This is a genomic window from Mesorhizobium sp. M0195, assembly GCF_040322115.1.
Taxonomy (GTDB): domain Bacteria; phylum Pseudomonadota; class Alphaproteobacteria; order Rhizobiales; family Rhizobiaceae; genus Mesorhizobium.
The window spans coordinates 1-165,698 of record NZ_JAMYSV010000012.1; the positions used below are offsets into that span (position 1 = coordinate 1).

The window sequence follows — 165,698 nt, forward strand, 5'->3', positions numbered from 1 at the left end:
AAACCGGTAAAAACCCGTTTTCCTTATGGCTGTTTTGGGCCCCTCTTTAATTTTTTTTTCTCACTTTGCGCCTATTGCCCCCCCCCTCCCGTTTTGGGTTGTGGCGGCGGGCGGTCGGCCGCCCCCCGGTACTCAACGCTTACTTCAGTTCAACCTTGGCGCCGGCTGCTTCCAGCTGGGCCTTGAACTTGTCCGCGTCGGCCTTGGAAACGCCTTCCTTGACCGGCTTCGGAGCCGCCTCGACCAGGTCCTTGGCTTCCTTGAGGCCAAGACCGGTGATGGCGCGAACTTCCTTGATGACGTTGATCTTCTGAGCGCCTGCCTCGGTGAGGACGACGTCGAATTCCGTCTTTTCCTCGACAGGAGCAGCAGCGGCCGCAGCGCCGCCGGCAGCGGCAACCGCCACCGGAGCAGCGGCGGAAACGCCCCACTTTTCTTCAAGAAGCTTCGACAGCTCGGCCGCCTCGAGGACGGTCAGCTTCGAAAGGTCGTCTACGATCTTTGCCAGATCAGCCATTGCAATGTTCCTTCATAAGGTTCGAACGTGTGTTTGTGATAGCGAGGAACGGCCTCATGCCGCCTCGTCCTTCCGGGCGTAAGCGCCGATGACGCGCGCGACCGAGGCCGCAGGCGCATTGACGATCTGGGCGATCCGGGTTGCCGGCGTGGCGATCATGCCAACCAGCCTGGCGCGCAGCTCATCGAGCGACGGGAGTGTGGCGAGTGCCTTCACACCGTCGGCGTTGAGCGAGGTGGTGCCCATTGCGCCACCGAGAATGACGAGCTTGTCATTTCCCTTGGCGAAATCGGACGCGACCTTCGGCGCCGCAATCGGATCCTCCGAATAGGCGATCAGCGTCTGTCCCTTGAACAGCTCGATGATCGATGCGGAGTCCGTGCCCTGAAGAGCGATTTTGGCGAGACGGTTCTTCGCGACTTTGACGGTGCCACCGGCGGCGCGCATTTTCGACCGAAGGTCGTTCATTTGCGCGACGGTGATACCGGCGTAGTGGGCCACGACGACTGAACCAGCGCTTGAAAACGCATCATTCAGGCCCGTGACGAGTTCGCGTTTTTCCGCTCTGTCCACTGCCTATCTCCAGTTGACCCCTGCCCTCTACGAAGGACAGGCGTCGGGTTGCCTTTTGCCGGCCGGGCCATCCAGTAACGGATCTCCCGAACGACGCTCGAGGATCCTGCCCCCTTTCGCCACACCTGCCGGCTAGCCGGACGGTGCGCAGACAAAAGGCAAACACGGTTCGAACCTTTCATTGGAGCTTTCGCCCCTTTGTCCGGTCTTCACCCGTCTCATGCAGGCCCACATGAATTAAGGCCCACATCACCTAAGGCTTGGGGCCGCCTGCAATCTCGGACAGGATGTCCGGAAGCCTTTCGACTTCCGGTACCGGGCCACCGACAGGTCGGAGGCCCGGAATTCTTTCACGGATCAGCGTTTTAGCGGCCGATCCAATTGTTCGTATCAGGACGCTGCGAGCGTCGAGACATCGAGCTTGAGGCCCGGGCCCATCGTCGAGGTGACCGACACCTTCTTGACGTAGTTGCCCTTGGCCCCAGCCGGCTTTGCCCTGGTCACCGCGTCTGCGAAGGCGCGGACGTTTTCTTCCAGCGCCTTGACGTCGAACGACACCTTGCCGACGCCGGCATGAACGATGCCGGCCTTCTCGACGCGGAACTCGACGGCGCCGCCCTTCGATGCCTTGACAGCGGCGGCAACGTCAGTGGTGACGGTGCCGACCTTCGGGTTCGGCATCATGCCGCGCGGACCGAGCACTTTGCCGAGACGGCCGACCAGCGGCATCATGTCCGGCGTGGCGATGCAACGGTCAAAGTCGATCGTGCCCTTCTGGACGATGTCGACCAGGTCCTCGGCTCCGACGATGTCGGCGCCGGCGGCCTTGGCCTCTTCGGCCTTGTCGCCGCGCGCGAACACGGCGACGCGAACGCTGCGGCCGGTGCCGTTCGGCAGATTGACCACGCCGCGGACCATCTGGTCGGCATGGCGGGGATCGACGCCGAGGTTCATCGCGACCTCGACGGTCTCATCAAACTTCACCGAGGAGCGATCCTTGAGCAGCTTCAGCGCCTCACCCAAAGCGTAAGCCTTGTTGGGATCGATGCCTTCGCGGGTCTTCGATACACGCTTTGCAATCTTTGCCATGATCTCAGCCCACCACTTCCAGACCCATCGAGCGGGCGGAGCCCTCGACCATGCGCATGGCCGCCTCGACGTCGTTTGCGTTCAGATCCTTCATCTTCTGCTCGGCGATGGCGCGCACCTTGTCGCGGCCGATCGTACCGGCCTTGAGCTTGCCCGGCTCCTTGGAACCCGACTTCAGGTTGGCGGCCTTCTTCAGGAAATAGCTCACCGGCGGCGTCTTCATGACAAAGGTGAACGACTTGTCCTGGTAGTAGGTGATGACGACCGGAACCGGCGAACCCTTTTCCATTTCCTGGGTCTGCGCGTTGAACGCCTTGCAGAACTCCATGATGTTGATGCCACGCTGACCAAGCGCCGGGCCGATCGGGGGCGACGGCGTGGCCGATCCCGCGGAAACCTGGAGCTTGAGCTGGCCTGCAATCTTCTTAGCCATCTCTCTTCCTGCCTTTTCTCATGCCGGTCTTGCCGGCGGTTGCAGTCTGGTGGTGCGGTCCGCGCGGCCGGCTAAAGCCGCATTCGCCTCCCACCCGTTTTTGGCCGCGCGATCTCCGCGCCGCCTTCCCTGCCGCCGAAACCGGTGCAGGGATTTCGGATCAGCCCTTCTCGACCTGTCCGAATTCCAGATCGACCGGCACGGCGCGCCCGAAGATCGATACTTCCACCTTGAGCCGCGCCCGCTCTTCGTCCACTTCCTGGACGAAACCGTTGAACGACGCGAATGGTCCATCCGAAACGCGGATCGCTTCGCCGATCTCGAACGTCACCGAGGGCTTCGGCCGCTCGACGCCTTCCTGAACCTGGTTCAGGATACGCTGGGCTTCGGCTTCGGTGATCGGCACCGGCTTGGAGTCGCCCAGGAAACCGGTGACCTTCGGCGTGTTCTTGACGAGCGAGAACACGGCATCGGTCAGATTGGCTTTCAGCAGCACATAGCCCGGAAAGAACTTGCGCTCGGCATCGACCTTGCGGCCGCGGCGGATCTCGACGACCTTCTCGGTCGGCACCACGATCTGCTCGATGTCGGCGGACAGGCCCTTCTGCTTGGCCTTGTTCTCGATGTCCTCGGCGACCTTCTTTTCAAAGTTCGAGTAGGCGTGGACGATGTACCACCGCGCGGTCATTTCAAGACTTCTCCGTAATCGCCGGACTTACTGTCCGAGGCCGAGGATTTTTTCGACCGCAAAGCCCATGGCCACGTCTGCGGTAAAGAAAAAGATCATCGCGATGACCGCGAACACAAGGACCATCACCGTCGAGATCATCGTTTCGCGCCGCGACGGCCAAGTGACCTTGGCGGTCTCCGCGCGAACCTGCTGGAGAAAGGTGAAAGGATTTGTGGTTTTCGAAGCCATATGCCGCTCTGTCTGCAAGACCCGTTGGCCGGGTCTCCTGGATGATCCCGCTGGCCGGGACGTGCCGCTTGAGCGTGCGTTCGCGCCGAATCAGCGCAATCATTTCGCCCATGCAAATCAGACGCGTAAAGCCGGCTTCCCAGCTCCACGCGTCGCGTGTCTGTTTCGTCTACATAAAACCGATTCTTGATCCACGCAAGTGGCAAGTGTCCGCTTTATGCCCAAACGCCGCCTCGGAACCATCCAGTCGTTCCGTCCCGGCTATGCGGCCCTTATGCCGCAACTTATGCTATATGGCAAGTCACAAGCCGGTTTTCAAAGGCCGCACTGCAAAAGAATCGTTTTAGGTATCCATTCGAAGAATGGCACGGGCAGCAGGGCTCGAACCTACGACCTGCGGTTTTGGAGACCGCCGCTCTACCAACTGAGCTATGCCCGTATGCGCATGTCGGCGCAGCAGGCGCTTCCTAAAAGCTTCCGCGCGCTCTGTAAAGAGCGACGTGCGCTACCCGGCCTTCATCTTCGAAAGTCCAGGCGTCCTCCCGGCCATTTCCCGTCGATCCGTTGATTGCTGACGATCAAGCCGACCCATGGACGCACGATTTTCGGGTCGGTCAGATTGATGTATTTTCCCACCAGCCCTTTCGCACCCTGGCGCCGGGCATCGATGAGCCCCTTGCGCACGCCATTATGCCAATCGAACAGCAGGTAAACCCTCTCTCCCGCCGTCTTCACCTCGCCCCGGCCAGACTTCCATTTATCCTCGGTATCGCCCGGGATCGTGGGATCGGCACCGCCGTTCCAACGGCTGGACCAGCTGCCTTCGATGGTGTCGTTGCGGTCGCGGTCGCTTTCGGTGCCCCAGGCCTCGGCATTTTCATCGCTTGGAGTTCCCTCCAGTTTCACGCCGGCGGCGAACGCCGACACCTCCTCGTCGTCGGGAGTGGGGACGTCCATGACGCCAAACGGATTTCGGATTCCGCGGTCGCTGTCAAAGACGCTGTTTGAATTTTTCTTGCCTTCCGATCTCATCGCAAAGCCTCCGGTTTTCAATGTGGCCGCGCCATTCGACGGCGACTTTAAACCGTTAGCCTGGAGGACCGAGACCTCCATAGCCACCCGTTTTCCTGGCCGGCAGGCTTTCGACCGATTCGCGCGCGGTCAGGTTCCCGAAGGCGGCTTGTAAGGCCCGCCCGGCACCCCCCAACCCCAGGCCGGCATTGGTTCCGTCTCGGGATCGCAGGTCGGGCCCTTGTTGGAATTCATCCTGGCCAGCCGCGATCCCCATTCGACATAGGCCATGAAAGCCGAGCGGAATTCGGGATCGTCAGGCAGCCCGATCTCGTCGGCGGCGTCGGCGAGAAGATTGATCCAGCGCCGGCGCTGCTCCTCGGTCAGATGCTTGCCGAGATGGTGCATCACCATCTCGCGATGGCCGCCATGCTTTTCGCTGTAGGTTTTCGGTCCACCGAAAACTTCGCCGATGAAGGCCGCGACGTGAGCGGGATGGTCCGGCGACATGTGCTTGAACACCGGCCCGACGATGGGATCCCGAGAGACGTTGTCGTAGAAGGTTTGGGTCAGGCGGTTCAGCGCTTCGGTGCCACCGGCCCATTCGAACAATGTCGGGGCATCCTGGCTCATTTGCGATCCCTCCCATGCTGGTCTTCAACCGCGCTGGACGATAGCGGAAGCACCGAGCGACCGCTCAACCTGCCTCGATGGGCAGTGCAAGGTTACGCTAAAGCTTCGCCGGAGTCTCTGCCTCGGCGCTGGCGGACGGCAGAACGCGGCAGTTGTCGGGCTTCGGCGACGGCTTGCAGATGGTGGCGCCCGTCAGCGCGTCCACCGATTGCGGCCCCGTCGTCAGTCCAACCTTCAGCATTAGGTCGGGTTCGAGCTGGCGCTCGACCGAGCGCTGCTCGAGCGCGGCGAATAGACCGGGACCAATCGCCATGTCCTCGAGATAGGGCTTAATTATCTGCTGCTGTCCCATCAGGTACATGCCGAGCCGCGCTTGCGGACCGACAAACCGTCTGACGCCGCCGGCAAGCATGAGCGCGCACGCCGAATCGCATACCGCTCCCGAATCGACGGTCAGGCCGGCATAGGCGCCCTCTTTAGCCAAGCAACTCCACTCTCCCGGGTCGCAGCCAACAAAATCGGTGCGGGCGACGGCGATGTCGAGCTTCTTTTCGTGGATAAGTCGCCCCACCGCCAGAGCACTGAACAGGTCGCCTCCTTGTGAGCTGACCACCACCGGCAGCCGTCGGTTGCCAAGCATGGCGAGCAACTGGCGCAGCTTCTGCGGGGTCTGAGGCGCAATCGCGCCTTCGGCCGAGATCCATTCCGGGCAGTTTGGATTGCAAAGCGGGTTGCTGCCGCGGACCAGGACGAAGCGCATGTCTGCGACCTCCTTCGGCCGCGGGGTTTCGAGCCCTGCGGGTGCAGGCTCGGCTTTCGCCACCACTTCGCCGGCCGGCTTCGTGATATTCGCCGGCGCCGGCACCTCCCTGCAACTCGCCGGCAACGGATCGGACGTGCATAGGGTTGGCGCGGTCAGCAGGTCGACGGCATCCCGGCTGGTGACGAGATTCATTTGCAGCATGTCGTAGGGAGCCAATTGCTGGATACCGCTGGCCGGTGTGCTTTTCATGGTCTCGAGCACACCCAGGCCGACGCCCATCTCCTTCAGATAGGCCGCCAGCTTCCGCTCCAGCGGCTTGTTCATCTCATAGGTCTTGTAGCTGCCGGCGTTCTTCCGGCTGACGACCCTGGTGCTGAGTATCTTCTTCTTGCCTTTCACCATGCGATAAGTGGTGCGGTACAGCAATTTCGTCCGGATATAGGTCGTGGTGATCTGATGGACGCCGAGAAAGGCCCATTCCCCGACCACGCGCCGGATGCCACCGGAAAACATCAACGGACAGGCGGAATTGCAGATGGCGCCATCGGCATAAGCATTGCCAAAATAACGGGCGCCCTTGCCGTCGTTTTCCTTGCAGTTCTTCACATCTGGCAGACAGCCGACGAAGCGGGTTTTGCCAACGGCGATATCGAGCTTGTTCTTGCGGATCAGGCGACCAAGTGTCAGCGCCGCTTCGACATTGCCGCCGGGGGAATCGACGACGATCGGCAGCTTTCGGCCGCCAAGCGCTTTCAGCGCGCGTTTGAACAGGGCCGGTGTGCCGGCTTCTATCGAGCCTTCCGCCGATATCCATTCCGGACAGGTCGGCTCGCAGCCCGGCGCGCTGCTGCGGACGACGACGAACCGCATCGTCGGGCCGAAATCCGGCGCGGATTTTTCCGGCGTGGATTTCTTTGCATCCGCTGCGAAGGCAGCGTGGCCCATGGCAAGCAACGACACCAGGCAGATCAGCCCTAGCGACCACCATGCCTGACTATGCAAACGGCGCCATGGAACCATTCGGGCAGCCCCCCTCGATGCAACCTATACTAGTTATGGCAGAGGCGCTTGCAACAGGATTTGAAGCAATGCGGTTAATCCATTGCCAGAATATCAGAATCAAAAGGGCGGCCCGAAGACCGCCCCTTTGCATCCGATCTCAACCGGCAGCGCCGGCGATTACTCTTTGATGGTGACGACGATGCCGGCACCGACGGTGCGGCCGCCTTCACGGATGGCGAAGCGCAGCTTCTCTTCCATGGCGATCGGCACGATCAGCTCGACATCGACGGTGATGTTGTCGCCCGGCATCACCATCTCGGTGCCTTCCGGCAGCGACACGATGCCGGTCACGTCCGTCGTGCGGAAATAGAACTGCGGACGGTAGTTGGTGAAGAACGGCGTGTGGCGGCCGCCCTCGTCCTTGGTCAGGATGTAGGCTTCGGCAACGAACTTCTTGTGCGGCTTGACGGTGCCGGGCTTGGCCAGGACCTGGCCGCGCTCGACGCCCTCACGGTCGACACCGCGCAGCAGCGCGCCGATGTTGTCGCCGGCCTGGCCCTGGTCGAGCAGCTTGCGGAACATCTCGACGCCCGTGCAGGTCGTCTTGGTGGTCGGACGGATGCCGACGATCTCCAGCTCCTCGCCGACCTTGACGACGCCGCGCTCGACGCGGCCGGTCACCACCGTGCCGCGGCCCGAGATCGAGAACACGTCCTCGATCGGCATCAGGAACGGCTTGTCGAGCGGACGAACCGGCGTCGGAATGTAGGCATCGACCGCAGCCATCAGTTCGCGGATGGCGTCCTCGCCGATCTTCTTGTCGCTGTCTTCAAGTGCGGCAAGCGCCGAACCCTTGACGATCGGAATGTCGTCGCCGGGGAACTCGTTCTTGGTCAGAAGCTCACGCACCTCGAGCTCGACCAGCTCGAGCAGCTCGGCGTCGTCGACCTGGTCGACCTTGTTCAAGAACACCACGATCGAGGGCACGCCGACCTGGCGGGCGAGCAGGATGTGCTCGCGGGTCTGCGGCATCGGGCCGTCGGCGGCCGACACCACCAGGATCGCGCCGTCCATCTGCGCGGCACCGGTGATCATGTTCTTCACATAGTCGGCGTGGCCGGGGCAGTCGACATGGGCATAGTGGCGGTTGGCGGTCTCGTATTCGACGTGCGCCGTCGAAATGGTGATGCCGCGCGCCTTCTCTTCGGGCGCCGCATCGATCTGGTCGTAGCGCTTGTATTCGCCAAAATACTTGGTGATCGCCGCCGTCAGCGACGTCTTGCCATGGTCGACGTGACCAATCGTGCCAATGTTCACATGAGGCTTAGTGCGCTCGAATTTACCTTTTGCCATAGTCTCTTTCCTTGGACGGCCTGGGACGGCCTGGACCTTCAGTTCAGTCGAATGCGGGGCGATTAGCGACTAAGGCCGAAAAACACAAGTGCCTTGTCGCCGAGCGCGCTCGCCCGCCCGAACGCGTGATCCGGTTTCGGAGAATGTGGCGCGGATATAGGAACGAACAAGGGCAAATGGAATGGCTACGGCGGCGGCTGACGGCTTTGACGGATTTACAGGCGGATCTGGCCCATTGCCGCTTTGGCGCCGGTCTGATTTCGTGGGCCGATGCATTTCATCCCGACTGCCATACGAGGCCCGCTGTTCATGGTCGTTTCGACCGGGTCCTACATCGTCAACGATACGATGATGAAGCTCGCAACCGCGGGACTGCCGCCCTATGAGGTGCTGTTCCTGCGCGGCGCTGCGGCAACGTTGTGGGGCATTCCGCTGCTGTTCATGCTGGGCTATGGCAAGCAGATTCCGCTGATCCTCGATGCGACGGTTTTGCGCAGGAACCTGCTCGAACTGGGTGCGATCCTTTGCTACGTGGTGGCGCTCGCCAACATGCAGATCGCCGATTCCACCGCGCTCGGGCAGATCACGCCCTTGCTGATGCTGGTCGGCTCCTCGATGCTGTTTGGCGAACGGATCGGCGGGGTACGCCTGGCGCTGATCGGGCTCGGCTTTGTCGGCGCGGTGATGGTGGCACAACCGACGATGCAGGGGATTTCGGTTTACGCCCTGCTGGCGCTCGGCAATGCAGCCCTGTCCGCGGCGCGCGATCTGGCCGGGCGCAAGGTCGCCGCCGACGTGCCGGGAATGGTCGTGGCTATTTCCGCGGTGATTGTGGTGCTCGCCGGCGCCGGCGTTGCGCATCTGGTTTCCGAGCAATGGGTGGTGCCTGAAACCCGTCACCTGCTGCTGATGGGCGGCGCCGGACTGTTCCTGATCTTCGGCCACTTCTTCATCTTCATGGCCTATCGTGTCGGGCCGACCAGCGTGGTGGCGCCGTTCTACTATTGCTTTACCGTCTGGGCGGTGATTTCAGGCCTGGTGGTTTTCCGGCAGCTCCCGAATGCGCTGGCCATCTGCGGTATCCTGCTGGTGGTCGCCAGCGGGTTGACCATTGTCTCGCTCGACGAGCGCAAGCGCCGGTTAACCGTCGTCGCCTAGAGCTGGAGAGGGTGTAGGGACGATCGCCTGAGTGGAGAAGCGTATGGCAAGCCCGGAGAACGGAAACAACCAGAATGCAAGCAACCGCATGCTCGCCGGAAAGTGCCTGTGCGGCGCCGTTCAGTACGCGGTGGCGGACGCGTTCGTCTATGCCGCGAACTGCCACTGCTCGAACTGCCGGCGCACCACCGGCTCGGCCTTCAAGCCATTCGCCGGCATCGAGCGCGACAGGCTGAGCCTGGCGAGGGGCGAGGACAATCTCATGATCTTCGGCGACGAAACCGGCCATGACGCGCACTGCAAGACTTGCGGCTCGTTGCTCTATTCGGTGGTCCGGGACGGTGCCTTCGTGCATGTCGCCATGGGAAGCCTCGTCGACGAGCCAACCATCCGCCCGACGCAGCACATCTTCGTCGGCTCCAAGGCGAAGTGGTTCACGATCACCGACGATCTGCCGCAGTATGAAGAACACGCGGTCGCCGGAGATGCCGGCGAATAGCTGACCGTTAGAAACGCTCAACCAAACTATCGTTTCGTTTTCGCGTCCGCCGCCAAGCAAACTATACTGTGCTCCGTCACTGAATTTATGTCGCGGAGATTTCTGTGGCATTGCCGCCCGACTGGTTGCCCAATGTTGCGATGAGGCGCGTCATTTGCCATTGGACGGCAGGCTCGCATTCGGCCGGCGATACCGATAGGGATGCGTATCACATACTGGTCGAGGGGAATGGCCGTTTGGTCAGGGGCCGGCCTTCGATCGCGCTCAATTCGGGTCGGGTAAAACCGGGATATGCCGCGCACACGCTCAACTGCAATGGCGGCTCGATCGGGGTTTCGCTCTGCTGCATGGCCGGGGCGGAGGAAAGGCCGTTCGATGCCGGCCGCTATCCGATGACCAGGGCACAGTGGAACGCGATGACCGCGGTTGTCGCCGAACTCTGCAAATATTACCGCATCAAGGTCACGCCCAAAACGGTGCTCTCGCATGCAGAGGTCGAGGGCAATCTCGGCATCGAGCAACGCGGAAAATGGGACTTCACCCGGCTGCCCTTCGATCCAACGATCAGCGGCGCAAGCGCCTGTGGCGAGCGGCTGCGTCGCGACGTGACGGCGGCAATGGGCAAGATGCCCAATCTGCCCGTGAGGATTGGGCGCGATGCCGTATGGCAGCGATTGCTGGAGGAACTATGGCCGATCATGGTGAGAGGGCTGGAAGCCGCCTCAACACGCTGATCCGCCAGATCCTCAAAAGGATCAGATAGGCGCTCGGTATTCGGGTGAATGCCGACGCAACTGCCGGACGGCTTCTACAGAGCCCTCTTGCCGCTGAACTGGTGATAGGCCCACAGGACAACCACGGCACCGACCACGGCTACGATCAGGCTATAGATGTTAAGCCCGGTGACGCCCGACGCACCAAAGGCGCTGAAGATCAGTCCGCCGACGATAGCCCCGACAATCCCAAGCACGATATCGAGCACCAGGCCCTGCCCGCTTTTATTGACGATCTTGCTGCCTATGAAGCCGGCGATGACGCCGAGAATAATCCAGCTTAATATTGACATTTTTCCTCTCCGTTCCCCGCACCCGATTACTTCCACATTATTAAGCAAAGCTCAAGCCAACTTGAAAATCATGATTACGGAAAGCTCAAACCGGCTTGAAATTCGCCATGAATGCGTCATTGTCGGAGACGGACGGGCAATTTGACATGGAGATCCACAATGGGACTGTTTGACAATGCCGTTCCCGGCGGCAACGTCGCCAAGCCGCTGATGATCGCGCTCGGCGCACTTTTGGTGGGAAAAATGCTGAGCAGTGGAAGTTCCGCCCAGCCGGAGGCAGCGCAGAGCCCTGCCCCCGTCCCGCCGGATACAACCGCATCCGCCGACGGCGGACTGCTTGGCGGTCTGGGCGGCCTGCTCGACAAACTGAAGGACGCCGGCCACGGCAACGTCGCCAATTCGTGGGTCGGCACCGGTCAGAACCAGCCGATCAACCCCAACGATCTGGGCAGTGCTCTCGGGCCGCAAATCATTCAGGAGATCGCGCAAAGGACGGGCCTGAATCAGCAGGAATTGCTCCAGCAATTGTCGGCAGCCTTGCCGGGACTTGTCGACCAGCTGACGCCGAACGGGCAAGTGCCGCAGCAGAACCAGCTCGCGTCCATATTCAGCAAATTCGCGAGCTGACGCCTGTCGCCCAACGCCGCCTGCGGTTCGGGACAACGATATGCGTAAAACACAGATTAAGATGCGCGTCCTTCTGGACGCGCATCGAACACTTTGAACTATCGGCAAGCGCTTCGCTGGCGCTGCCTGCTTCGGGATCGTGCGCGAAGTGCGCCGTGGCCTGGAGGAAATCTGGAGCGGGTAGCGGGAATCGAACCCGCATATTCAGCTTGGAAGGCTCCTAGAAATACAATGAAATCAATGCGCCGTGTCATTGCTGCCTTTGGCCGTGTCAAATTATGCCGTCGGGATCAGGAGGCGTGTCACTCGTGGATAGTGCCGCCCTGCCGACTTCCGACATGTTCGGTGTAAACGAGCGTTCAAACCGCAGGAATGGCGGATTTCCGGGCTTTTTCGTGCCGTTTGTGCCCAGCTATTCCCCCCGAAACTGAGCGCTTCGCGGTCGTATCTGGGCGCTTTCTGGGCGCAGTCAGCGCCCTTCCCTCGCCTTTCGATAAGCGCTCACGTCCACGCGTTTCATCTCGTCGTCGGCGGGAGTGTAGGTCAGGCCGACCTGCTTACCGCCGCACCTGGCGCATTTCAGCTTTGGAATGAGGTCATCCGACATCGCCGGCGCGTCAGGGCCGAGCTTCGCCTTGATCCCCTCCAGGTCGAGCGCCTGATTGTGGTGGCATTTTGGATTGTGGCAAAACGCGATGAGCCGCATCTTGCCATCGATCAATGATTGTAGTGTCCAGCCTTTCGCCATCCGGTCGATATAGGGCTGGCCCTTGACGAATGCCAAGCCCGCGGCATCATCCCGGGGACATGGCAATCTGAAAGGGCATGTTCGTCATGAAACCTGGACTCCTTGAAGAAGTTCCGTGGTCGGATTCCATCACGGTTTACGACAAAGAGAATTTCACCATCTACATGCGGATCCTGGACGCCTGCGCTGACAATGCCAGCGAAGAGGAGATGGCCAAGCTCATTCTCGGCATCGACCCCCTGCTTGAACCGGTCCGCGCTCGCAAGGCTGTTCGCAGCCATATCGACCGGGCGAACTGGATGGTGACGACCGGCTACAAGGAACTGTTCGCCGGTTGACTGCTATTCCTCATCGCCAAAACCCAGCAGCGAGGCATGGCGTATGTGGCTGTGATCGCCACGGAGATGCTTCACGCGCAGCTTTACGCCAGGCTTGACCCACTGCGTCGTCGGCCGCTTCTTCATGGCCTCTGGCGGCGGGCCGGCGTGCTCCCGGACGCGCTTCAATAGCCTATCTTTCATGTCGCGGCCCAAGGTGATGAAGGCGGTACCGAGATATTTGCCGGTGCCGGGATCAGCCAGCAACGCGAATGCCGCCTTGCCCGGCTCGCGCTCGACGCCGAGCAGTTCGAATTCGTCGATGGTCCAGCTCTTTGTCTTCAGCCAGTTCGATGTGAGGCCGCTGCGATATTTGCTGTCGGCGCGCTTCGAGACGATCCCCTCGAGCTCAGCTTGGTCGACAAGGTAGAAGATCGCCTTGGCGTCGCCGGGCATGGCCTCGCTGAACTGGATCCTGCTATTCGGCTTCATGATGCCATAGAGCATTTCGCGGCGCGCCTTGCAGCCGATGTCGCGCAGGTCGTGGCCGTCGAGGTGCAGAATGTCGAAGGCGCCGAGAATCATCGCGTAGGGATCGCTGTGGACGGCTTTCTGGAGTGCTGCGAAATCCGGCAGCCCGGCCTCGTTGGTGACGACAGCCTCGCCGTCGATGATGGCGTTCTCGACCTCGAGCTCCCGCGCTGCTTCGACCAGCCCGGTATATTTGCTCGTCCAGTCCGCACCGGTTCTGGTGAAGACGCGAATATCCTCGGGGCTGTTGATAACGATCTGGGAGCGGTAGCCGTCGAGCTTGACCTCGTGAATCCAGTCGTCGCCTCCGGGCGGCTTGGCCACCAGCTTGGGCTCCATCGGAGGAATAAACGCCAACCTCGCCCCGCTCATACAAACCCCAACGCAACGCACCCTATTCAATAAACTTTGAACGTTTCGGTTCCCGAACGCAAAAAGCCCGCCGCGCCTTTCGGCACGGCGGGCGATCATCATCATAGTGCTGGTGCCGGGAGAATGATCAGCTGGTCGCGGCCGCCTTCGCAGCCTCGATCTCCTCGGGCGTGGCCTGGCGCTCGAACACCTCGAACACCGAGGGGCCGCCGTTGTTGTGCGGAAGGCCGAACGACTTTTCAGCCGGGAAGCCTGGACCGACCGTGCCGGACTCGACGCCGTTGATCTTGATTGTCGAAACATAGTTGCCGTTGGTGTTCACCTTGATGGTCGTGGTCATGTAAGTGTTTTCCTTTGGGAGATTGCCCGGAGCCGCCGGGCGCGGATTGCTAAGGTGATTCCGGCGTCAGCGGCATCAGCGGCGCCGGCGCCGGCACGATGTCGAAATAGACCGTCGGCGCCGTCACCTCGATTGGGAAGGCCAGCTTCTGCAGGACGTTGCAGGTGTAGGTGAAGCGCGCCTCGTAGTGCGCCCGGCCGAGCGCGGTCGCCAGCGGGATGGTGATGGAGCGCTGATAGGTCTCGCGGCCTTCCGGCGGATAGCCGTCGATCAGCGGCCGGCGGCCGACCGTGTAGGTCGATGGCACATGCACGGTGCCATCCGAATCGGTGACGTAGCGCTCGACGGTCGCCGCGCAGATGCGGTTCTGGATCACCGTGTACTGGACGTCGAGCACGCCGCCCTGCGGCACCTGCGGCGTCAGCACGCTCGCCGATTCGAACACGGTCGGCGGCTCGCGGTCGATCAGGATGGTGACCAACCATGCCAAGAGCACGGCAAAGGGGGACGCGACCAGCGCGGAGCGCCAGTCGAAGGCGCGCGTTCTTTCCAGCACCGTCATTTGGCCAGCACCGTCATTTGAGCGACCTCAGGTAGGGCGCCAGCAGCGCCCAGAGCTGGTTCAGCGCCACCAGCACGGCGGCAAGCCCAAGCACGAATTTTGGCGCCGAGCGCAGCGTCTTGTTGAACAGCACCGAGCGGGTGACGATCCTGAAGCCTGCCTCCCATTTGTCGTCCGGCAGCTTCAAAAACTGGTCCAGCCGGTCCATCTGCTTCTTGGTCAGGTGGCTGACCTGGATCATGCGTTCGCGCTCTTCCTCGTTCCAGCGGTAGACCATCTCGATGGTCCGCTTATCGAGATCCCTCCATCGATCCGGCAGTTGGCTAGGATCTCTCTCCGCCATCGTTTCTCCACTCGCCCTTTCATGATTTCAGTTCGGCGCGGCGTGCCGCGCTGGCCTTGGTGTGGCGGTCGCATTCGGCGGGCTTGTAGAGGCCGATGGCGCAGCCCGGCGCCACCGTGTGGTCGATCCGGTTCTGATCCTCGACGGTCTTGCCCTGCGCACCCGTCAGGCTGTTACCGAGGGCCAAGCGCAGCGCCGGAACACCGTTGACGCCGGAAGTCCCACACCCCGCCAGCAGCAACACAATCGTCAAGTGACCGGCTCGCCTCAACGCCTTTGCGGATCGCATCCTGATTTTCCTTTTCGATCTGGTCGCGCACTTCCTGCGCTCCCCAATGCTTGATGAGTTCGTAGCCGCCAAAGGCGGCGCCCGAGATCGCGAGCAGTATGAAGGCCCATGCCAGGATCCCGGCAAAGGGTCGTGGAACGCCAACTAAGCCGGCGACTATTCCGATGAGCGCAGACATCAACAATCCCTCAGAACGCCGTGATGCAGGAAGCCGTGAAAGCCCGTTATGGCGATCGAGCCTGCGCCGGCCGCGCAGGTGTTGCCGTCCTTGTCGACGTGAATGGTTTCGCCCACGGTACCGTGCCGGACCCAGCACCGATGAGCGCTATCGTCCTTCATCGTGCAGTTGGATGCCCGGCCGTCGATGAACCAGGTGTGATGGCCATGCAAACGGCAGCAGATCGCGAGCCCATCGGCACCTTTCGGATAGCCGTCGCCTTCCGCAACCCACAGTGCGCCAATCGGCAGATCACGGCCGATGACCTCATCCCCGGTTTCCAAGTTGCGCATGATCGGAGAGGCAACGCCTTCCTTGAACTCGGAATGACGGCCAGTGTATTCCCACCAGGTGCAGCGATACTCGCTCATCATCGCCGCGCTCCGCTCTGGAACGCCTCGACGCCCTTCTTCTCGCCATGGCGGGCGATCAGGAAGAGTCCTCCGGCAACGCCAGCGATCGCCAGCATCCACACCCAGCCGGGCACGTCGCCGGCGGCGTCTTTCACCGGCTGCATGACGCCCGAAGCCTGGTCAAGATTGCCGAGAATGCCGTCAAAGAAGCTGCCGATCAGCGCGGCGATGCTGGCGAAGAACGCGCCGACCTTGGTCAGCCAGTTGGTGCGCACCTCCGGCACCTTTTCGCGAACGACCTCGGGTGGCGCTTCACTGCGCGCCGGCGCCAGCACGCGCGGCTTTGCTTTCTGCAGCGACAGCAGCAGCGCATCGTCGATGCCATCACCTTCGGGCAGGCCATTCTCGGCGCGGAAGGCGCGGATCGCCGTCGAAGTCATCGTGCCGCCCTTGCCGTCGACACCGCCGACCTCGGTATAGCCGAGATCCTTGAGCTGTTTCTGGACCCGCTCGATCGTGGCCTTGTCGACGGCCGGAGCCGATGGCGCGACGGGTTCAGCAGGTGCGACCGGCTTGGCATGCGCTTCAGGCGAGAAGGGAGTATCCTTAATCCTCTGCCATTTGGCATAGGCTGAGGCGAGCTTCGAATCGTAGCGGTTTTTCTTGTAGCCGGGGCCGTTCCAGGTCTCGGCGACAACCGGCCAGCGATGCGCGCGCAGATCGTCGTCCACCTTCCAGGCGACAAGCAGCTTCACCGTCGCCTCGAGATGCGCCGCTTCGTCATCCATGAACGCTTGCACCATGGTCTGGACAGACGGGAAGCCGGCAGCCTTGAAGTTCTCGCCGAGGATCTGCGTCAGGCCCCACGACGCCGACTTCAACGCCGCCATCTGGTCGAGCGCCATGGCCGCGATCAGGCGCTGATAGCTGTCCTTTGGATAGGGCTCTGCGCCCCATTTGGCATAGGCTAGCCCGGCCTTCACCGCGGCGGTGCGCTTCGCGCCGGACAAGTTGCGGTAGAAAACATGCGGCTCGAACAGCAGCTTCGGCCGGCCTTTGGCGTCGAAGCCGGAACCTGCCGCTTCGACGTCCATGAAGGCGTGAATTTCATCCTCGCCGACGCCGATGATCGCGCCGATGCGCGGTATGTCGAGATCGGTGATGCGCTTCGCATCGCCCTTGAACGTGGTGTCCATGGCAGTTCCTTTCCGCCCTCGCGGGCAGGTTGGGTTGTAGATGTTTTGGGTTTCGCGTGATCTAGCCGAGCCAAATAAAACCAGCTAAGAAGATCGCGGGCTTTGGGGGAAATCTCACATGACACTCGTCGGGGACGCGGTCTCACGTTCGCGGTTCATTCTTCGCAAATTGGTCGGGACTTCGAGGGCCGATCGCGAGGCCGACCTTATCGCGCATTTAAGACGAGCCACGGTTCCGCAGATCTTGCTCCTGGGCGACAGCCTGGTTGAAGCGTCGTGCGCCGGGACCGGCAACCCTCGCGTTGCACGGGGTTCCTATAGCGGCTCCCGCATCGCCGATGTCTTAGCCGCGGTAAGTCGCGTCAAGGGCGCGCACCTGTGGAGCAAGGTCGCCGGAGCCGTGGTTTCTATTGGACTGAACGACGCGCAAACAAGCGAGGGCGACGATCTTGAGTTTCGTCGCCTTTACTTTCGATCCGCCCTCGACGCGCTTTCGCGCTCGTTCGGAGAAAAACCCCTCGTCATGCTGACGATCACCGATATCGCTTCGGCTGGTCAATGGGTGTCGCGCTTCAATCGCAGGCTGATTGCAATGGAGAACGACGAGATCGCCGCTTTGCCCACGGCGAAAATCCACGATGTCGCGACACTCTTTCGCAGCGCTGTTCTGGAGGCTGGTCTGGTGTATGACGCCGCGTTTCGGGACGGAGTTCACTTCTCTCCGGTCGGATATCGGTATTGGGACCCACTGGTTGAGCAGGCCATCAACATGGTCTCTTCAACCAATATAGAAAAGGCGCCCGATCAAGCAAACCGCGCGATGTTTTCGGCGTAGTCTTGCGCCGCCACAGCGGCGGCTGTTCGCGCCGAAATAGTCAAATCCTCGCCATAGGTGCGATGCATCGTCAGGCCAGGACATGCCGTCATACCGGCAATCGCGCCATTGCCCCAAGTGAACGGGGACAGGTTGGATACCCAGGGCGTCCGAGCGGCGATCGACTTACTGTCGACCAACACGCCGTCTTGAAAATAGAAGTTGTTGGTTCCAACCTTAGCGCAGGCGATGTGGTGCAGGCCGGCCGGCGATCCAAGATTGATCGCCGTAAGCGGATTGCCGGCGTCACTATCAAAGCGCACCGCCATATCGCCGCCGCCCGTATAGCGGCGAGCCATCGTCGGAACGTCGGACGCGGCATAGTTCGCAGCAGCGCCCTTTACCAACAACAAGCCTATGTGCCCGGTAGGATCAACGGCCGGATGGGTTACGATGGTCGACATATAGTAATCGTGGGTGAGATTGCTCTGGAAATATTGAGCGCCGCTGCCGATCTGGATGCCACCGTGGTCAGCGGTCGGGCCAAGGATAAAGCCCTTCTTGGTGGGGCTGAATTTCAGGCCTCCGATTACGACTTCAGGCGCGCTGGTGTAGCCTGATCCTGGCGCAGTGACATTGAAGCCCGTGATTGCTCCACCTGAAACGTTGGCGGTTGCTGTAGCACCAGTGCCGCCACCTCCGACGAGATAAACGGTGGGCGCAGCAGCGTAACCAGAACCGCCGGCGTCGAGCGTGATGGACGCAACGGTCCCGGTCGAGAGCACCGCCGTGCCGGCGCCTCCGATGCCGGCCGTGTTGTTCTTAATCAGAGCAGACGGTGCTCCGGTCACCAAATTGCCGACAACAGCATTGGCCGCGACGACCGCGGTTGATGGGTCCCAAGTGCCCAGCCGGAGCGCGTCGAACAGCCAGAGTGAGCCGGCGTTCAGCAACCCGTCTTTCAAAAGAGTTGGGTTGGATACGCCAGCAGCCATGGCTGATGGGGACTTAATGATGAGAGACCTTGCCATTTTTAAAGCCCTCTAGCCAATAGGCTGTCGTTGATGTGTCCCGCCTCGACGGTCTTGCCGAGCGCGGTTGTCGGGTGAACGCCGTCGCCTAAGATCGCCAAGGTGACGAGCGGATAAACGACGCCGAGAACAGTGACGTTTTGAGTGTAACCATCCGCGATAAGGGCGGCGTGAAGATCAAGGCACTCGCCCGGATAGGCGGCAAGCGTCGCCGCAGTGAGAGCCTGACTTGCCTCAATCCACTGTTTGCTGATCGCTTCCGTACCGGCCCTGCCAATGCCGGCCGGGCAGCCATTGGCTCGCGCCGTGGCATCCGTCAGGCGAGCGAGCCCGATGTGATCGCAAACGATCAGCATCTTTTTAACCAGCGGGCGAACCTTGTTGACGATGGCTGCAATGTTAGCCATCGACGTTGCCAGACTGAACCCCGGCTCAATGTCGTTATAGGTCAACCAAAGAATGCATATGCCGGACAGCACATCCTTGAGGGCCATCGCCGCCGATGCATCAGTTGAGCCGACCAAAACGCCGCTAGTCGGCGTAATGACAACCGGGTTGCTGACCGCAACGATAGATCCGGCTGTATCTCGTGTGAAAGTATAGACTGGAACGGTGCCGTAGCCGGTGAGAGCGAGGTTGCCGGGAACGCCGGCTATGCTCACCCGCAGCGCGCCAGTCGCGCCTTGCCACAGACGGAAGATGGAGGTTTCGAGACCTGTAATGACCACGGCGCCTGATGCAGGAATGGACGCGCCTGCGACCGATCCCGAGAACGGGGTAGCCCCAAGGCGATAGGCCATGTCATCTGACCGTTGCCCTGAAACGGCTTCAAGATGGAAGGAGGCGTTGGGCCGCAGCGCCAGAAGCCCGGTGTAATAGCCAAGTCCGCCGCTGGTTGAAAGAGAGTTGCCAACCGGCACAATAAGACTGGTGCCAATTACGCGATTTTCTTCGCCGCCAGCTACCGACTGAAAGAACTCGCTCGCTGGCGTTGTGCGGTCACTCGAATAGATGACGTTGCTTCCGTCTGACGAAAGGTGCGGGCCAGAGTTATTCGACCCCGTCGTCATTTGAGTTCTGACGCCGGTCGCCTTTGTGTAGCGGATAACCTGGTTTAGGCCGGACACATCCTCGACCGTGAAATAATATGCGGAACTGTCGATAGCGCCACCGGCCACGCCGTCGATCTTGCCCGCCACCAGGTGATGAAAATAATAGGAGCCATCGGCCCTGCCGTAGCCGAACACTTTATAGTTGGCATCGACAATCGGCGCGTAGGCGACATTGCCGGCGACAATCTGCTCAGAAGCCGATGCTTCAAGGCCAATGACATTTACGTCAGTGTACCCGGTGGCCGCATTGTAGCTGTAGGAAATGGCGCCAGCGCTGCTTTCCAGGGCAAGACGAGAACGGAACAGGGCATCGTCCTGACGGTAGCCGCCATAAATCTTTCCCGCAGTGTCGACGAAAGCAATGCCGAGCAGGCCGCCGAAAGCCATCCATTCTGTGATCATATCAAACGCGAGATCGAACGCGGTTTTACTCGGATAGCTGGCGACCAGCGTCGCCACGGCGGCGACGTTCTTATACATCAAGGCATAGGTGTTCGTGCCGTCGCCCTTGACGATGAAGAACTGCCCGTTGGTAGTGGCCGCGATGCCGGCGGCCGTGGTGTCATAGATCACCCCGCCGATCGCCGCATTGGCAAGGCCAACATCGGCATGGGTCGAGACAACATCGGCCGCGGTAGCAATCCGATCGGCTGCGGTCTGGGCGGCATCGGCGCCGGTCGCCGCGCGATCGAGGCCGGTTTGCGCGCGGTCGGCAGTGGTGGCAATGCGATCGGCCGCCGTCTGGCCGGCATCGGCGTCGGTCGCCCCGCGATCCAGCGTGGTTTGCGCACGATCGGCGGCGGCCGCGACGCGATCGGCAGCGGTCTGGCCAGCGTCGGCGCCGGTTGCCGTGCGATCAAGGCCGGTTTGAGTGCGGTCGGCACCGGTCTGCGCACGATCCGCCGCGGTCTGGCCGGCATCGCCCGCAGCGGCCGCAGCGGCCGCCTGCGCTAGCGTAATGCCGGTCTCGAGGTCGCCGAACTGTTCAGCGATCGTTTCGGCTTGCGTTGCCGACGCGGCGGCCTGCTGGACCTGGGCAGCACCCTGCGCCAGCAGCGTGCCCCAGAAATTTTCGCCGGTCGCGGCCCACGAACCGGCCGTCTTCAGCCACTCGTCGCCATTGGCGCGAATGATGGCGCGGTCGCCGTCGCGGCCGAAATCGGCGACCAGCTCGGCGGCATCGTCGACCGGCAGGAAGGATTGGCCAGCCGGGCCGGAGACGACGACGACATTGGGGATTTCGAGGATCGCGTCATACGACATCGCGGGTCACCGTTGTCAGAACTGGCCAGATCACTTTGTCGAGCACCATGCGGCTGTCGTCGCCGTCGAAGCGGGCGATATCGAACACGACGATGGTCGAGGCGACGAAAGGCTTGGTCGCTTCCTCCGACAGGAAGAAGGCCAGCGTGCGCGGCGCCTCGCGCTGGATCGTCAGATCTATCGTGTCGGCTTCGAACAGCACCGGTCCAGGCACGGCGGCGCGGAACTGCGCCACCAGCCGGCCGCTGCCGATCTGTTCGGCGTCCCACAGATCCTGCGGGAACTGGAGGCGCATCTGGAAATCGTAGCCGGGCCGGATCGGCTCGACATCGGGGAAAACATATTTTGCCATGATTTCAGAGAACCGATGCCGCTGTGAAGAAGGCATCAACCTGCGCGCCCGAAAAGCCCAGCGCGGCAAAGCCGGCCTGCATCGTCGGATCGGTGCGCACGAAGCTGCCGCTGTTGTCATAGGCGATCTGGATGGCCGGGCCTTGCCCCGCGATCCAGGCTTCGACCTCGGCCAGCAATCCGGCGGCGAGCAGCTGCAGCTTGAACTGCCGCGCGGATACCCGGTCCGGAATGACCGGCACCGGTACGGGCGAGGTGAAGACTTCGCCGTCGAACAGGAAGCCGGGGCAGACCGCATCATCGGCTTCGATAAAGCCTTCCGGGGCGGCGCCCGTTCGGTCGGACTGAACGACGATGCCGTTTTCGACGAGGACGAAATTGCTCATCTAATCTCCCCAATATTTCAGGCGGGCATAGACCTCGATCGAGCCGAAGCCGAAGGCCAGGCCGAGGCCGTTGGCATGCGTGTGTGACGTGCGCCATTCCAGGCGATAGGCGTGGCCGCCGACGACCATCGCGCCGCCGATGGCGATGCAACCCGTGTCCGGCGACGTGTTGCCTCCAGCGCCCATGCCGATGCCGACCTCGGCTCCGGCGGTCACGTCGAACAGACGCACTTGCAGTTCGGTGCCATAGCCGACGACTTGCCATTCAACCCGGCCATCGTTCGCCGGCGTGAAGACGTTGCTGGCCAGCGCCATCAGATTGTAAGGGTCGCGCACCTTGGTGTTGAGGATGTGCGTCACCCAGGCGCCATTACCGGGCGCCGAAGAGCCGCCGCTGACGCCGGACGCCTTCTGGTCCTCGAGGATGGCGTCGGGCAGGCCGTTGCCGCCGCCATATTCCGGTGCGGTCGCGGCGGCATTCATGCGCAGCGTGCGCCGGGCCGCGCCCTTGGGCAGGCGCGCCAGTACCTTCGGCGCCGTCGCATAGAGCACGTCGCCCGCCAACAGGCCAGCCGGCGCCGGCAGGAACAGCCTTTGCCCGGCGCCGTCGCCGATGACCAGGATGTTGTCGTCGGTATCCCAGCGGATATCGCCTTCGGCGGTCGGCAGCGGGTTTGAGCCTTGCCGCAGAATGCTGCTGAGCGCAGCGCCGCTGGCCCTGAAAAAGCCGAGCATGCGCCAGTTGCCGGAGCCGAGCGACTGCATCCAGGCGGTATCGCCGGCCTCGGTCACAAGGTCAGCGCCGCCGATCAGAATCAGGCTGGTGGCGTTATGGGTCAGCGTCAGCGCTGCGGCAAAAGTCAGGCGGCGGATGGCGCCATTCGGCGCCGAGCCGAAGGAAGAGATCGCGTCCGTGCCGGTGATGCGGATATTGATCCCGGTGGCATCGCCGAGATCGGTGGTCGCCGCGCTGGCGATGTCGGTCGACATGGCCGACAGATTATCGGCGGCATCGATCAGGCTCGACGCGCCGGTGCCGCCATGGTCGATATCGATCAGCCCGTCATTGTTGGCGTCATAGATCGACTTCGCCATCATGCCGTAGCCGCCGACATCGACGCCGGACAGGATGTCGGTGACCGCCGCGCCGAGATAGAGCTGCAGCACGGTCTGCAACAGCGCCGGGTCGGCCGGGTCGAGGGTTGAAAGATTGACCCCGGAGGCGATCAGCACGACGCGCAAATTGGCGATGATGCGGTTCCAGTCGTCGGCGGTCAGCTTGGTCGAATCGCCATAGGACAGGCCGTTGCGCGCCCAGGAGAAGCCATCGACATGGGCGGTGCCCATGCCCGCCGGCGGCGTCAGTTTCTTGACGACATCGAGTATCCCAAACAGGTCGGGTGCGGCCATGATTTACAATCCGGTGAAGGAGAAAGGGGGCCAGCCGAAAAGGCGAGGATGCGGCCCGTGAGGCAATCAGGTCTTGATTATGTAAAGCACCGCCCGGTTGCGCGGCCGCGTTTCGGCATCGCCTGTCGTCACATTGACGATGTCCACATAGGGGTTGCCGCCGCCGCCCGGATCCCAGCCGTCATTAACGTTGCGCTCGCCGGTCTTGGCGACGCGGGCAAAGCCGACCTCAGACGGGTTGGTCGATGGTGTCGCATTGCCGGCTTGCCGAAGCGTTCCAAGCGACCCATCGCCATTGACGCGCGCGACATCGTCCGTCTGCGGCCGCGCCGTGGCGTAATCCTGAAAGCTGCCGAAGACGCGTCCGGTGTCGATGCCGCGGCCGTCGTCGAAGCCGCGCAGGAATTCGCCACGGAAGTCGGGCACGTTGAAGGTGGAGACCGCATCGCCGACGCCCCAGCTGGTGCCGATCGCCGCGAACAGATCGGCATAGGTCGCGCGGCTGACCGCCTGGCCATTGCATTTCAGCCAGCCGGTCGGCGCCGTCGCGGCAGCAAACATCGAGACCGAGCCGGGCGGCACCTCGATTGACGGCGTGCCGCCCGCAACGATGTCGGCGATCAGCGCCTGCAGAGCCTGCCAGAGCTGCGTCTTGTCCGCGGGATCGGGGGTGAGGCCGGCTTCGACGATCACCTTCAGGATCTCGTCCTGCGGATCGTTGAAGACATCGGCCGGCGGGATGGCACCGGTCAGACCAGCCGCGCGGTTCTCGTTCCAGTATGGGATGCGCTCGCTCGATACGGGCGCATTGCGCGGGTTGACGAACTTCATGGCGGCCTCTTTTCAGACGGAAAAAACGATGGTGGTCCAGGCGGGCTTCAGCGCGTTGAACAGGCAGATCAGATCGTCAGGCAGGCCGAGCCGGCCGAGCGGCGTCTCGCCGGCACGGCCGTCGCCGGCGCGAAAGAATTCGACCGACACGCCAGGCACGCTGACGATCCAGACATATTCGACGACCTCGCCGCCGGCGATTGCCTCAGGTCCGCCGCAAGTCGATGCACCGGCCCGGAACGGCGTTGGCTCCTCGATCGAGATGGCATAGCCGGCATCGGCCGCAAGCTTGATGAAATCGGCCGGCGTAATGGTGCCGCCGGAGCGGATTTTCAGCAGCAGCGAGCGCATGCGCGAGTCGATCGTCTGGTCCGGCCCGAGGCAGGGATCGGGCAGCCCGTATTCGATTTCCCAGTCGTCCAGCGAAGTGACCAGCGTCACCGCCGTCGATTCGAGCGCTACGCCGAACAGCGCCCGATAGGCATCGGCAAAGGCCGAGCCGACTGCGCGCCAGAACCGTGACAGCACTGACAGTGGATCGAGCGCCTGGTTGTCGGGCGTGCCCCATGCCGCACCCTTCGGCAGCAGCGCCGTCAAAAAACCTTCCGCGGCTTCATCCGAGGGATCGGACAGGACATCGCCTTGCGGCGGCGCGCCGATGAACGGATCGTCCGGGGCGAAGTGGAAGAAGGCAAGCTCGTCCTCGCCCGGATAGCGCGGCCAGCGCACGGCATCAGACATAGTCGACCGTGCCCAGCACCGGCATCTCGCCGCCGACATAGATGATGTCGCCGGACGGGTTGATCAGGAAGTGCCGGTCCTCGCCGACGGCAAGGCTGATCGCCTCCGAGATCCACGAGCGCGACAGGGTGAACGGCGCGGAAGCGACGCCCGGCCGCGCGCGCCTGACCAGCATGGCGGCGATCGAGGCGGCAATCGCCGCGCGCGTCTGCACCGTGTCGACGGCAAGATTGGCAATGGTGATGTCGAGCGGCGACGGGATCGGTGCCGAAACCGACAGGCCCGCACGGATCAGGCGGCGCGCATCCAGCGCATCCTCCACCAGGGCGATGTCACCGGCCTGCGGAATGCCATTCTCGCGGCCTTCGAACAAAAACCAGACGCCGACAGTGCCGGGCGCATCCGCAAACGGAAAGGCCCAGGCCTGGGTGACCCCGGGCACGGCGCGCGCGAACTGCTCGTAGTCCGAATAGGCGCCGCCCTGCGGTGGCCGCCGTTTCCGATCGAGGATGCGGGCGCGCAGGCTGGCATCCGTCTCGGTGTCGGCGCCGCCGCCAATGCCCCCGCTGGCCACAGTCGCTTCCAGATCGAGGTTCGGAAACTGCGTCGGGTCGGCGCGCTGCAAAGTCTCGCCGGCGGCGATGTTGGTGGCGACGCCATAATCGTCGGACAGTATGGTCAGCGCGAGCAAACCAGCCAGGTCGGAGCGCGCATCGGAAACCGAGCGATAGAGCCGGTTGCCGGCGATGAAGGCGATGCCGGCCGGATAGATGGTGTCGGCATAGCCATTGAGCGTCACCACACCCTCGGCGCGCGCCATCGGCCGGCGATAGATGCCGAGTTCGGCACCGTGCCGTTCCAGATGCTGGACGCTCGCCGTGGTCGCGAAGATCTGATCGTAAAGCCAGGCGGCGCGCAGATGCATGTCGTGCATGCCCGCGGCGACGGTCTTGACGATTGCGGTCAAATTGTTGGGCCAGACCAGTGCATCGGTGCCCGGCAGGTAGCGACGCAAGGTGCCGCGCAGCCGGGTCGAAATCTCAGTTGGCGAGAGGACGGTCCAGGCCACGCAGTTGCTCCCACAGGACGCCGAAGCGGCGATCGAAGACGACCGCGCCATCGCGGTCCTTCAAGGTGATTTTCAAATCGATGCGCCGCTGCGCCGGATCGGCCGTACCGATCACCTCAACAGTGGCCGCAGCCTTCTGGTCGATTAGTGTCTGCAGGGCGGCACGGGCATAGTCTTCGGCCCGCAATGCGGTCGCATCGTTTGCCGTCGAGCGGCGCAGCAGCCAGAGTTTCGAACCGATCATCGTCTCGCCGAGGTCGGTGCGAAGGTCGAAACTGTCGCCCGGCCAGCCGCGGTTCTGCTCTTCGGGCGGCAGCTCGTCCGGCTCGACGCGCGCATCGGTCATCAGGCAGAGCAGCACGGCGGTGGCAAGTTCCGCCTTGGCGCGCAGGCCGCCGGCATTGGCCTTGTCGTCGCCTTCTATGGCCCAGTCGCCCGACGTACCGTCCCATAGCGTATCGGGCGACAGCAGCGGTTCGCCGTCGCCGGTGAGTGGAACGATCCTGATCATCAGTGCGTGTGGTGCGGTGTGTTGCCGCCGGCGTCGATGATCGAGCCGGTGGCGGTGATGTTGCCGTCGACGTTAAGGTCGCCCTTTACATTCCAGGTGCCGCCGGTCAGCGTGATGGTCCGCGAGCCGAAATCCATGGTCACGCCTCCGGCGAACAGTTTGATGATGTTTCCAGACGCATCGTAAAGTGCCGCGGCACCGTCCGGCAGGTCGGGCCGGTGCTGAGCGTGCTCGATGCCCATCAGCATCGCCTGGGTGCGGCGGCCAGGCATGACCATGGCAACGCCGATCGCGCCCTTGGGCGGACGACTGGCGGCGCCATGCGGCTGGACGTAGAGGAGATCCTTGAACGTCTCGCCGGCAAGTCCGCGACCGGAGATCAGCAGCTGGCCATTGTCGAAGCGCGAAGAGTCGATCTCGAAACGCGTCAGGTGCGCGGAAGATTTCATTGCGCCGAATACTCCGCCTTTGGCTCCGGCGCCGACCAGCCCTTGCCCGACTTCGAACCGGACGAAGAGCCGCCGAGCGCGCGCGGATCGGTCAGCGTCAAGGTCGCCCGCGTGCCGTCACCATCGGCTTGTGTGTCCTGCGTCAGTTCCACCGATTTGATGACCATCATCTGATCGAGGAAGACGCGCGGATGGCGGACATAGACCAGAAAGTTCGGCGTCCATATCCTGCCGCCGGCATCGCGCCAACCCGACACGGTGATGGTCGCGTTGACAGCAAGGCCGGCCGCCGCGCGGGCCTCCCATTCGGCGGCATTCTTCATATGCTTCGTCGTCGCCTCGCCATCGAGAACGACGATCTTGGGGCGGCTGCGGCCGACCGAGGGGTCGGGCGCCTTGGCCTCAGGACGCAGCGCCTGGGGCGTCGTGCCGCGCGACTGCTGGCCGCGCACGATCACCGGGTCGAACCTGCCCTGCCCGGAAAACTCGGCGCCGGCCGAAATTATGTTGACCCCGGCAACCAGGCCGCCGCTATGCGAACCTTCCGGCTTTTGGACGATCCGCAATTTGCCTTCCGGCGTGTCGTGGATGATCGCCGCCTCGGCACGAGCCAGCGGCTCCAGTGTCGAATAGAGAGATTCTCCCGGCTCGATCTGATGCTTGGCGATGGTTTCAAACGATCCCTTCGCCTCGATGCCGATGCCGCAATTGTCGAAGGCCTCGCCGATACCCTTGATGTCCTTGTTTTCGACCAGGCCGGTCTTGTGCAGGATTGAGGTCTCGACCGCGTCGACAGTGCGGGAGACCAGCGAGATCGCCGCCCGCCAATCATCTGATCCCTGGTCGGGGCTCAGATCCCTGACATAGCCGGTGAGCAGCAATGTGCCGTTCGCCGAAAGAGTGGCCTTCGTGTCCGGCCATGGTGGCGATGCGCCCGGCGGGATGTGCCCATTCACGATAGCCTTGCGCACCGCCTCCTCGGCCGAGATCGAGATCGAGACATCCTGCCAGGTTAGGAATAGTCCGCCCGCCTGGATGGCAATGGTCTCAAGCGGCAAGGCACGATCCTCTCAGGCCGCCCCTGTGAGGGCAGCGTGTACACGTAAGCTAAGGGGCGATGGCCTCGAAGCTGATCGGCATGGCGGCAGGCGTGGCGACGCTGTTGCGCTGGACCAGCTCGCCGGCGCGGCCAGCATCACCATAAAGCGCGTAGGCCAGTGCTGTCGCCGGCAACGAGATTTCGGTCTGCACGCTGACCAGTGGCGCCCGATTGGCGGCAACGGCACTGAGGTCCGATGCCGCGGTCGCCGCGATATCCGACAGCCATTCGCTGACCGCAACGTCGAGGCCTGTCGACAGGGCATCGAGGACGGGATCGACGACCGGCTCAATGCGGTCACGGGCGCGGCGCGCGTCTTGGCGCGAAACATAATCGCCGGCGGCAAGCGCCTGGCAAAAGCCAGCGGCGAAGGCGGCTGCCGACACCAGGGCGAAGACATCGGTGCCGGAAGGTGCGGCGGCAACCGCAAAAGCTTCAGTGGCTTCGGTCGGGCTCGCCGCATCGGCAAGGGCGCCGACCGTGGAGACGATCGCCGCGGCAATCGGTCCGGCCTGGGTGACCGGCTCCGACGACAGGCGCGTAATCGTCGCAATCTGATCGGCAATGACAGGCCGCGTCTCGGCCGGCATCTCCGCCGCATCGGCGACCGAGGCCATCGCCACCGCGGCGGATGCGGCGGCAAGCGCCGAGGGTGCCGCCTGACCGGGCGCGACATCGCGCATGCGGAAAGCGGCGGCAGACGCGATCATGTCAATGGCGGCAGCGATCTTGCCGGCAATAGCAAAGGCGCCGGGCACTGCAGCGAAAGGCAGCGCCGGCAGCCCGGCCGCAACGAACTCGATTTCGAAGCCTACATAGCCGGCTCTCGCCCGTTCGCGCGACAGCGACCAGCGCGGCACCCGCACCAGAACCGGACCGCCCATCGGCAGGATAAGCGTCGCGGCGCCCGGTGCGTTGAGCGCGGCGGTAAAGTTGCGGGCGGCAGCATCGGCAACGTCGCCGGCGAGATAGGCCGACAGGCTGAAGCGCCTGACATCGCCGCCCATGTCTTCGGTGACATGCAGATCGGAATAGGCGATCGGCGAGATGGCGACGCGCCGGCCGCCTTCGGCTTCCTCGGCCTCGACGAAGAACGGCACGCCACGGAATGACGCGGGCCGAAAGGCTTTCAGCCAGTCGCGCATCAGCGTGGTCCCATCAGATGGCCGGCATTGGACTTGCCGGTGTCGGCGCGAACCGCCTTAAGCGAGCCGATAGGCCGCGACAGGTCGGCGGCAGCGCTGCGGGCGGCGCCGGCAAGCGCATTGGCGCCGGCGACGATTGCAGCTTCCAGCTTGCCGGCGACCGACGCAAGAGTGTCGGCACCCGACTTGATGCTGTCGCCGGCCTGCTTGCCGCCATCGGCAACAGACGATGCCGTCTCGACGCCGGCTCCCTTCAGGTCGGCGGCTGCGGCGTCCGTGGCTCGTTCCATCGCGCTGAAATCGATTTCGTTGCCGAAGTAGCCGGCCGGTTTCTCGACCCGAACGCTGTTGCGCACCGCGGCTGCGTGCCCGCGACCGTAGAGCCGGTATTGCTCGGCCACGCTCGGCGCGACCGGACGCGGTGTCGGGATCGGCGTGCGGCCCGGCTGGTCCTGACGGCGAGACGGCAGTTCCGGGCTGGCGCCCATCGGCCCCTTGGCGGCAAGCAGTCCTTCCGGAGAACGCCAGCCGCCCTTGAACGCCGTCAGCCCCTGGTCCTGATTGTCGAAGCCATTGCGCAGCCACCACATGCGCTTGTCCCAGAAGTTCATACCTTCTTTGTCGAGTTGCGCATTGATGAACTGTGCCTTGTCCATATTGGAACTGACGAAGTCCATGGCACCGGTCGCCGGGCCAGCGATGCCACTGCCGATCGAGCGGATCATCCGCTCCCAGGAAGCCGACATTCTGTCGATCTTCGATTGGTTGTCGTCGAGGATGCGGCCGAGATCGCGCATCGTCGCGCCATCGACATTTTCGAGCCCCTTCTGGAAGCCCTCCATCGCGTCGCGGCCCTGCAGGAGTGCGCGCATGCCCTGCTGGAACTGTGCATCGGTGAACAGTTGCGGGATCTTCGAAAGATCGCCTTTGAGGGCGCGATCGGTCAGTTCGATAAACACGTCGATCAGGTCACGGCCTTCCTTGCGCGCCTTGGCCATTTCCTTGCGCAGATTGACACCGAACTTCGAGAAGCTCTTGGCGGTCTGATCGGCTTCCATCTTCTGCAGCACGTTCTGCAAATTGGTGGCAGCGGAACTCGCATCACCGGTCTGCAGGCGCACCGTCTGCAGCATGGAAGCGAGCTTGCCCAACCCCTTCTCACCCTCATACCCAAGCGAGGCCATGGCGGGCGCCAGCGACGGCAGGTACTGGGCCATGTCCTTCAACTCGAACTTGCCTTGCTTGCCCGACGTCACAAGGATGTCGAACGCGCGCTGCATGTTGTTGCCGGCGAAATGGAACGAGCTGCCGATCGCATCGGCCGTGGTTGCTATGTCGGCGATTTCGGCACCGGCCGCCTGCGCTGTGGCGGCGACGGAAGGCAGGAAAGACAGCGCATCGTCGAGGCTGCGGCCGGAAGCGACAAGCGATTCGAGGCCGTCCGTGATGCCGTCCTGCGTCATCGAATAGTCGAGCGCAGCACGGTCGACCGTGCGGAACATCTCGCCGAGCTTGTCCTTGCCGGCATCGGCATTGATGGCGATGCGGTTCAGCCGCCGTTCGGCGCCGGCAAAGTTTGTCACCATTTGCCCGGCTCCGCGCACAAGACCATAGGCGACGAGCCCGCGGACGGCGTTTGCCGCCAGCATGCTGTTGCGCGCCATCAATCCTTGCGTGCGGTTGAACGCCAGAGCCTTTTGATTGACCTGGTTGAGCTTGCTGGACAACTGGCCGAAGGCACCCATCGGGCCGAGCTTCGCCGACAGGCGCAATATGGCCTCGATCGTGCGGTTGCTCATGTCTTCGGCCTACGCTTCAGGAATTCAATGCCGCGCCTGTGCAGCATGGCGATGTCGGAAAACGGCATCGGCAGAACGACGCCGGGCTGCCAGCCGAAATAGAACATCAGGTCATCGGCCTGGATGCCGATGACGTCGCCTACTCGGTGCCCGCCTGCGCGGTACGCATAAAAAAACCGATCACCGCATCGCGCACCAACCTGGCATCGGCCAGCTCGAGCACGCCAAGCTTCTCGATCCCCGGCGACACGACGCAGCGGCGAACATAGGCGGCGACAGTGTCGACATTCTCGATGACGACATTGTTGCCGGCGGCGCGCTGCACCTCGTAAGGCTCGCCAAGCGCCAGCAGATCCTCGAAGCGAGGCTCGCGCACCGTCACGCTGTCAAAGGCCTCGCCATGCGCCTCGTAGCGCCGCGACAGCGGAACGATTTTCTCGGCCATGTCAGATCTTCCGGTAGACGCGGGCGATCAGCGCCACACCGGTGACTTCGCCGGTTGCCCGGTTGATCGTCGGCGTGCCGGTGAAGGCGGCTTCGGTCCACAGGTGCTGAACACCAGTGAAGCTTTCGTTGAGCGTCACGTTGAAGCCTGACGCCCGCATCAGCCGGTTCCAATCGTCGGTCGGCAGATCCTCGAAGGTGAGGTTGGCCTTGAAGGCGGTCGGCTCGACCGTGCGATAGGGCGAGCCGTCCTGGTTGGCGGCGCCGGTGATTTCGACATTGGACGGCATGATCTCGGCCGCGCCGCGCACCACGATCCGATCGCCGGTCGAAAGACCGAACGTCATTTCTCCGCCGAAATTCTGCATCGGTTTATCCTCTCAGTTGAATGGAATGGTCAGGCGGCGATCAGGCGGCGCGATACTGGCTATAAAGCATCGCGTTGGCGGCGATTACGTCGAGCGGGTTGACGCGGTCGATCGGCGCCATGATGTCGACGCGGTTGGCGCTCTGGCTGTTACGCTGGACGATCAGCCGGTCGGCAAAGCCGCGCGCGTTCTCCAGCACGCCGCGATTTTCCAGCGTGTCGGCGGCGTGCACAAGTGTCGCCTTGATCGACTTCGGCGTCGAGATCGCGCCGAGGCCGCCGGGGTTTTCGTCGGCAAGCGACTTCTGCCCGTGCTCGTAAGAAAGCTGCGCCCGGAAATAGCGCAGGATGGCGACGAGCTGGCCCATTGCCTGGATGTCGCGGAAGGTCTCGTCCGGCTGCGAATTGGCGTCCTTCTGGTAGGTGGTGACGATCTTGTCGATCGCCACGCCGCCATCGGTGTTGACGATGACGCTGGAAATGCCGGAGCGCAGCATGGTGTTGCGGCCGGCATAGATCGGGACGAGCGAGCGGTCGCGCGGCGGCCGCTCGCCCTGAACGACCAGGCCCTTCTGGTTGCGCGAGACATTGCCCGTGGCATCGTCGGACAGCCATGGCACGATGCGCGCCGTGCGGGCAGCGGCGGCCAGCCAGGCGGGCGTCGGGTTGCCGGCGGCGACAGGCAGGCGCGGATGAATGGTCAGATGGCGATCGTTGAGCGCCAGGCCGATCGTGGTCAGCGCAGACAGCGTGCCGGCTGCGGTGGTGAAGACGTGGCCGTAGACCTGGCGATTGTACGCCCAGCGGCCGGACACATCGTTCATCGCCGCCGTGTAGCGGGCGATGTTGGTGGCGTCCGAAAAGGGCGAGACGATCCAGTCGAAGGGATCGTCGCCGAGGGCGGCCAGGGCAGCCGACAGGTCCGGGCTGCCGGTCGGCACCACGGTGTTGGTGATGGTGACGGCAGCGCCGGCAAAGGCGTTGCCGGCAACGACGGTCGGCACATAGAAGTCATAGTCGACATAGATCAGGCCGAGATGGCGGGCGGTCACCGTCACCGTGTCCGTGGCGACCGTCGCGGCGACCGACAGCGCCGCACCGGTCAGCGTGTTGAAATAGGCGTTGATGGCGGCCGACAGCGCCGCGGCGACCGTGTTGACGCTATCGCCGGCGGCGATCTGCACCTGCACCGGCTCGCCGCCGATCTCGACCGTGGCGACGCCGCCGCCGGCCGGAACCGAATTGACCTTGATGGTGTCGACGCGGGCCGTCCCAGTCGCCGGCGCTGCCATGATCCAGGTCTCTTGCGTCGGCGCGTTCAAGAACGCGACACGCGCCATTTCGGCCAGCATCGAGCCGGCGCCGCAAAGTGCTACGGCTTCCTGCGCCGAGCCGACCGGCGTCGGGGTATTGTCTGCAATGAGCGCGCCGGTGTTCTTATGGCCGATCAGCAGCAGGCGCGAGGCCGACTGGTAGCTGCCGCCGGAGGTCACCTCGAAGGCAAACAGCGGCGCGACCAGGCCGGCGCCGGGGATGTTGTTGAACAGGATGCCCATCAGTTTTTCTCCTTGCGCTTGCCTGCCGTGGCAGGCGCTTCTTTTTCGACGATCGTCAGCGAGCCGTCATTGATGAGTTGCATCCAGGCCGGGTCCTCGCGGTCCACGGTCAGCCCTTCTGCCGGAAAGTCGACGCTCGGGTTGAACGGGTGCGGCATGCGATGTGCGGCATCCGCCAGTCTGACGTGAACGAGCGTGGTCATGTCTCTTCCTCGATCTCAGGAAAGGGTTGCGCGATCGCGGCGGCAGGACCCATCTCACCGGAGACGCCGGCCTGCTTTACTTCGAAGGCGATCGTGTCGATGATCGGCAATGGTGCGGCGGCGACGAACTGCGCGGCCATATTGGCCAGGGTGGCCTTGGCGTAGGAATTGTCGGGCAGAAGCGCTGCGATGCGCGCGGCCGGCTGCGGCAGCCCTGCCCCGCCGGAGAAATCGTCGTCGGGTATCTGGCAGTCGAACAGCATGGTGGTGCGCTGCCAGCGCAGGCCAAGCTCGGGGACGGCAAAGCCTTCCTCGTCGATGCTTTCGATGGCCATGACGATCTGGCGAAAGAGCGTGCCTGTTGGCCCTTGCGTCAGCACGAAACGCACCTGCGCGCAGAGCGCCGACAGCACGATGCGCGCCTTCGGGTCGGAGCCGACCATGGCGTCGGTATAGGGCGAGCCGTCCTCGTCATGCGCCGACACGCAGAGCTCCGCCACCACCTCGAGCATGGTGCGGCCGTTTCGGGCGACGCTGCCCTGCCCTTGGCCGCGGCGCGGAAATTCCGACTTGCGGGTGAACAGCGACAGCACCGGCGTGTATTCCTCGCCGGCGTCGAGTTCGTCGATCGCCGGACGGCGGCTGTCGAAGACGCGATGGCGCGCCAAGGTCGGCAGCGCCGTTTCGGCAAGCAGGGCGGCGGTCGGACACAGGCTCTCGACGGCGGCCAGCCGGGCGATTTCGGCAGCGATGGTCATGGCCGGCCCTTGGTGCGGTTGACGAAGATGGCCAGGCGCTTGCCGCCGTCGATCGGAATGGCGGCGATCAGGAAACGGCCCTTCTCACTGCCTGTCTCGAGGTCAAGCCAGACGATCTGGTCCTCGACCTTGACCGGCTCGGGCCAGTCGGTCGATAGCGCGGTCACGACAGCCTCATGCGTGGGCATTTCGCGCGCCCGGTCGCGATCCGAAGACAGCATGGACGGATGAGAGAAGCCGGGCGCGAGAGCGGCCGGGCCGAAATGGATCGATCCGAGGAATGGGAAGCCGACACGGTCTGGATCGGCCATGCGGGTATCGTTGACGCCGACCCGCCGCGCCGTCGGCACGACGCGGAAGGTCTCGCGGTCGAAGACTTCGGCGACGGTCGTTTCGAGCGCCGCCGAAGCCTCGTTCCAGTCGATCATAACCAAGCGCCTCGGTACAGGATATTGGCGGCGCCGAGCGCCGCCGGGTCGATCAGGTGTTGCGCGCGCCCATCAGCGTGCCGGGACGGGTGCAGAGCTGCAGCTCGTTCATCTGCAACTCTCCATTGATGCCCTTGTCGTTCTGCATCGGCCACTGCTTGGCATAGAGACGCTCGCCGAGCGTGTTGACGGTCTCCATGTAATCGGCCGGCGAGATGTAGGTCTTGAACAGGTTCGGCACGCCGACCGGGAAGAAGCGCGCCTTGGTCGTGGCGATGCCGACGCCCTCGCCGTCGATCTCGCCGTAGTTCTCCCAGACGATGCCGCCGAATTCGAACGTCGGATTCGACGAGCGGTTCTGGCCGACGAAAGAGTCGCGCAGGATCTGGGCTTCGGACCATCCCTTGTAGGTGTCGCGAACCTCCTTATGGGTCAGCAACTGGTCGAAGAAGGTGTCGCCGACAAAGGAGTGCACGGAGGCGAACGGCACGGCGCCGAGCGCCTTCTTCTCTGCTCGGATCACCTTCGTACAGGCAAGGCGAAGGGCGCCATCGTCAGGCGTGGCGTTGTCCAGGTCGAAATCGACCTCCGCGACCTGGCTGATGCCGAATTCCGTGAACAGGTTCAAGGTCGAACCATCAGCATAGGTGATGATGCCGGTGACGGCTCCAAGGCGGGCATGCTCCTCGGTCAGGTCGAAGTCCGAGGTATTGGCCGCAATGACGGCACCGACTATCTGTTGCACCGTCGCCAACTGGTCAGACGTCCCTTTTGCGCGAACGTTCTGCACCTGGTCGGCGAGCACGCCCCAGTCGCGCTGGAAGTGCGGCACCTTGAAATCGGTCATCTTGCGCTTGGGCATGTCGCGGGTCTCGCCGGGACCGCCTCGAGGACTCGGCTTGACCAGCTGCAGGATGTCGCCAACGCGCTCCATGGCGATGCTCGTGGTCGTGACAGGATGCGAAGAAAAAAGGCCCATCTCGCCGATGCGGCCGGGCCGGTATTTCAGGTCATTGACGAAATCGGTCAGCGACGTGCAGCTGAACGCGTCATTCTTGAAGATGTCGAGGATGTTGTCCATTTTGGGTTTCCCTTTGGAAATCCTGACTGGCAGGAATGGTTCGGCGCGGCGGGCCGCGGGCTCAATCGGAATGGCCGGCGGTCACCCGCCGCACCGTCAGTTGCGGATGATGATGCCGCGCGCCTCGAGCGCCTGGACCGCGTCGGCCTTGTCGGCTGCGGCGATGCCGGCCGGCCATTCGAGCTGGTGGCCGTTGACTTCCGCGGAGCGGGCGATGATGGCGATGGCCGCCGTCGCGTCGGCAGGCGTGACGACGGGATAGAGCGCGATTGCCGCCGCGACCTCGGAACCGTCCGTGCCGGCCGGATTGTAGGCGACATACTGGAAATCATCCGCGTCGGCCGCGACCGTGACGGTGAAGCGGTCGCCGGCGACGAAGTCGGTGGCGTCGGCGATAGTGAACTTGATTTCCTTGTTGAAGGCGACGCCGACCGTCGCCTTGCCGATCGACTTGCCCGTCGGATCGGTCACCTCGAACGTGCCGCCATTGGTCGCCGGCTCGGTACAAATGATGTTGTAGACGCCGTCCTTGACCCTGGACGAGACGGCCGGATTGGCGAGCGTCAGCGCGCCGGAGCCGGCAGTGTTGCCGGCATCGGCGGCCGCGGTGGCGACAACGCCGGCAACGACCGCGATGCGGCCGAGCACGGTGCCGGCAAGAAGCGTCTGCAAAAAGGCGACGGTGGCGTTATCGCGCGAGCGGTGGAAATTCGCCTCGCTGAGCAGGAATTCGCCGGCATGCCGGCCTTCGGTAACAGTCGTCATGGCTTCAGCCTTTCACGATCTTGAGGATGGTGCGCGAAAGGCTCGATCAGCCGTTGCGCTTGTTGATGCTATCCGCCGCCTTCTTCCAGCCGGCCGAAGCATCGGCGGGTTTCTGGCCGCCCGGCAGCGAGAGCCCGGCAGCGTTGAGCCGCTGCTGCTCATAAGCCTTCTGGTCGGCTTCACTGGCCTTCGGCGCCGCCGCGAGCGCCGCCTTGATGTCTTCGACCGACAGCTGCGTCGCGATCAGCGTGTCGGCAAGCGCCTCGCGGCCCTTGGCTTCGTCCAGTGCCATGACCGCCGTGCGCCGGGCGCGATCGGCAGCGATAGCGTCGGCAGCAGCCTTGGCAAGCGCAGCCGTATGGGCGGTCTTCATCTGTTCAAGCTCGGCGGCCAAGGCGTCCGCGCGTTCTTTGTCCGTCATGGAAGTCTCCTTTTGCTGACGGTTGGTGTCGGCGGACTTCGCCGCTGGCGAACTGGCCGCTTCATGCGACCAGCCGTTTTTCTTGGCCAGAGCGGTGAGCCGCTTCGGCGCATGCGCGTAAATTCGGTAATCGAAGGCGGCGACTGCGCCAGCCTTGCCGTCGCCGGCATCGTCGGCGAAACCTTGCTCGACCGCTTCGGCGGCTGTCAGCCAGGTCTCGCGCTTCATGATCTCGCGGCACTGGTCGGCCGTCAGGCCGGACTTCGCCGCATAGACACGGGCATAGGCGGTTGCCAATGCCTCGAGGCCTTCGATCGACTTGGCGTGATCGTCGGACGTGCCGAAGGTGATGCCGGACGGATCGTGGATCATCATGATCGACCCCTCGGCCATGGTCACCGTTTCGCCTGCCATGGCGATCAGCGAGGCGGCCGATGCCGCGATACCCTCGACGACAACAACCGTGCGGCCGCCGCGGCGGGCGAGCAGCGCGTGGATTGCAGCGCCCTCAGTGGCAATGCCGCCCCCGGAATTCAGCCGGACAGTCAGTTCGGCATCGTCATCGATCTGCGCAAGCAGAATGACGACCTCGGAATAGGTGAAGCTGTCGCCAAACCATGCGTCGCCTACATCGCCGGAGAGCGTCAGCTCGCCGTCAGCAAGAATTGCCGCCATTAGGATATCCTCGGGTGAAACGCATGGACTTGGCGTAGCGTGACCGCTTGCCGGACAGTGCCGAACAAGCCGCAGCAAGCCGCATCAGCTCGGCATCGAGCGCGGCGACGCTGCCGACCGAGACGCGGACGCGCTGGTGGGTGACCGGCGAGCGCACCTCGGTCTCCTCGACACGTTCGCCGGCGATCAGCTTCAGCTTGGCCGCATAAAGCGCCTGATAGAGAGCGCACGGATCTTCCGCGTCGACAGTGACGCCAGCGATCTTGACCAGAATTGGCATTATGCGGCTGCCTTTTTAACCGGCTCTTCGGGCGCGGCGGTGTCGGGCGGGCCGGCATTGCGCGGCACGAAGGGCGAAGGCATTTCGGCAGCGACATATTTCTGGTGCTCGCGCACGCGCTGCTCGAACACTTCTTCAGGGTCGTAGCCGAGTTCGGCGCATTCGCTGGCCAGCGTCGAGGTGCCGTTGACCAGGCGCTCGGTGGAGGCCTTTGCGCTCTTGCCGTCGTCAGCCGAAGGTTTCGCCGGGCCCTGCCAAAGCGCCCAGCATGCCAGATCGCGGTTTGCTGCGAAGGTCATGTAGCCGCCCTTGAATGGAATACGCCCCTCGCCAACGCTTTCGTCGAGCCAGTTCTCATAGGTCGACTGGCAGATCGGGCCGGCGATTCGCTCGCGGCGGCGCACGACGACGGGCCAGATCGATGCATTCTCCATGCGCGTCGACGAATAGGTCGCGTTGCTATGGTCCATCGTCAGGCCGCCATAGGTGATCCCAATTGCGCGAGCCATGTCGCGCGACAGCGCCTGCCAGACCGGCAGGAACTGCGGACCCGGTGTCTTGGCGCCGTGCAGCATAAATTCTTCGCCCGGCGCGAGATGCGAGATGCGCGGGTCGCCGGAAACTGTAATGTCGCCGTCCCGCGCCCTTTCGAGCGCTCCGCCGAAATAGGCGAGGAACTCGTCGCGCAGTTCGGACTGATCGTCTGGCAAAGCCTCCAAGGCTTCGAAGGCTTCCTTCGACGGCGAGGCGCTAGTCAGGGTTGCGGCGAAGATCGTCTGCAGGATCTGCGTCTGAATGGTCGTGTCGACCAGAACCTCGTGCTGGATGTGCTGGCGAAAGGCCGGCGCCATCCGCGAGATGCCGCGCACGTCGGTGGCATCCATCGGATCAAAAGCATGGATGACGACCGGTCGACCCTGCGCGTCGATGGCCGGATAGTCCCGCTTCTCAAGCATGCCGGCATTGCGTTCTTCGAACCGGTAATGTGTCGGCCGGCCATTGGCGTCGTGGAAGATGCCCTGGTAGAGGCCTTCGAACTCGCTGGTATCCTGGACAAGCCTGTGCGGCGGGACCATGCAGAGCTTGGTGCCGCTCCGGATGCCATAATGGCGGCGCGTGGCGGCACTCATATAGGACATGACGCCGGTCGCCTCGCCATAGGCCATATCCCAGCGCAGCGCGATATCGACCAGCTGCGGGATGGTGAACTTGCCGCGCAGGTCGCATTCGCGCGGGCTCCACGACCAGCGCTTCCATTCCTCCTTGACCAACTTGATCCAGTCGGCGACTTCCTTTTCGCTCCAGCCGAGGCGGGCGAGGTTCGGCCGCGGGCTGAGCACCAGTTCGACCCCGACTGTATCGGCAATGACCTGGTCCGCGGCGCCGCGCAGCCGGCCGGAATTCTGGATCAGGTCGACCGCGATGCCGGCCGAACGGCGCCATGCTTGGCGAATATCGTCACGGCTCTCCCGCAGATAGGCCGCCCGTGTGTTGATGATCCCGGACCGGCTGTCGCGAAGGTAGGATGCGGTCATCGGCGGGCGCTGGACAGCGAGTGCCTGTGACGATGAGCCGGCCGGCACTCTGATGCGTGGCTTGCTCATTTCCGTTTTGCCCAGGCTTTCCGTTTCTCGCTCATGTCGCGAGCTGGTTTCGGTTTCTGTGTGAACGGCCCGGCGTCCGCCGCTTCGAACAGATCTGGTTCGGTCGACTTGCCATGCACTTCGGTCAAGAGATCGGCCCAGCGCTCGGTGTTGAGACGGCGCTTATGCTTCAGATGCCAGGCCAGCGCGAAGGCATAGACCGTGGTGTCGAACCAGTCGTTGGCGCGGCCTAAAATCCTCTTCCACTCGCGCGGCGCCTTCGGACTGATCAGGTTGCGAGCCCGCCGCGAGACCGTTGCGCGCGCTTCCTCGTCGGGATCGACCAGCCGCTCCGCAGTCATCTCCTTGGCGAACTCGTCGTCGCAGAGTTCGTTCGACAGATGGATGGTGTTGCGAGGCCAGCTGCCCCGCTCGTCCGGCCCGAGCACGAAATTGGCCAGTGCCGCCATCACCGAAGTCTTGATGTCGTAAAGCCCGACCGGATAGAGCATCACCTTGGCCACGCTGCGCTTGCGCTGGTCGCGAATATCCTTCTTCACCGGCGTGCCGAGCCATGGCAGGCCGATCGGGTGGCGGCCGTCGAGTGCGTAGACGTTCGGCCGCGAGGCACAGAAGCGGTAGACCCGGTCGGTGGCAAAGCCCGAATCGACGCCGGAAAGATCGATCCCTTTCTCGCCGCCGCCGGCGGTGCGGTAGGTCTTGCCGAGCGCATCGGCGAGTTCTATCCAGGCATCGTCGACCTGGTCCGGCGCGCCCATGAAGACCTGGCGATCGATCAGCCAGGCACGATCGCGCGGCCCGATCGCCCAAACCGACCACTTGATGCCGTACCCCTGGACGTCGGCCGCCGAGACGATGATGCCGGCCTCGGCGGGGATTATGCCTTGCGGGAACGGAAATTTCCGCGCCGCCTCGACGATCTTTTCCCATTCGACCGCGACGCCGCCGGGATCATAGGGCAGCGCCAGGTCCTGCTGGTAGAAGGTGCGCAGCTTCGTCGTGTCGCCTTCGGCGTCCTTGAAGCGGTTCCAGATGTCGGCGAAGCGTTCGCGTGGCGCGTAAGCGGCCCACAGATGATAGCTCGGCTGCCAGTCGCGGCAGCGGCCCTCGCAGGGATCGCAGCGCCAGCGGTCAATGTCCGCCGGCGGAATTGCCTCGGGCACCGGCTCCTCGCCGTCATGGACGCGGCGGGCGATCCAATAGGCCCGGGCATTCATCTCGGCCTTGTGACCGTCGAGGATGGCTCCGTTGCAGGCGATGCAGGCCATGTGGACCGGAAGGTTTCGGGCCGGGTCCGCGTCATGCATGTGGTCGAATTCGAGCGCCTGATAGATGCCGCAATGCGGACAAGGCACGTAGCTGTAGCGTTGGTCGCCGGCTTCGAAGTCGCCGGAGATCGCGCATTCCCCGGTGATCCCGGGCGTCGAGCCCTCCCATTCCTTGGCGAGGTCGCCATACATCTTCTGGCGAGCCCGAGCCTGGTCGCGCGGGCTGCCACGGCCGTCGACATCGCGCGGGTAGCCGGTGACCTCGTCCATGGCGAGATACTTGATCGAGACCATCTGCAGGCCCTTGGAAGACCCCGCATTGACGATCTGGCAGAAGCCGCCGGCGTAGCGCTTGAACGAGGTGGTGGAGCCCTGCTCGTCGCGGCTGTTGACCGGCATCACCTTGTGGGCGATGCGTGGGCTCGCCTCGATCGTCGGCTGCAGCTTGACCCGGTTGAACTTCGTCGCTTCCTCCAGCGTCGGCAGCACGATCATCATCGAGCCGGGCGCCTGGTCGACGATGAAGCCGAACCAGTTCTCGATCGCCGTCGACTTGCCGAGCTGCGCCGCCCAGCGGCAGGTGACACGGCGCGCCGGATGGTCGGGATGCAGGCAATCCTGCGGCTCGCGCAGGTAGGGAACTCGGTCGGTCTTGAACGGGCCGGGCCAGGGCGACCCCGATTCCGGCGAGACGACGCGGTAGCGGTCGGCCCATTCCGAGATGGTCAAGTCGGCGACCGGCCGGCTGGCGGCCTCGAGCCCTGTGAACAGGATTTCGGCGCCATGCGGCAGCTCCGGAAAGGACAGCCGCGCGTCGTGATAGCTCATTGCAGGCCGGCCTGGTCGAACGGGCCGGTGTCGCCGGCGGCGCGCTCGCGCTCGTGCTGGTCGAGGCGCTCGCGGATCTCGCGGTTGAAGTCGTCGAGGCCGACGCGGACGAAACCTTTCAGCGCGATGCGCGCGACGCGCTCGTCCCATCCATACTTGACCGAAAGGCTCGCCGCCTCGCTCTCGATCGCCCGGTCGAAGGCGCTTTGCATCAGCGCGATGGCGTCGCGGCCGGCTTTGTCGACCTCGGCCGTCGGCGTCAGTTCGCCGCGGCGCTTGGCGAGGTCCATCTCGCGCATCTCGGCATCGGCCTGCGCCTTGCGGGCAAAGCCGTCAGACTGGCTGCCGGCGAACCTTGAAGGCGGCGCCATCGCTTTGAGGCCCAGGCCAGCAGCCTGCCCGGAGACCGGCGGTACCGCGCGCAGCCGAATGTTCTCGCCACGGTGCGCGACCAGCACGCCGAACTCGACCAGGTGGGACTTACCCTCCTCGCGCGTCGGCAACGCTTGCGCGTGCTGCTTCAGGTAGCGCGACAAGGTCGAGCGGTCGATCCGGTCACCGGCCGCGCTCAAACGCGCCGCGGCGTCCGTGATCGAAATCCACTCGCCGGCGTCGGCGTCGGTTTCGATGACCATGCGTGCAGTGTCCCGTGCGGCACGCGTGCATCACACGTTCTTGCGTGTACCGCTTTCCGACGCGCCTACTAGAAAAATCCCGGGCTCCCCCGGGCCCGTATGGGTTGGAAACGCTGATACGGTCCCTACACCGGGGGTGGGGTCAGCGGGGCAGGAGGTTCTCGACCTCATGCAGGTAGCGAGGCATCAAGCTCTGCTCGATCAGCTCGGTCAGCACCTGGAGGTAGACCTCCGGGTTGTTCGTGATGTCGTGCGCCGGGTTCGGCCCGAACAGCTCGCGGATCGGAAGTCTTTCCTTGCCCTGCCGCCTGAACACGCCAGCATGGCCGCTCTTCATCTCAGCGATGAAGGCAGAGCGATATGATCCTCTCAATCGGACGCGCACACCCTTGGCAGTCTGGGTTGCGCCGAGCTTGTAGAGAGGCAGCCAGCCCGATCTCAGGATAACATCGGACGTGTTGCCGCCCGCATTGAACTGCGCCGTGGTCACCGCCCGCACCCGCGATGGCGGGATGTCGATGCGCTCGGCATTGCGCTTGACGATGCGGCTGCGCGCCATCTCGGTGATGCGGCGCATCGCCCGCGCTGCGGCCTTGGCCTTGATCTGATCGGGCAGGCGCGCAATCGCGCGGCCGAGTTGCTCGAAGTCGGACGCATCGACATGGAGTTCGACCGTCACGCGCTTTTCCCAATGAAAAACCCCGGTCGCTTGGGGCGCCGAGGTGATTTCTTTTTTACCGTGTTCAGATGTATGTCAAGTTTCTCCCGCGCGTCAACAAGCAACGGCAGTTTTTTTCACAGGCCGATCTGCTGCCCTTTCGACGATGGCGACGCCAGGCCTGTCGGCGTCCAACCATGGCGTCATCGAGCGATCCGAATAGACCAGCCTGTGCCCGGTCATCTGCATGGCGATCTCTACCTCAAGCCGGCGCAGGGCCGCGACCCATATCTGGTAATCGAGCCGGCCGAGGATGTCGCCGGTCGGATCGGTCGAGAATTCATATTTGCGATAGGCCCCCTTCACCGGCCTTTGCTTGCGCTCGTCATAGCCGTGAACCTCCAGGTCATAGGTCTGCCCATGGATGTCGGTCAGCCGCTTCATGACGAACCATGCCGGCTTGCCGCTGCGCTCGATCATGCGCGTCTTGGACGGCTCGGCCGCGAAGTCCGGCTCCCGGCCGAGAATGGCCGTGCCGACGACGAGGCTGATGATACCCGCCGCCCGCCGTTGCGGCGTGCGCACCATGTAGCGCTCAACGGCCTTCTTGACCGCCGCTTCGGCCATACCTTCGGTATCGGGCCAGTCGGCCAGCGCGTTCCAGTCCTTTGGCACCGCCACGTCGCAGCGCGACAGCCCGGCAACCGCACGCCCGACCGCAACCGCGTCGTCATGCGGCTCGCCCTGCTCGATCCAGTAGTTCTCGGTATCGCCCCGGCCCTTGTCGATGATCGCGCCAAGCTCGGCAAAGCTCGTGATCTTGCCCCATGATGACGCCTCCAGCATCCGCCAGGCCGAGTTGGCGTTGTCCAGCCCATCAACCCCGCCGCCCTTCGGCAATTCATTGACGAAGGCCCAGGTCAGCAATTCCTCAATGGTCACGGTCTTCATCTTCTTATCCTTGCGACAGTTTGCGATAGTTTGCGGGAGTTCAGCGATAGTTATGAAGCGACAGTTTGTTTAGCGGTTTCAATGTCTTGACGTGTCGTTGCGGGAGTAGCGATAGTTATTCGATGCCTATACGCATAAAACTTTTTCTCCCCCGGACCCCTCTTCACACCTATAGCCCTCGCCAAAGTGGTGCAGACTGTCGCAACCCTTTGTTTTCGCTGTCTTATTCACTGCGAAGTGAGTAGCGCGAACTGGCGCGACTGTCGCCAAGTGTCGGCATGGAAAAGCCAATAAATTCAAGGCGCGCATGGGTTTGCGGGCCAAAATGCAAGCCAAACGAGGGGTCACGGGGAGACGCGTCATCAGCGAAGATGCTCCTCGAAATCATGCTGGCCGGAGCCGCCATCGCGCTTGGCCGGCGGCACGTCGACGAGGCGGATGCCGTGGTAATGGACGATCCGGCCATCCTCGCGCCGGTACTTCTTCTGCATGATCAGGCCGAAGCGGGTCAGTGAGACCGGCTTGCCGCCCTGGTCGACAGTGAAGTCGACATAGGCCTGATAGAACTGCTTGGCGGTGACCGGCTCGCCCTGCTCCTCTCGCACAACGCAGCGCGCCACAAAGGCGGCCGTGGGGTCCATCTGGTCGCGATACTCCTGCGTCTTCGCCCGCACCGCCTCAGGCACGACGAGGCCTTCACGCAGGAAGATCATCACGCCCTCGACCAGCCAGTTGAGGATGCCGGGATGCTCCGGCAGGAACTCGGAAACGACCTCCTCGAACTCGCGCTGCTCACTCGCCTCGAGGACGACCGGCCAGTGGACGACGGCCATGCGGCGCCAGATGCCGTTGTCGGTGCCAGAGATCTTCGGATAGCCGTTGCCGGACATATGGCCGGTGAAGATCGGCTTGAAGTCGAAATAGCCCTGGAACAGGTCACGCACGGCAAAGTGCTCGCCGCCGGTCAGGTCCTTGACCAGGTTCTCGCGCAGATCCTCGCCCTCCGGCATTTCCTTGACGCGCAGGAAACGGCGGCCATAGAGCCGCGCCATATCCGGATTGGCCGAGCCGCCGGCCTTGCCCTCGCCGGTGAACGATTCTGACGGCAGCGTGACCGAGACCTCGCCCAGTAGGCGGCAAAGCACCTCCAGAAAGACCGACTTGCCGTTGGCGCCGAAGCCGTAGTGGAAGAACAGCTTTTGCACGGTCAGCCCGATCAGGCCGAGCCCGGCCGCGACCTGGACCATGCGCCGCACCTCTTCGTGCGGCAGCATACGCGTCATGAAGGCGAGCCATTTCGGGCAGCCGGCCTTTGCGTCGTAATCGACCGGCACGACCTGTGTGATCAGATCCTGCCGGCGATGGCCCTTGACCACCTTCAGTTCGGCGACAGGCGCGACGATGAACTCCGGCACGTCCTCGCGGCTGTCGTCGGGATCGTCGAAGGCGGGATTGCGCACCGTCTTGATCACCTTGCGGAAGCACAGTGTATGGCCGCGCAGCGCGACCTTCAGCGGGTCGGCGTTGAATTCGTCAGGCCCGCGCATGACGTGGGGTGCTGCACAGGCGAGCATCGCCTCGAGCCGCCCTTTGTTCTTCGAAGAGACGGCGTGCGACATGCGCCGGCTGATGCGCGCAGCGAGGTTCTTTTGGGCCGCCTCCGCCATCTTGGCGACTTTTTTCTCGCCAGGAGAACGCTCTTGCTCCAGCTTCTTCAGCGCCTCATGGCCGCGCTCGATCGCGATCTTCTCAGCCGGTGTGTGATCGATATATTCGATCTCCAGCGCGATGCGCCCGCCGAGGTTCTGTGCCACCGCCAGCGAGCGCGGATCGCCGGTGTCGATGTCCCAATGCGTGCCAGTCCAAACCGCGTAGGCGGCCTTGCGCGCCTTCGCCTGGGCCAGCACCAGCAGATCCTCGCCGAAATGGGCAAGCAGCCGCTCGGCATTGTCGGTATCGGAATGGTCGAGGCCTGCACAAGCCTTGACCGCCTCCATATCGACCTTGCTGCCGCGGCGCGGCCCGGTGCCCGGCTCTCCATCATCCAGTTCGTCGACAGTCACATCGACATCGAGCGGGGTGCGGGGCAGCCCGGCCGCTTCGGCCTGGCGCGTCGCTTCGTCGAGAATGGTGGCCACCTCTTCAGGCATGCCAGTCTTTTTCTTGCCCACTATTCCCCCGTCTCGACTGCCATGCGTGAAAAGTCATATCCGGCCCGTGGCCAGACGATCGGGATGATGCGCCCCGGCCGGGCATGCCTTGCACGGGCCCGAGCCATTGCGGCAGCCGTCATCACCCGCTCGGAATCGCCATCGGCAAGCAACACCAGCTCGCGGACGTGATCGGCCACCCACATGGCATCGTCGCCGTCCTGGTCGGGCTTCGGCCGTGGCCCCGCGATCGTCACCGGCCGCGCGACGCCCTTCGCGTCCGGCTTCTTCAACGTCGGGTGCGCGAAGCGTGACGAGGGATCGGCCGGGCCGGCGAGATTGCCGAGATCGCCGGCGGCGAAGTAGAACGTATCCTCGCGAAAACCTTCCCATGCCGCGAAGGCGGCACCGTTCTCAATCCCCTCGCCGCCGACCCATCGCTTGACCGAAGGATCGCCGAACAGCGGGATCAGCCCGCCCTTCTTCGAGCCGCGCATCTTCTTGGTCGGCAGCAACTCACCAGTGTCCGAGTCGGAGAGCTGTGGCCGGTACTTCGGCGGCCGCTTCAGGTCGAGCCAGGTGATGTGGCAGCCGATCGCGACCAGGTCGGGCCCGATGAAAGGCGCGACCATGGCCGGGCCGGAATAGAGCTCCAGCGGCCGCCCGCGCTCGTCCTGGCCGTGCCAGTAGGGAAGATCGGACGCATAGCGCAGCCATTGCGCCGCGCCGATCTGGCCGCAGCCGCGCGCCTCGAGGTAATCCGCGACAGGACGGCCGTGCCGCCCAACAGGGGCAGCCGCTTCATAGATGCCGCGCGCCTTCGCTCTTTCCTTCTCGCGGAATTCGGCCTGGCTGTCAGCACGCGCGGCGGCGTCGGCATCGTTCTGCAGGCGACGTTCTTCCAGCCGTTTCTTGCGCGCGGCGCGATCCTCGTCGCTTTCGCGCTCACCCTCGTCAGGAATGTCCTGGTCGAGCACGATCGAACAGGCCTCGAGCAAACCTTCGCGGCTCTTGAGATCGAGGCCCTCGCAATGGGCGGCCATGCCGATCGCATCGTTGCCGCCTATGCCGCCTGCCCGGCAGTTCCACTTTTCCTTCTTCGTGTTGAACGAAAATGTGTCGGTGCCAAAACAATGCGGGCAAGGCTGCGGATGCTCGACGCCGGTCCGCTTGAAAGTCAGCCGCATGATCTTCGCGGCCTCCTCGATCGACACCGCGCGCGCATCTTCGATGAACAGCTTTATGGCTTCGCTCATGCCGCCGACCCTGCAAACAGGTCATCGGACGGCACATTGCGGCGCGCCGTTTTTGCCGAGCGTTGATAGCCCTCGAAATCAGTGTATTTGTAGAGGTATCGGTTCGACCAGCGAGCCAGATCGCGCAGCGATTGCTCAGACCAGTCGAAGCGGACATGCGGCCTCCGCTCGAGGGCGTTCAGCTTCATGTAAGGCTGCACGTGAGGCTCGCCGCCCCATGCGATCACCTCGCGGACGCGCTCGATGCAGGCCGCCATCGGCTCATTGCCGACCAGCACATAGACGCGTTTCTTGCGAGACGGAACATCGCGCAGCATGTGCATGACGCGTTCGACGTCGGGCCGCTCGGCCTGGTCGTCATAGGCGAAGCGCCACGGCCCGACATTGATCGTCGACCAACGCGCAAACACCTCGTCGTCGAAGGTGCGCGGCTCGAAGCCTGAGTTGGCGTCCATAAGCGGCACGCCGGCAGCGCGATAGCGGCTGATGACGTGATCCTGAAAGTCAGCCGGCAGCGCGGACAGGTTGTTGTCGCAGAGGACCGGCCGCACCGGGAAATCCGGCAACAGAGTGAAGGTCTTGCCTTCCAACTTCGGTACGATGCAGAACCAACAGCCGACCGGGCAGCCGCGGCTGGCGAACGTCGCCATGGGATTGTGGTGCACGACCGCGTCGGGAATTGAGCCGCCGATCTCGGCGACATCGGCAAGGAAGTGCTTGCGCGTGAAGATGCCCGGCCCGCCGGCGCGAACCTTGTAGCCGGACGCCTTGTACCAGCAGGCGCGCTGATAGGCGTCGTTGAGGCGCCAGGTGAATGCCACCGAGAGGTAGGCGGTATCCTCGTCTGTCCACTCGGCTAGGCCGCCAGACCAATGGCCAATGTCGAAACCTTGTGTCATCGTCACACCAGCAGCGGCTGCACGGAGCCGTCCGAGAAGTAACTGTCCATCGGTGTATCGGCGGCAGGCTCATCGCCATCCCAGCCGTTCGGCCATGTCTCTGCGGCGATAAGCTCGCGGATGCGCGCCTCCTCCTCATGGTTGAGGATGTCCAGCAGTGGCCGGCCCAGCTCGGCAGCGCGCGCATTGCACTCGGCTTGAATCGCCAACACGCGGTCGAGCCCCATCAGCCGGGCTGCGAACGTCAGCGGGCCCATCCTTTGCGGATTGGCCGCCACCGATCCGTCCTTCAGCCGTTCAAGGCCAGCCTTGCGAATGCGATGCCGGGGCTCGCGCAACTCGCGATAGAGCGGCTTCAGGCCCTTGAGCGGCGCAAGATGTGCCCATGCCGGCGACGCGACGATCGTGTCGAGCGCCATATCCTTGCTGGCCAGCGGGCAGCCGGCGCAGCCGGTGCGGGCATTGATCTCGGTCGCCTCGTCGCCGCCATAGGCGTCGGCGATCGCCGCCGTCGCCCAGCCGCCATATTCGGCCATGGGCGCATAGATGCGCAGCCAGTCCCAAACATTACAGACGCGCCAATGCAGCAAGGGCGCGAGGGTCGCGATGCGGCCACGGATGCCCTTGGCGTTGGGCAGAACCTCCTGATACCAGCCTTGCCCGCATTCAGCGCCGTCCTTGCCGCACGACATGGCGATACGGTCATCGCGGATGGCGCTTTCGCCCTGGCGCACGCCGGTGATCATCAGGATCTTGCCGTCGAGTTCGCCGAGCCTCTGTTCCAGCGCTTCGGCCATCGGATCGATCTTGATCTGCCGCGTGCACCAGCGCAGCGTGTTGTTGTTTGGCGGCGGTACGCCACGGCCGAGAATGTAGACGAGGAATCGCTTGTCGAGCGGCGCACGAACCACTTCGCAACGGATGCCGCGCTCGGCGAGCTGCGTCATGATGCGCTCGGCCGCGATCGCCAGCGGCGGCAATTCCTGCCGCGTGTCGGCATAGAACACAGTGAGGCTTTTCGGCGCCACCAGCCGGCCGACATCGATCAGATGGACGATTAGCGACAGCGTTGCCGAACTGTCCTTGCCGCCGGACCAGGCGATGCCCCAGTGATCGTGCGCCGGCCCATAGGCCTGCATCGACTGCAGCGTCAGGTCGACTGCCTCGTCGTAGACAAGGCGTTTTGTCCCTTCGAAGAGCGTCGGCTGAAAGGATTTCACTCCGCTACCTCCCGCACGAGGTGCAGGTCGGGGCCGCGCTCGCGTTCGCGCACGGCGTTGAGCATGCGGCAAACGTCAGCTTCGGCAAGCCCCCCAAGCACTTGCGCGATCTGCAACGTGTCGAACCATCCGGATCGCCAAAGGGTGACGGCAGCGGCCGCTTGAAGAACGGTCATTTCGCCACGCTCCGCGCTTGGTGCTCGAGCTTGGCAACGGCCATGATCGTTGGCTTCAGTTCGGCGGGCGCTTTGTCGTAGCGACGCCCCGATTTTCCATTAAGCCGTGGCAACAGCCCGATCGGCACCAACTCCCAATTCGATGGGTCGGTGTTCGTCTTGTCGCCAAGACATTTGAGAACATGGCCTTCCGGCACAGGCCCGTTTGCTCTTTCCCAAAGCCAGCGATGCTTGTGGAGGCGCCACGTCGAGGCGCCTGTCCACGGATTAGTCTGATCAGTGACGATCCAGATATAACCATCGTCGCCGATCGTCTCGTGCCCTGGTCCACGATAGTTGGCCGGCACCTGCCCCTTCTTGAACTGTGTCTCGGCCGAGTTCGCGTTGAAGGGCATCTTCTTGCCCTTGTTGTGCGAAACGTGCCCTTTTTCGAAGTGTCCGCTACGACCGGTCTTCCAACCCATGCGCTTGCGCAGGCTGTGCAGTTTGGCTGGCGTCACATCATCCCGTCCAAACGTCGCGCGGAAGGCGCTGCACCAGGCGTTGATTTCCATCGCGCAGTTGTCACGAAGCCAAGCGACCTCAGCGCTGGAATAGCGCAGGTGTCGGCCCACGAATCGGCCCGGCTGCCGCCCGACTTTCCAACCCTTACGCTTGCGCAGACCATGCAAATGTGCGGCAGTCACATCTTCCCGCTCAAACTTGGCGCAGAATGCCCGATGGTAGTCGCTGATGACCATTGAGCGATTGCTCTCCAGCCACTTCATCTCGGGCACGGAATAACTGATGCGAGCCCCTCTCATGAGGTCTTGCCCTCAATCTGCGGAAGGTACGGTTCCGGGTTTGAGCCATACTCAGCGACAAGCTCCGCTGCTCGGATCTGCAATGCAGCATTGCGAATGATCTGGTCGGCGACCGCGACAATGGCTTCGCCACGCGTGGCTTCCTGCTCGATCTGCTCCTTAGTCAGCTCTTGGTCGGAGAGGCGCTCAAGCTGCGCGAACAGATGATTGTTGAGGTCGGACAGTCTGTTCTTCATGACACACCTTCCGTCACGATGCTGGCGTCGCCGCCGCGGGTGAATGGCTTGGACTTTTGCAGGATCAGGTTGATGCCGTCGGTCGATAGCCCGACGCATTTCTTCACCTGGTTCATGCTCAGGCCCATCTCGAACAACAGGCGGATGCCTTCCGCCTGCATGGCCAGCGGCAGCTTGAACAGCCGGGCCGGGTCGATGCTGCCCGGCTTGCCGAAACCAGGTGCGGCAGATCTCTTCAAAGCGGCCATTCTTCGGGCTCCCAGCAAGGTTTGTGGTAGGATTGGATCGAGACCACGCCGGCGACGCCGAACATGAAATCGGCGCGGCTGCGGATCAGTCGGCCGCCCTTGCCGTCGTCGACAGTGTCGAGGCGCGAGCCGTTGACGACGCCGTGCTGGCGCATCTCCCGCTCGATGTCGGCCGTGGTGGCGTGCAGGCATTCGAAGACGACGACGAACGCCCTGGCCTTCGGCCCAAAACCGTTGACCAGCTGCACCCAGTAGACGTAGCGCTTGGGATCATCCGACATCGGCCTGCCCCTCTGTTTCAGTGCTCTTCCCGTGAAACATTTCCTGTGTTTCACGCTCCGGTTCGGGCGGTTGCGGCGGGTCGTAGAAGGCGCGGAAGGACAGTTTCAGCCAGTCGCAGACAGCGATCGCCTTCGGCGCCGACACGCTCTGCCCGTTGCAGATGCGCGACAGGTCGGAGGCGCAGACGCCGATCTCGGCCGCGCATGCTCGCCAGCCGCGCCCGTCATCTTCCAGCCGGGCGCGCAGCAGTCGGCCCAGCCCGCGATAGTCGTAGGTGGCGAGCCTAGCCATGCCTGAATTCCTTCTTCAGGAAGAGCGCCGGTTCCTCGCCAATCCAGTCGCAAAGCGCGAAGAACTCATAGCTGCCGGGGTTGCGCCCGCGCGCCGCGCGCAGCACGGCGTCAAGCTCGACCTCGGCCTCTTTGGCAACTTTGCGCGCCGACTTGCGGCGGTGGACGCGGCGCGCCTCGAGGAACATGGCGAACACGTCGAAATCGACATGGTTGGGATCGAAGGCGTCCGTGCAGTCCGGGGCGAGGTTCATTCCGCCGCCTCGTCCATTTCCGCTCCGGCCTGCTCGGCCGCCAGCAGATCGAACAGGCCCGGGCCCTGCCCGCCGCCGGCTGCGATCTCAGCATAGGTGACGCCGTCGGCGAAATAATCCGGGTTGAGTTCGACCGCGACCGCCTTGCGGCCCATGCGCAGCGCGCAATAGGGCACGGTCATGATGCCGCCGAACGGGTCGAACACTGTCTCGCCAGGCATCGAATGCTGCTCGATCGCCCGCTCGACGATGTCGAACTGCAGCGGGCAGAGATGCATTTCGCGGCCCTTGCGCTGCTGCAGCATGTTGAGCGTGCGCATGCGCGCCACGTCGGTCCAGATCTCGGGATGGTCGCTATGCGGCGGCGCGATCATGAAGGTCGGCGGCAGCCTGCCTTCGGCGTCGAGCACCTCGGCGAATTCGACGTGCAGTGCGTGATCGTAGACGTTCTCTTCCGCCCATTTCTTCCAGCCGCGATAGATCAGCTTGGCGTCGAGCTTGACCAGGCGGCGCAGCTCGTCGGGCAGCAGCGGCCGGTCGCCGCTCGACCGGCGCACGCCATGCGCGTCGATCTGCCAGCGGCCGCGCGAATAGCCGGTGCCGGGCACGCTGCGCAGCGCGCGTTCGAACGTCTGGGTGCGCACGCCCCCTCCCAGCGGCAGCGCCTTGTCCGGCTGCTCGGTGTGATCGGTGAAGGACAGCGGCTTCTGCTTGGCAACTGGATGGTCGGCGTAGCCGTTCGACCGGTCGGTCGGCGGCTTGCGGAAGGTCAGCGTGTATTCCGGCATGCCATTGCCCTGCCGGGTGCCATCCTTGCATTGCTCGCTCCAGCCGAGGCGATAGGTGCCGTTGTTCTCGCGCACGACGTCGGTGCCGATGGTGACGCGCGACATGAAGGCGAAGCCGTGCCGGCGGAAATGCGCGCAGCAATCGTCGGAGAACGGGTTGACCGTCTGGAAGCCGAAGCCGTTGACGCCGCCCGGCACGATGCGGTCCTTGACGTGGATGACGGCGAGCCGGCCGGGCTTCAGCACGCGCAGCAGCTGCGGCGTCAAAAAGTCCATCTGCGCCCAGAAATGAGCGTCGTCGTCGGTGTGGCCGAAATCGTTGAAGGACGGGGTGTATTCGTACTGCGTCGAGAACGGGATCGAGGTGACGATCAGGTCGATGCTGTTTTCAGCCATCGACCTGGTTTCCTCGACCGTGTCATTGTGCACGACCAGGTAGCTTTCGCCGCGCACTTCGCGCCTGATAACACCCATCGAGCGTTTCAGCGCGCCCTCGATCGCCTGCTCGGCCAGGCCGAAACGGCGGATGATCTCCGCCATCTTTTCCGACTGCGCCTCGAACTGGCGCCAGCGCCGTTCCAGCGTGCGGCGCATCTCGCGCTCGGCCTCGGTGTAGATCAGGTCGAGGCGCACGGTATGCGTCTGTCCGAATCTCTGGATGCGGAACACCGACTGGATGAAGTCGTGAAACTTGAAGCCGATGCCGGTGTAGATCGCCAACCAGCAATAGTACTGGAAATTGCAGCCGGAGCCGTTGATGACCGGCTTGGTCGCAAGCTCTTCGAATTCGCCCCTGGCGAAGCCGACGACGCGCTTTTCCTTGGTGTCGTCGTCGAGCGTTCCCCACACCGATTTGACGGTCGGAATCGCCTTCTCCAGCGCGTGCCGCTCGGCCTCCAGATCGTGCCAGAGGATGCGATGCGCGCCCGGATCCTCGGCGCGGATTTCCATGACCTTGGCGATGCGAGCGTCAAGGCTGCGCTTCTTCTCGCGCGCGGCCTCGGTCACGCCATGCGCCGAATTGGCGAACAGCCTGCCCTGCCCGTCGCGCTCTTCGCCGGCAGCGCTATGGTCGGACGGAATCTCGTGCCAACGGATATCGAGCGGCGGCAGGTCGTAGCCTTGGTCGGAATAGCCGAGATCTGACGGCTTCTGGACGAACAGCGCCCAGCTCGCGACCCACAGCCAGAACTCTTCCTCCTTGTGCGGATGCAGCGTGAGCGCGTCGGCCTTCTCGCTGTCTCGCTTGAAGAAGCGGGTCTTTGCCTCGCCGACATCCATGACGCCGAGAAAGGCGGCATAGGCGAGCAGCTCGATATATTCGTTCGGGTCGGGCACGGCGGTGGCGACGAAGCGATAGCGCACGCCGGCATGCTTGCGACCGTTCTTGCGATCGTCGCCGGCAAAAGTCGCCATGAACTCGCGAAAGGTCTTGGTGCCGCCGAAGCCGCGCAGCACGGCAGCCTCGTCGAGCGATGCCGCCGTGAACAGGCAGGGGTCGAGCTTGCCGTCGCGGATCGTCTCGTAATTGGTAAGGTGGATCAGCACGCTCTCGGCGCCGATCTCGTTCGGCGCTTCCATCTGCCCGGGCCGGTTGATGAACTTCAGCCTTATGTTCGGATGGCGCTTCTCGACCTCGAGGAAGAATTCATGACGCACGCCAAGCGGCCCGACGATCAGCCCGTGACCGCCGGCATGCACCAGGCATTGCCGGATCACCTCGAGCTGTGTCGATGTCTTGTGCAGGCCGAAGCGCAGGAACAGCGCGCGCCGGCCGCCGCGGCAAGCCCATGGCACGATCGCCTGCGTCATCGGCTTCAGCAGCGGATTGACGGTTGCCGGGTCCACGTCGAAGCCGAGCGCCGGCGCCAGGCGCACCTTGGCCTTGAGGAATTCGGCATAGTCGGGATGCGCGGTCATGCGGCAGCACCGTCGACCGATGTCGTGGGCGCAAACAGCCACTCGACGGCCTTACCCTGGGATACTGCATATGCAATCTCCCGCCTTGTCGAAGAGCCGATGTATCCGCCTACGTTAATCACGAAAATCGCATCAGCGAGATCGATCTTCCGGAAATGAAGCTGATCCAAGTTCCTCTTCTCGGGCGAGGCTTCGTTACCGTCTGATGTCAGGAATCGAGAGCCGCGCGGTTCATCAGCGTGGCCAAACAGGCCTAACGAAATAACGATGTGGCCGCACATGCTGAGGTGAGCATTTGCCAAGTGGAAAGCTTCAGGGAAGCGGCTACTCCCACAAAGCGTGTAAACTCGTGGCCGATCAGAGAGTGTCATTGCGCGCCCCCCCATCGCGTGGCTCACAGGGCGCATGCTTGCCGCCGCCGAAGATGTAGTCGCGCCAAGGCGTCCAGCACCATTTGCCGTCATGGTAGCGGAGGAAGCCCCACTTTCTGGACTGCCGGCCGACCCAAACGATGGTGACGATCTTGCGTCCATCGAAACATGGCAAAGGTGGATGACCGCGCAATCGACCTGGCCAGTCGTGCCACCAATTTCCAGAAAATCGGCCAAGCACCCTATGTAGATAATTCGCCCGGCGATGGTGGATACGAAAAGCGCGCACTAGTCTGCGCTTTGTCACCCAGCCCATTTTCAGGGCGACCATCGGCAACGCATCATGGCTGCGATCACTGTCGAGAATGCGTAGTGTGAAGTCCTCGACATAGCTCGTTAGCGGGAAGGTCCAGAAATCCCACGGATGATCGTGCGGATCGGGGTCGGCGTCGCCGCGATGGAAGATGTGCAACCGTAGGCGGCCAATCCAGACGCGCGTCATGTACGGCGTCTCGTACTCGCCATCGGTGCCGTAGATAGTTTGGATGCCAAGCGCCTTCATGCCGCAACCTGCCGTTTCGCGATCAGGTGACGCCGGCAGTACCGCGTATGCAGCGGTTCCGCCGCCCGCTCGGCGCCGCAGACCGGCATATCCGGCCCGTCAGGATCGTAGGGCGCGCCGGCATAGTGAAGGCACCGGTCGGTCATCACCGCTTGCAGGAAGGTGATTGGCAGCGTCGCCGGCAGGTTCGGAACGGCCTCGATCGGCTTGGAAAAGTGCACGCAATCCGGAGAAGTGAACAGAAGCTCGACTGGCGAGGCCGGCGTGATCGGCCGCGTGACCGCCATGACCGGGCGCACGGGACGATACTTCCGCTTTGGCGGCGTCTCGGTCTTGGGCGTGGCCCGGCCGATCGCCTGGTTCTTCGGCTGGCCAAGCAACGCGCCATGGCTGCCCTTGCCGCGCTTCAGCTTGCCGATGACGGCATTGCGGCTGCGATCACCCGGCAGGCGAGCGGCAATCTGTGCGGCGGACAGGCCTTCGCCAGCCAGCTCGCGCAGCGCCTGCAGGTCGTCGGCGGACCAGTCGCTCATACCGGATACCCATTCAGGGGCAACACCAGCCATTCGACCCAGAACTGGCCAACATCGGTCGGGCCGACGATGCCGCTGTCATCAAGCGACGGATCGTGGATGATGCGATCGTCGCGGGCGATCACCACGTGATTGGTGCCGTTGCGGCTTTGGCCGGAGAAGAGGTAGGGCAGCCCGTCGCTCAGCGTCGCGGCGACCGCAAGTGCGCCGTCGACATCGCCGCCATTCAGCGCGATGCGGATGGTGTGGACCCCTCTATCCTGCAGGAAGGCGTCCATCGAGCCGCACTGCTCTTCATTGCTCAGCACTTCGTGCCGATGCGGCACCTGGTCATGATCGAGGTCGAGCAGGCAGGCGACGACCGTGCGGTAGCAGTCGCCATAGACACCATTGGCCGGATCGTGCCGGAACAGCTGCTTGACGAACCTCATGCCGCACCGCTGACCAGGCTGAGGCCGCCGGCGCCGCGGGCTGCGGCCGCCGCCTTGCGCAGTTCGGCAAGTGCGACTTCCAGTTTCGCCGCACCCCGGTCGATGCCGGCAAGCTCGGCTGGCGTCAGCCTGCCGTCGGCGAAAGCCATGGCGGCCGACGCGATCAGTTCACCGAACTGCACGACGACATCAGCATGCGCCGCCATCATCGTGGCGTTGGCGGCACCTGGCGCGTCGGCATCGGCAAGGCGCCGGCCGTTCAGTTCGGCCATGACACTGGTGACCAGCGGCGTGCCGCACTCGGCTTCGAGCAAAAGCACCGCCGACAGCGGCATCAGCTCGGGATCGCCGGCATTGTTGAAGCGGCCCATCTGGCTCTTCGACAGCGAGGCGATGGAAGCGGCGCGCTCGATCGTGCCGCAGCGTTCGATCAGGTCGCGCTGGGCTGCCTTGAGGCGGTAAAACCACTGACTGGAAATTTCGGCCATGTCGGCTCCGGGCACAGTTTTCCCGGCGCGGGAAATGCGGTCTGCATTTCCCATGGCGGGACGAGGTGGAAAGCGGTTCAACTCGCGGGCATGAAAACCCGCATTCACAGCCTCACGGCGGTTCCCTCGGCAAACGCAGCGTCCGCCGCGCCTCGTCACGCAACAGGCGCGCCAGAAGGTCGGCAGGATGCTCGCGGGCAAAGGCGGCTAGCAGCTTCAACAGCCGCAGCGTCTTTGGCGGCAACCGGCGCACCGGCTCAGCCGGCGGCGGCAACAAGGTCAACGAAGGCGAGCAGCGGAGCGCGGTCATTCGGCCGCCTCGCTAGAAAGAGGGTGGCCGGTCCCGGCTTGGGGGAATTTTTCGGGACCGGCCGCGACGCCGCCGGGGCGAGCAGCATCGGAAAGCGACGCCTGGAGTTGGCGCAACAGGATCAGCGCCGGCCCCTTGGTCGGCGGCCTCGTCTCCCAGGTGGAGACCGTCGAGCGGTCGACGCCGCAATGGTCGGCGAGCTGCTGCTGCGTCCAGCCGAGCTCGCCTCGCAGGGCGACCACGTCGACAACCGTCTCTAGTTCGAACGAATGATCCATCATGACCGATAGTGTGAGAAAGTCACATCAATCTGTCAAGTAGAAACTCACACCAGAAATGTGAAAAAGTCACGCCATGACGGATGTAACCCGAGTAGACCAGCAGGCGGCGCGCCTACGCCAAGCGCGCGAGATGCGCGGCTTCGACAATGCGAAGGCCGCAGCGAACCGCTTCGGCTTTAACTACAACACCTACATCCAGCACGAAAGCGGCCGGACCGGCATCACCCGCGCGGTCAAGGACTATGCCCGCGCTTTCCGGGTCAGGGAAGCCTGGCTCATCACCGGCGAAGGCTCTCCGCAGGATATAGATGGCAGCGACGAGCTGCGCGAGATTTTCATGCGCTTGGCGGCGGCGCCACGGGAGGTCCAGGCCGCCGTGCTGACCTATGCCAGATTCGCGCTTGGCGAGCCGAGCAGCACCGAAAAATCCCGCGAAACCGCGACCACGCCAACATCGTGATCTATAAGCACGCGCCAGTGCCCGCCATGGATTTCCCTCATCGCCTCTGCGATTGATCGCGTGTCCCTGGCAATGCGCTCGGAGATCATCGCTGCTCTTGATTGAGGCGATGTCGCGATCGCTCGCAATTTGTCCATTGCCTGATCGCCCGCAGCTTCGCGCGATTCGTACTGGATCACTTGTCTCTTCTCCCAAACCGAACGGCAGTGAAGTTACGAACAATTTCCTCTAGGCTGTCAAATCAGTTTTTTCACGCCGTCCAGTGTCCCATTTCGGTACGCATACAACCGTTGCTGAATGATCACCAGATTGTTTCAACCTGTAACGATGCCCTGTGAATAGCGGGGAAAGTAGTACCAGTTTTCTACAAAATGTGGAACCATTTCGAACACTTGACCTTTCGGCGATAAGTCGGGGTCATGTCGCGACCGTCACGCCCCAGCTTCCATGTCCGCCTGCCGCCCGAACTCAAAGCACGGCTCGAGGCGGTTCGCGGCGGCAAGAGCCTCAACCGGGAGGTGGTCGACAGGCTGGAGCGGTCGTTCGGAGAGGATCTGGCTTCGCAGTTCGGAGAGGTCATCGCCGCCTACCTTGCGCCGCTCGACGATGAGGAGCGCGCCAAGGTCGTCGATCTGGCGAGCGAACTGGCGGCAGTGCTAATGGCCAAGCCGCGCAAACGGGCCCCATAAAACCCGCATGATTCTCACTCCCGCATTTTGAAGTGTGAGTTTATCACATTTTCGCTTGACACTGCGATGTGAGTAATTCACACTTTGCACCATCGTCAAACCGATGGAGCGTTTCGTGCGATCAGTTCTTCAGCAGCAGAAGCCCCGGCACATTGGAGCCATCCGGCCCGTAGAGGGTCAATACGGCAGCACAGGCCGCCGCCTCGCTTCTGTCACTCCAGGCCGCGACGGTCTCGCTGATCTTGCTCCTGACAACGGCCGCTATGACGGGATCGCCGAGCTTGACTTGGTGGGCCGCCAGCATCAAGGCCGCCGCCCCTTCAGCTATCTTGACTTTCGAACAGATTTTCGTGCCCGCAATGGCCTGGCCGATATGGGACATGACGGCCATCTGCGTGTCGGAATAGGCGAAACCCCGCCCGGTCCAAGCCGCGCAGAGCGCCGCCGCCAGTATCAATCGTCGCATCCTGTCCCCCCGCGCAATCTCGGCGTCATCGAAGGTGAGCGCCTGCAGCGCGCACGAGGCTATCACGAGGACTATTCGCTGGCCAAGGCGCTGGCCTCGCTTATCGCGGTCACAGCGATCCTGTTCTGCGCCGCCGTCATTTTCGGAGCGCTGTGATGGGCGCGATGTCAGCATTCGCGGCGGCAATGCAGCGGGCGGGCGGACCTTCGGCCAACGAAGCCGAGTTCTCGGTGGCGATCGCGAAGTTCCAGAACAATGGCGGCAGCTACGAACGCGCGCTGGCGCTGCTCGCTGGCGCCTACGAGACGAGCGGCTCGGGCCATCTGGAAGATGCCGACAAGGGTCATGCGATCTCTGCCCGTGCCGCGCACTCCTATGATGATGAAGCCGGCCAGTTGAATTTTGCCGACAAGGCCATTGAGGCGATGCCGGCTTCATCGTCGCCAGAAAGCAGCGGACCGGGTCTTGTAGGCGGTGCCGAAAAGGCCGTGCAGAAGCTGCCCGGTTCCGCTGCCCCCCAAGGAAACGGGGCCGACCACGTTTCGTGTGCCGACAAGGCTAATATCCAGCTGCCGCGCCCCGTTTCCCCTTCCTATCTCGCCAGTGCCAAGGCGGGGTCGCGCCTCGTCGCGATGACCATCCTGGACAGCTTCAAGGTCCGCGACGGCCGCCCGATCGGCGACGTGCCATGGTCGTCGCTCGACCGGCTGATTGCCGCCGACAGGCACTCGGCAGCCTTCCTGACGCTGATCCGGGACCGGGGCGTCCCTGCCGACAGGAACGCGCCGATCAGACAGTTGGTGAGCGTCGCCGAAGCGCAGCGCCTGCTCCAACAGGCAGCGGAGATGATCGATGCCCACTGACGTTCAGGCGCTCTGCGACGGCATCCGCTATTACTACCGCCAGCGCGCTTTCGCGATGGAGCAGCGCAAGCGCGCCAACCTCGCGCTCGGCTCATTCCTACGCATGGCGCTGGGCTGGTCGCTGGCACAGGCGGCAGCTGATCGCGACGCCATCAAGGCCAAGGCCGCCAACCTCTTGAAGATCGGCGAAGCCGTCAGCCTGCAGGCCGGCAAGCCAAACCTTGAGGTAATCCCCGGCTCAGACGGCGCGGAATACGCAGAATGGCGGGACCTGATCGCTGCATCGATCAAGGCGCGCGCGCCTTTCGACCAGGTCGAAGCCGCCACCAAGAAGGAGATGGCGCGGCTCGCCTCGCAACTGCCGGCCTGGGCGGCATTCGGCGAAGGCGTCAAGGGCTTCGGCGCGGCATCGTTGGCGGCCATCGTTGGCGAGGCCGGGAACCTGTCCGCCTACCCGAAGAAAGGCCACCTGTGGAAGCGCATGGGCGTCGGCCTCGTCGATGGCGTGCGGCAGGGTGACCTGCCGAGAACGGCGTCGAAGGCCGCCTGGATCGCGCATGGCTACAATCGTCAGCGCCGCTCCGCCATGTGGAACATCGGCGATGCGATGATCAAAACCGGTGAGGCCTATCGGGAGGTCTACCTCGCCCGCAAGGCATTCGAACAGGCGAAAGCCACGGAAGCCGGGTTGATCGTCGCGCCGTCGGCCAAGATACCGGCCAAGCGCGCCGCCGAATTCATCAGCGACGGTCACATCCACCGCCGCGCGCAACGCTACATGGAAAAACGCCTGCTGCGCGATCTGCTGCAAGCGTGGAAGCGCTGCGAGGCCGATGCCGAGATGCCGCCTGAGGCCATGAGAGGGGAGCCTCGCAGCGCACCAAAGCTTCTTTCCGAAAAAATAGCCAAAGCCCACAGGGAGGCGATCCATGCTTGACCATCACCGTCCATCGCCGCAAACGCGGCCTGTGCTGCCCGAGGCTGGTGGCGACATACACCCGCGCTGCCGCGAAATGGCGGAGGCGATGCGCGATCTGCACGCAGCCGGCGGCGGCGTTCGTTTCGCCGACCTGATCCAGGCAGACTTCACCTCCGCCGAGATCGTCGAGTTCAAAGACCATGCGGCCAGGCTCGCCAGAGAGTTGAGCATGCGCCAAGTGTCGGCCAGGCCCGATCTGATGGCTGACATCATCGACAAGGCGCGGCAAGCCATGTCTAACCGGCTGCCGTTGCCGCGTGACACCAGGGAAACGCAGGCGCTGATCGTATCGTGGGGCCGCTACTGCGCCGCCCGCGACGCGCTGGTGCGCGACCCGTGGTCGGGCCAGCGCGAGCGCTGCTTGGCGCTGCTGACGCGCTACCTCAACCAGCTGCCGATCTGGCAGGCCAACCGCGAGACCGTCATCCGCGCGGTCGATCAGACGCTGGCCAAGGTGGCGCAATGAACCAGGAGGTGCGCCACATCACCACTGCCAAGCGCGCCGGGGACGCCGTGCGCGGCGTCTCCTCGATCGTTCCGGCGTTCCGGCCAGACGGTTCGGCTTTCGACCTGGTCAATCCCAAGGCCTCCGACATCGACTTCGCTGACATGGCCAATGCCCTGTCCAAAATCGCGCGCTTCAATGGCATCTATCGCTGCGCAGCCTATTCGGTGGCGCAGCATTCGGTCATGGGCGCCGACGCCATCTTCCGGGAGACCGGCGACAGCGTGCTGGCCGGCTACTTCGTGCTGCATGACGGCCACGAATACCCCTTCGGTGACGTGACCCGGCCGGCGGTCGACCTGATCCAGCATTGGGTGGCCAAGCTCGCCGCAGCGGCCAAGCTCGACCGGCCGGAGTTCATCGACAAGCTCGTGCATCGCGCCATCGGCGAGGTGAAGCGATGCATTGATCTCGCGATATACGAGGCGGCGCAGCTGCCCGACATCACCCGCATGCCGCTTTATGTCCGCCAGGTGAAGGATATGGACGACCGGATGCTGGTCGCCGAAGCGCTTGCCCTGTTCGGGCCGAACGCCGACCCACGCTGCATCCCGAAAGGGCTCAAGCCGCCGAGGCTGACCGGGACGATCGAGCCATGGGGCGCGATGAAGGCCGAAATCGCCTTCCTCGAGCGGCTGGAGCGCTATCTCGGCATCGTCGTGAGGGCAGCGTGAGCGAGCCAACCATCCGCCAGTGGCATGACACGGTCGAGCGGCTGCGTGGCGGCGAGCCGCTGCGCCTGTTGATCGGCGAAAAACTCTACAACTCGAGCGAGATCATGCTCGCCGCGCCGTTCGCCGCCAGCCTGCGCAAGGATCTGATCGCCGACATCGAGGCGCAGATCGCCGGCCTGACAGAAGCTCAATCCGCCGAAGGCGACAAGCCCGACCGGGCGTCGGGCCTAATGGCCCGGCCGTCCGCAGCGAGCGGCGAAGCCGCGACAAGCGAAGGACAAAACTAATGGCCGGCAGCGTCAACAAGGTCATCCTCATCGGCCACCTCGGCGCCGACCCCGAAATCCGCCGCCTGAACAGCGGCGACAGCGTCGTCAATTTCCGCATGGCCACGTCGGAAAGCTGGCGCGACAAGACTTCAGGCGAGCGCAAGGAAAAGACCGAGTGGCACACCATCGTCGTCTTCAATGAGAACCTCTGCAAGCTCGCCGAGCAATACCTGAAGAAGGGCATGAAGGTCTATGTTGAGGGCCAGCTGGCGACCCGCAAATGGGAAGACCAGGCCGGCGCGGCGCGCTATTCGACCGAGATCGTGCTGCAGAAATTCCGCGGCGAAATCCAGATGCTCGACAAATCAGACCATCCCGCCCGCAGCCCCGACGATTACGGCACGCAGCGCGGCGGCTCAAGCCGCCAGGAGCGCGGGCCGGACCAGCAGCAATCGCCCGGCATGCGCGAAGCGCTCGACGACGAAATCCCGTTCTAACCAAAGGAGCATGACCATGGCGCAAGCCAGGAAGAAGCCTGTCGTCGCGAAGGCGCGAAACACACTGCAGAACCGTCTGGCCGCCAAGGCGGCAGCAAAGCCGGTCAAGCATGCCGTCGAGGCGAGGGACCAGACCGAAACGCCGGAGGTGACCATCAGGCGCCTAGCTGGAGAGGTGAAGAAGTTTTCAGACTGGTGGCATGAGGACAGACGAAAAGTAGAGCGTCTGGAGGATCAGTTGAAAGCTCTTCAGGGCACCCTTCGCTCGATTTCAAATCTGGCACGCGTCGACATCGGAGGCTTTGTCGAGCGCTGCGATCGCGGCCCATACGACGGACCATATCCCCTTCTAGCCCGCGACTGCGGGCCGGCGATCGTTCGCCGCCCCGTCCGGAGGCCAGCGCCCGGGCGCTTCCGGATCGGACAAGCTCAAGACGGGCGCGGAACGGCCGCGAGGACATGAAGAAAATCAGAGACGCACAGACCATCATCGGCATGCTGGAAGGCGGCGAAGTCGCCGCCGCCATGTCGACCGAGATCACCGAGACGCTGGCCAAGCTTAAGGAGCTCTCCGGCGATCGGCCGAAGACCAAGATCAAGGGCAACGTCACCCTCAAGCTCAATCTCGAGGTCGAGGCCGGCACGGCGACGATCTCGTGCGAGATTGATTCGAAGCGGCCGAAGCCGGCGCGCGGCTCGTCCTTCTACTGGGTGCTGGATGACGGCTCGCTGTCGACCGAACACCCGCAACAGACCGACATGTTCGGCGGCCCGCGCGCGGCATCCGAACGCCAGCAGTCTTGACCCCCAAACCCTCAAACCTGAAGGAAACTTCCCAATGGCCGACAAGACCTCCAACGTTGCAGGCGAAGCGCTGCTTTCGCCCTCGCCCTTCACCGTCGACCTCAACGTCGCGGCATGGCTCGGCGCCAAGGCGGAAGGTGTCGAAATCGCGACGCTGACCAACACCGCCAAGGCTCCCGGCCTGCCCGGTGCTGTCCCGGTCCTGCTCAAGCGCGGCACGGCACCCGGCGTCGAAGGTCTTGAACGCCTGCTCGAACCTTACCGCCAGTTCCCCGCCCGCAAGACCGGCCAGGCGACGGCCCAGACCTTCGAGGCCTTCTGCAACCTGACGCTGCGCCATCTGACCGATCACAGCGCCATCTTCGCCAATATGGACTGGAAGAAGCCGACGCTGACAGCCGTCATCGACTATCACGAGCTTGCCGAAGGCCATGCCAATTTCGGCAAGCACCGCGTGCACTATGCCTTCCCGCTGTCGGAAGAATGGCAGAAATGGGTTGCCGGCGACGGCGTGAAGATGGACCAGGGCGACTTCGCCTGGTTCCTCGAGGATCGCGTCGCCGAATTGTCGTCGCCTACCGAGGAGGAGAAGCTCCAATACGAGCGCGACTTCGCCACCACGATCGCGACGCCGGCGCAGCTGGTCGAGCTGTCGCGCGGCCTGCAGGTCAACGTCGAGAGCAAGGTCAAGGCCTCGACCACGCTGCAGAGTGGCGAAGGCCAGATCGCTTGGGAAGAGACGCATAGCGGCGCCGACGGCAAGGCGCTGAAGGTGCCGGGCATCTTCATGCTGAACATCGCGCCGTTCTTCATGGGCGACAAGGTGCGCATTCCGGTGCGGCTGCGCTACCGGCCGGCGGGCGGCAAGGTCACCTGGTTCTATCAGATCTACAGGCCCGACCAGTTCATCACCGAGCACGTCCGCGACGTGCTCGCCGCAGCGCGCGACCAGACCGGCCTGCCGACCTATGAAGGCACGCCGGAGATGTCGGCGTGAAGACGCCCAACACCATCATCACGGCGCGGGAGGCTTTGCTTCCCGCGCTCGGGCTCGTCAACAAGGCGGTCGAGCGGCGCACCACGATCCCGGTGCTGGCCAACGTCCTGCTCACCGTCGACGCCGCGGCGGGCAAACTGACCATCACCGGCAGCGACCTGGATTGCGAGCTGCGCGCCACACTCGCCTGCCAGGCCGGCCGGGACGAGGCTTTCACGCTGCCGTCGGCGATCCTGCATGATGCCGTGCGCAAGATGCCGGAGGGCGCCGAGATCGCGCTTGTCGCCGAGAAGGATTTCGCCACGCTGAGCGCCGGCCGGTCGCGCTTCAAGATCCAGGTGCTGCCGTCGACAGATTTCCCGACGATGAGCGAGGGCACGTTCAGCCACAGTTTCGACCTCGACGCCGGCCTGTTCGAGCGGATGCTCGACAGCGTCTCCTTCGCCATATCGAGCGAGGAAACGCGCTACTACCTCAACGGCATCTACTGGCACGCCGGCGAGACGCTGAACGCAGTCGCCACCGATGGCCACCGCCTGGCCAAGTTCGCCGCGCCCCTGCCAGAGGGTGCTGCGGGCATGCCGGCCATCATCATCCCGCGCCGCGCGGTCGGGCTGATCCGCCAGTTGATCGGCGAGAAGGGCGCAGTCAAGGTCAGCATGTCGGACACCAAGATCCGCGTCGAGACCGGCCAAGGCACGCTGCTGTCGAAGCTGATCGACGGCAGCTTCCCCGACTATGTCAGGGTCATCCCGGCCGGCAATGCCAACCATTTCACCGTCGAACGCGAAGCACTGGCCAGCGCCGTCGACCGGGTCGGCACCGTGTCGAGCGGGCGCGGCAGCGCGGTGAAGTTCGCCTTCGAGGCCGGCGGCAACCTGACGCTGACTACCAACAATCCCGACGCCGGCAGCGCCAATGACGAGGTGACGATCGACCACGGCGAAGGTGACAGCGTCGAGATCGGCTTCAACGGCCGCTACTGCCTCGACCTGCTCAACGCCGCTGAAAGCAAGCGCCTGGTGTTCAGCCTGGGTGAAGCAGGCTCGCCGACGCTGATCCAGCCCGAGACCGCCGACGAGACCGGCCTCAAGCCGCTCTTCGTCCTGATGCCAATGAGGGTTTGATGATGGACGCCACGCTCTCCAGAAAGAATCTCCATCTCAAACTCGCCTACACGAATTGGCGCGGCGAGACGTCAATCCGGACGATAACCCCGGACAAGGTCTACTATGGAACCACCGAATGGCATCCCGAACCGCAATGGCTGTTAACCGCTTATGACCACGACAAACTTGCTGTTCGCGATTTTGCGCTGAAGGGCTTTGGCCTCTCTCCGGATCGGGAACGCGAGCTCCTCGAAGCCAACAACCGCTACCAGCAGGAGGCGCGCGACGCCCGCGCGGAAGCCGCCGCCCACATAGCGACGCTCGAAGCTGAGCGCGATCGGTGCCATGCCCGTGTGGCGGTGAAGGCAGTCGGCTATCTGTCGAAGAAAGGCTTTGAGTTGATGGCAATGCCGAACCAGGGCGTTCGGGCCATTATCCAGAACACGCAAGACTACGATTTCAACGCGGCGCTCTACCTCGCCCCTGCCACTCTCAGCAATCTGGAAGCGCCAGCCGTGGTGGACGATGCGTCGATAGAGCGTGCATGCGAGGCGTTCACATCGACGTGGGCTGATGAAGAACCTTTCGTCAAAGCTCATTACCAAAAGAACATGAGAGCCGCACTTTCAGCCGCTCTCGTAGCCACCCCGCCTGCTCCTGCCAGTGATGGAGCTGAGGGGCTGGTGAAAGAGCGAGATGAGGCCATCAGCCAAGCGTTGCAGTGGAAGACCGAGGCTGAGCGCCTTCGGGCCGCCCATCGAGCCGATGTCAACCACCCCATGATGACGCTAGAAGATGTCATCACCTGGCTAAAATATCATCGGTTCACGCACAGCGATTGGGCGTCATGGTTCGAAGCACATCCTGACGATCCTCGCATCAAAAGCGGCATTGGGACGGCTGACTTTCATCGGAAGGTAGAGGCACGTTACAATGAAATGATCCGATGTCTCACCACCGCTCTCCAGCCCGCTCCAACATCGGTGGTGGATGGGGAGGCACGTGACGTTATTGAGGAGCTACAGTTCGCGCTACATTCGAATGATCTTGGCATCCAAGACCGCGCCGATCAAGCAGCACGCTTGTATCTCGCCGCCCTCTCCAAGGCCCAAGCCGTCCCAACATCAGATCTTGGCGACGGCCAAGAGGGCGGAGCCTTAGTAGCGTCAGATCAGAACGTCGATGAGAATGAAGCTCCGCCCGCCCCAACGTCGGCGGTGGAAACGTGGCTGGATGCTGACGGCGGCGCCGACATCGTCATGCGGCATACTAATATCGATGGAGTTGAAAATGGCTGACCATTCCTCGATCGAGTGGACGGACGCGACCTGGAACCCGATCACCGGCTGCTCGATCGTCTCGCCCGGCTGCACCAACTGCTACGCTATGAAGCTCGCCGGCACCCGGCTGAAGCACATCGACAGCCGCAAGGGCCTGACGCGCGACACCAAGGCCGGCCCTGTCTGGACCGGCGAAGTGCGGCTCAACCGGCAATGGCTTCATCAGCCGCTCGATTGGAAGAAGCCGCGCCGGATCTTCGTCTGCGCCCATGGCGACCTGTTCGCCGAAAACGTCCCGGACGAATGGATCCTCGACGTGTTCACCGTCATGGCCGCCGCCGACCATCACACCTACCAGGTGCTGACCAAGCGTGCCGACCGCATGCGCGAGTTCCTGTCGCGCCGTGACCTGCTCGAGGACATCTACGTCAACTGGTTCACTTTCACCGGCAAGCCGGCCGAGGTCTATTCCTGGCCGCTGCACAACGTCTGGTGCGGCGTCTCGGCCGAGGATCAGAAGCGCGCCGACGAGCGCGTGCCCGAACTGCTGGCGACTCCAGCCGCGATCCGCTTCGTCTCGGCCGAGCCGCTGCTTGGACCAATCAGGTTCGATCGGATTGGGGAGTTCACCGACACCTTCGAAGACTGCGGCGGTCATCCCGATCCGCACTGGCCGGCGAATGCCCAGGATGCGACTTGGTTGAATGCGCCTGCCGGAAAGATGCAGGCGGAAGCCCGTGATCCCTCCGGAAATCGCCTGGGCGACATCGACATCGGGCTTCGGCATGATGGCGGAAAGCTCGACTGGATCATCGTTGGCGGCGAGAGCGGCCCGGGCGCGCGGCCCATGCATCCCGCCTGGTCGCGCTCGATCCGCGACCAGTGTGCCGCTTCAGGGACGGCGTTCTTTTTCAAACAATGGGGCGAGTGGGCACCGCAAATCGGCGCTGTCGACGGGTGGACGCTCGACGACAATCCGGAAATCAGCCGGTTCGAACACCGTGAATGGGAAGACGGTCGCTGGAGTGAGCCCTTCTGGCCCATGTGGTGCGATTGGCAGGATGGCAACTACGACGAAGAACAATGCGTCTCGCGGATCGGCAAGAAACGTGCCGGCCGGCTGCTCGACGGCGTCGAACACAACGCCATGCCGGGGGTCAGCGCATGACCATCAAGCATCAAGGCATTTGCGGCGTCGTGACGGCACCTGACGGGCACGTGGTCGCCACCCACTCGGATTTTGAACGCCAGGGCTACGGCGGCTTCAGTCTTAAGGAGGCGCAGACCATCCGTGTCCGGGAAGGTCTCAAGCGAGCGTTCCTGCGCGTGTTTCTGTTCCAAGGTCTCACCAGTAAGACGAGCGGCTATTTCTGCGATCAGTTCTGGGAGAACGCCATGGAGCATGGCTACCGCATGGAAACCTTCTCAATCGGTTACGAGGTGGCGGCATGAAAGCGCTGACAATCTGGCAGCCATGGGCGACGCTGATCATCGCCGGCGTCAAACCCTACGAGTTTCGCGGCTGGCCGGCGCCGAAGGCGCTGCGCGGCACAAGGATCGCCATTCATGCCGGCGCGCGGCCGGTCAGGAAAGCCGAGTTGGCGGACCTGATAATCCGCCTGCGCTCGACCGAATCGTGGTCAACCGCGCTGAAGCCGGAGGCGCTGGCCATGCTCGAGCGCTGGCATTCCAACCCGTTCGCGCTGCCGTTGGCCTCGATCATCGGCACGGCAATGCTGGGCGAGCCGAAGCGCGCCCACGATATCGTCGCCGAATTCGGCGCGAAGCTGAATGACAGCGATCGCGACGAGCATACCAACTGGGCTTGGCCGCTGTCCGACATCGTGCCGCTGGAGCCGATCCAGCCGGCGAAGGGTTTGCAGGGCTTCTGGGATTGGAGGGCATAGGTGCACGCCCTGCCCTACATCTATCGCTGGGATCGCCACGGCCGCAAAGGCCAGCCCTGCGCCGCGACGGCACGCAGCAAGCCAGGCGCGGCCTCATTCGCGCTGCCGGGCTTCGGACTGCCCAAGCCGGCCCGCTTCAACTCGATCCGCGTCGAGTTCGCCGACGGCTACAAGATGGTCACCAGCGGCAACGCCATCCGAAAGGCAAGGCCATGAACCGGGACGAGCGATTCGTACCGCGCTTCATGACCGACCAGGAGCTGCGCGCCTGGTTCGGCCTGTCCGAGCGCGCGCTCGACCGGCTGCGCGCCACGCGCCATTTTCCACGCCGCGACGAGCTTGTGAACAAGACCGATCGCCGTTCCGTCGAAGTTTTCTTTGACCGGCGCGCCGGTTTGGACTCTCCTTCCCGTACCGGCGGCATTCCCGCCGCCGTGGACGGAGAGGAAAATTTTAATGACTGAACAGCGAAAGGACCGGCCGGGCTACAAATACCGGCCAAGGGCGAACGGCAGCCGCGCCCATTATTGGGTGCCGCAGCGGGCCTGCAAGACGGCGCCGAAGGCGCTCGACCCGCGGCCGATCACCGATGAAGCGATTGCCCAAGCCCTGCTTGAGCATCCGAACGTCACAACCGACGACCAGGCCATCTCGAAAATCTGCCGGACCTGGACCGATGAATTGCTCGCCGATCTGGAAGGCCACGGCAAGAGCCCGGAATATGACGGGTCTGTCGCCTCGGCGGTGCTTGTCTACAAGACGCATCCGCAATCGCCCTATCAGGCGTTGAAGCACCCGACCCGCATTCGTGACTATGATCCCTCGCTGAGGCTCATCATCGACACCGTCGGCAAGCGCCTGGTGCGCAACCTGGTCGGCTCGGATTTCCGCCGCTGGTTCGAGCAATGGGGATCGAAGGGCCGCACGCGCCGTGCCCATGGCGCCATCCGCAAGCTGCGATCGGTCCTGTCCTTCGGAACGACGGAACGCCTGGCTGGCTGCGCCCAGGCGCGCGAGATCCTGTCCTTGATGGAATTCGCCACACCGGACCCGCGCCGCGTCAAGATGGAATACAGGCACGCGCTCGCCATCTGCGCCACGGCGATCAGGCTGAAGCGGCCGTCGATCGCGCTGACGCAGGCGCTGCAATGGGACACCGCGCTGCGCCGCATCCACATCATCGGCGAATGGCTTCCACTCGAGGCCGGCGATGCCGGCGGCATTGTGCGCGGCACCACCAAGTGGCGCGGCCTGACGGTGGCCGACATCTCGGCCGACCATGTCCTGACCGTACCGATCACCGCCAAGAACAAGGCGGCGACCGAGCACGATCTGAGCAAATGTCCATTGGTGCAGATGGTGCTGAGGCGCATCAAGCTGCCCGCCTTCGGGCCGTTGATCGTCTCGGAAGCGACCGGCCTGCCCTACCGGGAAAACTATTATGCCACCGACTGGCGCGAGGTGGCGACCGCGGCGAAGGTGCCGGCAAGCGTCTGGTCGATGGACACCCGCGCTGGCGCGATTTCGGAAGCCGAGATCGCCACCGATCTCGAATCTGCCCGCAAGATGGCCGGCCACACCACCACCAAGACGACGCAAGGCTACGTCCGCAACGGCGACCTCGACAACAACCGCAAGGTGGCCGAGGCCCGAGCCAAACTAAGACAGTGACACGCCAGTGACACGCGTGACACGGCGCATCTTTTAGAAAGCGATTTCATCAATGAATTCAAGTGGATGGCTGGAGCGGGTAGCGGGAATCGAACCCGCATATTCAGCTTGGAAGGCTGCTGCTCTACCACTGAGCTATACCCGCGCCTTTCAGTCAAGCATCGGATCCGCTCCGACGCTCGCGCTGCGTTTCAGGGCTTCCGGGCCGGCAGTGGTGGAGAGGGTTGGATTTGAACCAACGTAGGCATAGCCAACGGATTTACAGTCCGTCCCCTTTAACCACTCGGGCACCTCTCCAGTCTGCCGCCGGAGCCATGCAACGAGGCATCGACGCGTCGCGGCCGCCAAAGCAGCCTTTCCGCGCAGCGCCTTATGGCGGGAGCGTCCAAAACTGTCAACCGCAACAGCCCGGCAAAAAGCGCTGAATTTCACACCTCGCCCAACAAGCAGCTTGTGCGGCTGTATCCATGACCGGACGACACGGCTATAGAACCGGCCATGAGCAACGACAACAAGCCCAAGACCCCTAAAGACACCCACTACGCCAAGCTGCGCCGTGCACATCGCGACGAGAAGAGCGGCGGCGCGCCGGCGTTCAGGCCACGCCAGCCGGTGCCGCCGGGCAAGACCGCCGCCGATGGGCTGGTGCGGCTCTACGGGCTGCACACGGTGCGGGCGGCGCTCGACAATCCGCGCCGCAAGATCAAAAAAATGCTGGTGACGCGCAACGCTGCCGAGCGCCTGGCAATCGCCGATCTTGCCGCGTTGCCCTTCAAGGCGGAACTGGTCGAGCCGAAGGACATCGACAAGGTCACCGGCTCGGATGCCGTGCATCAGGGCGTGCTGATCGAGGCCGAGCCGCTAAAACCCAAGCGGCTCGATGCGCTTGGCGACACCAGGCTGGTGCTGGTGCTCGATCAGATCACCGATCCGCACAATGTCGGCGCGATCCTGCGCTCGGCGGTGGCTTTCGGCGCCGGCGCGCTGATCACCACGGCGCGCCACAGCCCACAGGAATCCGGCGTGCTGGCGAAGTCGGCTTCCGGCGCGCTGGAACACATCGACCAGATCGAGGTGAAGAACCTGGCCGATGCGCTCGGCCAACTGCACGAGGCCGGGTTTCAGACGATAGGGCTGGATTCGGACGGTCCGGCGGAGCTCGAAAAGAGTTTTTCGGGAGAAAAGATCGCATTGGTGCTCGGCGCCGAGGGCAAAGGCCTGCGCCAGAAGACGCGCGAAACGGTGACGACGCTTGCCCGGCTAGACATGCCCGGCGCCATCCGCTCGCTCAACGTGTCGAATGCGGCGGCGGTGAGCCTTTATGCGGCAAGGAAATTTTTGAAAGAGTGAATGGTGAGACTGCACGTAGGTCGTGACCAACTCATTACCAACTACTCAGTGCTATTTACTACTCACTACTCACTATTCACCCACTCCACATCCCGCCATCCGCTCCAGCGCCCTGACCAGCGCCGAGTGATCTTCTTTGGCCCCGCCATTCGCCGCGCAGGAGTTGAACAGTTGCTGTGTCGTCGAGGTGTTGGGCAGCGCGACGCCGAGCGCCTTGGCGCCTTCGAGAGCGAGATTCAGGTCCTTCTGGTGGAGTTCGATACGAAAACCGGGCGCGAAGCTGCGCTTGATCATGCGCTCGCCATGCACTTCGAGGATGCGCGAGGCGGCCAATCCGCCCATCAGCGCCTGCCGCACCTTGGCCGGATCGGCACCGGCTTTTGAAGCAAAGACAAGCGCTTCGGCGACGGCCTCGATGGTCAGCGCGACGACGATCTGATTGGCGACTTTGGTTGTCTGGCCGACGCCGCTCGGTCCGACCAGCGTGATGTTCTTGCCCATCTTTTCGAACATCGGCCTGGCGCGTTCGAAGGCCCTTTCCTCGCCGCCGACCATGATGGTCAGCGACGCAGCCTTGGCGCCGACCTCGCCGCCCGACACCGGCGCATCGAGATAGTCGCAGCCGACATCGTTGATCCTTTTTGCGAATTCCTTGGTCTCGATCGGCGAGATCGAGCTCATGTCGATGACCAGCTTGCCCCTTGTCAGCCCGGACGCGACGCCGTTTTCGCCGAACAGCACGTCGGCGACCTGCGGCGTATCCGGCACCATGGTGATAATGATGTCGGCCATTTTCGCGACGGCGCTGTGGCCAGAGACGGTCTTCAGACCCTTGGCGACGAGATCGGCCGGCGGCTTCGAGCGATGATCGCTGGCGACGACGGTGTAGCCGGCGTCGAGCAGATGCCCCGCCATCGGCGCACCCATGATGCCGAGGCCGATAAAGCCGATGGTTTCCATGTCTTTCTCCGTTTCTTGTAGGCGGCGATGCGTAGCGTCTACGCCGCCGCACTCCCCTGCCCGGCCAACTCCCGAAACCAGCCCAGTCCGGCTTCCGTCCCACCCTTCGGCTTGTATTCCGCGCCGACCCAGCCGGAATAGCCGATGCGGTCGATGTGGTTGTACAGAAAGGGAAAATTGATCTCGCCCGTCCCCGGCTCATGACGGCCGGGATTGTCCGCAAGCTGGATATGCGCGATGCGGTCGAGGTTTGCCTCGATGGTACGGGCGAGATCCCCCTCCATGATCTGCATGTGATAGATGTCGTATTGCAGGAACAGGTTCTTCGAGCCGACGCGGTCGATCAGCGCCAGGGCCTGATCCGAGTAATTCAGGAAGAAGCCCGGAATGTCGCGGGTGTTGATCGGCTCGATCAGCAGCCTGATGCCGGCCTGCTCCAGCTTTTCCGCCGCGAAAGCCAGATTTTCGGCGAAGACGTCTTCCAGCACTGAGTGATCGACGCCCTGCGGCGCGATGCCGGCGAGGCAATTGACCTGCTCGCAGCCGAGCGCGTGCGCATAGGTGACGACCTTGGCAATGCCTTGCCGGAACTCCGGGATGCGGTCCGGCAGGATCGCAATGCCGCGCTCGCCCTTGGCCCAGTCGCCGGCAGGCAGGTTGAACAGGACCTGCGTCAACCCGTTCTTCTTCAACCTGGCCGCGACGACATCCGGCGCATGGTCATAGGGACCGATATACTCGACGCCCTTGAAGCCCGCGCGGGCAGCGGCATCGAAGCGGTCGAGAAAGTCATGCTCGCCAAAGAGCATCGAAAGATTGGCTGAAAACCGTGGCATGGCAGTAGTTCCTCATATGCGGCTTAATCGAGCATGACGATCGCCGTGGGGGCATCTTCATGGCGCTCGGCAAGCTCCTCGAATTCGGTGATCTTGTCGATTTCGGTACCCATCGAAACGTTGGTGACGCGCTCGAGGATGAATTCGAGCACCACCGGAACCTGGTGCTGGTTCATCAGGCGCTTTGCCTCTTCGAAGGCACCGGCGAATTCCTCCGGCCTGCGCACCCGGACTGCCTTGCAGCCCATCGCCTCGGCAACCGCGACGTGATCGACGCCATAGCCAGCTTCGGCATCGCCCTGTCGATTGACGTTCTCGAAGGCCAGGCTGACTTCGAAATCCATCGAAAACCCGCGCTGCGCCTGGCGGATCAGCCCGAGATAGGCGTTGTTCACCACGACATGGATGTAGGGCAATCTGTGCTGTGCGCCGGCCGCCAGTTCCTCGATCATGAACTGGAAATCATAGTCGCCGGACAATGCCACAATTGTGCGGTCCGGATCGGCGGCGCGAACGCCGAGCGCTGCCGGCAATGTCCAGCCGAGCGGTCCGGCCTGGCCGCAATTGATCCAGTTGCGCGGCTTGTAGACATGCAGGAATTGCGCCCCGGCGATCTGCGACAGGCCGATCGTGGTGACATAGGTGGTGTCGCGGCCGAACGCCTTGTTCATCTCCTCGTAGACGCGCTGCGGCTTCAGCGGCACCTGGTCGAAGTGGGTCTTGCGCTTCATCGTCTTCTTGCGCTGCCGGCATTCGCCGGCCCAGCCCGACCAGTCGCGCAATTTTCCGGCCGTCCTCCACTCGGTGGCGACGTCGAGCAGCATCTTAAGCGCTGCACCGGCATCCGAGACGACGCCAAGGTCCGGTGCGAAGACGCGGCCGATCTGCGTCGGCTCGATATCGACGTGGATGAACTTCTTGCCCTTGGTGTAGACATCGACCGAACCGGTGTGGCGGTTGGCCCAGCGGTTGCCGATGCCGAAAACGAGATCGGCCTCGAGCATCGTCGCATTGCCGTAGCGATGCGAGGTCTGCAGTCCGCACATGCCGGCCATCAGGCGGTGGTCGTCGGGGATCGCGCCCCAGCCCATCAGCGTCGGAATGACAGGCACACCAGTGACTTCGGCGAATTCTATCAACAGGTCCGACGCATCGGCGTTGATAATGCCGCCGCCAGCGACGATCACGGGCTTTTCCGCCGCGTCGAGCATCTTCAGCGCCTTCTCCGCCTGAGCGCGCGACATTGCCGGCTTGAACGGCACCAGCGGCTCGTAGGCATCGATGTCGAACTCGATCTCCGCCAGTTGCACATCGACCGGCAGGTCGACCAGCACCGGCCCCGGCCGCGACGAGCGCATCAGATGGAACGCCTTCTGCAGCGCCATCGGCACCAGATAAGGTTCCATGACGGTGACCGCCCATTTGGCCACGGGTGCGGCGATGGCCGCGATATCGACGGCCTGAAAATCCTCCTTGTTGAGACGCGCCCGCGGCGCCTGCCCGGTGATGCAGAGGATGGGGATAGAATCGGCGGCGGCCGAATAGAGGCCGGTGATCATGTCGGTGCCGGCCGGACCCGAAGTGCCGATGCACAGACCGATATTGCCCGATCTGGCGCGGGTAAACCCTTCGGCCATATGCGAGGCCGCCTCGACGTGCCGCGCAAGGATGTGGCGGATGCTGCCCCTTGCCTTCAGCGCCGAATAAAGCGGGTTGATCGCAGCACCCGGCACGCCGAAGGCACACGAGATGCCTTCCTTTTCCAGAACGAGAACCGCTGCGTCGACTGCGCGCATCTTGGCCATGTCAGCCTCCACGGAATTGTTGATGGCTGATGATGCCAGTGCGTCGATTATTTTTCAATTTTTTCAGAATATTTTTTCATTTCCAGGGAACGGCTCTTGCTGCTTGAATTGATTTGCCTTTCTGTTTTCCATAAATTCGCTTCGCCGGCCTGTGAAAAACTTTTTCATTGCTTGTTGGGCGAACAGAGCGAAGAATGGCCCGATGGAAACCACCGAAAAACGCCAGCGCGGCCGGCCGCGCGCTTTCAACGGGCCGTCTGAGACCGCCTCGGTGCAGTCGCTGGACCGGGCGCTGCGCATCCTGGCAATCGTCGCCAATGGCAGCGGCCTGTCGTTGAGCGAGATCGCCGCCAGTTCCGGCCTGCCGGCATCCACCGCCTACCGCATGCTGACGACGCTGGAGAACCATGGCATGGTCGAGTTCGAAGGCACCGACCAGCTGTGGTCGATCGGCGTCGAGACCTATCGCATGGGCGCAGCGTTCCTGCGCCGACGCAAGCTGGTCGACCGCGCCCGTATCGTCATGCAGGAATTGATGGAGAAGACCGGCGAGACCGCCAATCTCGGCGTCGCCGAGGACGATTGCGTGGTCTTCGTCAGCCAGGTCGAGACGCACCAGGCGATCCGCGCCTTCTTCCGGCCGGGCACGCGCAGTTCCTTTCATGCCTCGGGCATCGGCAAGGCGGTGCTGGCGCATCTCGAGCCGGAACGGGTAGCCACCATACTGCGCCGGGCCGGGCTGGAGCGCTTCACCGAAAACACGTTGTCCGACATCTCGGCGCTCGCCCGCGATCTGGTGACGATCAAGCTGCGCGGCTGGTCGGTCGATGACGAGGAGCGGCATCCAGGTATGCGCTGTGTCGCCGCCGCCATCTTCAACGAATTCGCCGAACCGATCGGCGGCGTCTCGGTCTCCGGGCCGACGGTACGGGTCACGCCGGAGCGGCTGGCCGAAATCGGCCCGCTGGTGCGCGATGCAGCAGCGCAGGTGACTAGGATGATCGGCGGCCTGCCGACCCCTCCCGGCCTTGGCAGCGAACCGAGCGCATGGCAGCGCTGACCAGCGCCGAATGGTGCGACATCTGCCAGGATGGCCAGAGCTAGCCCCCGGGCACCGCGCTCTTGGTCGACAGGTCGTAGAAATCAAGCAGCATCGCCAGCCCAACTCCGCAGGCGGTGAAGATGAGGCCGGCAATGAAGATACGATTGGCGCGTTCATAAACGCGCCGTTGTAGAGACGTTATGTCGAGCAGCAACCGCAGCGCTCGTATCTGCAGGGCAATGCCGATCAAAATCGGCACGACGGCGGCCAGGTGATAGATTTCCCATGGTATCGGGTTGGCGGCCCAATGCGTGATGAACCCCAGCGAGAACGCCAGCAGGATGCCGACCGTGGTGATTGTGCCGTTGCGGAAAACCGTCTCGATCGGCTCTTCGTTCGGATCGTGCTCGCCCAAGCGCCCTCTCTCCCTGTTTCGGCTCGGCAGTAGATTAGGCTGTCGGGAAATCCCTGTACATCGGCAAGAGTGTTGGCAAATGCTGAAGCGGCATCCGATCTCGCCTTGAGCGATGTTCGACAGGACAGAGAGGCTGACGGAGCGCGACTTTATTCCAGCTTGGGTTCCTCGCCCCACGGAGGTGGGGAGAGTTGGCGCGGCGAAGCCGCGACGGAGAGGGGACCGCGCCGTACGAAGGCCCCTTTCCGGCCGCTTCGCGGCCACCTCTCCCCTGCTTCGCGGCGGGCGAGGAACCCAGGTCCTAAGAGGTCGGAGGAACAACCCCTCTGCCCTGCCACTCAGACACGCAGAAAAGGGGGCAGTGGGGTGCCAGTCTGATATTGTCAGCCGCGACCACGAACGGTCGCGCTGGTCGACAGTCACCGGAACAATCGGCAGGCCTCAGCCCATGCCGGTGATATGGCGAAGCCAGAACGCGAGCGCGATGAAGCCGATGATGGTGGTGACGCCGGTCCAGTCGATATTGGCGCGCTTCAGATCCTTGACGAGTTTCACCAGGAGAACCCAGGCCACGACGACGAGCGGGAGAATGATGACAAACCTGATCATGCGAATGCCTCGCTGATGCGATTGCACCTTGCATCAATATAGGGAGCGAATTGGCCGTTTTCAGGACGCCCTGGCGGCAGAACCGGCGCGGTCGCCGGGAACCGAAAAACGGAGTTTTGTCTTTACTGGCGCAGCAAATATGCTAACCGGAGCGCCGTGCCCTTGTAGCTCAGCTGGTAGAGCAGCGGTTTTGTAAACCGAAGGTCGGCGGTTCGATCCCGTCCGGGGGCACCAGCACGGGCTTCTTGAGACCTCCGGGGCGCTTGATATCTGCTCATCCCCGATATCCACAGGCCGGGGCCGTCGGGATCGGTAGCACATCAGCTTCAACGCATATATTCCCTAGCGGAAACCATAGTTCCCTAGCGGAAAACCTAGGAGTCTTCGTTGGAGCAGAAACGCACGACCGCCCCCTTCGTCAGCGGCATGTTTGGTGGCGTTGTCGTCTTCGCCTTGGCGTTCGGCTGCCGTTTCCTGGTAAGTCCCGATCCTGACCCTGCATCACGAGCAACGACAAGCCTGTCAGTCCTGGCCTTCGCCATTTGCTTCGGCGCGGCATTCCTTCGCGAGCATCGGCGCCAGATTGCCGCCGCCAGAGAATTCTTAAGCCGCCCAAGATCGTATTAGGCTGCGGACTCATAAGCGAAGCGACGATCTGATGATCGCCAAGGCCATGCTCGACAAGAAGGCGCCGCTGGCACTTTCATCGGTATTGACGGGCTTTGGCGCCAGCGGCCTGGCGGAGAAACTCTACGAACATTTCAATATGTCGCAAAGGCGATAGTGAAGGCAGCTTGGAGGCAACGCCTCGCGCAGGCGAGGACAATCGCCAGCGCCGAATGTCGGAATTGGGCGCCAGCTCGACGCATTTCATGGCGCCTCCCTCACGCCCAGGCATGAAGCTGTCCTTGTTGGCTCAAGGAGTATTTGCATGCGTGGTCATTGCGTATGTGGCGCTATTGCTTTTGCAGTCGATGGTCCGGCACAGGCCTGCGTGGTCTGTCATTGTGAAAGTTGTCGGCGGCAATGTTCTGCGCCGATGACCACCTATATTGGCGTCTTGAACGGCCAATGGCGATGGCTGGGCAAGCTACCGAAGGTATTCAACTCTTCTCCCGGTGTGGAAAGAACATTTTGCGATCACTGTGGTACGCCGCTGTCCTTCCGCTCAAAGAACATGTCTGATGTCATGCATTTTATTGCGGCGGCGATGGAGGAGCCAGAAAAATTTGCACCTACGCTGCATGTCGCTTTTGAGGAGAAGCTCCCTTGGTTGAAACTCGCCGACAACCTGCCGACCCGTTTTGGGCCTGACTATACGACAGATTAGGACGGTACGTACCGGAAGCGTCGGGATCGCCAGAAAGTTCCCGTGAAATTGCCGGCTTAGCCTGAACCAGATCGGGCTCAAGCATCTCCTACTAGGAGACGCCGAGCTCATTCCTGTCTTGCTTTTTGCTGGGCCATAGGTTCGTCCCGCCTCCCGACGGCCACTTAACAGCATTCGATTAAATTGCTCCAGTGTATATTAGCACTCACTCAATTAAGCGCGCCGACAATGCCCGTGCGGCGGGCCAAAAACCAAAGGTGTTGTCATGCGTAGTGATTTCGCCGCGGCGCGCGAGCTTTTGGAGTGCGCACAAAACCGCCTCTGCGGCGTGGATGAAACGAGCCAACGCGTCAACGAGGCCCTCGACGCGCTGATTGAAGAAATAGCCATCGCGGAATTCCGCAAGGCGCCACTGACGGTCGTGCCGTTTCCACGAGCGCGCCCGCCTAAGCATGTCCGGTAGAGAGCACCGGTCGCGCCCGTGTCGACGAGCCGGCGCAGGAGTTTCACAACCGCTCGTTCGAGCGGCCGTTGAACCGCCAACCCTTTAACCGTAAGCTTGCCGGCAGCGGTGCTCTGAAACCCGGAGCTGATCCATGTCACGCTGTGGAGATGTCTACGAGAACAAGGTGACCGGCGAATATGCCGTCATCCTGCGTGGCACCGAAGACCGCGGCCAGGGACCTGGCATCGCTCATCTGACCGCCCGACCGGGAGCCGCAGTGGTGGGCGAGCACTACCACCCGAACCTGACGGAACGGTTTGCCGTCCTCGGCGGCCGGCTCGACGCTCGCATCGCCGGGAAGACTTTGTCCCTGGGGCCAGGCCAATCCGCCACGGTCGAAGCAGGCGTCGCACATGATTGGTGGAACAGCAGCAAAACCGAAGAAGCGCATGTGCTGGTCGAAGTCGACCGGGCGCCAGGTGCAGACAATGTCGACCCGAACCGTTTCGAGCTGCTGATCGGCATGCTCTTCGGCCTGGCCAATGCCGGCAAGGTGGACAGAAAAGGCAGGCCTTCGCCGCTTCAGGCAGCGGTCATCGCCAGGGAATTTGCCGACGTGATCGTCTTCACGCACCCGCCACCTGCTATTCAGCGAGTGGCGCTGGGGATCCTGGCGCCACTCGGCCATCTGCTTGGCTATCGCGCGATCGACCCCGGCTACTGCAAGCCGCACGGGCATGTCACGCCGGCTCCTGAAATCCTCGCTCGAGCAGGCCTACAGGCCGGGTAATCTGGGTCGATGCAGCGCGCCCGGCATTTTTGTCGGCTGCCATACATAGGGCTCGCGGCAAGCTCTATGAAGCACTCGCGACCTGACCGGATATCGCGGCCCGGTCGAACGTGTTTCTCACCCTGACCGACTTGTAGACGTAGGCGACCCAGATCCCGGTCAGGACAAAAGAAACTGCGGGCATTACCAGCGCATCCCCTGCAAGCACCAAGCTCACAGGAGCGCTCATAACCGCTGAGATCCATGTCGTGTCCAGAATAAACACGATTGGTATTGCAAACCACTGATACAGGAACAGCTGCTTGAAACGGGAACTCCGCCGGAGCATTGCAACGAACACAACCAGCTGGAGCACCAGAAACGCCAGCAACAGGGCGACCTCGCCGTAGACCGCCAAGGCGCCGTTGGGGAGCGTCATTAGCTGTCGATAGCCCCCGCTCGAAGAGAACAGCTCAGCCAGCGTGCGGAAAGGTGCCAAGCACTGTCCAATCGCCAGCAGCATAAGCCAGCCTCCAAAACCTACGAGAGCCGAAGGATCCTGTAATGGCTTTGCGGCTGACCGAACGGCAAAGAAAACAGGCACGCCGATCAGCAGCAGCAGTATAGCCCAATGCCAGATGGAAATCCGCATCCAATCCCTCCTTTGATGCCCGTTCAGGTTGTAACAGATTTCAACCTCAACTCAAGAGGCAATATCGAGTGGAAGCGCTGCTTGCGAGACCCGTCAACATTATATTCCTGGCACGATATTATTTTCGGCAGGATGCCATGTCGCGAACTCTGATCGTCGTTGGTCTCAGCATAGTCGCCATAGGCCTGCTGTGGCCTTGGTTGGCCCGCTCCGGCCTTGGCAGGCTGCCCGGCGATATCGTGATCGAGCGTGAGAACTTCAGGCTTTATGTCCCTATCACCACGGCGATACTGGTCAGCATCGTGCTCTCGGCCATTCTATGGCTGATCAACCGTTAGGCGATACTCCGGCTGCGGCGATTTGTGTTGCTGGTCCTACTCGCCCTTGATCTTCTTACACCCCAATCGCCGCCACCAATATCCGGTTCTGCCTGCGTATCGCCGTGCGTAACTCTGCAATCCTCGCTTCCTCGCGCTTCACGAACTCGATGAACATCATGTTCATGTTGTTGAAGATGAGTTCGCCGAGTGCCGGACCATCGATGTCGCGGCGCACCAGGCCGAGCGCCTGCAGGCGGGCGATCAGCGCACGGATCTGCTCGGTCAGTGCCCGGTCGAGCGCGGTATAGGCCTGGCCGAACGGGCTGTCCGGCAATTGCGTCGAGATTGCCATCGCCTGCCGCCACATCTCCTTGCTGAGATAATGCAGCGAATGTTCGATATAGATGCCGAGCAGCGTATCGAGAGCGTCGCCGACATTGGCCGGCGGGTTGGCGACGACGCCGCGCCCGGCATTCAGCACCTCGTTGACCTCCATCGAAACGATCGCGCCGAGGATGTCGCCCTTGTTCTGGTAGTAGTTGTAGATCGTGCCGACCGAGACTTCGGCCTGCGCGGCGATGGTCTCGATCTTGGCGCCTTCATAACCGGCATCGCGGAAAAGCTCCGCCGCCGCCTCGATGATGCGGCGGTGCCGATCCGCCTTCTGCCTTGCCCGCAATCCGCTCATAACGGCTGTTTGCCACAAAAACAGAATTGACTCAATTTTAGAATTGGTTCAATTTTTCCTACAAGCCAAAAAGGCAAGGGAGAACACTCGATGTCCGTCAATCCAAAGACCCCCAATCCAACCGTCAGGAATCCGCTTTCCGTTCTGAAGAGCCATCTCCAAGGCGCGTGTGCCGCGGCAGCACTGCTGCTGGCGGCTGGCAGCCTCGCTCAGGCGCAGGATCTCAACGCGCTGATCTGGTGCGATCACGCCGATCCGGCGCTGCTGCAGCCGTTCGAGGAGGCGAACGGCGTCAAGGTCAATGTCAAGGAGTTTGAAGGCACCGGCGCCGGCCTGGCCATCGTCGATCAATCACAGCCCGGCGACTGGGACGTGATGGTGATCGACAGCATCGACATACCGCGCGGCGTCGAAAAAGGCCTGTTCGAGCCGCTACCGGAAGACAAGCTGCCGCTGGTCGACCTGTTCCCGCAAGTGAAGATGGATAGTTCGACCGTCGTCGACGGCAAGCGTTACGGCATCACCGAAAAGTTCGGCTACAACACGATCGGCTACAACAAGACCAAGGTCGACCCGGCCGACATGCAGTCGCTTGCCGCGCTGACCGGCGACAAATACAAGGGCAAGATCGCCATCTACGATTATTACCTGCCGGTCATCGGCATGGCCGCACTGGCGATCGGCAAAAAGACGGCGGAACTGACCGAAGCCGACCTTCCTGCCATCAAGGAAGAGCTGCTCAAAATGAAGGCCAACGCCAAGCTGGTCGGCGAAGTGACCGCCAGCCAGACGGCACTGGCGACCGGCGAAGTCGACATACTGGTCGGCGGCGGCGAATGGGTGACGGCGGGGCTGGCCAAGGAAAACCCTGCCCTCGACTTCTCTATTCCGAAAGAAGGCGCGGTGCTGTGGTCGCAGTCGCTGGCAATGTTCAAGGATTCCAAGAACAAGGAGCTGGCGCTTAAATTCATTCAGTACATTATGAGCCCCGAAGGGCAGGCGCGGCTCGCCACCTCGTCCTGCTACTGGGGCATGCCGGCCAACAGCAAGGCGGCCCTGAGCGACGAGCAGAAGAAGATCCTGCGCTTCGACGAGCAGCCGGAATTCCTTGCCCGGGCGCAGCCCTATCCGGTGCCGAACGCCGATCTCGACAAGAAGATGCAGGACGTCTGGACCGAAATGCTGCAGGCGCAATGACCGGCTGCCGGTCGTGAACTCCGTCAACAGCGGGCGCGCCCTGCCCTGGGCGCTGGTCACGCCGGCGCTCGGCTGGACGTTGCTGTTCTTCGTGCTGCCCTTCGTCGCCATGGCGGTATCCAGCCTGACGGCGCATGAAGGCGGCGGCTTCACGCTGTCCAACTACAGCCAATTCTTTGCCAATCCATCTTACTGGCAGGCGATGGTGAACTCGCTACAGGTCACAGCGATCGTCACCATTATCTCGGTGCTGCTTGCCTATCCCTTTGCCTGGATTCTGGCCGAACAGGTGCCGGAGCGCTGGCAGCGGCTGGCGCTGATGCTGGCGGTGCTGCCCTTCTGGACCTCCTATGTCGTGCGCTCCTATTCGTGGCTGCTGGTGCTGGCACAGAACGGCGTCGTCAACCGCGCGTTGACCGGCTCCGGCCTGTTCGGCGAACCGCTGCAACTCGCCAATACGCGTTTGGCCACCATCACCGGCTTCGTGCATTTCTTCGTCATGCTTTTGACGCTGACGATCTTCGCCAATCTGAAGCAGCTCAGCCCCAGCTACCGCAAGGCCGCCGCCGACCTCGGCGCCGGGCCGGTTCGGACTTTCCTGCATGTCGTTCTGCCGCTGACGCTCCCCGGTATCATGGTCGGCGCCTTCCTCACCTTCGTGCTGTGCATCGGCGACTACATCACGCCGCAGATCCTCGGCGGCAACAACGAGCTTTTGATGCCGCAGCTCGTCATGATGCAGATCGGCCGGCGCGGCGACTTTCCGCTCGCTTCGGCGTTGTCGATCTCCTGATGGCGGTGGTCACCATTGCCTATCTCGCCTGCTCCCGCTGGCTGAAGATCGAGCGGGCCTGACCATGCGCGCGCTCATCCGCCTCGTCTCCGGCCTTTACGCCATCGCAATCTACGGCTTCATCTTTCTACCGGTCATCGTTCTGGTGCTGTTTTCGCTGCAGGCAACGTCGTTTCCGATCCCGCCCTTCACCGGACCGTCGCTGCGCTGGTACGAGGCCGTGCTCGCCGACACGCGGCTGACTTCGGCGCTGGTCAATTCGCTGCTGGTGGCGGTCGTCTCCTCGGCTGCCGCCGTCACGTTGGGCTTTCTCTCCGCCTGGGGTTTTGCGCGCTTCGCTTTGCCGGGCTCGGGCCTGATGCGCGGGCTGATCACCTTGCCCTTGACCGTCAGCTATCTCATCATCGGCATGGGGCTGCTGGTGCTGTTCAACTGGGCCGGCGTGCCGAAGTCGCTCACTGCCGCCGGCATCGGCCACGTCGTGATCAACCTGCCGCTCTGCTTTGCCATCGTCTACAGCCAGATGGGCGACCACCAGATCAACATCGAGCGCGCCGCGCGCGACCTCGGCGCGCCCGAATGGAAGGTGCTGCTGCTGATCACCGTGCCTGTCATGGCACCGGCGATCTTCGCCAGTTTCTTTCTGTCGATGACCTTCTCCTGGGACGAATTCGTCATCTCGTTCCTGTTGACGCGCTTCGATACGACGCTGCCGGTCGAGATCTGGAACCTGCTGCGCTCCGGCCTCAATCCCAAGACCAACGCCGTCGGCTCGCTGGTCTTCGCCGTCTCCATCGTGCTGCTGGTATTGTTCGAGCTGATGCTGTTGCGGAGGAAGCCGGCATGAGTGCGCCACTGGTCGATATAAGCTCCGTCTCGCATCGCTTCGGCCAGCATACCGTGCTGAAGAACGTCTCGCTGACGATCGAGCCTGGCAGCTACACGATCCTGCTCGGGCCGTCCGGGTCCGGCAAGACGACGCTTCTGTCCATCCTCGGCGGCTTCGTCACGCCGAGCGAAGGCAAGGTGCTGATCCGCGGCGAGGACTGCACTGCCGTGCCACCGGCGAAGCGGCCGACGACGACCGTGTTCCAGGACTACGCGCTGTTTCCGCATATGAGCGTCGGCAGCAATGTCGGCTTCGGCCTGCGCATGCGGGGTGTCGATGCCGCAACCCGGGCAGCAAGGGCGCGCGAGGCGCTGGCGCTGGTTGGGCTGGCCACTGCCTTCGACAAGAAGCCGCACCAGCTTTCCGGCGGTCAGCGGCAGCGCGTGGCACTGGCGCGCGCCCTGGTGGTCGAGCCGGCGGTGCTGTTGCTCGACGAGCCGCTCGGCGCGCTCGACCTGAAATTGCGCCGGCAGATGCAGGACGAGTTGAAGGCGATCCAGAAACGCGTCGGCACCGCCTTCATCCACGTCACTCACGATCAGGAAGAGGCGATGGCGCTGGCCGATCATTGCGTGGTGATGAATGACGGGCGCATCGAGGACGAAGGACCGCCCGAGCGCGTCTATGCACGGCCAGCGACGCGCTTTTCCGCGACTTTCATGGGCGAAAGCACACTGTTATCGGGAACGGTGACCGAGGCGAAGAGCGGCAAAATCACCGTCACCACGAAGCTTGGGTCGCTCTCGCTGCCCGGCACATTGCCGCCCGGCTTGGCCGTTGCGCTGGCCATCCGCCCGGAGCATCTTGTTCTCGGCGCTGCAGGCGGTGCTGTGGCGCTTGGCATGGTCAAGGTCAGCGACGTCGTCTTCCAGGGCAGCTTCAAGCGTGTGCTGGGGACCTCCACGACCGACCCGGCGCTGCACTTCATCGCCAAGGTCGCGGCCGCATCGGCCGTCCAGCCGGGCGACGTTGTCGCGGTATCGTGCGATGCTGGCGACATCATCCTGCTTGCGGACCAAACATGAGCACGCTTCCAATCATCGACGCTCCTGACTGGTACGAAACTATCCGCATGGGCGATGGCGTGACGCTGATCCACGAGCCGTGGATCAAGCCGTTCTTCCGCTGCAACATCTGGCATGTGCGCGGCCTCGACCGCGATCTTCTGTTCGACACCGGCCTCGGCCATTTCAGCCTGCGCCGCCACGTGCCGCTGGTCACGCAGCGCAAGCTCACCTGCGTGGCCAGCCACACGCATTTCGATCATATCGGCTGCCATCACGAATTTCCCGACCGCTGCGTCCACCCGGCCGAGGCCGAAATCCTCGCCGATCCACGCAACGAATGGACGGTTGCCGACCGCTATGCCACCGACGAGATGTTCGACGGCATGCCGCAAGGCTGGGACACGAAGCGCTACCGGATCCTGCCCGCACCAGCCGGCCGGTTGCTCGAGCAAGGCGACATCGTCGATCTCGGCGACCGTGCCTTCGAGGTCATCCACACGCCCGGCCATTCACCCGGCGGCATTGCGCTCTACGAAAACAGGACGGGCATCCTGTTTTCCGGCGACATCATCTATGACGGCCCGCTGATCGACGACGTCTATCACTCCGATATCGACGATTATGTCGAAACGCTGCTGCGCATGCGCGATCTCGATGTCTCGGTAGTGCACGGCGGCCATTTCCCGAGTTTCGGCAAAGTTCGCTATCGCCAGCTTGTCGACGAGTATCTCGCGCAAAAGCGCCAGGCCGGCTGCCATCTGTTGCAAGCCCGATAAGCACTGGCGCTGTGGCGTCAAAGCGCCCTTTGCGGACAGGGTGTCCCCGCCGCGTCGCCGCAGCGCGAGGCCGTGGGCTCGGGTCTAAAGCTCTTTTCCTCCGCCTGGCGCACCAGTTCCGCGAAAGCCAGGGCAAAACTTGCCAGCATCAGGAAGACAATAATCAAGCGTGCCAGCGGCAATAGATCGGCCTCGACTGGTTAGCCCCCACGCCGCCCGTCCGCTGCCGGCTAACATGATCGATATGGCTTTACGAGAGTTTAAGGCGAGTCTTAACCATCACATCATTTTGTCCTCCGACATGATGCGCGAGTGCGGCTTGTTTGGTCGCCATCTCCAGGCACCTCCCTCCCTTTGCAGAAATGCCCACCCATGCTAACCCGGCGCTGGCGCGGCCCAGCAACCGGTCGCCGCCAATCGGTCGCCAGACGGTCGTCGCCAATCGGTTGTCGTTGAGAGCCATGAGCAAAACCGCCAGCCGTTTCGCCTTCGTCTCATCCGGTACAGCCGACGCCAATGCAGCGCTGGAAAGCCTCTCTGCGCGTTACGGCCAGGCCTCCGTCGAAGAAGCCGGGATCGTCGTGGCGCTCGGCGGCGACGGCTTTCTGCTGCAGACCCTGCGTGAGACGATGAGCACGGGAAAGAAGGTCTACGGCATGAACCGTGGCACCATCGGTTTTCTGATGAACGAATACCGCGCCAGCGGCTTGACCGGGCGCATCGCGGCGGCCGTTGCCGAAACGATCCGTCCGCTGGAGATGCAGGCGGTGACGGCCGAAGGCGAGACGATTTCGGCGCTGGCGATCAACGAGGTCGCGCTTTGGCGCCAGTCCTATCAGACGGCCAAGATCCGGATCACCGTGGATGGGCAAGAGCGGCTGGAGGAATTGCACTGCGACGGCGTGATGATTGCGACGCCGGCCGGCTCGACCGCGTATAATCTGTCGGCGCACGGGCCGATCCTGCCGCTCGATGCTCCGCTGCTGGCGCTGACCCCGGTCAGCCCGTTTCGTCCGCGCCGCGGGCGCGGCGCGCTGCTGTCCAACAAGGCGATCGTGCGTTTCGACATTCTGGAGCCGGAAAAGCGGCCGGTGAATGCCGCCGCCGACCACACCGAGGTCAAGGCGGTGACGACGGTCACGGTGAGGGAATCGCCGACGGCAACGGCGACACTGCTGTTCGATCCCAACCATTCGTGGAACGAGCGCATTCTCGCCGAACAGTTCCGCTACTGAGCCGGCGCAGCAGCCACTGCGCAAATTAAGCATCGCGATTAAGGTTACGGCTTCACAATCGCGCCAATGCCGCCCGTTTGTGTTGACAAATCGTGGGCTTGCGCCTACCTGCAATACCGATCTTGCAGGCGCGCGGCGCTTGCCGCGACTGCATATGTTGCGCCCCCGAACCAGCCAAAGACAGCCAAACTTGTCCTCAGACACCCAGATCGCTCAAGAAGCGTTGACCTTCGCAGACCTCGGCCTGTCGCCGAAGGTCCTTTCCGCAGTTACCGATGCCGGCTACACCGAGCCGACGCCGATCCAGGCTGGTGCTATCCCGCACGCCTTGCTCGGCAAGGACGTGCTGGGCATTGCCCAGACCGGCACCGGCAAGACGGCGTCCTTCGTCCTGCCGATGCTCACCCGGTTGGAAAAGGGCCGTGCCCGCGCCCGCATGCCGCGCACGCTGATCCTCGAGCCGACGCGCGAGCTCGCCGCGCAGGTCGAGGAAAACTTCGTCAAATACGGCAAGAACCACAAGCTCAACATCGCACTGCTGATCGGCGGCGTGTCCTTCGACGAGCAGGACAAGAAGCTCGAGCGCGGCGCCGATGTGCTGATCGCGACCCCCGGCCGCCTGCTCGACCATCGCGAGCGCGGCAAGCTCCTGCTCAACGGCGTCGAGATCCTCGTCATCGACGAGGCCGACCGCATGCTCGACATGGGCTTTATCCCCGACATCGAGCGTATCTGCGAGATGATCCCGTTCACCAGGCAGACGCTGTTCTTCTCGGCGACGATGCCGCCGGAAATCACCAAGCTCACCGAGAAATTCCTGCACGCACCGGTGCGCGTCGAAGTGTCGAAGGCAGCATCGGCCGCCACCAACATCATCCAGCGGCTGGTGAAATCCGGCCCGAAACCCTGGGACAAGCGCGAGACGCTGCGCAATCTGATGAAAGCCGAGGATGCCGAGCTGAAGAACGCCATCATCTTCTGCAACCGCAAGATCGAGGTATCGGAGCTGTTCCGCTCGCTGCTGAAATATGACTTCGACGCCGGCGCCCTGCACGGCGACATGGACCAGCGCGCGCGCATGCAGATGCTGGCCAATTTCCGTGACGGCAAGCTGCGCTACCTCGTTGCTTCGGATGTCGCGGCGCGTGGCCTCGACATTCCCGATGTCAGCCATGTCTTCAATTACGACGTGCCGATCCACGCGGAGGATTACGTCCACCGCATCGGCCGTACCGGCCGCGCCGGGCGCTCGGGCAAATCCTTCACCATCGCGACCAAGTCGGACACCAAATACATCGACGCCATCGAGCGGCTGATCGGCACGAAGATCGAGTGGCATGACGGCGATTTGTCGACGGTCGTTGCCAGCGAAGGCGGCGAGGATGAGGCCCCGCGCCGTGGCCGCGGTGCGCCACGCCGTGCCGGCCGCAAGGACGACGCCAAGGACAGGGGCGAGCGCAAACCGCGTGAACGCCACGCCAAGCGCAGCGAAGAAGCAGCGCCAGAAGCAGTTAGCGAGGAACAGCCGGTCGTGGCCGAAGCCACCGTCGCCGACATCGACGAGCGGCGTACCCGCAAAGAGGCGATCCGCTCGGAAAACAGCGAGCGCCAGGCTTCACCTGAACGCAAGGCTTCGCCCGATCGCAACGAACGGCGCGCGCCGGAACGGGGCGACACCAGGCCGCAGCGCGAGCGCCCTGCCCGCCAGCGCCAGGAAGACAATGACGCGACCATCGGCTTCGGCGACGACATGCCGGCCTTCATGCGGATCGTCGCCAAGGTCTGACACGGCTCGCGCGCGGCCCCGCCGACGCGCGAAGCATTGTCGCCAGTCAATCCGGCAGGCCCGCCTTGCGAAGGCCTTCGATATATCTGATGCGATCGTCCGGTCGATAAAACGGCGGCAGCACCTCGGCGAGATTCGAAAGCCGCAGCGAAGGATCGAGCTCGCAGACCCGGGCCATCATCTGCTGCGCTTCCGACAGGCGCCCCGCAAGGGCATGACTCGCCGCCACTACACGCATCGCGCTCACGTAGTTTGGTTGGTACCGCAGCGACTTTCCCGCCCAAGCGGCGGCGTCATCGTAGTGGCCGGCACAAAAATGAGCGAGCCCGGTGTTGAATTGCCAAGCGAACAGGCGTGGATCCAATGGGCTTAGGCGCATGGCAAGCGCGGCGTGCTCGACGGCCTTGCCTGGCTCGCCAAAGCAAGCCTTGACCCAGCTGCTTAGGCCCCACGCGGCCGCTAGATTCGGGTTGAGAACGAGCGCGCGATCGATGCAAGCCGCACTGTCGTCAAGGTCGCCACCTACGTAGCCGAGGACGTATCCACCGAAGGAAAGCGCAATCGCATCGTCCCTTCCGAGTTCGACCGCTCTCCTGGCCAGTCGAGTAGCCTCGGCATTCTCTTTCGCGCGGTCTGTCATCCAGCCGTTGCTTTTTCGGGTGGCGTAGCACCGCGCCGCCCGCGCATAGGCTGCGGCAAACTCCGGGTCACGGTCGATCGCTTTCATGAAGAGGCGCAAGGCATCGTCGATGGCCGATCTACTAGTGATCGTCCGGTCAAAGGCCGCCAGCCCGCGGAGGTAGTAATCATAAGCGTCGAGGCTTTCTGTCGGCTTGCGTTTGGCACGCTCGATCTCAGCCTCCTCCATTTTCGGTGTGATTGCGCCGACAATACTCGAGGCGACCTGGTCCTGCAGATCGAAGACTTCGGCGAGCGTCCCGTCAAAACGGTCGGCCCAGAGATAGGCCTCCGTCGAGGTGTCGATGAGCTGCCCGGCGATGCGCAGGCGGTCGCCCGCCCGGCGAACACTTCCCTCGACCACATAGCGCACGCCCAGCTCACGCCCGACCTGCTTTATGTCTATGGACCGTCCCCTGTAGGTGAAGCTCGAATTCCGTGCGACTACGAACAGGTGCCGAAAGTGAGCCAAGGCGGTGACAATGTCTTCCACCATGCCGTCGGCAAAATATTCCTGCTCGATATCACCGCTTAGGTTCTGAAACGGCAGCACCGCAATCGATGGCTGGTCGTCGCGCCTCGTCGGGACTGCCAGAACCGGCGCCAGTGATGCGGCGCCAGAGCTTGGCTCCGGCCGCTGATGTTCAGGTCGTTCACGGGACTGCAGGGAAGCCGCCAGCGAGCTTGTCTGCTCTTCAGGCTCGGCGTTCAGATGTTTCCTTAAAGCTGCCCGACACAGCTCGAACTGACGCAAGGCCGCGTTTTCGTGGCCTCGATGAGCATGGATGCGGATCAGCGCCCGATGGGCTGCCTCCGCCGTCGGATCCGAGGCGAGCAATCGCTCCGCGAGCCCTTCGCAGGCCGTCTTTTCGGCTGAGCCGGGTGCGGGCAGCGCCAGGCTCAGCCGGTCGACCAATTGCAGCGCCTTGCGCTGATACTTGCTCAGATACGGTCCAAACCACTCGTCCAGTTCGTCAGGGATGGCTTGCCCGGCAAGCAGCTCACCGCGGTAGAGATCGGCGGCGAAGGCGAGATCGGCGGTTCGGCCCTGCTCCAATTTCCGGTCGAAGATCGAGATGTCCGCCTCATCCGGACCGGCAATAAGCGCAACGGTTTCCTGATCCCCATAGATGTAGACGGCTGCATCCGAGCTGGCGGGGAACGTGCGCCTGATGTCGACCAGCGCTTGCCGCAAACTATTGCGGGCCTGCCCGTTGCTTCGCCCCGGCCAAAAGGCTTCGGAAAGCTGCTCGCGACCATGGCCGCGGCGGCCCGCGAGAACCAGGGCAGCAAAAAGGAGCGAAGTCTTGCGCGTGGCGAACCGGACAGGCCGGTGCTCCGGGGAAGTAACCTCCAGGCCACCAAGCAACCGGATGCGCACAAATCGTCTCCAGACTTTGACCGCGGCGACAGAATAGCATCTCGGTGGATCGATTTAACACCGATTTAACGGCGGATCGCCGGACTTCTCCCAGTTGTTCACGCCCAGCCGAACAGGCCGAAAACGTCTGCGTGGCACGCTCCCATGCGCAAACTCGAAATGGGAGACCAAAACAATGGCTCACTCGGAAACTCGCGCCGCCCGCAGCATGTCCAAACGCTTGCTTGGGTCTAGCTTGAAAGGCGCAGCAATGATGATCGCTGCCTTCACGGGATGGCGGCGGACCGCCGCAAGACGGAGGGCACTGGCAGATTTGACGACCGATCAGTTGAAGGACATCGGTCATTCGGACGTCCATCAACCCGCACTCGATGCCGCCACGGCTGTTCTAGTCACGAACTTGATGTCAATGAGGTAAGCTCGGCGTTGAGTTTGGTCTGCGCCTAAAGGTTCTTGAGTTCCAGGCGGGATGCCAACAGGTCCAGAAAAGCGCGGACTTTGGCCGAGGATGATCTGCCTTCCGGCCACACGGCGTGTATCGGCACCGGCACTGGCTCGAATTCGGTCAGAGCCAGTTCCAGGCGGCCGTCGTCCACCAGGTGTTTTACCTGCCAAAGCGGCGAGTAGCCCAAACCCAATCCGTGAACCGCGGCTGCATAGATCGATATCATCAAATTTGACCGGAAGGTGCCCGCGACCTTCACCGGCCGGGGCTTGCCTTCTATCTGAAACATCCATTCGCCTGGGCGGCCGTCATCGGTTCGTACGATGCATTCATGCTCGCGCAATTCGAGCGGATGGGCCGGTCGGCCGTGTTGCTGGAAGTAGGCAGGTGCGCCGAACACCACGCGCCGCAGTGCGCCCAGGCGCTTCGCACGTAAATTGGAATCCGGCAAATTGCCGATCCTTACCGCCAGATCGAGACCCTCGGCATCGAGATCGACAAATTCATCGGAAAGCTGGAGGTCAACCTCGACCCGGGGATATGTGCGCATATAGTCGGCGATAACCGGCACGAGGAAGTCCGGGCCGAACAGAACCGGGGCGCTCATGCGCAGGATGCCGGACGGCTCGGATCGTCGGTTGGCCGCCTGAAGCCTGGCTTCGTTAATCTCCTCGACGGCGAGTTTGATGCGCTGGAAAAAGGCCGCTCCGGCTTCGCTCGGCGTCGAGCGGCGTGTGGTCCTGTGCAGAAGCTCGACCCCGATCGATTCCTCCAATGTCGCCAGGGACCGGCTGACCGACTGCAGCGAACGGTTCAGCCGGCGTGCGGCAGCCGTCAGGCTGCCATGCTCGACAATGGCAATGAAGGCTTCGAAATCGTCTATCCGGCTCATCGCCTATTTCTCCCGAAAATCGGGATAAACTATCGCAAAATCGATGAATTGTAACGCAGTCCGCTAGATTTTATCTTCCCTGCACAGGCCGAAAGGCAGACTCGAGGGAAGGAGATCGTCATGCGAACACCCAGTCCAACCGTCCTGGTCGTAGGCGCCGCAGGCCGCGTTGCCGGTTTGGTGGTGCCTGAACTCGTCCGCCGCAATGCCAGGATTCGGGCGCTTGTTCGTGACGCCGCGAGTGCCGAAAAAGCCCGGAAAGCCGGCGCATCCGAGATCGCGATCGGAGATCTGCGCAACCATCAGAGCCTTGAGCAGGCCGTGAAAGGTGTCGACGGTGTCTTTCACATCGGACCGGCCTTTGCTGCCGACGAAGCCGCCATGGGGGTTGCCATGGTTGAGGCAGCGGCGCGAGCGGGCGTTCGAAAGTTCGTCTTTTCGTCGGTGATCCAGCCGACCAATACGAGGCTGGAAAACCATGCAAGCAAGGTACCCGTCGAAGCTGCCCTCTATTCGACGAACATGGAATACACCATTCTGCACCCGGCCAATTTCATGCAAAATATCGCGGCGGCCTGGCCGTCCGTCGTCGAGCACGGCGTTTTCGCCGAGCCGTTTCCAAGGACGGCGAAGCTCGCCCGCGTCGACTATCGCGATGTGGCTGAAGTGGCGGCAATCGCATTGACCGAAGCGCGTTTGTCCTATGCGACCCTCGAGCTGTGCGCCGACGGTATGCACAGCCGCGAAGAGGTCGTCGCCATGATGAGCGAAGCGCTTGGCCGGCCGGTTTCGGCGGGCGAGCCGACATTTCAGGACTGGGCGGCGAAGGCCCGCCTTCCCTATACCGACAGGCAGTTGCAGATGCTGGCCAAAGTACACAGCCACTACGCCAAATACGGCCTCGGCGGGAACAGCCTGACGTTGCGTGCCGTGCTTGGCCGCGAGCCGCGTTCGCTGCGAAGCTTCATTCGGGAACTGGCGCTGCAGACGGCATATGCCGCCTGATCGTCCTCACAATAACGCCTACGCATATTTTCTGATTAGGAGACTTCGATGCAAGCATCACCGGACCAAGCCTTCAAGTTGAAAAAGCTGCCGCCCTCCTACGGCGCGGTGGTGATGCCGTTGGTTCTTTCGATTCTGATGTCGTCGATTGTCTCGGCGGTTTCGACGGCAATCGGCGCAGGCTGGACCAACGGGTTTATAGCGGCCTGGAGCTATGCATGGGGCGCTTCATGGCTTGTTGCGTTTCCCAGTCTGCTGATTGTGCTTCCGATCGTGCGCCGGATCGTTGCCGCGATTGTCGATCAACCGGCCCGGTCCTGACATCACGAATGAAGGGTGCCGGCGGCCATAGGGCCGGCCTAGCCATTAGAGCGGCCCCTTGCGAGGCCGCTGCCGGTTTGTGCGCTTGCCTCAGGTAAGCGGCGACAGCTGGATCTCGACGCGGCGGTTCTGAGCCCGGCCGGCAGCGGTCGCGTTGGAGGCGATCGGACGCGTCTTGCCGAAGCCGGTGACGGCGAAGCGGCGGGAATCGACGCCCTGTCCGGACAGATAGTTGGCGACCGCCAAAGCACGGCGCTGCGACAGGTCGAAATTGTGCTCGTCGCTGCCGGTCGAGTCGGTGTGGCCGAACACGTCGACCGTGGTCTGGCGGAACTTTTTCAGCACAAGGGCCACTGAATTCAGCACCGGATAGAAACCGGCCTTCACCGCGTCCTGGTCGACGTTGAAGGTAATGTCGGACGGCATATTGAGGATGATCTGGTCGCCGGTGCGGGTGACGCTGACGCCGGTGCCCTGAAGCTGTCGGCGCAGTTCGGCCTCGTTCTGGTCCATGGTGGCACCGATGGCACCGCCGGCAAGCGCGCCGATGCCCGCGCCGATCAGCGCGTTGCGGCGGTCGTTACCGCCGGCTAGCATGCCGAGCCCGGCACCCGCCAAAGCACCGAGACCGGCGCCGGCAGCGGTGTTGGAAACCTTCTGTTCCCCGGTGTAGGGATCGGTGGTGCATGCGCTCACGAGCACAGCCGTCGCCACGACGGCGAGCACAATCTTTTTCATATGGTGGTCCCTCTCCATTCCACGGCCGCGCAACGGCGCACCGCATCAGCCGTTCCAGCGACTTGTAACATGAAATGCGGCGAAAAGCGGACCAGCAAAAGCCGTTGCCGCGGCTTTTCCCGGCCCAATTCCACACGCCTGCGGCGGCTCGTGCGACCACCGCAATTCGACCGGCTACCAGAGATTCTTGCCGTCGATGACCACCACTTCGACCGTGTCGAGATCGAAATCGTCGAACAGCCGCGAGTTCACGCTGATCTTCGGATTGTCGAAATTCGGCTCGCCTGTCGACCAGTCCGGCGTCTCGGTGAAGGTGCCACAGCCGCAGGTGGCGCAAAAACCGTGTTTTATGGTTTTCGATCCCCACAGGTAGAACGAAACATTCTCCGGCGGGCTGGTGAGTCTGAATTGCGATGGGGTGTAATAGGCCCACAACGAACCGCGTTTCGAACAGAAGGAACAGGTGCATCGCGTCACTGTCTGCGGCGCTTGCGAAACCTCGAATGTCGTCGCCTTGCAGTGGCAGCTTGCCTTGATGGTCATGAATTGGTCCCTCACAATGCCGCCGCCCGTACGGCAAAGGCAGCATAAAGAAACGCTCCTGACAACTGCCGGTCAGCAGGCCTGTGAGCCTGCGATGCACAGGTTAACAGTGCTGGAGTGCCGATCGAAGGCTCATCGATCCAAAGCCGCCGCACACCCTCGGGTCACCCGTCGGCAAGCTTTGGGCGTCATGCGCTAATAGGACGATGGCGGCACGAACAGGCAGATGGTCTTTCCGTCATTGGCACCGGCAACGGAGCACCAATGATATTCGCCGTCGGGCGAATTCTTGATCCGCTTGTCGCTATAGGCCACGACCTCCCCGGTTCCTTTGATGACATAGCCCTCCGGACGTTCGCTGATCGATGTCTGAGAGACCTCGCGGCAATCATAGCCCGAGCAGCAGGAGAACGGATAGCTCCAGCCTTGCGGCATGGCCGCGGTCGGTTTGGCATCATGCGCCAGAGCAGGCGCCGCAAATGGAATGGCGGCAGCAATCAAAACCACTGCCGCGACAAGTGAATTCAGGAGTCGGCGCGCCGTGCGGGCGACTGAGGCCGGTCTGGTTGTGAGAGCAGGCATGAGCGCAGTTCCTATCAACGGTTGTCAAGCATCTCGCTTGCCCGTTCCCGGAACGTGTCTTCCCAGTGGCCGGATCGTCAGGTCGCAGATACGCCGCGTCCGGCCATAAATGCTTTTTCCTCCCCAGCGCATGAATGCTGGGCTGATTCCTTGGCTGGCGCAAGCAATTGCTGTCGCAACCGAACGCCGACCTCTGCAGTCGGAACCAACCTGCCGCCCTGATTGACGAAACCTGGTCAAGCCCGGCAACGGGATCGCCAATAACGGGATTTGGCTCGCGCTGGTTCCAGGCTTGGCACCGGCGGCCGGCGACATCCGCGTCAAAAGCGGAAATCGATCTTGAAGAATCCGATGAAAAACAAAGTTGTAGAACGACAGGTAAGTGCGAATTGAGAGCTCGTCACTCTCGCGCGGTGGCCGTAACGCTCGCGTGATGAACCCACGTTCCTGCCGGATTGGTGCCCGGCGCCTCAGTCGATATCGGCCACCGTTTCGCCGGCGCCACCTTCGATCCGCTGCGACAGCGAGGCTTCCATGAAATCGTCGAGGTCGCCGTCGAGCACGCTCGACGGGCTGGTGCTCTCGACGCCGGTGCGCAGATCTTTCACCAGCTGATAGGGCTGCAGCACGTAGGACCGTATCTGGTGGCCCCAGCCAATATCGCTCTTCGACGCTTCGGTGGCGTTCGCCACCGCTTCGCGCCTCTTCAGCTCTTCCTCGTAAAGCCGCGAGCGCAGCATTTCCCAGGCCTTGGCCTTGTTCTTGTGCTGGGAGCGCTCGGCCTGGCAGGCAACCGCGATACCGGTGGCGAGATGGGTTATGCGCACCGCCGAATCGGTGGTGTTGACGTGCTGGCCGCCCGATCCCGACGACCGATACGTGTCGATACGGACGTCGGATTCGGAAACGTCGATGTCGATCGTATCGTCGATGACGGGATAGACCCAGACGCTGGCGAAGGAGGTGTGGCGGCGCGCATTGCTGTCATAGGGCGAAATCCGCACGAGACGATGCACGCCCGATTCCGTCTTCAGCCAGCCATAGGCGTTGTGGCCCTTGATCAGCAGCGTGGCGGACTTGATGCCGGCTTCTTCGCCGTCATGCACTTCAAGCACCTCGACCTTGAAGCGCCGGCGCTCGGCCCAGCGCGTATACATGCGCAGAAGCATCGAGGCCCAGTCCTGGCTTTCGGTGCCGCCGGCGCCGGCATGGACCTCCAGATAGCTATCGTTGGCGTCAGCCTCGCCCGACAGCAGCGTCTCGATCTGGCGCGCCTTGGCCTCGCCGCGCATCGAGCGGATCGCCGCTTCGGCCTCCGCGATGACGCCCTCGTCGCCCTCTTCCTCGCCAAGCTCGATGAGGCCGATATTGTCTTCCAGGGCCTGGGTGAGGCCTTTGACCGCGGCAATGCCTTCCTCGAGGCCCTGACGCTCGCGCATCAGCTTTTGCGCTTCCAGCGGCTCGTTCCAGAGGCTCGAATCCTCGGCACGGACGTTCAGGTATTCAAGCCGCTTTATGGCTTGGTCCCAGTCAAAGATGCCTCCTCAGCAGGGTGATTGCCTGCCTGATCTCGTCGACAATGTTTTGCGTTTCCGCGCGCATGGCTGGCTGTTCTGTCCTGTTGCTGGATGGCGGTTTGGTGGCGCGATACATAGGGACGGCACAGTCTCCTGTAAAGCGCCGGCCCTGTAATGTACCGGCCCCTGTAAAGCGGAATGGACCGGCTCGACCATCATCGTCAAGCCGGTCCGACCCGATGCAGCGATTATCAGTAGAGCCCGCCGCCGCCCGACTGGATGGCCTGGTTGGCCTGCGGCGACAGCGCCCCGCCGGTGGCGTTGGAGCCGTCCGCACCCATGCCGATCACCCAATAACTGTCGGCGGGACCGGTACCCGGCTTGAAGGCTTCGATGATGGTTCCGGCGTCGCCCGCGTTGGCTCGCATGCCGGTCTTCCGATTGATCGCAATCAGCTTCATGCCTTCCGGAACCTTGAAGTCGACATTGGGCGTGCCGTCCAGCGCCACGCGCATGAAATCCTTGAAGATCGGCGCGGCGAGGCCGCCGCCGGTCGCGCCCTTGCCAAGGCCTTTCGGCTGATCGTAGCCCATATAAAGGCCGACAACGAGGTTCGGCGTATAGCCGATGAACCAGGCATCCTTTTCGTCGTTGGTCGTTCCGGTCTTGCCGGCGATGTGACGGCCGAGCTCGTTGATGGTGGCGCCGGTGCCGCGTTGCACGACGCCCTCCATCATCGATGTGATCTGGTAGGCGGTCATCGGATCGAGCACCTGCTCGGAATTGTCGACCAGCTCCGGCTCTGGCTGGTTCTGCCACTCGGCGGCGTTGCAGTTCGAGCATCCGCGTTCGTCCTGCCTAAAGACGGTCTTGCCGTAGCGGTCCTGGATGCGGTCGATCAGCGACGGCTTGATCGACTTGCCGCCATTGGCCATGATCGAATAGGCCGACACCATGCGCATCACCGTCGTCTCGCCTGATCCCAGCGCCATCGGCAGATACGGCGCCAGATGGTCGTAGACGCCGAAACGCTCGGCATACTCCACGACCAGCTTCATGCCCATGTCGTTGGCAAGCCGCACCGTCATCAGATTGCGCGATTTCTCGATACCGGAGCGCAAGGTCGCCGGGCCGGCAACCGTTCCGTCGTAATTCTTGGGCGTCCAGGTCGTGTTGCCGCTCTGGATGGTGATCGGCCCGTCCATGATCACGGAGGCGGGCGTATAGCCATTGTCGAGGGCGGCCGAATAGACGATCGGCTTGAACGACGATCCGGGCTGGCGCATGGCCTGCGTCGCCCGGTTGAACTCCGACTGCGCGTAGGAGAAACCGCCGACCATGGCCAGGACACGTCCGGTATGCGGATCCATGGCGATCAGGCCGCCTTCCACTTCGGGAACCTGGCGCAAGCTGTAGCTGTTGTCCGAGCCCTCGTTCTTCTGCACGAAAATCACGTCGCCCGGCTTCAGCACGTCGGCCGGCGACTTCGCCTTGACGGTCCTGCCGTCGACGACGTGGCGCATGGCGAAGCTCATGTCTTCCTTGCTGACGGTGCCTTCGACGCGGTCCTTGACGATTTCACCGGAGATCTGGCGCGTCGGCTGCAGGCCGATGGACAGGCCGGTGGCAGAGCTGTCGAGCACGACGGCGAGCGACCATTCCGGCACGTCCTCCAATCGCTTGACGTTGCCGAGCGGCACGCCCCAGTCGCCGGAAATGTCGATGCTCGTGACCGGCCCGCGGTAGCCGCGCAACGTGTCGAACTTCATGAGACCGTTCTGCATGGCCTTGCGGGCAATCAGCTGCATCTTCGGATCGAGCGTCGTGCGGACGGAAAGGCCGCCTTCGTAGAGCGCATTCTCGCCATAGCGCGCGATGATCTGGCGACGCACTTCCTCGGTGAAATACTCCCCGGCGAAGAGATAGTTGCCGGTGCGGCGCGGCGTGACGCCGAGCGGCTCGGCCTTGGCCTTCTCGCCTTCTTCATGCGTGACGTAGCCGTTCTCGACCATCTGGTCGATGACCCAGTTGCGGCGCTCCAAGGCGCGATCGGCATGCTTGAAGGGATGGTAGTTGTTCGGCCCCTTTGGCAGGGAGGCGAGATAGGCGGCTTCGGCAACGGTGAGCTCGTTCACCGATTTGTCGAAATAGGTGAGTGCAGCACCGGCGACGCCATAGGCGCCGAAGCCGAAGAAAATCTCGTTGAGATAGAGCTCGAGAATGCGATCCTTCGAATAGGCCTGCTCGATGCGGAAGGCGAGGATCATCTCCTTGATCTTACGCTCGTAGGTCTGATCCGAAGACAACAGGAAGTTTTTTGCCACCTGCTGGGTAATCGTCGAGGCGCCGACCTGGCGCTTTCCCGAGCCAACATTCTGCAGGTTGACGACAATGGCGCGGCCAAGGCCGGTCACGTCGATGCCGGGGTGATTGTAAAAATTCTTGTCCTCGGCCGACAGGAAGGCCGCCTTGACACGATCCGGGATCGCCTGAATCGGCAGATAAAGCCGCCGCTCACGCGCATATTCGGCCATCAGCGCGCCATCCGACGCGTGGATGCGGGTCGTCACCGGCGGCTCGTATTTGGCCAGCACCTCATAATCGGGCAGGTCCTTCGACAAATGGCCGATATAGATCGCCACGCCCGCCGCGACCAAAAGGGCCAGCGTCGTGCCGATGCCGAAGAAATAGCCAATGAGACGAATCATACCCGCTCCAGTCCTTGGTTCGGGAATTTCCTAAACGAAGCCGCCCTTCACGCAAGCTTTCGGGACGATCCCAAACCGTAATCGCAAAATCCATGTCGCGACCATGTGGGCAAAATACGGCGGCGCGGGATTTCGGTTTCGAATGCCGGAAATAAAAGCACAGGGTGTTGTCGCCGTGCAACGCTGCTTCAGGTTGTGGGCGCCGGTGGGCATTTCAGCCTCCGGCCCCCGTTCCGCTTCTGGCCGAAGCAAACAGGGCAACGGCATTGGTTATGCTCTGGGTCGCCTTGTTGCGCCAATCGGCGCTGAGCAACTGCGCTTCGTCCTTGGCGTTCGACAGATAGCCGAGTTCGACCAGCACGGATGGAACGTCCGGCGCCTTCAGCACCTTGAAGCCGGCAGAACGCTGCGGGTTGTTGATCAGACCGACGCTGGTGGAAAGCTGGCCGACGAGAGTATGGGCGAAGCTCATCGAAAAATTATGCGTCTCGCGGCGGATCAGGTCGATCAGGATATCGGTCACTTCCTTGCTGTCGTCCTTGATCTCCATGCCGGCGAACTGGTCGGAAAGATTTTCACGGTCGGCAAGCGCCTGCGCCTCGGGATCGGAAGCCTTGTCGGACACGGTGTAGACGGTTGCACCGCGAATGCCCTTGAGGCTGATCGTGTCCGCATGGATCGAGATGAGCAGGTCGGCCTCATGCTGGCGGGCAATGCGCACGCGGTCGTCGAGCCGCAGGAACTCGTCCGTTTCGCGCGTCAGGAACACGTCGTATTTGCCGCTGGCGGCGAGCTTGTCGCGCAGTTCCATGGCAAAGGCGAGCGTCACGTTCTTTTCGACCGTACCGTTCAGGCCCTCGGCACCGCCGTCGATGCCGCCATGGCCGGGATCGACGACGACGGTGAAACGATGGCCCGGATTGGAGACCGGCCCGGTACCGACCCTGCCGGCCTTGTCGGCGGAGACCGTCGAGCCGGTCGTCAGCGCCTGATTAGCGAGCGCTGCGTCGAATTCTCGCTGCGAGGCCGCCGACATGTCGATGGCGATGCGGTAGCCGTTGCCGTCACCGTTCTTGAGCACGTCGAGATTGTCGACGGCGAACGGTCCCTTGCCGGTGAGAATCAGCCGCGATTTCCCCTCGCCGAGCTCGCCGTAACGCACGGCGCGGACAAGCCCGCGCGGCTTTACGTCCTTGGCATTGAGGGCGAATCTCGTGGCCGGCAGATCGATGACCAGGCGATCGGGGCCGCGCAGCAGGAACCATTTGATGTCGGGCTCGCGGTCGAAATTGATGACGATGCGCATCTTGGTGGCATCGCCGGCCATCTTGTAGCTTGTGGCAGCAAGCGGTGCGTCGGCAGCACGCGAAAGCGGCGAAAAGACCAGGCAAGCCAGGATCAGCGACAGCAGGCAGGCGGTGCGGAAGAACCAGCCTCCATGATGACGGCCCTTGTCTGCGAAGCTTGCCAGTCCCATCTTTCTACCAGTCGCTCCCGTTTTGGCGTCATGCCCGACCGCTTGTCGAAGGGCCCTGTTGCTTGTCAAAGTGCCGGCAGGCCGCGAACTCGATTAACGATTGGTATCCAGAGAAGGTTAACCAAGCCTTTTCATGGAAGGCTTGGGACCTGTGCTTCCGCTGCGGAACGGCTTTTTGCCGGCATCGGGAATCGGGGTTGCCTTCCAACCTGCCAAATCATAAAAGCGATGGTGGATCACTGCAATCCTGGAACCGTCCTCCTCCGCAGCTTCCTGCTACAGGTCAGACGCAAGACGGCTCCTTTCGCTTCAGGCGAAGAAGGCATCGGTGATCGCGACGATTTTCGCAGGCGTGCTCCCGTGGCGGGGGAATCGCCTGCGTGAGCAAAACGGCCGGGATTGTCCCGTGCCGGCTCTGTATGAGCAAACAAGCTGGTCCGGTTTTTCCCGGGCTTTGGTTCAAAAGGTTCTGCTGGTGACGATGGCTTCAAGCGCAATCATGGAAAGGTCCGCAACAAACCGCGCCACTACGGCTGCGGGCGGCACCGCCATGGCGCTCAGGCAGCGGCCGGCGGACGTTCAATTGTCCGGCACTCATGTTCCAGGTCCACGGCAGCGGGCATTGCCCCGCAAGCTGCGGCCGACGGCTGCCGGGAGGAAACGAAATAATGCCCAACAAAATGCTGATAGACGCCTCCCACCCGGAGGAAACACGCGTTGTCGTCGTTCGCGGTAACCGAATTGAAGAATTCGACTTTGAATCCCAGGACAAGAAGCAGCTCAAAGGAAATATCTATCTCGCCCGCGTAACGCGCGTCGAACCTTCCCTGCAGGCAGCCTTTGTCGAATATGGCGGCAACCGTCACGGTTTCCTCGCCTTCAGTGAAATACATCCCGACTACTACCAGATTCCGGTCGCCGACCGTCAGGCGCTGCTGCGTGCGGAAGCACAGGAAGCCCAGGACGAAGAGGACGAGGAAGCCGCCGAAGGCGAGGACCGCCAGAGCCGCGACCGTGGCAAGCGCGGACGCCGGCGCGGCGGCAAGAGCCGTGACCGCGGCGAGCACAGGCACGAGGCAGGCGCGTCCGACGGCGAGAACGGCGAAGGTGCCGTCGCAGAAAAGCTGGATGCCGCTACCGACAATGGCGAAACCATGTCCGACGTTGCTGGACAGAGCGAGGGTGCCGCCGGACAGAGCGATGAAGTCGCCGATCGCGGCGAGACCGAGCCGTCCGAAGGCGGTTCCAGTTCCATCGCTGCCAGCGTCGATGCCGACGTAATCTCGGAAGCCGTCCCGCAAGTCGAGCTAAGCGAAGCCGAGACGGGCGGGGCCGAGACAAGCGGCGAGGCAACCTCCGAAGACAATGATCGCGGCATGCTGGAAGAGGTGCAATCCTCGCATTCGGACGATCACGAGGTCGAATCGGTCGGCGCCGAAGACGCGCTGGAAGAAGTGCGCAACCGCCGCAAGCCGGTGCGCCGCCAGTACAAGATCCAGGAAGTGATCAAGCGCCGGCAGATCCTGCTGGTGCAGGTCGTCAAGGAAGAGCGCGGCAACAAGGGCGCGGCGCTGACCACCTATCTGTCGCTGGCCGGCCGCTATTCGGTGCTGATGCCGAACACGGCGCGCGGCGGCGGCATTTCGCGCAAGATCACCAATGCGCAGGACCGCAAGCGGCTGAAGGAAGTGGTCGCCGATCTCGAAGTGCCGCAGGGCATGGGTGTCATCCTGCGTACGGCCGGCGAAAGCCGCACCAAGGCAGAGATCAAGCGCGACTACGAATATTTGATGCGGCTTTGGGAAAACGTCCGCAATCTGACGCTGCAATCCACGGCCCCTGCCCTGGTTTACGAGGAAGGCAGCCTGATCAAGCGCTCGGTACGCGACCTTTACAACAAGGATATCGACGAGATCCTGGTTTCCGGCGAAGAAGGCTACCGCGAGGCCAAGGACTTCATGCGCATGCTGATGCCGAGCCACGCCAAGGTGGTTCAGCCGTTCCGCGACACGACGCCGATCTTTGTGCGCAACGGCATCGAAGCGCAGCTCGACCGCATGCTGCAGCCGCAGGTGACGCTGAAGAGCGGCGGCTACATCATCATCAACCAGACGGAAGCGCTGGTCGCCATCGACGTCAATTCGGGCCGTTCCACCAAGGAGCACTCGATCGAGGACACCGCGCTTCACACCAATCTGGAAGCTGCCGAGGAAGTCGCCCGGCAATTGAGGCTGCGCGATCTCGCCGGCCTCATCGTCATCGACTTCATCGACATGGAGGAGAACCGCAACAACCGCTCCGTCGAGAAGCGGCTGAAGGATCACCTCAAGAACGATCGTGCCCGCATCCAGGTCGGCCGCATCTCGCATTTCGGCCTGATGGAAATGTCGCGCCAGCGCATCCGTGCCAGCGTGCTGGAATCGACGATGAAGCCTTGCCCGCATTGCGGCGGCACCGGCCATGTGCGCTCCGATTCGTCGGTCGCGCTGATGGTGGTACGGGCAATCGAGGAATTCCTGCTCAAGGATTCGCGCAGCCACATCACGGTGCGGACGCCGGCAGCGACCGCACTCTATGTGCTCAATCACAAGCGCGGCACGCTGGTGGAATTCGAGCACCGCTTCGGTGTGACCATCACCATCGAAGCCGATGATACGGTCGGTGCACAACACTATGCCATCTTCCGCGGTGCGCTGGCCGAAAAGCCGGAAGGCTTCGTCGAGGCGCGCACCTTCCCGGCCTATGTCGAGCCGGAAGAACCCGAGGACGAGATCGTCATCGAGGAGGAAGACGAGGCACCGGTGCAGGCCGAGCAAACACGCCCTGCCCAGCAGCCGCAGCAGCCAAGGTCGGGCGAGGACGGCGAAGGCCGCGATCGCAAGCGCCGCAAGCGCCGCAGACGGCGCGGCGGCAAGGATCGTGAACACGGCGATCGTGAACACGGGGATCGTGAACACGGGGATCGTGAACACCGGGACCGCGAACATGGCGCTGCTGTGGAAGGTGCTTCCGTTTCGGCGCCGACAGACGATGCCTTGGTAGCCGACGGCGACCACGGCGCCGAAGCGGAACGTGAAGCGCCGGCCGGTGTTGCCGAAACGGCGGAAGCGGCGGACGACGGTCACGGCAAGAAGCGCCGGCGCGGCAAGCGCGGCGGCAAGCGCAATCGCCGTGAAGACGGCGAGGACAGCGTCGAAGCCAGCGCCGGCGAGCCAGCCGCCATGACGGAAGGTGCCGTGTCGGAAGCAGAGCCCGTGACCGGCGAACCGGAAGGTGCCCCGCCGGCCGAAGAGCTTGCGGTGCTTGCTCCGGCGAACGACGACATGCCGAGCGCCGAAAAGCCGAAGAAGCCGCGCCGCGCCGCCAAGCCGAAGAAGGTTGCGGCGGAAGCAGTTGCCGAGATTGCGGGCGCCGAGACATCGGCTGCCGAGGCCGCCTCCGTGGCTTCCGGCGAGACCCCCGCGCCGGTGTCGCCGGAGACCGAAGTGGCGGCTGCCGAGGAAACGCCGAAGGTCCGGCCGTCGCGCCGCAAGCCCGTACCGGTGGATGCTCCGGTCGTGCCGGTCGTCTCCTCGATCGTCGCCGACGAGGCAAAGACCGAGGAAGCAAAGACCGAGGACAAGCCAAAGCGTGCCGGCTGGTGGCAGCGGAAGGGCTTTTTCTAAGCCTTTGCGTGCATTAGCCAGACTTTCTGATTGGAAAAGTCCCGCGTCGCCGATCGGCTGCGCGGGATTTTTTTGCCCCAATTGCAGGCGACGACACTATGGTGCGAAGATCGACCAGTTCATTATCTTCGCCAGTTTTTCCAGCGCGATCGAGCCCAGCCTGGAATTGCCGTTGGCATTGAGGCCAGGCGACCAGACGGCAAGCGAGGCGACGCCCGGCACGATTCCCAATATGCCGCCGCCAACGCCGCTCTTGCCGGGAATGCCGACGCGGAAAGCGAAGTCGCCGGAGCCGTCATAGTGGCCGCAGGTCAGCATCATCGCGCCGATGCGGCGCGCGCGCTCTGCCGAGACGACGGAATGCCCGGTCGCCGGGTTCTTGCCGCCATTGGCGAGGAAGCGGCCGGCCAGGGCCAGTTGCCGGCAGCTCATGGCGATAGCGCAATGGTGAAAGTAAACGCCCAGCGCCAGTTCCGGCGCATGGTGGAGATTGCCGAACGATTTCATGTAATTGGCGAGCGCGAAATTGCGAAAGCCGGTGGCGCGTTCGGACGCCGCGACCTCGCGGTCGACGATGATCGTGTCGTCATCTGCCAAGAACTGGATGAAGCGCAGGATCTCGCCGATCGCCTCGCGCGGCTGATGGCCGGCAAGCAGGATGTCTGAGACCACGATGGCGCCGGCATTGATGAATGGATTGCGCGGAATGCCGTTCTCGTGCTCGAGCTGGACGATCGAGTTGAACGGATTGCCCGAAGGTTCGCGCCCGACCCGTTGCCACAGCGCGTCGCCGACATTGCCGAGCGCCAGCGTCAGCGTGAACACCTTTGAGATGCTCTGGATTGAAAACGCCTCGTCGGCGTCGCCCGCGGTCAGCACGCGGCCGTCATTGGTCACCGCGGCGATGCCGAATTTTTTCGGATCGATCTTGCCGAGCTGGGGAATATAGCTGGCGACGTCGCCGCGATCGGTACGCTCCGCCATTTCGGTGGCGACCTCGCGCAAGGCCTGTTCAAGCTGGGGCGCCTGTTCAAGTTGAGACGCCTGTTCAAGCTCCGGCATCGTCGCCCCCCCTACTTCAGCCAGCGTTCGATACGCGCCATCGCCTCGACCATGTCGTCGTGGCTGCCGGCGTAGGAAAAGCGCATCGTGCGATGTCCCTGCAGCGGGTCGAAATCGCGGCCGGGCGTCGCCGCCACATGCGCCTCGGCCAGCATCCGGCGCGCAAACGCCATGCTGTCATTGGTGTGCCTGGTGACGTCGCAGAAGGCGTAGAACGCGCCGTCCATGGGCGCGGCCAAAGCAAAGCCTAGCTCCGGCAGGCGTTGCATCAGGAGCTCGCGGTTCCAGGCATAGCGCGCCTTCACCGCCTCCAGCTCTGGCGTCGCCTTGAACGCCTCGATCGCGGCAATCTGGGACAGCTCGGGCGGCGAGATGTAGAGGCTCTGGGCGATGCGCTCGACCGGCCGCACCAGCTCCTGCGGCAGCACCATCCAGCCGATGCGCCAGCCGGTCATGCAATAATATTTCGAGAAGGAATTGATCACCGTCACATCCGCGCCGAAAGAAAGCGCGGTCGTGTCTGGCGCCGCATAGGCCAGCCGGTGATAGATTTCGTCCGAGATTACGGCGATGCCGAGCTCTTGCGCCGTCTTGACCAGCGCCTCGAGATCGCCGGCGGGAATGACCGCGCCGGTCGGGTTGGCCGGGCTGGCGAACAGCACGCCCTTCAGAGGTTTTTCGCGATGCGCGGCTTGCAGGTGCTCGGCATGGAGATAGGCGGCGCCGTCCAACTCGATCTCGGCGATGTCGATGCCGAGCGCGGCCATGATGTTGCGATAGGCCGGATAGCCGGGGGCGGCGATGGCGACGCGATCGCCTGGATCGAACATCGCCAGAAAAGCAAGGTTGAAGGCAGCCGACGATCCGGTGGTGACGGCTATCCGCTCGGGCGAAACGTCAAGCCCGTAATGCTCGCCATAGTGCGCCGCGATCGCCTTGCGCAGACCGGCGAGGCCCAGCGCGTCGGTATAGCCGATGCGGCCTGCTTTCAAGGCATTGGCCGCCGCTTCGCGAACCCCGGCCGGCGCCGGATCGGAAGGCTGGCCGACGGCCATGGATACGACCGGCAGGCCCTTGGCTTTCAGCCGATTCGCCTCGGCCAGGATGTCCATGGCGTGGAACGGTTCGACCGCGCCGCGGCGCGAAAGCGAAACAGTCATTTTTCAATCCACCACACTTGTCCGCGCGTGCCGGCCATGCTGGCCGCGCCGCACAAATGCCCGATTGGTGTGGGGATCACAAGTTCGGTAAGTTTAGGCTGCCGACTTTTCATCCTTCGCCCACTCGTCTACCAGTGGACCTGCCATGTTGAGCCGACCCAAATCGACGATCGCCAGGACAGCGCGCGCCTTCGCGACGCTTGCGCTTGCGGCGGTGGTCGCCATGGCCGGCTCGGTCGATGCATTTGCGCAGAATGTGCCGGTGGTGCGCGATGCCGAGATCGAGGCGCTGGTACGCGACTACGCGCGGCCGATCTTCAAGGCGGCCGGCTTGTCGGGCGACGCCATCAACATCGTGCTGGTCAACGACCAGAGCTTCAACGCCTTTGTTGCCGGCCGCCGCATGTTCATCAACACCGGCGCGCTGATGACGGCCGAAACGCCCAACGAGATCATCGGCGTCATCGCCCACGAGGCCGGCCATATCGCCGGCGGGCATCAGCAGAAACTGCGCGAGCAGCTCGAGCGTGCCAAGACGATGGCGATACTGGCGACGCTGCTTGGCGCCGGCGCCATGGTTGCCGGCGCCACCAGCAACAGCCGCGGCCTCGCTGGGGCCGGCATGGGCGTGATGGCCGGCGGCGGCGAGATGGCGCAACGCAGTATCCTCGCCTATCAGCGCACCGAAGAGATGACCGCCGACCGTTCGGCAATCGCTTATCTGAATGCAACCGGCCAGTCCGGCATGGGCATGCTGAAGACGTTCGGCCGTTTCCAGAACGCATTGTCGCTCTCGGGCGCGCAAGTCGATCCCTATCGCATCAGCCATCCGATGCCGCAGGAGCGTATCGCCAATCTCGAAGTGCTGGTGAAGCAGAGCCCTTACGTCGACAAGGTCGACCCGCCGGCACTACAGCAGCGCCACGATATGATGCGCATCAAGATCGCCGCCTACATGCAAGGCCAGGCGGCGGCGTCACGATTGATGCGCAAGAACCCCGGCAGCCTCGCCTCGCGCTATGGCGACGCGCAGATGACCTATCTTTTCGGCAATCTGGCTTCGGCGCTCACCAAGACCAACGCGTTGATCAAGGAACAGCCGAAAAACCCGTATTTCCAGGAATTGCGCGGCGACATCCTGATGAAGGCGAACCGGCCGAAGGATGCTGCCGACGCCTATGCCAAGGCGGTCAGCCTCGATCCGGCGCGATCCGGGCTGCTGCCGGTCTCTTACGGCCAGGCGCTGATGGCCATCGGCACGGCGGATTCGCTGAAGAAGGCAGTGGCGCAGATCAACACCGGCCTCGGACGGGATCGCGAAAACGCCGACGGATACCGCTATCTGGCACAGGCTTACGGGGAACTCGGCAACATCCCGGCCGCCGAGCTTGCAACCGCCGAAGGGCATTTCTATTCCGGCGACTACAAGAATGCGAAGATCTTCGCCATGCGGGCGCAGCAGAGCATGAAGCGGGGCGAGCCGGGCTGGCTTCGCGCGCAGGACATTATAAACTACGCACCATCAGGTAAGAAGAAGTGAACCTTTCGGACGCAGGCTGCGACACAGCCAAAGCGAGCGGACCGGAACACGGGCAAGAGGATCGAGGATCATGACCAAGGCAATTCTGCTGGGCACTACCGGAGTGGCAGCGGCTCTCGCCATGCTGGCGTTCGGCTTCGTCGCCGGCAATCCGCAGACGGCGAAGGCCGGCACGGCGCAGCTTGCCCAGACGGCGTCCTCGGGTACCAAGCTCGACCGCACCGAAGTCGAAGGCATCGTCCGCGACTATCTCCTGAAGAACCCGGAAGTGCTTCTGGAAGCACAGCAGGCACTCGAGGCCAAGCAGAAGGAAGAACAGCGCGTCGCCAGTCTCGGCGTCATCAAAGACGCCAAGGACCAGATCTTCAATTCCTCCTTTGACGGCGTTGTCGGCAATCCCAACGGCAAGGTCACTATCGTCGAATTCTATGATTATAATTGCGGCTACTGCAAACGCGCCATCGACGACATGCGCGCGCTGACCAAGGCCGATCCGGACCTGCGCTTCGTGCTCAAGGAATTCCCGATCCTCGGCCCGGATTCGCAGAAGGCGAGCGTCGTCTCGATGGCCTTCCACTTGCTGAAGCCCGAGAAATACGGCGAATTCCATAATGCGCTGCTCGGCGGCCAGGGGCGCGCCACCGAGGCGGCGGCAATCAAGGTGGCGCTGTCGCTCGGCGCCGACGAGACGACGCTGCGCGAAAAGATGAAGGACCCGAGCATCACCGAGGCCTTCTCTAAGACCTATGATCTCGCCACCAAGCTCGCCATCACCGGAACGCCGTCCTACGTGGTCGGCAACGAGGTTGTGTTCGGCGCGCTTGGCCAGGAAGTGCTGGCCGAAAAGATCGAGGCGGCGAAGGCGGCGCTCTGATTAGCGTTCGGGTTTCGATTGGGGCTGCGGGTTTCCGGCGCGGGCCGTTTTCCGGCTGTTGTGGACGGCGAAAGAACGCACTTGCGCTCTTTTCGCCAGCGTCTATGCCCATTATAGAGGGTCCGGCGCGCCGGCTTAGCCGCGCCGGGAAAGGTCGGCATTTTTTGAAAACGGTTTTCGTCCTGAACGGCCCCAATCTCAACGCGCTCGGCAAGCGCGAGCCTGGTATCTATGGCGGCAAGACGCTTGCCGCGATCGCCGACGACTGCAAGCAGGCAGGTGCCGCACTTGGGCTGGAGATCGATTTCCGCCAGTCGAACCATGAGGGCGACCTCGTCGACTGGATCCAGGAGGCCGCCGACAAGGCCGCCGCAATCGTCATCAATCCGGGCGCCTACGGCCATACCTCGATCGCCATTCACGATGCCATCCGCGCCGTCGCGCCGCTGCCGGTAGCTGAGGTGCATCTTTCCAACATCCATGCGCGGGAACCATTCCGCCACGTCTCCATGGTCGCGCCGGTCGCCGTCGGCATGATCTGCGGGTTCGGGCCGCTCGGCTACACGCTGGCGCTGCAGGCGCTGGCTGCACGCCTATGACCGGCCAACAAACAGAAGGCTCGAAAATGTCGATAAAGAAGAACGGTGTTGACCAGCAGCTGATCCGCGATCTGGCGGGCATACTGAACGACACCAACCTGACCGAGATCGAGGTCGAGCTGGGCGATCTGAAGGTGCGCGTCTCGCGGCAGGCGCCGGCCGTCCATGCTGTCGCCGCAGCGCAGCCGGCCCACGCGCCGGCAGCCGCGCAGCCCGCGGCAGCCGCCGTGCCGGCGGCGCCCGACGTGTCGAAGAACGCCGTCGCCTCGCCGATGGTCGGCACAGCCTATCTGGCGCCGTCGCCCGACGCCAAGGCGTTCATCGAGGTCGGACAGAAGGTCAAGGAAGGCCAGACGCTGCTGATCATCGAGGCGATGAAGACGATGAACCAGATCCCCTCGCCGCGCGCCGGCACGGTGACGGCGATCCTGTTCGAAGACGCGCAACCGGTCGAATATGGCATGCCGCTCGTTGTGATCGAGTAGAGCCGGGAACAGGCGAAAGATGTTCCAGAAAATCCTCATCGCCAATCGCGGCGAAATCGCCCTCAGGGTGCTGCGCGCCTGCAAGGAGCTCGGCATCCAGACGGTGGTGGTGCATTCGACCGCCGACGCCGACGCCATGCATGTGCGTCTCGCCGACGAGAGCGTCTGCATCGGCCCGCCGCCGTCGCGCGACAGCTATCTCAACATCCACCAGATCGTCGCCGCCTGCGAGATCACCGGCGCCGACGCAGTGCATCCCGGCTACGGTTTTCTGTCGGAGAACGCCAAGTTCGCCGACATCCTCGCCGCGCACAACATCACCTTCATCGGCCCGACCGGCGACCATATCCGCATTATGGGTGACAAGATCGAGGCCAAGCGCACGGCAAAGCGCCTCGGCATCCCCGTGGTGCCCGGCTCCGACGGCGCGGTCACCGAGGACAAGGAAGCCAAGCGCATTGCCGCCGCGATCGGCTACCCTGTGATCATCAAGGCGTCGGCCGGCGGCGGCGGGCGCGGCATGAAAGTGGCGCATAGCGAGGCCGACCTCGAGGTGGCGCTGCAGACGGCACGCTCGGAGGCGGGTGCGGCCTTCGGCGACGACGCCGTCTACATCGAGAAATATCTGCAGAAGCCGCGCCATATCGAAGTGCAGGTGTTCGGCGATGGCGCCGGGCGCGGCGTGCATTTCGGCGAGCGCGACTGCTCGCTGCAGCGCCGCCACCAGAAGGTCTGGGAAGAAGCGCCCTCGCCGGCGCTCAATGCCGAGGAGCGCGCGCATATTGGCGGCGTCTGCGCCAGGGCCATCGCCGATCTCGGCTATTCCGGCGCCGGCACCATCGAATTCCTCTATGAGGACGGCGAGTTCTATTTCATCGAGATGAACACGCGCCTGCAGGTCGAACATCCGGTGACCGAGGCGATCACCGGCATCGATCTCGTGCACGAGCAGATCCGCGTCGCCTCGGGCGGCGGGCTTTCGGTGCGCCAGGAGGATATCCGCTTCCACGGCCATGCCATCGAATGCCGCATCAACGCCGAGGATCCGCGCACCTTCACCCCCTCGCCAGGCACCATCACCCACTTTCACACGCCGGGCGGCCTCGGTATCCGCGTCGATTCCGGCGTCTATTCGGGCTACAAGATCCCACCCTACTACGACAGCCTGATCGGCAAGCTGATCGTGCACGGCCGCAACCGCGTCGAGTGCATGATGCGGCTGCGGCGCGCGCTCGACGAATTCGTCGTCGACGGCATCAAAACGACGCTGCCGCTGTTTCGCGACCTCGTTGGCAACGCCGACATCGCCAATGGCGACTACGACATCCACTGGCTGGAAAAATACCTGGCCGAAGGCGAGTGATACAGGGGCGAAGCGATGACCCGTCCCTACGCACCCGGTTATCGCATCCCGACCGACCTTTTGCTCAAAGCCTATGCCTCCGGCGTCTTCCCGATGGCCGAAAGCGCCAATGACCCCGAAGTATTCTGGGTGCGGCCGGAGACGCGCGGCATCATTCCGCTCGACGGGTTCCACATACCGAAAAGCCTGAGAAAGACGATCCGCAAGAACCTGTTCGAGTTCCGTATCGATTTCGACTTCGAGGCGACGATCGAGGCCTGCGCCGAAAGGCGCGAGGAACGTCGGTCGACCTGGATCAACGCGCCGATCCGCGAAGCCTATATCGAGCTGCATCGGATGGGCCATTGCCATTCGGTCGAGGCCTGGCACGACGACCGGTTGGTCGGCGGGCTCTACGGCGTATCGCTCGGCCGCGTGTTTTTCGGCGAGAGCATGTTCGCCAGGGAGACCGACGCGTCAAAGGCCTGCCTGGTTCACCTCGTCGAACGCCTGAAGGCGCGCGGCTTTGCACTGCTCGACACGCAGTTCACCACCGAGCATCTCAAACGCTTCGGCGCAATCGACGTGCCGCGCGGCAAGTACGAGAAGATGCTGGCCGAGGCGCTGAAGGGCGAGGCGGTGTTTTTTCCATAACCTGGAGAATGGTTCATCGTTTTTCACAGAATTCCGGACGGAAACCGTTCACTTTTCGTGGAATTGCTCTAGCGGCCAGTCAGCTTTTTGCTGCCGTCACAGCGGCGTCTGTGCGTGGAACATCATCTTCCAGCCATTGACGCGGTGGACATAGCCAGTGCTGACCAGCGCCGCATAGGCTTCGCCATTTTGCCGGGTCGCACGCGCCTCGTAGGTCAGCATGACGATGTCGCTGCCCGGCTCGATGATGCCCTTGAGGTCGATGTCGAGATCGCGCCAGCGGTTCTGGTCCGTGGCGGTTTCGGCCAGATCGGAATTGCTCATCACCCGCGCCATCTGCGGGAAGGCCACCAGGCATTCGGTATCGGCATTGGCCTTGAAGTAGTCGGCGTCGCCGCTCCAGAATCCCCTTTCGATGTCGAGAAGTTCGTTCTTGTTGGCCATCATCATGGCAACCTCCTCCGTAGAGAGGCACCAACGCTCGGGGAACGCGGCGGTTCCGCGGGGCGCGGTATCCGCCGCGCGCTGACAGATTCTAGTTGGTTTTGGGGGCGGCGGGTGCCGGCACGTCGGACTTCTGCTTGCAGCCCTTCAGCCAGATATCATAGACGGCATGCTCGACGGCGTTGATCCCGGGGCTTTCGGCAAACATCCAGCCGGTGAAGATACGGCGTATCTTCCGGTCGAGCGTGATCTCGTCGACCTCGACGAACGAATCCGTCTTCGGCTCTTCGTTTTCGGGCCGCGAATAGCAGATGCGCGGCGTCACCTGCAAAGCGCCGAACTGCACCGTCTCGTCGATATAGACATCGAAGGTGATGATCCGGCCGGTGATCTTGTCGATGCCGGCGAATTCAGCGACGGGATTGGTGAGGCGTTCGGATACTGCCGGTGCTGCAGGCGCTACCGACGCGTCCGGCGCCAATTCCTGCGCAGCGGCAAGCGCCACCATGGAAGCGAGAACGACCGCGGTTAATCCGCCCGTCAAAATTCGGCTGAACATGCTCATGCAAGGTCCGGTGATTTGCGCCCGGGTGATTCTCTTAACGCCAAGGCTAGTTGCTGCTGTCGGATCAGCAAACAGCTAAACAGTAATTGTGGCGACAAAGGACCGCCCGCGTGGGGACCGCCTCCGTGGGGGACCGCGGCCTGTCGCGGCGATCGATCACGAACCGGGCGTCCAGGCGTCGTAGTCGCCCGTCACCTGCGGACGATGCCGGTTGGTCAGCACCGACCCCTTCGGCCGATAGGCTGCGGGGCTGCCGGTGAGGTTCGGCACATGCGGCTTTTGCCAGTCGCGTGGCTTGTAGTCTTCGCTTGGCGGCGGAACGTCTACACGGTGATGGATCCAGCCATGCCAGCCGGGCGGAATCGCCGAGGCTTCCGAATAGTCGCGGTAGATGACCCAGCGGCGGGTGCGGCCTTCCGAATCGACGCCGCCCTCATAGTAGACGTTGCCGACCTCGTCCTGCCCGACCTTCTTGCCATGCCGCCAGGTGTGAAAGCGCGTTCCCAATGTCTGGCTGTTCCACCAGGTGAAAAACTGCAGAAGGAAAGTCTTCATCCAAATCCTCGTGGCAAGTCCTTGTGGCAAGTCCTCGCGGCGGCTGCGGCGCCTGTACCTGCTTATGGCGTCACGGCATTGCGAAGGCAAGGGTCTTGCCGCAACCGGCGAGCAAATGGCTGACGGAAAAGCGATACGTTCATGCTATTTTCGCGGCCGTCCGAAGCAGATGAAATAAGTTGTTGGCAACCTTACGCAGCGTTATTCTAACAGTTGATGCTTCGTTGCCTAGGACGGCAAATGAGAGGGGTTTATGTCATCGCTGGCGGGCACGGCCGGTCGCGCATTGCCGCAGGTCGTTGAGGCGATCTACGATTCGATTGCCGACGTCGACCGCTGGCAGGCGACACTCGAGGCCATCTGCAATCTGGCGGAAGGCCGGCTTGCCATGCTCGCCGTCATCGACACGATCAGCAGCTCTGCGCGGTTTTCGGTATCCTGCGGCGATCCCGCAGTTCTTGAGCCGTTGAAGCATGACTACGGCTCGCAAGTACCGTTCTATGCGGCGGTTCCCAAGATGGAGATCGACGTGCCCTTCACCGTCGATTCGATCTACGCCCTGCAAGGCCCGGATACACGACAGAGATGGCTCGAAAGCCGCATCGTGCGCGAATGGGTACAACCCAACCGGCTGGACGATTTCTTCTGGGTGGCGTTGATGAAGCGGCCGACCCGGATCGGTACGCTAATGGTGGTGACCGACAAGGACAGACGCCAGATTTCCCGCGAGGATCTCGAGCTTGTCTGCCTGCTGGCGCCGCATGTGCGGCGCGCGGTGACCATCGGCGACCTGTTCGAGGCCGAGCGGCGCAAGGCCGAAATCTTCCGCTCCATCATCGAAAGCCTCGACCATCCGGTGCTGATCGTCGCCGAAGACATGACCATCATCTTCGCCAACCCGTCAGCCGAAGCGCTGCTCGCCGAAAACATTTCGGTCGCTTGCGTGCGCGGACAGCTGTCCTTCACCTATGCCAACGCCAACGCCGCGATCGGCCGTGCCGTCCAGCTCGGCACGCGCGACGAATTCGCACTCGGACCTTGCGGCATCAACATTCCCCTGGCCAAGACGGCCGTTCCGGCGGTGGCCCATGTTATGCCGCTGGCGCGGCGTGAAATCTCGGCGCGCATCTCGCAGCGCGCCGCCGCAGCGATCTTCATCGCCGCGGGCGGTTCGACACCGACCCCGGCGCTGGACGCCATTGCGGCGCTGTTCGGACTGACCGCGGCAGAAAGGCGGGTCGCCGGTCACGTTGCCGCCGGCCTGACGCGAAAGGAAATCGCCGCGGCCGGCGGCGTCTCGGACGGCACCGTCAAGTCGCAGCTGGCGACGATCTTCGACAAGACCGGTACCGGCGATCAGCGCGAGCTCGAACTCTTGATGCGCGAATTGTCGCCGCCGTTGCGCGCCAGTTGATTTTGCGCAGATTCCCCTGACCGGCGGCGGTCCAAAAGGCCCGGCCGGTCAGTTTTCCCAAGCCTTTAAGACCATCGTCCGCAAAATCTGCGAAACGAAACCGGCATCGTTGCAATTCGGCCAAAATCATGGTGCGGTCGTTCGCGGTCCAGAAACGCGGCACTCTGCTCGGCTGGAATGAAAATGGTTTCTGGCGCGGATCTCGATCTTTGACACCGACATCTACCGAGCGGCTGCTCCCCTACCTCTTTCTGCTTGGGCTGATCGCAATCGCGGTCGCTTTCCGGCCACTGCTGCCCGTCGACGAAACGCGATATCTCAGCGTCACCTGGGAAATGTATCTGAGCGGACAGATCTTCGTCCCGACCATGAATTTCGCGCCCTATCTGCAGAAGCCGCCTCTGCTGTTTTGGCTCATCGACCTTGTCTGGAAGATTTTCGGCGCCAGCCGGCCGGCCGCGATGCTGGTAATCTTCGCCGCCTCCTCGCTCGTCATCTGGCTGACGACGGCTTTGGCAAAGACCCTGTTTCCGGGCCGCGACGACATCGCACGGCGCATCCCCTGGCTGGTTGCCGGAAGCTGCGTGTTCGTCATCTATTCGACGCTGATCCTATTCGACCTGTTGCTGACGGTGTTTGTGCTCGCCGCGCTGTTGTCGTTGATTGCCTTTGCCCGGAGCGGCAATCGCTGGCAGGCCGTTCTGGCCGGGCTGTTCATCGGCATAGGCGTGCTGACGAAAGGCCCGGTGGTGCTGATCCATATCGGCGCGCCCATCCTGTTCTACCCGTTCTGGCGCGACCGACGGGCGGGACTGACGACACCGAACTTCCTCGCTGGAGTGGGCTTGGCAGTGCTCGCCGCGCTGATTCCGGTGGCGATCTGGCTGGTGCCGGCGACGATCCTGACAAAGGGCAGTTTCGTCTATGATCTGGTCTGGAACCAATCGGCGGGGCGCGTCACCGGCAATTTGCGCAATTCGCACGGCCGGCCGTTCTATCTCTATCTGCTGCTGCTGCCGGTCATGTTCATACCCTGGATCTTCATACCCGAGGTCTGGCGGTTGAAGCTGCGCACGCGGATACGCAACCTGATCGAGACGAAGTCGCCGGATCTGCGCGCCTTGCGCCTACTGTCGTTCTCGTTCGTTGCCGTGTTGCTGGCGTTCAGCGCGATATCCGGCAAGCAGCCTCACTATGTCGTGCCGATGTTGCCGTTCGTGACCATCCTGTTCGGCTATTTCATGGCGGAGATCCCGCTCGCCAGGCTGAAAAGCTCGGCCGTCGTCATGCTTGTCATTTTCGGCATCGGCCACGCGGTGGCATCGGCAACCGCGTTCAAACGCTATGACCTGACGCCGCTCGCCAACTTCATCGACGAGCGAAAGGATGCGGACTGGGCCGTGGCTTTCGACTATCAAGGCGAAGTCGGCTTCCTGGCCGGGTTGCAAAGGCCGTTCGAAAGCACCGACAAACCGGAAGAATGGCTTGGCTCGCATCCCAGCGGCTATGTTATCGACAAGGTTTCCAAGGATCCCGGCACTGCAGGGCAAATCGCGTTCCGGCTTCGCGTCGAACGCGGCTATCTCGTCGTGCTGAAGGGACAGCATTGACGATCGTCACCGGTATGCGAGTTCGTCCCCCGCGCGGGAGATGAAGGCGTTGCTGCTTCGTGGTTCCATCGCTCGATAGAACCGGGAGGTATTCATGCGCAAACTCATCTCGACGACGCTTTTTGCCTTATCGCTCGCTGTGGCCGGCCTTGCCGCCGGTCCGGCATGGAGCTTCAAATGTCAGTCCGGAACGATCGGGCAAGGCAGTTGCTCCTGCTCCGGGACCGCCGACTGCACCGATATGCGGCATTCCAAAATGTGCAAGGGCGACCTGAACTGCGGTTCGGGCAAGTGCTCCTGCACGGCTGCACTGGTAGTCGACCCCGGCCCGAAAACCCCCAAGCCCAAGGTCGTCGCGCCGAAGGCGACAACCAAAGGCGTCGTGAAGCAGTAGATGTCCGACCCGAAAGGACGGCGGCTCGACGTCGCTGGGCCGGCCCGATGTTTCGCGGTTCATCCCCCGTGCGGGCGATGAACCGCTATCGAAGAAGTGCTGGCGTCTAGCCGGAGGGTGGTTTCCAACCAGAGAGCGAGGATACCATGTTGAAAACCTGCATGATGCTGTTCTTCTGCCTGATGGCGGCCACCGCGGCCGCCCAGCCGCCGCCTTCGGGGCCGCCGGTTCCCAGTGCGGCACTTGCCCCATGCAACGCCACACAATCGAACAGGCCCTGCAAAGCCGAACTCGGCGTGTTCCTGATCACCAACACCGTCCGCAACCTGGCGCAAGCCAAGGTCGACGCCACCAACGCACAGCTGGCCGCCCAGGGACGATCGTCGCGCGCATCGATCGAATCGCTGAAGCAATGGCGGCCGTCGCGCTTTGCGACGCAGATGCTGAACCAGCCGAACAGCTGGTTTGTCAAAGTTCCTTACATCCTGACCATCAAAGTCTCGATCCCTGTGACCTCCGACCGCCACATCGGCATTCCCATAGACGTCAACGTCTTCTGCAGCGGCTGGCAGACCGATTCCAGCCAGGTCATCATCCGCTCGCAACCCGGCCCGGCGAGCTTCGAGGGCGGCAACATCCTCGAGGACGTTTTCAACGTCGGCAATTACATCGACGCGCAGGTACGCAACTCGTTTTCGGCACCCCTACCGGTGACGACGCCGGTTCCAAATTCGAAATGCTCGGCAATAGACGGCTCCGATGCCGGCACGCAGGCTACCGGCGATGATCTCATCTTCTGGACGGTGCCGCGGCGCAACCTGGTGGTGACGGACGCCATAGCCAAGCCGACGGTTGAAGTCACCTTCGACAGCCTCACACGCCTGTCAGCCCGCGACTTCCACAGCAATGTCGTCTATGCGGAATCCGAGGCTATAAACCTCAACGTCTACGCCAATGAGGACGGCCTTCAGAAGGCGCTGACGATGCGCGAAGGCGACGTGGCTGCGCTGAACCTTCCCGCAGTACGGCTCGACGCGCGAAAATACGATTCGCTGGTGGTCATCGGCAATGTCGACCAGCCGCCGAACGATCCCAGAGACAGCGCCTTCGCAGTAGCGGCCAAGACTGCGGGATTCGGTGCCGGTTCCAAGATCATGCAGATCCCGAAGTGGTATTCGAGGCCTCCGGACCAGTTCAATCCCAAGCCTACATGGATCAGAGTTCCCGCCTATGAGCTGCACTATACGGTACGCTATCTCAATAGCGGCGAGTTGGCCGTCGATGGTGGAACCAGTACGGTCCGGCCTCCAAAAGTCGCCGTTCCGATAAAGACGCTTATCAAGCCGAAAACGCGCTGACGCGGCCGCTCGCGGATCACGGCGGCAGTTCCCGCCATCCCCCGCGCGGCCGATGCGGCAGCGCCGGCGTCATGGCCTGATCTTGCGGAAACAAACGCGCCGCTGCGCCGCGAGCGAGCGGCGCCATCGATGGAGACGCACGATGCTGCACTCGCCCCACACCATGCCCGCCGTCCGGATCATTGCGGCAATCTCGCTGCTTGCCTTCCCGAACTTCCTGCCGCCGGTCACGATCCCGGCGAACGCGCTGCCGGTCAGCCAATCCTGCCGGATCACCACCTATTACAAGACGGCGGCAAAGGCGACGGAGGTTGGCGTGCGCTCGACGTGCCAGGGCGTTAAAAAATGGGGCGTCACCTCGAAATATTACGAGGTCGAAAAGATCGAAGCCGCTACGCCCCCGCACACGTCGGGCGGCGGCGGCAGCCTGCCGTGCGAGTTTCTCGCCGCCGGCTGCTTCAACCTGCCCGTGAAACGCAACTGAGCGCCAGGCGAACGAGCTAGCCGATCGCCTTCTCCAAAACCAGCGCCGGCAATCCTGAGGCGCCGCCGCAATCGGCCGTGTTGCCGGCGGGCGTGAACCCTCTCGAGCGGTAAAAGGCAACGGCCGGAGCATTTGCTTCCTCGACCTCGACGCGCAGCGTTCGGGCCTCCGGAAAGCTGGCCTCGATCTCGTCCAGCAGGGCCTGGCCGATGCCTTGCCTCTGCCAGGCCGGATGCACGTAAAGCTGGTTCAGCATGACGACCCCGGCATCCGTCGTGGCGGCCGCGAAAGCCATGCCACCGATGCTTTTGCCGTCGTCCGCGACCAGGAATTCCGAGTTCGGTCGTGTCAACCGCGCTTTGAGCGCGGCGATCGAATGCCATTCGTCGGTGATTTCGGTGACCCGCGCCGCGCCGTAGATGGCGTCATAGGTGGCGTGCCATGTCTCCACCAGCAATGCGCGCACCGCCGCAAGATCGCGCTCGCTGGCGGTGCGGACGAACATCCTATTCGATCCCGAGCTTGGCCTTGACCAGCTCGTTGACCACCTGCGGGTTGGCCTTGCCGCCGGTCGCCTTCATCACCTGGCCGACGAACCAGCCGGCCATGGTCGGCTTGGCGCGCGCCTGTTCGACCTTGTCCGGGTTGGCGGCGATCACCTCGTCCACCGCCGTTTCGATAGCCCCGGTATCGGTGACCTGCTTCATGCCGCGGCTTTCGACCAGCTGACGCGGATCGCCGCCCTCGTTCCAGACGATCTCGAACAGATCCTTGGCGATCTTGCCGGAGATGGTGCCCTCCTTGATCAGATCGATGACCGCGCCGAGCTGATCGGGCGAAACCGGAGCATTTTCAATACTCTTGCCGGCTCTGTTCAACGCACCCAGCAAATCGTTGATGACCCAGTTGGCGGCAAGCTTGCCATCGCGACCAGCGGCCACCTTCTCGAAATAGTCGGCGACCGCCTTTTCCGATACCAGGATCGAGGCGTCGTAGGTCGACAGGCCGAGCGAGGAGATCAGCCGTGCCTTCTTGGCGTCCGGAAGTTCAGGCAGGTCCTTTGCCAGCGCATCGACATAGGCCTGGTCGAATTCCAGCGGCAGAAGGTCGGGATCCGGGAAATAGCGATAGTCGTGCGCTTCTTCCTTGGAACGCATCGAGCGCGTTTCGCCCTTATTGGGATCGAACAGCCGCGTTTCCTGGTCGATCTTGCCGCCGTCCTCCAGGATGGCGATCTGGCGGCGCGCCTCGGAGTCGATGGCCTGGCCGATGAAACGGATCGAGTTGACGTTCTTGATCTCGCAGCGCGTGCCGAATTCACCGCCAGGCCGGCGTACCGAGACGTTGACGTCGGCGCGCAGCGAGCCTTCGTCCATGTTGCCGTCGCACGTGCCGAGGTAGCGCACGATGGTGCGCAGCTTGGTGACATAGGCCTTGGCTTCATCGGCGGAGCGCATATCCGGCGTCGAAACGATCTCCATCAGCGCCACGCCGGAGCGGTTGAGATCGACATAGGACATCGTCGCATGCTGGTCGTGCATCGACTTGCCGGCATCCTGCTCCAGATGCAGGCGCTCGATGCCGACCTCGATATCCTCGAACTCGCCCTGCCGGTCGGGGCCGACGGAGACGATCACCTTGCCCTCGCCGACGATCGGTTGCTTGAACTGCGAGATCTGGTAGCCCTGCGGCAGGTCGGGGTAGAAATAGTTTTTCCTGTCGAAGACCGATTTGTGGTTGATCTGGGCCTTCAGGCCCAGACCGGTACGGATCGCCTGCTTGACGCATTCCTCGTTGATCACCGGCAGCATGCCAGGCATCGCCGCATCGACCAGGCTGACATTGGCATTGGGCGCGGCGCCGAAAGTGGTCGAGGCGCCGGAAAACAGCTTTGCCTGCGAGGTCACCTGCGCGTGGACCTCGAGGCCGATGATGATCTCCCAGTCGCCGGTGGCGCCGGGAACCAGGCGCTTGGCGTCGGGCGTGCGGGTATCGATGATGCTCATAAGGGCCTGCATATTGGAATTGCGGATATGCGGAACGCATATTTTGGTGTGCAACTTCGCTAGTGCAAACCGCTTCGCGAGACAAGCGCCAAGCCGCAGGTGCCGACGCGGCACAGGCCCGCAGCTGCCGCGATGGACTGCTATAGCAGCTTGAAAAATTCAAATGGCCGGCAACCCGGCCGCCGCCGCCTCATGCCGTGGCGATATAGGCCCTGATCTCCTCGGCCTCGCGCTCGACATCCTCGATGCGCCGCTTGACCACATCGCCGATCGACACGATGCCGTCGAGCAGCCCGTTCTTTTCCACCGGCAGATGGCGGAAGCGACCCTTGGTCATGATCTCCATCACCTCGTTGACGGTGTGGTTCTCATTGCAGATCTTCACCTTGGGCGTCATCGCCGAGCGGATGGCAAGGTCGAGCGCCGCGGCTCCCTCCTTGGCGAGAACCCGCACCACATCGCGCTCGGAAAGAATGCCGACGATCTTGTGATCGCCGTTGGTGATGACCAGCGCGCCGATCCTGTGTTCGGAAAGCATGCGGATGGCTTCGCTGAGCTTTTCGTTCGGCCCGAGCGTCACCACGTCGTGGCCTTTCGCCTCGAGAATTGCCTTAACAGTCATGGCGTCCTCCTCTGCATTTCCTGCCGGCTCCTGCCCTGGCCGGCTTTCCCTGGGATGAACATGGTGCGCCGCGATCGGTTGCTTTTCAAGTGCGGAGGTCTCAGCTCTCCGGCTCCTCCGTCTGCCGGGGCACCTGCTCTCGCCGATCAAAAAACCGCAGGCCGAAGAAGCCGGCAACAAAGCCGCCAATATGGGCTTCCCAGGCGATCTGGCCGTCAATGCCGGGCGCCAGGCCGAAGAGGCCGGTCGCCAGGTTGATCACCATCCACATGGCGAGAAAGGTGACGACGCCGCGCGAGCGGAGGACCGCCGCCATCGGTAAGGGCCGGCCAGCGAAGGCGGCCCTGCCCGACGAGCGGTCGATGCGGAAGCCGTAGCGCGCCGCCGCGCCCATCATGCCGGAAATCGCGCCGGAGGCGCCGACCAGCGGTGCGTCGCCAAGCGGGTGCATGGCCCAGAACAGCGCCACCGCCGCCAGTCCGGTGGCGGCGAAGAACAGGCTGAAGCGCAGCGCGCCGAAGCGGTTGGCCAACGGTGAGCCGAAGGCCGCAAGCCACACCATATTGATGGCAAGATGGGCAAAGCCGCCATGCAGGAAGGCATAGGTAAAAGGGCTTGAAAACGCGAAGAAATCCAGGTCGAAGCGGCCGGAATAGCGAATCGGCACGAAGGCAGCCCGGACAAGCAGTTCGAAGTCCTGGTCGTCGGTAAGCCAATAGACCCGGATCAGATGGACCGCGACGCAGATGCCGATCACCGCCAGCACCACGGGCGGCAGGTTGAACACCGGCTCGCGGCGCTGCTCCGGTTCGCGGGCGACAGGCCCACCCTGGCCCTGCTCGATCTCCGGTGGGCTTTCTGGGTCACTCATATGGCTTGCACTCAGTCGCTGGATTGGACTTCGCGAGCATGTAGATCACGGCCAACCGAATCACAAACGGCGAATCAGCAGGCCCGAATCGAAAAAGAAGCCGTCCAAGGTTTCCCTTGAACGGCTGGTCGAGCCCCCTTGCTCCCCCTGAACTCTTGACTGAAGTGCTGCCGATCGTCGCAAAACGACCGCTTCTGGAGTGGTTTTTGTGTGCCACAGGGCTGGCAGGCGCGCAACGTAAACTAGTTGTTAACCTTAACCGCCCCGACCCGTGAACAAGTATTAACGATGCTGGCACGCATCCTGCTCCGCAACGCATGTAGGTCTTCGGAGGGCGCCCTTCTGTTCACCGATGGGACATCTGAAGACAGAATGCGCGGAGCAGCATTAGCATGAACCAGACCGGATCGATCACGCTGTTCCATTATTGGAACCGGTTGCGTGACGGACGCCCTGCCCCGAAGCGCTCGGAAGTCGAACCGGCCGACATCAAGTCGCTGCTGGCCGACACGTTCATCCTGGAAAAGGACACGCGCGGCGAAGCGGTGTTCCGGCTCGCCGGCACCAGGCTTTGCGCAGTCTATGGCCGCGAATTAAAGGGATTTTCATTCCCTTCGCTGTGGCGCGAAAAGGACCAGCGGCTGATCTCGAAGCTCACCGACGGCGTCTTCGACCTGAAATCGGCGGCCCTCATTACCTATGAGGGTTTCAGCCGCAATGGCCGCTCCAACAGGTTTGAGCTGCTCGCGCTGCCGCTCGACGGCGGGGTCGAGAGCCCGCGCTGCCTCGGCGTGATAAGCGCCGTCGAAAAGCCCTTCTGGCTGGGCGCGGACCCGGTTTTCGACGCGTTGATCGATTCGATCCGTGTCGTCGATCCCGACAAGGAGCCGATGTTCCTGAAGAACCGGCCGGCGATGGAGGTTCCCTCGCTCGCCCCGTCGGAATTCGACCCGCCCGAGACGATTTCGGCGCTCGGCCAGGCCCGCCGCATCCGTCACCTGGTCGTCTTCGACGGCGGACGCGAGGAATGATGCCCAAAGCTTAAAGCAACAGCGCCGGATTTTCCCCTTTGTTAACCTGCTTTGTTGTAGTTTTCCGCTGAAATTCCCCGCATCCATGCGCGGAATGCCGAACGGGGTATGGCAGTGATGAGGTCAGCGGCGGTCGACCATGCACCGTCCCAAGCTGAAAGGCGTAACTTTCAGCGCGTCCGCGTGAAGATTTACGGACGCTTCATGCTGGAAGACCGCACCGAACATCCCTGCCAGGTAGTCGACATGTCGCCCGGCAACGTTTCGCTGCGCACCGAGCGCGCCGGCCTGGCTGGCGAAAAGGTCATTGCCTATATCGATCATATCGGACGCATCGAGGGCGTCATTACCCGCACTTTGCAGGATGGCTTTGCGATGACCGTCATCGCGTCGGAGCGCAAGAGGGACAAGCTCGCCGCGCAACTGACCTGGCTTGCCAACAAGCACGAGCTCGACTTGCCGGAAGACCGCCGCCATGAACGCGTCGCGCCGCGCAACCCGACGAGCGTGCTGCAGCTTGCCGACGGACGCCAGTACCAGTGCCGCATCATCGACCTGTCGCTGTCGGGCGCGGCGATCGAGATCGACGTCAAGCCGGCCATCGGCGTCCAGGTGACGCTGGGCACCATGCGCGGCCAGGTGGTGCGCCATTTCGAAGATGGCATCGCCATCGAGTTCGCCGTCATCCAGCGCCCCGAAACGCTTGATACCGAATTCAGCTCACCGCGCGGCTGACGCGGAAGCGTTAGCGCCATCGGGAAGCGAGGCTGGCGACCTTCGCGCCCCCTCGTCCCGCCATCTTAGCTGTTCGAACGGGGCGACGAAGCATGGGAACGCACCCGGCTGGAATCCATAAACAATTCTATACTCAATTGCATCAAATTTTATGTTTATTCTATTGTTGTTTTACTTAATGTCTACTTCGCGCTTTTGCGTCAAATAAATCCAGCCGTGTCATTGTCTCCTCAAACGGGGAGACGGAATAATGAACAGGATGAGGGGCAAGCTGTTGCTGGCGGCAATAGCGATGCAGCTTTTCGGCTGGGGGACTGCAAACGCGGCGGAGCCGGCCTTCATGCACACCGGCGGCCGCACCACACAGCCGGTCGGTCACTACGAATTGTGCCAGCAGTTTCCGCGGGAATGCAATCAGAGGACGCCTGACCAGGCACCGGTCGAGCTCACCCGCAAGCTGTGGGCGACGATCGTCAAGATCAACAATTCGGTCAACAGCAAGGTCGCGCCGCGCACCGACATGGAAATGTGGGGCAAGGAGGAAGTCTGGTCCTTTCCCAATAACGGCTTCGGCGACTGCGAGGACTATGCGCTGGAAAAGCGCCGCGAGCTGATGAGCATCGGCGTGCCGGCCGGCGATCTGCTGATGACGGTCGTGCGTCAGCGCAACGGCGACGGCCATGCTGTGCTGACCGTGCGCACCAGTCTTGGCGAGTTCATCCTCGACAATCTCCAGCCCAAGGTGCTGTCCTGGACCAATACCGGCTACACCTATCTGAAGCGCCAGTCCGACCGGAATTCCGGCGCCTGGGTGACGATCAACGACGGCCGCTCCGACGCGGTCGCCAGCGTCCGCTGAGGACGCCAATGCATGTCGCCCAAAAGCGCGTAGCGGTTGTGGGATAACGACATGCATAAAACAGAGGTTAAGTGCGTCGCATGACTTCGCGCTTTAGGAGAAACCCGGTCGAGTCCCCACCCTCCCCGTCCCCAACGACCGGGTTTAAGGAGCCGGCCCCGTCCCCGGGCCGGCTCCACCATTTCCGGCGGAACAACATCTCGATACAGTTATCTCGGCTTTGCCTCCAACTGCGCTTCGTCATCCAAGCTGTCTCACGATCGTTTGTGGGATACGAGCTGCCGTTTGCCGTCGAAACGCTGTTACTTGCCCCTGATACGGAACGTGTCGACAAAGGCGGAAAACGCCGGAGAGGGATGGCGTCGGCTTGGATAGTACAGGTGGTAACCCTGGAACGTCGGGCACCATTTGGTCAGGACTTCCTGAAGAAGGCCACTCTCAATGTGTGGCAGGACGAGTTCGCGCGGTAGATAGGCCAAGCCCACTCCGTCAAGCGCGGCCTGGATCGCCGGCCCCATGTTGTTAAGCGTCAGTTGCCCCTCGACCCGAGCACTGAACTCGCGCGCTCCTTCCCGCAATTCCCATGCATAGACCGATCCTGACGTCGGCAGCCGGTAGTTGATGCAGTTATGGTCGGTCAGCTCCTGCGGCGTCTGCGGCGGTGTCCGGTGGGCGAAGTAACGGGGTGAGCCGACGACAGTGTAGGTCACGTCGGCTCCGATGCGCACGGCTACCATGTCCCGGGCAATGGACTCGCCCAGCCGAACACCGGCGTCGAACTGGCGCTCGACGATGTTGGTGAAGGCGTTATCAACCACCAGCTCGACATTGATATCGGGGAAGTCGCTCAGGAACTTTGGCAGCCGGGCGCGGAAGACAATGTCGACCGAATCGTCGGTGCACACCAGGCGAATGTTGCCGGACGGCCTGTCGCGCAGGACGCCGAGAGCGCTGACCTCAGCCGCGATGCCTTCGAAATGCGGTTCGATGCCTTCCTTGAGGCGTTGACCGGCCGCCGTCGGGGCCACGTCGCGCGTGGTGCGAGACAGAAGACGGACGCCAAGCCGCGACTCCAGCGACTTGATGGTGTGGCTAAGAGCCGAAGGAGTGACGCCGAGCTTGGCGGCTGCTCGGGTGAAGCTCCGCGTCCGGGTGATCTCCAGAAACGCGCGCATTTCGGCGAACTCGTCGCGTGGCATTGATGAGCCTCATTCACAACCACATCAAAATTATACCCGCTAGTCGCATTTGGCCAGCCCGACTACTTAATTCGGGAACGGACAGGAGACTGCCTTATGACCATTGAACTCGCGCTGGGCGAGGCCGCCGCTGCTGACAGCACGACGACCCCATGGTCTGCGGTGGTCTGCCTGTCGCTGCTGACCTTCCTTCTGGTCGGACTGGAGTTCCTGCCGGTGAGCCTGCTCACCCCGATCGCTCAGGATCTGGCCGTCTCCGAGGGTCAGGCCGGCCAGGCAATCGCGGTATCCGGATTCTTCGCCGTGGTTACCAGCCTCTTCGGCAACTCGCTGTTGCGAAACGTCGATCGACGGACGGTGGTTCTGCTCCATACGGCAGTGCTGGCCGCATCGAGCTTGGCGGTGGCGGTTGCTCCCAACTTCCTGGTCTTCCTGGCCGGGCGGGCGCTGGTCGGCATCGCGATCGGCGGTTTCTGGTCACTGTCGACGGCCATTCTGGCCCGCTTGGCCCCGGGACCCGACCTGCCCAAGGCCATTGCCTTGCTCCAGGGTGGCACTGCGTTCGCATTGGTGATCGCCGCGCCCGTCGGCAGCTTCCTCGGATCGCTGATCGGATGGCGGGGAACCTTTTTCGTCACTGTCCCCATCGGCCTTGCGGCGCTCGTGTGGCAGTTGGCCGTTCTCCCGAAGTTGCCACCGATGGAGACCGCCTCGGTGTCGAGCATGTTCGGCCTGCTGCGGAATCGCAGATTCGCCATCGGCATGGGCGCGACCGGGCTCGCTTTCATCGGGCAGAACGCGCTCTCGATCTATCTGCGGCCGTTTCTGGAAAACGTGACGGGCCTCGAGGTGAGCACCCTCTCAATAGCTTTGTTGGGTGTCGGCCTCGGTGGCCTGGCGGGACTGTCGATCATCGGCCTCATCCTCCGGCGGCACCTCACAGCCGTGCTGATCGGGCTGCCGAGTGCACTCGCGATCTTTGCTCTACTGCTGATTGCGTTTGGACCGTTTGCAGGCGCCACGGCCGGCCTGCTGGTTCTTTGGGGATTTTTCGCGACTCCGATCCCGGTGGCGTGGAACACCTGGATGACCGCGCTCATCCCCGAAGACCTGGAGGCCGGCGGCGGACTGCAGGTTGCCCTGATCCAGCTCGCGATCGCGGGCGGCGCTATCGCGGGAGGCCTGCTGTTCGACGCGGCCGGCTGGTGGAGCGCCTTCCTTCTCGCGGCCGTCCTGCTCACGGGCTCGGCCTTGCTCGCCGCCTCGGCCGGCCCCCGCACCTGAACTCTTTCAATTCTTGTCTAGGAGAATCTCATGTCCGAAGGAATCGAGAACAAGGTCGTCGTCATCACCGGTGCCAGCAGCGGCCTCGGTGAAGCGACGGCACGCCATCTTGCCGCGCGAGGCGCTTCCGTGGTTCTGGGTGCACGCCGGTCACACCGCATCGACGCCCTTGTCCAGGAACTGACCGCCGCTGGGCACAATGCCAAGGCCGTCACCACGGACGTCACCGACAGCGACCAGGTCCAGCATCTGGTGAACACGGCGGTCCGGGAATTCGGCCGCATCGACGTGATGCTCAACAATGCGGGCCTCATGCCGTTGGCCCCGCTCGAACGGCTCAAGATCGACGAATGGGACCGGATGATCGACGTCAACATCAAGGGCGTTCTTTACGGCATCGCGGCCGCGCTTCCGTACATGAAGGAACAGCGATCGGGCCACATTATCAATGTCTCGTCCGTATACGGCCATGTGGTCGACCCGGGTGCGGCGGTCTATTGCGCCACCAAGTTCGCCGTGCGTGCGCTGTCCGAGGGTCTGCGGAAAGAGGTGAAACCCTACAACATCCGCACCACGGTGATCTCGCCGGGCGCTGTCACCACAGAGTTGCTTGAGCACATCAGCGAGAAGGATATCCAGCAGGACACCAGGGACTTCGTGAGCAAGATCGCCGTGGGGCCAGATACGTTTGCCCGCACGGTCGCCTTCGCGATCAACGAGCCCGACGACGTCGATATCAACGAGATCTTGTTCCGGCCGACCGCCCAGCCGGTTTGACTTGGAAGGGGCTATGCTTTCGGTATCCCAAGGCCGGCTCCACCATTTCTGGATCGGCTAGACCTTCTTCAGCCCAGCCCTGAATCGCCTCCCGTTGGCCATATAATGCGCGGCCGAGGCGCGCAGCCTGGCCATTGCGGCTTCGTCGAGCGTCCTGACGACGCGCGCGGGCGAGCCGACGATCAGCGAATTGTCGGCGAATTGCTTACCTTCGGTGACCAGCGCGCCGGCCCCGACCAGCGAGTTGTTACCGATCTTCGCGCCGTTCAGCACGATGGCGCCCATGCCGATCAGGCTGTTGTCGCCGATCGTGCAGCCATGCAGCAAGGCACGGTGGCCGATCGTGCAGCCTTGGCCGACGGTCAGCGGAAAGCCGGCGTCGGTGTGCATGATTGTGTGCTCCTGCACGTTGGTGTCGGCGCCGATGACGATCGGCTCGTCGTCGCCGCGGACGACGACGCCGAACCAGAAGCCGGCATTGCGGCCGATCCTGATATTGCCGATCAGCGTGGCATCGGGCGCGATCCAGTTGCTGTCGACGTCCTCGAAGGCGGGCGCTTTTCCGTCAATCGCGTAGATCGGCATTGCTGTCTCCAGATCGTCTCACACCGACAAGCTGTCAGACCCTAGAAGCGAAGCCGCCCAGGACGCAATGGCGATCACCACCATGCCCAGCGCCAGCGCCCAAATGGTCGCCGTACAGCCGCAGGAGATCAGCGCCAGCACCGAAATGCGACGCTCGCGCCAGGCGTCCAGCGCCTCATTGGCGAACATCAGCGGCCCGGCGCAAGCCGTCGCGGCGAGCGAGCGCAACATGTGCTTCGACGACACATAGGGCTGGACGAAGGCAAGCTTGCGGCCGGCGATCAGCTCCATCGCCGATCCGGCCAGGCCGCAAGCCGTCAGCCCAGCCATAAAACTGAATATGATTTGTTCGACCGGCCCCATCTTTACTCTCCGTTTACCATGAAATCGCACAGTCGTCCGCAAAAGCTGCGAAGCAAGAGCCGTGCCGCGCCGAGATGTGCCGCTCAGGTACACCCGATGAGACGGCAAATGAGGGTCGCGATGAAGCAGGCAGCCGCCACAGAGGGCCCGCAACTCAGCGTCGTCGATTCGACGCTGATGAAGCGGGTGTTTTATGCGTTCGCGACGCTGGCGCTGCTTTCCGTGGCGATCAGCCTCGGCGGCAAATGGTTCGGCCGCTCGATCGCCATGGCCGGGTACACCGACGACACCACGGTCCACAAGGTCGTCATCGGCAACAACGTCATCGCCGTGCCGGCCAATGTCATCCGCTTTGCCCAGGCCCGGCGCGACGGCATCGCCTCGCGGCTTGACCTCTATCTGCGCTATCCCGAGATGGACGGCTACAGCGAGGCTGCCCGCAACGACTTCAACCACACCGGACCCAGCAAGGACATCGTCTTCCAGTCGTTCGAGCCGCAGATGATGTCGCGCGACATGAGCGGCCGCTTTGCGCCGATCTACAGTGCGCTGATTGCCAAGCTGGGTACGCCCGGCCCTGGCGGCACGACGCTTTACGCCTTCAGCGAAAAATCGGGCTATCTCAACGAAGTGCTGGCGGTCGCCGACCGCCCCGGCAAGGATCCGTTCGTCGCACGCTGCCTGAGCGGCCCGAGCGCGGACGAATCGCTAGCGCCCTGCGAGCGCGACATCCTGGTCGGCGACAATCTCAGCCTCACCTACCGCTTCCCCCGGGAATTCCTGGGCGACTGGCAGGCGCTCGACGCGGCGATTTCGGGCGAGGCAGCGCGTGTGCTGAAGACCGGGCGGTAAGCAACGAAACGAGCCGTTCCGCAGGGATCCTTCGCGTCCCTCTCTGTCCTGCCGGACATCTCCACGAGGGGGTAGATCGGCCGTCATCTTGGCTTTCGCCAATCTCCAATGTTGCAGGAAGAGCGCAGCGCCGAAGCTGCCAATCTCCCCCCAAGTGGTCCCCAAGTGGGGGAGATGGCCGGCAGGCCAGAGGGAGGCGCTGTCCCGCCGGCGTCTTGCAAGGTTCCGTACCGCCGCTGCGCTTGAGGCGTAGCGGCCAGCTAAATCTCCGGCTCAGGCCAGATCGATGTCGAGGATCGCCATCGAGAAATTATAGTCCCCGTCGTCCTCGTCCTTGAAGACGATGCCGAGGAACTCGTCGCCGACATAGACCTCGGCCGAATCTTCCTTGCGCGGCCGCGCCTTCACTTCGAGTTTGGGATTCTGGAAGGTGCGCTTGAAATAAGCATCCAGCTTTCTGATTTCGTCCGGCTTCAACAGTCTTCTCCGATCGTCGCTTGCTAAAGTGCGTCGCGTCTGAAGAGATCGATGCGACGCGCTTTGAATCCTTCTTCATGCATGTCGCTATCCCAAAACTGCTGGGCACTTTTGGGCGACATGCATTGGTGAGCGCGCTTCTGGCACGTCGACAATGGCCATGTAAAGGCAAGCCGGCACAGGGGGCAGGAATTCAGCCCCCGCCCGAGCACTCAGATGTCGAAGCTGACGACGTGGTCCATCGTCTGCGATGGCAACAGCTGGTCCATCTGCCGCGAAGGCTGATCGCAGCCGGTCTCGCCGACGACGCGGGCCGGCACGCCGGCAACCGTCTTGTTGTGCGGCACTGGCGACAGCACCACCGAGCCGGCCGCGATCTTCGAGCAATGGCCGATCTCGATGTTGCCGAGGATCTTGGCGCCGGCGCCGATCAGCACGCCGTAGCGGATCTTAGGGTGGCGGTCGCCGCCGGCCTTGCCGGTGCCGCCCAGCGTCACGCCGTGCAGGATCGACACGTCGTCCTCGATGACCGCCGTCTGGCCGACGACGAGGCCGGTGGCGTGATCGAGGAAGATGCCCTTGCCGATGCGGGCGGCCGGATTGATGTCGGTCTGGAACACCGAGGACGACCGGCTCTGCAAATACAGTGCAAAATCCTGGCGGCCCTGGTTCCACAGCCAATGCGCCAGCCGGTGCGTCTGGATGGCATGAAAACCCTTGAAGTAGAGCACCGGCATGATGAAGCGGTCGCAGGCCGGATCGCGATCGTAATAGGCCTGGATGTCGACGCGCACCGTCGTCGACCAATCATTGTCGTCGGCCGCCATCGCCTTGAACGTCTGGCGGATGAGGTCGGAGCCGATGTCCTGGTGGGCGAGGCGCTCGGCCAGCCGGTGAATGACCGCTTCTTCCAGGTTTTCCTGGTTGAGGATGGTCGAATAGAGGAACGCCGCCAGCAGCGGCTCGCGGTTGACCGCTTCCATCGCTTCGTCGCGGATCGAACGCCAGATCGGATCTACCGGCTGCACCATGGTGGGACGGGAAATCGTAACGCTGTTCATCTGATGTCTCCGGCCATCCAATGTCATCCACTGTCTCGGTTGGCGGCTTGCCTATTCTCCGGCCGCACCTATAAGCCAGATCATAGCACGGGTGAACTCAATTTTCCTTAGTGCTTCGTCAAATGGATTTGGTTGGCGGAATTTCAAGCAGCCATGGAAAACGCAACCTTGATGGACGAGACCCTGAAGCGCGAGCTTTCCGCGCTCTATGCGGCCGAAGATCGCCACTACCACGACCTTGGCCATATCGAGGCGATGCTGGCGCTAGCCAACGATTACAAGGCATTGCTGCATGATCCTGAAGCAGTCGAAGCGGCGATCTGGTTCCACGACGCGATCTACGACAGCCGCGCCAAGGACAATGAGGCGAGGAGTGCCGCACTTGCCGAGGAGAAGCTCGCTGGCCGCGCCGACGCACAACGCATCGGTCGCATCGCGGCGATGATCACTGCCACTGCCAGCCACGAATTGCCGCCCCTTGGCGATCAACATTCGGTTCGTGACGCGGCGCTGTTCCTCGACATGGACCTGGCGATCCTGGGTGCCGCGCCTGACGTGTTTGACGCCTACGAACAGGCGGTTCGCCGCGAATACCAGTGGGTCGACGAGCCTATGTGGCGGGCCGGCCGTGCCGCCGTCCTGAAGGGCTTCCTCGCGCGACCGCATATCTTTCACAGCGAGGAATTCCGCCGGCGCTTCGAAACGCGGGCCAAGCAAAACATTGCACGCTCGCTCAGGGCGCTCGACAATCGCCCAGGCGGATCGTAGGTCGACGCGTCGCTCGCTGGCCCGCCGGAGGTTTGCCCGAAATCAGGTGAATGCGCCAAAAGTCGATGCCATTGCCCACAACATGAACACCCCAGCCGCCAGCGACGCACCATTGACCACGATGCCAGCCAGGCCGAGCACACGATTGTCGTTTGGGCGACCAACGGCCATCAACCCGAAGACCACTCCCGTAAGATGTGCCAAAGGCCCGGCCAGAAAAAATACCGCAGCGAAGAAGCCCGTCGCACTATTCTGGAGCAGTGGAGACGCATCGCTCGGCATTGCTATCAACGCGGTGATCGCCATCGCCCCTGCCGCTAAAGCAGCCAGCGCTAGAACAACGGACCATTCGCCGAACGTGCTTTTTGCAATGACGCCCGGCAAAGCGGCGTCGGTCCTTCCCCATTGTGCCATGATACCCCCTGCCCTCCGTTCAGCGCATGGCGGGTTTGAACCGATCCACACGTCGCGCTTATTTACTCCTGTATCGTTGCAAAACCGCTAAGGACCCCAGCTTCAGGCGCAATGGCCGCTTCGGGAGCCGTCCATCAAAGCGGATGCTCGGCATAAAACTCCAGCACGCGCTGCTTGAAGGTCTTGTCGCCGACCGCCAGCATATGGTCGCGGCCTTCGATGTGAAAAGCCCTGGCGTTGGGCATCAGAGCGGCGAGTTCATCCGGCGAGCCGCCGATGTCGTCCTTGGTGCCGACGGCGATCAGCGTCGGCTGGGCAATGCGGGCAATGTCGGCCTCGCTCAGCAATTCGCGCGAGGTAGCGATGCAGGCGGCAAGCGCGCGGCGATCGCTGCGGGTCTGATCGGCGAAGGCGCGGAACGACCGGCCGCGCGGGTCGCTGGTGCCTGCCGGATCCTCGGCCAGGAGGGCGTCGGCTATAGGATCCCAGTCGCCAACACCGTCGACCATGCCGACGCCGAGACCGCCGAAGACCAGCGTCGCCACCTTGTCCGGGTTGGAGAGCGCCAGGAACGCCGATATGCGCGCGCCCATTGAATAACCCATGACATGGGCGCGTTCGATGCCGAGATGGTTCAAAAGCGCTGCCGCGTCGGACGCCATTTTTGCCGGCGTGTAGTCGGCTTCGTCATAGCTCTTCGACGACGAGCCATGGCCGCGATTGTCGAAGGCGATCGCACGGTAGCCGGCATCGTTCAGCGTCTTGAACCAGCCGGGCGACACCCAGTTGACGTAATGGCTCGAGGCAAAGCCGTGGATCATCAGCACCGGATCGCCCAGCCCCGATGCCGATTGGCGATCAAGGAAAGCAAGGTCGAAACCACCATGGGAGAAGAACTGCATCGGCCGAAGATCCTGCCCGTTCGTTCAGTCGGAATCGACACTCGGCGCGTCGCCCTTGTCGGGCGGCGGCATGGCCGGCCCCGGCGCCGTGCCGATGGCCGGATGGCGCAGCAGGTCGCCGTCCTTAATGCCCTTTTTGGCGGCGGTGCCTGCCCTGAGCTCGAGCACGAAGCGCACCGGTTCGCCCGGCGAGATGATCGCCTCCGACTGCGGCTCGCCTTGCTCGATCGCCCGGATCCGGCCGTCCTGGCCGACGAAGATCAGATCGAGCGGCATCGGCGTGTTCTTCATCCAGAAGCTCACATCCTGCGGCGCACCGAACACGAACAGCATGCCGTGATTGTCGGCCATGTGGCGGCGGAACATCAGGCCGGCCTCGCGCTCGGCGGGCGTGTCGGCAATTTCGACGGAGAAAGAACGCTCGCCGGCCTTCGTCACCGCGACCAGCGGCGCCGGGTCGACGGGAAGGATCATCGCCTTGCCGTCGGCCGAACTCGGTTGCTGAAAATAGAAGAACGCACTTGCGGCGACGATGAGTAAAATCCCGGCGCAGAGCGCGCCCGCCGTCAGCCGGTTCCTGTGAGCCATATGAAATCCTCGACCGGAACTAATGCGAGACCGGCAAGGTACCCATATCGGGGTGAATTTCGGCAGCCATAAGGCCTTTGTCGCCGCGCCCGAAGCGGACCAGCACCACCTGGCCCGGGCGGAGTTCGGTGATGCCGTAGCGGCGCAGCGTCTCCATGTGGACGAAAATATCCTCGGTGCCCTCGCCCCGGGTCAGAAAGCCGAACCCTTTGGTGCGGTTGAACCATTTCACCAGCGCCCGTTCGAGGCCGCTTTCCGGCGTCACCGCGACATGGGTGCGCTGCTCCTGCATCTCCGCCGGATGGATCGCCGTTGTGACATCCATCGAGAGCACGCGGAAGGCCTGCAGCCCACGCTCGCCCTGCTTGACCAGGCAGACGACGCGGGCGCCTTCAAGCGCGGTCTGAAAACCGTCCTTTCGAAGGCATGTCACGTGGAGGAGGATGTCGCCCGAAGTACCATCATCGGGAAGGATGAAACCGTAGCCCTTGGCCACGTCGAACCATTTGATGGCGCCGGCGATTTCGACGAGATCGGCCGTATCGGCGCTCTCATCCCGCTTCAACGCATCGCTACCGGCCCCGTCCCGCCCCATGAAAGAGGCCTTTTCCCCCATAAGAACGCCCCCTTTTTTCAAGAAACACTGCAACTGATTCTTGGTATCAGATTAACACCGCGGCTTCCGGTGTGTGCAAGACCTGACGTGCCTTTTTTCACGGTTCCGTACAGGAATAGCGGATTTGCCGTTTGCCGGCGCTGGCAAGCGTGGCCGATTGCCCTTTGGCCGGGCCGCCCCTATGGTGCGCCGCAACGCAACATAAGGAGGAAATCATGCGCTATCTGCACACCATGGTCCGCATCGCCGACATCGATGCTTCGCTCGATTTCTACTGCAACAAGCTTGGCCTCAAGGAGGTGCGCCGCCATGAAAACGAGCAGGGCCGCTACACGCTGATCTTCCTCGCCGCGCCCGAAGACGAGCAGAGCGGCATCTCCGAAAAGGCGCCGCTGATCGAGCTGACCTACAATTGGGACCCGGAAGACTACAAGGGCGGCCGCAATTTCGGCCATCTCGCCTATGAGGTCGACGATATCTACGCCACCTGCCAGCGGCTGATGGACAATGGCGTTACCATCAACCGGCCGCCGCGCGACGGCAACATGGCGTTCGTCAAATCGCCGGACGGCATCTCGATCGAGCTGTTGCAGAAAGGTCCGGCCAAGCCGAAGGCCGAGCCGTGGGCCTCGATGCCGAACACCGGCAGCTGGTAACCGATCACGCTATCTTGAGCGGACGCAGGCGGCGCCCTGGTTCGGTTTTCGCGTCCGCATTCCCAAGGAGAATTCATTCATGCCGGCCAGCCATGTCGACGTCGCCACCGAACATGCCAGCCGCTATCTGCAGCAGCTGTGCAAACATTGGGCGCACAAGTTTCCCGTCGAATTCGACCCGAACCACGGCACCATCGATCTGACGCTCGGCCGCACGGTTCTCGATGCGGACCCGGCTGCGCTGCACATTGCGGTGACGACCGATGAAGCCGGCTCGCTCGAGCGCCTGGAAACGGTCGTCGCCGAGCACATCAAGCGCTTCGCCTTCCGTGAAGAGCTGGCATTCGACTGGCAACGCGCTCCGGCCGCGTAGACGACCTGTCAACCGCGAGCCTTGGCCATCTCGAGCAGCATCAGCACGGTGCGCCAGTTGCGCGCCGTGCAGTGCACCTTCAGAACGCGCGGGATGAGATTGGCAAAGACCGATTTGCCGAGGCCGTCGGGCGCATGCAGGTAGAGCACGTCGCCCTTGATCTCGAAGCGTTCGGGCCCGGTGCATTTTTCCGCCAGCCGGGCGATGTCCTCGGCGGTCGGCCGGCGCTCCAGCGCATAGGCATGCAGCTTAGTCGGCTCGCCGGCCGCTTCCGGATAGGGATTGTCCGCCGCCAGCCGCTCGAGCCAGCCGAGATCGCGCACCATGATGCGCGATTGGAAGCCCCATCTCTTCTCGAATTCCGCTTCCAGCCGCCTGGTCAGCGTCGCCGCATCGCCATCTGGCGACCAGAACACGGCGTTGCCGCTCTGCACATAGGTGGCGACATCGGAGAAGCCGAGCTGCTCAAAAAATGACCTGAGTTCCGCCATCTTGACGATGCGGTTGCCGCCGACATTGATGCCGGAAAACAGCGCGATAAAAACCTTCGCCGGAGTGTTCGGAAGGTCGTTGCTGCTCATATGATGAACCCGGCGAGCGTCTCGTTGTCGGTGATGTCTTGGTAGTGAACGCTTTCGGCGTCGAAATTCGCCTTGAGCAGGTCGAAATTGCGGCGGTCCTTGGTTTCGATGCCGATCAGCACCGAGCCGAAATTGCGCGCCGATTTCTTCAGATATTCGAAGCGGGCGATGTCGTCGTCGGGGCCTAGCAATTCGAGGAAATCGCGCAACGCGCCGGGCCGCTGCGGAAAGCGGATGATGAAGTATTTCTTCAAGCCCTCGAAGCGCAGCGCCCGTTCCTTCACATCCGGCAGCCGCTCGAAATCGAAATTGCCGCCGGACACCACGGCGACGATGGTCTTGCCCCTGATTTCCTTTTTGGAAAAATCCTTGAGCGCATCGATCGCCAGCGCACCGGCCGGCTCGAGCACGACGCCTTCGACATTGAGCATTTCGATCATGGTCGCGCAGAGCCGGTTTTCCGGGATCAGCCGCACTGCATCGGCAGCAAACTCCTTGAGGTGGCGCAACGGCTCGCGGCCGATCTCGGCCACCGCCGCTCCGTCGACGAAATTGTCGACCTTGGCGAGCTTGACCCGCTTTCCGGCGGCAAGGCTTTCGCTCAGGCTCGGGGCGCCGGCCGGCTCGCAAAAGACGAAACGTGTTTCACGCAGCTGGTCGGCGAAATAATGGGTGACGCCGGCGGCCAGGCCGCCGCCGCCGACCGGCAGCATGACGATATCAGCCATGTGCGCGCCGGGCATCTGGCCTGATATCTCGTAGGCGACCGTCGCCTGCCCCTCGATGATGTCCTTGTGGTCGAAAGGCGGCACCATGTGCGCGCCGGCAGTTTCGGTGAATTCGAGTGCCGCGCGGTAGCAGTCGTCGAAAAAATCGCCGACCAGCCTGATCTCGACGAACTCGCCGCCGAACAGCCGCGTCTTGTCGATCTTCTGCTGCGGCGTGGTCACCGGCATGAAGACGACGCCCTTCTTGCCGAAATGGCGGCAGACGAAGGCAAAGCCCTGCGCGTGATTGCCGGCCGAGGCGCAGACGAACAGCTCGGCAGCGTTGCCGGCGGCAAGCGTCTTGCGGAAGAAGTTGAAGGCGCCGCGGATCTTGTAGGAGCGCACCGGCGTCAGGTCCTCGCGCTTCAGCAGCACCCGCGCGCCGCTCTTCTTCGACAGATAGTCGTTTTCCTGCAGCGGCGTTTCCGGAAAGATCTCGCGGATCGCGGCAGCGGCGGCAGCGACGCGAGAGGAGAAACTGGTCATGGCAAGAGCACCCCACAGGCTAGCCGAATTCGGTCCCGCTATTGCATATCCGGCTTCACGAAGCCATTGTCCGGCCACCCTGAAAGGGTGTTCCCAAAACCTCGTTGGCCGTTAGGAGCGTCTGTTCATGCCTGTCGCATCGGTGGCCCAGAAAACCGTGTCGCTGCCGGAGTTCGGCGAGCCGACGGTGATGCCGCTGCTCCCGCTCGCCACCTATGAGGCCCGCATCAGGGCACTGGTTGCACGCGGCGGCGAAGCGGAGTTCGACGCGTTCGTCGTCTATGGCGACCGCGAACATGCCGCCAATGTTGCCTATCTCTGCGGCTACGATCCGCGCTTCGAGGAGACGCTGCTGGTCATCGTTCCCGACAAGCCGCCGAAACTGCTGGTCGGCAATGAGGGCTGGGGCTATGCCGAGATCTGCGACGGGCCGTACGAGCGCGTGCTCTACCAGACGTTCTCGCTGCCGGCGCAGCCGCGCGACCGCTCGCAAGCGCTCGCCGACATTCTTGCCGATTGCGGCCTGAAGGCCGGCCAGCGCATCGGCGCCATCGGCTGGAAACCGTTCGGTCCCGGCGATGCCGGTTTTGGCGAAACGACGCTCGACCTGCCGTCCTTCATCGCCGACACGCTACGGACGCTTGCCGGCGACAGGGGTGTGATCGTCAACGCGGCGAACCTTTTGATGAACCCTGCCGACGGCCTGCGCGCCATCAACGAGGCCGACCAGCTGGCCGCGTTCGAATTCTCCGCGACCTATTCCTCGCAAGGCCTGCGCAATATCCTGCAGGTCATCGAACCCGGCATGACCGAATTGCAGGCGGCGCGGCTGATGGGCATCAACGGCCTGCCGCAATGCTGTCACCCGATGCTGTCGGCCGGCAGGCGCGCAGCCTATGGCTTGCCGAGCCCCCGTCTCGACGTCATCAAACGCGGCGACCCGATCACCATGGCCTATGGCATCCAGGGCTCGCTCAACGCCCGCGCCGGTTTTCTGGTCGAGGACGCGGCCGAGCTTCCAACGGGCATCCGGGACTATGTCGAGAAACTGGTCGCGCCCTATTTCTGCGCCGTCGTCGACTGGTATGAGACGGTCGGCATCGGCGTTCCCGGCGGCGCACTGTGGCAAGCGGTGCACGAGCGGATCGGCGATCGGTTCTTCGGCGTAGCGCTCAACCCCGGCCATCTCATCCATATCGACGAATGGATGCATTCGCCGGTATTTTCCGGCTCCGATATCAGATTGAAGTCGGGCATGGCCTTGCAGGTCGACATCATCCCAGCGACCGGCACCGATTATTTCACCACCAACATCGAGGACGGGATCGCGCTGGCAGACGACGCGCTGCGCGAAGAGATCGCCGCGCGCTATCCCGAAGCCTGGCGCCGCATCGAGGCGCGCCGCGCCTTCATGACCGACGTGCTTGGCATAAGGCTGAAGCCGGAAGTGCTGCCGTTTTCCAACATCCCGGCGTTCCTGCCGCCGTTCTGGCTTTCGCGCAACAGTGCGATGGCCGTCGCGAGGCACTGAGCGCATTTCGGCATCCGCGACTTACTTCTGCCGCACTTCGCCTGTCCGGGAGGGGCGGCGGAGGTGGATGGCCTTTGGTCAGGCCGGAGTGGAATTGCTTAAGTGCCCTTGAAGACGATTTGCATCATTGTCCTTGCCGCGCTGCTCGCCGGCTGCGGCGGCCGCCAAACCGAGGAACTGCTCGGCAGCGCCATGATGGCGGTGCCGGTGACGGAAATCGCCGGCAACCACTCGATCTTCATCGCAACGACGCGCAAGCGCTCCGACGATCCCAACAAGGTCTTCGACGGCGAGCGGTCGGCGACGCTGAACTATGCCCGCGTCAACGTCACCGTCCCCGGCATCCACAAGACAGGCCAGATCGAGCGGCGCTCGCGCGGCAAGTCGGACGATCCGGCCAAATACTTCATGGCTTCCGAGGTTGTCGGCTACGACACCCAGCCGAAATTCTCCAGTGCGCTCAGCGCCGACATCGCGGCGCGCGGCGGCCGCGTCATGGTCTTCGTCCACGGCTACAACACCGGCTTCGACGACGCGGTCTACCGCGTCACCCAGATCACCCATGATTCCGGCTATCCGGGCACGCCGGTGCTGTTTTCCTGGGCGTCGGGCGCCAAGACCACCGACTATGTCTACGACAAGGAAAGCGCCAGCGTTGCCCGCGACCAGCTCGAAGTAACGCTGAGAATGCTGGCGCAAACCGGCGCGCGGCGCATCGACATCGTTGCCCATTCGCTGGGAACCTGGGTCACCATGGAGGCGCTGCGCCAGCTCGCCATCACCGGCGACCGCGATCTCGGCGGCAAGCTCGGCGACGTCGTGCTGGCCTCGCCCGACATCGACGTCGACGTGTTCAAGAGCCAGATGCGCCGCTACGGCAAGCCGGACAAGCCGTTCATCCTGCTGCTCTCCGACGACGACCGGGCGCTCAGGCTGTCCGGCCTGATCGCCGGCGCGCGGCCGCGCGGCGGCGACTACAAGGACGCCGCCGACCTCGCCAGCTACGGCGTGTCGGTCGTCGACCTCTCCAGCGTCAAGGGTGCCGACCGTTTCAACCACACCAAATTCGCCGACAACCCGGAATTGGTGCAGTTGATCGGCCAGAAGCTGCGCGAGGATGACGGGTTTGCCAGCGACCGCGAAGTGACGGACCGCATCGCCTCGGTCGGACAATAGCTGCGTTGCGCGGCAGTAACTGTTGACCATCGCCGCACCATCGGAACAGTTTGAACTGGACCGTGCCTACCTCTGCCTCTATCGAATAGGCCAAGACGTCTCCGGCTCGACGTCGCCTTTGCGGGAGCCCGCGTGACCGTGCCTTCGAAGATCTTTCTCGTCGTTGCGTTCGCGCTCGCGCTGGCAGGCTGCGCCGGCCAGAACACGCACGATCTGCTCAACAAGACGACGATCACCGTGCCTGCTTCGGACATTGCGGCGACGCACAAGATCTTCGTCGCCACAACCCGGCAAAAGGCAATGAAAGCGCCCCGGCAGGTGTTCGACGGCGACCGTTCGCCGACCACCAGCTTTGCCAGCGTCGAGGTGACGGTGCCCAAAATTCACCAGCTCGGCGCCATCGAGCGGGTCAAGGGCTCGGCCAACAGCAATCCGGCGAAGGATTTCACGGCGACCGGCGTCACCTTCTACGAAGGCGCGCCGCAATTCGCCAAGGCGGTCGGCGCCGATATCGCCATGCGCGGCGACCGCGCGCTGGTTTTCGTGCACGGCTTCAACAACGGCTTCGACGACGGCATCTACCGGCTGACGCAGATCGCGCATGACACGAAATACCCAGGAACGCCGGTGCTGTTTTCGTGGGCGTCGAGCGGCAAGACGACCGGCTACATCTACGACAAGGAAAGCGCCAATGCGGCGCGCGACGATCTCGAAGCGACGCTGCGCATGCTCGCCAAGAGCCGCGCCAAGAGCATCGACATCATTGCCCATTCGATGGGGACCTGGGTGACCATGGAAGCATTGCGCCAGCTTGCCATCACCGGCGACCGCGACCTCGGCGGCAAGCTCGGCTACGTCATCCTGGCCTCACCCGACATCGACGTCGACGTGTTCAAGAAGCAGATGATCCGCTACGGCAAGCCCGACAAGCCGTTCGCCGTGCTGCTTTCGGGCGACGACCGGGCGCTCAGGCTGTCGACCCTGATCTCTGGCGACAAGCCACGCGTCGGCGACTATGGCGACGCGGCCGACCTCGCCAGCTATGGCGTCTCGGTGGTCGACCTGACCAAGACCAAGGGCGGCGACCGGCTGAACCACGCCAAATTCGCCGACAACCCGTTCCTGGTGCAGCTGCTCGGCGACCGCCTGCGCGCCCCGGCGGGCCTCGCCTCCGAAGAGACCGCGCCGGCCCAGCTCGACAATCTCGGCCAGGGCCTCGGCAAGGCCGTCGGTTCGGTCGCCGAAATCGTCATCACCACGCCGTTCAAAGTGCTGACCATCGCCACCGGCGGGTGAGCGATCGCTGTCGATCGGCCTGCAGCCGCTAATCGCCGACGCTGGCGATTAAACCTAAGCCACCATGCCTTCGTCATCCTAGGGCGGAGCGAACGCGAAGCGGAGCGCAGACCCTGGGATCCATGCCGTTACATCTGCCGAAGATTGCAGCGGTTCGGAATGGCTTGTATCCGCAACAGCGTCAGTTACCTTTCGGCATCGCTGGATTGCCTGCCGGAGCCAAGAGGCGTTCGATTCTGATCCGCCTTCGTGCGCCACAGATGTAACGGCATGGATCCCAGGGTCTTCGCGACGTCGCTTCGCTCCTGCTCCGCCCTGGGATGACGAAGCGACGGATGTTCGGCTAATCTTCAGGGTACGCGATTTACCCCTGAAGGGACCACCGGAAGCGCAGAAAATTGCCATTTGCAGGCCGGCATATCGACAGCGCTAAACGAACAAATCAACCTTCTGAAAAGTTGTCACGTCGATCAGGCCGACATCGGAAATCCTCAACTCCGGGATGACGACCAGCGCCAGCAGCGAGTGCTGCATGTAGGCGTTGTTGAGCGAGCAGCCCATCTGGCGCATGGCGTCGCTGAGTTTGTCGGCCTTGGCGGCGACGATTTCCGCCCGCTCGTCCGACATCAGCCCGGCGATCGGCATCTCGACCAGCGCCAGCTCCTTGCCCTTGGAGAACAGCACGACGCCGCCGCCGACCTCGCCAAGCCGGTTCACGGCCAGAGCCATGTCCTGCTTGTTGGTGCCGACGACGATAATGTGGTGGGCATCATGCGCCACGCTCGAGGCCATGGCGCAGTCGCCGATATAGCCAAAGCCGGAGACGAAGGCGTTGGTGACGCCGCCGGTGCCCTTGTGGCGTTCGACCAGCGCGATCTGGCAGACATCGTTGCGGCGATCCATGGCGACCAGCCCGTCCTCGACGGCAAGATCGGCCTCCAGCGCCCGCGTCGGCGCCTGGTTTTCGATGACGCCGATGACCCGCACCCGCACTTCGTTGGCGCCCATCGGTGCCGCGATGTCGAAATCGCCTGCCTCGAGCTTCTTGCCGAGCTTGACGGTGTTCTTCGCCGTTCGCGGATAATTGTAGGCTGCAATGTCGATTTCGAGCTTGCCGCCCTTGGCCAGCCTGACGCCGCGGCCATAGACCTCGTCGATGGTCATTTCGGCGAGATCGGAGACGATCAGCAGATCGGCGAGCCGTCCCGGCGCGATCGAGCCGATCTCGCGCTCCAGCCGGAAATGCTGGGCGGTGTTGAGCGTCGCCATCTGGATCGCCGTCACCGGCTTCAAGCCCTGGCTGATGGCGTGGCGCACGACCCGGTCCATATGGCCTTCGTGCACCAGCGTGCCGGAATGGCTATCGTCGGTGCACAAGATGAAGTTGCGCGGGTCGAGCCCGCTCTCCGTCACCGCCTTGATCTGCGAGGCGACGTCATACCAGGCCGAGCCCAGCCGCAGCATTGCCTTCATGCCCTGGCGGACGCGCGCGATGGCATCCTCGGCGCGCGTGCCTTCGTGGTCATCCTCCGGGCCGCCGGCGACATAGCCGTGGAACGGCAGGCCGAGATCGCGCGAGGCATAATGCCCGCCGACGGTCTTGCCGGCCCTCACCGTCGCCGCGATCTCGCCCGACATCACCGGATCATTGGCGGCGACGCCCGGAAAATTCATCACCTCGCCGAGCCCGATAATGTTTTCCCAGGTCATCGCCTCGGCAACATCGGCGACGGTCAGCTCAGCGCCGGCATGCTCCAGCCCCGGAGCGGAGGGCACGCAGGACGGCATCTGCACATGCACGTTGACCGGCATGGCGACCGCCTCGTCATGCATCAGCCGCACGCCCGGCAGGCCGAGCACGTTGGCGATCTCATGCGGATCGATGAACATCGAAGTTGTGCCATGCGGGATCACCGCGCGGCAGAATTCCGTCACCGTCACCATGCCGCTCTCGACATGCATATGCGCGTCGCAAAGCCCCGGCACCAGATAGCGGCCGCCGGCATCGACCACCTTGGTGCCCTGGCCGATGGCATGGCCGGCGTTCGGCCCGCAATAGGCAAAGCGGCCGCCGGCAATGGCGATGTCGGTGCCGGCGATGATCTCGCCCGAATGGACGTTGACCCAGCGCCCGTTGCGGATGACGAGATCGGCGGGCTTGCGGCCCATGGCGACATCGACCAGATGCGTCGCCATCTCGGCCCAGGGTTTTGGTTTCGTCGCATTGGCGGTCTTCGGCATCAACAGGCTCCTCTTTGCCCGACTGTGCCAAGCCGCGAGGATTTTGACCAGCGAGGAAGTAAGCGCGGACGGCGAAGTTGCAGATCTCCCCCCTCGAGGGGGAGATGTCGCCGAAGGCGACAGAGGGGGTCGGGACGTCCTGACGCGAACCTTTACCGCGAACAAAACAGGCTGGCGCTCGACGCGCGACGGCCCCCTCTGGCCTGCCGGCCATCTCCCCCTCAAGGAGGGAGATCGATGCGCCATGGCTTTCGCCAATCGTCAAGGGCATTTTGTGCCGGCCGCAGCAACTTTGTTCTTGCTTTGTGCCGGCAGCTATGCTACTAATTTGGGTATGGTGCTAATTGGCTCCAACGACCCGCCTCCCGAGGCGGGTTTTTCTGTCATGGCGCCATTCATGGCAAATTGGCCCAAGCGGAATACGATTCCGTTGCGGCCAATCAGCTTTCGTCTCGTTAGAGGATCCTTCTGAATCGACGGTCGCGGAGTTTGACGCACTCGTTCCGAGCCTTCAGCCGGTTCAATCAATTCGATCCCGAACTGTCACTTCTTGCTTGGATCGTCTGCCGGGTTGACGTAGGTGATCTTGAATGGCCCCTCGCCATGAACCTGGATGATCGTATCGCTTGTCGTCCAGGCGAAGTGATTCATTCCGGCCGGCGCGACGCCGAAGCCGCCAGCAGTCAGTTCGACACCTTTCGCCTCGTCGAGCTTATCGCCCATTCCAATATGGAAGTTGCCGGAAAGCACCGTTACGTATTCCGTGGTGGGATGATTATGTGCGGCAATTTTGTAGCCGGCGGGTGTCTTCAACCGCAGCACATAGGCGCCGTCCTTTGAGGGATCTCCAGCGACAACAGCCATTTCCGCGCCAGCGGGAATGACAGCTGGAGCAGGACCCCATTTGATGTCTTTGGCGTTCATCGGCATCTCATCGGCAAACAGAGGCGCCGTCCCAACAAGCAGCAGTGCCAGGGCAGAGGCAAGCTTGAGCATGACAATCTCCCAGTGTTTGTAGAGGACGGCGTCGAGTATCGCGGCGCCGATCCAATTGCCAATTGGAGTCTATCAGGGCAGAGCGCCCGAACGCATCCTGCGAACGGGGGACGCGCATTCGCGGTAGCCGCGGAAGCTGCCGCTAAAAATATTTCCAGGTGAAACGATTTTGTTTGTATCACTGTAGGTGATCGGCCTCGCTAGCTTCCAGTGCCAGATTTCTCTACGGCAGAAGACGGCTTGACGGCCTTTGGCTGGCGGCTGAAAAGGGCTGGCCTGCGGACGTGGCGGAATTGGTAGACGCAAGGGACTTAAAATCCCTCGATCTCTGATCGTACGGGTTCGATTCCCGTCGTCCGCACCAGATTTGGATTATCCGTTGTCATATTTGCCGGACGCCTCGCAAAAAATTGGTCAGGGTGTCCGTACGGGTATCCGCTCGCTTGCCTCTAGGATGGAGTCGCGCAATGGCTTGATGTGATTTCTACTTTTTCACTACCTTGTCGTCGGTGTCACGGTGCTGACCAAGCCCCCGATTGAACGCGTGATTTTCGACACGTCCGGGCCAACCGATTTTGAGCGGTACATATTGGATGCCAACCAACGCGGCCAGAGTTATGTAGATTCGATGCGCGAATTGGGTGTGCCGACGATTTTCGCCCTGCACCGAATTGACCAATATTCCCTCAAACGTCGCCTTATCGGCCGACCGCACTTTCAGTGGCGAAGCGGAATATCCGAAATGATCACTTTTTCGGATGGGTTTGCCACGCCCTTTGATTTTAAAAGCTCAATCGTCGCCTCTCGTATCTCAAGAGGAAAGTCGGTCGGGCCAATAATGATACGCTCCACTAGGTCCGGTATTGTTATGCCGACCAGACCTTCCTCAGGCACGTCTACCAACGGTATTTTTTGCACGATTTGAGGTACCCCGCGGATCACCTCGACAGATGAGGTAATTCGATCGGACTGCTGCCACGCCGGATTGTAAATGACCCGCCATTCTTTTTCCTCATGGAACCCTGGGTGCTTTGTACAGACAGTCGCCATGCGAAACGCATTGAAAATGTTCGCGAGCACCTCCTCGCGCCCTCTCGACTTCACAAATTCAGCGTTGCTAATGATGCCCTCGGCCAAGCGATCGAACTCTCGTTGGAACTGCGCATGCGATAAATACGCGACGGGACTCGTGTAGGCTTTAAGCGCGTCACTTGGGGCAAGAAACGACGTTCCTCTCAATACTACGGCAACGCCGGTTGTGCCACCATACGCCCGCCACATTGACAACCGGCCGATCCGATCCTCACTGGGATCGTGCTCAGATATGGAGGTCAGAAAGGTGCCATTTTCGAAATGTGGATACCAAGCGTTGAACCGCTCCTCGATGTCCCCGGTGATGCCCTGAAACATCTCTTCGAGGGCCGCCTTCAGCCGTTTCCCCGTGTCGCTGGCATAGGCACCAATTAGGCATTCTTTCCCATAGTCGATTTCTCGGAAATCATTCATCGCCGAGGCTTTGCGCATCCACACCTGATTGCTCTGCAATATCCTCATCGCGGCTTCGGCGGAGGAATAGTGAGCAAAGCGAATCTGCTGCTGAATGCCCCGCATCGTCTGTTCGAAAGCGAAAGGGTAAAAGAGTTGCACCACTCGCAAGTCGTCTGAATCAAATCCTGAAATGGCCGGTATTTGTCTTTCCATCTTTTTTCGCACTCCCTAATGGGACACGGCGAGGTCCCGTGGCGCACTCAGCTCCACCACCCCTCACCCACCGATCGGGTTCAGCTTCAGGTGCTGGATTAAAATAATCGTCTTGGCGTCGATGATCCGCCCGTCGTGGATGCCGGCAAGCGCCTCGTCGAGCGGCATCTCCAAAACTTCGATGTCTTCGCCTTCGTCATGCGCGCCGCCGCCGACCGAAATGCGGTCGGCGGGCGAATAGCGTGCGACGAAGAACCAGAGCCGCTCGGTCACGCTGCCGGGGCTCATATAGGGCGAAAACAGCCGCTGCACGTCCTTCAGGCGGTAGCCGAGTTCCTCCTCGGCCTCCTTGCGGATGCAGGTTTCGGGATCGTCTTCGTCGAGCAGGCCGGCACAGGCCTCGATCAGCGGCTCCTTGTGGCCGGTGGCGTAGGCCGGGTAACGGAACTGCCGCACCAGAAGCACCGTCGACCGCTCGGGATCGAAAGGCAGGATCACCGCACCGTCGCCGCGATCGTAGGTCTGGCGGGTGTGCGTTTCCCATTTGCCGTCGCGCCGGCGATAATCGAAGACGGTCTTTTTCAAAACCGCCCATTCGTCGGAAAGGACTTCCTCAGAGCGGATGCGAATGCGATCTTCCATGGTGGACTCCCTGCTGCCGCGGCAAGGCGTAGCCGCGAACGGCCGTTCGTGCAATCGGTCCACCAATTGGTCCAGGGGCCGTTTCACCGTCTCGTGTCTGGCGCTGGCACAGTCGGCTGCCTAAATAGCGGCAACCGGCTCGGCCAGCGATTGGCACCTTTATCACTGGATGAACCTGGCGATGTCGGGCGCCGGCATGGTCACCGTCGAGATGACCGATGTCGAACGGCGCGGCCGCATCTCGCATGGCTGTCTCGGCCTCTATTCCGAGGACAACGAGGCGGCCGCGCGACGCACGCTGGATGCAGCCAAGCGTGTCGCCGCACCGGGCACGAAATTCGGCACGCAGCTTGCCCATGCCGGCCGCAAGGCCTCGAACCGCAAACCCTGGGAGGGCGGCGGCCCGCTGCATGCCGATCAGGATCCGTGGCCGATCGTGTCGGCCTCGGCCATCGCCTACGACACCGGCTGGCAGGTGCCGCGGGCGCTGGAGGACGACGAGATCCTGCAAATCATCGAACGCTTTGCCGACGCGGCGCGGCGGGCGGAGCGCGCCGGCTTCGACTTCATCGAGCTGCATGCCGCGCACGGCTACCTGATCTTCCAGTTCCTGTCGCCGCTTTCCAACCGGCGCACCGACCGCTGGGGCGGCTCGCTGGAAAACCGCATGCGTTTCGCCGTCGAGATCGCCAAGGCGGTGAAGAAGGCGGTGCCGAGGCTGATGCTGGGCGCGCGTCTGTCGATCAAGGAATGGGTCGATGGCGGCTTCGACGTCGAGGATGCGATCGAAGTGGCAAAAGCGCTGAAGGAAGCCGGCGTCGCCTATCTCTGCTGCTCGAGTGGCGGCAATTCGCCATTGCAGAAGCTGCCGACCGGCCCGGGCTACCAGGTGCATCTGGCCGAAGCGGTGCGCAAGGCCGTCGGCATCCCGACGCGGGCCGTCGGCCTGATCGACGATCCGAAACAGGCCGAGGCGATCGTCGCCGACGGCCGCGCCGACATGGTGGCGCTGGCGCGCGCCTTTCTTGCCGATCCGCGCTGGGGCTGGCGCGCCGCGGCCACCTTCGGCGAGAAAATCCACCCGGCGCCGCAGCTTGCCCGCTCGGTGACGACGATGCAGCACTGGATGAAGGCGGCGAACTGACGGCGGGTTCGTCTCGCTGGACGGGCCAGGACAGCTTCGCATTGATCCTCTGCCGGTGTAGAGTGGCCGGGGCCGCGGCTGGGCGCGGCGGGTTGGGGGAGCAGAGACATGTCGTTCAGGGGGATTTCCATTGCGGCTGCCGCCGCGGTCGTGGCCGGGCTGTCGTTCGCCGCATCGACGCCGGCCGGGGCGCAATATTGCGAAGGTACGGTTCACGGTCTTTCCAAGCACTACAATCTGGCAACCGGAAGTGGCTTTCTCGCCGTTCGGGCCCGACCGAACTCGTCGTCACGCATGATCGCGCAATTGTTCAACGGCGACCAAACCGAGATCTTCGACCGGCGCGGAAACTGGTACCAGGTCGATTTCGGCGGCCGCACCGGCTGGGCGAATGCGCGCTGGCTGCGCAATGGCTGCGGCTATTGAGCTATTTTCGCCTGAGCTAAAATAGCAGTTGCAACCAAATCGGCCGCTCCGCGTTGGCGGCGATGATGGACAGCAAGCCATTTGAAAAGCCGGTCGTGGTCGAACTCGGCCATGTCGGCAAGTATCGCCACATCCGCAGCGCCCAGGAGGCGGCGGAGTGCCTGATGACGGTCTGGCCACTCAATCGCGGGCCCCGTCATCGTGATGCCCTCGACACTTGCCTAAAAGTGCTGGAAGGTTATCGTTCGACGGCGGATGCGCGCCGGGCACTGATCGAAGCCGCCAGGGAATCGGACGTGCTGGTCGCAGACGACAGGCTGCCAGACGACAGGCTGGCCGACGACAGGCTGCATTGAGGCAACGGGCTTTCAACCGGAGGGTTTCATGGCGAAACTGACCTACAAGATCGTTGAGCATGACGGAGGCTGGGCCTACAAGGTCGGCTCGACATTCTCCGAAACGTTCCCCACCCATCAGGATGCCTTGCGCGCCGCCGAGATCGCTTCGGCCGAACAGCAGGTCGCCGGCAACACCGACGGCATCCAGTACGAGGACGCCGACGGCAACTGGCACGACGAGCTCGCCGACGGCCGCGACCGGCCGCAGACCGAGGTTTCGGATTAGGGCGTGTCGATATCCCAGTGATGCCGGCGTGCTTTACAGGTCGGTTTGGTAGCGCTACCGTCTTACATCGCGCGTGACCGGGGAGGAGCCTGGGCGTCGCCGCGGGCCAGGCAGAAAGCGGTTTCCTTCGAAGTCGTTGCAGGAATCAATCGGGAGGAGATCGATGGCGTCTGTCGCAATCGGCGATGTCTACAAATCATTTGGGACCGTCGAGGTCCTGCACGGGGTCAGCGTCGATATAAACGACGGCGAGTTCGTCACGCTGGTCGGACCTTCGGGTTGCGGAAAGTCGACCCTTCTCAGAATGATCGCCGGCCTAGAAAAGATCTCGCGCGGCCAGATCGCGATCGGCAAACGTGTGGTCAACAACGTTGCGCCAAAGGAGCGCGACGTCGCCATGGTCTTCCAGAACTATGCGCTCTACCCGCATATGACGGTTGCCGAGAACATGGCGTTCTCGCTGATGCTCAAGGGCGTTCCCAAGACGGAGAGCGATGCCGGCGTGCGGCGCGCGGCCGAGATCCTGGGACTGGTGCCGCTGCTCGACCGTTATCCCCGCCAGCTTTCCGGCGGCCAGCGCCAACGCGTCGCCATGGGCCGGGCGATCGTGCGCGACCCGCAGGTTTTCCTGTTCGACGAGCCGCTGTCCAATCTCGATGCCAAGCTCCGGGTGCAGATGCGCGCCGAGATCAAGGAACTGCACCAGCGCCTGAAGACCACGACGGTCTACGTCACCCACGACCAGATCGAGGCGATGACCATGGCCGACAAGATCGTCGTCATGCATGACGGCATCGTCGAACAGATCGGGCCGCCACTCGAGCTCTATGACCGGCCGAACAACCTCTTTGTCGCCAGCTTCATCGGGTCGCCCGCCATGAACATGCTCAGGGGCGAGATCGTAAGCGACGGCTCGCCGTCGTTTCGCGGCGCCGGAGGGATTTCGGTCCCGTTGGCCTCAGCACTTTCCATCGGCAATGGTGAGCCGGTCGTGCTGGGGATACGGCCCGAGCATTTACGGCTGTCCGACCATCAGGGCATTCCGGTCACCGTCGCGGTGGTCGAGCCGACAGGGTCCGAAGTGCAGCTCATCGGCCGAACCGCCGGCGGCGAGGAGATCGTCGCCAATTTCCGGGAACGGCATTCCTTCACGCCGGGCGAAACCATCCGGCTTACGGCCGAGCCTGGCCTCATCCATCTCTTTCACGGCAAAACCGGACAGCGGTTCGAAACACCCATCGGGCAGTAGGACGGCAAGGACAATAAGCAGGAGGAAGCGAACATGAAATTCACCAGACGCGACGTGATCCGCACCACCGCCGGCGCGGCGGCGGGAGCCTTGGGAAGCCGGTTCATCGGCTCTCCCGCCTTTGCTCAAGAGGGGTTGAAATACAAGCCCGAGGACGGCGCCAAGCTCAGGCTGCTGCGCTGGTCGCCTTTCGTGCAGGGCGACGAGGTTCAATGGCTGGCCAACACCAAGCGCTTCACCGAAGCGACCGGCGTCGAGGTCCGCGTCGACAAGGAAAGCTGGGAGGACATTCGCCCCAAGGCGGCGGTCGCCGCCAATGTCGGCTCCGGCCCGGACCTGATGTTCGTCTGGTTCGACGACCCGCACCAATATCCCGACAAGCTGCACGATGTGACGGAACTAGGCGAATATCTCGGCTCGAAATATGGCGGCTGGCACGACGGACCGCACCAATATGCGACACGGCAAGGCAAGTTCCTCGGCCTGCCGCTAGCGACCATCGGCAATGCCATCGTCTATCGCGAAAGCTGGGTGAAGGAGGCCGGCTTCTCAGAATTTCCAAAGGACACGGCAGGCCTGCTCGAGCTTTGCAAGGCATTGCAGGCGAAGGGGCACCCGGCCGGCTTCACGCACGGCCACGGCGTCGGCGACGGCAACAACTACGCCCACTGGCTGCTGTGGAGCCATGGCGGCCAGATGGTCGACGAGAACAGCAAGGTGACGATCAACAGCCCGGAGACGCTGAAGGCGATCGAATACGCGCAGCAACTCTACAAGACCTTCATTCCCGGCACTGAAAGCTGGCTCGACGTCAACAACAACCGCGCCTTCCTGGCCGGCGAATTGAGCGTCATCGCCAACGGCATTTCCGCCTACAACACGGCCAAGATCAACAAGGACAAGGATCCGAAGCTGGCTGAAATAGCCAAGGACATCCGCACCACCAACCTGCCGATCGGCCCGGTCGGGAAATCCGTCGAGCTGTTCCAGGTGACCACGGCCGTGATCTTCGACTACACGCCCTACCCCAACGCGGCCAAGGCCTACCTGCAGTTCATGTTCGAGGATCCGCAAATGTCGCAGTGGATCACGTCGTCGGCAGGCTATTGCTGCCAGACGCTCAAAGCCTTTGACAACAACCCGGTTTGGACGGCCGATCCGAACAATGCCGCTTACGCCAAGGCCTCGGCGACGCTGCGGCCCAACGGCTATGCCGGCCCGCTCGGTTATGCCTCGGCGGCGACCATGGCCGACTATGTGCTGGTCGACATGTTCGCCAAGGCGGTGACCGGCCAGGCGACGCCGCAAGAGGCGATGGAGGAGGCCGAAAAGCGCGCCAACCGCTACTATCGCGTTTGAGCCGGCTCGGCCGGGCAGCCATGCTGCCCGGCTTCGAATCGCGCATGGCCGCCCGGCCGTTTACGAAACCTTAGAGGAGCCGACCCATGGCCGTGACCTCCGCCGCCGTTCAGCCGCGTCCCTCGATCTTGTCTCGCATCCTGGCGACCTTGGCCGATAGCCGAAACGCGCTTGGCTTCGGCTTCATGCTGCCGGCGGCGGCACTGCTGCTGGTCTTCCTGACCTATCCGCTCGGGCTCGGCGTCTGGCTCGGCTTCACCGATGCCCGCATCGGCCGCCCCGGCATCTTCATCGGCATCGAGAATTACGAATATCTGTGGGACGACGCCGTCTTCTGGCTCTCCGTTTTCAACACCTTGCTTTATACGATCAGCGCCTCGATCCTGAAGTTCGTGCTCGGCCTCTGGCTGGCGCTTATCCTCAACCAGAACCTGCCGTTCAAATCGTTCTTCCGCGCGATCGTCCTGCTCCCCTGGGTGGTGCCGACGGTGCTGTCGGCCATCGCCTTCTGGTGGATCTACGATTCGCAGTTCTCGATCCTGTCCTGGGCGCTTATGGAAATGGGCCTGATCGACCATCGCATCAATTTCCTCGGCGATCCCGAGAATGCGCGGGCTTCGGTCATCGCCGCCAATGTCTGGCGCGGCATTCCTTTCGTGGCGATCACGCTGCTTGCCGGCCTGCAGACGATTCCGCAGTCGCTCTACGAGGCCGCCACGCTCGACGGCGCCAGCCGCTGGCAATTGTTCCGCTATGTGACGCTGCCGCTGCTGACGCCGATCATCGCCATCACCATGACGTTTTCGGTGCTGTTCACATTCACCGACTTCCAGCTGATCTATGTGCTGACGCGCGGCGGGCCGGTGAATGCCACCCACCTGATGGCGACGCTGTCGTTCCAGCGCGGCATTTCCGGAGGCCAGCTTGGCGAAGGCGCCGCGATCGCAGTCGCCATGATCCCGTTCCTGCTGGCGGCGATCCTGTTCAGCTACTTTGGCCTGCAACGGCGCAAATGGCAGCAGGGCGGCGGAGATTGACATGATCGCGATCGAAACGAGCAAACGCCCGGAACTCGACGAAGGCGGCATGGGCTACCTGCAGAGCGTGCCGCGCCGCGTGGTGACGGTCTATCTGCCGTTGCTGATATTCGTCATCGTGCTGTTGTTTCCGTTCTACTGGATGACGATCACGGCGGTTAAGCCCAATCTCGAGATGACCGACTACGCCAATTTCAATCCGTTCTGGGTGGTGCATCCGACGCTCGAGCATATCCGCTACCTGCTCTTCGAGACCTCCTATCCGGGCTGGCTGCTCAACACGATCATCATCTCGACCGCCGCCACCTTCCTGTCGCTGCTGGCTGCGGTGTTCGCGGCCTATGCCATCGAACGCTTGAGGTTCTCCGGGGCGCGCCAGGTCGGCCTCGCGGTGTTCCTCGCCTATCTCGTACCGCCTTCGATCCTGTTCATTCCGCTGTCGGTGATGGTGTTCAACTTTGGCCTTTACGACACGCCCTTCGCTCTCATCCTCACCTATCCGACCTTCCTGATCCCGTTCTGCACATGGCTGTTGATGGGTTACTTCCGCTCGATCCCGTTCGAGCTGGAAGAATGCGCGCTGATCGACGGGGCGAGCCGCTGGCAGATCCTCACCAAGATCGTCCTGCCCCTGTCGGTGCCGGGCCTGATTTCCGCCGGCATCTTCGCATTCACGCTGTCATGGAACGAGTTCATCTACGCCTTGACCTTCATCCAGTCGTCCGAAAACAAGACTGTGCCGGTCGGCGTGCTCACAGAGCTGGTGCGCTCGGACGTCTATGAATGGGGGGCGCTGATGGCGGGAGCGCTGATCGGCTCGCTGCCGGTGGTGGTGCTCTATTCGTTCTTTGTCGAGCACTATGTTTCCTCGATGACCGGAGCCGTGAAGGAATAGCCGATATCCTGATTAGGTTCGGAGGTATTCCCGGCGGCCGGGATGCGCGGGGCGGCACCCTGCCGGCCGATACCGCGTCCGGGAGGGTGTCAGCTGCCGGTGTCGGACTTCGGCGCAAATGCGCGGTCGGCAATGCGTTCGATGAAAGCGACGACCCGTTCCGGCTCGACGAATTGCGGCATGTGGCCAAGCCCCTCGACCGGCTCGAAATCGAGCCCGCTGATCTTTTCCATCACCGGCCAGCCGTGGATACCGATGCCCAGCACGCGGTCGGAAGCACCAAACAGAATGCCGGCCGGCATGGTGATTTCACCATAGCGTTGCTCGATGCGGCCAAGGTCATGCGCGATGGCCACGACATCGGTCGCTGTTGCGTAGAAATGGCTTGGCCTCAGTCCGCACCAGCCGCCGCCCTCGACCATATAGTCGGCCGGCGCCGTCTGTGGCGCGAAGATGAAGGCCAACGTGCGTTCTGCATATTTGAGAGCCGCCGGGATCGCCATCGTATGAGCCATGATCCGGCGCCGCAACGGCGAGTTGATGTAAAGCGGGCCGAACTTCTCGCGCGCGTCCGGCTCCATATGGGTCAGCGGCGCCAGCAAGGCGACACCGGAAATCGCCTCGGGATGCTCGACAGCCAGCGTCAGTGCGATGGCTCCGCCCAGCGAATGGCCGACGATCAGCGGCTTTTCCAGTCCCAGCATTTCGATGAAGCGCCGCACGATTTCGGCCTGCTCGGGCAACCGCCCGCTGGCGCCCGTGGCCCGCACCGAATAGCCGGAGCCCGGACGGTCGAGCGCAATCAGCCGATAGTTCGAGCCGAAAATTCCGAACAGCGTGTGGCGGAAATGATGAAGCTGCGCGCCGAGACCGTGCAGGAAGACGATCGGCCGGCCCTCGCCCGTCTCGACATAATGAATGCGGTTGCCGTCGATCTCGATGAATTTCCCGCTGGCCGGCACCAGCCTTTCGGCTTTCGCCGCGATCCGCCGTGTCGCCAGCAGAGGATAGGCTGCCACGACGAGCACCAGCAGAACCAGCGCGCCGGGCAGCCATGGAAGAATCGGTACCGGCATGTCTTGCTCAAGGCTCCAAACCGGCACGCAGCATCACCCGCCGAAGGGTCCACTGCAAGGGAGGTGGCACAGGTGGATCCGTCGTTTGGCGGCATTGCCGCCGGCCGTCCGCCGCGCTATCTCAGGCGACCCGTTTGCCGGAGCCTGCCATGACCGAAATCGTCACCGCCGCCATGCTCGTCATCGGCGACGAGATTCTGTCCGGCCGCACCAAGGACAAGAACATTGGCCACCTCGCCGATATCATGACGGCGATCGGCATCGACCTGAAGGAAGTGCGCATCGTTGCGGACGAGGAAGACGAGATCGTCGCTGCGGTGAATGCGCTGCGCACCCGCTACACCTATGTCTTCACCACCGGCGGCATCGGCCCGACGCATGACGACATCACCGCCGATTCGGTTGCCAAGGCCTTCGGCGTGCCATGCGAATACGACGCCAGGGCCTACGCCCTGCTGGAGGCAAGCTATGCTGCCCGCGGCATCGAATACACGGAAGCGCGCAAGCGCATGGCGCGGATGCCGCGCGGGGCAGACCACATCGACAACCCAGTGTCGGTTGCGCCGGGCTTTCGCATCGGCAACGTCCATGTCATGGCCGGCGTGCCGGCGATTTTCCAGGCGATGCTCGACAATGTCGTGCCGACGTTGCGGGCCGGCACCAAAATGCTGTCGGCCACCGTGGAATGTCCGTTCGGCGAAGGCCTGATCGGCGGGCCGCTGGGCGACATCCAGAAGGCGCATCCGGAAACGATCATCGGCTCCTATCCGAAATATGGCGACGGCAAATTCTGGACGGAACTGGTGGTGCGCGCCCGCAGCCGGCAGGCGCTGGACTCCGCACGCGCCGACGTAGAGGCTATGGTGGCGGGTTTGATCAAGGCAAACAAGGCGGGCTGATCGGCCGGCGTGACGGAACCAAGCATCACGCAGTGACGTTTGTCACGATGGGATCGCCGTAAGGAGTGACGGACGGCCATGCGATTCAAGACCATCGTCGCCATACTGCAGAACGAACAGGACGCCGAGCGCGTGCTCGACTGCGCGATCCCGCTGGCCAGCCGGTTCCAGAGCCATCTGATCGGCATTCATGCCGAGGCGCTGCCCGTGCCCTACACCTCGGCCACCGGCTTTCCGGACACCGAGTTCCTGCAGGTTTCGGCCGACATGAACCGGGAGCGCGCCGAGAAGTTGCAGGCCGCCTTTCACAATCGCGTCGAGAATTCCGGCCTGTCGTTCGAATGGCGCAGCCTCGAGAGTTTTTCCGGCGACAGCGCGCTGACCGGCATCTCGACCGTTCGCACCGCGGACCTGATCATCGCCGCGCAGCGCGAATCGGGCAGCGACCCGAGCGCCGACGTCGACACGCTGGTCTACGATGCCGGCCGGCCGGTGCTGGTGGTGCCGCATTCGGGTCCGCTGGTGACCAGCTTCAAGCATGTGCTGCTCGCCTGGAACGGCAGCAAGGAAGCCGCGCGTGCGGCCTTCGATGCCCTGCCCTTCATCATCGAGGCTGAAAAGACGGACATCGTCGTCATCGACCCGCCGGATACGCTCGACGAGGCGCCGGAAACGGCCGGCGCAGAAATCGCCGCCTCGCTGTCCAGGCACGGCGCGACCGTCAGCGTCTCGGTGCTGAGGTCCGGCGGCGCCTCGGTCGACGACATCATCCAGACCAGGGTCGCCGAAACGGGTGCGGACCTGCTCGTGCTCGGCGCCTACAGCCATTCCTGGCTGCGCCAGCTGCTGTTCGGCGGGGTCACGCGGACGGTGCTGCGCACCGCACCGGTGGCGGCTTTCCTGTCGCGGTAGCTTCACAGGGATAGCTTTCCACTCCCCTTGCCAAAGCCAAGCCTTTCCAGTTAATTCCGCGCGCATTCCATAGTGTCTGCGCGCGATGCGCGCTTTGCGGAGTGCGCGAAAGATGTCCCTGCCCGAAAAAGCCTTCCCGGTCTCCTGGGACCAGTTCCACCGCGATGCGCGCGCGCTCGCCTGGCGGCTTGCCGGCGCCAACAAGGGGCAATGGAAGGCGATCGTCTGTATCACGCGCGGCGGCCTGGTTCCGGCCGCCATTATTTCGCGCGAGCTTGGCATCCGCATCATCGAGACGGTCTGCGTCGCGTCCTACCACGACTACACCAGCCAGGGGCAGTTGCAGGTGCTCAAGGAGGTCACGCCGGCGCTGCTCGTGGATGACGGGGCCGGCGTGCTGATCATCGACGACCTTACCGACACCGGCAAGACGGCGGGCATCGTGCGCGCGATGATGCCCAAGGCGCACTTCGCCACCGTCTACGCCAAGCCGAAAGGCAGGCCGCTGGTCGACACCTTCGTCACCGAGGTCAGCCAGGACACCTGGATTTATTTTCCGTGGGACATGGGCTTCACCTACCAGAAGCCGATCGCCGACGACCACGCCGGCTGATTCGCGGCACCGCCGCTTATTGCAACCAGCCCGCCCAAGGCACCATCCGCAGCCGAGAAATGCCGGCGTGATGCTCGCGCGGCCGCCCCATTTGGGCGAGACCGGCGCAAATCGGCAGAATTTCGCTGGTCCATGAAACATTTTTTACTTTTATTGCTTATAATTAGCCGTAAGATTCATGAGACGGCAAATGATTCTGGAAGCTGGGGCAAGCTTCTCCGATGTTGACGAGGCCAACGACGCACAACCATCTGGCCGAAAGGGTCCAGCGACTCTTCGGCGCGGTGCCGTCCCGCCTGCAGGTTGCAGCGTTGCCTTGGCGCGATAGCGGGGACGGCATCGAAATCATGCTGATCACCAGCCGCGATACCGGCCGTTGGGTGCTTCCCAAGGGCTGGCCGGAAGCGAAGGAGCCGCTTTGCGAAGCGGCGGCGCGCGAAGCCGGCGAGGAGGCCGGGCTGCGCGGCACGATCTCGCATCACGAGGCCGGCCGCTATTTCTACGCCAAGGTGCTGGATTCTGGCGAGGAAGTGCCGTGCGAGGTTCTGGTGTTCCCGCTGCAGGTCGACAAAGTCGCCGACCGGTGGAAGGAAAAGCGGGCACGCACCCGCAAGTGGGTCAGCGCCGCCGAGGCTGTGGGCATGGTGCATGAACCGGACCTTCGCCAGATCATCGCCCATTTCTGCGCCGATCCACGCCGGTTCTCCTGAGCCCGGGCGGCGCATAGCCGCGGTCAGGTGCCGCGAACGCCATCGCCGAAGCACCTCCGCGCGGCGCCGAACCTTCCTCGCTGCGCTCCGCTTCTATCCCCGTTATCCACATATGTGACACACAAGATGTTGGGGTCATAAAAGCTACGCAAACGAATCCTTGACGGCGCAAAACGAGTCGCCTTTTATAGGCCATGCGCTCCTGTTGAGAGCGCGACCGGAAAAGTTTCGAGGCCGGTCTTTTTCCCGGAATATGTGCGTTTTGATCCGCATTCCCGCCTGTTTACGAGGCTGGCGAAGGCGTGGGATTTTGAAGCCTTGGGGGGCGAAAGGGGAGGATTGTCGGACTTGAATAAATTGTCTGTTAATACTATATTTAGTGTTTGCAGGTAGGTTCGACGCTAGATAATGTGAATTTCCCTCGACCGAGGGCGTTACAAAAAGTTTTCAGTTTTGAGGGACCCACAGGGTCCGTGAGCGCGTTGGACAGCGGCCTCGTAAGAGGTTCGACCGGCAGGGCGGCGGAGACTGTGACGATGAGAGTCGGGGTTTTCGAACGCCGGCAGACGGCGGGCATGCGCGTTTCGTCAAGAGGGCAGAAATCCTCTGGGAAAAGCGCTATATGTAGACAAAAGGGACCGGACCAATGCGCATCGAGCGTCGTTTCACCAAGCCAGGGCAATCAGCTTACGCGGAGATCGAATTCCGCAAGGCGCTTTCTGAGATCAAGAATCCGGATGGCTCGGTGGTGTTCCGCTTGGACAACATCGACGTGCCGGCGCAGTTCTCCCAGGTTGCCGCCGATATCCTGGCGCAGAAATATTTCCGCAAGGCTGGCGTCCCGGCACGGCTGAAGAAGGTCGAAGAGACGCAGGTTCCCTCCTTCCTGTGGCGCTCCGTGGCCGACGAGGCTGAACTGGCCAAGCTGCCGGAAGCCGAGCGCTACGGTTCCGAGACCGACGCCCGCCAGGTCTTCGACCGGCTTGCCGGCACCTGGACCTATTGGGGCTGGAAGGGCGGCTACTTCAAGTCGGAGGAAGACGCGCGCGCCTTCCGCGACGAGCTCGCCTATATGCTGGCCACCCAGCGCGTCGCGCCGAATTCGCCGCAATGGTTCAACACCGGCCTGCACTGGGCCTATGGCATCGACGGTCCGAGCCAGGGCCATTTCTATGTCGACCCGTTCACCGGCAAGCTGACCAAGTCGAAGTCTTCCTACGAGCATCCGCAGCCGCATGCCTGCTTCATTCAGGGCGTGCAGGACGACCTCGTCAACGAGGGCGGCATCATGGATTTGTGGGTCCGTGAGGCGCGCCTGTTCAAATATGGCTCCGGCACCGGCTCGAACTTCTCGTTCCTGCGCGGCGAAGGCGAAAAGCTGTCGGGCGGCGGCCGCTCGTCGGGGCTGATGAGCTTCCTCAAGATCGGCGACCGCGCGGCGGGCGCTATCAAGTCGGGCGGCACGACGCGCCGCGCGGCGAAAATGGTCATCGTCGACGCCGACCACCCCGATATCCAGGAATTCATCGACTGGAAGGTCAACGAGGAGCAGAAGGTCGCCTCGCTGGTCACCGGCTCGAAGATCGTCAAGAAGCATCTCGAAGCGATCATGAAGGCCTGCATCAACTGCGAAGGCAATGGCGACGATTGCTTCGATCCGGCGGTCAACACCGCGCTGAAGCGCGAGATCAAGGCGGCCAAGAAGGACGCGGTGCCGGAGAACTACATCTACCGCGTCATCCAGTTTGCCAAGCAGGGCTACACCTCGATGTCGTTCAAGACCTACGACACAGACTGGGATTCGGACGCCTATCTCACCGTTTCCGGCCAGAATTCCAACAATTCGGTGTCGCTGAAGGACGATTTCCTGCGCGCCGTCGAGCAGGACGGCGACTGGCATCTCACCGCCCGCAAGGACGGCAAGGTGCTGAAGACGCTGAAGGCGCGCGATCTTTGGGAAAAGATCGGCTATGCCGCCTGGGCGTCGGCCGATCCGGGCCTGCATTTCAACACGACGATGAACGACTGGCACACCTGCGCCTCGGCCGGTGCGATCCGGGCGTCCAACCCGTGCTCGGAATACATGTTCCTCGACGACACCGCCTGCAATCTGGCCTCGATCAACCTACTGCCCTATCGCAACGCCGACGGCACCATCGACATCGCTGCCTACGAGCACACGGTGCGGCTGTGGACCATGGTGCTGGAAATCTCCGTCATGATGGCGCAGTTCCCGTCGAAGGAGATCGCCAAGCTTTCCTACGAGTACCGCACGCTCGGCCTCGGCTACGCCAACATCGGCGGCCTGCTGATGACCTCGGGCATTCCTTACGATTCCGACGAGGGCCGCGCCATTTGCGCCGCCCTCACCGCGATCATGACCGGCACCGCCTATGCCACTTCGGCTGAAATGGCCGCCGAGCTCGGCGCCTTCCCCGACTACGACCGCAATGCGCAGAACATGCTGCGTGTCATGCGCAACCACCGCCGCGCGGCCTACGGCGAAAGGGACGGCTACGAGAAGCTTGCCGTCAACCCGGTGCCGCTGGTCGCCTCGGATCTCAGGCAGCAGGAGCTTGCCGACCATGCCAAGGCCGCCTGGGACCGCGCCATCGAGCTTGGCGAGGAGCATGGCTACCGCAACGCACAGGCAACGGTGATCGCACCGACCGGCACGATCGGCCTGGTGATGGATTGCGACACCACCGGCATCGAGCCCGACTTCGCGCTGGTGAAATTCAAGAAGCTGGCCGGCGGCGGCTATTTCAAGATCATCAACCGCGCCGTGCCGGAAGCGTTGCGCACGCTTGGCTATTCCGAGAGCCAGATCGCCGAGATCGAGGCCTATGCCGTCGGCCACGGCAATCTCAACCAGGCGCCCGGCATCAACCCCGGCTCGCTCAAGGCAAAAGGCTTTACCGACGAAAAGATCGCCGCACTCAATGCCGCGCTGAAGTCGGCCTTCGACATCAAGTTCGTCTTCAACCAGTGGACGCTGGGCGGCGACTGGGTGAAGGAGACGTTCGGCTTCACCGACGAGCAGCTCAATGATTTCTCGTTCGAGATGCTGCCGGCGCTGGGTTTCTCGAAGAAGGACATCGAGGCCGCCAACATCCATGTCTGCGGAGCGATGACGCTGGAAGGCGCGCCGTTCCTGAAGGCCGAACACCTGCCTGTGTTCGACTGCGCCAGCCCGTGCGGCAAGATCGGCAAGCGTTCGCTGTCGATCAACAGCCACATCATGATGATGGCGGCGGCACAGCCCTTCATTTCCGGCGCCATTTCCAAGACCATCAACATGCCGAACGACGCGACGGTGGAAGACGCCAAGGGCGCCTACATGCTGTCGTGGAAGCTGGCGCTGAAGGCCAACGCGCTCTATCGCGACGGCTCGAAGCTGTCGCAGCCGCTCAACGCCTCGCTGCTCGCCGACGGCGAGGAGGACGAGGACGAAGCGGTCGAGCAGCTGATCGCGGCACCGGCCGCGCAGCGCGCCGTGCAGGTGACCGAGAAGATCGTCGAGCGCGTCGTCGAGCGTCTCTACCGCGATCGCGAGAAACTGCCGAACCGCCGCAAGGGCTATACCCAGAAGGCGGTCGTCGGCGGCCACAAGGTCTATCTCAGGACCGGCGAATTCGATGACGGCCGCCTCGGCGAGATCTTCATCGACATGCACAAGGAAGGTGCCGCCTTCCGGGCGATGATGAACAACTTCGCCATCGCCATCTCGCTCGGCCTGCAATATGGCGTGCCGCTCGAGGAATTCGTCGAAGCCTTCACCTTCACCAAATTCGAGCCGGCTGGCATGGTGCAGGGCAACGACGCCATCAAGAACGCCACGTCGATCCTCGACTATGTGTTCCGCGAACTCGCCGTCTCCTATCTCGGCCGCCACGACCTCGCCCATGTCGACCAGTCGGATTTCGACAAGACCGCACTCGGGCGCGGCATCAACGAAGGCAAGGCGACGCCATTCTCCAAGGGCCTGACCCGCGGCGCCTCGCCGGTCAAGCTGGTGTCGGGCATGGGCGCCGAGCCGAAAGGCTTTGCCGGTTCGGGCTCCGGGACTCCAGCCCGTACCGCCCCGACCGCCTTCTCCGGCTCCAACGTGCTGACGCTGAAGCCGGCCAGCGACGAAGCCATCGCCTACAAGCGCGACTACGAGGAGCGCGCCAGGGAACTGGTCGAGGACATCGTCTACGCGGAAGCGTCCGACCCGACGGAGCTGTTCACCGACGAGGCCGCCAAAGAAGCCGCCGAAGCAAAAGCGCTCGCTGCCAACCGACGCCAGCAATCACTGATGCAGGGCTACACCGGCAACGAATGCTCGGAGTGCCATAACTTCACGATGGTGCGGAACGGCACTTGCGAGAAGTGCGATACTTGCGGGGCTACGAGCGGATGTAGCTGAGATAGCTGATAGGCAAGTTCATCGCTTGGAGGTGGGTTGACGGCAACCCACCTCTAACGGCCAAAGCAAGCCAATTGCCACCACCCGATCAGGCACGCCCGATGCCTAGCTACTCAAAGCTCGCGACGTTGCTCGTGCGGTCGTTCAAACGCTGTGCTCGGCCCTAACCCGATACGCGGGTCAGTAGTCCCAGACAGCCGGCACGCAACGAAAGACATCGCCGTCCACCGCCACATGGCAGATAGACGGGAACGGCAGGTGAGTGGCCACCAGCGGCTCGCGGGTCGCCGCCAGCTCCCGCAAAAGATTGATCCGGACGCGGGCCGCCTCCTCGGGGTCGTGTTCGAAGCCGTTGTGCCAGTCGGGTTGGTCGAACCCGACCTGGAACACGGCGTCGCCGGCGAAGGTCAGCCGATCGCCGCCGGACGCTAGGCGGACCACGCTGTGCCCGGGGGTGTGGCCGCCGGTGAGCGTGACGACCACCCCCGGCGCCACCTCATGCTCCGTCTCAAACGGCCGCAACTGGCTGTGGTAGTCGTTCACGAACCGCTTGGCCGCCCGCCGCAGCGCATCCGGGAACCCCGTTGGCATGGAGACGCGGGAGAAATCGGGCGACTCCCAGAACTTGAGCTCGGCGGCCGCCACGTGAATCCGCAGATCCGGACGCAGCCGGTCCTTCACCCCGTCGATGAGCAGCCCGCCAATGTGGTCCATGTGCATATGGGTCAGCACCACGTCGGTGACGGATGCGAGATCGATGCCGGCGGCCTCCAATCGCGAGACCAACCGCCCGGCCCTCGGCAAGTGCAAGTCCGGGTCCATCCCCAGCCCGGCGTCCACGAGTATGGTCCGGTCGCCGCTGCGTACGACGACCACGTTCAGCGGCCACTCGAGCACGTCCGGCGGCAGGAACATGTCGTCCAGCCAGGCCTCCCGGAGGGCCGGGTCGACGTTGTATGCCATAACCGGCGCTGGTATCGGCAGCACTCCATCGCTGACCACCAGCACGTCGATGTCGCCGACCTGCAGCGCGTAGCGCGACGGAACCAATTCGGGCTCCGGTCTACCGTTGCTGTGCTTGGCGTTCAGGCTGTCGGCGCAGTGCTGGATCGAAGGGTGTGAAATGTTGTCCAAGCTCATGTTTGTCTCCTGCTGACCAGTCGTGCGGGTTTTTGTTTCTGCCTGCGACATGATGCGCTCCTGTTTTGCGTGATCGAGACGTGTGGGTCACAAGCCACGTCGGGGACCCTATGGGGAAGCGTGTCGGCTATCGAGCTACACCTGAGGATGGGGCAGCCTGTGCTCTCAGTGGACCGCAGCGAGGATTTGGTGGTGAAGAGGCTGGCACGAGGGAGTAGACGCTCTCGCCCACCGAACCGCGCCGCGCGCTCAGCGTTGACTCGAAGCCGTCCTCGATATCCGTGACGATGTGCTCATTAGAGCAGGAAAGATCTCAGGAGGAGCTGCTGTTCAACTACGTCGGTGTAGATGATCGGCCGCTGGCCATAATGACATTTCCAACCGAAGAGGTCGCGCAATGCGTTACGTGGCAGTCATCGAAAAGCCGGAAACAATTTTTCCGCTTAGCTGCCGGACCTACCCGGCTGCATTGCGATCGGTGCTCGAGGTGGAAAAACCGAAATTCGCGACGCAATACGCTTTCACATCGAAGGCCTCGCGCGCCGATGGACTGGATGTGCCCAAAGGTGTCAGCCTGGCGGAATATGCGGAATATATTGAGGCGTAAAAGCTGCGCCTCCCCTTCTCCCCTTGTGGGAGAAGGTGGCCGAGCGAAGCTCGGTCGGATGAGGGGTGCTCCAGCTTGGCACGGCGGCACTCCGTCCAACACCCCTCATCCGGCTCGGCGCTGCGCGCCGATCCGCCTTCTCCCACAAGGGGCCTGTTGCGCAGTAACCGGGGATGTTTGGATGGGGCGGGATCGCAGGGATTTCGCTCGTCTTTGTGAGCTCCGCCCCCTT

Annotated in this window: 188 protein-coding genes, 5 tRNA genes and 2 pseudogenes; 85 read left to right on the forward strand and 110 right to left on the reverse strand. The window is 62.9% G+C overall.

Going from position 1 to position 165,698, the window contains the following annotated elements; all coding sequences use genetic code 11:
- Positions 1-139 precede the first annotated feature (139 nt).
- The 11 genes from rplL to tuf form a co-directional block, all read right to left on the reverse strand.
- A complete protein-coding gene (gene rplL / locus NKJ12_RS21225) occupies positions 140-517 on the reverse strand; it encodes a 50S ribosomal protein L7/L12 (protein WP_140752948.1) in 378 nt (125 codons plus the stop codon).
- Positions 518-571: 54 nt separating this feature from the next.
- Positions 572-1,090 carry a 50S ribosomal protein L10 gene (rplJ, locus tag NKJ12_RS21230; protein WP_008875657.1) on the reverse strand — a complete coding sequence of 173 codons (519 nt, stop codon included), beginning with the start codon at positions 1,088-1,090 and terminating at the stop codon, positions 572-574.
- Positions 1,091-1,480: 390 nt separating this feature from the next.
- Positions 1,481-2,179 (reverse strand): 50S ribosomal protein L1, encoded by a 699-nt coding sequence (gene rplA, locus NKJ12_RS21235; RefSeq protein ID WP_254817142.1) that lies wholly within the window; start codon positions 2,177-2,179, stop codon positions 1,481-1,483.
- 4 nt (positions 2,180-2,183) lie between these two features.
- Positions 2,184-2,612, reverse strand: coding sequence for a 50S ribosomal protein L11 (gene rplK / locus NKJ12_RS21240; RefSeq protein WP_254817141.1), 429 nt, complete (start codon positions 2,610-2,612; stop codon positions 2,184-2,186).
- Positions 2,613-2,772: 160 nt separating this feature from the next.
- The gene (gene nusG / locus NKJ12_RS21245; RefSeq protein ID WP_006333333.1) at positions 2,773-3,300 is read right to left on the reverse strand and encodes a transcription termination/antitermination protein NusG; all 528 of its coding nucleotides are present in this window, start codon (positions 3,298-3,300) and stop codon (positions 2,773-2,775) included.
- Between the two features lie 27 nt (positions 3,301-3,327).
- Positions 3,328-3,531: a preprotein translocase subunit SecE gene (gene secE / locus NKJ12_RS21250; RefSeq protein ID WP_023680439.1), complete on the reverse strand. Its 204-nt coding sequence runs from the start codon at positions 3,529-3,531 to the stop codon at positions 3,328-3,330.
- A 363-nt stretch (positions 3,532-3,894) separates the two neighbouring features.
- Positions 3,895-3,970: transfer RNA gene (locus NKJ12_RS21255), tRNA-Trp, on the reverse strand.
- Between the two features lie 77 nt (positions 3,971-4,047).
- A complete protein-coding gene (locus tag NKJ12_RS21260) occupies positions 4,048-4,644 on the reverse strand; it encodes a hypothetical protein (protein WP_352509927.1) in 597 nt (198 codons plus the stop codon).
- Positions 4,645-4,692: 48 nt separating this feature from the next.
- Entirely contained in the window at positions 4,693-5,175 is a 483-nt protein-coding gene (locus NKJ12_RS21265; protein ID WP_352509926.1) for a group II truncated hemoglobin, read from the reverse strand.
- A 97-nt stretch (positions 5,176-5,272) separates the two neighbouring features.
- Positions 5,273-6,958, reverse strand: coding sequence for a COG3904 family protein (locus NKJ12_RS21270; protein ID WP_352509925.1), 1,686 nt, complete (start codon positions 6,956-6,958; stop codon positions 5,273-5,275).
- 159 nt (positions 6,959-7,117) lie between these two features.
- Complete coding sequence (tuf, locus tag NKJ12_RS21275; RefSeq protein ID WP_254817137.1) at positions 7,118-8,293, reverse strand: elongation factor Tu; 1,176 nt, start codon at positions 8,291-8,293, stop codon at positions 7,118-7,120.
- Positions 8,294-8,563: 270 nt separating this feature from the next.
- On the opposite strand from tuf, the gene NKJ12_RS21280 reads away from it, so the two are divergent.
- The 3 genes from NKJ12_RS21280 to NKJ12_RS21290 all read left to right on the forward strand — a co-directional run bounded on the left by NKJ12_RS21280 (position 8,564) and on the right by NKJ12_RS21290 (position 10,684).
- Positions 8,564-9,451 carry a DMT family transporter gene (locus NKJ12_RS21280; protein WP_352704860.1) on the forward strand — a complete coding sequence of 296 codons (888 nt, stop codon included), beginning with the start codon at positions 8,564-8,566 and terminating at the stop codon, positions 9,449-9,451.
- Positions 9,452-9,494: 43 nt separating this feature from the next.
- Positions 9,495-9,950 (forward strand): GFA family protein, encoded by a 456-nt coding sequence (locus NKJ12_RS21285; RefSeq protein WP_352704862.1) that lies wholly within the window; start codon positions 9,495-9,497, stop codon positions 9,948-9,950.
- 104 nt (positions 9,951-10,054) lie between these two features.
- Positions 10,055-10,684 carry an N-acetylmuramoyl-L-alanine amidase gene (locus NKJ12_RS21290; RefSeq protein WP_352704864.1) on the forward strand — a complete coding sequence of 210 codons (630 nt, stop codon included), beginning with the start codon at positions 10,055-10,057 and terminating at the stop codon, positions 10,682-10,684.
- A 74-nt stretch (positions 10,685-10,758) separates the two neighbouring features.
- On the opposite strand, the gene NKJ12_RS21295 is transcribed toward NKJ12_RS21290, so the two are convergent.
- Positions 10,759-11,016 (reverse strand): GlsB/YeaQ/YmgE family stress response membrane protein, encoded by a 258-nt coding sequence (locus NKJ12_RS21295; RefSeq protein ID WP_023717513.1) that lies wholly within the window; start codon positions 11,014-11,016, stop codon positions 10,759-10,761.
- A 159-nt stretch (positions 11,017-11,175) separates the two neighbouring features.
- Here NKJ12_RS21295 and NKJ12_RS21300 point away from each other — a divergent pair, with 159 nt between their 5' ends.
- A complete protein-coding gene (locus NKJ12_RS21300) occupies positions 11,176-11,643 on the forward strand; it encodes a YidB family protein (RefSeq protein ID WP_254817132.1) in 468 nt (155 codons plus the stop codon).
- A gap of 469 nt (positions 11,644-12,112) precedes the next feature.
- Here the strand turns inward: NKJ12_RS21300 and NKJ12_RS21305 are convergent, their stop codons facing one another.
- Positions 12,113-12,364 (reverse strand): hypothetical protein, encoded by a 252-nt coding sequence (locus tag NKJ12_RS21305; protein ID WP_352704866.1) that lies wholly within the window; start codon positions 12,362-12,364, stop codon positions 12,113-12,115.
- A gap of 113 nt (positions 12,365-12,477) precedes the next feature.
- Between NKJ12_RS21305 and NKJ12_RS21310 the strand changes: the two genes are divergently transcribed.
- Positions 12,478-12,729, forward strand: a complete 252-nt coding sequence (locus NKJ12_RS21310; protein ID WP_352704868.1) for a DNA -binding domain-containing protein — start codon at positions 12,478-12,480, stop codon at positions 12,727-12,729.
- Between the two features lie 3 nt (positions 12,730-12,732).
- Here the strand turns inward: NKJ12_RS21310 and NKJ12_RS21315 are convergent, their stop codons facing one another.
- The 7 genes from NKJ12_RS21315 to NKJ12_RS21345 all read right to left on the reverse strand — a co-directional run bounded on the left by NKJ12_RS21315 (position 12,733) and on the right by NKJ12_RS21345 (position 16,911).
- Positions 12,733-13,563 carry an ATP-dependent DNA ligase gene (locus NKJ12_RS21315; RefSeq protein WP_352704870.1) on the reverse strand — a complete coding sequence of 277 codons (831 nt, stop codon included), beginning with the start codon at positions 13,561-13,563 and terminating at the stop codon, positions 12,733-12,735.
- Positions 13,564-13,738: 175 nt separating this feature from the next.
- On the reverse strand, positions 13,739-13,951 hold the full coding sequence (locus NKJ12_RS21320) for a hypothetical protein (protein ID WP_352704871.1): 213 nt from the start codon (positions 13,949-13,951) through the stop codon (positions 13,739-13,741).
- Positions 13,952-14,000: 49 nt separating this feature from the next.
- Positions 14,001-14,513, reverse strand: coding sequence for a hypothetical protein (locus tag NKJ12_RS21325; RefSeq protein WP_352704873.1), 513 nt, complete (start codon positions 14,511-14,513; stop codon positions 14,001-14,003).
- Positions 14,514-14,526: 13 nt separating this feature from the next.
- Positions 14,527-14,856 (reverse strand): hypothetical protein, encoded by a 330-nt coding sequence (locus NKJ12_RS21330; protein WP_352704875.1) that lies wholly within the window; start codon positions 14,854-14,856, stop codon positions 14,527-14,529.
- 19 nt (positions 14,857-14,875) lie between these two features.
- A complete protein-coding gene (locus NKJ12_RS21335) occupies positions 14,876-15,145 on the reverse strand; it encodes a hypothetical protein (protein ID WP_352704877.1) in 270 nt (89 codons plus the stop codon).
- 177 nt (positions 15,146-15,322) lie between these two features.
- A complete protein-coding gene (locus NKJ12_RS21340) occupies positions 15,323-15,736 on the reverse strand; it encodes a hypothetical protein (RefSeq protein ID WP_352704879.1) in 414 nt (137 codons plus the stop codon).
- Positions 15,733-16,911, reverse strand: a complete 1,179-nt coding sequence (locus NKJ12_RS21345; RefSeq protein ID WP_352704881.1) for an N-acetylmuramidase domain-containing protein — start codon at positions 16,909-16,911, stop codon at positions 15,733-15,735. Before NKJ12_RS21345 ends, NKJ12_RS21340 begins: the two co-directional genes overlap by 4 nt.
- A 118-nt stretch (positions 16,912-17,029) precedes the next feature.
- Between NKJ12_RS21345 and NKJ12_RS21350 the strand changes: the two genes are divergently transcribed.
- Complete coding sequence (locus tag NKJ12_RS21350; protein ID WP_352704882.1) at positions 17,030-17,746, forward strand: SGNH/GDSL hydrolase family protein; 717 nt, start codon at positions 17,030-17,032, stop codon at positions 17,744-17,746.
- On the opposite strand, the gene NKJ12_RS21355 is transcribed toward NKJ12_RS21350, so the two are convergent.
- Together NKJ12_RS21355 and NKJ12_RS21360 are read right to left on the reverse strand one after the other, a co-directional pair.
- Positions 17,716-18,756: a hypothetical protein gene (locus NKJ12_RS21355; protein WP_352704884.1), complete on the reverse strand. Its 1,041-nt coding sequence runs from the start codon at positions 18,754-18,756 to the stop codon at positions 17,716-17,718. The two genes, NKJ12_RS21350 and NKJ12_RS21355, sit on opposite strands and share 31 nt — an antisense overlap.
- Before the next feature lie 2 nt (positions 18,757-18,758).
- Complete coding sequence (locus tag NKJ12_RS21360) at positions 18,759-20,441, reverse strand: TolB-like translocation protein (protein ID WP_352704886.1); 1,683 nt, start codon at positions 20,439-20,441, stop codon at positions 18,759-18,761.
- Between the two features lie 36 nt (positions 20,442-20,477).
- Here NKJ12_RS21360 and NKJ12_RS21365 point away from each other — a divergent pair, with 36 nt between their 5' ends.
- Complete coding sequence (locus NKJ12_RS21365) at positions 20,478-20,822, forward strand: hypothetical protein (RefSeq protein ID WP_352704887.1); 345 nt, start codon at positions 20,478-20,480, stop codon at positions 20,820-20,822.
- A 298-nt stretch (positions 20,823-21,120) separates the two neighbouring features.
- Here the strand turns inward: NKJ12_RS21365 and NKJ12_RS21370 are convergent, their stop codons facing one another.
- From NKJ12_RS21370 to NKJ12_RS21585, 44 genes are all read right to left on the reverse strand, one after another.
- Positions 21,121-21,483 carry a hypothetical protein gene (locus tag NKJ12_RS21370; protein WP_352704889.1) on the reverse strand — a complete coding sequence of 121 codons (363 nt, stop codon included), beginning with the start codon at positions 21,481-21,483 and terminating at the stop codon, positions 21,121-21,123.
- Positions 21,484-21,487: 4 nt separating this feature from the next.
- Positions 21,488-21,868 carry a hypothetical protein gene (locus NKJ12_RS21375; RefSeq protein WP_352704891.1) on the reverse strand — a complete coding sequence of 127 codons (381 nt, stop codon included), beginning with the start codon at positions 21,866-21,868 and terminating at the stop codon, positions 21,488-21,490.
- Positions 21,869-23,278, reverse strand: a complete 1,410-nt coding sequence (locus NKJ12_RS21380) for a hypothetical protein (RefSeq protein WP_352704893.1) — start codon at positions 23,276-23,278, stop codon at positions 21,869-21,871.
- A 66-nt stretch (positions 23,279-23,344) separates the two neighbouring features.
- Positions 23,345-24,109 (reverse strand): phage tail protein, encoded by a 765-nt coding sequence (locus tag NKJ12_RS21385; protein ID WP_352704895.1) that lies wholly within the window; start codon positions 24,107-24,109, stop codon positions 23,345-23,347.
- A 12-nt stretch (positions 24,110-24,121) separates the two neighbouring features.
- The gene (locus NKJ12_RS21390) at positions 24,122-24,850 is read right to left on the reverse strand and encodes a putative phage tail protein (RefSeq protein WP_352704897.1); all 729 of its coding nucleotides are present in this window, start codon (positions 24,848-24,850) and stop codon (positions 24,122-24,124) included.
- On the reverse strand, positions 24,843-25,919 hold the full coding sequence (locus NKJ12_RS21395) for a baseplate J/gp47 family protein (protein WP_352704899.1): 1,077 nt from the start codon (positions 25,917-25,919) through the stop codon (positions 24,843-24,845). The genes NKJ12_RS21390 and NKJ12_RS21395 overlap by 8 nt, the downstream gene beginning before the upstream one ends.
- On the reverse strand, positions 25,891-26,430 hold the full coding sequence (locus NKJ12_RS21400) for a phage GP46 family protein (RefSeq protein ID WP_352704901.1): 540 nt from the start codon (positions 26,428-26,430) through the stop codon (positions 25,891-25,893). The genes NKJ12_RS21395 and NKJ12_RS21400 overlap by 29 nt, the downstream gene beginning before the upstream one ends.
- On the reverse strand, positions 26,430-26,879 hold the full coding sequence (locus tag NKJ12_RS21405; RefSeq protein ID WP_352704903.1) for a phage baseplate assembly protein domain-containing protein: 450 nt from the start codon (positions 26,877-26,879) through the stop codon (positions 26,430-26,432). Before NKJ12_RS21405 ends, NKJ12_RS21400 begins: the two co-directional genes overlap by 1 nt.
- Complete coding sequence (locus NKJ12_RS21410) at positions 26,876-27,937, reverse strand: phage baseplate assembly protein (protein WP_352704905.1); 1,062 nt, start codon at positions 27,935-27,937, stop codon at positions 26,876-26,878. The genes NKJ12_RS21405 and NKJ12_RS21410 overlap by 4 nt, the downstream gene beginning before the upstream one ends.
- 49 nt (positions 27,938-27,986) lie before the next feature.
- Positions 27,987-29,123 carry a DNA circularization N-terminal domain-containing protein gene (locus NKJ12_RS21415; RefSeq protein WP_352704907.1) on the reverse strand — a complete coding sequence of 379 codons (1,137 nt, stop codon included), beginning with the start codon at positions 29,121-29,123 and terminating at the stop codon, positions 27,987-27,989.
- Positions 29,123-30,922: a phage tail tape measure protein gene (locus NKJ12_RS21420; protein ID WP_352704909.1), complete on the reverse strand. Its 1,800-nt coding sequence runs from the start codon at positions 30,920-30,922 to the stop codon at positions 29,123-29,125. Before NKJ12_RS21420 ends, NKJ12_RS21415 begins: the two co-directional genes overlap by 1 nt.
- A 139-nt stretch (positions 30,923-31,061) precedes the next feature.
- Positions 31,062-31,367: a hypothetical protein gene (locus NKJ12_RS21425; protein ID WP_352704911.1), complete on the reverse strand. Its 306-nt coding sequence runs from the start codon at positions 31,365-31,367 to the stop codon at positions 31,062-31,064.
- Between the two features lies 1 nt (position 31,368).
- A complete protein-coding gene (locus tag NKJ12_RS21430; RefSeq protein ID WP_352704913.1) occupies positions 31,369-31,734 on the reverse strand; it encodes a phage tail tube protein in 366 nt (121 codons plus the stop codon).
- A 40-nt stretch (positions 31,735-31,774) separates the two neighbouring features.
- The gene (locus NKJ12_RS21435; protein ID WP_352704915.1) at positions 31,775-33,289 is read right to left on the reverse strand and encodes a phage tail sheath subtilisin-like domain-containing protein; all 1,515 of its coding nucleotides are present in this window, start codon (positions 33,287-33,289) and stop codon (positions 31,775-31,777) included.
- Positions 33,289-33,492 carry a hypothetical protein gene (locus NKJ12_RS21440; RefSeq protein ID WP_352704917.1) on the reverse strand — a complete coding sequence of 68 codons (204 nt, stop codon included), beginning with the start codon at positions 33,490-33,492 and terminating at the stop codon, positions 33,289-33,291. Before NKJ12_RS21440 ends, NKJ12_RS21435 begins: the two co-directional genes overlap by 1 nt.
- Entirely contained in the window at positions 33,489-34,250 is a 762-nt protein-coding gene (locus NKJ12_RS21445; RefSeq protein WP_352704919.1) for a hypothetical protein, read from the reverse strand. The genes NKJ12_RS21440 and NKJ12_RS21445 overlap by 4 nt, the downstream gene beginning before the upstream one ends.
- Positions 34,247-34,678, reverse strand: a complete 432-nt coding sequence (locus tag NKJ12_RS21450) for a hypothetical protein (protein WP_352704921.1) — start codon at positions 34,676-34,678, stop codon at positions 34,247-34,249. Before NKJ12_RS21450 ends, NKJ12_RS21445 begins: the two co-directional genes overlap by 4 nt.
- A 52-nt stretch (positions 34,679-34,730) precedes the next feature.
- Complete coding sequence (locus NKJ12_RS21455) at positions 34,731-35,759, reverse strand: major capsid protein (RefSeq protein WP_352704923.1); 1,029 nt, start codon at positions 35,757-35,759, stop codon at positions 34,731-34,733.
- Between the two features lie 96 nt (positions 35,760-35,855).
- Positions 35,856-36,524: a head decoration protein gene (locus NKJ12_RS21460; protein WP_352704925.1), complete on the reverse strand. Its 669-nt coding sequence runs from the start codon at positions 36,522-36,524 to the stop codon at positions 35,856-35,858.
- 46 nt (positions 36,525-36,570) lie between these two features.
- A complete protein-coding gene (locus tag NKJ12_RS21465) occupies positions 36,571-37,620 on the reverse strand; it encodes a head maturation protease, ClpP-related (RefSeq protein WP_352704927.1) in 1,050 nt (349 codons plus the stop codon).
- Entirely contained in the window at positions 37,601-37,900 is a 300-nt protein-coding gene (locus tag NKJ12_RS21470) for a hypothetical protein (protein ID WP_352704929.1), read from the reverse strand. The genes NKJ12_RS21465 and NKJ12_RS21470 overlap by 20 nt, the downstream gene beginning before the upstream one ends.
- Positions 37,900-39,504 (reverse strand): phage portal protein, encoded by a 1,605-nt coding sequence (locus tag NKJ12_RS21475; RefSeq protein ID WP_352704931.1) that lies wholly within the window; start codon positions 39,502-39,504, stop codon positions 37,900-37,902. The genes NKJ12_RS21470 and NKJ12_RS21475 overlap by 1 nt, the downstream gene beginning before the upstream one ends.
- Complete coding sequence (locus NKJ12_RS21480) at positions 39,501-41,600, reverse strand: phage terminase large subunit family protein (RefSeq protein WP_352704933.1); 2,100 nt, start codon at positions 41,598-41,600, stop codon at positions 39,501-39,503. Before NKJ12_RS21480 ends, NKJ12_RS21475 begins: the two co-directional genes overlap by 4 nt.
- Positions 41,597-42,235 carry a hypothetical protein gene (locus tag NKJ12_RS21485; RefSeq protein ID WP_352704935.1) on the reverse strand — a complete coding sequence of 213 codons (639 nt, stop codon included), beginning with the start codon at positions 42,233-42,235 and terminating at the stop codon, positions 41,597-41,599. Before NKJ12_RS21485 ends, NKJ12_RS21480 begins: the two co-directional genes overlap by 4 nt.
- 142 nt (positions 42,236-42,377) lie before the next feature.
- Positions 42,378-42,914, reverse strand: coding sequence for a phage tail protein (locus NKJ12_RS21490; protein ID WP_352704937.1), 537 nt, complete (start codon positions 42,912-42,914; stop codon positions 42,378-42,380).
- 93 nt (positions 42,915-43,007) lie between these two features.
- A complete protein-coding gene (locus NKJ12_RS21495; RefSeq protein ID WP_352704939.1) occupies positions 43,008-43,844 on the reverse strand; it encodes a hypothetical protein in 837 nt (278 codons plus the stop codon).
- A 362-nt stretch (positions 43,845-44,206) separates the two neighbouring features.
- Positions 44,207-45,994, reverse strand: a complete 1,788-nt coding sequence (locus tag NKJ12_RS21500; protein ID WP_352704941.1) for a DNA primase family protein — start codon at positions 45,992-45,994, stop codon at positions 44,207-44,209.
- A gap of 20 nt (positions 45,995-46,014) precedes the next feature.
- The gene (locus tag NKJ12_RS21505; RefSeq protein ID WP_352704943.1) at positions 46,015-47,250 is read right to left on the reverse strand and encodes a DUF7146 domain-containing protein; all 1,236 of its coding nucleotides are present in this window, start codon (positions 47,248-47,250) and stop codon (positions 46,015-46,017) included.
- Complete coding sequence (locus NKJ12_RS21510; protein WP_352704945.1) at positions 47,247-48,149, reverse strand: radical SAM protein; 903 nt, start codon at positions 48,147-48,149, stop codon at positions 47,247-47,249. Before NKJ12_RS21510 ends, NKJ12_RS21505 begins: the two co-directional genes overlap by 4 nt.
- A gap of 2 nt (positions 48,150-48,151) precedes the next feature.
- On the reverse strand, positions 48,152-49,369 hold the full coding sequence (locus tag NKJ12_RS21515; RefSeq protein ID WP_352704947.1) for a phosphoadenosine phosphosulfate reductase domain-containing protein: 1,218 nt from the start codon (positions 49,367-49,369) through the stop codon (positions 48,152-48,154).
- Positions 49,366-49,545, reverse strand: coding sequence for a hypothetical protein (locus NKJ12_RS21520; RefSeq protein WP_352704949.1), 180 nt, complete (start codon positions 49,543-49,545; stop codon positions 49,366-49,368). The genes NKJ12_RS21515 and NKJ12_RS21520 overlap by 4 nt, the downstream gene beginning before the upstream one ends.
- Positions 49,542-50,285 (reverse strand): HNH endonuclease, encoded by a 744-nt coding sequence (locus NKJ12_RS21525; protein WP_352704951.1) that lies wholly within the window; start codon positions 50,283-50,285, stop codon positions 49,542-49,544. The genes NKJ12_RS21520 and NKJ12_RS21525 overlap by 4 nt, the downstream gene beginning before the upstream one ends.
- A 59-nt stretch (positions 50,286-50,344) precedes the next feature.
- Positions 50,345-50,584 (reverse strand): hypothetical protein, encoded by a 240-nt coding sequence (locus NKJ12_RS21530; protein WP_352704953.1) that lies wholly within the window; start codon positions 50,582-50,584, stop codon positions 50,345-50,347.
- Positions 50,581-50,832, reverse strand: coding sequence for a hypothetical protein (locus tag NKJ12_RS21535; RefSeq protein WP_352704955.1), 252 nt, complete (start codon positions 50,830-50,832; stop codon positions 50,581-50,583). The genes NKJ12_RS21530 and NKJ12_RS21535 overlap by 4 nt, the downstream gene beginning before the upstream one ends.
- A complete protein-coding gene (locus tag NKJ12_RS21540) occupies positions 50,820-51,113 on the reverse strand; it encodes a hypothetical protein (protein WP_352704957.1) in 294 nt (97 codons plus the stop codon). The genes NKJ12_RS21535 and NKJ12_RS21540 overlap by 13 nt, the downstream gene beginning before the upstream one ends.
- Positions 51,103-51,405 carry a hypothetical protein gene (locus NKJ12_RS21545; protein ID WP_352704959.1) on the reverse strand — a complete coding sequence of 101 codons (303 nt, stop codon included), beginning with the start codon at positions 51,403-51,405 and terminating at the stop codon, positions 51,103-51,105. The genes NKJ12_RS21540 and NKJ12_RS21545 overlap by 11 nt, the downstream gene beginning before the upstream one ends.
- Positions 51,398-51,658 carry a hypothetical protein gene (locus NKJ12_RS21550; RefSeq protein WP_352704961.1) on the reverse strand — a complete coding sequence of 87 codons (261 nt, stop codon included), beginning with the start codon at positions 51,656-51,658 and terminating at the stop codon, positions 51,398-51,400. Before NKJ12_RS21550 ends, NKJ12_RS21545 begins: the two co-directional genes overlap by 8 nt.
- The gene (locus tag NKJ12_RS21555; protein WP_352704963.1) at positions 51,655-54,366 is read right to left on the reverse strand and encodes a DNA methyltransferase; all 2,712 of its coding nucleotides are present in this window, start codon (positions 54,364-54,366) and stop codon (positions 51,655-51,657) included. Before NKJ12_RS21555 ends, NKJ12_RS21550 begins: the two co-directional genes overlap by 4 nt.
- A 357-nt stretch (positions 54,367-54,723) precedes the next feature.
- Positions 54,724-55,299: a hypothetical protein gene (locus NKJ12_RS21560; protein ID WP_352704965.1), complete on the reverse strand. Its 576-nt coding sequence runs from the start codon at positions 55,297-55,299 to the stop codon at positions 54,724-54,726.
- Positions 55,296-55,832, reverse strand: coding sequence for a GcrA family cell cycle regulator (locus NKJ12_RS21565; protein WP_352704967.1), 537 nt, complete (start codon positions 55,830-55,832; stop codon positions 55,296-55,298). Before NKJ12_RS21565 ends, NKJ12_RS21560 begins: the two co-directional genes overlap by 4 nt.
- Positions 55,829-56,263, reverse strand: a complete 435-nt coding sequence (locus tag NKJ12_RS21570) for a hypothetical protein (protein ID WP_352704969.1) — start codon at positions 56,261-56,263, stop codon at positions 55,829-55,831. Before NKJ12_RS21570 ends, NKJ12_RS21565 begins: the two co-directional genes overlap by 4 nt.
- The gene (locus NKJ12_RS21575) at positions 56,260-56,751 is read right to left on the reverse strand and encodes a hypothetical protein (RefSeq protein ID WP_352704971.1); all 492 of its coding nucleotides are present in this window, start codon (positions 56,749-56,751) and stop codon (positions 56,260-56,262) included. Before NKJ12_RS21575 ends, NKJ12_RS21570 begins: the two co-directional genes overlap by 4 nt.
- A 112-nt stretch (positions 56,752-56,863) precedes the next feature.
- Complete coding sequence (locus NKJ12_RS21580) at positions 56,864-57,061, reverse strand: hypothetical protein (protein ID WP_352704973.1); 198 nt, start codon at positions 57,059-57,061, stop codon at positions 56,864-56,866.
- Entirely contained in the window at positions 57,058-57,342 is a 285-nt protein-coding gene (locus NKJ12_RS21585; protein ID WP_352704975.1) for a helix-turn-helix domain-containing protein, read from the reverse strand. Before NKJ12_RS21585 ends, NKJ12_RS21580 begins: the two co-directional genes overlap by 4 nt.
- 130 nt (positions 57,343-57,472) lie before the next feature.
- Here NKJ12_RS21585 and NKJ12_RS21590 point away from each other — a divergent pair, with 130 nt between their 5' ends.
- A complete protein-coding gene (locus NKJ12_RS21590; RefSeq protein WP_352704977.1) occupies positions 57,473-57,802 on the forward strand; it encodes a hypothetical protein in 330 nt (109 codons plus the stop codon).
- Positions 57,803-58,221: 419 nt separating this feature from the next.
- Positions 58,222-58,491 (forward strand): hypothetical protein, encoded by a 270-nt coding sequence (locus tag NKJ12_RS21595; RefSeq protein ID WP_352704979.1) that lies wholly within the window; start codon positions 58,222-58,224, stop codon positions 58,489-58,491.
- Positions 58,492-58,612: 121 nt separating this feature from the next.
- On the opposite strand, the gene NKJ12_RS21600 is transcribed toward NKJ12_RS21595, so the two are convergent.
- Positions 58,613-58,873: a hypothetical protein gene (locus NKJ12_RS21600; RefSeq protein WP_352704981.1), complete on the reverse strand. Its 261-nt coding sequence runs from the start codon at positions 58,871-58,873 to the stop codon at positions 58,613-58,615.
- On the opposite strand from NKJ12_RS21600, the gene NKJ12_RS21605 reads away from it, so the two are divergent.
- From NKJ12_RS21605 to NKJ12_RS21690, 18 genes are read left to right on the forward strand one after another with little or no spacing between them, the layout of a single operon-like run.
- Positions 58,865-59,113, forward strand: a complete 249-nt coding sequence (locus NKJ12_RS21605) for a hypothetical protein (RefSeq protein WP_352704983.1) — start codon at positions 58,865-58,867, stop codon at positions 59,111-59,113. The two genes, NKJ12_RS21600 and NKJ12_RS21605, sit on opposite strands and share 9 nt — an antisense overlap.
- Positions 59,113-59,820 carry a hypothetical protein gene (locus NKJ12_RS21610; protein ID WP_352704985.1) on the forward strand — a complete coding sequence of 236 codons (708 nt, stop codon included), beginning with the start codon at positions 59,113-59,115 and terminating at the stop codon, positions 59,818-59,820. The genes NKJ12_RS21605 and NKJ12_RS21610 overlap by 1 nt, the downstream gene beginning before the upstream one ends.
- Positions 59,810-60,757 (forward strand): hypothetical protein, encoded by a 948-nt coding sequence (locus NKJ12_RS21615; RefSeq protein WP_352704987.1) that lies wholly within the window; start codon positions 59,810-59,812, stop codon positions 60,755-60,757. The genes NKJ12_RS21610 and NKJ12_RS21615 overlap by 11 nt, the downstream gene beginning before the upstream one ends.
- Positions 60,750-61,265, forward strand: coding sequence for a hypothetical protein (locus tag NKJ12_RS21620; protein WP_352704989.1), 516 nt, complete (start codon positions 60,750-60,752; stop codon positions 61,263-61,265). Before NKJ12_RS21615 ends, NKJ12_RS21620 begins: the two co-directional genes overlap by 8 nt.
- Entirely contained in the window at positions 61,262-61,978 is a 717-nt protein-coding gene (locus NKJ12_RS21625) for a hypothetical protein (protein WP_352704991.1), read from the forward strand. The genes NKJ12_RS21620 and NKJ12_RS21625 overlap by 4 nt, the downstream gene beginning before the upstream one ends.
- On the forward strand, positions 61,975-62,265 hold the full coding sequence (locus NKJ12_RS21630) for a hypothetical protein (protein ID WP_352704993.1): 291 nt from the start codon (positions 61,975-61,977) through the stop codon (positions 62,263-62,265). Before NKJ12_RS21625 ends, NKJ12_RS21630 begins: the two co-directional genes overlap by 4 nt.
- A complete protein-coding gene (ssb, locus tag NKJ12_RS21635; RefSeq protein ID WP_352704995.1) occupies positions 62,265-62,744 on the forward strand; it encodes a single-stranded DNA-binding protein in 480 nt (159 codons plus the stop codon). The genes NKJ12_RS21630 and ssb overlap by 1 nt, the downstream gene beginning before the upstream one ends.
- 16 nt (positions 62,745-62,760) lie before the next feature.
- Positions 62,761-63,207, forward strand: a complete 447-nt coding sequence (locus tag NKJ12_RS21640; protein ID WP_352704997.1) for a hypothetical protein — start codon at positions 62,761-62,763, stop codon at positions 63,205-63,207.
- Complete coding sequence (locus NKJ12_RS21645) at positions 63,204-63,548, forward strand: YfdP family phage-associated protein (protein ID WP_352704999.1); 345 nt, start codon at positions 63,204-63,206, stop codon at positions 63,546-63,548. The genes NKJ12_RS21640 and NKJ12_RS21645 overlap by 4 nt, the downstream gene beginning before the upstream one ends.
- A 34-nt stretch (positions 63,549-63,582) precedes the next feature.
- A complete protein-coding gene (locus tag NKJ12_RS21650; protein WP_352705001.1) occupies positions 63,583-64,545 on the forward strand; it encodes a DUF2303 family protein in 963 nt (320 codons plus the stop codon).
- Positions 64,542-65,672 (forward strand): DNA polymerase III subunit beta, encoded by a 1,131-nt coding sequence (gene dnaN, locus NKJ12_RS21655; protein WP_352705003.1) that lies wholly within the window; start codon positions 64,542-64,544, stop codon positions 65,670-65,672. The genes NKJ12_RS21650 and dnaN overlap by 4 nt, the downstream gene beginning before the upstream one ends.
- Positions 65,672-66,952 carry a hypothetical protein gene (locus NKJ12_RS21660; protein WP_352705005.1) on the forward strand — a complete coding sequence of 427 codons (1,281 nt, stop codon included), beginning with the start codon at positions 65,672-65,674 and terminating at the stop codon, positions 66,950-66,952. Before dnaN ends, NKJ12_RS21660 begins: the two co-directional genes overlap by 1 nt.
- A complete protein-coding gene (locus NKJ12_RS21665; RefSeq protein WP_352705006.1) occupies positions 66,945-68,102 on the forward strand; it encodes a DUF5131 family protein in 1,158 nt (385 codons plus the stop codon). Before NKJ12_RS21660 ends, NKJ12_RS21665 begins: the two co-directional genes overlap by 8 nt.
- Complete coding sequence (locus NKJ12_RS21670; protein ID WP_352705007.1) at positions 68,099-68,386, forward strand: hypothetical protein; 288 nt, start codon at positions 68,099-68,101, stop codon at positions 68,384-68,386. Before NKJ12_RS21665 ends, NKJ12_RS21670 begins: the two co-directional genes overlap by 4 nt.
- A complete protein-coding gene (locus NKJ12_RS21675; RefSeq protein WP_352705009.1) occupies positions 68,383-68,841 on the forward strand; it encodes an ASCH domain-containing protein in 459 nt (152 codons plus the stop codon). The genes NKJ12_RS21670 and NKJ12_RS21675 overlap by 4 nt, the downstream gene beginning before the upstream one ends.
- A complete protein-coding gene (locus NKJ12_RS21680; protein ID WP_352705011.1) occupies positions 68,842-69,057 on the forward strand; it encodes a hypothetical protein in 216 nt (71 codons plus the stop codon).
- Positions 69,054-69,305 carry a hypothetical protein gene (locus NKJ12_RS21685; protein WP_352705013.1) on the forward strand — a complete coding sequence of 84 codons (252 nt, stop codon included), beginning with the start codon at positions 69,054-69,056 and terminating at the stop codon, positions 69,303-69,305. Before NKJ12_RS21680 ends, NKJ12_RS21685 begins: the two co-directional genes overlap by 4 nt.
- Positions 69,298-70,512 carry a hypothetical protein gene (locus NKJ12_RS21690; RefSeq protein ID WP_352705015.1) on the forward strand — a complete coding sequence of 405 codons (1,215 nt, stop codon included), beginning with the start codon at positions 69,298-69,300 and terminating at the stop codon, positions 70,510-70,512. Before NKJ12_RS21685 ends, NKJ12_RS21690 begins: the two co-directional genes overlap by 8 nt.
- A 71-nt stretch (positions 70,513-70,583) precedes the next feature.
- On the opposite strand, the gene NKJ12_RS21695 is transcribed toward NKJ12_RS21690, so the two are convergent.
- Together NKJ12_RS21695 and NKJ12_RS21700 are read right to left on the reverse strand one after the other, a co-directional pair.
- Positions 70,584-70,657, reverse strand: a tRNA-Gly gene (locus NKJ12_RS21695).
- Positions 70,658-70,724: 67 nt separating this feature from the next.
- Positions 70,725-70,809, reverse strand: a tRNA-Tyr gene (locus NKJ12_RS21700).
- 201 nt (positions 70,810-71,010) lie between these two features.
- Between NKJ12_RS21700 and NKJ12_RS21705 the strand changes: the two genes are divergently transcribed.
- Positions 71,011-71,862, forward strand: a complete 852-nt coding sequence (locus tag NKJ12_RS21705; RefSeq protein ID WP_352705017.1) for a TrmH family RNA methyltransferase — start codon at positions 71,011-71,013, stop codon at positions 71,860-71,862.
- A 72-nt stretch (positions 71,863-71,934) separates the two neighbouring features.
- Here the strand turns inward: NKJ12_RS21705 and NKJ12_RS21710 are convergent, their stop codons facing one another.
- Genes NKJ12_RS21710 through gcl form a run of 3 tightly spaced genes read right to left on the reverse strand, consistent with a single transcriptional unit; the run spans position 71,935 to position 75,463 of the window.
- A complete protein-coding gene (locus tag NKJ12_RS21710) occupies positions 71,935-72,954 on the reverse strand; it encodes a 2-hydroxy-3-oxopropionate reductase (RefSeq protein WP_352705112.1) in 1,020 nt (339 codons plus the stop codon).
- Positions 72,861-73,658: a hydroxypyruvate isomerase gene (gene hyi / locus NKJ12_RS21715; RefSeq protein ID WP_352705019.1), complete on the reverse strand. Its 798-nt coding sequence runs from the start codon at positions 73,656-73,658 to the stop codon at positions 72,861-72,863. Before hyi ends, NKJ12_RS21710 begins: the two co-directional genes overlap by 94 nt.
- Before the next feature lie 23 nt (positions 73,659-73,681).
- Positions 73,682-75,463 carry a glyoxylate carboligase gene (gcl, locus tag NKJ12_RS21720; RefSeq protein WP_352705021.1) on the reverse strand — a complete coding sequence of 594 codons (1,782 nt, stop codon included), beginning with the start codon at positions 75,461-75,463 and terminating at the stop codon, positions 73,682-73,684.
- A gap of 202 nt (positions 75,464-75,665) precedes the next feature.
- Here gcl and bhcR point away from each other — a divergent pair, with 202 nt between their 5' ends.
- Positions 75,666-76,523 (forward strand): HTH-type transcriptional regulator BhcR, encoded by an 858-nt coding sequence (gene bhcR / locus NKJ12_RS21725; protein ID WP_352705023.1) that lies wholly within the window; start codon positions 75,666-75,668, stop codon positions 76,521-76,523.
- Between the two features lie 40 nt (positions 76,524-76,563).
- On the opposite strand, the gene NKJ12_RS21730 is transcribed toward bhcR, so the two are convergent.
- On the reverse strand, positions 76,564-76,920 hold the full coding sequence (locus tag NKJ12_RS21730; protein ID WP_352477490.1) for a hypothetical protein: 357 nt from the start codon (positions 76,918-76,920) through the stop codon (positions 76,564-76,566).
- Positions 76,921-77,361: 441 nt separating this feature from the next.
- Positions 77,362-77,529 (reverse strand): hypothetical protein, encoded by a 168-nt coding sequence (locus NKJ12_RS21735; protein WP_292661863.1) that lies wholly within the window; start codon positions 77,527-77,529, stop codon positions 77,362-77,364.
- 158 nt (positions 77,530-77,687) lie between these two features.
- On the opposite strand from NKJ12_RS21735, the gene NKJ12_RS21740 reads away from it, so the two are divergent.
- The 6 genes from NKJ12_RS21740 to NKJ12_RS21765 all read left to right on the forward strand — a co-directional run bounded on the left by NKJ12_RS21740 (position 77,688) and on the right by NKJ12_RS21765 (position 80,094).
- Positions 77,688-77,763, forward strand: a tRNA-Thr gene (locus NKJ12_RS21740).
- A gap of 153 nt (positions 77,764-77,916) precedes the next feature.
- Entirely contained in the window at positions 77,917-78,156 is a 240-nt protein-coding gene (locus NKJ12_RS21745) for a hypothetical protein (RefSeq protein ID WP_352705025.1), read from the forward strand.
- A gap of 31 nt (positions 78,157-78,187) precedes the next feature.
- Complete coding sequence (locus NKJ12_RS21750; RefSeq protein WP_352705027.1) at positions 78,188-78,313, forward strand: hypothetical protein; 126 nt, start codon at positions 78,188-78,190, stop codon at positions 78,311-78,313.
- Between the two features lie 147 nt (positions 78,314-78,460).
- On the forward strand, positions 78,461-78,859 hold the full coding sequence (locus tag NKJ12_RS21755; RefSeq protein ID WP_352705029.1) for a GFA family protein: 399 nt from the start codon (positions 78,461-78,463) through the stop codon (positions 78,857-78,859).
- A 265-nt stretch (positions 78,860-79,124) separates the two neighbouring features.
- Complete coding sequence (locus tag NKJ12_RS21760; RefSeq protein WP_352649913.1) at positions 79,125-79,322, forward strand: hypothetical protein; 198 nt, start codon at positions 79,125-79,127, stop codon at positions 79,320-79,322.
- Between the two features lie 133 nt (positions 79,323-79,455).
- Positions 79,456-80,094, forward strand: a complete 639-nt coding sequence (locus NKJ12_RS21765; protein WP_352705031.1) for a cupin domain-containing protein — start codon at positions 79,456-79,458, stop codon at positions 80,092-80,094.
- 64 nt (positions 80,095-80,158) lie between these two features.
- Here the strand turns inward: NKJ12_RS21765 and NKJ12_RS21770 are convergent, their stop codons facing one another.
- The gene (locus NKJ12_RS21770) at positions 80,159-80,725 is read right to left on the reverse strand and encodes a DUF2569 family protein (RefSeq protein WP_352705033.1); all 567 of its coding nucleotides are present in this window, start codon (positions 80,723-80,725) and stop codon (positions 80,159-80,161) included.
- A 137-nt stretch (positions 80,726-80,862) separates the two neighbouring features.
- On the opposite strand from NKJ12_RS21770, the gene NKJ12_RS21775 reads away from it, so the two are divergent.
- Entirely contained in the window at positions 80,863-81,063 is a 201-nt protein-coding gene (locus tag NKJ12_RS21775; protein ID WP_254817120.1) for a DUF2905 domain-containing protein, read from the forward strand.
- Positions 81,064-81,118: 55 nt separating this feature from the next.
- On the opposite strand, the gene NKJ12_RS21780 is transcribed toward NKJ12_RS21775, so the two are convergent.
- Positions 81,119-81,733 (reverse strand): TetR/AcrR family transcriptional regulator, encoded by a 615-nt coding sequence (locus tag NKJ12_RS21780; RefSeq protein ID WP_352705035.1) that lies wholly within the window; start codon positions 81,731-81,733, stop codon positions 81,119-81,121.
- A gap of 90 nt (positions 81,734-81,823) precedes the next feature.
- Here NKJ12_RS21780 and NKJ12_RS21785 point away from each other — a divergent pair, with 90 nt between their 5' ends.
- From NKJ12_RS21785 to NKJ12_RS21815, 7 genes and pseudogenes are all read left to right on the forward strand, one after another.
- On the forward strand, positions 81,824-82,930 hold the full coding sequence (locus NKJ12_RS21785) for a polyamine ABC transporter substrate-binding protein (protein WP_352705037.1): 1,107 nt from the start codon (positions 81,824-81,826) through the stop codon (positions 82,928-82,930).
- 13 nt (positions 82,931-82,943) lie between these two features.
- Positions 82,944-83,785: pseudogene (locus NKJ12_RS21790) on the forward strand (ABC transporter permease).
- A gap of 2 nt (positions 83,786-83,787) precedes the next feature.
- The gene (locus NKJ12_RS21795; protein WP_352705039.1) at positions 83,788-84,570 is read left to right on the forward strand and encodes an ABC transporter permease; all 783 of its coding nucleotides are present in this window, start codon (positions 83,788-83,790) and stop codon (positions 84,568-84,570) included.
- A complete protein-coding gene (locus NKJ12_RS21800; protein WP_352614188.1) occupies positions 84,567-85,637 on the forward strand; it encodes an ABC transporter ATP-binding protein in 1,071 nt (356 codons plus the stop codon). Before NKJ12_RS21795 ends, NKJ12_RS21800 begins: the two co-directional genes overlap by 4 nt.
- Entirely contained in the window at positions 85,634-86,395 is a 762-nt protein-coding gene (locus tag NKJ12_RS21805; RefSeq protein WP_352705041.1) for an MBL fold metallo-hydrolase, read from the forward strand. The genes NKJ12_RS21800 and NKJ12_RS21805 overlap by 4 nt, the downstream gene beginning before the upstream one ends.
- Before the next feature lie 461 nt (positions 86,396-86,856).
- Positions 86,857-87,630, forward strand: coding sequence for an NAD kinase (locus tag NKJ12_RS21810; RefSeq protein ID WP_352705043.1), 774 nt, complete (start codon positions 86,857-86,859; stop codon positions 87,628-87,630).
- A gap of 190 nt (positions 87,631-87,820) precedes the next feature.
- Entirely contained in the window at positions 87,821-89,416 is a 1,596-nt protein-coding gene (locus tag NKJ12_RS21815; RefSeq protein WP_352705045.1) for a DEAD/DEAH box helicase, read from the forward strand.
- A 46-nt stretch (positions 89,417-89,462) separates the two neighbouring features.
- On the opposite strand, the gene NKJ12_RS21820 is transcribed toward NKJ12_RS21815, so the two are convergent.
- Positions 89,463-91,475, reverse strand: a complete 2,013-nt coding sequence (locus tag NKJ12_RS21820) for a BTAD domain-containing putative transcriptional regulator (RefSeq protein ID WP_352705047.1) — start codon at positions 91,473-91,475, stop codon at positions 89,463-89,465.
- Positions 91,476-91,728: 253 nt separating this feature from the next.
- Here NKJ12_RS21820 and NKJ12_RS21825 point away from each other — a divergent pair, with 253 nt between their 5' ends.
- Entirely contained in the window at positions 91,729-91,893 is a 165-nt protein-coding gene (locus tag NKJ12_RS21825) for a YjiS-like domain-containing protein (RefSeq protein WP_352705113.1), read from the forward strand.
- 25 nt (positions 91,894-91,918) lie between these two features.
- Here the strand turns inward: NKJ12_RS21825 and NKJ12_RS21830 are convergent, their stop codons facing one another.
- Complete coding sequence (locus tag NKJ12_RS21830) at positions 91,919-92,812, reverse strand: LysR family transcriptional regulator (RefSeq protein ID WP_352705049.1); 894 nt, start codon at positions 92,810-92,812, stop codon at positions 91,919-91,921.
- 120 nt (positions 92,813-92,932) lie between these two features.
- Here NKJ12_RS21830 and NKJ12_RS21835 point away from each other — a divergent pair, with 120 nt between their 5' ends.
- Together NKJ12_RS21835 and NKJ12_RS21840 are read left to right on the forward strand one after the other, a co-directional pair.
- On the forward strand, positions 92,933-93,817 hold the full coding sequence (locus NKJ12_RS21835; RefSeq protein WP_352508559.1) for an NmrA/HSCARG family protein: 885 nt from the start codon (positions 92,933-92,935) through the stop codon (positions 93,815-93,817).
- 48 nt (positions 93,818-93,865) lie between these two features.
- Positions 93,866-94,138 carry a DUF2798 domain-containing protein gene (locus NKJ12_RS21840; protein ID WP_352508560.1) on the forward strand — a complete coding sequence of 91 codons (273 nt, stop codon included), beginning with the start codon at positions 93,866-93,868 and terminating at the stop codon, positions 94,136-94,138.
- A gap of 90 nt (positions 94,139-94,228) precedes the next feature.
- Here the strand turns inward: NKJ12_RS21840 and NKJ12_RS21845 are convergent, their stop codons facing one another.
- The 6 genes from NKJ12_RS21845 to NKJ12_RS21870 all read right to left on the reverse strand — a co-directional run bounded on the left by NKJ12_RS21845 (position 94,229) and on the right by NKJ12_RS21870 (position 101,703).
- The gene (locus tag NKJ12_RS21845; RefSeq protein ID WP_254817106.1) at positions 94,229-94,876 is read right to left on the reverse strand and encodes a YiaD family glycine zipper/OmpA-like lipoprotein; all 648 of its coding nucleotides are present in this window, start codon (positions 94,874-94,876) and stop codon (positions 94,229-94,231) included.
- A gap of 174 nt (positions 94,877-95,050) precedes the next feature.
- Complete coding sequence (locus NKJ12_RS21850; protein ID WP_254817105.1) at positions 95,051-95,419, reverse strand: GFA family protein; 369 nt, start codon at positions 95,417-95,419, stop codon at positions 95,051-95,053.
- A gap of 195 nt (positions 95,420-95,614) precedes the next feature.
- On the reverse strand, positions 95,615-96,001 hold the full coding sequence (locus NKJ12_RS21855) for a hypothetical protein (protein WP_352508561.1): 387 nt from the start codon (positions 95,999-96,001) through the stop codon (positions 95,615-95,617).
- Positions 96,002-96,471: 470 nt separating this feature from the next.
- A protein-coding gene (gene prfB, locus NKJ12_RS21860; RefSeq protein WP_254817103.1) for a peptide chain release factor 2 occupies positions 96,472-97,603 on the reverse strand; the annotation gives its coding sequence in 2 pieces (ribosomal slippage) (positions 96,472-97,536 and positions 97,538-97,603; 1,131 coding nt in all).
- A gap of 166 nt (positions 97,604-97,769) precedes the next feature.
- Complete coding sequence (locus NKJ12_RS21865) at positions 97,770-100,226, reverse strand: penicillin-binding protein 1A (RefSeq protein WP_352508562.1); 2,457 nt, start codon at positions 100,224-100,226, stop codon at positions 97,770-97,772.
- Positions 100,227-100,440: 214 nt separating this feature from the next.
- Positions 100,441-101,703: an N-acetylmuramoyl-L-alanine amidase gene (locus tag NKJ12_RS21870; RefSeq protein WP_352508563.1), complete on the reverse strand. Its 1,263-nt coding sequence runs from the start codon at positions 101,701-101,703 to the stop codon at positions 100,441-100,443.
- A gap of 668 nt (positions 101,704-102,371) precedes the next feature.
- Between NKJ12_RS21870 and NKJ12_RS21875 the strand changes: the two genes are divergently transcribed.
- A complete protein-coding gene (locus NKJ12_RS21875; RefSeq protein ID WP_352705051.1) occupies positions 102,372-105,368 on the forward strand; it encodes an Rne/Rng family ribonuclease in 2,997 nt (998 codons plus the stop codon).
- A gap of 96 nt (positions 105,369-105,464) precedes the next feature.
- Here NKJ12_RS21875 and NKJ12_RS21880 read toward each other — a convergent pair whose 3' ends face one another.
- Entirely contained in the window at positions 105,465-106,430 is a 966-nt protein-coding gene (locus tag NKJ12_RS21880; RefSeq protein WP_254817099.1) for a glutaminase, read from the reverse strand.
- 11 nt (positions 106,431-106,441) lie between these two features.
- A complete protein-coding gene (locus NKJ12_RS21885; protein ID WP_352705053.1) occupies positions 106,442-107,590 on the reverse strand; it encodes a pyridoxal phosphate-dependent aminotransferase in 1,149 nt (382 codons plus the stop codon).
- Between the two features lie 145 nt (positions 107,591-107,735).
- On the opposite strand from NKJ12_RS21885, the gene NKJ12_RS21890 reads away from it, so the two are divergent.
- From NKJ12_RS21890 to aat, 6 genes are all read left to right on the forward strand, one after another.
- Entirely contained in the window at positions 107,736-109,130 is a 1,395-nt protein-coding gene (locus tag NKJ12_RS21890; protein ID WP_352508566.1) for a M48 family metalloprotease, read from the forward strand.
- 70 nt (positions 109,131-109,200) lie between these two features.
- Complete coding sequence (locus NKJ12_RS21895; RefSeq protein WP_352705055.1) at positions 109,201-110,004, forward strand: DsbA family protein; 804 nt, start codon at positions 109,201-109,203, stop codon at positions 110,002-110,004.
- 164 nt (positions 110,005-110,168) lie between these two features.
- Positions 110,169-110,603: a type II 3-dehydroquinate dehydratase gene (gene aroQ / locus NKJ12_RS21900; protein WP_031211260.1), complete on the forward strand. Its 435-nt coding sequence runs from the start codon at positions 110,169-110,171 to the stop codon at positions 110,601-110,603.
- A gap of 26 nt (positions 110,604-110,629) precedes the next feature.
- A complete protein-coding gene (accB, locus tag NKJ12_RS21905) occupies positions 110,630-111,088 on the forward strand; it encodes an acetyl-CoA carboxylase biotin carboxyl carrier protein (RefSeq protein ID WP_352477448.1) in 459 nt (152 codons plus the stop codon).
- A 19-nt stretch (positions 111,089-111,107) separates the two neighbouring features.
- Positions 111,108-112,451: an acetyl-CoA carboxylase biotin carboxylase subunit gene (accC, locus tag NKJ12_RS21910; protein ID WP_352477446.1), complete on the forward strand. Its 1,344-nt coding sequence runs from the start codon at positions 111,108-111,110 to the stop codon at positions 112,449-112,451.
- Positions 112,452-112,466: 15 nt separating this feature from the next.
- A complete protein-coding gene (gene aat, locus NKJ12_RS21915; RefSeq protein WP_292662502.1) occupies positions 112,467-113,084 on the forward strand; it encodes a leucyl/phenylalanyl-tRNA--protein transferase in 618 nt (205 codons plus the stop codon).
- Between the two features lie 96 nt (positions 113,085-113,180).
- Here the strand turns inward: aat and NKJ12_RS21920 are convergent, their stop codons facing one another.
- From NKJ12_RS21920 to NKJ12_RS21930, 3 genes are all read right to left on the reverse strand, one after another.
- On the reverse strand, positions 113,181-113,531 hold the full coding sequence (locus tag NKJ12_RS21920) for a hypothetical protein (RefSeq protein WP_352705115.1): 351 nt from the start codon (positions 113,529-113,531) through the stop codon (positions 113,181-113,183).
- Between the two features lie 88 nt (positions 113,532-113,619).
- On the reverse strand, positions 113,620-114,093 hold the full coding sequence (locus NKJ12_RS21925) for a DUF2155 domain-containing protein (protein ID WP_352705058.1): 474 nt from the start codon (positions 114,091-114,093) through the stop codon (positions 113,620-113,622).
- 156 nt (positions 114,094-114,249) lie between these two features.
- The gene (locus NKJ12_RS21930; protein ID WP_254817092.1) at positions 114,250-114,648 is read right to left on the reverse strand and encodes an NADH:ubiquinone oxidoreductase subunit NDUFA12; all 399 of its coding nucleotides are present in this window, start codon (positions 114,646-114,648) and stop codon (positions 114,250-114,252) included.
- 253 nt (positions 114,649-114,901) lie between these two features.
- On the opposite strand from NKJ12_RS21930, the gene NKJ12_RS21935 reads away from it, so the two are divergent.
- The 5 genes from NKJ12_RS21935 (at position 114,902) to NKJ12_RS21955 (ending at position 119,908) form a co-directional block, all read left to right on the forward strand.
- A complete protein-coding gene (locus NKJ12_RS21935; RefSeq protein WP_352705060.1) occupies positions 114,902-116,062 on the forward strand; it encodes a helix-turn-helix transcriptional regulator in 1,161 nt (386 codons plus the stop codon).
- A 209-nt stretch (positions 116,063-116,271) separates the two neighbouring features.
- Entirely contained in the window at positions 116,272-117,672 is a 1,401-nt protein-coding gene (locus tag NKJ12_RS21940) for an ArnT family glycosyltransferase (protein ID WP_352705062.1), read from the forward strand.
- 94 nt (positions 117,673-117,766) lie between these two features.
- Positions 117,767-118,066, forward strand: a complete 300-nt coding sequence (locus NKJ12_RS21945) for a hypothetical protein (protein ID WP_352508571.1) — start codon at positions 117,767-117,769, stop codon at positions 118,064-118,066.
- A gap of 146 nt (positions 118,067-118,212) precedes the next feature.
- Entirely contained in the window at positions 118,213-119,424 is a 1,212-nt protein-coding gene (locus NKJ12_RS21950; protein WP_352705064.1) for a hypothetical protein, read from the forward strand.
- 142 nt (positions 119,425-119,566) lie between these two features.
- On the forward strand, positions 119,567-119,908 hold the full coding sequence (locus tag NKJ12_RS21955; RefSeq protein WP_352649224.1) for a hypothetical protein: 342 nt from the start codon (positions 119,567-119,569) through the stop codon (positions 119,906-119,908).
- 16 nt (positions 119,909-119,924) lie between these two features.
- Here the strand turns inward: NKJ12_RS21955 and NKJ12_RS21960 are convergent, their stop codons facing one another.
- From NKJ12_RS21960 to NKJ12_RS21975, 4 genes are all read right to left on the reverse strand, one after another.
- Positions 119,925-120,413, reverse strand: a complete 489-nt coding sequence (locus tag NKJ12_RS21960) for a GNAT family N-acetyltransferase (RefSeq protein WP_352649223.1) — start codon at positions 120,411-120,413, stop codon at positions 119,925-119,927.
- A gap of 1 nt (position 120,414) precedes the next feature.
- Positions 120,415-121,914, reverse strand: coding sequence for an Asp-tRNA(Asn)/Glu-tRNA(Gln) amidotransferase subunit GatB (gene gatB, locus NKJ12_RS21965; RefSeq protein WP_352705066.1), 1,500 nt, complete (start codon positions 121,912-121,914; stop codon positions 120,415-120,417).
- A gap of 190 nt (positions 121,915-122,104) precedes the next feature.
- Positions 122,105-122,536, reverse strand: a complete 432-nt coding sequence (locus NKJ12_RS21970) for a CBS domain-containing protein (protein WP_023717464.1) — start codon at positions 122,534-122,536, stop codon at positions 122,105-122,107.
- Positions 122,537-122,636: 100 nt separating this feature from the next.
- Entirely contained in the window at positions 122,637-123,407 is a 771-nt protein-coding gene (locus tag NKJ12_RS21975; RefSeq protein ID WP_352508576.1) for a rhomboid family intramembrane serine protease, read from the reverse strand.
- A 392-nt stretch (positions 123,408-123,799) separates the two neighbouring features.
- Between NKJ12_RS21975 and NKJ12_RS21980 the strand changes: the two genes are divergently transcribed.
- The 3 genes from NKJ12_RS21980 (at position 123,800) to NKJ12_RS21990 (ending at position 126,032) form a co-directional block, all read left to right on the forward strand.
- The gene (locus tag NKJ12_RS21980; protein ID WP_352705068.1) at positions 123,800-124,438 is read left to right on the forward strand and encodes a PAS domain-containing protein; all 639 of its coding nucleotides are present in this window, start codon (positions 123,800-123,802) and stop codon (positions 124,436-124,438) included.
- Between the two features lie 117 nt (positions 124,439-124,555).
- Complete coding sequence (locus tag NKJ12_RS21985; protein WP_254817716.1) at positions 124,556-125,173, forward strand: PilZ domain-containing protein; 618 nt, start codon at positions 124,556-124,558, stop codon at positions 125,171-125,173.
- A gap of 259 nt (positions 125,174-125,432) precedes the next feature.
- Complete coding sequence (locus tag NKJ12_RS21990) at positions 125,433-126,032, forward strand: transglutaminase-like cysteine peptidase (protein ID WP_352508589.1); 600 nt, start codon at positions 125,433-125,435, stop codon at positions 126,030-126,032.
- Positions 126,033-126,334: 302 nt separating this feature from the next.
- On the opposite strand, the gene NKJ12_RS21995 is transcribed toward NKJ12_RS21990, so the two are convergent.
- Entirely contained in the window at positions 126,335-127,231 is an 897-nt protein-coding gene (locus NKJ12_RS21995; RefSeq protein ID WP_352508578.1) for a LysR family transcriptional regulator, read from the reverse strand.
- A gap of 96 nt (positions 127,232-127,327) precedes the next feature.
- Between NKJ12_RS21995 and NKJ12_RS22000 the strand changes: the two genes are divergently transcribed.
- On the forward strand, positions 127,328-128,515 hold the full coding sequence (locus NKJ12_RS22000) for an MFS transporter (protein ID WP_352705070.1): 1,188 nt from the start codon (positions 127,328-127,330) through the stop codon (positions 128,513-128,515).
- Positions 128,516-128,545: 30 nt separating this feature from the next.
- The gene (locus NKJ12_RS22005; protein WP_352705072.1) at positions 128,546-129,292 is read left to right on the forward strand and encodes an SDR family oxidoreductase; all 747 of its coding nucleotides are present in this window, start codon (positions 128,546-128,548) and stop codon (positions 129,290-129,292) included.
- Positions 129,293-129,349: 57 nt separating this feature from the next.
- On the opposite strand, the gene NKJ12_RS22010 is transcribed toward NKJ12_RS22005, so the two are convergent.
- Together NKJ12_RS22010 and NKJ12_RS22015 are read right to left on the reverse strand one after the other, a co-directional pair.
- On the reverse strand, positions 129,350-129,877 hold the full coding sequence (locus NKJ12_RS22010) for a gamma carbonic anhydrase family protein (RefSeq protein WP_352705074.1): 528 nt from the start codon (positions 129,875-129,877) through the stop codon (positions 129,350-129,352).
- Positions 129,878-129,895: 18 nt separating this feature from the next.
- On the reverse strand, positions 129,896-130,240 hold the full coding sequence (locus tag NKJ12_RS22015; protein WP_352705076.1) for a DUF6949 family protein: 345 nt from the start codon (positions 130,238-130,240) through the stop codon (positions 129,896-129,898).
- A 120-nt stretch (positions 130,241-130,360) separates the two neighbouring features.
- On the opposite strand from NKJ12_RS22015, the gene NKJ12_RS22020 reads away from it, so the two are divergent.
- The gene (locus NKJ12_RS22020) at positions 130,361-131,092 is read left to right on the forward strand and encodes a hypothetical protein (RefSeq protein WP_352705117.1); all 732 of its coding nucleotides are present in this window, start codon (positions 130,361-130,363) and stop codon (positions 131,090-131,092) included.
- A gap of 273 nt (positions 131,093-131,365) precedes the next feature.
- Here the strand turns inward: NKJ12_RS22020 and NKJ12_RS22025 are convergent, their stop codons facing one another.
- Together NKJ12_RS22025 and cysE are read right to left on the reverse strand one after the other, a co-directional pair.
- Entirely contained in the window at positions 131,366-131,569 is a 204-nt protein-coding gene (locus tag NKJ12_RS22025) for a DUF3126 family protein (protein WP_023674799.1), read from the reverse strand.
- A 212-nt stretch (positions 131,570-131,781) separates the two neighbouring features.
- The gene (gene cysE, locus NKJ12_RS22030) at positions 131,782-132,630 is read right to left on the reverse strand and encodes a serine O-acetyltransferase (protein WP_352705078.1); all 849 of its coding nucleotides are present in this window, start codon (positions 132,628-132,630) and stop codon (positions 131,782-131,784) included.
- 153 nt (positions 132,631-132,783) lie between these two features.
- Between cysE and NKJ12_RS22035 the strand changes: the two genes are divergently transcribed.
- Positions 132,784-133,398, forward strand: coding sequence for an HD domain-containing protein (locus tag NKJ12_RS22035; protein ID WP_352705080.1), 615 nt, complete (start codon positions 132,784-132,786; stop codon positions 133,396-133,398).
- 42 nt (positions 133,399-133,440) lie between these two features.
- Here NKJ12_RS22035 and NKJ12_RS22040 read toward each other — a convergent pair whose 3' ends face one another.
- From NKJ12_RS22040 to NKJ12_RS22055, 4 genes are all read right to left on the reverse strand, one after another.
- Positions 133,441-133,812, reverse strand: a complete 372-nt coding sequence (locus tag NKJ12_RS22040) for a hypothetical protein (RefSeq protein WP_352705082.1) — start codon at positions 133,810-133,812, stop codon at positions 133,441-133,443.
- A 134-nt stretch (positions 133,813-133,946) separates the two neighbouring features.
- A complete protein-coding gene (locus NKJ12_RS22045; RefSeq protein WP_352705084.1) occupies positions 133,947-134,714 on the reverse strand; it encodes an alpha/beta fold hydrolase in 768 nt (255 codons plus the stop codon).
- Between the two features lie 24 nt (positions 134,715-134,738).
- Entirely contained in the window at positions 134,739-135,302 is a 564-nt protein-coding gene (locus tag NKJ12_RS22050) for a DUF192 domain-containing protein (protein WP_352705086.1), read from the reverse strand.
- Positions 135,303-135,321: 19 nt separating this feature from the next.
- Entirely contained in the window at positions 135,322-135,918 is a 597-nt protein-coding gene (locus NKJ12_RS22055) for a cold-shock protein (protein ID WP_502901847.1), read from the reverse strand.
- 215 nt (positions 135,919-136,133) lie between these two features.
- Between NKJ12_RS22055 and gloA the strand changes: the two genes are divergently transcribed.
- Both gloA and NKJ12_RS22065 read left to right on the forward strand, forming a co-directional pair.
- Entirely contained in the window at positions 136,134-136,574 is a 441-nt protein-coding gene (gloA, locus tag NKJ12_RS22060) for a lactoylglutathione lyase (RefSeq protein WP_352509416.1), read from the forward strand.
- Positions 136,575-136,653: 79 nt separating this feature from the next.
- On the forward strand, positions 136,654-136,947 hold the full coding sequence (locus NKJ12_RS22065) for a DUF2218 domain-containing protein (RefSeq protein ID WP_352705088.1): 294 nt from the start codon (positions 136,654-136,656) through the stop codon (positions 136,945-136,947).
- Between the two features lie 8 nt (positions 136,948-136,955).
- Here the strand turns inward: NKJ12_RS22065 and NKJ12_RS22070 are convergent, their stop codons facing one another.
- Together NKJ12_RS22070 and ilvA are read right to left on the reverse strand one after the other, a co-directional pair.
- A complete protein-coding gene (locus NKJ12_RS22070; RefSeq protein ID WP_352705090.1) occupies positions 136,956-137,528 on the reverse strand; it encodes a DUF1697 domain-containing protein in 573 nt (190 codons plus the stop codon).
- The gene (gene ilvA, locus NKJ12_RS22075; protein ID WP_352705092.1) at positions 137,525-138,781 is read right to left on the reverse strand and encodes a threonine ammonia-lyase IlvA; all 1,257 of its coding nucleotides are present in this window, start codon (positions 138,779-138,781) and stop codon (positions 137,525-137,527) included. Before ilvA ends, NKJ12_RS22070 begins: the two co-directional genes overlap by 4 nt.
- 127 nt (positions 138,782-138,908) lie before the next feature.
- Here ilvA and NKJ12_RS22080 point away from each other — a divergent pair, with 127 nt between their 5' ends.
- The 3 genes from NKJ12_RS22080 (at position 138,909) to NKJ12_RS22090 (ending at position 142,784) form a co-directional block, all read left to right on the forward strand.
- Positions 138,909-140,312, forward strand: coding sequence for a hypothetical protein (locus NKJ12_RS22080; RefSeq protein ID WP_352705094.1), 1,404 nt, complete (start codon positions 138,909-138,911; stop codon positions 140,310-140,312).
- Positions 140,313-140,414: 102 nt separating this feature from the next.
- Positions 140,415-141,488 carry an alpha/beta hydrolase gene (locus NKJ12_RS22085; RefSeq protein ID WP_352649211.1) on the forward strand — a complete coding sequence of 358 codons (1,074 nt, stop codon included), beginning with the start codon at positions 140,415-140,417 and terminating at the stop codon, positions 141,486-141,488.
- A 132-nt stretch (positions 141,489-141,620) separates the two neighbouring features.
- Positions 141,621-142,784, forward strand: a complete 1,164-nt coding sequence (locus NKJ12_RS22090) for an alpha/beta hydrolase (protein WP_352705096.1) — start codon at positions 141,621-141,623, stop codon at positions 142,782-142,784.
- 429 nt (positions 142,785-143,213) lie between these two features.
- Here the strand turns inward: NKJ12_RS22090 and ade are convergent, their stop codons facing one another.
- Positions 143,214-145,025: an adenine deaminase gene (gene ade, locus NKJ12_RS22095; RefSeq protein WP_352705098.1), complete on the reverse strand. Its 1,812-nt coding sequence runs from the start codon at positions 145,023-145,025 to the stop codon at positions 143,214-143,216.
- 543 nt (positions 145,026-145,568) lie between these two features.
- Complete coding sequence (locus tag NKJ12_RS22100) at positions 145,569-146,021, reverse strand: cupin domain-containing protein (protein ID WP_352570883.1); 453 nt, start codon at positions 146,019-146,021, stop codon at positions 145,569-145,571.
- A gap of 278 nt (positions 146,022-146,299) precedes the next feature.
- Here NKJ12_RS22100 and NKJ12_RS22105 point away from each other — a divergent pair.
- Positions 146,300-146,385, forward strand: a tRNA-Leu gene (locus NKJ12_RS22105).
- Between the two features lie 353 nt (positions 146,386-146,738).
- On the opposite strand, the gene NKJ12_RS22110 is transcribed toward NKJ12_RS22105, so the two are convergent.
- The gene (locus tag NKJ12_RS22110; RefSeq protein ID WP_352705100.1) at positions 146,739-147,722 is read right to left on the reverse strand and encodes a DUF2971 domain-containing protein; all 984 of its coding nucleotides are present in this window, start codon (positions 147,720-147,722) and stop codon (positions 146,739-146,741) included.
- A 63-nt stretch (positions 147,723-147,785) separates the two neighbouring features.
- The gene (locus NKJ12_RS22115; protein WP_352705102.1) at positions 147,786-148,364 is read right to left on the reverse strand and encodes an NUDIX domain-containing protein; all 579 of its coding nucleotides are present in this window, start codon (positions 148,362-148,364) and stop codon (positions 147,786-147,788) included.
- A gap of 127 nt (positions 148,365-148,491) precedes the next feature.
- On the opposite strand from NKJ12_RS22115, the pseudogene NKJ12_RS22120 reads away from it, so the two are divergent.
- The 8 genes and pseudogenes from NKJ12_RS22120 to NKJ12_RS22155 form a co-directional block, all read left to right on the forward strand.
- Positions 148,492-149,508: pseudogene (locus tag NKJ12_RS22120) on the forward strand (NADH:flavin oxidoreductase/NADH oxidase); the annotation flags it as partial.
- 108 nt (positions 149,509-149,616) lie between these two features.
- The gene (locus NKJ12_RS22125) at positions 149,617-149,934 is read left to right on the forward strand and encodes an SH3 domain-containing protein (RefSeq protein WP_352705104.1); all 318 of its coding nucleotides are present in this window, start codon (positions 149,617-149,619) and stop codon (positions 149,932-149,934) included.
- 62 nt (positions 149,935-149,996) lie between these two features.
- Positions 149,997-150,290 carry a DUF982 domain-containing protein gene (locus NKJ12_RS22130; protein WP_352467305.1) on the forward strand — a complete coding sequence of 98 codons (294 nt, stop codon included), beginning with the start codon at positions 149,997-149,999 and terminating at the stop codon, positions 150,288-150,290.
- Between the two features lie 28 nt (positions 150,291-150,318).
- Positions 150,319-150,558, forward strand: a complete 240-nt coding sequence (locus tag NKJ12_RS22135) for a DUF2188 domain-containing protein (RefSeq protein WP_254817690.1) — start codon at positions 150,319-150,321, stop codon at positions 150,556-150,558.
- A gap of 163 nt (positions 150,559-150,721) precedes the next feature.
- Complete coding sequence (locus NKJ12_RS22140; RefSeq protein WP_352477401.1) at positions 150,722-151,807, forward strand: ABC transporter ATP-binding protein; 1,086 nt, start codon at positions 150,722-150,724, stop codon at positions 151,805-151,807.
- Positions 151,808-151,840: 33 nt separating this feature from the next.
- Positions 151,841-153,166, forward strand: a complete 1,326-nt coding sequence (locus tag NKJ12_RS22145; protein WP_352705106.1) for an ABC transporter substrate-binding protein — start codon at positions 151,841-151,843, stop codon at positions 153,164-153,166.
- A gap of 86 nt (positions 153,167-153,252) precedes the next feature.
- Entirely contained in the window at positions 153,253-154,203 is a 951-nt protein-coding gene (locus NKJ12_RS22150; protein ID WP_254817687.1) for a carbohydrate ABC transporter permease, read from the forward strand.
- Position 154,204: 1 nt separating this feature from the next.
- Positions 154,205-155,098, forward strand: a complete 894-nt coding sequence (locus tag NKJ12_RS22155) for a carbohydrate ABC transporter permease (RefSeq protein ID WP_352705108.1) — start codon at positions 154,205-154,207, stop codon at positions 155,096-155,098.
- An 89-nt stretch (positions 155,099-155,187) separates the two neighbouring features.
- Here the strand turns inward: NKJ12_RS22155 and NKJ12_RS22160 are convergent, their stop codons facing one another.
- Positions 155,188-156,174: an alpha/beta fold hydrolase gene (locus NKJ12_RS22160; protein WP_352509433.1), complete on the reverse strand. Its 987-nt coding sequence runs from the start codon at positions 156,172-156,174 to the stop codon at positions 155,188-155,190.
- 149 nt (positions 156,175-156,323) lie between these two features.
- On the opposite strand from NKJ12_RS22160, the gene NKJ12_RS22165 reads away from it, so the two are divergent.
- The 5 genes from NKJ12_RS22165 (at position 156,324) to NKJ12_RS22185 (ending at position 163,719) form a co-directional block, all read left to right on the forward strand.
- On the forward strand, positions 156,324-157,073 hold the full coding sequence (locus tag NKJ12_RS22165; protein WP_352509434.1) for a competence/damage-inducible protein A: 750 nt from the start codon (positions 156,324-156,326) through the stop codon (positions 157,071-157,073).
- A 78-nt stretch (positions 157,074-157,151) separates the two neighbouring features.
- Positions 157,152-157,985 carry a universal stress protein gene (locus NKJ12_RS22170; RefSeq protein WP_352477397.1) on the forward strand — a complete coding sequence of 278 codons (834 nt, stop codon included), beginning with the start codon at positions 157,152-157,154 and terminating at the stop codon, positions 157,983-157,985.
- Between the two features lie 112 nt (positions 157,986-158,097).
- Positions 158,098-158,598 (forward strand): xanthine phosphoribosyltransferase, encoded by a 501-nt coding sequence (gene gpt, locus NKJ12_RS22175; RefSeq protein ID WP_352509435.1) that lies wholly within the window; start codon positions 158,098-158,100, stop codon positions 158,596-158,598.
- A gap of 221 nt (positions 158,599-158,819) precedes the next feature.
- Positions 158,820-159,308 carry an NUDIX hydrolase gene (locus NKJ12_RS22180; RefSeq protein WP_352509436.1) on the forward strand — a complete coding sequence of 163 codons (489 nt, stop codon included), beginning with the start codon at positions 158,820-158,822 and terminating at the stop codon, positions 159,306-159,308.
- 646 nt (positions 159,309-159,954) lie between these two features.
- Entirely contained in the window at positions 159,955-163,719 is a 3,765-nt protein-coding gene (locus NKJ12_RS22185; protein WP_352705110.1) for a vitamin B12-dependent ribonucleotide reductase, read from the forward strand.
- Positions 163,720-163,899: 180 nt separating this feature from the next.
- Here NKJ12_RS22185 and NKJ12_RS22190 read toward each other — a convergent pair whose 3' ends face one another.
- Positions 163,900-164,910, reverse strand: a complete 1,011-nt coding sequence (locus tag NKJ12_RS22190; protein ID WP_292657726.1) for an MBL fold metallo-hydrolase — start codon at positions 164,908-164,910, stop codon at positions 163,900-163,902.
- A 355-nt stretch (positions 164,911-165,265) separates the two neighbouring features.
- Between NKJ12_RS22190 and NKJ12_RS22195 the strand changes: the two genes are divergently transcribed.
- Positions 165,266-165,466: a type II toxin-antitoxin system HicB family antitoxin gene (locus NKJ12_RS22195; protein WP_352477395.1), complete on the forward strand. Its 201-nt coding sequence runs from the start codon at positions 165,266-165,268 to the stop codon at positions 165,464-165,466.
- Positions 165,467-165,698 lie beyond the last annotated feature (232 nt).

What these genes read in the sequence shown, in the direction of transcription:
- NKJ12_RS21320 (WP_352704871.1), bottom strand. Translation starts at nt 13,951, where the DNA reads ATGACCACGACCATCAAGGTGAACACCAACGGCAACTATGTTTCGACA.
- NKJ12_RS21805 (WP_352705041.1), top strand. Translation starts at nt 85,634, where the DNA reads ATGAGCACGCTTCCAATCATCGACGCTCCTGACTGGTACGAAACTATC.
- NKJ12_RS21535 (WP_352704955.1), bottom strand. Translation starts at nt 50,832, where the DNA reads ATGGCCGCTTTGAAGAGATCTGCCGCACCTGGTTTCGGCAAGCCGGGC.
- NKJ12_RS22055 (WP_502901847.1), bottom strand. Translation starts at nt 135,918, where the DNA reads ATGGGGGAAAAGGCCTCTTTCATGGGGCGGGACGGGGCCGGTAGCGAT.
- NKJ12_RS21475 (WP_352704931.1), bottom strand. Translation starts at nt 39,504, where the DNA reads ATGAGCAAGCCACGCATCAGAGTGCCGGCCGGCTCATCGTCACAGGCA.
- secE (WP_023680439.1), bottom strand. Translation starts at nt 3,531, where the DNA reads ATGGCTTCGAAAACCACAAATCCTTTCACCTTTCTCCAGCAGGTTCGC.
- NKJ12_RS21665 (WP_352705006.1), top strand. Translation starts at nt 66,945, where the DNA reads ATGGCTGACCATTCCTCGATCGAGTGGACGGACGCGACCTGGAACCCG.
- NKJ12_RS21600 (WP_352704981.1), bottom strand. Translation starts at nt 58,873, where the DNA reads ATGTCCCATATCGGCCAGGCCATTGCGGGCACGAAAATCTGTTCGAAA.
- NKJ12_RS21450 (WP_352704921.1), bottom strand. Translation starts at nt 34,678, where the DNA reads ATGATCGACTGGAACGAGGCTTCGGCGGCGCTCGAAACGACCGTCGCC.
- NKJ12_RS22115 (WP_352705102.1), bottom strand. Translation starts at nt 148,364, where the DNA reads ATGGAAGATCGCATTCGCATCCGCTCTGAGGAAGTCCTTTCCGACGAA.
- NKJ12_RS22100 (WP_352570883.1), bottom strand. Translation starts at nt 146,021, where the DNA reads ATGCTCAAGCTTGCCTCTGCCCTGGCACTGCTGCTTGTTGGGACGGCG.
- NKJ12_RS21650 (WP_352705001.1), top strand. Translation starts at nt 63,583, where the DNA reads ATGGCCGACAAGACCTCCAACGTTGCAGGCGAAGCGCTGCTTTCGCCC.
- NKJ12_RS21830 (WP_352705049.1), bottom strand. Translation starts at nt 92,812, where the DNA reads ATGAGCCGGATAGACGATTTCGAAGCCTTCATTGCCATTGTCGAGCAT.
- NKJ12_RS21825 (WP_352705113.1), top strand. Translation starts at nt 91,729, where the DNA reads ATGATCGCTGCCTTCACGGGATGGCGGCGGACCGCCGCAAGACGGAGG.
- NKJ12_RS21660 (WP_352705005.1), top strand. Translation starts at nt 65,672, where the DNA reads ATGATGGACGCCACGCTCTCCAGAAAGAATCTCCATCTCAAACTCGCC.
- NKJ12_RS22140 (WP_352477401.1), top strand. Translation starts at nt 150,722, where the DNA reads ATGGCGTCTGTCGCAATCGGCGATGTCTACAAATCATTTGGGACCGTC.
- NKJ12_RS21890 (WP_352508566.1), top strand. Translation starts at nt 107,736, where the DNA reads ATGTTGAGCCGACCCAAATCGACGATCGCCAGGACAGCGCGCGCCTTC.
- NKJ12_RS21385 (WP_352704895.1), bottom strand. Translation starts at nt 24,109, where the DNA reads ATGAAGTTCGTCAACCCGCGCAATGCGCCCGTATCGAGCGAGCGCATC.
- NKJ12_RS21685 (WP_352705013.1), top strand. Translation starts at nt 69,054, where the DNA reads ATGAACCGGGACGAGCGATTCGTACCGCGCTTCATGACCGACCAGGAG.
- NKJ12_RS21480 (WP_352704933.1), bottom strand. Translation starts at nt 41,600, where the DNA reads ATGAGCTATCACGACGCGCGGCTGTCCTTTCCGGAGCTGCCGCATGGC.
- NKJ12_RS21875 (WP_352705051.1), top strand. Translation starts at nt 102,372, where the DNA reads ATGCCCAACAAAATGCTGATAGACGCCTCCCACCCGGAGGAAACACGC.
- NKJ12_RS21460 (WP_352704925.1), bottom strand. Translation starts at nt 36,524, where the DNA reads ATGACGACTGTTACCGAAGGCCGGCATGCCGGCGAATTCCTGCTCAGC.
- NKJ12_RS21415 (WP_352704907.1), bottom strand. Translation starts at nt 29,123, where the DNA reads ATGCGCGACTGGCTGAAAGCCTTTCGGCCCGCGTCATTCCGTGGCGTG.
- NKJ12_RS22180 (WP_352509436.1), top strand. Translation starts at nt 158,820, where the DNA reads ATGTTGACGAGGCCAACGACGCACAACCATCTGGCCGAAAGGGTCCAG.
- NKJ12_RS21985 (WP_254817716.1), top strand. Translation starts at nt 124,556, where the DNA reads ATGAGGTCAGCGGCGGTCGACCATGCACCGTCCCAAGCTGAAAGGCGT.
- NKJ12_RS22070 (WP_352705090.1), bottom strand. Translation starts at nt 137,528, where the DNA reads ATGAGCAGCAACGACCTTCCGAACACTCCGGCGAAGGTTTTTATCGCG.
- NKJ12_RS21425 (WP_352704911.1), bottom strand. Translation starts at nt 31,367, where the DNA reads ATGGCCGAGAAAATCGTTCCGCTGTCGCGGCGCTACGAGGCGCATGGC.
- NKJ12_RS21975 (WP_352508576.1), bottom strand. Translation starts at nt 123,407, where the DNA reads ATGAGTGACCCAGAAAGCCCACCGGAGATCGAGCAGGGCCAGGGTGGG.
- NKJ12_RS21260 (WP_352509927.1), bottom strand. Translation starts at nt 4,644, where the DNA reads ATGGAGGTCTCGGTCCTCCAGGCTAACGGTTTAAAGTCGCCGTCGAAT.
- NKJ12_RS21270 (WP_352509925.1), bottom strand. Translation starts at nt 6,958, where the DNA reads ATGGTTCCATGGCGCCGTTTGCATAGTCAGGCATGGTGGTCGCTAGGG.
- NKJ12_RS21865 (WP_352508562.1), bottom strand. Translation starts at nt 100,226, where the DNA reads ATGATTCGTCTCATTGGCTATTTCTTCGGCATCGGCACGACGCTGGCC.
- rplA (WP_254817142.1), bottom strand. Translation starts at nt 2,179, where the DNA reads ATGGCAAAGATTGCAAAGCGTGTATCGAAGACCCGCGAAGGCATCGAT.
- NKJ12_RS21870 (WP_352508563.1), bottom strand. Translation starts at nt 101,703, where the DNA reads ATGGGACTGGCAAGCTTCGCAGACAAGGGCCGTCATCATGGAGGCTGG.
- NKJ12_RS21995 (WP_352508578.1), bottom strand. Translation starts at nt 127,231, where the DNA reads ATGCCACGCGACGAGTTCGCCGAAATGCGCGCGTTTCTGGAGATCACC.
- NKJ12_RS21760 (WP_352649913.1), top strand. Translation starts at nt 79,125, where the DNA reads ATGCGTAGTGATTTCGCCGCGGCGCGCGAGCTTTTGGAGTGCGCACAA.
- NKJ12_RS22150 (WP_254817687.1), top strand. Translation starts at nt 153,253, where the DNA reads ATGGCCGTGACCTCCGCCGCCGTTCAGCCGCGTCCCTCGATCTTGTCT.
- NKJ12_RS21705 (WP_352705017.1), top strand. Translation starts at nt 71,011, where the DNA reads ATGAGCAACGACAACAAGCCCAAGACCCCTAAAGACACCCACTACGCC.
- NKJ12_RS21590 (WP_352704977.1), top strand. Translation starts at nt 57,473, where the DNA reads ATGCGCGGCTTCGACAATGCGAAGGCCGCAGCGAACCGCTTCGGCTTT.
- NKJ12_RS21440 (WP_352704917.1), bottom strand. Translation starts at nt 33,492, where the DNA reads ATGACCACGCTCGTTCACGTCAGACTGGCGGATGCCGCACATCGCATG.
- NKJ12_RS22110 (WP_352705100.1), bottom strand. Translation starts at nt 147,722, where the DNA reads ATGGAAAGACAAATACCGGCCATTTCAGGATTTGATTCAGACGACTTG.
- NKJ12_RS21300 (WP_254817132.1), top strand. Translation starts at nt 11,176, where the DNA reads ATGGGACTGTTTGACAATGCCGTTCCCGGCGGCAACGTCGCCAAGCCG.
- NKJ12_RS21960 (WP_352649223.1), bottom strand. Translation starts at nt 120,413, where the DNA reads ATGTTCGTCCGCACCGCCAGCGAGCGCGATCTTGCGGCGGTGCGCGCA.
- NKJ12_RS21845 (WP_254817106.1), bottom strand. Translation starts at nt 94,876, where the DNA reads ATGAAAAAGATTGTGCTCGCCGTCGTGGCGACGGCTGTGCTCGTGAGC.
- accB (WP_352477448.1), top strand. Translation starts at nt 110,630, where the DNA reads ATGTCGATAAAGAAGAACGGTGTTGACCAGCAGCTGATCCGCGATCTG.
- NKJ12_RS21580 (WP_352704973.1), bottom strand. Translation starts at nt 57,061, where the DNA reads ATGACCGCGCTCCGCTGCTCGCCTTCGTTGACCTTGTTGCCGCCGCCG.
- NKJ12_RS22065 (WP_352705088.1), top strand. Translation starts at nt 136,654, where the DNA reads ATGCCGGCCAGCCATGTCGACGTCGCCACCGAACATGCCAGCCGCTAT.
- NKJ12_RS21690 (WP_352705015.1), top strand. Translation starts at nt 69,298, where the DNA reads ATGACTGAACAGCGAAAGGACCGGCCGGGCTACAAATACCGGCCAAGG.
- gloA (WP_352509416.1), top strand. Translation starts at nt 136,134, where the DNA reads ATGCGCTATCTGCACACCATGGTCCGCATCGCCGACATCGATGCTTCG.
- NKJ12_RS21755 (WP_352705029.1), top strand. Translation starts at nt 78,461, where the DNA reads ATGCGTGGTCATTGCGTATGTGGCGCTATTGCTTTTGCAGTCGATGGT.
- NKJ12_RS21595 (WP_352704979.1), top strand. Translation starts at nt 58,222, where the DNA reads ATGTCGCGACCGTCACGCCCCAGCTTCCATGTCCGCCTGCCGCCCGAA.
- NKJ12_RS22170 (WP_352477397.1), top strand. Translation starts at nt 157,152, where the DNA reads ATGCGATTCAAGACCATCGTCGCCATACTGCAGAACGAACAGGACGCC.
- NKJ12_RS21605 (WP_352704983.1), top strand. Translation starts at nt 58,865, where the DNA reads ATGGGACATGACGGCCATCTGCGTGTCGGAATAGGCGAAACCCCGCCC.
- NKJ12_RS21670 (WP_352705007.1), top strand. Translation starts at nt 68,099, where the DNA reads ATGACCATCAAGCATCAAGGCATTTGCGGCGTCGTGACGGCACCTGAC.
- aat (WP_292662502.1), top strand. Translation starts at nt 112,467, where the DNA reads ATGACCCGTCCCTACGCACCCGGTTATCGCATCCCGACCGACCTTTTG.
- NKJ12_RS21350 (WP_352704882.1), top strand. Translation starts at nt 17,030, where the DNA reads ATGACACTCGTCGGGGACGCGGTCTCACGTTCGCGGTTCATTCTTCGC.
- NKJ12_RS22145 (WP_352705106.1), top strand. Translation starts at nt 151,841, where the DNA reads ATGAAATTCACCAGACGCGACGTGATCCGCACCACCGCCGGCGCGGCG.
- NKJ12_RS21945 (WP_352508571.1), top strand. Translation starts at nt 117,767, where the DNA reads ATGCGCAAACTCATCTCGACGACGCTTTTTGCCTTATCGCTCGCTGTG.
- NKJ12_RS21645 (WP_352704999.1), top strand. Translation starts at nt 63,204, where the DNA reads ATGAAGAAAATCAGAGACGCACAGACCATCATCGGCATGCTGGAAGGC.
- NKJ12_RS21330 (WP_352704875.1), bottom strand. Translation starts at nt 14,856, where the DNA reads ATGGCGGAGAGAGATCCTAGCCAACTGCCGGATCGATGGAGGGATCTC.
- NKJ12_RS21325 (WP_352704873.1), bottom strand. Translation starts at nt 14,513, where the DNA reads ATGACGGTGCTGGAAAGAACGCGCGCCTTCGACTGGCGCTCCGCGCTG.
- NKJ12_RS21895 (WP_352705055.1), top strand. Translation starts at nt 109,201, where the DNA reads ATGACCAAGGCAATTCTGCTGGGCACTACCGGAGTGGCAGCGGCTCTC.
- NKJ12_RS21785 (WP_352705037.1), top strand. Translation starts at nt 81,824, where the DNA reads ATGTCCGTCAATCCAAAGACCCCCAATCCAACCGTCAGGAATCCGCTT.
- NKJ12_RS21355 (WP_352704884.1), bottom strand. Translation starts at nt 18,756, where the DNA reads ATGGCAAGGTCTCTCATCATTAAGTCCCCATCAGCCATGGCTGCTGGC.
- NKJ12_RS21675 (WP_352705009.1), top strand. Translation starts at nt 68,383, where the DNA reads ATGAAAGCGCTGACAATCTGGCAGCCATGGGCGACGCTGATCATCGCC.
- ssb (WP_352704995.1), top strand. Translation starts at nt 62,265, where the DNA reads ATGGCCGGCAGCGTCAACAAGGTCATCCTCATCGGCCACCTCGGCGCC.
- NKJ12_RS21560 (WP_352704965.1), bottom strand. Translation starts at nt 55,299, where the DNA reads ATGAAGGCGCTTGGCATCCAAACTATCTACGGCACCGATGGCGAGTAC.
- NKJ12_RS22155 (WP_352705108.1), top strand. Translation starts at nt 154,205, where the DNA reads ATGATCGCGATCGAAACGAGCAAACGCCCGGAACTCGACGAAGGCGGC.
- NKJ12_RS21780 (WP_352705035.1), bottom strand. Translation starts at nt 81,733, where the DNA reads ATGAGCGGATTGCGGGCAAGGCAGAAGGCGGATCGGCACCGCCGCATC.
- NKJ12_RS21850 (WP_254817105.1), bottom strand. Translation starts at nt 95,419, where the DNA reads ATGACCATCAAGGCAAGCTGCCACTGCAAGGCGACGACATTCGAGGTT.
- NKJ12_RS21855 (WP_352508561.1), bottom strand. Translation starts at nt 96,001, where the DNA reads ATGCCTGCTCTCACAACCAGACCGGCCTCAGTCGCCCGCACGGCGCGC.
- NKJ12_RS21950 (WP_352705064.1), top strand. Translation starts at nt 118,213, where the DNA reads ATGTTGAAAACCTGCATGATGCTGTTCTTCTGCCTGATGGCGGCCACC.
- NKJ12_RS21500 (WP_352704941.1), bottom strand. Translation starts at nt 45,994, where the DNA reads ATGCCTGAAGAGGTGGCCACCATTCTCGACGAAGCGACGCGCCAGGCC.
- NKJ12_RS21920 (WP_352705115.1), bottom strand. Translation starts at nt 113,531, where the DNA reads ATGATGGCCAACAAGAACGAACTTCTCGACATCGAAAGGGGATTCTGG.
- NKJ12_RS21430 (WP_352704913.1), bottom strand. Translation starts at nt 31,734, where the DNA reads ATGCAGAATTTCGGCGGAGAAATGACGTTCGGTCTTTCGACCGGCGAT.
- NKJ12_RS22040 (WP_352705082.1), bottom strand. Translation starts at nt 133,812, where the DNA reads ATGGCACAATGGGGAAGGACCGACGCCGCTTTGCCGGGCGTCATTGCA.
- NKJ12_RS21370 (WP_352704889.1), bottom strand. Translation starts at nt 21,483, where the DNA reads ATGGCAAAATATGTTTTCCCCGATGTCGAGCCGATCCGGCCCGGCTAC.
- NKJ12_RS21565 (WP_352704967.1), bottom strand. Translation starts at nt 55,832, where the DNA reads ATGAGCGACTGGTCCGCCGACGACCTGCAGGCGCTGCGCGAGCTGGCT.
- NKJ12_RS22135 (WP_254817690.1), top strand. Translation starts at nt 150,319, where the DNA reads ATGGCGAAACTGACCTACAAGATCGTTGAGCATGACGGAGGCTGGGCC.
- NKJ12_RS21925 (WP_352705058.1), bottom strand. Translation starts at nt 114,093, where the DNA reads ATGAGCATGTTCAGCCGAATTTTGACGGGCGGATTAACCGCGGTCGTT.
- NKJ12_RS21770 (WP_352705033.1), bottom strand. Translation starts at nt 80,725, where the DNA reads ATGCGGATTTCCATCTGGCATTGGGCTATACTGCTGCTGCTGATCGGC.
- NKJ12_RS22020 (WP_352705117.1), top strand. Translation starts at nt 130,361, where the DNA reads ATGAAGCAGGCAGCCGCCACAGAGGGCCCGCAACTCAGCGTCGTCGAT.
- NKJ12_RS21555 (WP_352704963.1), bottom strand. Translation starts at nt 54,366, where the DNA reads ATGACCGCGCATCCCGACTATGCCGAATTCCTCAAGGCCAAGGTGCGC.
- NKJ12_RS22045 (WP_352705084.1), bottom strand. Translation starts at nt 134,714, where the DNA reads ATGCAGTTCTTCTCCCATGGTGGTTTCGACCTTGCTTTCCTTGATCGC.
- gatB (WP_352705066.1), bottom strand. Translation starts at nt 121,914, where the DNA reads ATGAGCATCATCGATACCCGCACGCCCGACGCCAAGCGCCTGGTTCCC.
- NKJ12_RS22010 (WP_352705074.1), bottom strand. Translation starts at nt 129,877, where the DNA reads ATGCCGATCTACGCGATTGACGGAAAAGCGCCCGCCTTCGAGGACGTC.
- NKJ12_RS21615 (WP_352704987.1), top strand. Translation starts at nt 59,810, where the DNA reads ATGCCCACTGACGTTCAGGCGCTCTGCGACGGCATCCGCTATTACTAC.
- gpt (WP_352509435.1), top strand. Translation starts at nt 158,098, where the DNA reads ATGTCCCTGCCCGAAAAAGCCTTCCCGGTCTCCTGGGACCAGTTCCAC.
- rplL (WP_140752948.1), bottom strand. Translation starts at nt 517, where the DNA reads ATGGCTGATCTGGCAAAGATCGTAGACGACCTTTCGAAGCTGACCGTC.
- NKJ12_RS22125 (WP_352705104.1), top strand. Translation starts at nt 149,617, where the DNA reads ATGTCGTTCAGGGGGATTTCCATTGCGGCTGCCGCCGCGGTCGTGGCC.
- NKJ12_RS21880 (WP_254817099.1), bottom strand. Translation starts at nt 106,430, where the DNA reads ATGCCGGAGCTTGAACAGGCGTCTCAACTTGAACAGGCGCCCCAGCTT.
- NKJ12_RS21735 (WP_292661863.1), bottom strand. Translation starts at nt 77,529, where the DNA reads ATGATCAGGTTTGTCATCATTCTCCCGCTCGTCGTCGTGGCCTGGGTT.
- gcl (WP_352705021.1), bottom strand. Translation starts at nt 75,463, where the DNA reads ATGGCCAAGATGCGCGCAGTCGACGCAGCGGTTCTCGTTCTGGAAAAG.
- NKJ12_RS21405 (WP_352704903.1), bottom strand. Translation starts at nt 26,879, where the DNA reads ATGAAATCTTCCGCGCACCTGACGCGTTTCGAGATCGACTCTTCGCGC.
- NKJ12_RS21935 (WP_352705060.1), top strand. Translation starts at nt 114,902, where the DNA reads ATGTCATCGCTGGCGGGCACGGCCGGTCGCGCATTGCCGCAGGTCGTT.
- hyi (WP_352705019.1), bottom strand. Translation starts at nt 73,658, where the DNA reads ATGCCACGGTTTTCAGCCAATCTTTCGATGCTCTTTGGCGAGCATGAC.
- NKJ12_RS21640 (WP_352704997.1), top strand. Translation starts at nt 62,761, where the DNA reads ATGGCGCAAGCCAGGAAGAAGCCTGTCGTCGCGAAGGCGCGAAACACA.
- nusG (WP_006333333.1), bottom strand. Translation starts at nt 3,300, where the DNA reads ATGACCGCGCGGTGGTACATCGTCCACGCCTACTCGAACTTTGAAAAG.
- NKJ12_RS21465 (WP_352704927.1), bottom strand. Translation starts at nt 37,620, where the DNA reads ATGGCGGCAATTCTTGCTGACGGCGAGCTGACGCTCTCCGGCGATGTA.
- NKJ12_RS21485 (WP_352704935.1), bottom strand. Translation starts at nt 42,235, where the DNA reads ATGGTCATCGAAACCGACGCCGACGCCGGCGAGTGGATTTCGATCACG.
- NKJ12_RS21340 (WP_352704879.1), bottom strand. Translation starts at nt 15,736, where the DNA reads ATGATGAGCGAGTATCGCTGCACCTGGTGGGAATACACTGGCCGTCAT.
- NKJ12_RS21625 (WP_352704991.1), top strand. Translation starts at nt 61,262, where the DNA reads ATGAACCAGGAGGTGCGCCACATCACCACTGCCAAGCGCGCCGGGGAC.
- NKJ12_RS21540 (WP_352704957.1), bottom strand. Translation starts at nt 51,113, where the DNA reads ATGTCGGATGATCCCAAGCGCTACGTCTACTGGGTGCAGCTGGTCAAC.
- tuf (WP_254817137.1), bottom strand. Translation starts at nt 8,293, where the DNA reads ATGGCAAAAGGTAAATTCGAGCGCACTAAGCCTCATGTGAACATTGGC.
- NKJ12_RS21980 (WP_352705068.1), top strand. Translation starts at nt 123,800, where the DNA reads ATGAACCAGACCGGATCGATCACGCTGTTCCATTATTGGAACCGGTTG.
- NKJ12_RS22080 (WP_352705094.1), top strand. Translation starts at nt 138,909, where the DNA reads ATGCCTGTCGCATCGGTGGCCCAGAAAACCGTGTCGCTGCCGGAGTTC.
- NKJ12_RS21400 (WP_352704901.1), bottom strand. Translation starts at nt 26,430, where the DNA reads ATGATCAGGATCGTTCCACTCACCGGCGACGGCGAACCGCTGCTGTCG.
- NKJ12_RS22035 (WP_352705080.1), top strand. Translation starts at nt 132,784, where the DNA reads ATGGAAAACGCAACCTTGATGGACGAGACCCTGAAGCGCGAGCTTTCC.
- NKJ12_RS21445 (WP_352704919.1), bottom strand. Translation starts at nt 34,250, where the DNA reads ATGACCATCGCTGCCGAAATCGCCCGGCTGGCCGCCGTCGAGAGCCTG.
- NKJ12_RS22000 (WP_352705070.1), top strand. Translation starts at nt 127,328, where the DNA reads ATGACCATTGAACTCGCGCTGGGCGAGGCCGCCGCTGCTGACAGCACG.
- bhcR (WP_352705023.1), top strand. Translation starts at nt 75,666, where the DNA reads ATGGAAACCACCGAAAAACGCCAGCGCGGCCGGCCGCGCGCTTTCAAC.
- NKJ12_RS22185 (WP_352705110.1), top strand. Translation starts at nt 159,955, where the DNA reads ATGCGCATCGAGCGTCGTTTCACCAAGCCAGGGCAATCAGCTTACGCG.
- NKJ12_RS21545 (WP_352704959.1), bottom strand. Translation starts at nt 51,405, where the DNA reads ATGGCTAGGCTCGCCACCTACGACTATCGCGGGCTGGGCCGACTGCTG.
- NKJ12_RS22015 (WP_352705076.1), bottom strand. Translation starts at nt 130,240, where the DNA reads ATGGGGCCGGTCGAACAAATCATATTCAGTTTTATGGCTGGGCTGACG.
- NKJ12_RS21610 (WP_352704985.1), top strand. Translation starts at nt 59,113, where the DNA reads ATGGGCGCGATGTCAGCATTCGCGGCGGCAATGCAGCGGGCGGGCGGA.
- NKJ12_RS21380 (WP_352704893.1), bottom strand. Translation starts at nt 23,278, where the DNA reads ATGGCCGCACCCGACCTGTTTGGGATACTCGATGTCGTCAAGAAACTG.
- NKJ12_RS21795 (WP_352705039.1), top strand. Translation starts at nt 83,788, where the DNA reads ATGCGCGCGCTCATCCGCCTCGTCTCCGGCCTTTACGCCATCGCAATC.
- NKJ12_RS21265 (WP_352509926.1), bottom strand. Translation starts at nt 5,175, where the DNA reads ATGAGCCAGGATGCCCCGACATTGTTCGAATGGGCCGGTGGCACCGAA.
- NKJ12_RS21365 (WP_352704887.1), top strand. Translation starts at nt 20,478, where the DNA reads ATGGGTCGAGACAACATCGGCCGCGGTAGCAATCCGATCGGCTGCGGT.
- NKJ12_RS21295 (WP_023717513.1), bottom strand. Translation starts at nt 11,016, where the DNA reads ATGTCAATATTAAGCTGGATTATTCTCGGCGTCATCGCCGGCTTCATA.
- NKJ12_RS21310 (WP_352704868.1), top strand. Translation starts at nt 12,478, where the DNA reads ATGAAACCTGGACTCCTTGAAGAAGTTCCGTGGTCGGATTCCATCACG.
- NKJ12_RS21620 (WP_352704989.1), top strand. Translation starts at nt 60,750, where the DNA reads ATGCTTGACCATCACCGTCCATCGCCGCAAACGCGGCCTGTGCTGCCC.
- NKJ12_RS22050 (WP_352705086.1), bottom strand. Translation starts at nt 135,302, where the DNA reads ATGGCTCACAGGAACCGGCTGACGGCGGGCGCGCTCTGCGCCGGGATT.
- NKJ12_RS21505 (WP_352704943.1), bottom strand. Translation starts at nt 47,250, where the DNA reads ATGAGCGAAGCCATAAAGCTGTTCATCGAAGATGCGCGCGCGGTGTCG.
- NKJ12_RS21280 (WP_352704860.1), top strand. Translation starts at nt 8,564, where the DNA reads ATGCATTTCATCCCGACTGCCATACGAGGCCCGCTGTTCATGGTCGTT.
- NKJ12_RS21570 (WP_352704969.1), bottom strand. Translation starts at nt 56,263, where the DNA reads ATGAGGTTCGTCAAGCAGCTGTTCCGGCACGATCCGGCCAATGGTGTC.
- NKJ12_RS21750 (WP_352705027.1), top strand. Translation starts at nt 78,188, where the DNA reads ATGATCGCCAAGGCCATGCTCGACAAGAAGGCGCCGCTGGCACTTTCA.
- NKJ12_RS21775 (WP_254817120.1), top strand. Translation starts at nt 80,863, where the DNA reads ATGTCGCGAACTCTGATCGTCGTTGGTCTCAGCATAGTCGCCATAGGC.
- NKJ12_RS21800 (WP_352614188.1), top strand. Translation starts at nt 84,567, where the DNA reads ATGAGTGCGCCACTGGTCGATATAAGCTCCGTCTCGCATCGCTTCGGC.
- NKJ12_RS21525 (WP_352704951.1), bottom strand. Translation starts at nt 50,285, where the DNA reads ATGGTCATCAGCGACTACCATCGGGCATTCTGCGCCAAGTTTGAGCGG.
- ilvA (WP_352705092.1), bottom strand. Translation starts at nt 138,781, where the DNA reads ATGACCAGTTTCTCCTCTCGCGTCGCTGCCGCCGCTGCCGCGATCCGC.
- NKJ12_RS21435 (WP_352704915.1), bottom strand. Translation starts at nt 33,289, where the DNA reads ATGGGCATCCTGTTCAACAACATCCCCGGCGCCGGCCTGGTCGCGCCG.
- NKJ12_RS21810 (WP_352705043.1), top strand. Translation starts at nt 86,857, where the DNA reads ATGAGCAAAACCGCCAGCCGTTTCGCCTTCGTCTCATCCGGTACAGCC.
- NKJ12_RS21765 (WP_352705031.1), top strand. Translation starts at nt 79,456, where the DNA reads ATGTCACGCTGTGGAGATGTCTACGAGAACAAGGTGACCGGCGAATAT.
- NKJ12_RS21585 (WP_352704975.1), bottom strand. Translation starts at nt 57,342, where the DNA reads ATGATGGATCATTCGTTCGAACTAGAGACGGTTGTCGACGTGGTCGCC.
- NKJ12_RS22160 (WP_352509433.1), bottom strand. Translation starts at nt 156,174, where the DNA reads ATGCCGGTACCGATTCTTCCATGGCTGCCCGGCGCGCTGGTTCTGCTG.
- NKJ12_RS21970 (WP_023717464.1), bottom strand. Translation starts at nt 122,536, where the DNA reads ATGACTGTTAAGGCAATTCTCGAGGCGAAAGGCCACGACGTGGTGACG.
- NKJ12_RS21990 (WP_352508589.1), top strand. Translation starts at nt 125,433, where the DNA reads ATGAGGGGCAAGCTGTTGCTGGCGGCAATAGCGATGCAGCTTTTCGGC.
- NKJ12_RS21955 (WP_352649224.1), top strand. Translation starts at nt 119,567, where the DNA reads ATGCTGCACTCGCCCCACACCATGCCCGCCGTCCGGATCATTGCGGCA.
- NKJ12_RS21470 (WP_352704929.1), bottom strand. Translation starts at nt 37,900, where the DNA reads ATGCCAATTCTGGTCAAGATCGCTGGCGTCACTGTCGACGCGGAAGAT.
- NKJ12_RS21455 (WP_352704923.1), bottom strand. Translation starts at nt 35,759, where the DNA reads ATGGACAACATCCTCGACATCTTCAAGAATGACGCGTTCAGCTGCACG.
- NKJ12_RS21520 (WP_352704949.1), bottom strand. Translation starts at nt 49,545, where the DNA reads ATGACCGTTCTTCAAGCGGCCGCTGCCGTCACCCTTTGGCGATCCGGA.
- rplK (WP_254817141.1), bottom strand. Translation starts at nt 2,612, where the DNA reads ATGGCTAAGAAGATTGCAGGCCAGCTCAAGCTCCAGGTTTCCGCGGGA.
- ade (WP_352705098.1), bottom strand. Translation starts at nt 145,025, where the DNA reads ATGCCGAAGACCGCCAATGCGACGAAACCAAAACCCTGGGCCGAGATG.
- NKJ12_RS21840 (WP_352508560.1), top strand. Translation starts at nt 93,866, where the DNA reads ATGCAAGCATCACCGGACCAAGCCTTCAAGTTGAAAAAGCTGCCGCCC.
- NKJ12_RS22130 (WP_352467305.1), top strand. Translation starts at nt 149,997, where the DNA reads ATGATGGACAGCAAGCCATTTGAAAAGCCGGTCGTGGTCGAACTCGGC.
- NKJ12_RS21335 (WP_352704877.1), bottom strand. Translation starts at nt 15,145, where the DNA reads ATGCGATCCGCAAAGGCGTTGAGGCGAGCCGGTCACTTGACGATTGTG.
- NKJ12_RS21930 (WP_254817092.1), bottom strand. Translation starts at nt 114,648, where the DNA reads ATGAAGACTTTCCTTCTGCAGTTTTTCACCTGGTGGAACAGCCAGACA.
- NKJ12_RS21375 (WP_352704891.1), bottom strand. Translation starts at nt 21,868, where the DNA reads ATGAGCAATTTCGTCCTCGTCGAAAACGGCATCGTCGTTCAGTCCGAC.
- NKJ12_RS21530 (WP_352704953.1), bottom strand. Translation starts at nt 50,584, where the DNA reads ATGAAGAACAGACTGTCCGACCTCAACAATCATCTGTTCGCGCAGCTT.
- NKJ12_RS21420 (WP_352704909.1), bottom strand. Translation starts at nt 30,922, where the DNA reads ATGAGCAACCGCACGATCGAGGCCATATTGCGCCTGTCGGCGAAGCTC.
- NKJ12_RS21550 (WP_352704961.1), bottom strand. Translation starts at nt 51,658, where the DNA reads ATGAACCTCGCCCCGGACTGCACGGACGCCTTCGATCCCAACCATGTC.
- NKJ12_RS21885 (WP_352705053.1), bottom strand. Translation starts at nt 107,590, where the DNA reads ATGACTGTTTCGCTTTCGCGCCGCGGCGCGGTCGAACCGTTCCACGCC.
- NKJ12_RS22165 (WP_352509434.1), top strand. Translation starts at nt 156,324, where the DNA reads ATGACCGAAATCGTCACCGCCGCCATGCTCGTCATCGGCGACGAGATT.
- NKJ12_RS21575 (WP_352704971.1), bottom strand. Translation starts at nt 56,751, where the DNA reads ATGGCCGAAATTTCCAGTCAGTGGTTTTACCGCCTCAAGGCAGCCCAG.
- accC (WP_352477446.1), top strand. Translation starts at nt 111,108, where the DNA reads ATGTTCCAGAAAATCCTCATCGCCAATCGCGGCGAAATCGCCCTCAGG.
- NKJ12_RS21495 (WP_352704939.1), bottom strand. Translation starts at nt 43,844, where the DNA reads ATGAAGACCGTGACCATTGAGGAATTGCTGACCTGGGCCTTCGTCAAT.
- NKJ12_RS21345 (WP_352704881.1), bottom strand. Translation starts at nt 16,911, where the DNA reads ATGGACACCACGTTCAAGGGCGATGCGAAGCGCATCACCGATCTCGAC.
- NKJ12_RS22190 (WP_292657726.1), bottom strand. Translation starts at nt 164,910, where the DNA reads ATGTCGCAGGCAGAAACAAAAACCCGCACGACTGGTCAGCAGGAGACA.
- cysE (WP_352705078.1), bottom strand. Translation starts at nt 132,630, where the DNA reads ATGAACAGCGTTACGATTTCCCGTCCCACCATGGTGCAGCCGGTAGAT.
- NKJ12_RS22005 (WP_352705072.1), top strand. Translation starts at nt 128,546, where the DNA reads ATGTCCGAAGGAATCGAGAACAAGGTCGTCGTCATCACCGGTGCCAGC.
- NKJ12_RS21835 (WP_352508559.1), top strand. Translation starts at nt 92,933, where the DNA reads ATGCGAACACCCAGTCCAACCGTCCTGGTCGTAGGCGCCGCAGGCCGC.
- NKJ12_RS21285 (WP_352704862.1), top strand. Translation starts at nt 9,495, where the DNA reads ATGGCAAGCCCGGAGAACGGAAACAACCAGAATGCAAGCAACCGCATG.
- NKJ12_RS21510 (WP_352704945.1), bottom strand. Translation starts at nt 48,149, where the DNA reads ATGACACAAGGTTTCGACATTGGCCATTGGTCTGGCGGCCTAGCCGAG.
- NKJ12_RS21390 (WP_352704897.1), bottom strand. Translation starts at nt 24,850, where the DNA reads ATGTCTGATGCCGTGCGCTGGCCGCGCTATCCGGGCGAGGACGAGCTT.